Source organism: Kineosporiaceae bacterium SCSIO 59966 (genome assembly GCA_020881835.1).
Classification (GTDB): Bacteria; Actinomycetota; Actinomycetes; order Actinomycetales; family SCSIO-59966; genus SCSIO-59966.
The window spans coordinates 1,150,214-1,380,899 of the sequence record CP052876.1 but is presented as its reverse complement, the minus strand read 5'-3'; the positions used below and the strand labels follow the sequence as shown (position 1 = coordinate 1,380,899).

The following is a 230,686-nucleotide window of genomic DNA, read 5'->3' as shown; positions in this document are numbered from 1 at the left end:
GCCGTCACCGCTGGCCGCCGGGGCGTCCGTCTCGGCGGACGTCTCGGTCTCGGTGGTGTCGCCGGTCGGGGTGGCGGTCGTGTCGTCGGCCGGCTCGTCGCCGTTACCGCCGCAGGCGGCCAGCGTCAGACTGGCCACGCCCAGCACCGCAGCGGTGCGCCAGGCGCGCGAGGGTCGGATCATGGAGCGTCTCCTTAGAAGCACGGGGAACCCACGGGGGCCCCGGACCGATGTCGGTGGTCGGAACCTAGTCCAGCGGCCCCTCCGTGGGGACCCCTGCCACGTGTTCGAGGTCACGTCGTTGTCGACTCGTGACCTGGGCCGGCCCGAGTGTCCGATTTCGGGAGCCAGTGGCCCCCGTTCAGGTCGTCAGTCCGCCATCTGGGCCAGCACCGCGTCGGCGACCTCCCGCATGCTGAGCCGGCGGTCCATCGACGCCTTCTGGATCCACCGGAATGCCTCCGGCTCGCTCAGGCCGGTCCGGCGCATGAGCACGCCCTTGGCCCGCTCCACCTGCTTGCGGGTCTCGAACCGCTCGGCGAGGTCGGCCACCTCCCGCTCTAGGGCGCGGATCTCGGCGTGGCGACTCAGCGCGATCTCCACCGCCGGCAGCAGGTCGGCCGCCGAGAACGGCTTGACGACGTAGGCCATCGCCCCGGCGTCGCGGGCCCGTTCGACGAGCTCCTGCTGGGAGAAGGCGGTGAGCAGCACGACGGGAGCGACCCCGGCCCGGCCGATCCGCTCGGCCGCGGTGATCCCGTCCAGGCCGGGCATCTTGACGTCCAGGACGACGAGATCGGGGCGCAGCTCCTCGGCCAGCTGCACCGCAGCCTCCCCGTCACCGGCCTCACCGACGACGTCGAAGCCGGCCTCCCGCAGGATCTCCACGACGTCGAGCCGGATGATCGCCTCGTCCTCGGCGACGACGACCCGGCGGCGGACGGTCTCGGGCTGGGCCACGGCCGGTAGCCTAGTGAGTCGCCGGCCCGTCGCGGGCCGGTGGGCCGGGTTAGCCGAATTGGCATAGGCAGCGCACTCAAAATGCGCCGTCCGCGAGGACATGCGGGTTCGAGTCCCGCACCCGGCACGAGCCCGCCCACGGTACGAGCACCCACCGGTTGGTACGAGAACCCCCTGTTGGTACGAGAAAACCCTGCTCGTGATCATGCAATCCCGCCACCCTGGGCTGGGCACCCCGCGCCCTGTCACCCCTCGGTGATCATGCAATCCCGCCACCCTGGGCTGGGCACCCCGCGCCCTGTCACCCCCTCGGTGATCATGCAATCCCGCCACCCTGGGCTGGCCACCCCACGCCCTGTCACCCCCTCGGTGATCATGCAATCCCGCCACCCTGGGCTGGCCACCCCACGCCCTGTCACCCCCTCGGTGATCATGCAATCCCGCCACCCACCCGGTCGCCCAGTGTTGCCAACCGCTCCTCGCACCCAGGGTGGCGCACACCCGCAGAGTGCTGGGTTGGTGGCGCGACACGCCGACAAAGCTGTGCGGAACGCAGCATTGTGTGTGGGTGGAGGCCCATGACCCGACGCGAGCTGCCAGGGCGCCTACGGCGCATTGTCATGCTCCGGAGTGGCCCACCAAGGCCATGAGGCGTTCATGCAAGCCCGCCACCTGCTCGGGGTGGCGGGATTGCATGATCACCGACAAGGGGGTGTCAGAGGGTGGCGGGATTGCATGATCACCGACAAGAGGGTGTCACAGGGTGGCGGGATTGCATGATCACCGACAAGGGGGTGGGTGGCGGGATTGCATGATCACCGAGAGGGGCGGAGTGAGGACGACGACGGGGACGGTGGTGGCAGCCGCCGGTCACGGCTCCCGGTAGGCCGGTGCCACGCCGTCTACGGCCGCGCCCATCCGGTGGATCCGCATCGCGTTCGTCGACCCCGGCACGCCGGGCGGGGAGCCGGCGACGATGACGACGGACTCCCCGCGCTCGAGCCGGCCGATCGACAGCAGCGCCTGGTCGACCTGGCGGACCATCTCGTCGGTGTGCCGCACGGGCGGGACGAGGAACGTCTCGATCCCCCACGTCAGCGCGAGCTGGGAACGGACCGCCGGCTCCGGGGTGAACGCCAGCACCGGGATCCGTGAGCGCAACCGGGACATCCGGCGTGCGGAGTCCCCGGACTGCGTGAACGTCACCAGGTAGCGGACGTCGAGCAGCTCGCCGACCTCCCGGGCGGCCCAGGTCACGGCACCGCCGGTGGTGTGCGGCCGGGTGCCCAGCGGCACGATCCGCTCCAGGCCGTGCTCCTCGGTGTTCTCGATGATGCGGGCCATCGTGCGCACCGCCTCGACGGGGTAGCGGCCCACGCTGGTCTCCCCCGACAGCATGAGCGCGTCGGCGCCGTCGAGCACGGCGTTGGCGCAGTCCGACGCCTCCGCCCGGGTCGGCCGTGGGCTGCTGATCATGGACTCGAGCATCTGGGTGGCGACGATGACCGGCTTGGCGTTGCGCCGGGCGAGCTCGACGGCCCGCTTCTGCACGAGCGGCACCTGCTCGAGCGGCAGCTCGACGCCGAGGTCACCGCGGGCGACCATGATCCCGTCGAAGGCAGCGACGATCTCGGCGAGGTTGTCCACCGCCTGCGGCTTCTCGATCTTCGCCAGGACCGGGACGAACACCCCCTCCTCGGTCATGATCCGGCGCACGTCCTCGACGTCCTCGGCCCGCCGGACGAAGGACAGCGCGACCATGTCGACGCCGCGCCGCAGCGCCCAGCGCAGGTCCTGCGCGTCCTTGTCCGACAGCGCCGGCACGCTGACCGCGACGCCGGGCAGGTTGATGCCCTTGTTGTTCGACACCGGGCCGGGCACCTCCACCTCGGTGACGACGCGCGGCCCGTCGACGGCGGTGACCCGCAGGGCGACCCGGCCGTCGTCGACGAGGACGGCGTCCCCGGGAGCGACGTCCCCGGACAGGCCGCGGTAGGTGGTGGAGACGACCTCGGGGGTGCCGACGACGTCCTCGGTGGTGATCGTGAAGGTGTCCCCGGCGGCGAGCTCGTGCGGGCCGTCGGCGAACCGCCCGAGCCGGATCTTCGGGCCCTGGAGGTCGGCCAGGATGCCCACCGCCCGGCCCGTCTCGTCGCTGGCCCGGCGCACGTTGAGGTACGAGCGCTCGTGGTCGGCGTAGTCCCCGTGGCTGAGGTTGAGCCGGGCGAAGTCCATCCCGGCCTCGACCAGGGCACGGACCTGCTCGGGGCTGGAGGTGGCAGGGCCCAGCGTGCAGACGATCTTGGCGCGGCGCATGCCCCAACCCTAGGCCCGGTCGGTCACACGCTCAGCGGGCGGTCCGTCGGCCGGACCGGTGCCGGCAGCTGCGAGGGCCGGCCGGTGAGCCAGGTGTCCACGGCGGCGGCGCAGGCGCGCCCCTCGGCGATCGCCCAGACGATGAGCGACTGCCCGCGACCGGCGTCGCCGGCCACGAAGACCCCTGGCCGGGTGGACGCGAAGGACTCGTCGCGCCGGATCGCGCCGCGCTCGTCGAGCTCGACGCCGAGCTGGTCGAGCAGTCCGGAGCGCTCCGGGCCGGTGAAGCCCAGGGCGAGCAGGACCAGCTGGGCGGGGATCTCCCGCTCCGTGCCAGGTACGGGCTCGAACCCGCCGGCGCCCCGGCGGACCTCCACCAGTCGCAGCGCCCCGACCGCCCCGGTGCCGTCGTCGACGAGCTCGGTGGTGGACACGGCGTACTCCCGCCGGCCGCCCTCCTCGTGGGCGCTGGAGACCCGGAACGTCATCGGGTAGGTGGGCCACGGCTGGTCCGCTGGGCGCTCCTGCGGCGGACGCGGCATGATCTCCAGCTGGGTCACCGAGCGGGCACCCTGGCGCAGGGCGGTGCCGAGGCAGTCTGCGCCGGTGTCGCCGCCGCCGATGATGACGACGTCCTTGCCCGCCGCCGACACGAGGTCCGGGGGGTCCTCGCCGAGCGCGGCGCGGTTGGCCGGCGGCAGGTACTCCATCGCCTGCAGCACCCCGGCGAGGTCCCGGCCGGGGACCGGCAGGTCCCGGCGGGCGGTCGCCCCCACCGCCAGGACGACGGCGTCGTAGCGGTCGAGCAGCTGCCGTCCGCTGAGGTCACCGGGGGCGTCGCCGCCGACGACGACACCGGTGCGGAACCGGGTGCCCTCGGCCAGCATCTGGTCGATCCGGCGGTCGAGGTGCCGCTTCTCCATCTTGAACTCGGGGATGCCGTACCTCAGCAGCCCGCCGACGCGGTCGGCCCGCTCCAGGACGACGACGGTGTGCCCGGCGCGGGTGAGCTGCTGGGCGGCGGCCAGGCCCGCGGGACCCGACCCGACGACGGCGACCGTCCGCCCGGACAGCCGCTCGGGGGGCTGGGGCTGCACCCAGCCGCGTTCCCACGCGGTGTCGGCGATCGACACCTCGACCTGCTTGATGGTGACCGGCGGCTGGTTGATCCCCAGCACGCAGGCGGTCTCGCACGGCGCGGGGCACAGCCGTCCGGTGAACTCCGGGAAGTTGTTCGTGGCGTGCAGCCGCTCGACGGCCTCCCGGTCGTCGCCGCGCCAGGTCAGGTCGTTCCACTCCGGGATGAGGTTCCCCAGCGGGCAGCCGTGGTGGCAGAACGGGATGCCGCAGTCCATGCACCGGCCGGCCTGACGCCGCAGCTGCTCCTCGGGCTGCTCGCCCTGCACCTCGCGCCAGTCCCGGATGCGCACCGGGACCGGGCGGCGGGGCGGCAGCTCGCGCTCGCGCCAGGTCAGGAAGCCTCGGGGGTCAGCCACGGGTGTCCTCCAGGATCCGGGACCAGGCGACGTCGCCGTCGGGGTCGAGTCCTTCGGCGGCGGCGGCCGCGCGGACGGCGCGGACGCGGGCGTACTCGCGCGGGAGCACGCGGGTGAACCGGCCGCGGCAGCCGGGGAGGTCCGCGAGCAGCCGGGCGGCGACCGGGGAGCCGGTCTCCTCGTGGTGACGGCGCAGCAGGTCCTCGACGACGGCGAGGTCGTCGTCGTCGAGCGGGTCGAGCAGCAGCTCGCCCGCCGCGAGCGCCTGCGGGTTGACCCGGCCCGGGTCGAGGTCGAGCACGTAGGCGGTGCCGCCGGACATCCCGGCGCCGACGTTGCGGCCGGTGGGGCCGAGCACGAGCACGGTGCCGCCGGTCATGTACTCGCAGGCGTGGTCGCCGACCCCCTCGACGACCGCGGTGGCGCCGGAGTTCCGGACGCAGAACCGCTCGCCGACGACCCCGCGCAGGAAGAGCTCCCCGGAGGTGGCCCCGTACCCGATGACGTTGCCCGCCACCGTGTTGCGCTCGGCCGGGTACGGCGCTGCCGGGTCCGGTCGGACGACGACCCGGCCGCCGGACAGGCCCTTGCCGACGTAGTCGTTGGCGTCCCCCTCGAGCCGCAGGGTGATCCCCCGGGGCAGGAACGCCCCGAGCGACTGCCCGGCCGAGCCGCGCAGGCTGACCTGGATCGTGCCGTCCGCCAGGCCGTCGGGCCCGTACCGGCGGGTCACCTCGTGGCCGAGCATGGTGCCGACCGTCCGGTTGACGTTGCGCACCGGCAGGTCGATGCGCACCGGCTCGGCGCGTTCCAGGGCGTCGGCGGCCAGGGCGATGAGCTGGTTGTCCAGCGCCTTGGCCAGGCCGTGGTCCTGGGGCACGGTCTGGCGCAGCGGGGTGCCCTCGGGCAGGTCGGGCAGGTGCAGCACCGGGGCGAGGTCGAGGCCGGCCGCCTTCCAGTGCTCGACGGCGGCGCGGGTGTCGAGCAGGTCCACCCGGCCGATCGCCTCGTCGAGGCTGCGCAGCCCGAGCGCGGCGAGGTGCTCGCGGACCTCCTGGGCGAGGTACTCGAAGAACGTCTCGACGAACTCTGGCCGGCCGCTGAACCGGGCCCGCAGCTCGGGGTTCTGGGTCGCGATCCCGACCGGGCAGGTGTCGAGGTGGCAGACGCGCATCATGACGCAGCCGCTGACGACGAGGGGGGCGCTGGCGAAGCCGTACTCCTCGGCGCCGAGCAGGGCGGCGATGAGCACGTCCCGACCGGTCTTGAGCTGACCGTCGACCTGGACGACGATCCGGTCCCGCAGGCCGTTGAGCAGCAGCGTCTGCTGGGTCTCGGCCAGACCCAGCTCCCACGGCGCCCCGGCGTGCTTGAGGGACGTGAGCGGGCTCGCCCCGGTGCCGCCGTCGTGCCCGCTGATGAGGACGACGTCCGCGTGCGCCTTGCTGACCCCGGCCGCGACGGTGCCCACGCCGACCTCGGAGACGAGCTTGACGTGCACCCGGGCGGCGGGGTTGGCGTTCTTGAGGTCGTGGATGAGCTGGGCCAGGTCCTCGATGGAGTAGATGTCGTGGTGCGGCGGCGGCGAGATGAGCCCGACCCCCGCTGTGGAGTGCCGGGTGCGGGCGATCCACGGGTACACCTTCGGCCCGGGCAGCTGGCCGCCCTCCCCCGGCTTGGCGCCCTGCGCCATCTTGATCTGGAGGTCGTCGGCGTAGGTGAGGTAGGCGCTGGTCACGCCGAACCGGCCGGAGGCGACCTGCTTGACGGCCGACCGGCGGGCCGGGTCGAGCAGCCGCTCGACGTCCTCGCCGCCCTCGCCGGTGTTGGACCGGCCGCCGAGCCGGTTCATCGCGACGGCGAGGGTCTCGTGCGCCTCGGCGGACACGGACCCGTAGCTCATCGCGCCGGTGGAGAAGCGCCGGACGATCGAGGACACCGGCTCGACCTCCTCGACCGGCACGGGCTCGCGGCCGGTGACGGGCTGGAGCAGCCCGCGCAGGGTCATCAGCCGGCGGGACTGGTCGTCGACCCGGCGGGTGTAGGCGCGGAAGACGTCGTAGCGCCGGGCGCGGGTGGCGTGCTGGAGCCGGAACACCGTCTCCGGGTCGAACAGGTGCGGCTCGCCCTCGCGGCGCCACTGGTACTCCCCGCCGACCTCAAGGGTGCGGTGCGCGGTGCTCACGCCGCTGACCGGGTACGCGGTGGCGTGCCGCCGGCGGACCTCCTCGGCGAGGACGTCGAGGCCGACGCCGCCGAGCCGGCTGGTCGTCCCGGTGAAGTACCGGTCGACCACCTCGGGCCCCAGTCCGATGGCTTCGAACAGCTGGGCGCCGCGGTAGGAGGCCACCGTCGACACCCCCATCTTGCTCATCACCTTGAGCACACCCTTGCCGAGTGCTCGCAGGAGGTTGCGGACCGCCTGCTCGGGGGTGACGTCGCCGAGCCGGCCGCTGCGGGCCAGGTCCTCGACGGACTCCATCGCCAGGTACGGGTTGACCGCCCCGGCGCCGTACCCGACCAGGAGCGCCACGTGGTGCACCTCGCGGACGTCCCCGGCCTCGACGAGCAGGCCCACCTGGGTACGGGTGCGCTCCCGGATGAGGTGGTGGTGGACGGCGCCGGTGAGCAGCAGCGACGGGATCGGCGCCCACTGCGCGTCGGAGTCGCGGTCGGACAGGACGACGAACCGGACGCCGTCCGCGATCGCCGCGGAGACCTCGGCGCAGATCTCGTCCAGCCGGCGGGCGAGGCCGGCGGCGCCCTCGTGCACCGGGTACAGGCCCCGCACGGTCAGCGTCGCGTAGCCGGGCAGGTCGCCCTCGCGGTTCATGTGGACGATCTTGGCGAGGTCGTCGTTGTCGATGACCGGGAACGGCAGCACGAGCTGACGGCAGTGCGCCGGTCCCGCGGCCAGGAGGTTGTGCTGCGGGCCCAGCACGGTGCCCAGCGAGGTGACGAGCTCCTCGCGGATCGCGTCCAGCGGGGGGTTGGTGACCTGGGCGAACAGCTGGGTGAAGTAGTCGAACAGCAGCCGGGGCCGTTCGCTCAGCACGGCGACCGGGGTGTCGGTACCCATCGACCCGATCGGCTCGGCGCCGGTGGCGGCCATCGGCCGCAGCAGGACGCGCAGCTCCTCCTGGGTGTACCCGAAGGTCTGCTGGCGGCGGGTGACCGAGGAGTGCGTGTGCGCGACGTGCTCACGCTCGGGCAGGTCCTCGAGGCGGATCACCCCGGCGTGCAGCCACTCGTCGTACGGGTGCTGGGCGGCCAGCTCGGCCTTGACCTCGTCGTCGTCGACGATGCGCCCGTGCGCGGTGTCGACGAGGAACATCCGGCCCGGCTGCAGCCGGCCGCGGCGCACCACCCGGGCGGGGTCGAGGTCCAGGACGCCGGTCTCGGAGGCCAGCACGACCAGGCCGTCGTCGGTGACGACGTACCGGGCCGGGCGCAGGCCGTTGCGGTCCAGGACCGCGCCGATGACGGTGCCGTCGGTGAACGCCACGGCGGCCGGGCCGTCCCACGGCTCCATGACCATCGAGTGGAACTCGTAGAAGGCCCGGCGGGCCGGGTCCATCTGCTCGTGGTTCTCCCAGGCCTCGGGGATCATCATGAGGACGGCGTGCGGCAGCGACCGCCCGCCGAGGTGCAGCAGCTCGAGCACCTCGTCGAAGGTCGCCGAGTCGCTCGCCCCCGGGGTGCACACCGGGGCGAGGTCGGCGAGGTCGCCGGGGATCACGTCGCTGGCCAGGCTCGACTCCCGGGCCCGCATCCAGTTGCGGTTGCCGGTGACGGTGTTGATCTCACCGTTGTGGGCGATGAACCGGTACGGGTGCGCCAGCGGCCACGACGGGAACGTGTTCGTAGAGAACCGCGAGTGCACGAGCGCCAGCTCGGTGACGTAGCGCCGGTCGGACAGGTCGGGGAAGAACGGCTCGAGCTGGGTGGTCGTCAGCATGCCCTTGTAGACCAGGGTCCGGCAGGACAGCGAGGGCAGGTACACGCCGAGCTCGCGCTCGGCCCGCTTGCGCAGCCGGAACGCCATCCGGTCCAGCGCGATCCCCTGGACCGGCAGCCGGCGGGCGGCGACGAACACCTGGCGGAACCGGGGCATGCACGCGCGGGCGGCGGCGCCGACGAGGTCGGCGGCCACCGGGAGGTCGCGCCACCCGATCACCCGCAGGTCCTCCTGGTCGGCCAGCCGCTCGATCCCCGCCACCGCGGCGGCGGCCTCGGCGTCGTCGTCCGGCAGGAAGGCGGTGCCGACCGCGTAGGTGCCGCGCGCCGGCAGGTCCAGGCCGCTCACCTCGCGCAGGAACGCGTCGGGGACCTGGGTGAGGATGCCCGCGCCGTCACCGGTGTCCGCCTCGGCACCGACGGCACCCCGGTGGTCGAGGTTGCGCAGCGCGGTGAGGGCGTGCTCGACGACGTCGTGCCCGGCCTCGCCGCGCAGGGTGGCGACGAAGGCCACCCCGCAGGCGTCCCGCTCGGCGACCGGGTCGTACAGGCCCTGGGCCTGCGGGAGGGCGGAGAACCGCCGGACCGGGGAGCGGGTCGGGTCGTCGTGCACCAAGAGGTCCATCAGCACCATCCTGAAGGGGACGCCGGCGAGGGCTGGAAGAGCACCGTCGACGTCCGGGTTGGCGGGGAGCCGACCGGCTCCCGAAGAGGGGTGGGGACGTCGCTGGCCCCGTTGCTTGGCGGGAACTTTACACGACTGTCCCCGCCCCGCAGTACCACCACGCGGGCAACGGGTCTCAGGATGCGGACGTCTCGTCGGCGGGTGCCGCGACGGCGTCCCGGCGGACCGCCTCCGGTCCGTCCGGCCCGCGGGCGCCGTGGCGGCGCCGGCTCACGACGAAGCCGACGACGCCGACGAGGCCGACCAGCACCGACGTCCAGATGTTGAGCCGCAGGCCGAGCACCTGCTCGGCGGGGTCGATCCGCAGCGCCTCGATCCACACCCGCCCCAGGGTGTAGAGGACGACGTAGCCCCAGAACACCTGGCCGTGCCCGAGCCGGTACCGGCGGTCCAGCCAGATGAGCAGCAGGGCTGCGGCGACGTTCCACACCATCTCGTACAGGAACGTCGGGTGGAAGGTGGCGACCTGCTCGTAGCCGGCCGGCCGGTGCTCGGGGTCGATCTCCAGCCCCCAGGGCAGGTCGGTGGGCCGGCCGAACAGCTCCTGGTTGAACCAGTTGCCGAGCCGGCCGACGGCCTGGGCGAGCAGGATGCCGGGGGCGACCGCGTCCGCCAGCGGCGCCAGCCGGACGCCGGCCTGGCGGGCGCCGATCGCGGCCCCGACGGCCCCCAGGGCGACCGCCCCCCAGATGCCGAGGCCGCCCTCCCAGATCCGGATGATCCGGGCGGGGTCGCCGTCCGGACCGAAGTAGGCGTCCGGGCTGGACACCACGTGGTAGAGCCGGCCGCCGACGACCCCGAACGGGACCGCCCACACGGCGATGTCGGCGACCGTGCCGGGCTCGCCGCCGCGGGCCACCCAGCGGCGCTCACCGAGCCAGACGGCGACGACGATGCCGGCGATGATGGCCAGGGCGTACGCGCGGATCGGCACCGGGCCGAGGTACCAGACCGCCTCCGGCGGGCTGGGGATGCCGGTCAGCACGGGATCTCCTTTCCAGCCCGGCGGCGCACACCGGCGGACAGGTCGACGGCGAGGTCGGCGACGGCGTCCGGTCCGCCGTCGGCGAGCCGGGTGACGAGGGCGGAGCCGACGATGACGCCGTCGGCGAACGCGGCGACCTCGGCCGCCTGGTCGGCGGTGGACACCCCGAGCCCGACGCAGACCCGCTGCGCCCCGGCGGCGCGGGTGTCCGCGACGAGCCGGGCAGCGGCGGTCCCGACCGCGGCCCGGGCGCCGGTGACGCCCATCGTCGAGGCGGCGTAGACGAACCCGCGGCTGGCGGCCGCAGTGATGCGCAGTCGCTGCGGGCTCGAGGACGGCGCGACGAGGAACACCCGGTCCAGGTCGTGGGCGTCCGCGGCGGCGACCCAGTCCGCCGCCTCCTCCGGGACGAGGTCCGGGGTGATCAGCCCGGCGCCGCCGGCCGCGGCGAGGTCACGGGCGAACGCCTCGACGCCGTACCGCAGCACCGGGTTCCAGTAGCTCATCACGAGCACCGGCGCCCCGGTGCCGGCGACCTGCTCGACCGCGGAGAGCACGTCGCGGGTGCGGGTGCCGCCGCGCAGTGCGGCGTCGGCGGCCTGCTGGATGACCGGGCCGTCCATCACCGGGTCGGAGTACGGCAGGCCCAGCTCGACGACGTCCACGCCGGCAGCCACCATCGCCCGGGCGGCGGTCACGGAGGTGGCCAGGTCGGGGAAGCCGACCGGGAGGTAGCCGATGAGAGCGGCGCGGCCGGCGCCGGTGGCGGCGTCGATGGCGGGCCCGCTGCGGCGCCCGCCGCCGTCCGCGCTCACCAGCCGCTCCCCTCGCCGTGCTCGGCCGGGTCCCCGGCCCGGGCCACCTCGGACTGGACGAGGTCGGCGTCGCTGACCAGGCCGAACCAGCGGGCCGCGGTGTCGACGTCCTTGTCGCCGCGGCCGGAGAGGTTGACCAGGACGACGCCGTCCGGGCCGAGCTCGCGGCCGACGCGCAGCGCTCCGGCCAGGGCGTGCGCGCTCTCGATCGCCGGGATGATCCCCTCGGTGCGGCACAGCAGCTGGACGGCCTCCATCGCCTCGGCGTCGGTGACCGCCTCGTAGCTGGCGCGTCCGGTGTCCGCGAGCCAGGCGTGCTCGGGTCCGACGCCGGGGTAGTCGAGCCCGGCGGAGACGGAGTGGCTCTCGACGGTCTGCCCGTCCTCGTCCTGGAGCAGGTACGAGCGGGCGCCGTGCAGGACGCCGACCTGGTGGGCGGTGATGCTCGCGGCGTGCCGCCCGGTGTCGACGCCGTCGCCACCGGCCTCGTAGCCGATCAGCCGGACGCCGGGGTCGTCGAGGAAGGCGTGGAAGATGCCGATCGCGTTCGACCCGCCGCCGACGCAGGCGGCCACGACGTCCGGGAGCCGGCCGACGAGGTCGAGCACCTGGGCGCGGGCCTCGACGCCGATGATTCGGTGGAAGTCGCGGACCATCACCGGGAAGGGGTGCGGCCCGGCGACGGTGCCCAGCAGGTAGTGGGTGTCCTCGACGTTGGTCACCCAGTCCCGCAGGGCCTCGTTGATGGCGTCCTTGAGGGTCCGTGAACCGGTCGTCACCGGGACGACCTGCGCGCCGAGCAATCGCATCCGGGCCACGTTGAGCGCCTGGCGGCGGGTGTCCTCCTCGCCCATGTAGACGACGCACTCCAGGCCGAGCAGGGCGGCGGCGGTGGCCGAGGCGACCCCGTGCTGGCCGGCACCGGTCTCGGCGATGATCCGCGGCTTGCCCATCCGCCGGGTCAGCAGCGCCTGACCGAGCACGTTGTTGATCTTGTGTGAGCCGGTGTGGTTGAGGTCCTCCCGCTTGAGCAGGATCCGGGCGCCGCCGGCATGCTCGGCGAACCGGGGCACCTCGGTGAGGATGCTCGGGCGCCCGGTGTAGGTGCGGTGCAGCCGGTCGAGCTCGGCGGTGAACGCCGGGTCGGCGACGGCCTCGGCGTAGGCCTGCTCGAGGTCGGCCAGCGGGCCGATGAGCGCCTCGGGGACGAACCGGCCGCCGAACTGGCCGAAGTACGGTCCGCGCTCGCCGGACAGCCCGGCGCTCACCGCCGCGCCGTCCGCAGCGCGGGGTGGGCGCCCGCGGCGACGAGGTCGGCGACGGCCTCGCGCGGGTCACCGCCGGTGACGAGGCACTCCCCGACGAGGACGGCGTGGGCGCCGGCCCGGGCGTACTCCAGGACGTCGTGCGGGCCCCGGACGCCGGACTCGGCCACCTTGACGACGTCGTCCGGGACGAGGTCGGCGAGCCGGCCGAACGTCGACCGGTCGACCTCCAGGGTGCGCAGGTCGCGGGCGTTAACGCCGATGACCCGGGCGCCGGCGTCGAGGGCACGCCGCACCTCGTGCGCGTCGTGCACCTCGACCAGGGCGGTCATGCCGAGTGAGTGCACGCGCTCGACGAGGGACACCAGCGTGGGCTGGTCGAGGGCCGCGACGATGAGCAGGACGAGGTCCGCGCCGTGGGCCCGGGCCTCCCACACCTGGTAGGGGGTGACGACGAAGTCCTTGCGCAGCACCGGCACGTCGACCGCGGCCCGCACGTCGGTGAGGTCCTGCAGGGTGCCGCCGAACCGTCGCCGCTCGGTGAGCACGGAGATCACCGAGGCGCCGCCGGCCTCGTAGTCCCGGGCCAGCCCCGCCGGGTCGCCGATGGCGGCCAGCGCACCCTTGCTCGGACTGGACCGCTTGACCTCGGCGATGACCGCGACCCGCCCGGCGCCGTCGTCGTCCACCGGCCGCAGGGCTGCCACGGCGTCCCGGGCCTCCGGGGCGCGGCGGGCGAGCTCCTTGAGCCGGTCGAGGTCGACGGCCCGCTCGCGGTCGGCGAGGTCCTCCCGGACGCCGGCGATGATGTCGTCGAGGACGGTCACGGCACCGATGCTAGACGCCGTCACCGCGTCGTTCCCGGCCGCCCGGGGCCCTCGGCGGCTAGCGTGGGGGGATGAGCACCCCGAACGGTCCGCAGCCGGACGGCCAGCAGCCGGACAACCCGCAGCCGTACCGGCCGCCACCGGACCAGCCCGCGCCGGACCAGCCGCCGCAGTACCAGCCGGGCCAGTACGGGGGGCCGCAGTACGGCCAGCCGCAGTACGGGGCGCCCCCGCAGTACGGCCAGCCGGCACCCCCGCAGTACGGCCAGTCGCAGTACGGCCAGCAGTACCCGCTGGGCCCGGGCGGCTACACCGGGTCAGGGCCGGGACCGAGCAACGGCACCGGCGTGGCCGCGCTCGTGCTCGGGATCCTGGCCCTGCTCGGGTTCTGGATCCCGTTCGCGAACGTGGTGGCGATGGTGCTCGCGGTCGTCGGCATCGTCCTGGGCGTCGTCGGCCGCGGCAAGGCCCGCCGCGGCGAGGCGACCAACGGCGGGGTCGCCCTGACCGGCATCGTCCTGTCGGCGATCGCGCTGGTCCTGTCGATCGTGGTGACCGTCGTGGCGCTGACGTTCTTCCAGTCCGACACCTGGCAGGGCATCGCGGACTGCGCCGACCCGAGCCTCAGCAGCGAGGAGCAGCAGGCCTGCATCGAGGACCGGCTCGGCAACCCCTGACGGTCCCGCCCCTGACGCTCCGGCCTCTGGCAGTCCGGCCTGTGGCAGTGCGCTCGGAGGTCAGCGCACGCCGCCGCCCTCGTCGCGCCCGCCGGCGCCGAAGCCCATCGCCGAGAGGACCTTGCCGAGCACCGCGCCGATGACGGTGACGACCACACCGCCGACGAACCAGCCCACCGACGTCCCGACGACGGCGAAGGACATCACCGCGAACCCGACGAGCATGACGGCCACCGCGACCCACGCGGCCAGGCTGTGGCCGTGGCCGCCGTGCCCGCCGCCGGCGGGCTTGTCCTGGTGGCTGCTGAGCGTGGTCTGCCGGCGAAGGGGAGACTGTGGGTCCGTCGTCATGACTGGCATTGTGTCAGTCAGGTCGGGTCCTCGCCGCGGGTGAGGGCGTCCCAGTCGTCGACCGGCTCGCCGCTCCGCTCGTCCGGTGCCGTCCGCTCGGGCGACTCGCTGGACTGGGCCGGCTGGGCCGCCTGGGCCGGCTGGGCCCGCTGGGCCGGCTCGTAGCGGCGTCCCCCGCCCCACCCGCGGCCGGCGACGGCCGCCACCGCTCCGAGGACGGCGAGCAGGGCCCCGAGGACGGCCGCGACGGCGGGCCAGGCCGTCACGGTGACCTGCTCGGCGGCCAGTGGTACCCCGGCCGTCCGGGTGGCGACGGCCGCGGAGGCCAGGGCGACCGGGTCGTTCGCCGCGGCGAGGGCTGCGGCGGAAGCGGCCACCCCGCCGGCGCTGAGCGCCACCGCGGCCGCGACCCGGCCGACGCGCCCGGCGATGCTCAGGGCGGCGGCCGCGGCGAGCGCGACCAGCGCGACTGCGGGCACCGTCGGAGCGGCCTGCGTCCCGGGGACCGCGACCGAGGGCGTGCCGGCCAGCAGACCGGTGAGGTCGGCGTGCAGCCACGGGCGGCCGGCCGCCAGCAGCAGGGCCAGGCCCAGCAGCAGGGCGAGCAGGACGACGCGGCCCCGGGTCAGCGTCCGGACCGGCGCGTTCACCTGGAGTCCCCGGGGGCGCCGACCGCCCCGCCGAGCGCCCCGCCGGCCGGCACCGCCATCGGTTCGGGCAACGGCGCGGGCGGTGCCATCGTCGCCGCCCTGGCGACCGCGGCCAGCACGGCGGCGGCCTTGTGCCGGCACTCGGCCTCCTCGAGCTCGGGCACCGAGTCCGCGACCACGCCGGCCCCGGCCTGGACGTGGGCGACACCGTGGCGGATCACCGCCGTGCGGATCGCGATGGCCAGGTCGACGTCGCCGGCCAGGTCGAGGTAGCCGACGACCCCGCCGTAGACGCCACGTCGCACCGGCTCGAGCTGCTCGATGAGCTGCATCGCCCGCGGCTTCGGCGCCCCGGACAGGGTCCCGGCGGGGAACGCGGCCCGCAGCACGTCGACCGCCGAGCACCCGGGCTCCAGCCGTGCGGTCACCGTGGACACCAGGTGCATGACGTGGCTGTACCGCTCCACCGACATGAAGTCGACGACGTCGACACTGCCCGGCTGGCCGACCCGGGACAGGTCGTTGCGGGCGAGGTCGACGAGCATGAGGTGCTCGGCGCGCTCCTTGGCGTCGCCGAGCAGGTCCTCGGCCAGCCGGGCGTCCTCCTCCGGGTGCTCGCCGCGGGGCCGGGTACCGGCGATGGGGTGGGCCAGCAGCTGGCCGCCGGTGACCTTGACGAGTGCCTCGGGGCTGGAGCCGACGACGTCGAACGCCTCGCCGTCGGCGGTGCGTCCCCGGTAGAGGTACATGTACGGGCTGGGGTTGGACGCGCGCAGGCAGCGGTAGACGTCCAGGGCGTCGGCCGGGCAGTCGACGTCGAACCGCTGGGAGACCACGACCTGGAAGGCCTCGCCGTCCCGGATCGCCTGCTGGGCGGTGCGGACGGCGGCCAGGTAGTCCTCCCGGGAGGTCCGCCGCCGCGGCCGCGGCTCCGCGGCCTGGTCGTACCCGGTGACCGTCGAGGGCGCCGGTTCGGCGAGCCGGCGGGTCATCGCCTGCAGCCGGGCGACGGCGTCCTGCCAGGCCTCGTCGACGCGCTCGTCCGTGTCGTCGTGGTTGACCGCGTTGGCGACGAGCAGCACGGTCCCGTCGGCGTGGTCGAGCACCGCGACGTCGGTGGCCAGCGACATGCACAGGTCGGGCAGGTCGAGCTCGTCCGGGGCGTCGTCCCCGATCCGCTCCCAGTGCCGCACGGCGTCGTAGGCGACGGCGCCGACCATCCCCCCGGTCAGCGGCGGCAGGCCGGCCAGCCGTGGGGTCGCGAGGGCCTCGAGGGTGCCTGCGAGAGCGTCGAGCACGGGCCCGCCGACGGGAACGCCGACCGGCGGCTCACCGAGCCACACCGCCTGCCCGTCCCGGGCGGTGAGCACCGCCCCGGCCCGCACGCCGACGATCGAGTACCGCGACCACACCCCGCCGTGCTCGGCGGACTCCAGCAGGAACGTGCCCGGGCCGTCCGCGGCCAGCTTGCGGTACAGGCCGACCGGGGTCTCGGCGTCGGCGAGCAGCCGGCGCACGACCGGGATCACCCGCCGGTCGGTGGCCAGCTCCCGGAACGTGGGCAGGTCCGGCCACACCTGGCCCAGTGGGACGTCGCCCGGCCCGGTCACCGGTCGCCTCCGGCGGCGTCGTCCGGGCCGGGGGCGTCGAGACGCCGGCCGTCGAAGCAGCTCCGGGTGCCGGTGTGGCAGGCCGCGCCGACCTGCTCGACCCGCACGAGCACCGCGTCCCCGTCGCAGTCCAGGTGCACCGATCGCACGTGCTGGACGGCGCCGGAGGTGTCCCCCTTGCGCCAGTACTGCTGGCGGCTGCGGCTCCAGAACCAGGTCCGCCCGGTGGTCAGGGTGCGGTGCAGGGCCTCGTCGTCCATCCACGCGACCATGAGCACCTCGCCGGTGTCGTGCTGCTGGACGACGGCGCAGACCAGGCCGTCCGGGGTGCGCCGCAGACGTGCCGCGACCGCGGGGTCCAGGGCGGAGGAGGGTGCCGGGCTCACGGCGGTCATCCTCCCACCGAGGGCGCGGGGCGTCCGTTCCGGTCTCCACGATCCGGCCGGCGGGGTGGCGTTCCGCGCCAGCTCTCGGTGTTCGAGCTACTCCTGGAGGCTCTCCACCCCGGTTGGCTCAGGACCTGTGGTTGAGGGACCGGAGTCGGAGGAGAGGGAGAGGAGAGTCAGGCTGAGCAGCACCGCGAGCACCAAGGCGGTTGCGCTGAGGGCGACGGTAGCGATGGCAAGCGGCCGACTCTCGGTGCCGTGCTTGAGATGGACAAGTCCGATGACCAAGGTCGCCAGGGCGAGAGGGATGGCGACGTACGGCATCACGACCAGCAGGACGAGCGCCACGCCCGCGCTGAGCGCGGCAGCGACAGCCGGCCAGCGAGACGACCGCTGCGGCGAGCCTGAATCAGCCTCTGCTGCGATCGCCTCCACCGGACCGAGCTCGTCCAGGGCCCGGCGTACGTCCTCGGCCCCGTTGTCACCGGCGACCGCGTCCTCGAGCCGTTCCTGAACGGCAGCGAGCGTCTCCGCCCGCTGGCGCGGGTCAGCGTCGGCCAGTGCGCGCTCCAGGTCGGCCAGGTACGCCAGGGCGAGCCGCGCCCCGGGCCGCGAGCCGTTCAGCACCGTGCTCCTCATGCCAGCTCCTCCAGCACGCCATCGACGGCGTCGCGGAACGGACCCCAGACTCTCGCGAAGGTCTCCAGTGCCGCCAGACCGTCCTCGGTCAGCTCGTAGTAGCGGCGCGGAGGACCTGCACGAGACTCCTGCCACGTCGTCTCGACCAGTCCTTGCACCCGGAGTCTGGACAGCAACGGGTAAAGGGTCCCCTCGCTCTCGAGCAGCTGTCCCTGTGCCGCGAGTCGGGCTGCAAGTTCGCGCCCGTACATCGGGCCCGGCACCAGACACGCCAGGACGCAGTACTGCAGCACACCCTTGCGCAGGTGAACGAGCACATCGGTCGCGGCGGCCACCGGAGAAACCGTAGCAGGTACCTTGCACAACAAGGTAGCGATTCGTGACCACGTCCCTGACCGCGGCCACACCCGGAACCGCCCTGCACGGCGCCGAACCGCTCAGCCCGTCCGCTGCTGCGCCGCCCACGACTCGTGCAGCCGGGCGTAGACCCCGCCGGCGGCAACGAGGTCCTCGTGCCGTCCGGTCTCCACGATCCGGCCGGCGTCGACGACGACGACGAGGTCGGCGGCCTCGGCCGTGGACAACCGGTGCGCGATGGTCACCGACGTGCGTCCGGCGGTCACGCCGTCCAGGGCGCGCGCGATGCGGACCTCGGTCGCCGGGTCGACCGCCGAGGTGGCCTCGTCGAGGACGAGCAGGTCGGGGTCGGCGAGGTAGGCGCGGGCGAGGGCGACGAGCTGGCGCTCCCCGGCCGACAGGGACTCCCCGCGCTGGCCGACCGGGGTGCGCAGGCCGTGCGGAAGCCCCTCGACCCAGTCCCACAGGCCGAGCTCGGTGAGGGCCGTCTGGATGTCCGTGTCGGTCGCGGTCGGGCGGCCGTACCGGATGTTCGCCGCGAGACTGGCGTCGAACAGGAACCCCTCCTGGGGCACCATGACGACCCGCTCCCGCAGCGAGGAGAACCGCACCCGGCGCAGGTCGGTGCCGTCGAGGAGGACCCGCCCGGTCGTCGGGTCCATCAGCCGGGTGAGCAGCTTGGCGAACGTCGTCTTGCCCGACCCCGTCTCCCCGACCACGGCCACCTTCGTGCGCGGCGGGATGGTCAGGTCGACGTCACGCAGCGCGACCGCGCCGCCCGGGTACCGGTACCCGACGCCCTCGAAACGGACGGTGATCTCCCCGCGGGCCAGCACCTCGCCGTCCGGGCCGGGGTCGGCGACGTCCGCCGGGGTGTCCATGACCGCGAGCACCCGCCGCCAGCCGGCGATCGCGTTCTGCATCTCGTTGAGCACCTCGGTGGCCGACACCAGCGGCTGGGTGAACAGCTGGGCGAGGAACAGGAACGCCAGCAGCTCCCCGAGGGTGACCTGCCCGGCCATCCCCAGCAGGGTGCCGCCGACGACGACGACCGCGATCGCCAGACCGGAGACGAGCACGCCGCTGGAGAAGGTCAGGGCGGTGACGATCTGGGCGCGGACGGCGTCCTTGCGGTGCGCCTCGACCGCGGCGTCGACGCGGCGCTGGGTGCGCTCCTCCACGGCGTACGCGCGGATGGTGTCGGCGCCGACGACCGACTCCGAGATCGCGCCGAGCATGTCCCCGACCCGCTCCCGGACCCGGCCGTAGGCGCGGCTGACGACCTGCTGCATCGGCCGCACGGCGAGCAGGAACGGCACGAGCGTCAGCCAGACCAGCACGGTCAGCTGCCAGGAGTACACGAGCATGACGACGCTCGCGAGCACGATCTGCCCCACCGACAGCAGCAGGATGAGGCCGCCGAACTGCAGGAACATCGAGATCGTGTCGACGTCGCTGGTCACCCGGGACACCAGCGACCCGCGCCGCTCGGTGTTCTGGGTCAGCACGGCCAGGTCGTGGACGTGCCGGAAGGCGCGGGTGCGCAGCCCGGCCAGCCCCGCCTCGGTGGCGGTGAACAGCCGGACGTTCGTCAGGTACGAGGTGACCCCGGCGAGCACGACGACGAGTGCGGCGGCCCCGGTCAGCCAGGCGACCCGGGCGACGTCCGGGCCACCGTCGGCGAGCACCCCGGTGTCGATGGTCTGCTGGACGGCCAGCGGGACGACGACGCGACCGACCGTGCTCACCGCGGCCAAGGCGAGGGTCCAGCTCAGGCCGCGGGTCATCTCCGGGGACAGCTGCAGGCCGCGACGGACGGTGGCGATCATCCCGGGGACGGCGGCGGTGCCGATCCGGCTGCCGTCGGACGGCGACGTGACGGCGCTCATGCCGGCTCCTGCGTCGCGGCGGCCCGGGCGGCGTCGCGCTGGGCGGCCCGCTCCTGCGCGTCCCGCTGGTAGGCGGTGACGAGCCGGGCGTAACCGGGACTGGTGCGGGCCAGCTCCTCGTGCGGCCCGCGGGCGGCGACCCGGCCCTGCTCCACGTAGATCACCTCATCGGCCAGGGAGATCGTGGCCCGGCGGTAGGCCACGACGACGACCGTGGTGCCGAGCCCGGAGGTGCGCAGCCCGGCCAGGATGGCGGCCTCGACCCGCGGGTCGACCGCGGAGGTGGCGTCGTCCAGGACGAGCAGCCGCGGGCGGCGCACCAGGGCCCGGGCCAGCGCGATGCGCTGCCGCTGCCCGCCGGAGAGGGTCGCGCCACGCTCCCCCACCTGGGTGTCCAGCCCGCCGGGCAGGGCGGCGACGAACCCGTCGCCTTGGGCGAGCCGCAGCGCCGCCCACACGTCCTCGTCGGTGACGGTCCCCTGCTCCTCGAGGCCGAGAGTGATGTTGCCGCGGACCGTGTCCTCGAACAGGAACGTGCCCTGCGGCACGAGCGCGGCGGCACCGGCCACCTCGCCGCGGGCCAGGTCGGCGAGGTCCACGCCGTCGAGCAGCACCCGGCCGTCACGGGGGTCGACGAGGCGCACCAGCAGGCCCGCGAGGGTGGACTTGCCCGAGCCGGTCGACCCGACGACGGCGACCGTCGACCCGGCTGCGACGTCGACGGTGACGTCGTGCAGGACGGCCGCCTCCTCGCCGTCCGGACCGGTGTAGGCGTAGTCCACCTTCCGCAGCCGCACCTCGGCCGGGCCGTGCGCCGGCACCCGCCGCTGCCCGAACGGCAGGCTCCCCTGGGCCTGCAGCACCTCCGAGAGCCGTTCCCAGCCGACGACGGTGCGCGGCAGCTCGCCGAGCACCCAGCCGATCGCCCGCACCGGGAACGCCAGCAGGGTGAGCAGGAAGGCGACCTGGACGACGTCCCCCGGGCCGGCCGCACCCGAGCGGATCCGGATCGTGCCGACGAGCAGGACGGCGAGCGTGCCGAGGGTGGGCAGGGACTCGATGAGCGGGTCGAAGACGCCCCGCATCCGCCCGACCGCGACGTTGGCGTGCCGGAGCCGGTCGGCCTCGGTGCGGAACCGTTCGGTCTCCTCGGTCTCACGGCCGAGGGCCTTGACCACCAGGGCGCCGTCGAAGCTCTCGTGGGCGACGCCGGAGACCTCGGCCCGCAGCTGCTGGGCGAGCATGACCCGCGGCGACATGTACCGCTGGTAGACGAGGTTGGCCAGCAGGATGGCCGGCAGGACGAGCAGCCCGATGACCGCGAGCACCCAGTCGGCGGCGACCATGGCCGCCCCGGCGACGAGCAGCATGACGAGCACGCCGAGGGCGAACGGCAGCGGCGCGAACACCTGCCAGGTCGCCTCGACGTCAGCGTTGGCGTTGCTCAGCAGCCGGCCGGCCGGGTGCCGGTGGTGCCAGGACAGCGGGAGGCGCAGGTACTGGCGGGTGATCCGGCGCCGGTAGCGGGCCTGCAGCGCGTACATCGTCGTGCCCGCACCAGCCCGCCGGACGACGACGCCGACCGCGGTGACCACGGCGATGAGCGCGAGGACGCCGCCTGCCCGCCAGGCGTCCGCGGCGGTGACCGTGGCCTCGCCGGTGAGGGCGGGGGTGATGACCTCCTCGGTGACCCGGCCGAGCGCCCACCCGGTGGCGGCGGTCGCCGCGCCGTAGACGGCCGACCCGGCCACGGCGACCGAGAACAGCAGCGGCTCGTCCCGGATACCGCGCCACAGCACCCGGACCCCGCGACGCAGCACCCCGCGCCGCCGCGGGCGGCTGCCGGGGCGGGGCGGGTCGGCGGTGGTGGTCTCGGGCACGCGGCAGTCCTTCTCCGTCGGGCCGACGGGGGTGGGGAGAGTGGAAGAGGGTCCCCATCCTCGCACAGTCATGGGACGACTCGCCGGCCGGTGCCGGGGACGGCACGATGTCCCGGTGAGCCTTGCCAGCGACAGCCGTGCCGCCCTGGCCGACGCCCTGCTCGACGTCGGCCCCGACGCCCCCACCCTCTGCGAGGGGTGGAACGCGCGCGACCTGGCCGCGCACCTCGTCGTCCGGGAACGTCGCCCCGACAGCATGGTGGGCGTCGTCGTGCCACCGCTGGCCGGCTGGACCGAGCGGGTGCGGCGTGAGGCCGCGGCCCGCCCGTTCACCGAGCTCGTCGAGGAGGTGCGCACCGGTCCGCCGGCGTGGAGCCCGTTCGCCCTGCCCGGCCTGCGGGACGCGGCGAACACCGGCGAGTTCGTCGTCCACCTCGAGGACGTGCGCCGCGCGGCGCCGGACTGGCGGCCGCGGGAGCTGTCCGAGGCCGACCGGAGCGTGCTGTGGCGGATCGTGAGCCGGCAGGGGCCGATGCTGTACCGGCACTCCCCCGTCGGCGTCGTCCTCGTCGTCCCGGACGGCCCGCGCCGCCGGGTGCGCCGAGGTGACGTCTCCGTGGCGGTCACCGGCCAGCCGGAGGAGCTGCTGCTGCACGCGTTCGGGCGGACCGGGCACGCGCTCGTCGAGGTGACCGGCCCGGACGACGCGGTCGACCGGTTCCGCGGGACGCCGCTGGGGATCTGAGGTCTGCGCAGGATCCGGGGTCAGCGCACGGGGTGGCCGGCGGCCCGCAGCGCGTCCTTGACGTCCCCGACGCTCAGCTGCCGGAAGTGGAACACGCTGGCGGCCAGCACGGCGTCCGCGCCCGCCTGGACGGCCGGGGGGAAGTGCCCGGCGGCGCCGGCGCCACCGCTGGCGATCACCGGGACCCGGACCGCCGCCCGCACCGCCCGCACCAGCTCGAGGTCGAAGCCCTCCTGGGTGCCGTCGGCGTCCATCGAGTTGAGCAGGATCTCCCCGGCGCCGAGCTCGGCGACGCGAGCGGCCCACTCGACGGCGTCGATCCCGGTCCCGGTGCGCCCGCCGTGGGTCGTCACCTCGAACCCGGCGCCGCCGTCGGTGCGCCGCCGGACGTCGAGGGAGACGACGAGCACCTGGGAGCCGAACCGGTCGGCGATCCCGGCGACCAGGTCGGGCCGGGCGACAGCGGCGGTGTTCACCCCGACCTTGTCGGCGCCGGCCCGCAGCAGCCGGTCGACGTCCGCCACCGTGCGCACCCCGCCGCCGACGGTCAGCGGGATGAACACCTGCTCGGCGGTGCGCCGGACGACGTCGTAGGTGGTCTCCCGGTCCGCGGAGGAGGCGGTGACGTCGAGGAAGGTCAGCTCGTCGGCGCCCTCGGCGTCGTAGCGGCGGGCCAGCTCGACGGGGTCCCCGGCGTCGCGCAGACCGGTGAACCGCACGCCCTTGACCACCCGGCCGGCGTCGACGTCCAGGCAGGGGATGACGCGGACCGCCAGAGTCATGCGGTCAGCCTACGGTCGGCGCCGCGGGTGGCTGCCTACCCTGTGCCGGTGCCAGCCGCAGACGTCGCCGCGCTCGCGGCGCGGGTCCGCCGCAGCCCGCCGCGGGCCGGCCGGACCCGGGTGGTCGCGGTCGACGGGCCGAGCGGGTCGGGCAAGTCGACGCTGGCCGACGCGCTCGCCGGGGCGCTCGGCGGCGCCGCCGGTCCGGTGCCGGTGGTCCGGATGGACGACCTGTACCCGGGCTGGGACGGCCTGGCGGACGCCGTCCCGCTCCTGGTCGAGGGGGTGCTCGAGCCGCTCTCCCGGGGCGAGCCCGGTTGCTACCGGCGGTTCGACTGGGCAGCCGGGCGGTACGCCGAGGCGCACGACGTCCCGGCCGGTGACGTGCTCGTCGTCGAGGGTGTCGGCAGCGGCGCCCGGGCGTGCGCGCCGTACCTCTCCCTGCTCGTCTGGGTGGAGGCGCCGCGCGCCGTCCGGTTCGCCCGGGGGATGGCCCGCGACGGGGACGCCTTCCGTCCGCACTGGCAGCAGTGGGCCGAGCAGGAGACGGCACACTTCGCCGCTGAGGGCACCCGCGACCGCGCCGACGTCCACCTACCCACCTGACCCACCTTCGTGATCATGCAATCCCGCCACCCCGCACGACCCACCCCCAACCACCCGACCCCCCGTTCGTGACCCGCCCCCGACCACCCGAGAACCCCTGTTCGTGATCATGCAATCCCGCCACCCTCCCACGAGGGTGGCGGGATTGCATGATCACCGAGGAGGGGTCAGGCGGAGGGAGCGCTCGGCGCCCGGTACCCGGTCGGCTCGCCTGCGCCCAGGTCCACGATGGCCGCGACGGGGCCTCCACCGTCGGGGCCCTGGTGCGCCGCCGAGACCGAGACGAACACGGCGGGGTCGCCGGTCACCGCGGCGGTCACGCCGCCCACGGCCGCCTTGATCTGCCGGTGCCAGTGGACGTCGGAGTCGTCCAGCATGGCGTTGCGCCGGCCACGAACGGTCCCGTCCTGGCTGGCCTCGCACTTGAGAAACACGTTGACGAGCCGGCCACCGATGTCGCTGGGGTGCGGCCGCTCGGGCAGGTCCAGGCCGGCGTCCCGGATGGCCTCCCAGATCCCGTCGGCGTCCAGCGCGTCGCGCATCACCGAGTGCCCGATCCGGTACCGGCCACCGACGCCCCGGGCGTTGCCGACCACGACGACCTGGGCCCGGTCCAGCTCCACGCCGGAGGAGCACGACGCGACGGCGGAGTACAGGTCGCGGTTGTGCATGACGTCCTCGTCAGTCGGCATGTCGATCTCGCCGAGGGCGACGGCGATGCCGAGCGCGGTGGTGCCGTTCGACAGGTCCATCGACTCGTGGGTGTGCTCGGTCCACACCGTCTTGCCGCGGGACTTGGCGTCGCGGATCGTGTGGATGGTGAGCAGCGGGGTCTTGGTCTGCACGTAGTGGACGTCGGCCGGGTCGGTGATGCCCGCCCGCTCCATGGCGACCTTGACGGCGTCCGCGACCTTGGTGATCATCGGCGTCCGGCCGATGTCCTCGGGCAGCAGCGTCTCGCTCATCGCGAAGCCGACGGTGAGCCGCGGCTCGTCGGTCTGCTCGGCCTGGTCCTCCGGAAGGGTGGCGAAGACCGTCGCGTGCGGGGAGATGACGCCGTCGGTACCGCCCGACCACACGATGGGAATCTGCTTCACCTCGTCCATCGAGCGGGTGCCCTTCTCGGCGAGCACCTCACGGAACGCGCGGTCGGCGATGATCCGGGTGTAGTCGTTGACCCCGCCGTTGCCCTCGGTCTTGCCGATGACCGCGATGACCCGGTCGGCGTCCATGACGCCGGTGTCGATGAGCTCGGCGAGACCGGAGGCGTCGGCGACGCTCAGGATCGGAACCTTGCGGACCTCGATGGGCTGTGGCACGTGTCCTCCTCGGTTAGGGGTTGGGTGCGGTGGTCGGGTGCGGTGGTCGGGTGGTGGTCAGGTCAGGGTCCGGCTCAGTCCGGCCGGACGACGGTGCCGGCGTTGCCGTCGAGGGCGTCGGCGATCCGTTCCAGGGACGTGATGACCGAACGGTGGCCGGACGCCTCGACGAACCGGCAGGCGGCCTCCACCTTCGGCCCCATGGAGCCGGAGGCGAAGTGCCCCTGGCCGGCCAGCTCGCGCAGCTCGCCGACGCCGACCTCACCCAGCGGCCGGGCCTGCGCGGTGCCCCAGCCCACGACGGCGTTCTCGACGTCCGTGGCGATGACGAGGGTCTCGGCGCCGACCGCCTCGGCCAGCACGACCGCGCCGAGGTCCTTGTCGATGACGGCCTCGACGCCGCGCAGCGACCCGTCCGGCTCGCGGACGACGGGAATCCCGCCTCCGCCGTTGGCCACGACGATCATGCCGGCGTCGAGCAGGGCCCGCACCACGGGGGCGTCGAGGACCTCGAGCGGCTCGGGGCTGGCGACGACCCGCCGCCATCCCCGCTCACCGCGGTCCTCCCAGGTCTGGCCGTGGGCGATGAGGGTCTGCGCCTCGTCGGCGGGCAGGTAGCGTCCGACGGGCTTGGTCGGCCGGGTGAAGCCGGGGTCGTCGCGGTCGACGAGCGTGCGCGTGACGATCGCCGCGGGTCGCCGGTCGGAGCCGGCCGCGGTGAGGGCGCGGTCGAGGGCGTTGAGCAGGATGAAGCCGATCGTGCCCTGGGTCTGGGCGCCGCACCAGTCGAGCGGCACGGGCGGGACGACGCTGGCGGCGATCTCGTTCTTCACGAGCAGGTTGCCTACCTGCGGGCCGTTGCCGTGAGTGAGGACGACGTCGTGCCCGGCCGTGACGAGGGTTGCGATGTGCCGGGCGGCAGTGGTCACCGCGGCGATCTGCGCGGCAGGTGTGGCGGAGCCGTCCGCGGCCGTCATCGCGTTGCCCCCGAGGGCGACCAGGACTCGCATACCCGCGACGCTAGGCCATCCCGATCACCGGCCGTGACGGCAGCACCTGCCGGTCGGCGGCGGTTCTCGTTGGCAGGTTGGGTGGCGGAACTGCATGATCACGGGGGGGTCGTGCGGGGTGGCGGAACTGCATGACCACGGGGGGGTCGTGCGGGGTGGCGGAACTGCATGACCACGGGGGGGTCGTGCGGGGTGGCGGAACTGCATGACCACGGGGGGGTCGTGCGGGGTGGCGGAACTGCATGACCACGGGGGGGTCGTGCGGGGTGGCGGGACTGCATGATCACGGGGAGGGGGACGTCGGCGGGTCACCGGACGAGGTGGCGGGTGAGGACGGCGCGGACGTCGGCGGACGGGCGTCCCAGGAGGGCTCGTAGGACCAGCGACCCGGCGAGCAGGCCGTGCTCGTCGTAGGAGGCGAACATGGCGAGCAGCCGGCGCCGGGCCTCGGCAGGCAGTGCGGCGCCTGGCCCGGCCGCCCACTCCCGCGGGTCGGTGCGCCGTGCACGCACCGGGCGTCCCAGGACCTCGGAGGCGGCCGCGGCGACGTCCGCGACACTCACCGCACCCGGCCCGCCGAGCTCGTAGGTGGCACCGACGTGGCCGTCCTCACGCAGCACCGTCGCGGTCGCCTCGGCGACGTCGGCGAGGTCGACGAACGCGAACGGGGTCAGCGTCGAGTACGGCACCGCGAGCTCGGGCTCGGCGGCGGCGAGGCCCGGCAGCAGGTTCTGGGTGTAGGCGCACGGCTGCAGCACCGTCCAGTCGGTCCCGCTGCGGCGAACCAGGTCCTCGGCGACGGCCTTGTCGACGTGGTGCGGCATCGCCGGCGCGTACGGCTGGGCGACCGAGTGGTAGACCACCCGCCGGACGCCGTGCCGGCGCGCCGCGGCCAGCACCCGTGCCACCACGCCCGGCTCGTCCGGGTGCACGTTCGGCACGATGACGGCGACCGCGTCGCAGCCGGCCAGGGCGTCGAGTCCCCGACCGGTGTCGAGGTCGGTGCCCGGGCGGTGCAGTCCCCTGACGGCGACCCCGCGGGCGCGCAGCGCGGCGGTCAGGGCACGCCCGGTCTTGCCGGACGCACCGGTCACCGCCACCGTCGCCACGTCGTCCCTCCCTGTCGGCCCTCCTGTCGGCCCGTCGAGTGACACTGAGGTCACTGCGCGCCGGCCCCCGGGTCCGCCAGCACCTCGCGCCAGGAGTGCTGCGGGGTGAAGCCGAGCAGGTCGCGCGCCTTGTCGATGGCGTAGAAGGTCTCGTGCGGGCCGAGGTCTCGCCGCACCGGCACGCCGTCGTAGAAGCGCTGCCGGACCTCCTGGGTCGTGGCAGCCACGGACATGTCGGCGTTGGCGACGTTGAAGACCTGGTAGCCCAGTCCGTCGACCTGCAGGCAGCGTTGCACCATCTGACCGAGGTCCCGGACGTCGATGTAGGCGAACAGGTTGCGGCGCCGCAGGGACGGGTCGGCGAGGTAGGCGGGGAACGTCTCGGCGTACTCGTGCGGCTCGATGACGTTGTTGATCCGCAGCCCGTAGATGTCCGCTCCGGTACGGGCCTGGAACGACCGCGCGGTGACCTCGTTGGCCACCTTCGACATCGCGTAGGAGTCCTCCGGCACCGTCGGGTGGTCCTCGTCGACAGGGACGTAGAGCGGTCGCCGCTCCCCCTGGGCGAAGCAGATCCCGTAGGTCGTCTCCGAGGAGGCGAACACGATCTTGCGCACGCCCAGACGTGTCGCGGCCTCGAGCACGTTGTAGGTGCTGAGGACGTTCGTCGCGTACGTCACCGCGTCCGAGGCGAGCAGGATCGCCGGTACGGCCGCGAAGTGCACGACGGCGTCGTAGGTCGGCTTCGTCGGCAGGTCCAGCTCCTCGGACGTCGCCAGCCCGGCGAGCGCCGAGTAGGTCTGGCCCGCGTCGGTCAGGTCGACGCGAAGGTCGGCGACCCCAGGGTGCCGCAGCGGGACGAGGTCGGCGTTGGTGACCTGGTGGCCCTGCTCGGCCAGGTACGGCGCGACGTACTTGCCGGCCTTGCCGCTGCCGCCGGTGAAGAAGATTCGCATGCTCCTTCATACCGCGAGCGCACCGGCAGCTCGGACCCGGAGTGCCAGGTGTCCTCGTCGTCGTCCTGCGACTCCCGCGTAGTCCCGCGACTGCCCTGTTCTTCCCCGCCTGTGCCACCAGCGCAGATGGCTACGTGACCCGTGTCGGGGTGTAGCCCTCGGCAGCCAACCAGCGACGGGCCCGTCCACGCTGGCGCTCGTTCGAGAAGTCGTACCACCGCGTCAGGAGCTCCGGCCGCTCCGAGAGCACGCCCTTGAACCGGCGGAACGCGCCGCGACCACCGATCGCGTGAGTCAGCCGATCGGCGAGCACCGGGTCATCGAGCCTGTCGATGAACTCGACCATGTCGCGGTACCCGCCCCGAGACCCTTGGCACTCCACCCACAACCACCGCTCGTCCTCGTCGTCCTCGTCGTCCTCGTCCTCGTCCTCGTCGATCTCCCCGACCTCCGCGGCGTACTCGAGGGCCGGCCGGGCCCACACCTCCCCCGTGGACAGGTCGACCCCGCCACCCCCGTGGAGCGGGTCACCCTCGAGGATCATGGCGAGCTCCTCGAGGTCGACCGGCAGCGGTCGCAGCATCGGGGCAGGCCCAGACCCGAGTGCAGCCTCCAGCGCGTCGGCAAGCTCCTCGTCGCCGTCCCAGTGCCTCTCCCGCAGCGCGGCGACGCAGCGAGCAGCGACCTGGGCGGCGCCCTCGACGCCGTCCCGGACCGCAGCCAGCAGACCGTCCCCGATCAGCTGCAGCGCGTTCTCCGGCCACGGCTCGTGGCTCAGCGCGACCACCAGGTCCTGGCCGTCCCGGCGGGCGACGAGCGACCGCCACCGCGTCATAGCGTCCGCGTCGTCCATGCTCGTCACCTGCTGAGGGTCCGGTCACGGTCGTCCACGAGCTCACGGCGCCGGCGAGAGACCAGCAGGGAGGGGTCGCCGAGCCGCAGGGACCCGTAGGTCAGGGACAGGTCGATCCCCGCGGCGCGGAGGAGCGACCGCGCCCGGTCGGAGACCGACCCGGAGATGCCGAAGTGGGCGAGCAGGTCGGCGCCGGTGACCGCTGAGCGGTGGGAGCCGACGGTGCGGTTCGCAGTAGCGACCACCCAGGCGACGGCTGCCGCTCCACGGGCCGGCGACGCCTTGCGCCGGAACAGCTTCGGGTCGCCCCGCGCGGCGCGGGCCAGGAAGCGGCGCATCGCGGTGCGGTGCTCGACGTCCAGCCGTGCATCGGCGCAGGCGTCGCACGCGTCCAGGATGTCCTGAACCACCGGGTGGACCTCGTCGGGGATGCCGGTCCAGTCGAACTGCTCGTCGGGCAGCGGGTCGACGTCGAGTGCCATCAGCGCGTCGACGCCGCCGACCTCGTCCGCGATGTACTCGATGTGGATCTCCTCGTCACTGAGCTGCTCGAGCCGGTCCGCCGCCAGGAGCGCCTCCCCCAACCCGGCCATCACCTTCTGGTGGTCGCCGCGGATCAGCGCCTGGTACTGAGGCTCGTACCGGTCGACGGCGGCCAGCGTCTCGGCGGTCAGGTCCGCGCGGATGCCGTTGCGGTCGTGGCAGTAACGGATCCAGGCACGCAGCAGGGACGGCAGCTTCGCGAGATAGGACGGCTCGTCGATCACCTTGTGCGGGAACCAGTGGGTCAGGATCAGCTCGACCGTGACGGGGCTCCACCGCCACGGGTCACCGGTCGCGTAGCTGGTGCCGAACCACAGCACGCTGCCCAGCAGGTCGCGTTCGTCGTCCCGGTCCACAGGTGCCCCGAACGGCGAGGCGAAGAAGTCCTCGGCGATCGTCGCGATCTCCTGCTGCGACCACTCCTTGCGCCGGGGGGCGACGCCACCGGCCGGCAGCATCCGCACCATCCACTCGACGAGCGGACGGCACATCGGCCAGGTGTCCGAGGTGAGCGGCGGGTAGACGCGGGACCCGGCGTCGATGGCGGCCTCGATCACGGCACGGGCCGTGGCCGGGTCGGTTCGCGTGAGCGACTGGTCCGGGTCGTCGGCCAGCCTGCCCACCGCGAGCACCAGGTCCTCCAGCAGCTCAGGGACGATGAAGGCGTCCTTGACCACCGTGCCGAGGTTGTGGTCGACGTACACCAGAGCCGACAGTGCGTGCCCGGAGGGAAGCGTGACCCCCAGGAGGTAGTCGTCCCCGTCGCCGAGCGTGTGGGTCACGAGCCAGACGTCTGGCTCCAGGCGGGCGTGTCCGAGCGCGGCCAGCCAGTCGGGCATCGGATGGTGCCGCACCGCCAGCTCGCGGCCGATCCGCGCGGCCATCACGTCGTCGGGCACCAGGTTCCGGACGGCGGTCAGCGCGGCCGTGGTCTCGGCGTACGGCGTCCCGACCAACGACTCCACCAGCTCTACCAGGCTGGTCTGCTGCTCTCCCGGCGCGAACGGGTCCTTGCTCCGAGGGTCCGTGACCTCCACCAGGCTGCTGGCGATGGCCAGCATCTCCATCGGCCCGTCCGAGCGCAGAGCGGCCCGCAGACGCTGGAACAGCTCCTGGTCGTGCACGCCGCCGGTCCGCCGCACGGCGCGTGGGGACGGGTGGCGCCGTTGCGGCTGTCGTCGGTGGCCTCGACCAGGCTTTTTCCTCGCCACGGAACCGACCCTACGGGTGCTCTCAGACCCAGTCGAGCTCCGCGGCCGTCGCACCCCCGGCGAGCCGGGCGTACCCCGGGCCGCGGTCGAAGAACGGCCGCTCCGCGGGCCGCGCGCCGCGGAGCTGCTGGCGCAGCGCCTCGGTGGCGGCCGCGTCGAGGACCGGCTCCTCCGGCGTCCCGGTCAGCACGACGCCGTAGTCACGGCGTGCGCCGTCCAGCGACACCTTGCCCCACCGGACGTCGCGGACCACCTCCTCGTGCGGTCGCTCCAGCGGGTCGCCCCAACCACCACCGCCGGTGGTCCGGATCCGGATCACCTCGCCGGCGCGCACCGGCTCGTCGTCAGCGAGAGCGTCGACGGTGCGCTCGTTCGGCCCGCCCGGGTCGATCGTGACGTCGAAGGGCCGGCCGGCCTTGCCACCCTTGACCCCCCAGCAGGCCAGGATCGACCGGTCGGCGATGGACATGAAGCTCGCGTCCTTGAGCATCCGGATCCGCTTGTCGTAGCCGAGGCCACCGCGGTAGCGGCCCGGGCCGCCGGAGTCCACGGCCAGGCCGAGGCTCTCGACGACGAACGGGAAACGTGACTCGCTGAACTCGCTCGGAAGGTTGCGGGAGTCCGGGACGACGTGGATGGTGTCCTCGCCGTCCGCGTAGTACCGGCCCCCGGAGCCGCCGCCGAGCACCTCCCGCATGAGGTAGGGCTGGCCGTCGAGGTCCTCGCCGTAGACACCGGTGTACCGGATGGTCTCCTGGTCGGCGGGCATGTTGCCGTCGACCGCCTTGGCCACCGCGCCGGCCAGGACGCCGAGCAGCCGCAGGATGACGAACGTCCGGGCGTTCGTCGGGGCCGGGAACACCGGGGTGAGCAGCGTCCCCTTCTCCGGGAAGCGCATCTCCAGCAGCGGGACGACGCCCTCGTTGACGTCGAGCTCGGCCATCCGCTCCGGGGTGTCGGCCAGGTTGCGCAGGATCGGCGCCAACCACTTGGCGAGGAAGTTGCCGTCCGCGTAGTCGCCGCAGTGGTTGATCGGCCCCTTGGCCTGCGGGCCGGTGCCGGTGAAGTCGATGACGAGCTTGGGCCCTGCGGGGTCGGTCTCGGGGACCTTCGTCAGGGTGATCCGCTGCCGGTGCAGCTTGGGCTCCTCCACCCCGTCGTGCTCGGCGTAGTCCTCCCAGACGTACGTGCCGTCGGGGATCTTGGCGAGGATCTCCCGCCGGTACGTCTGCGTCGTCTTGTCCAGCAACGCGTCGAAGGCAGCCTCGACCTGCTCGCGGCCGTACCGGTCGAACAGCTCGCCGAGACGCCGGGCGCCCATGAGGCAGGCGGAGCACTCGGCGTCCAGGTCCGCGGCGAGCGACTCGGGCATCCGCGAGTTGCGCGTCATGATCCTCAGCGCGGCCTCGTTGGGGACGCCCTGGTCCCACAGCCGGATCGGCGGGACCATGAGGCCCTCCTCGAACACGCTCCGTGCGTGCGAGGGCATCGACCCGGGGACGGCGCCCCCGATGTCGTCGTGGTGCCCGAACGCCTGGACGAAGGCCACCACCTCCGGCCCGTCGCCGGCGTCGTGGAACACCGGGACGGTCACGCAGAGGTCGGGCAGGTGCCCGATCCCGCCCTCGGACAGGTAGACGTCGTTGTGGAAGAACACGTCTCCGGGACGCATCGACGCCAGCGGGAAGTCACGGGCGACCGGGTGGACGAGCGCCGAGTAGGAGCGGCCGGTGAGCTTGCGCAGGTGGCGGTCGTGGATGCCGGCGCGGAAGTCGTGGGCGTCGCGGATCATCGGCGAGCGCGACGTCCTGGCGATCGCCGTCTCCACCTCCATCTCGACGCTGGCGAGGTAGCCCTCGACGATCTCGACGAGCACCGGGTCGGCCTCGGTCCCCGGGTCGGTGAGGCGGTACGGCTTGTCGCTCATCGGGTCGTCTCCTCGGTGGCGCGGGTGATCAGCAGGTTGCCGAAGCGGTCGACCTCGGCGCGGAACCCGGGGTGCAGCGGGACCGTGGAGCCGAACTCCTCGATCACCGCCGGCCCGGTGACGACGTCGCCCGCTCCCAGCCGTTCGCGGTCGTAGATGGCAGCCTGCGTCCACTCCTCGCCGAAGTGCACCTGCCGGCTGCCGGTGCGGGCACTGGCGGCGCCGGTGCCGGCGGCGACCTCGACGAGCTCGGGACGCCGGATCGGGCCGACCCCGGTGACCCGCAGGTTCACCCACTCGACCTGCTGGCGGTCGTCGTCGGTGAAGTCGTACCCGTAGAGCCGCCGGTGCTCGGCGTGGAACCGCTCGGCGACCGCGTCGACCAGCTCCCGGGTGACGGGCCCGTCGCCGATCTCGACGCGGACCTCGAAGGCCTGGCCGAAGTAGCGCAGGTCCGCGGTGCGCACGTACCGGCGACGGGACGGCTCGAAGCCCTCCCGCTCGAGTGCGCCGTCCGCCTCTGCGGCCAGCTCGTCGAGCACCCGGCTCACCTCGGCGAGGTCGAGCCGGTCGTGGCGGGCCACCGCGGTGCGGACGTAGTCGTTGCGGACGTCGACGGTGAGCAGCCCGAACGCCGACAGGTTGCCCGGGTTGAGCGGGACGAGAACCCCCTTGAGACCCAGGACGTCGACGAGCCGGCAGGCCAGCAGGGACCCCGAGCCGCCGAACGTCACCATCATGAAGTCCCGGACGTCGAGGCCCCGCTTGACGGTGATCTGCCGCAGGGCGTTGGCCTGGTTCCAGGCGGACACCTCCAGGACGCCGGTCGCCGTCCGCTCCAGGCTCAGACCCAGGCGCTCGGCGAGCTGCTCCAGGCCGGCCCGGGCCGCGTCGACGTCCAGTGGGATCTCGCCCCCCAGCAGGTGCGGCGGGATGCGTCCCATCGTCACGTGGGCGTCGGTGACGGTGACCTCCACACCGCCCTGTCCGTAGCAGATCGGACCGGGGTCGGCGCCGGCCGACTGCGGCCCGACCTTGAGCGTGCCCTCGGGGCTGACCCAGGCGATGGAGCCTCCGCCGGCGCCGACGGTGACCACGTCGATCATCGGGATCTTGCTCGGGTACACGCCGACCGAGCCCTCGGTGGTGAGCGCGGGGTGACCCTCGACGACGACGGTGACGTCGGTGGACGTGCCGCCGCCGTCGCAAGTCAGCACACTGGGGAACCCGGCGGCGCCGGCGACCATGGCCGCGCCGAGGGCGCCGGCGGCCGGACCGGACAGGACCGTGGTGATCGGCTGGTGGACCACCTCCTCGGCGCTGAGCACGCCGCCGTTGGACTTCATGACGTAGAACGGCACCCGGCGCGAGGTGCCGTCCTCCAGGGCGACGAACTCGTCCAGCCGGCGGGAGATGTTCGCGATGTACCGGCGGATGCTCGGCTTGACCGCGGCGTCGACGAGCGTCGTCATGGAGCGCTCGTACTCCCGGTACTCGCGAAGCACCTCGCTGGAGATCGAGACGGTGGCCTCGGGGTGCTCGCGAAGCAGCACCTCACGCATCCGCTGCTCGTGGCCGGGGTTGACGTAGGAGTGCAGGAAGCAGACCGCAATGGTGGAGATCCCGTGGTCGCGGAAGAACCTGGCCGCGGCGACCGCCTCGTCGTCGTTGAAAGGCGTCAGCTCCCGGCCGTCGACGGCGATCCGCTCGGTGACGGTGCGGACCTTGTCGGCAGGCACGATCCGCGGCGGCTTCACCCAGAAGTAGGAGTTGCCGTAGCCGTCCGGCACCGACTGCCGGGCGATCTCCAGGATGTGCCGGTACCCGGCGGTGGTGATGAACCCGAGGTTCTCCACCTTGCCCTCGAGCAGCTTGTTCGTGGCGACGGTGGTGCCGTGGCTGACGGCGCTGATCGAGTCGCCGCCCAGACCGAGCTGACCCAGCACCTTGTCCACCCCGGCGAGGAAGCCCTCCGCTGGGTCGGCGGGGGTCGACGGCGTCTTGGTCGTGGCGACCTCGCCGGTCGCCTCGTCGACCGCGACGACGTCGGTGAAGGTGCCGCCGGTGTCGATGCCGATCCTGATCTGCCTGCTCACGCTGGTCACGTCAGGTATTGCACTCGCCCACACGGGCGCGGACGTCGTCAAGCGTTGCCAAGGCGTCCCCGTAACCCTTGGCTGAACCCCCTGTTCGTGATCATGCAATCCCGCCACCCCCGCTCACCCGCCCCGCCGGTGTGAGCCGACCACCCTGTTCGTGATCATGCAATCCCGCCACCCACCGGCCACCGTCCGACTCAGAGGATGCTGGGTTGGTGGCACGACACGCCGGCCAAGCTGTGCGAGAGGCAGCATTCTGTGCTGGAGGCCCCCTTGGGCGGCGCGGCGTCCGAGGGCCGCAGGGCGCTTCTCATGTTCCCGGGTGGGCCGCGGGGGTGCTTCCAAGGTGGGCCGCGAGGGCCATGCCGCGTTCATGCAGTCCTGCCACCCTGCTCAACCCACCGGCGTGGGTCACGAACCCCGTTCGTGATCATGCAATCCCGCCACCCCGCTGGCCTGTTACACATGCATCCAGACATGACCGTGCACCCCAAAGTGATGCTGGCGATCTGCCGTGACCTTTGGGGACGGCGGTCAGTCCTGGGGATCGGCGACCAGAAGGTTGCGGCCGGCGAGGGCCTCGACGTCCACCGGCGCAGAGGTGACCTGGGCCTCTCCGGCGATCGGCAGCCACGGCCCCCCGGCCACCGAGTACTCCCCGGTGTAGTACGTCGTCAACGTGATCGGGTAGCGGTCGGCCCGCTCGTAGGCGTGGGTGATGGTCAACGCCGGGTACGGGGATCCCGGCTCGCTGGTGGGGCCGTGACCGGTGCCGTCACCGAAGTCCCACGCGTAGCGGGACGGCGTGGCCCGCACCTGCACCGGGAAGCCGAGCAGCTCGGTGTCAAGGGTGACCGGCTCAGCGGTGGCGTACACGTTCGTCGGGATCCCCACCATCGTGTAGCCGTTGTCCGGCTCCACGTTCGGCGTACCCGCCGGCAACGACAGACGCTGGAAATCAGCCAGCGTGAAACCGGGAATGGCGGCGCCCGCCCTGGTCGCCTCCCCCGGCGAAAGGCAGCGAGCCCCCGCGAACTCCCAGTCCGTCATCCCACCCACTGGCCGACGGAATAGCCAGTACATCACTCGCTCATCCGGGCACGAGGCTTCTGCCTGTGCGCAACCCACATCGGCGCCCTCGACATTGGGAGTGTTACCCGGACATGCCGGCACATGAGTGAACTCGAAGGACGGCCTCCTTGCCGTACTCCCCCGGGCCGGAGAGGCCGAACCGACTTCAGACTCTACCGAGCGCCATGCATCGAGAAGCAGTGCGTCAGCGTCTGCGTCGGCCAGGACCTGACCGCTCCCTCCAGGGAGTTGCCCTGCTTCCTGTGCCGTCGTGGCGACCGTAGCCACAACTAGTACAGCGGCCAGCAACTGGCTCAGCATCAGATCTTCCCTATACCGAAGATCCGCCAGCCACCGTCACTCTCGGCAACGTACACGTTTATGGGTGCGGCCTCGATGCCCGGCACGTCCTCCACGACCTCACCGTCGGCCGTTACTACCTGCGAGGATACCTCTTGAACGGACATTGTGACGATAACCCCTCGGCTGTCCTTTGGCGCGGGCGCGCTTGTCAGCACCTCGATAGCCACGCCTTCGAAATGCAGACCTTCGCGAGTCTTGCTCTCGATCTCTGCGATGGAGGCGTTGCAGATCTCGCACTCTGGATCGGCCAGAGCTCTTAGCGGCTCGGCGTTTCCGGTGGCGTAGGCGTACTCGACGACGTCGAACCAATGACGGGCAAAAGCATCCGCACCCGCCTCGGTCATCTCCTTCGCCTCCGCCGGCATCTCCGGCGGCGCAGGCACCGTCTCACTCGCCGTCGCGGTCGGCTGCTCAGTTACCACCGACCGGGACGTCGTCGGCGACGGCTCCTCGGTCGCACCGGCCGAGCACCCACCGGCCGCAAGCACCAGCACGAACCCAATCACGCAGAACCGGCCCACGGTCCCGAACCATAACCACCACGAACCCTGACGAGGTACCCCTCAGCCGCCGGCCTGTGGACAAGCAGCCGAGGCGCGGCGAACGCTCATGACCCCCAGGAGGGAGCAACCCCAGAACATGACATAGCACCCTGGGACCCCCAGGTTCTAGAGGTCCGCATCGGGTCATGGGCCCTCTGCTACAGAATGCTGCGCGGCTACAGAATGCTGCGCCCGACGCAGCTCTCGCGGCGTGTCCCGCCACCAACCCAGCATTCTGGGCTCTCCTGACTGATCCGTGGGTCATCTGCGGCCGGGGAGGGTGGGGCGGTGGCCGCCGAGGTTGAGCATGGCGAGGGCGATGAGGGCCTGTGGTGAGGCGAAGCCGAACGCGATTCTCGTGATGAGCCGGATCTTGGTGTTGACCGATTCGATGCGGCCGTTGGACAGTCCGTGGGCGATCGCGGCGAGGATCGCGGCCTTGTGTTTGACGATGCGGCGCTGGAGCGCGACGAAGGCGTCGATGCGGCAGCGTCGCGCCCAGGCGATCCAGGCCTCGAGCGCCTCGACGGCTTCCTGGTAGGGGAGCTGGAAGACCAGCCGCAGGCCCTCCTTGAGCAGGTACGCGCGGTACAGCTTCGGGTCGTTCTTGGCGATCCAGTCCAGTTTGGCTGCCTGTCGTGGGGTCAGGTTCTCGGGGTTCTTCCACAGTGCCCAGCGGGCGCGTTTGAGGGTCTTGGCGTGGCCGGTGGCGATGCGTTGGGGTCGTCCGTGGGAGCGGCCGTTGCCGGTGGTCCCGCCCGGTGCTCGGCGGGCGGTGTTCCAGGCCTGCCGGCGCACGGCGTCCAGGGCGTCGGTGGCCCAGCGCACGACGTGGAAGGAGTCCGCGCAGCGCACCGCGTTCGGGCAGCGCTGGGTGACCACGTCCTCGATCCAGTCAGCGCCATCGGCGCTGACGTGAGTGATCAACGCGCAGCGGTCCTCGCCGAGGGCATCGAAGAACGCCGCGACGGTGCGCCGGTCCCGTCCCGGCGCGGCCCACACCAGGCGGCCGGTGTCGTGGTCGACGACCACGGTGAGGTACTTGTAACCGCGCTTGTAGGAGATCTCGTCGATCCCGATGCGCCGCAACCCGGCGAACCGGTCGTTCACCGCCTCGACGTCGGCCCAGACCCGGCTCACGATCGACCCGACAGTGCGCCACGCGATCCGCATCAACTCGGTGATCGCGGTCTTGGAGCACTGGGTGGCCAGCCAGGCGACCTGCTCGTCGAAGGCGAGGGTGTGTCCGGCGTCGTGCCGCGCCCACGGCACCGCCGCCACCGTCGGACCATGCACCGCGCAGTTCACCCGCGGGGCGTCGGCCTCCAAGAACACCTGGACCGTGCCCAGGTCCAGGGCACGCCACCGCCGTCGTCCCTGCCCGCGGTCGTAGGAAGGAGCTCTGCGCTGGCACCGCCCACACCGCGCACGGGCCCGGGCACGCGGCCGCACATGGGCGACCAACCGCTGGTCGTCCTCCTCGAACTCAACGTCCTCGACGACCGTCTTCTCGACCCCCAGCAGGGCCCGCCATAAGGTGCTGTTCTGCACGCCGTTCTCCGCTCACTGGTTCCTGGCCCTTGACAGCTCAGAAACCTACGCAGAGAACGGCGTGCGCCCATCCAGGCACGCCCACCCACCCACGGAAGCAGCAGGAGAGCCGCATTCTGCGAGCGGGCCGGTGGCCGGTGGGTGGCGGGATTGCATGATCACGAACAGGAAGGGCGCCAGGAGGAGAGTTCCGGACGCCGAGCCCCCCTTGACGGTGACCTGACCGCGGACGTCGACCCGGTCCCAAGCCGACACCTCCAGGACGCCGATCGCCGTCCGCCGTCCGCCGCGGGCTCAGGTCCAGGTTGACCCGGCCGCTAGCGTGACGGAGGTGATCTGGGCTGGCCGCCGGCTCGCTCCCGCTCTCCGAGTCGGCCCCCGCGCACGGCTGCGCCGGTGGCAGCGCGCCGGCTGGCAGATCCTTCAGTGCGCAGTCGGCGCAGGACTGGCGTGGTTCGTGGCGCTCCACCTGCTCGGCCACCCGGACCCCTTCTTTGCCCCGGTAGCCGCGGTCGTGGCTCTGGGCATCTCCTACGGCGCACGCTTCCGACGGACGATCGAGATCGTCGTCGGTGTCGCCGTGGGCGTCGGGGTGGCCGACGCGTTCGTCGCCCTCGTCGGGACGGGGGTGTGGCAGATCGTGGTGGTCGTTGCGACCGCTATGTCGATCGCGGTGCTGCTCGACGCCGGCAACGTGCTCGTCACCCAGGCGGGCGTACAGGCGGTCATCGTCACGACGTTGCTGCCGGTCCCGGAGGCGGGGCTCGGGCGGTGGCTGGACGCCGTGGTCGGCGGAGCGGTGGCACTGGCAGTCGCCGCGGTGGCCCCCGGGTCGCCGTTGCGGCGCCCCCGCGAGCTCGTCGCGTCAACCTTGGTCGAAGTCGCGGACCTGCTGCACGCGGCGACGACCGCGGTGCGCGGCGGCGACCCGGACGGCGCCGCACGCACCCTGGAACGCGCGCGTCAGACGGAGGTCCGACTCGTAGAGCTGCGCGACGCCGCCTCCGCCGGGCTGGACGTCGTCCGGGTGTCACCGTTCCGCCGACGCCACCGCGACCGCATCCGGTCCGTCTCCCGCCAGGCCGTGCCGCTGGACCGAGCGGTGCGAAATGTGCGCGTGCTCGTCCGCCGGCTAGCCACCGCGGCCCGGATGGCCGAACCGCTGCCCCGAGAGCTGCTCGTGCTCGTCGACGAGCTCGCGGACGCCGCCGGGACCCTGGCCGAACAGATTGCCGCGGAAGGGGACGTAAGCATCGCCGTGGCACGGCTGCGGCGGGTGGGCGCGGCGTCGGCCGAGGTGCCTCGTAGCACCTTGTCCGGGGACGTCGTCCTCGGGCAGGTGCGGTCCACCATCGTCGACCTGCTCAACGTGGCCGGCCTGCCAGACGAGGAGGCGCTAGCCGCCGTCCCGGCGGCCCGCAGCCACCCTCAGCCATCGTGACCAGCCATCACCCTGTTCGTGATCATGCAATCCCGCCACCCCGTTCACCTGGCCCGCCAGTACACGTGATCCCGCGAATCGGCCGTGGCCTCAACGCGGCGGTCAGTCCTGGGGGTCGGCGACCAGAAGGTTGCGGCCGGCGAGGGCCTCGACGTCCACCGGCGCGGAGGTGACCTGGGCCTCTCCAGCGATCGGTAGCCACGGCCCCCCGGCCACCGAGTACTCCCCGGTGTAGTACGTGGTCAGCGTGATCGAGTAGCGGTCGGCCCGCTCGTAGGTGTGGGTGATCGTCAACGCCGGGTACGGGGATCCCGGCTCGCTGGTGGGACCGTGACCGGTGCCGTCACCGAAGTCCCACGCGTACCGGGACGGCGTGGCCCGCACCCGCACCGGGAACCCCAGCAGCTCGGTGTCGAGGGTGACCGGCTCAGCGGTGGCGTACACGTTCGTCGGGATCCCCACCACCGTGTAGCCGTTGTCCGGTTCCACGTTCGGGGTCCCCGCCGGCAACGGCAGACGCTGAAAGTCGGCCAGCGTGAAACCGGGGATGACGGGGGTTGCTCCCCCAGCCTGCTCGGGCCCCAGGCATCGAGAGTCGATGAATCGCCACACCGGCGGAGTTACGCCCTGTTCTGCCCGGTAGAGCCAGTAGCGCACGGTATCGCCTGCACAGAGGGCGTCTGCCTGTGCACATCCCACATCCGCGTTCTCCCCGTCTGGCGCGTTCCCGCTGCATGCCGGTACGTGCTTGTAGAGGTAGGCGGGGCCGCTGTTCGACACGGCATCCGCTGACTGGCCTGACTGATCGGGCCGCACTGACTCCCACGCTCGAGCGAGCGCGTCACTGTCCCCGAAATCAACCTCTACCCGGCCGGAGGCAGGGTTGCCTAGATGTTCGGCGACAGCAGGTGCCTGCACCGCGGAGAGCGCGATCGTGACTACGGCAAGTATCTGCACGCGCATGTAGGTCACTCCACACCTGCAATGCCGAAGACCCTCCAACCAGTCGGCGTCAGAGCGGCGTAGAAGTCAATCGCCTTACCTTCGACCGCGTTGGTCTCGTCCTCGACCACCCCGTCTGGACCAATGGCTTGCGAAGCGCTCTCGCTGTACAGCATCGACACGACCGAACCCCGTTCATCCGGGGATGATGCAGCTGGTGATGAGATCGATATGTCTACGCCCTCGAATCGTCCACCAGACGCATACTGGTCAGCGATCTTCGCGATCGTGGCCTTGCAGAACTCGCAGTTCTCCGTCGCTAGCTCCGACAACTGATCTGTCTCTCCGGTGGCGTAGGCAAACTCAACAGCTTCGAACCAGTAGACAGCAAAAGCTGCTGCTCCTTCTGCGGTCATCTGCTTCGCCTCCGCCGGCATCTCCGGCGGCGCAGGCACCGTCTCACTCGCCGTCGCGGTCGGCTGCTCAGTTACCACCGACCGGGACGTCGTCGGCGACGGCTCCTCGGTCGCACCGGCCGAGCACCCACCGGCCGCAAGCGCCAGCACGACCCCAATCACGCAGAACCGGTCCACGGTCCCGAACCATAACCACCACGAACCCTGACGAGGTACCCCTCAGCCGCCGGCCTGTGGACAAGCAGCCGAGGCGCGGCGAACGCTCATGACCCCCAGGAGGGAGCAACCCCAGAACATGACATAGCACCCTGGGACCCCCAGGTTCTAGAGGTCCGCATCGGGTCATGGGCGCGCCCTACAGAATGTTGCCCCCAGTCCAGCCATGGCGGCGTGTCGCGCCACCAACCCAGCATCCTGCGAGCAGACGTGAGAACTGGAGGTGGCGGAATTGCATGATCACCAACGGGGGCGAGAGGGTGGCGGGATTGCATGATCACGAAAGGGCGCGAGAGGGTGGCGGGATTGCATGATCACGAAAGGGGTTAGCGTCGGCGGGCGATGCGCCAGCCGACGAGGACGCCGGCCAGCGCCCAGAAGGCGCCGGCACCCACCCCGGCCAGCACGATCCAGAACGGCACGCGCATGGCCTCCGTCGACGACGGCACGGCAGGCGCCGGGGCGCGGAAGACGGCACCCGCAGGTGCGCTGGGCCCGGCGGCCGTCGGTGCACCGACCGTGGGCGCAGCGGCACCCGGCGCAGCGGCACCCGGCGCAGCAGCCGCCGGCACACCGGCCGTCGGTGCAGCGGCCTCCGGCGCGGGAGCGCCCTGCACCCCCACCGGCTCGGGCGCCGGCACCGCGCCGGTCAGCAGGGCGTCGACGTTGCCGAAAAACTGCCCGGCCATCTTCTTCGCCACCCCGGTGATCATCCGCTGGCCGACGCCGCCGACCATGCCGCCGACGACGGCGTCGGCGTCGTAGCTGAGCAGCGTGCCCTCGCCCTGCTCGGCGAGCGTCACCCGCACTGAGGCGTCCACGGTGCCCGGAGCGCCAGCACCCTTGCCCTTGAGGGTGAACGCGTTCGGCGGGTTGCGGTCGGTCAGCGCGACCTCGCCGTCGTAGGTGCCCTTGATGGAGGCGACCCCGGCGGTGATGGACATCCGGTAGCGGTCCTCGCCGGTCTGCTCGAGGGACTCCACGCCCGGGATGGTGCGAACGAGCACGTTCGGGTCGTTGAGGGCCTCGTAGACCTTCGCCGGCGGGGCGCTGAGGGTGGCCGTGCCGCTGATCTTCATCGGGAGGTGGCTCCTTGGTTCGTGGGGAGGGTCGTCGCAGCGGCCGCGCGCAGCGCGAACAGCTCGCTCGGGGAGATCGGCATCCTGGTGATGGGAATGCCCTCGGCGTCCTCGATGGCCGCGGCGAACGCCGCGGCGCCGGGGATCACGCCGGCCTCCCCCGCGCCCTTGACGCCGAGCGGGTTGAGCGGGGACGGCGTCTCGAGGTGGTCCACCTCGATCCGGGCGGGCACCTCGGTGGCGTACGGCATGAGGAAGTCCATGAACGAGGCGTTGAGCAGCTGGCCGTGCTCGTCGTACTCCATCCGCTCGTACAGGGCACCACCGACGCCCTGGGCGACGCCGCCGTTGATCTGGCCCTCCACGATGCGCGGGTTGATCAGGTTGCCGCAGTCGTGGACGACGCAGTACCGCAGGATCCGGACCTCGGCAGTGTCCGGGTCGGTCTCCACGACGACCGCGTGCATGCCCGAGGCGAACGTCGAGTGCGGCGGGGAGTAGTAGCCGGTGGCCTCCAGACCGGGTTCCTCGCCCTCGGGCACGGGGGGTTTCGAGGTGTCCCCGACCGCGAACTGGGTGGCGGCCTTGGCCGCCTCGTCGAAGGCGTACCGCAGCGGGTTGGACAGCACGGCGATGGTGCCGAGCGGCAGCGCGGGCCCGCTGTCACCGGCGCCCTTGACCCGGGCGGCGCCGTCCACGAGCTCGAGGTCGGCCTCGTCCACCTCGAGGGCGTCCGCGGCGATCCGCAACGCCTTCTGGCGGACCTGGTCAGCCGCCACCGAGATGGCCGACCCGCTCATCACCGCGGCCCGGGAGGCGAACGTGCCGACGGCGTACCGGAACCGTCGGGTGTCGCCGGTGACGACCTCGACGTCCTCGAGCGGGACGCCGAGGCGGTCGGCGACGATCTGCGCGAACACCGTCTGGTGGCCCTGCCCCTGGGTGGTCAGGCCGGTGGCGACCTTCACCTTGCCGGACGTCTCGACGAGGACGTGGCCTCCCTCGTACGGGCCGACGCCGGTGCCCTCGACGTAGCAGGCCAGGCCGATGCCGACCCGTCGTCCCTCGGCGCGGGCCCGCTCCCGGTAGGCCTCGAAGTCGTCCCAGCCGACGAGCTCCTTGAGCTTGTCCAGCGAGCGCGGGTAGTCCCCGGAGTCGTAGATCAGCGGCCGCCCGTCCTGGAACGTCAGGTGGTGGTCGTAGGGCATCTCCTCGGGCTGGATGAAGTTGACCGCCCGGACGTCGGCCCGGTCCTTGCCGAGGTAGGCGGCGATCGCGTCCATCGTCCGCTCCATCGCGAAGACGCCCTGGGGACGGCCGGCGCCGCGGTAAGGGGTGACGATGACGGTGTTCGTGTACAGGGACCAGAACTCGGCCCGGAACGCCTCCGGCTTGTACGGCCCGAGCACCTGGGTCGAGGTGATGATCGGGACGATGATCCCGTACGGCGTGTAGGCGCCGTTGTCGTGCCAGAACCGGAAGTCGAACGCGAGCAGCCGGCCGTCGTCGTCGAAGCCGACGGTGACCTTCTGCAGCTGGCCACGCTCGTGGGCGCTGGAGACGAAGTGCTCCCGGCGGTCCTCCACCCACTTGACCTCGCGGGCGATCCCGGCCCGGCCGAGCTTGCGCGCCGCCCACGGCACGAGGATCTCCTCCGGCCACGGGTGGACGATCTTGACGCCGAAGCCGCCGCCGACGTCCGGGGCGACGCACTCGACCTTGACCAGCGGCATCCCGAGGCGCGCGGCGACGGCGGCCCGCACGGACGTCGACGCCTGGGTCGAGGTGTAGACGCGAAGTGACTGCTCGTCGCCGTCCCAGCGGGCGTAGACGCCCTTGCCCTCCATCGGCATCGACGCGCTGCGCTCGATCTCGAGGTCGATCTCGAGGGTGTGCGGCGCGGCGGCGAGCGCGGCCTGGACGTCCCCGACCTCCTGGACGAGGTGCGCGGCGACGTTGTCGGGGACGTCGGGGTGCACCGTGCGGTCGGCGTCCCGGGCCGCCTCGATGCCGACGACGGGGGGCAGCGGGTCGTAGCTGACGACGATCCGGCCGGCGGCGTCCTCGGCGACGTACCGGTCCCGGGCGACGACCATGACGACGGCCTCGCCGACATGGTTGACCTCGTCCTTGGCCAGGGCGTACCCGGTGCGCGGCGCGTACAGCGCCGGGTGCGGGATGAGCACCGGCAGCGGCTCGGACAGCGTCGTCGGGGCGCTCTCGCCGCCGGCCTCGTCATCGGCCGCGAGGTCCTCCCAGGTGTACACGGCGACGACCCCGTCCACGGCGAGTGCCTCGGTGGCGTCGACGTCGAGGACCCGTGCGTGGGCGTGCGGGCTGCGGACGAAGGCGACAGCGAGCGCGTCGTGCCCGAGGTCGTCGAGGTACCGGCCGTCGCCGCGCAGCAGCCGCGGGTCCTCGAGCCGGGCGACGGGCTCGCCGAACTGTCGGGTGCTCACCGGGCGGCCTCCTTGCGCAGCTCGGCGGCCCGCAGCACGGCGGCCCGGATCCCCTGGTACCCGGTGCAGCGGCACAGGTTGCCGGAGATCGCCTCAGTGGCCTCCTCCTCGGTCGGGTCCGGGTTCTGCTCGAGGTAGGCGGCCACGGTGGTGACGAAGCCGGGGGTGCAGAAGCCGCACTGCAGGCCGTGGGTCTCGACGAACGCCTGCTGCACGGGGTGCAGTGTGCCGTCCGCGGCGGCTAGCCCCTCGACGGTCGTCACCTCGTGGCCGTCGGCGGTGGCAGCCAGGGTGAGGCACGAGCGCACCGGCTCCCCGTCGAGCAGGACGGTGCACGCGCCGCACACCCCGTGCTCGCAGCCGACGTGGGTGCCGGTCAGCCGCAGGTCGTGGCGCAGGACGTCGGACAGCAGCCGCCGCGATGGCACGGTCACCTCGCGCAGCACACCGTTGACGCGGACCCGGACGTCGATCGTCTGCTCCGGCGCGCTCTCCGGCTGTGCGGTCATGCGGCATCCCTCCCGATGGCGTCGGCCGCCTCACGGGCGGCCTGCTGCAGGGCCCGGGCGGTGAGCACCCGGACGAGCTGGCGGCGGTACTCGACGGTGGCGTGGATGTCGGCGTCCACGTCGACCAGTCCGTCGGCGAGGTCGCCGGCGGCCGCCCAGTCCGGCGGCGGGGCATCGGGGTGCACGCCGCGGACGGCGTCGGTGAGGTCGACGACGGTGCCGAGCTCACCGGCGGTGACGAAGCTGGCCCGGGCCTGGGCGACGGCGCCGGCGTCGTCCAGCCGGACGGCGGCGACCACCCCGACGACGGCGTAGTCGCCGTGCCGGCGAGCGACCTCCAGGACGGCGGTCCCGGTGCCCGCCGCCGGCCGGGGGAAGGTGGCGGCGACGACGAGCTCGTCGGGCTCCAGCGAGGTCTCCAGCGCACCCAGGAACAGGTCCCGGACGCCGATCTCGCGCTCTCCGCGGACCGAGGCCGCGGTGACCGTCCCGTCGAGCAGCGTGAGCACGGCGGGCATCTCCCCGGACGGGTCGGCGTGGGCGATCGAGCCGACGGTGGTCCCCCGGTTACGGATGGTGGCGTGGGCGACGTGGCGCAGGCCCTGGCGCAGCAGCGGGATCGCGGCGGCCGCGGCGTCGTGCCGCTCCAGGGCGGCGTGCCGCACGAGGGCCCCGACCCGGACGGCGTCGTCGGTGACGGTGACGTCGGCCAGGTCGGGCACCTCGTTGACGTCGACGAGGTGGGCCGGGGAGGCGAGCCGCATCGACATCAGCGGGAGGAGGCTCTGGCCGCCGGCCAGGACCTTGCCGTCGGCGCCGACGTCGGCGAGGACCTGCAGCGCCTCGGGCACGCTCCGCGGCCGGTGGTAGGTGAAGGGCGCGGGCTTCATGAACCGATCCTCTCCCGCGGTTGTGAGCGTCGCCTCGTCGAATAGTGCCGAGTCCTGCCCGGCGCGAAAGTGAGCGGTCGCCGGTGCACTGGGCGCACCGGCGACCGCCGCACGGGTCCCGCCCTCAGTGCGCCCGGTGGCTCCCGCCGCCGGGGCGGTGCGGGTCGACGTCCGGGTGCGACTCGTCCGGCGCCTGCCGGCTGTAGGCCTCCGGGTCCCCACCGGTGTATCCCCCCGGCGCGTCGAAGATGATCGTCGTGCCGCGGCCACGGTGCTTGAGGTGCTCCGGGGCCAGGGCGAACGCCAGGTGGTAGCCGAGGATGGTGACGATGGTGCCCAGGGCGATGCCGGAGAGCACGAAGTCGTCGGTGACCTGCAGGCTGGTGTCGCCGATGGCGATGATGACGCCGGCGGCCACCGGGACGAGGTTGAGCGGGTTGCCGAAGTCGACGTTGTTCTCGCGCCAGATCTTGGCACCGAGCAGGCCGATCATGCCGTAGAGGACGACGGTGATCCCGCCGAGGACGCCGCCGGGTGTGGCCGAGACCAGGGCTCCGAACTTCGGGGAGAAGCCGAACAGGATCGCGAAGCCGGCGGCGGCGAAGTAGGCGGCGGTGGAGTACACCCGGGTCGCCGCCATCACGCCGATGTTCTCGGCGTACGTGGTGGTCGGCGAGCCGCCGACGGAGGTGGCGACCATGGTGCCGACGCCGTCCGCTGCGATCGCGCGGCCCATCAGCGGGTCGAGGTCCTTGCCGGTCATCTCCGCGACGGCCTTGACGTGCCCCGCGTTCTCGGCGATGAGGGCGATGACCGCCGGGATGACGAGCAGGATGAAGGTCGTGTTGAAGCTCGGCAGGTGCCAGCCGACGATCTCGGCGCCGTCCGGACCGGTCGAGGTCTGCGGCGGGAAGCCGAACCAGGCGGCCTCGCGGACGCCGTCCCAGTTGACCCGCCAGTGGGTGGTGACCTCACCGGCACCGGCGTCGTAGGAGGTGATCTGCCCGAAGACCCGGTCGAACACCCACGACAGCAGGTACCCGAAGACCAGGCCGAGGAAGATCGAGATGCGCCCGAGGAAACCGCGCAGCCCCACGCTCATCGCGATGACGGCGGTCATGACGATGAGGGCGATCCACTGGTCCTGCGGCCAGTAGACGTTGGCCACCACCGGCGCCAGGTTGAACCCGATGAGCATGACCACCGCACCCGTGACGACCGGCGGCAGCACCGCGTGCAGGGCGCGGGAGCCCGCGAAGTGGATGCCGATACCGGCCAGGGCGAGGATCAGGCCGGCGATGAGGATGGAGCCGGTGACCTCCTGCGTCGTGCCGCCCTGGGCTCGGATGGCGACGACGGCGCCGACGAAGGCGGCAGAGGTGCCGAGGTAGCTGGGCACCTGGCCCTTGACGATCAGCAGGAAGATGATCGTCGCGATGCCGCTCATCATGATGGCGAGCTGAGGGTTGAGCCCCATGATGATGGGGAAGACGAAGGTGGCGCCGAACATCGCGACGACGTGCTGGGCACCCAGACCGACGGTGCGACCCCAGGACAGGCGTTCGTCGGGGGCGACGACCTCCCCCGGAGCGGGCGACTTGCCGTCGCCGTGCAGCTTCCAGCCGATTGCCATGTGGAACTCCTCCCACCGGACGGACGTCCGGCAACTGTGCGATCCCTGCGGCCCCGGGTGGACGGCCGAGTGGTGATCAGGATGGGGGAACGCTAGGCAGACGTGTGGGAGGTCACACCGGCGACTTTCGCCCAGCGGCCCCCTCGATCCTTGTCACGCTGTGCGCTCGCGGCCGCGGACGGCGTCCGGCGCCTTCCGCGCGTGTCCCGGCATACCGGGACGGACCCGGACACGGGTCTCTCACCGGCAGGGTCACAGCCCCCGCATCGCGACGACGCGCAGGGCGAGGGCGACGTCGAGGCGCAGGTTGGCGTCGGTGGTGAACGGTCCGAGGATCCGCTCGAGCTTCGTGATCCGGTAGCGCAGGGTGTTGTAGTGGAAGTGCAGTCGCCGAGCCGTCTCGGCGACGTTGAGGTTGGTCTCCAGCAGCACCTCGAGCGTGCGACGCAGGTCCTCCTGCTCGGCGCCGGGGCCGGCGAGCTCCCGCAGCGTCTCGGTCGCGAACGACCGCAGCTCCGCTCCGTCCGGCACCAGGCTGAGCAGCCGGTAGACGCCGAGGGAGTCGAAGTGGCTGACGGTGCCGGCGCCGTCCACCTGGCGACCGACCCGGACGGCGGTGCGCGCCTGCTCGTACCCGGCCGGCACCTCGGCCAGCCCGGTGCACACCCGGCTCACCCCCAGGGAGAAGGACCGCCGGCCTCCCCCACCCTCCCCGCGGATGGCGGCGACGAGCTCACGGACGGCGCGGGGCACGTCACCGTCGGACGGCACCCCGATCAGGGCGACCGCCTCGGTGCTGAACGCGGCCGTCGCCGCGCCCGGGTCCCGGGCGCCGACGGCGATGCCGAGCGCGGTCGCCTGCCGCTCGACGAGCGGGCGCAGCGCGGTGGACGTGCCCGGGCCGCGGGTGTCCCGGGGGTCGTCGTCGGGTTCGAGCACGAGGACGACGAGCGGCCGGTCGAGGTCCCACCCGAGCCCGGCGGCGTGCCGGGCGGCGAGCGCCGGGTCGCCGGAGCGGCCGAGCAGCACGTCCCGCAGGAAGTCCGAGCGGTACTTGCCCTCCACTGCGGCGACCGCCAGCTCTCGGGTGACGACGAGCGCGGCCGCCGTCGCGGCTCGCTCCAGCGCCTGCAGGTCGTCCTCGCCGAGGCGGCGGTGCCGGGAGAACGCGGCGATCCGGCCGTGGTCCAGGCTGCCGGCGGCGACGGTGACGACGGCGTGCCCGCCGCCGTCGGGGTGCTCGTGCAGCCCCAGCGCGCAGCCGGGGTCCTCCACCCGCAGCCGCCCGGCCGCGTCGAGCAGGCGGGCGCAGGGCTCGGCGGCCAGCTCGCCGGGGTCGCCGGCGGAGGCGACCGGGCGGCCGTCGGGGGCGGTGACGAGCACGGTGACCCCGAGGGCGTCGGCGGTGCCGGCGGCGAGCTCGGGCAGGCCGCCGCCGCCCAGGACGATCCCGACCAGGTGCCGGTGCACCTCCTCGGCGCGGGCCAGCGTGCGTGCCTGCCGGTTGACGAGGTCGCTGAGCACCTCGGTGAGAACGTCGTCGAACGACACGTGCTCGGGCAGGGCCAGCACGGGCAGGCCGAGCCGGTCGGCGACCTCGACGACGGACTCGGGCAGGTGCTCCAGGTAGCGACCCAGCTTGATCCCCAGGGCGCTCACCCCGGCCGCGTCGAGCTCGACCACCAGACCGGCGAGCCGCTCGGGCTCCTCCCGCAGCGGGTAGCCGGTGGTGAGCAGCAGCTCCCCCGCGCGCACCCACCGGGCGATGTCGGGCACCTCCATGACGTTGAGCCGGGTCACCACCCGGTCCAGGCCGTCGGCGCCGGCCAGCACCTCGGTACCGGCCAGCACGTCGGTGTTCAGCACCCGCCGCACGGACAGGCCGAGCCCGGTCTCCCGGACGCTCGGCAGGGTCGGACGACCGGGGCTCGGCAGAGTCGGACGAGTCGAGGCCAGTTCGTTGGCAACTTCGGCCATCCCGGCAGGGTAGCCGCAGCCCGTAGCGTCGGACGCCGACCGGCTCGAGGGCCGAGGACCGAGGACGCCCGGCGACCGCAGGAGGAGGACGGCGTGCCCGCAGCGCTGCCGGTGGCCGCGGCCGCCCCGCTCGCCCCACTGCTCGACGGCCCTCCCCTGCCGGCCCGTGTCGCCGTCACCGGTCGCTGGGCCGCCTACCTCCTCGCCCCACCCGCCGCAGCCGGCCGACCGGACCGAGTGCTCGTGATCGCCACCCCGGACGCCGTCGTCCCGCCGTGCGCCGTCGTGCTGCGCGCCGGCCTGACCCCGGCCGACCTCGTCGCCGTCGGCGACGAGGTGACCGTCGGCGGCGGCGGCCTGCGCACCCCGGCGGGGGTGCTCGCCGTCCGCAGGTGGTGGACACCGCCGCGACTGCCGACCGGCACCCCCGACCGGGCCTCGGCCCGCGTCGCCGCCGCACTGCTCGGCGAGCTGCCGGTCCTCGGTGGGCCCGACGACGCCCGCTCCCGGGCCCTGCTGGCCGCAGCGCCCGCGGCCGAGGCCGTCCTGGCCGGGGACGTCACCGGCGCCGTCACCGCGCTGACCCGGGTGATCGGCCTGGGTCCCGGCTCGACCCCGTCGGGGGACGACGTCGCGGCCGCCGTCCTGCTCGCCGGCCGCGCGGTCGGTGCTCCCCGCCTGGACCGCACCGCCGACGCCGTCCTGCGCGCCGCCACCGGACGTACCACGCCGGTGTCGATGGGGCTGCTCGCCGAGGCGGCCGCCGGCCGTGCCGTCCCGCCGGTCGTCGGCGCGCTGCGGGCCCTGCTCGGTGCCGCCCCGGTGGAACCGGCCGTGCGCCGCCTGCTGGCGGTGGGGTCGACGTCCGGCACCGATCTGGCCACCGGCCTGGTCGCCACCGTCGCCGCGGCCGTCCGGCGCACCCGCCCCCGGCCGCCCCAGGACCTGTCCGCCTCGCTGAGGAGAAGCGCATGAAGCAGCACGTCGAGGTCCGCAAGGGCCAGTACCACGACTCGGTGACCCTGCTGTCGGTCAGCCGGACCGTGGCCGCCGTCGAGGGCATCGCCGCCGCCCAGGTGGCGATGGCCACCGAGCTCAACCTCGACGTGCTCACCGGGATGGGCTTCGAGGTCCCGCCGAGCGCCCCGGAGGACCTCGTCGTCGCCGTCCGGGTCGCCGACGACGCCGAGGACCCGGACGCCGCCGTGCAGGCCGCGCTCGCCGTCCTCGCCGACGCCCTGTCGACCAAGGAGGCCGGCCCCACCGGCGCTGCGGCCGAACCTGCCCGTACGACCGGGATCGCCCTGGCCCGGCAGCCGGCACCCGTCGCCGTGGTCTCCGTCCCCGGCCGGCACGCGACCGTCGAGGCGCTCGACGCCGTGCGCGCCGGCTCGTCGGTCATGGTGTTCAGCGACAACGTCCCGGTCGCCGACGAGGTGCTGCTCAAGCGGGAGGCCGCGCGGCGCGGCGTGCTCGTCATGGGCCCCGACTGCGGCACGGCCGTCGTCGGCGGGGTCGGCCTCGGGTTCGCCAACGTCGTACGCCCCGGCCCGGTGTCCCTCGTCGCCGCCAGCGGCACCGGTGCCCAGCACCTGATGGCGCTGCTGGACGCCGCCGGGATCGGCGTCCGGCACTGTCTGGGGCTGGGCGGGCGCGACCTCGGCGCCGAGGTCGGTGGGCTCGGCGCCGAGCAGGCCCTGCGGGTGCTCGCCGCCGACGAGGCCACCGAGATGGTCGTCCTGGTCTCCAAACCGGCCGACCCGCAGGTCGTCGGCCGCCTCGAGGACGTCGCCGCCGACCTCGGTCTGCGCGTCGAGTGGGCCACCCTGGGCGCCGACCAGCCCCATCTCACCGCGGCCGCCGAACGGGTCTGCGCGGCTCTTGGCCGTCAGGTGCCGACGTGGCCGACGTGGGGCGACGTCGACCGCGCCACGGCCGACCGCGCCGAGGGCCTGGTGCGTGGCCTGTTCGCCGGCGGGACGCTGTGCGACGAGGCGATGGCCGTCGCCGGCCGCCGGCTCGGACCGATCGCCTCGAACATCCCGCTGGCGGGGTGGCCGGCGCTCGCGGTGGACGGCCCCTCCGCGCTGGCGGCCGCCCTGCGCGGGGCCGGGCACGCCATGGTCGACCTCGGCGACGACGCCCTCACCCAGGGGCGGGCGCACCCGATGATCGACCCGTCGCTGCGGCTGGAGGCGCTGCGCGAGACGGCCGCGGACGAGCGGGTCCGGGTCGTGCTGCTCGACGTCGTCCTCGGGCACGGCGCCCACGCCGACCCGGCCGCCGAGCACGCCCCGGTGATCCGGGACGTGCTGTCCTCCGCCCGGGCCGCCGGCCATGCGCTGGACGTCGTGGTGTCCCTCACCGGCACCGCCGGTGACCCGCAGGGTCGCGACGCCCAGGCCGAGGCGCTCGCCGCCGCCGGCGCCGCCGTCCTGCTGTCCAACGCCGCCGCCACCGAGCTCGCGGTCGACCTCGCCTCTGGAGCCCAGCGATGACCACGCCGTCCCCCCTCGCCCCGTCCCCCCTCGCCCCCTCCGTCGAGGCACTGCTCGCCGGCCCGCAACGGGTCGTCACCACCGGCGTCGACCTGTTCGCCGACGCCCTGGAGGCGCAGGCCGTCACCGCCGACCGGGTCGACTGGCGGCCGCCGATCGCGGACGCCGACGCCCTGCGCGCCGTCCTGACCGACCCCCGGGTCGAGGAGGCGAACCGGACGGCGATCGAGCGCGTGCTGGCCTCCGGCGCGGTACTCACCGACGTGCTGCCCGCCGACCAGGCGCTGCCGCTGCCGCGCGGCACGTTCTTCCACGCCGGCCCCCCGCTGACGTGGGACACCGCCAGCGGTCCGATGCGCGGCGCCCTCATCGGCGCGATGCTCTTCGAGGGCCTCGCCGACAGCCCCGAGGACGCGCAGGCCCAGCTGTCCGCCGGCCGGCTCGCCGACGGCACCGACGTCGTCCTGGACCCCTGCCACCACCACGCCGCGGTCGGCCCGATGGCCGGCGTCATCAGTCCGGGCATGTGGGTGTTCGAGCTGACCGACCCCGCCAGCGGGCGCACCGCCTACTGCTCCCTCAACGAGGGCCTCGGCAAGGTGCTGCGCTACGGCGCCTACGGCGAGGAGGTCACCGAGCGGCTGCGGTGGATGTCCGGCGTGCTCGGGCCGTTGCTGCAGCAGGCCGTCCGGCGGCGGGCCGCCTCGGACGCCGGGCCGCTCGACGTCCGGGCGATCATCGCCCAGATGCTGCAGATGGGCGACGAGGGCCACAACCGCAACCGGGCCGGCACGATGATGCTGGTCCGCGAGCTGGTCCCCGAGCTCCTCGAGCTCGGCGCCGACCCCGGCGACGTCGCGGACGTCGTCCGGTTCTGCAACGGCAACGACCACTTCTTCCTCAACCTCGTCATGCCCGCCTGCAAGCTGGCCCTGGACGCCGGCCGGGATGTGCCCGGCTCGACGCTGGTCGTGGCGATGGCCCGCAACGGCACGGAGTTCGGCATCCAGGTCTCCGGCACCGGCGACCAGTGGTTCACCGGCCCGGCGGAGGTGCCCGACGGGCTGTTCCTCGGCGACTACACCGAGGAGGACGCCAACCCCGACATCGGCGACTCGGCGATCACCGAGACCGCGGGCATCGGCGGGTTCGCGATGGCCGCCGCCCCGGCGATCACCGCGTTCGTGGGCGGCGACGCGGACTTCGCCCTCGCCACCACCCGGCGGATGTACGACATCACCCTCGCCGAGCACCCCGCCTTCCAGGTGCCGATCCTCGGCTTCCGCGGCACCCCGGTCGGGATCGACGTGACCGCGGTGGCGCGGACCGGCATCCTGCCGCAGATCAACACCGGCATCGCCGGCAAGGTGCCCGGTACCGGGCAGGTCGGCGCGGGGCTGGTGAACCCGCCGGCACAGTGCTTCACGGCGGCGGTGGCCTGTGGCTTGCGCCGTTAAATGGCGGGGTTCTGTAGGTGATATGTGGCGGGCCCCGGTCAACTGACGCCGATGACGAGAGTGCTGGCGGCGGCTTCGATGACGTCGTTGGTGATGGTGTCGAGTTCGTTGATCTTCAGGACGCGCTCGATCTGGGGGGAGAGTCGTTCCAGAAGCCGGAAGTTACCTCGGGTGATCCGGGCGATGGCGGCGATGGCTTGGGCGTCGGTGAAGTCCTCTGGGTCGAGGATCTTACCGAGGGCGCGCCAATGCCGTTGCAGGACGAAGAGCAGTTCCTCCTTGCCCAGGGGCCGGTACTGGTGGGCGAAGCCGACGCGGCTGTAGAACTGGGGATAGTGGCTGAACTGCTTCTCCAGACCGGGCATGCCGATCAGGATGAGGGCAAGGTTTTCTCGGTCGTAGCGATCGCGCAGCAGTTCCATTGCGGTGGGGCGGAGGCGTTCGGACTCATCGACGATGACCAGCTCCACGTAGTTCCTGCTGTGGCGCCATCCGCGCGTCTCTGGCGTGACCTGCCCGGCCGGCGCGAGGTGCTGCTCGATGCAGATGTTGGTGCGGGTGATGACCTGGTCGAGTTCGTCCTTCAAGGCTCGTGGCGTGGTCAGCACGCTGGGGGTGTAGAGCACGGTGCGGCTCTTGGCCAGCGCAGCGTAGACCTGCGCGTCACTGTCGGAGCGCGGTCCCCAGTAGGTCAGCAGGTCGTGGACCTTGTCCCAGCGGGCGTAGCGGCGCGCGGAGAGCGTCTTGCCCACGCCGGCTGGGCCAAAGCACAGGCCGATGGTGTGCCCGCGCCGCACGGCGTCGGCGAACTCGGTGAAGCGGCGGTGTTCTTTGGTCACGATGAAGCGCTGACTCACCTTAGGTCCTCTCTGTAAACCTTCAACTTCCGCCGTGGCGCCGGTGGCGGCGCCTCGGTCGCTGGTGGCGTTTCGGTGGTGTGGGTGGCCACGACGGCGATCCGCTCGTTGATGCCCTCCCGCAACGCCCGGCGCCGGGCGTTGCGGGAGGCCTGGACCTCCTTGAGGCTGACCTTCTGGTCGTGGTGGTCCTGGTTGATGGCCTTACAGACGAACTCCTCGTGGTCGAACACGCGGATCTCGGTGATGTCCCTGGGGTCGTAACGGATCACGACCGCCCGGCCGACATAGCCAGCCAGGGTCGGGGAGATGTAGCGCAGGCCCTGGAAGTGGATGCCATCGCGGCGCACCACCCTGGTCTGGGCGACGGTGAGCAGCAGCCCGTCGAGGTCCTCCAGGCTCTCCGGCATGCGCGGTAGCCAGCCATCGGCGATCCAGGCAGCGCGCGGGGAGGTGCCGAGCTCGCTGTGAGTCCGGTCGTTGTAGGTGATCACGAACTCCTCCAGCGCAGCGTCGAGCTCAGCCAGGGACAGCTTTGGCGTTGGCCAGGGGTGGCCCTCGGCGATGTACCCAGGCAGACCAGCCAGCAGCTCGGTGTTCACGGTCCCGAAGATCCTCTCCACCTTGCCGCGACCCTGAGGACGAGCGACAGCAGAGTGGATGAGCCGGATATGCAGGTCCACGGCCGTGCCGGTGAGTTGGTTGCTGATGAAGTCGCTGCCGTGATCGACGTAGAGCACATCGGGCAGGCCGCACATCGGCCAGGAGAGGACGGCCTTGTGCCAGATCGCCTGGCGCAGCGCCAAGGCGGTGTTCTGGGCTGGTGGATCTTAAGCGGACGGTGACATTTGCTGTTTCATGCGGCGGCTGAGTGGTTTTGCTTGTACTCGTCGACGACCTCGGACGGAGTCTTGTAGCCCAGACCCGAGTGAAGACGTCGACGATTGTAGAACACTTCGATGTACTCGGCAATAGCTGCGCGGGCCCTTTTCCGGGTCGGGAACACAGTGCGGTACACCAGCTCGTTCTTCGCGGCGCCGAAGAAGCTTTCCGCCAGGGCATTGTCCCAGCACACCCCGGTCCTGCCCATCGACGGCGTCAGGCCGTGCCTATCCAAGTGCTTCGCGAACTGCTCGCTCGTATACTGGCTTCCCCGGTCGGAGTGAAAGACCGCGCCCTCGGAGAACGTCACGTTTGTGGCGGCCATATCCAGGGCGTCACAGATGAGGTCGGTGCGCATGTGCTCGGCCATCGACCACCCGACGACGGCCTTGGAGTAGCAGTCGATCACGGTCGCCAGGTATAGCCAGCCCTCCCAGGTGCGCACGAAGCTGATGTCGCCGACGAGCTTGCACCCCGGCGCCTTGGCGGTGAAGTCCCGCCGCAGGTGGTCGGCGACCCTGCCGTGGTCCTGGCCGTCGCGCACCGTGGTCCTCCGGTAGGCCCGCGGCTGGCAGGCCACCAGGTTCTCGGTGCGCATGATGTCCCTGACCAGGTCCAGCCCGGCGCTGGCGACCTCGGGGTCCTCGCTGCGGGACAGCACCGCGTGCACCCGCCGCGCTCCGTACGTGCCGCGGCCGGCAGCGAACGCGGCGTGCACGTGCTCGGTGACCTTGGCCCGGCGCAGCGCCCGCGCCGAGGGCAGGGCCTTGCACCAGTCGTAGTAGCCCGAGCGGGACACCTCCAACACGGTGCACATCCGGGTCAGCGGCAGCTGCTCCACCGGTGCGCCGGCACGAGCCTGGGAGGCGTAGTAGTCCTGCTCCGCGGCAATGAACGCGTAACGCTCGCTCACTGCTCCTCCCTCGCGAAGTAGGCCGCGGCTTTTTTTAGGAAGGCCACTTCCAGCCGCAACTCACGGGCCTCCCTCTCCAGCTCGCGTAGCCGCGCCCGCTCCGGCACCGACAACTCCTCACTCACAGGATGCTGTTCACGGTACTTCGCGACCCAGTTACCCAACGTCCCCGCATTGATACCAAGATCCCGGGCGACTTCCGCAATCGGCCTGCTCGACTCCACCACCTGCTTCACCGCCTCCTCGCGGTACTCAGGCGTGAACTTCCTGTACTTTGCCATAACGGCCCTCCCCTTCCAGGAGACATTCTCCCTATCGGGCCACTGTCCGTCGAGACCCCCACACCTCAGGCAGGTGATGGCTGCCGGCATCAGCGCGTCTTCGCGTACCGAGGCCCGTGTACCCCTCGGTGCGGTAGCGGGCGTGCCAGCGCTCCAGGGTGCGCAGCCCGACACCGGTGTCCCGGGCCAGGGCGGCGAGCGGGATCTGGTCCTCGACGTGAAGCCTGAGGATCTGCCAGCGCCCGGCCGCGTCCATGACCTACACGGCGCTTCTCGACTGTCGTGGTTCGACCACTGGGACACTTTGGCGGTTGAGCGCGCGGTAGATGGTGGCGCGGCTGACGCCCAGGACCGCACCGATCTTCGCCACCGTCATCTCATTCTGCTCATACATCCGACGGGCCGCCTTGACCTGGTCCGGCGACAGTGCGGGCGGTCGCCCGCCTTTGCGGCCACGGGCCCGGGCGGCGGCCAGTCCTGCGTTGGTGCGCTCACGGATCAGGTCACGTTCGAACTCGGCCAGCGCGGCGAAGACGTGGAACACCAGCCGCCCGCCCGAGGAGGTCGTGTCGATCGTCTCCTGCAAGGAGCGGAACCCCACGCCCTCCTCGGACAAGATCTGCAGCTGGTCGATAAGATGCCGGATCGAGCGACCCAACCGGTCCAGCCGCCACACCACCAGCGTGTCCCCCGGGCGCAACTGGTCCATCAGCTTCGTCAGCTCGGGACGGTGATCCAGGGAGCCAGAGATCGTGTCGACGAAGACCCGGTAACACCCCGCGGCAGTCAGCGCATCGACCTGCAGCGCAGCGTCCTGATCAGTCGTCGACACACGCGCATAACCCAGCAGATGCCCCACGGTACTGACTGTAGCGATACTCATCCAGCACTGGAAGTATCGAGCCATAGAATCCGGCACTGAGTTCCGCTACAAACGCCGTGGGTTGAGAGCCGCGAAGCGTCAAGCATCCTGGACAGGGCAACGCACCCTCGTCATCGCTGTAGCGGAATCGTTCGTTTACGGGACGACAGGCCGTCCCATATGACGCACCGTCACCGGACAACCCTTCTCGGGCGGTCTTGCGAACATTCGGGCGTGGGTTTCCGCCGATGACCTGCACCGCCTCCGCAACGGGTTCCTCCTACGGGACGGACAACTGGACCGACCGCAACCGCTGCGAGGGCGGACCACTGAGCCCTGATCCACCGACTGGGTTCGGCGGTGTGAGCGTGGCGTAGGGCGAGAATGCCCTCTTGAGCTGGGAGGATGTCGATTGCGACGTCTACGTCCAACCGCTCAAGAGGAGCACCTCGCAAGTGAAACCTTCTCACATGATCCGGCCGGTCTTCGATGACCCGAACCTGGTGTCGTCGGCGGGCCTGGTCCCTGCGTTGCGGCTGGCCGAGACCGCCGGCCTGTACGGCCTGCTGGAGGAGGTGACGGTGCCTTCGCCGAACGCGGCGGTGAAGGCGGCGTGTGTGGTCGGCGGGATGCTGGCCGGTGCGGACTGCATCGATGACATGGACCTGCTGCGGCACGGTGGGATGATGAAGGTGTTCGGTGGGGTCCGCGCACCGTCCACGCTGGGCACGTTCCTGCGGTCGTTCACCCACGGGCACGTCCAGCAGCTCGACAAGGTCAACGCCAACCTGGTGGCGGGCCTGGCGGTGCGGGTCCCGGGCCTGCTGGCCGGCGCGGACGCCGGCGGGATCGCCACGGTCGATGTCGATGACACGGTGCGGGAGGTCCACGGCTACGCCAAGCAGGGCGCCGCGTTCGGGTACACCAAGCAGCGTGGCCTGAACATCCAGCTCGCCACGGTCTCGACCCCGCTGGCCGCGCCGGTGATCGCCGGCGCGAGGCTCCGGTCGGGGAACACCGCCTCGGCCAAGGGCGCGGGGCGGCTGCTGGCCCAGGCCATCACCACCGCCCGCGCCGCTGGCGTGGCGGGCCGGATCCTGGCCCGGGCGGACTCGGCCTACTACGGGTGGGCGTTCGTCGGCACCGCGATCAGGCACCAGGCGTGGTTCTCGGTCACCGCCCGGATGACCAAGACCGTCACCGCAGCGATCGCCAGCATCCCCGCCGACGCGTGGCAGCCGATCTCCTACCCGGACGCGATCTACGACGAGGCCGAGCAGCGGTGGGTCTCCCACGCCGAGGTCGCCGAGATCCCGTTCACCGCGTTCACCTCCCGCCGCAGGGGCGAGCACGTCACCTGCCGGCTCATCGTCCGCCGCGTGAAACGCCTCCAGCCGTTCGCCTGCGATGGGACCGAGCAGGGTGAGCTGTTCGCCACCTACCGCCACCACGCCTTCATCACCAACAGCACGTTCTCGACCATCGAGGCCGACGAACGTCACCGCGACCACGCGATCGTCGAGCAGGTCATCGCCGAGCTCAAAGACAACGCGCTGGCCCACCTGCCCAGCGGGCGATACGCGGCGAACGCCGCCTGGGTCGCCCTGGCGGTGATCGCGTTCAACCTGGCCCGTGCGACCGCCGTCGCAGCAGACATGGCCAAGGCCAGATGGGCCAGCCTGCGCAAGAAGATCATCGACGTCCCCGCCCGGATCGCCTCGACCGCCCGCAGGCTCGACCTCCACATGCCCGCCGACTGGCCCTGGGCACCCGGATGGGAGTCGCTGTGGACGGCCGCGACCGGCCCACCCACCCTGGCAACGACCTGACCATCCAGCCCCAGCAGGGCGCGACTCGAGGAACCCGACGTGGAAGAGCCGGTGCAGGCCGGCGGACCAGCCACGCCCACGACACCGACCGACCTCATCAGGCCACCGAAGTCACCCCAGCCGAATCAACGCGGTGGATCAGGGCTGAGCGTTAGGGGGTCCCGTCCGGCTCCGATGCCCTCTCCAGGCTTCGGACCGCTGCCAGGCGGTGGAGCTCAGACCGTCGGATGAGGAGTGCGGCAACGGGCGCCCGCGATCGCGCTGGCGGCGTGATGATTGGTCGTCATTCGCGCCCTTTGGTTCCTTCGCGCACCATCCGACGATGTTCGCCGCGGCCGGCGGCGTGCCCGCGTTGCGGGCGGAGTCGTTCAGTCGCGAGCGATGTGAAGGGCGACCCAGAGCGCGCACCTTCGGCAGATGTAGGCCGGTTCGCTCCCGAGTGCGTGGAGCGACCTTCGTGGCCGCTGGCGGCCGCAGCACGAGCATCGTTGCTGGGTGTCATCGGCCATGTCGCGATGGTGCCACGGGCCGGTGACCTTCGCGGGTCACAGGTAGCGGCAGACGTCCTCGGGGGAGCATGTGGCCGGGTCGCCGGTGGTGGCGTGCTCGCGCAGGATGGCGATCGTGGTGCGTAGCTGCGCGAGCTCGGCGAGCTGCCGGTCGATGACCGCGAGGCGGGTGTCGAGCAGGTCGGTGACGTGCTGGCAGGGGGCCTGGCCCCGGTCTCGGATGGCCAGCACCTGGCCGATCTGGGCCAGGGTCAGCCCGGCGGCTTGGCCCCGGCGGATGAAGTGCAGCCGGTCGAGCACCTCGGGGCCGTAGTCCCGGTACCCCGCCGGGCTGCGGTCGGGGTCGGGGAGGAGTCCGACGTCCTCGTAGTACCGCAGGGTCTTAGCTGTCGTGCCCGACGCCTGAGCCACCTCACCGATCCGCATGCCACTCATTCTGCCTTGACCTTCCAGTGCACTGGAAGGTCGATCCTGGTCCTGAGGCGCGGCAACAAGGGAGGACTTATGACGGCAACGGACAAGGGCAGGTCGTATGACCTGGCAGTGATCGGGTCCGGTGGGGCGGCGTTCGCGGCCGCGATCCGCGCCACCACCCTGGGCAAGCGGGTGGTGATGATCGAGCGCGGCACCATCGGCGGTACCTGCGTGAACACCGGGTGTGTGCCCTCCAAAGCCCTGCTCGCGGCCGCCGAGGCCCGCCACGTCACACTCGACGCCGCCCGGTTCCCCGGTCTGCCACTCCCCGACGCCCCACCGGTCGACATGCCCGCCATGGTCGCCGGCAAGGACAAGCTCGTCGGATCGCTGCGCAGCGAGAAGTACGCGGCCCTGGCCGCCGAGTACGGGTGGGCCCTCCACCCCGGCGAGGCCACCTTCGTCGGCACACCGACTGAGCCGGCACTCCGCGTGACCGGCCCGGACGGCACGGCGGAAACCGTCCGGGCCGCGCACCACCTCATCGCTACCGGCTCCACGCCCTGGGCGCCGCCGGTCCCCGGCCTGCAGGAGGCCGGTTATCTGACCTCGACGACCGCGATGGAGCTGGACCACGTCCCGGAGTCGCTGCTGGTCATCGGCGGCGGCTACGTCGCCATGGAGCAGGCCCAGCTCTTCTCCCGCCTCGGTGCCCAGGTCACCATGCTCGTCCGCTCACGGCTGGCCTCCCACGAGGAACCCGAGGCCGCCACCGCCCTGGAAGAAATCCTCGCCGACGAAGGCATCGAGATCATCCGCGGCGCGGTGCCCACCGCGGTGCGCCGCGACCCGGCCACCGGCGAGGTCACGGTCACCGCCACCACCGCCGACGGCTCACACGAGCTCCGCGCGGCCGAGCTCCTCGTTGCCACCGGCCGCCGCCCGGTCACCGGCACGCTCGGCCTCGACACCATCGGCGTGCGCGCCGGCAAGCGCGGCGAGGTCATCATCGACAGCCACCTGCGCACCACGAACCCGCGGATCTGGGCCGCGGGTGACGTCACCGCCCACCCGCAGTTCGTGTACGTCGCCGCGGCCCACGGCGCCCTGGTCGCCGACAACGCCCTCACCGGAGCCGGCCGGGAGGTCGACTACCGCCACCTGCCCCGGGTCGTGTTCACCAGCCCCGCCCTGGCCTCCGTCGGAATGACCGATCAGCAGGCCCGCACTGCCGGGATCCGCTGCGACAGCCGCGTCCTGCCCCTGGCGCACGTCCCGCGCGCCATCGTCAACCGTGACACCCGCGGGCTCATCAAGATCGTCACCGACGCCGACACCGGCCGCATCATCGGCATCACCGCCCTCGCCCAGGACGCCGGTGACCTCGCCGCCGCCGGCGTCTACATCCTCGAGGCCGGCATGACCACCGACCAGGTCGCCAACCTCTGGAGCCCCTACCTGACCATGGCCGAAGGCCTCAAACTCACCGCCCAAACCTTCACCACCGACATCACCAAACTCTCCTGCTGCGCAGCATGAACCCGCACAGGGATCCCTATACCGGAGCGTCGAGCCTGGCGACCTCTCTCGTTCGCTTTGGCTCCGTCAGAGACCGAACGCTCCTCCGCTGACGAGGATGACGATGCCGAGGCCGATCAGGACGATGGGGAACAGGATGTGTTCCCAGCGCTCGAGGACTTCAGCGATCGGCGGCCGGGTGGCAACGAACTTGGCGACTACGACCAGGACCGCGACGAGCGCGAGGAAAACGAGGCAGTAGGCGACCACTGCGATGGGTTCCACGCTGAGGAAGACGGGGACATAGACGCCGATGTTGTCTCCGCCGTTGGCGAAGGTGACTCCTGCGACGGTCCACGCGCTGACCTTCGTGCCCGTGACCTTGGCGTCGTCGTCGTCATCGTCTCCGCGCCAGGCTTGCCATGCAGCCCAGAGACCGAGGGCCAGGGGGATGAGCCCGAAGTACGGGATAGCTGCTGAGGGCAGGAATGCTCCGGCTCCGATAGTCACCAGCACAGCGGCACCGAGGATGCAGGCGAACCCCACGTACTGGCCGACCAAGATGCGGGTGGTCGTCCCGCGTTGGCCCGCGCCGCGGGCGAAGAACAAGGAGAGCACGATGATGTCGTCGATGTTGGTCGCGATGAACAGGCCGATTGCCTGCAGGACCGCAGCCAGGATCACGCGCCCGCCTCTGCTGCGTCGCATCCGTGCACCGAGCAGGCAGGATCGATGCACGGGGCGTTCTCGTCAACCGCGAGGGTGACGTCAACCAGGGCGGTCAGCGCCTGCGTCAGGTGGGGATCGGCGATCTCGTAGCGCGTCTTGCGGCCCTCGGGTTCGGCAGCAACGATGCCGCAGTCGCGCAGGCACGCCAGATGATTGGACACGTTGGAGCGTGTGAGGTCCAGATCGCGGGCCAGCTCTGCCGGGTAGGCCGGCCGGTCGAGCAGCGTCAGGATGATCCGGGACCTGGTCGGGTCGGCCAGCGCGCGGCCCAACCGGTTCATCACGTCCAGGCGAGAAGCAATGGTCAGCATGCGCTGAACTATACAGCGAGGACTGAAGTGGTTTTACGCAGCCCGGAGTCGCTAAGCGTGCGAACGAGGCTGTGTCAGTTGGGGATCGACCCACGGGACGATTCGCCCGATCATCAGGGAACTCACGAAGCGGCGACAGAACCCCGCCACATAACGGCCAAGGCCACAGCCGCCCTGGCCGAGCGGGCCCGGCCGCAGGCCTGAGCACGCCGGTCACGGGTGCCGGAGGACCTCGTCCTCTGCCGGCGCAGCCCGCCGGCGTGGAGGGTGAGGGCAATCCTGATGGAGGAGCCCTCGATGGTCACCATGCCGACCGACACGCACCTGCCCGACACCCCGCCGGGCTACCGGTTGGTCTCGAGCCTCGATCTCCGGGCAGATCGTCGAACGGCGGCCCTGATCCAGGGCGGCTTCCTCGTCGTCGCCGGGGTGCTCGTCGTGTCGGCCCTGGCCCTGGGCGTGCCGCTGGACACCGGCTGGTCCACCGCCGTCGCGGCGGCCGTGACCGTCACGGCATGCCTGGGCTACATGCTGGTGCACGAGCTCACTCACGCACTGGCGCTGCGGCTGCTCACCGGGGTGAAACCGACGGTCCGGGTGCGGCTGCCGTACCTCGCCACCGGCAGCACGGCCCTGTTGACCCGCAGGCAGGCGATCACCGTCGCCCTGGCACCCGTCACGCTGTGGGGCGTGGTGCTGCCCGTCCTGGCGCTGTTCGTGCCGGCGGACTTCGTCCTCACCGTCTTCGTCGTCGTGGTGCTCAATCTCGCCGGTTCCTCCGGGGACGCGGTGCAGGCCCACGCGTTCACGAGGCTGCCGCCGTCAGCGCGGATCCGCGACGACGGCGCCACGACCTGCGTCTTCGACCGCGTCTGAGCAGGACCGCTCTCCAGGCGCGACGGGGCCGCTGGCCGTCGGTCCCTCGGGCCGGGTCAGTCGTCGCGGTCAGTGGCGGTGTGCCGGGCGACCAGGGTCGCCAGCCGCCGGGCCTCGGCGACGCTGCGCTCGCCGTCCGCGCGCTGGACCGCCATCACCGACAGCGTGTCGGTGTCGGCGAGGTCGAGCGTGGCCCACGGCGCGCCGCCACCGAAGTGCACCGACACGATCTCGGCCCAGCGCAGCTCCCGGGTGAGGAAGAGGTTGCGCACCCGCAGGCCGTCGTGGCTGGGGACGGCGGCCACGCTGGCCTGGCGGTGCAGGAACCACATCACCACGACGCCGACGAGGACGAAGCCGACCCGGTCCAGCCAGCCGAGCGGCGCCGGCGGGAACAGCGCCAGGACGAGCATGAGCGCCAGCCAGGCCACGCCCACCGGGTAGGCGACGCGTGGGGCCCGGTACGGGCGGAACGGGCGGTACAGGTCCTCGGCCATCAGATCCTGCATGCGTGGATCGTCGTGACGAGGATGGCGCGGGCGCCCATCTCGTACAGCTCGTCCATCACCTGGTTCGTCCGCGCCCTCGGCACCATCGCCCGCACCGCGACCCACTCACGGTCATGCAACGGGGACACGGTCGGGGACTCCAGACCGGGCGTGATCGCGCACGCCTGCTCCACGAGCTCGACGCGCACGTCGTAGTCGAGCATCACGTACTGGCGGGCGACGAGGACCCCTTGCAGCCGGCGGACGAGGACGTCCAGCTCGGGGGTCGAGGCGGCGTCCCGGCGCCGGACCAGGACCGCCTCGGACTCCAGGATCGGGTCGCCGAACACCTGCAGGCCGGCGGTGCGCAGCGTCGTCCCGGTCGACACGACGTCGGCGATGACGTCGGCGACGCCGAGCTGGACGGCGGTCTCGACGGCCCCGTCGAGGTGGACGACCTCGGCGTCGACCCCGAGCCGCTCCAGGTGGTCCTCGAGCAGGCCCGGGTAGCTCGTCGCCACCCGGTGACCGTCGATCTGCTCGACGGACTCCACGGTCCCCGGCCGGGCGGCGAACCGGAACGTCGAGGCCCCGAACGCCAGCGGCATGACCTCCTCGGCGTCCGCCCGGGAGTCCAGCAGCAGGTCCCGGCCGGTGATGCCGACGTCCAGGGTGCCCGACCCCACGTAGACGGCGATGTCCCGCGGACGCAGGAAGAAGAACTCGACGCCGTTGTCGGCGTCGAGCAGGACGAGCTCGCGGGTGTCGCGGCGGCCGGCGTAGCCGGCCTCCCGCAGGATGCCGGCCGCCTCCTCGGACAGGGATCCCTTGTTGGGCACGGCGATCCGGAGCACGGGCTGGGTCCTCACAGGTGGCGGTAGACGTCGGTGGTGCTGAGCCCGCGGGCCAGCATGAGCACCTGCAGGTGGTACAGCAGCTGGGAGATCTCCTCGGCGGTGCGCTCGGCGCTCTCGTGCTCAGCGGCCATCCACACCTCGGCAGCCTCCTCGACGACCTTCTTGCCGATGGCGTGCACGCCGGCGTCCAGCGCGGCGACGGTGCCCGACCCGGCCGGTCGCCGCTGCGCCTTGTCGGCCAGCTCGGCGAACAGGTCGTCGAAGGTCTTCACGACGGGCAAGGGTAAGCGGCCCACGGTCAGCAGGCAGCGGCGGCCAGCGCCCGCAGCTCCTCGACCGCGGCGGCGGCGTCCGGTGCCCCGTACACAGCACTGCCGGCGACGAACACGTCGGCGCCGGCCTCGGCGGCTCGCTCGATCGTGGCCGGGGAGATCCCGCCGTCCACCTGCACCCACACGTCGAGCCCGGCGGCGCGCACGGCCTCGCGCGCGCGGCGGACCTTCGGCAGGCACACGTCGAGGAAGGGCTGGCCGCCGAAACCCGGCTCGACGGTCATCACGAGCAGCATGTCGACCTCGGGCAGCAGGTCCACGAACGGCTCGACCGGAGTCGCGGGCTTGAGCGCCAGGCCGGCGCGGGCACCGGCCCGGCGCAGCTCGCGGGCCAGCCGGACCGGCGCGGCAGCCGACTCGGCGTGGAAGGTGACGTTCTGGGCGCCGGCCTCGGCGTACCCGGGCGCCCACCGGTCCGGCTCCTCGATCATGAGGTGGACGTCGACCGGGACCGGGCTCACCTGCACGAGGCGCTCGACGACCGGCAGGCCGAGGGTGAGGTTCGGCACGAAGTGCCCGTCCATGACGTCGACGTGGGCCCAGTCGGCTCCGGCGACGCGGGCCAGCTCGGACTCCAGGTTGGCGAAGTCGGCCGACAGGATGCTCGGGGAGATCTGGACGCCCACGGCGGCGAACCCTACCGGCGGCGCAGGACGGCGACGAACATCGCGTCGGTGCCGTGCAGGTGCGGCCACAGCTGGGCCGACGGCCCGTTCCCGAGGTCCGGGACGTCGCGTCCGGCGGCGAGCCGGACGAGGGCCGGGGTGTCCTCCGGGGTGACGTCGTCCCGGCCGCGCAGGACGTCGTCCAGGACCGTGACCGTCTCGGCCGGGTGCGGCGTGCAGGTGACGTAGGCGACCACCCCGCCCGGCCGGACGGCGTCCAGGGCGCTGGTCAGCAGGGCCCGCTGCAGCGGGCCGAGGGTGGCCAGGTCGGAGGGCTGACGGCGCCAGCGGGCCTCCGGCCGGCGCCGCAGCGCGCCCAGGCCGGTGCACGGGGCGTCGACGAGCACCCGGTCGTAGCGGCCGGGCTCGTCGGCGCCGACCTCGCGGCCGTCACCGGTGCGGACCTCGTAGCGGCCGGGGGTGCCGGCCAGAGCCTGCTCGACGAGCCGGGCCCGGTGCGGGGCGACCTCGACGGCGGTCAGGGTGGCGCCGCGCCGGGCGCCCTGCGCGGCGAGCAGCGCCGCCTTGCCGCCGGGACCGGCGCACAGGTCCGCCCACGCGGCGTCCCGTCCGTCGACGTCGGCGGCGAGCAGCGCGAGGGCGGCGAGCTGGCTGCCCTCGTCCTGGACCCGGGCCTCGCCGCGGCGGACGGGCGCCAGCGCGCCGGGGTCCCCGGCCGGGAGGACGGCGGCCAGCGGGGACCACCGGCCGGGCCGGGCACCGAGCGCGACGAGGTCCTCGACGCTGGCCAGACCGGGGCGGGCGGCGAGGGTGACGACGGGGCGGGCGTTGTCGGCGGCGAGCAGGTCGGGCAGCTCCGCGACGTCCCGGCCGTGGACGGCGAGGGACTCCCGCAGCGCCCGGACCACCCACGCGGGGTGGGAGTGCGCCACGGCGAGGTGGCCCACCCGGTCGGTGGCCGGGTCGGGTGCGACCTGCGCCACCCACGCGTCGAGGTCCTGCTCGGCGACCCGGCGCAGGACGGCGTTGACGAGGCCACCGGCCCCCGCGCCGACCGCGGAGCGGGCCAGGGCGACGGACTCGCTGACGGCGGCGTGCGTGGGGACCCGCATGCCGAGCAGCTGGTGGGCACCCAGGCGCAGCACGTCGAGCACCGGCGGGTCGAGGCGGTCCAGCGGCCGGTCGACGCAGCGGGCCAGCACGGCGTCGTAGAGGCCCTGGCCACGCAGCGCGCCGTAGGCCAGCTCGGTGGCGAACGCGGCGTCCCGGCCGCGGACCCGGCGCCGGCTGAGCGTGGCCGGCAGCACGAGGTTGGCGTAGGCGTCGTCCTCGGCCACGGCCCGCAGCACGTCGTAGGCGGCGCGGCGGGCCGGGTCGGTGCCCCTGGCGCGCTCGGCGGGTCGCTGCACCGAGCGGCGGGCCGGGCTGGCGCCGGGACGGTTGCCGGGGCGCTGACCGCGACGCTGGCCGGGGCCCTGGCCAGGGCCGGTCACGTCAGCCGCTCCCCCGGCTCGGGGCGCACCCCGCGGGCCCAGTCCGCCGCCGGCATCGGCCGTCTGCCGGCGGGCTGGACGTCGCCGAGGACGACCGGACCGGTCCCGGTCCCCACGAGGACGGCGTCCCGGTCGGCCCGCAGCTCGCCGGGGGCGAGGGCCCCCGGGTCCGAGGGTGGCGGAACTGCATGATCACGGGTGAGGGGTAGAGGGGTGGGGGGCAGGGGGGTGGGGGGCAGGGGGGTGGGGGGCAGGGGGGTGAGGGGGGCGAGCTTGAGGCGCTCGCCGCGGAACGTCGTCCAGGCCCCGGGGACGGGGGTGCACCCACGGACCCGGCGGTCGACGGCGGTGGCCGGCAGCGTCCAGTCCACCCGCGCGTCCTCGACGGTGATCTTCGGTGCCAGGCTGACGTCGTCCGCGGGTTGCGGCTCGGGCACGATGGTGCCGTCCTCGAGGGCGTCCAGCGTCGCGACGAGCAGCCCGGCGCCGGCCTGCGCGAGGCGGTCGAGCAGGTCCCCGGCGGTGTCCCGGGGCCGGACCGTCTCGGTGAGCCGGCCGAGCACCGGCCCGGTGTCGAGGCCCTCGTCGAGCAGGAACGTCGTGGCCCCGGTGACGTCGTCCCCCGCCATGATCGCGTGCTGGACGGGCGCGGCGCCCCGCCAGGCCGGCAGCAGGGAGAAGTGCAGGTTCACCCAGCCCAGGCGCGGGACGGCGAGCGCGGCCGGCGGGACGAGCAGCCCGTAGCCGACGACCGGGCAGGCGTCCGGGGACAGCTCGGCCAGCCGGGCGACGGCCTCGTCGTCGCGCAGGGTGCGCGGCTGCAGCACCGGGACGCCGTGCTCGAGCGCGACCTGCTTGACCGGGCTGGCGACCTGCCGGCGCCCCCGGCCGGCGCGTGCGTCCGGTCGGGTGAGGACCGCGACGACCTCGTGCCGGGAGGCGAGCAGGGCGAGCAGGGACGGGACGGCGGCCTGCGGGGTGCCGGCGACGACGAGACGCACCTACAGCGCCCGGCCGAACGTCGAGTGCGGACTGACCCGGACCTGCGGCACGGGCTCCCCCGCCCACTGGGCCTCGCGGATCGCCTTCATCGCGAGCTTGCGCTGGGCACGGTCCATCCGGTCGATGAACAGGATCCCGTCGAGGTGGTCGGTCTCGTGCTGGATGGCCCGGGCCTTGAGCTCGCTGCCCTCGATCGTCACCGGCTCGCCGTGCATGTTCCAGCCCTTGGCGACGACGCGCAGCGCGCGCGGGGTGTCGGCGTAGATGCCGGGGAAGGACAGACAGCCCTCCTCGCCGTCCTGCATCTCCTCGGACAGGTCGAGGTCGGGGTTGACCAGGTGGCCGAGCTCGCCGTCGACGTAGTACGTGAACACCCGCAGCAGCACCCCGATCTGCGGCGCGGCGAGACCGGCGCCCGGAGCGTCGAGCATCGTCTCCTCGAGATCCTTGACCAGGGTGCGCAGCTCCTTGTCGAAGTCCGTCACCGGTGCCGCGGGGGTACGCAGCACGGGGTCGCCGAACAAGCGGATGTCCTTGATAGCCACGTCACAAGGGTACGGGCGGCTTCAGGTTCGCCGCTGCTCGGTCGATAGGGCCGATGGAGGTGGCGTGTGGCGATCGAACCGGACCGGCCCGGGACGAGAGAGACGTCGGCGACGACGATCCGTCTCACCCTGCGCTACGTGCAGGACCGTCGCGGCCCGCAAGGGGTCGCCGAGGTGCTGCGTCGCGCCGGGCTCCCGGACGACCTCGCCGTGCGGGCGGACGACGCCGGCTGGTTCGGCTACGACGAACGGATCCGGCTGTTCGAGGCGGCGACCGCGGTCGTCGGGGACCCGCGGACCATGTTCCACGTCGGGGCCACCGCCCTCGAGCACGGCATCAGCCCCGGGCTCGTGCTGCTGCTGCGCTCGCTCGGCTCCCCGCAGGAGGTGTACCGGCAGCTGCCACGGGTGCTGCCGAAGCTCACCACGACGTCGGTGATGGAGACCCCGCGACCGGCGCAGGACCGCGTCACCGTGACCTCCGGGCTGCGGCCCGGGTACCGGCCCTCCCGGCTCAACTGCCTGTTCGCCGAGGGGCTCCTGGCCGCGGTCCCGGCGGTGTTCGGGCTGCCCCGGGCCCGGGTCGAGCACCATGACTGCCAGGCGGACGGAGCGGGTGCCTGCGTCTACGAGGTGCGCTGGCAGCCGTGGTCCCGGTTGCCGTGGCGCCGCCGCCGGTACGCCGAACGGGCCGCCGAGCAGGAGCTCGACGCACTGCGCAGGCAGCTGACCGCGCTCCAGTCCACCGCGGCCGACCTCGTCGGCGACGAGGACCTGCCGACGACCCTGCGCCGGATCACCGAGCGGGCGGCCTCCGCCGTGCTGGCCCCCGCTCACGTGCTGGCCCTGTACCCGCACGGCCACGAGCGGCCGACGGTGCAGTCGGCGGGGCTGAGTCCCGAGCAGGCGGAGGAGGTGGCGGCCCGGCTGCTCGCCGGGGACGACCTGGGACCAGGGGCCGTCGTCGTCGACGTCGCCTCGACCCGCCACCGGCACGGCCGGCTGGCCGCCCTGTACCCCGAGGGGCACCGCGGTCTGGAGGACGAGGGACAGGTGCTCGCCGCGTACGCCCGGCACGCCGCGGCGGCGCTCGACCTGGTCACCGCCCTGGACGCCAGCCGGCGAGAGGGCAGCCGGGCCGCCGCCCTGCTCGACCTCGCTCGCCGGCTCGCCGCTGCCCGTGAGCTCGAGGAGGTCGCCGACGTCGTCGTCCAGGCGATGCCCCGCATCACCGGCGCGCAGAAGGCCGCGGTACTGCTGTGGTCGGCCGAGGCTGGAGCGCTGCAGGGCATCGCGTCCTACGGACTGGACGCCGATGAGGAGCGGGCGCTGTTCGACACCGTGCTCCCCGCCGGTGACACCCCGGAGCTCGTCGACATGCTCACCAACCAGCAACCAGTGCTGCTGCGGGTGTCACAGACGACCCCGGTGCTGACCCGCCTGCTGCAGGAAACCGGCACCGGCACCGTCGTGGTCGCCCCGCTGGTCGTCCACGACGAGCTGCTCGGCGTGATCACGTCGGCCTGGGCCGAGGAGGGCGCCCTGGTCGATCCTGCCGAGACCACGGCCCGGCTCACCGCGGTCTCCGACCAGGCCGCCACTGCGCTGCAGAACGCCCAGCTGCTCGGCACGGTGCGCCACCAGGCCGCGCACGACACGCTGACCGGGCTGGCGAACCGCGAGCTGTTCACCCGCCGGATGGAGACCGCCCTGCTCACCGCGGACCCGGCCCGCAGGACCGCCGTACTGTTCTGCGACCTCGACGGGTTCAAGCGGATCAACGACCGGTTCGGTCACGCCGCCGGCGACGAGGTCCTGCGCCAGGTCGCCGCCCGGCTCGCTGGCTGCCTGCGGCCCTCGGACCTGCTCGGCCGGCTCAGCGGCGACGAGTTCGCCGTCCTGCTCACCGACCTGGTCGACGACGAGTCCGCCGTCGCGGTCGCTCACCGGCTCGTCGAGTCGTTCGGGCCCGGGTTCCGGGTCGATGGCAGCGACGTGGCGGTGACGTGCAGCGTCGGCGTGGCCGTCCACGAGGGCACCGGCGGACGGGGGGACCTGCTGCTGCACTCCGCCGACGCCGCGATGCAGGAGGCCAAGCGCCGGGGCCGCAACCAGGTCGGCCTGGCCAGCGCCACCCAGCTCGTGCACCCCGGCACCGGCGGGCTCGAGGCGGAAATCGCCCGCGCCGCCGCCGAGGGACAGCTGATCCTGCACGTGCAGCCCATCATCGGGCTCCACGAGGGGATGCCCCTGCTGGGCGTGGAGGCGCTGATGCGCTGGCGGCACCCCCGGCTCGGGGAGCTCCTCCCAGGAGCGTTCCTGCCGGTCGCCGAGGAGGTCGGCCTGGTCGCCGACCTCGACATGTGGGCCATCGACGAGGCGTGCCGGACACTCGCCGCCTGGGACCCCGGGGGCCCGACGCCCGCGTACGTCGCCGTCAACCTCAGCGCGGCGTCCCTGGTCGACGACCGGCTGCTCCCGACCGTCCGGGCGTCCCTGACCCGGCACGGACTGCGCCCCGAGCGGCTGCACGTCGAGGTGGTCGAGAGCCGGTCGCTGTTCGACCTGGCCCGCGTCCAGGGCCGGCTCGTCGAGCTCCGCCGTCTCGGCGTCCGCGTGGCCCTCGACGACTTCGGCACCGGCTACTCGACCCTGGCCTGGCTGCAGCGGCTGCCGGTGGACCAGCTGAAGATCGACCGCTCGTTCGTCCGCGCGCTCGGCGGAGACGGCGACGAGGCCCGGGACGCCGAGAAGCTCGTCCGCGGGGTCCTGGCACTGGCCGAGGAGATGCGGCTCGACGTCATCGCCGAGGGCGTGGAGACGTCCGAGCAGCTCGCCGCCCTTCAGGTCGCCGGGTGCCCGGGCGTGCAGGGCTACCTGCTCGGCCGGCCCGCCCCGGCACCGGACCGCCGCTCAGACCTCGACCCAGCCCCCGACCCCACCCCTCGGTAACCGCCGCACCCCTCGGTGATCATGCAATCCCGCCACCCCCACCCTTCTCCCTCCCCGTGATCATGCAATCCCGCCACCCTCCCCTCCAGTCCCCTCCCCTCCAGTCCCCTCACAGAATGCTGGGTTGTTGGCGCGACACGCCGGCCGCACCGCGCTGAGCACAGCATTCTGTGGTCGAGGGGTCTGGTCTTCGGCCAGGTCGTCAGAGCACTTCCAGCGGGTCGATCTGCACTCGCACCGCGCCCGGCTCCTTGCGCGCGCTGCGGACGGCTGCGGCCTCCCGCAACGCACGCGACAGCGTGGCCCGGTCGACGACCGGCACCCGGACGAGCGCACGGACCACCGGGGCCGGCGCGTCCTGCCCGGCTGCGGCGCGCGGGTCCTGCGCGACCGGGACCGGGCCCAGGACGTCTGCGGACGCCGGCAGCCGGGCGTGCCCGAGCAGCGCACCTACCGCGTCGGCCGGGCCGGTGAGGGTCGCCAGCGCCACCGCGGGGGGAAAGGCGAGCTCGATCCGCTCGGCGAGCTCGCGGGCGGCGTGCCAGGCCGGGTTCCAGCGCACCAGCGCCTCCACCGGCGGCAGGCCGGCGGGGGCAAGTAGCACGACCGTGCCGCCCTGCGCCGCGGGGCGGACCAGGGCGGCCGCGTTCGCCCACCGCCGCAGCGCCTCCTCCCCCGCCCGCAGGTCCGCCCGGTCGAGCAGCACCCACCCGTCGAGCAGGAGCGCGGCCGCGTACCCGCCGTCCGCGATCGGCTCAGCCCCCGGCGTGGCGACGACGAGCGCCGGCCGGTCCGGGACGCCGGCCAGCACCTCCCCGCCGCCGGAGGTGCGCACCGGGACCCCGGGGAAGGCCCGGCCGAGCTCCTCGGCGGTACGCCGCTGTCCGAGTACGGCCGAGCGCAGCGCCGTCCCCCCGCAGGTCGGGCAGGCCCAGGTGCCCGCGGGCCGGCCGCACCACCGACAGGCCGGCACGGCGTGACCGGAGGACTGGGCGAGCGGGCCGGCGCACGCCGAGCAGCGAGCCCGCGAGCGGCACCGGGCGCACTGCAGGGCCAGCCGGTACCCCCGGCGAGGGACCTGGACCAGGACCGGTCCGTGCTCGAGCGCCGTCCGGGCGGTACGCCAGGCCACCGAGGGGAGCCGGGCGCTGCGGGCGGCCGGGTCCCGCTCCGGCTCGGGGCCCTCGCCGGGTAGCAGCACCTGCGGCGCGGCAGCCCGGACGGCGGCGCGGTCCGCCTCGACCGGCCGGGCGAACCCGGCGTCCAGCCACGCCTGAACCTCCGCGGTGCGGGTGAACCCACCGACGATCAGGGCAGCGCCCTCCCGTTCGCTGCGCAGCGCAAGCAGCTCGCGAACGTGCGGGTACGGCGCGTGCGGCTCAGCGTGCAGGTCGTCACCGTCGTCCCAGACGACGACCAGGCCGAGGTCGTGCACCGGGGCGTAGGCGGCCGCTCTGGTCCCGACGACCGCGCGCACGGCGCCGCGCTGCAGCGCCAGCCACGCCCGGTACCGGGCCGCGGCGCCCTGGTCAGCGGTGAGCCGGACGTGCCGCCCGGTGCCCATGAGCGCCGTCAGGGCGGCGTCCACCCGGTCGACGTCCCGGTGGTCGGGGACGACGACGAGCGCGCCGCGGTCCGCGGACAGGGCTGTGGCCACCGCGGTCGCCAGGGCGGCGGGCCAGTCCTCCCCCGGCAGCGCCGTCCACGCCGCCCGCGGGGCCTGGCCGGCGTGGACGTGCTCGAGGAACGCCGGCCCCGCTCGGTACGCCGCCCACCGTCCGGCACCGGGCCGGGGCGGCGCAGCGGCCGACTCGGGCTGCTCACGCTTCTCGGTCCCCGCGTGCCGACGCGGGACGGCGAGCCGCAGCACGTCGGGCAGGACGCCGGCCCACCGGTCGGCGACCGCCCGGCACAGGTCCAGCAGGCCGGGGGTGAGCACCGGCTCCCGGGAGACCACCCGGCGCAGCGGGGCCAGTTGGCCGGGATGCTCGGCGGCGGGCTTGCGCGCCAGCAGGTAGCCCTCGACGTCCTGGCCGGCGAACCGGACCCGGACCCGGACACCGGGCCGGGCGTCGTCCGCCATCGACGCCGGCACCGCGTACTCGAAGGGCCGGTCCAGGTGCGGCAGGGAGACGTCGACGGCCACCTCGGCGACGGGGTCGCTGGCGGCAAGCTCGCCCGCCGGGACGGCGCGGCGCGCTGGACGGCGCGCCAGCCCGGCGAGCGGCAGCTGCCTGCCGTCCACCGCCTCGGCGCCGTCTGCCGTCGTCATGGCCGCATCCCACCAGACGCTACGGACAACGCCGTCCGGTCGGGTCGGTCACCGGGTGGTAGGACTCGCGTCCCTGGGGTAGAGCAACGACGTAGGACGACGACGGGGGCCGACGAACGGGACCGGGAGCAATGCGCCACCAAGGAGCCGTACCGCTGCTGCGCCGACTGCTGCTGCACGAACGCAGCCAGATGGCCGCCAAGGCCGCCGTCGCGGCGGCGCTGGCGTGGTTCGCCGCCGAGGTCCTCACCAGCGGGAGCGAGCTGGAGAGCTACCAGTACTACGCCCCACTCGGCGCACTCGTGGCGGTCCAGCCGACGGTGGCCGCCTCACTGCGCAGCTCGGTGGAGGCGGTGCTGTCCATCGCCACCGGTGGGGCGATCGGCCTGGCGGTGCACGGCGTCCTGGACCCCGGCCTCGGGGCCCTCGCGGTCGGCGTCTTCGCCGGCGTGCTGGCCGGCGGCCTGCCGTGGCTGGGAGCCTCCCGCAGCTGGGTGCCCGTCGTGGCCCTGTTCGTCCTGCTCATCGGCGGACAGGACCCGTGGACCTACACCCTGGCCTACGTGCTGCTGGCGCTGGTCGGCGCGGTCGTGGCGGTCGGCGTCAACCTCGCCCTCCCGGCGCTGCGGCTGTCCCAGGGCCGCACCGCGCTCATCCGCGCCCAGGACCTGCTCGCCGACCAGCTGACCGACCTGGCAGCGGGCCTGCGGCAGCACCCGGCCCCGTCGCGGCAGGAGTGGGCCAGGCGGCAGCGGGACATCGACCCGGCGGTCGACACGATGCGGTCGGCGGTGGCCGAGATGCTCCAGGCCCGCCGTGGCAACCCCCGGGCCCGCTGGCACGCCAGGGAGACCGAGCGCCAGCAACGCGCCGCCCACGGGCTGGAGCAGGTCGCCGTGCTCGTTCAGGACCTCGTCGCCGCGTTCGGCGAGTACCACCGCGGCGACCTGCCGACGTCCCCGCTGGACGACGACCTCGCCGCGACGACGGCCGAGACCCTCGAGGACCTGGCGGCCGTCGTCCGGGACTACCTCAGCCCGATGGACCCGGACGACGAGCGCGTGGTCGCCGTCGAGGAGCGGATCCAGGCGGTCACCGACGCGTTCGCCCGGCGGCGGGACCTCGACCCGGTCGACCTCGCCGTCATCGGCGGGGTGGTCGCCAACCTGCGCCGGGCGCTGGCGACCGTCCGCCCGGCCGGCGGCACAGCGGCGTCCGGCACAGCGGCGTCCGACGACGCGACGTCAGCCGACCGCTGAGCGCAGGTCCTCGACCCGGTCGGTCCGCTCCCAGGTGAACTCGGGCAGCTCGCGGCCGAAGTGGCCGTAGGTGGCGGTGCGCCGGTAGATCGGCCGCAGCAGGTCCAGGTCGCGGACGATAGCGGCCGGCCGCAGGTCGAAGACCTCCTTGATCGCCTCGACGATGCGGGGCAGCGGGACGGTCTCGGTACCGAAGCACTCGACGTACAGCCCAACCGGGTGGGCCCGGCCGATGGCGTAGGCGACCTGCACCTCGCAGCGGGTCGCGAGCCCGGCGGCCACGACGTTCTTGGCCACCCAGCGCATCGCGTACGCCGCGGACCGGTCGACCTTCGAGGGGTCCTTGCCGCTGAACGCGCCGCCGCCGTGGCGGGCCATCCCGCCGTAGGTGTCGACGATGATCTTGCGACCGGTCAGCCCGGCGTCACCCATCGGCCCGCCGATCTCGAACCGCCCGGTGGGGTTGACCAGCAGCCGGAACGACGAGGAGTCCAGGTCGACCCGGTCCAGCACCGGCTTGACGACGTGGTCGCGCACGTCCGGGGTCAGCATGGACTCCAGCGACACGTCCCGGGCGTGCTGGGTGGACACGACGACGGTCTCGATGCTGACCGCCTGGTCGCCGTCGTAGCCGATGGTGACCTGGGTCTTGCCGTCCGGGCGCAGGTAGGCGAGCGTGCCGTCCTTGCGGACCTCCGACAGCCGCTCGGCGAGGCGGTGCGCCAGCCAGATCGGCACCGGCATCAGCTCAGGGGTGTCGGTGCACGCGTAGCCGAACATCAGGCCCTGGTCGCCGGCACCCTGTCGGTCCAGCGGGTCCTCCCCGGCGCGCAGCCGGTCCTCCAGCGAGCTGTCGACGCCGGCGGCGATGTCCGTGCTCTGCCCGCCGATCGACACCTCTACCCCGCACGACCGGCCGTCGAACCCCTTGGTCGAGGAGTCGTACCCGACGTCGAGCACGGTCGAGCGCACGAGCGCAGGGATGTCGGCGTAGCCGCGGGTGTCCACCTCCCCGGCGACGTGCACGAGGCCGGTCGTCACGAGGGTCTCGACGGCGACCCGGCTGCTCGGGTCCTGCTCGAGCAGGCTGTCCAGGATCCGGTCGCTGATCTGGTCACAGATCTTGTCAGGGTGGCCCTCGGTCACCGACTCGGAGGTGAAGAGTCGCACGGGGCGGTCAGGACTGGTCACGTCACTCCAAAGGTTGCAGCGGCTGCTGACTGCCGCTGGGCACGAGCCGCAGCACATGTCGGCCGGGGTACCAGTGGCGCCGCCCAGCCTAGGGGGTGCCCCCGACAGGCCGTGGGCCGGCGAGCCGCAGGACGGCGTCCCAGACCGCGTCGGCGACGTCCTCCTTGGTGGCCGGGCCGACGGTCTGCTGCCCGCCGTCGCGGTCAAGCAGGACGACGGTGTTGTCGGCCGTGCCGAACGCCCGCCCGTCGCCGACCTCGTTGACGACGAGCAGGTCGCAGCCCTTGCGGGCGAGCTTGGCGCGCGCGTGCTCCAGCACGTCGCCCGTCTCGTCCCCGGTCTCGGCGGCGAACCCGACGACGAGCTGCCCGGGCCGTGGCGGGTCGGCGACCAGACCGGCGAGCACGTCCGGGTTGCGCACCAGCTCGACCACCGGGGCGCCATCGTCGTCCGCGGACTTCTTGATCTTCGTGGTGGCGGGCCGGGCGGGGCGGAAGTCGGCGACGGCCGCGGCCATGACGACGACGTCGGCGTCCGCCGCGGCCCGGCGGACGGCGTCGCCGAGCTGACGGGCGGTGCCCACCCGGACGACGTGCACGCCGGCCGGGTCGGGCAGATCGGTGTTGGCGGCGACGAGCGTGACCCGGGCGCCACGTGCGGCGGCGGTGGCGGCCAGCGCGTACCCCTGGCGGCCCGAGGACCGGTTGCCCAGGTAGCGGACCGGGTCGAGCGGTTCGCGGGTGCCGCCGGCGGAGACGACCACGTGCCGCCCGGCGAGGTCGGCTCCGGCGTCCGGGCGGGTCAGCAACCGGCGGGCAGCGGCGAGGATCGCCTCGGGCTCGGGCAGCCTGCCGGCTCCGGAGTCGGCCCCGGTGAGTCGCCCCGCGGCAGGCTCCAGGACGACGACGCCGCGCTCGCGCAGGGTGGCGACGTTGGCCTGGGTGGCCGGGTGCTCCCACATCTCGGTGTGCATGGCCGGTGCCATCAGCACCGGACAGCGGGCGGTGAGCAGCGTGGCGGTCAGCAGGTCGTCGGCACGTCCGTGCGCGGCACGGGCGAGCAGGTCCGCGGTGGCCGGGGCGACGACGACGAGGTCGGCCTCCTGGCCCAGGCGCACGTGCGGGACGGCGTGGACGTCGTCCCACACCTCGGTGGTCACCGGCTCACCGGACAGCGCGGCCCAGGTGGCTGCGCCGACGAACTCGAGCGCCCCGCGGGTCGGCACGACCCGGACCCGGTGACCGGTCTCGGTGAGGCCGCGCAGCAGCGAGCAGGCCTTGTACGCGGCGATGCCCCCGGACACGCCGAGGACGACGCGTGGCGACGGGGGCATGGCGGCGGGGCCGGTCAGCTGTCGGCGGGCTCGACGGTGAGCAGACCCTCGTTGATCTCACGGAGCGCGACCGACAGCGGCTTCTCCTGGGCGTGGGTCTCCACCAGGGGGCCGACGTACTCCAGCAGGCCCTCGCCGAGCTGGGAGTAGTAGGCGTTGATCTGGCGGGCGCGCTTGGCGGCGTACAGCACCAGCGCGTACTTGGAGTCGGACTTCTCGAGCAGGTCGTCGATGGGCGGGTTGGTGATGCCCTCGGGTGCTGCCACGGTTCCGGCCACGGGGTTCGTCTCGCTTCTCGGGTTCGGGGACGTGCGGACTCGCCGGGCAGTCTACGCCGCTCAGCCCGGCGCGACGGGCACCGGCTGCAGGCCCATGTGCGAGATGAGCTCGTCGGTGGCCCGGTGGACGTCGTCGTTCACCACGGTGACGTCGAACTCCGACTCGGCGGCCAGCTCGACCCGGGCGGTGGCCAGGCGCCGTTCACGCTCTTCGGGGTCCTCAGTACCGCGGCCGACGAGCCGGCGGACGAGCTCCTCCCAGCTCGGCGGCGCGAGGAACACGAACAGCGCGTCGGGCATGGTCTGGCGGACCTGCCGGGCCCCCTGCAGGTCGATCTCGAGCAGCGCGGGGCGGCCCTTGGCGAGCGCCTTGCGCACAGGGTCGCGGGGAGTGCCGTACCGGTAGCGGCCGTGGACGACGGCCCACTCGAGCAGCCCGCCGTCGGCGATCATCTGGTCGAAGGTGGCGTCGTCGACGAACCGGTAGTGGACGCCGTCCACCTCGCCCGGCCGGGGCGGGCGGGTCGTCGCCGACACCGACACCCACACCTGCGGGTAGCGGGCGCGGACGTCGGCGGACACGGTGCCCTTGCCGACCGCGGTGGGCCCGGCCAGGACGGTCAGCCGGCTGGGCCGCGGCCGCTCGCCGGGTTCAGGGTCGGGCACGGTCAGTGGTCGAAGCGCTCGACGAGGGCCTTGATCTGGTGGGATCCCAGCCCGCGGACCCGGCGGGACTCGGAGATGCCGATCTCGGCCATGATCCGGCGGGCCCGGACCTTGCCGACGCCCGGCAGCGACTCGAGCAGCGCGCTGACCTTCATCTTGCCGACGACGTCGTTCTGCTGGCCCTCGTCGATGACGTCCCGCAGCGAGCCCTGGGAGTACTTGAGCCGGTTCTTCACCTCGGCCCGCTCGCGCCGTGCCGCCGCCGCCTTCTCCAGGGCCGCAGCTCGCTGTTCGGGTGTCAGGGGCGGGAGCGGCACGGAGTCACCTCGGCGGTCGGCGGACGAGCAGGTTCTGGCCTGGCGAACCTAGCGACTCCCGCGGCGCGGCGGCAACGCGGGCCCACCCCGTCGCCGTGACGTCGGGCGGTCAGCCCCGGCCGAGGGCGGCGGCCGCCTCGCCCGCGGCGCGTCGGGCGGCCTCGCGCAGCCCCGTCACGGTCGGTCCGGCGGCCAGCACGGCCCGGCTCGTCGACGCGAGCACCTGCTCCCGTGCGGCGCCGAAGACGGCGCGCAGGTCGTCGGCGGTGGCGCCCTGGGCGCCGACCCCGGGAGCGAGCAGCGGGCCGCGTACCGCGGCCAGGTCGACTCCGAGGCGGCGGACGGCGTCCCCGGTGGTGGCGCCAACCACGAGCCCGACCGGTCCCATCGCCTCCCCCGCCGCCACGACGCCGGCGTTCGCCGCGGCCGCCTGTCGGGCGATCCGGACGGCGACCGGCACGCCGTCCGGGTCGGTGGCGTGCTGCACCGAGGCGCCCTCGGGGTTGGACGTGAGGCACAGCACGAACACCCCGCGCCCGGTCGTCGTGGCGAGGTCGAGGACCGGGCGCAGCGACCCGAACCCCAGGTAGGGCGAGACGGTGACGGCGTCCCCGGCCAACGGGGAGGAGTCCCCGACGTAGGCGTCGGCGTAGGCCTGCATCGTGGAGCCGATGTCGCCGCGCTTGGCGTCGACGACGCACAGCGTGCCGGCGGCCCTCAGGTCGGCGACCACCCGCTCGAGCACGGCGACGCCCGCGGACCCGTGCCGCTCGAAGAACGCGGCCTGCGGCTTGACAGCGGCCACGGAGCCGGCCAGCGCCTCGACCGCGGTGAGCGAGAACCGCTCGAGCCCGGTGGCGTCGTCCGTCAGGCCCCAGTCGTGCAGCAACCCGGGGTGCGGGTCGATGCCCACGCACAGCGGGCCGTGCGTGGCCATCGCGGTCGCCAGCCGGGCCCCGAACCCTGGCCGCTGGTCGGCCGCGCTCACGAGGAGACCTCGCTGCCCACGGCGTCCGCCAGGGACGCGAACCCGTTGTCCCGCAACCGTTGCGCGATCCCTCGGTGCACCCGTCGCGGCCACAGCGGCCCGCCGTAGACGAGTCCGGTGTAGCCCTGCAGCAGCGTCGCACCGGCCCGCAGCCGCTCCCAGGCGTCGTCGGCGTCCTCGATACCGCCGACGGAGACCAGGACGAGCCGGTCGCCGACGCGGTGGCGCAGCAGGCGCAGCACCTGCAGCGACCGCTCGCGCAGCACCGGACCGGACAGCCCGCCGGCCCCCGCGGCCTCGACGTCCGCGGCCGGCGACGCGAGCCCCTCGCGGGAGACGGTGGTGTTCGTCGCGACGATCCCGTCCAGACCGAGCTCGAGGGCGAGGTCGGCGACCGCCAGGACGTCGTCGTCCGCGAGGTCGGGGGCGATCTTCACCAGGAGCGGGACGTGCCGGCCGGCGGCGCCGTCGGCGGCCTCCCGGACGGCGGTCAGCAGCGGCCGCAGCGTCGCGACCGCTTGCAGGTCGCGCAGGCCCGGGGTGTTGGGCGAGGAGACGTTGACCACCAGGTAGTCCGCGACCTCGGCGACCTGGCGGGCGCTGAGCACGTAGTCGGAGACCGCCTCGGCGTCCGGGACGACCTTGGTCTTGCCGATGTTGACCCCGACGGCGACGGGGACCCGCCACCGGCGCGCCCGGCGGCGCAGCAGCCGGTCGCGGGCAGCGGCCGCACCAGCGTTGTTGAACCCCATCCGGTTGACGATCCCGCGGTCGGCGACCAGCCGGAACAGCCGGGGCCGCGGGTTGCCGGGCTGCCCCTGGCCGGTCACCGTGCCCACCTCGACGAAGGAGAAGCCGAGCGCGGCCAGGCCGTCGACGCCGCGGGCGTCCTTGTCGAACCCGGCGGCCAGCCCGAGCGGGCCGGGCAGGTCGAGGCCGAGGGCCTGCACCCGCAGCGCCGGGTCACGCGGCCCGAGCACCGCGGCGCCGAGACGGGCAACCCCCGGGACGGCGGCCACGGCACGCAGGGCGCCGAACGAGAGCCGGTGCGCGGTCTCGGCGTCGAGCCGCCGCAGCACGGCAGCGAAGAACGCCTCGTACGGCGTCACCCGTCGCCCCAGACGGCGTGGAGCGCCCGCGCGTGCTCCTGCAGCGACCGCACGGACAGGGCGCCGCCCCGGGCGTGCTCGATCCCCTGCACCGCAGCGGCCAGCTGCTGCACCGTCGTGATGATCGGGGCGTCGACGGCGGTGGTGGCGGCGCGGATCTCGTACCCGTCGGCGCGGGCGTCGCGTCCGGAGGGGGTGTTGACGACCATCGCCACCTCGCCGTCGCTGATCCGCTGCACGATCGTGGGCTCGCCGTCCGGCCCCGGCCCCTCGCTGTGCTTGCGGACCACGGTGCTGGCGATCCCGTTGCGCCGCAGCACCTCTGCCGTGCCCGAGGTGGCGAGGACCTCGAAACCGAGGTCGACCAGACGCTTGACCGGGAACAGCATGGCGCGCTTGTCCCGGTCGGCGACGGACACGAACACCGCGCCGGACGTCGGCAGCCCGCCGTAGGCGGCCGACTGGGACTTGGCGAAGGCGGAGGGGAAGTCGACGTCGATGCCCATCACCTCACCGGTGGAGCGCATCTCCGGGCCGAGCACGGTGTCGACGACCTGCCCCTCCGGCGTCCGGAACCGCTTGAACGGCAGCACCGCCTCCTTCACCGAGATCGGCGCCTCCGGCGGCAGGTCACCGCCGTCCCCGACCGCCGGCAGCATCCCCTCGGCGCGCAGGTCGGCGATCGTGGCGCCGAGCATCACCCGGGCGGCCGCCTTCGCCAGCGGCACCCCGGTCGCCTTGGACACGAAGGGGACGGTGCGGCTGGCGCGCGGGTTGGCCTCCAGCACGTAGAGGACGTCCGCGGCCAGGGCGAACTGCACGTTGAGCAGCCCGCGCACGCCGACCCCCCGGGCGATCGCCTCGGTCGACGCACGCACCCGGTCGAGCTGGCGCGTCCCGAGCGTGACCGGCGGCAGCACGCACGCCGAGTCGCCGGAGTGGATGCCGGCCTCCTCGATGTGCTCCATCACGGCGCCCAGGTACATCTCCTCGCCGTCGAACAGCGCGTCCACGTCGATCTCGACCGCGTCGTCGAGGAAGCGGTCGACGAGGACCGGGTGGTCCGGGGTAACCAGGGTGGCCCGGCCGATGTAGTCGGCGAGCATCTGCTCGTCGTAGACGATCTCCATGCCGCGCCCGCCGAGCACGTACGAGGGCCGCACCAGCACCGGGTACCCGATCTCGTCGGCCACCGCCTTGGCCTCGGCGAAGCTGGACGCCGTCCCGTGCCGGGGCGCGGGCAGGCCCGCCTCGGCGAGCACCCGGCCGAACGACCCTCGGTCCTCGGCGAGGTGGATCGCCTCGGGGCTCGTCCCGACGACCGGCACGCCGGCGTCGGCCAGGCGCTGCGCCAGCCCGAGCGGTGTCTGCCCGCCGAGCTGGACGACGACGCCGACCACCTCCCCGGACCGCTGCTCGGCGGCGACGACCTCGAGCACGTCCTCCAACGTCAGCGGCTCGAAGTACAGACGGTCGGAGGTGTCGTAGTCGGTCGACACGGTCTCGGGGTTGCAGTTGACCATCACGGTCTCGAAACCCGCGTCGCGCAACGCGAACGACGCGTGCACGCAGGAGTAGTCGAACTCGACACCCTGCCCGATCCGGTTGGGCCCCGAGCCCAGGATGACGACCTTGCGGCGGTCCGAGGGCTCGACCTCGTCCTCGAGGTCGTAGGCCGAGTAGTGGTACGGCGTGCGGGCGGCGAACTCGGCGGCGCAGGTGTCGACGGTCTTGTAGACCGGGCGGATGCCCAGGGCGTGACGCACCCCGCGGACGACGTCCTCGGGCATCGCGCGCAGCTCGCCGATCTGGACGTCGGAGAACCCGTGCCGCTTGGCGCGCAGCAGCAGGTCCGGGGTGAGCTGGTCGGCGTCGCGGACCTCGGCGGCCACCTCCTCGATGAGGAGGATCTGGTCGAGGAACCACGGGTCGATACCGGTGACCTCGTGCACCCGCTGGACGTCCGCGCCGGCGCGCAGCGCCTGCTGGACGGTGACGATCCGCCCGTCCGTCGGCGTCCGGGCCTGCTCCAGCAGCGCCTCGGGGTCGCCGGGGTCCCCGCGCCAGTGGAACGACGACCCTGGGGCCTCGACCGAGCGCAGCGCCTTCTGCAGCGCCTCGGTGAAGCTGCGGCCGAGCGCCATCGCCTCCCCGACCGACTTCATCGTCGTCGTCAGCGCCCGGTCGGCGGCCGGGAACTTCTCGAACGCGAACCGGGGCACCTTGACGACGACGTAGTCCAGCGTCGGTTCGAAGCTCGCGGGTGTCTCCCGGGTGATGTCGTTCGGGATCTCGTCGAGGGTGTAGCCGACGGCGAGCCGGGCGGCGATCTTCGCGATCGGGAACCCGGTCGCCTTGGACGCCAAGGCCGACGAGCGCGACACACGCGGGTTCATCTCGATGACGACGACGCGGCCGTCGTCCGGGTTGACGGCGAACTGGATGTTGCAGCCCCCGGTGTCGACGCCGACCTCGCGGATCACCGCGATCGCGATGTCGCGCAGCCGCTGGTACTCCCGGTCGGTGAGCGTCAGCGCCGGCGCCACGGTGATGGAGTCGCCGGTGTGCACACCCATCGGGTCGAGGTTCTCGATCGAGCAGACGACCACGACGTTGTCGTGGCGGTCCCGCATCAGCTCGAGCTCGTACTCCTTCCACCCGAGGATCGACTCCTCGAGCAGCACCTCGGTGGTGGGCGAGGCGTGCAGGCCGGCCGCTGCCATCCGGCGCAGCTCGGCCTCGTCGTGGGCGAAGCCGGAGCCGAGCCCGCCCATGGTGAAACTCGGTCGCAGCACGACGGGGTAGCCGAGCTCGTCAGCGGCGGCCACGCACTCCTCGACGGTGTGCGCGGTGATGCTGCGCGCCGAGGACGCCCCGCACCGGTCGACGACCCCCTTGAACGCCTCGCGGTCCTCCCCGAGCCGGATGGCGTCGACGTTGGCGCCGATGAGCTGGACGCCGTACTTGTCCAGCACCCCGTTCTCGTGCAGCGCGATCGCGGTGTTGAGGGCGGTCTGCCCGCCGAGGGTGGCCAGCAGCGCGTCCGGGCGCTCCGCGGCGATGATCGCCTCGACCACCTCGGGGGTGATCGGCTCGACGTAGGTGGCGTCGGCCATCTCGGGGTCGGTCATGATGGTGGCCGGGTTGGAGTTGACGAGGATGACGCGCAGCCCTTCCGCGCGCAGCACCCGGCAGGCCTGGGTGCCAGAGTAGTCGAACTCCGCGGCCTGGCCGATGACGATGGGCCCGGACCCGATGACGAGGACGCTGGAGAGGTCCTCCCGCCGCGGCATCAGCCCTCACCCCCCTCTCCCCCGTGATCATGCAATCCCGCCACCCCACTCCCCTCCCCCCCGTGATCATGCAATCCCGCCACCTTGCCGGGTGGCGGAACTGCATGATCACCGAGGAGGGTGAGGAAGCGGTCGAAGAGGTGGGCGGCGTCGTGCGGCCCGGCGGCGGCCTCCGGGTGGTACTGCACCGAGAACGCCGGCCGGTCCAGCAGCCGAAGCCCCTCGACGACGTCGTCGTTGAGGCAGACGTGGCTGACCTCGGCCCGCCCGAACGGGGTGTCGAACGCGCCCTCGAGCGGCGCGTCGACGGCGAACCCGTGGTTGTGCGCGGTGACCTCGACCCGCCCGGTGGCCCGGTCGAGCACCGGCTGGTTCACCCCGCGGTGGCCGTAGCGCAGCTTGTAGGTGCCCAGGCCGAGGGCCCGGCCGAGCAGCTGGTTGCCGTAGCAGATCCCGAAGAACGGCACCCCCCGGTCCAGGACGCCGCGCAGCAGCTCGATCTCGTCGGTGGCGGCGGCCGGGTCCCCGGGGCCGTTGGAGAAGAACACCCCGTCCGGTCGGGTGACCAGGACGTCGTCCAGGGTCGCGGTGGCGGGCAGCACGTGGACCTCGACGCCGCGCTCGGCGAGCATCCGCGGGGTCATCGCCTTGATGCCGAGGTCGACGGCGGCGACCGTGAACCGCTTGGGCCCCACCGCCGGGACGACGTACGCCGCGTCGGTCGTCACCTCGTCGGCGAGGTCGGCCCCGCTCATCGCGGGCGCCGAGCGAACCACCTCGAGCAGCTCGTCGTGCGGGCGCGCCGCCGCCTGGCCGGAGAACACCCCGACCCGCATCGCGCCACGCTCCCGCAGGTGCCGGGTGATCGCCCGGGTGTCGACGCCGCGGATCCCCACCACGCCCTGGTCGGCGAGCTCGTCGGCGAGCTCGCGGCGCGAGCGCCACGACGACGCCCGCCGGGCGGGGTCGCGGACGACGAACCCGGCCACCCAGATCCGGGCGGACTCGTCGTCCTCGTCGGTCCAGCCGGTGTTGCCGACGTGCGGGGCGGTCATGACGACGACCTGCCGGTGGTAGGAGGGGTCGGTGAGGGTCTCCTGGTAGCCGGTCATCGCGGTGCAGAACACCGCCTCGCCGACGGTCTCGCCGACGGCGCCGTACGGCTCGCCGGGGAACGTCCGGCCGTCCTCGAGGACGAGCACCGCGCCGCTCACGGCGTGTCCTGCCCGGTCAGCCCGGTGACGGCGGCGAGCACCGGACGCCGGTCGGCCTCGCGCCGCAGCCGCACCCCGGTGTCGAGAGTGACGTCCCCGAGCCGCCAGGTCAGCACGAGCAGCCCCTCGGCGTCGACGACCTTGCCGATGAGCCCGCGCTGCACCCGGGCGCCGAGCAGGTCGGCAGCCGGCACCCACACGTCGGTGGCGCCGCGGCGCTCGAGCAGGACGCCGGCCCGACCGACCCGGACGACGACCGCGCTGGGCACGCCGAGACCGTGCGGGACGACACGCTCGAGCTGCTCCCCGGCGAGGGTCGAGGTGACGTAGGTGCCCTCCGCGCCGGCGACCAGGTCGGCGGAGAACCCCTCCGGCACGGCCGGCGGCGCCGGCACGTCGGCCTGCCGCTCGTGCCGGCCCCGCCACCCGCGCCACATCAGCCACCACAGCAGCGGCACGGCCACGACCAGGACGACGAGGGCGATGGTGGTCTCCGCGCTCACCGGTCCACCTCCTCGTCTCCGACCGGCCGGGGTGAGGCCGGCGCGCCGTCCAGCACGGTGGCGTGCCCCCGGTGGAACGTCGCCACGACCCGCCCGGGCAGCTCGGTCCCGGCGTAGGGGCTGTTACGGCCCTGGGTGGCCATCGTCGCGGGGTCGATCCGGCGACGGGCGGCCGGGTCGACGAGGACGACGTTCGCGGGCTCCCCGACCTGCAGCGGCCGGCCCTGCCCGGCGACCCGGCCGATCCGCGCCGGAGCGCTCGACAGGACCCGCGCCACGCCGGCCCAGTCGAGCAGCCCGGTGTCGACCATGGCCTCCTGGACAACGGACAGCGCCGTCTCCAGCCCGGTCATCCCCATCGCGGCGGCGGCCCACTCGCAGTCCTTGTCCTCGACCGTGTGCGGAGCGTGGTCGGTGGCCACGACGTCGATCGTCCCGTCGGCGAGGGCCTCGCGCAGCGCGGCGACGTCGTCGGCCGTGCGCAGCGGCGGGTTCACCTTGAACACCGGGTCGTAGCCGCGGACCCGTTCGTCGGTGAGCAGCAGGTGGTGCGGGGTGACCTCGGCGGTGACGTCGACCCCCCGGGAGCGTGCCCAGCGCAGGATCTCCACGCTGCCGGCGGTGGAGACGTGGCACACGTGCAGCCGGGACCCGACGTGCCCGGCGAGCAGCACGTCGCGGGCGACGATCGCCTCCTCGGCGACCGCGGGCCACCCCTGCAGCCCCAGGACGCCGGACAGCTCGCCCTCGTGCATCTGCGCGCCGGCGGTCAGCCGCGGCTCCTGGGCGTGCTGGGCGACGACCCCGTCGAACGCCTTGACGTACTCCAGGGCCCGGCGCATGAGGACGGCGTCCCAGACGCAGTGCCCGTCGTCGGAGAACACCCGGACGCCGGCCGCGGAGTCGGCCATCGCCCCCAGCTCGGCGAGCCGCTCGCCGGCCAGTCCCACGGTGACCGCGCCGACCGGCCGGACGTCGACCCAGCCGGCACGGCGGCCGAGCCGCCACACCTGCTCCACGACGCCGGCGGTGTCGGCGACCGGGTCGGTGTTGGCCATCGCGTGCACGGCGGTGAATCCGCCGAGAGCCGCTGCGAGAGTGCCGGTCTCGACGGTCTCGGCGTCCTCGCGACCGGGTTCGCGCAAATGGGTGTGCAGGTCGACCAGGCCGGGCAGCGCGACCAGGCCGTCGCCGTCGACGACGCTCGCGCCGGCGGCGTCCAGACCGGTCCCGACTTCGGCGATCCGACCGTCGCGCAGCAGCAGGTCGGTGGGGTCGCCGCCCAGCGGCCGGACGGACTTCAGCAGGTAGGTGCTCATGCGCTGTCCTCCCCGGCCAGCAGGAGGTAGAGGGCGGCCATCCGGACGGCGACGCCGTTGGAGACCTGCTCGACGATGGTGGACCGGGCGCTGTCGGCGGCCTCGGCGGAGATCTCCAGGCCGCGGTTCATCGGCCCGGGGTGCATGACGATGGTGTGCTCGCCCAGCGCCCGCAGCCGCCGGGCGTCCAGGCCGTAGCGGCGGGAGTACTCGCGGGCGGAGGGGAAGAACGCCGCGGCCATCCGCTCCCGCTGCACCCGGAGCATCATCACCGCGTCGACCGGGCCGTCCTCCCCGCCGGCGAGCACGTCGTCCAGGTCGTAGGACGTCGCACACGGCCACGTCCCCACCCCCACCGGCAGCAGGGTCGGTGGGGCGACGAGGGTGACGTGCGCGCCGAGGGTGTGCAGCAGCAGCACGTTGGAGCGGGCCACCCGGCTGTGCAGCACGTCCCCGACGATGGCGACCCGGCGGCCGGTGAGGTCGGCGCCGACCGCGGCCGCGCCGTCCCCGCCGCCGACGAGGTGGCGACGCATGGTGAACGCGTCGAGCAGCGCCTGGGTGGGGTGCTCGTGGGTGCCGTCCCCGGCGTTGAGCACCGACCCGCGCACCCAGCCGGAGTGGGCGAGCCGGTGGGGCGCCCCGGACGCGCCGTGCCGGACGACGACGGCGTCGGCGCCCATCGCCTCCAGGGTGAGGGCGGTGTCCTTGAGGCTCTCGCCCTTGGAGACGCTGGATCCCTTGGCGGAGAAGTTGATGACGTCGGCGGACAGCCGCTTGGCGGCGGCCTCGAAGGAGATCCGGGTCCGGGTGGAGTCCTCGAAGAACAGGTTGACGACGGTGCGGCCGCGCAGCGTGGGCAGCTTCTTGATCTCCCGCTGCTGGGTGGCGGCCATCTGCTCGGCGACGTCGAGGACCTGCACCGCCTCGTCCCGGGACAGGTCCCCGGCGGAGATGAGGTGCCTCATGCGGGCAGGCCCTCCTCGCCGTCCCGCGACCCGGCGCCGTCGCCGCTCTCGATGAGGACGGCGTCCCGGCCGTCGATCTCCTCGAGCAGGACGCTGACCCGCTCGTCGGCGGCGGTGGGCAGGTTCTTGCCGACGTGGTCGGCCCGGATCGGCAGCTCGCGGTGGCCGCGGTCGACGAGCACCGCCAGCCGGACGGCGCGGGGCCGGCCGAGGTCGGACAGCGCGTCGAGCGCGGCCCGCACCGTGCGCCCGGAGAACAGCACGTCGTCGACGAGGACGACGACGCGGTCGTCGACGCCGCCGGCGGGCAGCTGGGTGGGGCCGACGCCACGGGTGGGGTTCCGTCGCAGGTCGTCGCGGTGCATCGTGACGTCGAGTGTGCCGGTGACCGCGTCGGCGTCCACGTCGGGCTCGACGGCGGCGATCCGCTGGGCCAGCCGGCGGGCGAGCGGGACGCCGCGGGAGGGAATCCCGAGGAGCACGAGGTCGCGCGGACCCTTGTTGCGCTCGAGGATCTCGTGGGCGATCCGGGTCAGGGCCCGGGAGATCTCCGGTGCCTCGAGCACCGGACGTGCGGACGCCATGGTGGGCGCCTCCTTCCCCGCCTCACGGGACGGTGGTTAAAGGAGCGGGCTGGCCGCACGGTACCCCACCTGTCGCGGCGGCCCGGACAAACCCCCCGATTCAGCGATTCGGCTTGACCGGCATGCTCACGCTCCGTGACGATCGAGGTCCAGCGGTCCCGTGACCGGGACGGATAGGGAGTGACGACATGACCTCGGCGTACGCCAAGGCACTCGGAGCGCGGCTGCGGTCGATCCGCACCCAGCAGGGCCTGTCACTCCAGGGGGTGGAGCAGAAGTCCAAGGGCCGCTGGAAGGCGGTCGTCGTCGGCTCCTACGAGCGCGGCGACCGCGCGGTGACCGTGCAGCGGCTGGCCGAGCTGGCCGACTTCTACGGCGTACCGGTGCAGGCGCTGCTACCGGACGCCGCGCCGTCCGGGCAGGCCGCTCCCCCGCCCCGCCTGGTCCTGGACCTGGAGGCCCTGCAGAAGGTGCCGCACGAGAAGGCGGGCCCGCTGCTGCGCTACGTGGCCACGATCCAGAGCCAGCGCGGGGACTACAACGGCAAGGTGCTGTCGATCCGCGCCGACGACCTGCGCACCCTCGCGGTGATCTACGACATGCCCCCCGGCCCGCTGGCCGAGGAGCTCATCAGCTGGGGCGTGCTGGACCCGGACGCGCGGCGGGCGGTGGGGCTGGAGCCCTGAGGCCGTCAGTCCACCAGGGAGGTCTTGAGGGACTTGATCCGCCCGAGCAGCCCGTTGACGAACGCCGGCGACTCGTCGGTCGACAACGACTTGGCCAGCTCGACCGCCTCGTCGATCGCGACGGCGTCCGGGACGTCGTCGTGCCACAGCAGCTCCAGGACGCCGATCCGCAACACCGCCCGGTCCACCGCCGGCATCCGCTCGACCGTCCACCCCTGGGAGTACGTGGCGAGGATCTCGTCGATCCGCTCGCGGTGGGCCTGAACGCCCTCGACGAGGGTGACCGCGTACTCGGGCACGGTCGCGCCCGGTGAACCGACCCGGTCGCGCAGCAGCGCGAGGGGGTCTGTTCCGCGCTGCTCGGCCTCGAACAGGACGTCGAGCGCGCGCTTGCGGGCCTTGCTGCGGGCGGCCACGGGTCAGTCGTTGACGCGACCGAGGTAGTCCCCGGACCGGGTGTCGACCTTGACCTTCGTACCCGTCTCGAGGAACAGCGGGACCTGGATCTCGTAGCCGGTCTCGAGGGTGGCCGGCTTCGTGCCGCCGGTGGACCGGTCGCCCTGCAGCCCCGGCTCGGTGTAAGTGATCTCCAGGACGACGGACGCCGGCAGCTCGACGTACAGCGGGGTGCCCTCGTGGATGCCGACGACCGCGGTCTGGTTCTCCAGCAGGAAGTTGGCGGCGTCCCCGACGGTGGCGGCCGGCACGTGCAGCTGGTCGTAGTCCTTCGTGTCCATGAACACGAAGTCCTCGCCGTCCTTGTAGAGGTACTGCATGTCGCGCTTGTCGACGGTGGCAGTGTCCACCTTCGTGCCGGCGTTGAAGGTCTTGTCGACGACCTTGCCGGACAGCACGTTCTTCAGCTTGGTACGCACGAAGGCACCGCCCTTGCCGGGCTTGACGTGCTGGAACTCCACGACCGACCAGAGCTGGCCGTCGAGGTTGAGCACCATGCCGTTCTTGAGGTCGTTCGTCGTGGCCACGTGAGTTGTCTCCGGTTCGCGTCGGTGCGGCTGCGGGCACGCGCGTACCGCGGTCAGCCTCGGGGATCGTCGTCCATGCTACCTGTGCTACCCGTGCTACCCGTGCTACCCGTGCTACCCGTGCTGGCCGCCCTGCCCGTGCTGACCGTGGTGGGATGAGACGCATGACAGCGACGAGGTGGACCCGATGAGCCCGAAGAGCCGGGGACGTCCCAAGGGCCGAGGACGCAAGGGAAAGGCCCGTGCCAGCCGCACGCGGCCTGAGCGCCCCGTCAACCCCGTCGACGAGATCGTCCAGCAGGCGGCGTCCCTCGTGCACGAGGAGGACGCGGTGCTGGCCGAGACGTGGGCGAGCGGCTGGCTCGGGCGGATGTGGCAGGCCGCGACCCGTCTGCCCGACGACCGCCTGCCCGAGTACTGGGCAGACCTGGACGACGAGGACCGGTTCGATCCCGCCGAGGCCGAGGTGGCCCTGGTCACCGCGCTCGTCCAGCGGGTGCTGCACCGGCCCAGCGCCGCCGGACTGGCCGCGCTGCACGCCTTCGGGCGGGTGGCGTCGGACGAGGCGACCGAGCCGCTCACCGAGGCCATCGCCGAGCTGTCGGCGACCCTGCCGGAACCGGCGTTCAGCGCCGCGCCCGCTGCGGTGCCGAGCCGGGCGTGGACCGCGGTCGACGTCTGGGGCGCCGAGCGGTTGATCTTCGTGGAGTTCGAGCAGCCGACCGTGCACACGCTCGTCGCCCAGGTCCTGGACGTCGGGGGACGGCTGGTCGAGTCCCTCGCACTGGCCCTGGGCCCGGGGGTCGCACAGGACTGGGCCGGGCACCGGGCCCCGGACGACGTCCCGATGGAGCCGGTGGAGACGCCGGTCGAGGTGGCCCTGACCGACCTCGCCGACGCGCTCGCCGCCAGCGAGCTGCTCGGCGCGACGGACGACGACTGGTTCGCCGAGCTGCGCGCCCTGGCCTGGGCCCGCTCGATCGACTACGCGACCGCGCCGCAGCAGCGGGCTGCTCTGGACGTCGAGGAGCGCGAACGGCTGCGCGCTGCGTTCGTCGCCGAGGCCGACGTGCCGGACACCCCGGCGACCGCGGCTCTGGTCGACCTGTTCCTCGACTTCGGCGAGACGTTTCTGCGGGAGCCGCTGGCGTGGAGCCCGCTCGCCGTCGCCGTCCTGCTCGAGGAGGCCCTGCCTGGGCAGGTGCACCTCGAGGACGACGCCCGCGACCTGCTGCCGGACGTGCTGCGGGCGTGGATCCGGTTCTCGCTCGCCCGGGTCGGGGTCGAGGAACGCTGGGTGCAGCCGGTGGTCGACGCGGTGGAGCCGGGGATGGCGGTTTACCACGAGGTGACCGCCCGGATGACGGAGCTCGAGGCGGACCTCGGTGGGGCGATCGGGGCGCCTGACGAGGAGGACCTGGCCTGGGACGACGACCCGGACGACGAGAGGTGGGACGACGAGGTGTGGGACGACGAGGGCTGGGGCCAGGACGGGAGGGGCGAGGGTCGGCAGGACTGAGCAGGTTCACCCGTTCGGGTGCATCGCGCGACCCGTTGTCGGACCCCCCGCCTAGCGTCCGGAGGCGTCAGACGTGAGTCGGTACTGCGGCGACGCGGACCGGCCCGCACAGCACTCCGAACCACGAACGGGGAACCATGTCTCACCCCAACGACCCGACTCCGGTCGGGACCCAGCCGGTCGTCCCGACCGGGCAGAAGCCGCTCAGCAGCGGGATGGCGGTCACCGCCTTCGTCATCGGCCTCATCGGCTTCCTCACCGCGTTCATCCCGGTGATCAATGCAGTGTCCATCGTCGGCGGCATCGTCGCCGTCGTCCTCGGCGTGCTGGCGGTCCGCAAGGCGAACGCCGGGCAGGCCGCGGGCAAGGGCCTGGCCGTGGCCGGCCTCGTCCTCGGCGCACTCGCCGTCATCGGCGGGATCGTCGCGAACCTGCTGTTCGGGGCCGCGGTCACCGCGATCGACGAAGCGGTCCAGGACACCGAGCAGCGGATCGCCGACCAGGAGGCCGACCGGGGTACCGCCGTGGACGACGGTGCCGCCGGTCCCGAGACCGAGGGCACGGCCTCGGACGACGCAGCTACGGACGACGCAGCCACGGATGACGAGGCGACGGACGGTGGCGCCGCCGGTACCGAGACGGTGCTGGCGCTCGGCGAGTCGGCCGAGGTCGGCGAGTACACCGTCACCGTGACCGCGGTGAACCTCGACGCCGGTGACGTCCTCGCCGAGGCGAACCAGTTCAACGAGCCGGCGACGAACCAGTACGTCCTGGCCGACGTGTCGGTGGTCTACACCGGCGCGGAGGAGGGGGACGCGTGGCTCGACCTCAGCCACGTGTTCATGGGCACGGACGCCCGGCAGTACGACGCGTCGGCCTGCGGCGCGGTGACACCGGCGCCGGTCGTGGAGGCCCCGACCCTCAACAACGGTGGCGCGGCGGACTATCAGGTCTGCTTCGACGTCCCCGCGGAGGCGATGGACGGCGGCCGGATCTTCGTCGAGGAGTCGTTCTCCTGGGACGAGTCCCGGGCGTACTGGGCAGTCCAGTGACCCGCCGGCGGTGATCCGGAGCGGGGCCGGGCCCTACGGCCCGGCCCCGCCCCGGCAGCCCCCTCCAGCAGCCCCGCTCCGGCAGCTGGCTACAGCAGCATCATCCCGGTACCGGTGACGGCAGCTGCCCACAGCAGACTGGCGAGGGTGCCGATGATGAAGCGCTCCGAGGCACCGGGGTGGCGCAGCTCCGGGTAGCGACCGAGCCCCTTGACGGCGAGCACCACCGGGACCCCGGCAGGCCAGCCCGCGAGCAGGGTCGAGGACATCGCGGCCCGCTCCAGCACCCCGATCCAGGCGCCGCCGCGCAGCACCTCGGAGGCCTCGTCCGGCTGCTCGATCGCCTGCTGCGGCGGCCGACCGGCACGTCGCAGCAGGGCCGCGGTCACCGGACCGCCGCCGGCGACAGCGGCCGCGACGGTGAGCACCCGCACGGCGCCGGCCGCCCAGCCCGTGGCCGTGACGTCGACGGCCGCGGCGACGACAGCGACCACCGCGAGCAGCAGGAGCAAGGCGACCGCGACCACGTCGCCGCGACCAGGGCGCGCCGCGTTCACCGGTCCGCCTCCCGCAGCAGCCGCGCGGCGAGCGGCCGGGCGTCCTGCTCGTGCTGCCACATGGCGACCCGGGCGCGCTGGCTCACCGCCTGCGGGCTGATCCCCAGGCGCGCGGCGGCCTCCTTCTGGGTCATCCCGGCGGCGAGCAGGTCCGCGACCTGCCAGCCCTGCGTCGTCCGGCGCTGGACGACGCTGGCGAGCAGGGCGAGCAGCACCTCGGCGTCCCGGGCCCGCTGTGGGTCGGGCCCGCTGACCGCGACGTGCGGGCCGGAGGTCTTGGCGCGCTGGACGGCGTCCCGGGCGTTCTCCAGTGCCGGTCCGGCGGCGGCGCGGACGCTACGGGGCACCGGTTCGCGCACCGGTCCGGTGCCGATCCCGGTGCTCCACGAGTCGGCGCGAGCCAGGCGCAGGGTGAGGTCGACGACGGCGTCGGCGTCGTCGAGGAGCCCCTGGACCTCGTCGCCGGCGGTGCGCTCGAACCGGCGGACGACGCCGGGTGCGTCGGCGAGGTCGGCGAGGAGGGCGTCGACGAGGTCCTGACCGCGTCGGCTGCCGCGCTGGTCGATGGTCATGGCGAACACGTCTCCCGCCTCTCCGGCGACTCTCCGGCGGCTCTGTCGTGACCCGGCACTCAGACAAGTCCAGCAACTTGTCGTCGCCGAGACAAGGCTAAAGGCTTGACTGTCCAGGATCAAGCCGGCCAGCGACCGCCTGCAGCGCCAGTCGGTAGGAGTCGCCGCCGAAACCGGCGACGGTGCCCGTCGCCACCCCTGCGATCACGCTCGTGTGCCGGAACTCCTCGCGGGCGGCGGGGTTCGACAGGTGCACCTCGACGAGCACGAGCCCGGCGCCGGTCACCTGCGCACAGGCGTCGCGGGTGGCGTAGGAGTAGTGGGTGAAGGCCGCTGGGTTGAGGACGACGTGGGCGCCGGTGTCGACGGCCTCGTGCAGCCAGCCGACGAGCTGCGCCTCGTCGTCGGTCTGACGCACCTCCACGTCCAGGCCGAGGCGCTCGCCGTCGCTGCGGCAACGCTCCGCCAGGTCGGCGTGCGTGGTGGTGCCGTAGACCTCCGGCTCACGGGAGCCGAGGCGGCCGAGGTTGGGACCGTTGAGGACCAGCACCCGCGTCATGCGCGGCAGGGTACTGATCGACACCGGGCCTTCGGGCTCAGAGCGTGCGGAGCTTGCGGAAGGGCGACGGGATCCGCACTCGCTGCTCGCGGAACTGCACGAGCACTGCCAGGTCCTTCTCCACGCCGACGACCGTGCCCAGGCCGTACTGGTCGTGGGTCACCCGGTCGTCGACCGAGAACTCCGGCACCGGGCGGTCCACCGGAGCGTTGAAGGGACTGTTCGGCAGGTGGCGCCGGGTGGCGGCGCGGGCAGGCTTCACTCCTCGACTGTACGCCCCACCGAGCGGGCGGCGCCGAACCGCGGTTCCATGGAGCCCATGGTGAAGACCCTCCGCGACGCCGCGAACTGGGCGTTCCGCAGCCGCCAGACCGGTCGGATCACGCTGGTCCACCCGCCCAACGCACTTGCGCTGACGACGTCCGGTGCCCTGGCGGCGTCCACGCTGCTCGCTCGCCGCTCCCCCGGTGCCGCCCGTGCGGCGGCCGTGCTCGGCCGAGTGACCGGCCTGGTGTGGGCGGCGGACGAGGTCGTCCGTGGCGTCAACCCGTTCCGCCGCGCCGTCGGCGCCGTCGCTCTGGTCCGGCTGCTGCGGTGGACATCGAGCTGACCGCCGCACTACCGACGCGTCAGTTGCGACGCGTCAGTCCTGACGCGTCAGTCCCGGGCGATCTCCCCGTACGCCGCGAGCAGCAGCGACGGGTCCGGGCCCTCGAGCCGCGCAGGGCGGGCCAGCCCGTCGAGGACGACGAACCGCAGCAGGTCCCCACGGGCCTTCTTGTCCCGTCGCATCGCCTCGAGCAGCTGCGGCCACCGGTCCCCGCGGTAGGTGACCGGCAGCCCGAGCGCGGTGAGGACCGAGCGGTGCCGCTCCACGACGTCCTCGGACAGCCGGCCGGCGAGGCGAGCGAGCTCGGCGACGAAGACCATCCCGACGCTCACCGCGGCGCCGTGCCGCCACTGATAGCGCTCGACGTGCTCGACGGCGTGGCCAAACGTGTGCCCGTAGTTGAGCACCTCGCGCAGCCCGGACTCGCGCAGGTCCTGCCCGACGACGTCCGCCTTGACTGCCGCGGAACGTTCCACGAGCTGGCGGACGACGGGGGCGTCCCACTGCCCGACGGCGTCCGGGTCGGCCTCGATGAGGTCGAGGATCTCCGGGTCCGCGACGAAGCCGCACTTGACCACCTCGGCCATGCCGGCGAGGAGGTCGTGGCGGGGCAGGGTGCGCAAGGTGCCGAGGTCGCACAGCACGCCGGCGGGCGGGTGGAAGGCGCCGACGAGGTTCTTGCCCTCGGCGGTGTTGATGCCGGTCTTCCCGCCGATCGCGGCGTCGACCATGCCGAGCAGGGTCGTCGGCACGTGGACGACCCGGACGCCGCGCAGCCAGGTGGCGGCGACGAACCCGGCGAGGTCGGTGACGGCTCCGCCGCCGACGGCGACGATCGCGTCGGACCGCGTGAAGTCGGACTGCCCGAGCACCTGCCACAGGAACGCGGCGACCTGGACGTGCTTGGCCTCCTCGGCGTCCGGCACCTCGGCGGCGACGGCCTGCAGCCCCTGGGCGGCGAGGTCGTCGCGGACCGACTCGCCGGTGGCGCGCAGGGCCCGAGGGTGGACGACGAGCACGCGGCGAACGCCGTCGCCGAGCATGCTGGGCAGCTCACCGAGCAGGTCGGTGCCGATCACGACGTCGTAGGGGCGCTCACCGGCGACGGTGATCCGGGTCGGGGCGGCAGTCGTCACCCCGGCGAGTCTAGGAACGCCCCCGCACCCCCTCCCCCCACCCCACCCCTCCGCGCCCCTCTCTCGGTGATCATGCAATCCCGCCACCCCCCGCGCACCCTCTTCCCCTCGCCGTGATCATGCAATCCCGCCACCCCCCGCGCCCGCCCCACACCTGCCCGCAGAATGCTGAGTTGGAGGCGCGACACGCCGGCAAACCTGTGCCGAATCCAGCATTCTGTGACCCGGGCCAGCGCCGCCCGGGCCCCCTGTCGCCCGGTCGTTCTTACAGACGCAGCCGCGCGATGACCTGGTCGACAAGGCCGTCAGGGGTCGCGTCGCCGGCGTCCAGGGTCACGGTGGCCACCTGTTCATAGAGCGGAACTCGTGCCGAGAACCGTTGTGGCAGAACGGGATCATCGAGCACCGGCCGCTGGCCGTCCCCGCCCACGCGGACCAGGGCCTGCTCCAGGGTCACAGCGAGGTACACGACGTCGTGCCCGGTGAGAGCCTCGCGCACCGCCGGCGTCTCGACCGCGCCGCCACCGAGCGCGACGACCGCCTCCGCACCGGTGAGGAGATCGAGGATCACCGACTGCTCCAGCGCCCGGAAGACCGGTTCCCCGTCCTGGCGAAACACGTCCGCGATGGCACGCCCAGAGCGGGCGACGATCTCGTCGTCGCTGTCCACGAACGGGACGTCGATCCGCTGGGCCAGCCGTCGGCCGACGGTGGACTTGCCCGCGCCCATGAACCCGACGATCACGATCACGGCCGCCACCGTACGGCGCGGCGCCGCGGAGGGTGGCGGGATTGCATGATCACCGAGAGGGGTTGCGGGTCGGGCGGGCGAGTGCAGGGTGGCGGGATTGCATGATCACCGAGGGGGTGAGGGGTCGGGCGGGAGGGTGCAGGGTGGCGGGATTGCATGATCACGGAGGGGGTTTGGAGGTGTGGGCGGGGGGTTGGGGGTCGGGCGGGGGGTCGGGCGGTAGAGAGGGTCGTCGCGGGTCAGAGGGCGGCGAGGATCTCCTTCACCACCTCGCTGGGCGCCTTGCCGTCGACCGTGACGACGACGTCCGCGACCCGCTGGTACACCGGCCGTCGCGTCTCCATCATCCGCAGCCACTGCGCGCGCGGGTTGATGACCGTCGTGGGGCCGGTGAACCCGAGCGTCCGCGCGGCCTGCGAGATCGACACGTCGAGGAACACGACCCGCTCGCCGGCGAGGTCCGCCTCGGTGAGCGGGTCCATGACGGCGCCACCGCCGAGGACGAGGACGCCGTCGTGCTCGTCGAGCGCGGTGACGACCGCCTGCCTCTCGAGCTCGCGGAACGTCGACTCGCCCTTCTCCACGAAGATCTCGGCAACGGTCGCAGCCGCACGCTCCTCGACGTCCCGGTCGGTCGACCGCACAGGCAGGTCGAGCATCCGGCCGAGCTCGTCGGCGATCGCGTCCACGTCAACACCCGGAGGGGCGACGAGGATGACTCGGGGACTCACTCGTCGAGCAGCTCGGACGGTACGACAGCCACCGGGAACGGTTCGGTGGCTGTCCACTCCTGCGAACCGATGGCCGAGCCTACCTCGCTGCGGCGGGCGACAAGGACGTCGGGCTGCAGCGAGTACCCGGGGCGCGGCACGTAGTCGTAGGGGGCCACGAACACCTTGAGGTCCGGCGGGCACGCCGCCTTGAGCAGCGCGGCGAGCGACAGGACGCACGACTGATGCCTGCTGTCCGGCACCGGAGACACGATGAGCTCCCCCTCCACGATCTCGTGTCCCGCGTAGCGGTCGTCGGGAATGCCCTGCAGGTCCTCCCACGACAGCGGACGGTCGCTCGGGAAGCCCCGCTCGAACACCGGCTGCACGGCCACGGCGACTACCCTACGCTGCCGGACCTCATCAGCTCGGGAATCGCGGCGAGGTAGCCCTCGAGGTTGCGCCGGACCTCGGCCACGGAGTCACCGCCGAGCTTCTCCAGTGCGGCGTCGGCCAGGACCAGCGCGACCATCGCCTCGGCGACGACGCCCGCAGCGGGCACCGCGCAGACGTCGGAGCGCTGGTTGATGGCGACGGCCGGCTCGCCGGTGGCGACGTCGACGGTGTCCAGCGCTCGCGGCACGGTCGAGATCGGCTTCATCGCCGCCCGCACGCGCAGCACTCCCCCGGTGGTCATGCCGCCCTCGAGGCCGCCGGCTCGCCCGGTGCGCCGGCGCAGCGTCCCGTCCGGCCCGTGCTCGATCTCGTCGTGGGCGGCCGACCCGCGCCGCCCCGCCGTCCGGAACCCGTCGCCGATCTCGACGCCCTTGATGGCCTGCACGCCCATGAGCGCCCCGGCGAGCCGCGAGTCGAGCCGCCGGTCCCAGTGGACGTGGCTGCCCAGGCCGGGCGGCACGCCGTAGGCCAGAACCTCGACGACGCCGCCGAGGGTGTCCCCGGCGCGCCGGCAGGCGTCGATCTCGGCGACCATCGCGGCGCTCGTCTCGCTGTCGTGGCACCGCACCGGGTCGGCGTCGAGGGCCGCGACGTCGTCCGGGGTGGGCAGCTCGGCGTCGTCCGGGACGCCGACCGGACCGATGGCGACGGTGTGGCTGACCAGGCCGGCCCCAAGCGCGTCCCGCAGGAAGGCGGCGGCGACGGCGCCGAGCGCGACGCGGGCGGCGGTCTCCCGGGCGCTGGCGCGCTCGAGCACGGGGCGGGCGTCGTCGAAGCCGTACTTCTGCATCCCGACGAGGTCGGCGTGCCCGGGGCGGGGGCGGGTCAGCGGGGCGTTGCGGGCCTGCCCGGCCAGGACGTCGTCGGGCACCGGGTCGGCGGACATCACCGTCTCCCACTTGGGCCACTCGGTGTTGGCGACCTCGATGGCGACCGGGCCGCCCAGGGTGCGCCCGTGCCGGACGCCGCCGAGGATCCGGACGGCGTCCTGCTCGAACGACATCCGGGCGCCGCGGCCGTAGCCGAGCCGGCGCCGGGCCAAGGCGGCCTGGACGTCGTCAGTGGTGATCCGGACGCCGGCGGGCAGCCCCTCGAGGACGCCGACCAGCGCCGGGCCGTGGGACTCCCCAGCGGTGAGCCAACGAAGCATGGGGCGATGCTCCCACGACTGCGGGGACGGTCACCGGAGTGGCCGTCCCCGTAGTCGGGTCGAGACGAGATCAGGCGGTGCGCCGCCGGCGGACCGCCAGGAACGTCCCGCCGGTCAGGATGAGCAGCAGGCCAGCTGCCAGCAGCGCCTGGACGCCGGACGCGCCCGTGAACGGCAGCGGTCCGTCCAGACCAGCCCACGCAGCAGTCGCCGGGAACTTCGTCCCGAGGACGGCGACGTCGTCGTTCTGATCAGAGGTCCCCGACTCGGTTTCAGTGGGGGGGACGGCACTACCTGGCGGGGTGCTTGGGCCCTCGATGACCACTGGCAGCACGTCGACGGACTCGTCGGGGTTGTCACCAGGCGGGTTCTCACCAGGCGGGTTCTCACCAGGCGGGTTCTCACCAGGCGGGTTCTCACCAGGCGGGTTCTCACCAGGCGGGTTCTCACCAGGCGGGTTCTCACCAGGCGGGTTCTCACCAGGCGGGTTCTCACCAGGCGGGTTCTCACCAGGCGGGTTCTCACCAGGCGGGTTCTCACCAGGCGGGTTCTCACCAGGCGGGTTCTCACCAGGCGGGTTCTCACCAGGCGGGTTCTCACCAGGCGGGTTCTCACCAGGCGGGTTCTCACCAGGCGGGTTCTCACCAGGCGGGTTCTCACCAGGCGGGTTGTCATCCGACGCCGTGCACCCGGAGTGCGCAGGGTTGCCCTTGGCGATGCCGTTGTTGCCGTCGCACTCGTAGCCGTTGTTGCCGTCGCTCGCAGCGTTCGGGCGCTGGCCCTTGGGGTTCTTGTTGTCGGCGCGGCCCTTCGACCCAGCCTCGATGCCGTTCTTGCCCTGGCCGTTGCCAGACAGTGTGCCGTCCCGCGTCGAGCAGTAGGCGCCGCAGTCACCGCCGTTGTTGGCGCCGCCCTTGTTCCTGTCGGCGTTCGACTTCGGCTGTGGCTTGCCGCTCTCGCCGGAGACGACCTTCGACTTGCCGCCCTGGCTCGCTGACTTGCCTGACGTCGAGGACTTGTCTGACTTCGGAGACTTGTTGGACTTCGCCGTCTTCTGCGACGTCACGGGCTTCGCGGACTTCCCCGCCGACTCCGACGTGCTGGCGGTGACCGACTTCCCCGAGTTCTCGGGGTTCCCGGCCGCAGCCGGCTTCTTGGCGGCAGCGGCCTTCTCCGCCGCAGCCGGCTTACCCACCCCACCGGACTTGCCACTACCTGGAGGCGCGCTCACCTCGGCGGCCTTCTTCTCCTGCCCCGGCGCGCCGTCCCTGCCGTTGCCGTTGCCGTTCGCGAGCGCGGGCATCGCGGCCCAGAGCACGAGCGCCAGCGCGGTCACGAGCAGCACGGCTGTGCGCAGCAGCGCCGCCTTGCTCACTATCCGTGTCGTCATGGTCTCCCCTACGTAAGGGGGCCGGTCTCACCACTGGCTCCACCGTCGGGGTCCCCGGAGGGAGGGTGACCGCTCGCCACCGACGGCTTCATCGCGTCCCAGCTAGATGACTGTCCGCGCACAGGACAGCACACGCCGGCGACAACCGCTACCCGCAGTGACTCGCCGAGCGCTGATTTGGCCCGAATGGACCACCAGTCGTCACCAGAACTGGACGACATGGCAACACAGAGTCACCGACCGACACAGAGCCGAGGCCCGGGGACGCTCGCAGCGCGTCCCCGGGCCCCTCCCCGGTCCGTCCCGCTCTACAGCGGGGCGTCCTGCGTCCTACTCCGGCTCCACCCCGAGTCCGAGCAGGAAGTTCTCGAGCACCGACTCCAGCGGTTGGTAGATGACCCGTGGCCGGTCCTGGGTGAGGGTGAACGGCTGGGCCCCGAGGCGCACCTTCGCCCGGGTCAGCTCGCCCTCGACGTCCGGCTGGACCTCCATGAGCTGCAGCCACGACAGCGGCGGCGCACTGTGGAAGGTGGAGCCGACCGGCACCTCGACCTCGTACTCGTCCGGCATCCCGATGTCGACGACGAAGTAGCCGTAGACCGTGCCCTCGGGGTCGACCGTCTCCTCGACCGGGTCCGTGGCCGGGTCCGTCGGTTCCGCGGACGTCGTCACGTCGGCGTCCTCGGAGTCCTCGGTGACCTCCTCGACCCAGGGGGTCTCGTCGAACCCGATCGGGTCCCAGCTGGACGGCAGGTCGGCCGGGTCGTCGGCGGTGCCGGCGCCCAGGTAGGTGATCGAGACGAACGGGATGATCGTCTCGCCAGCCGGGCCGGTGGGTCCCGCGGGTCCGGCAGGTCCCGCAGGGCCAGCCGGGCCCGGGACGCCGATCAGCTCGGGGTCGAGTCCGGGGTACAGCTCGGGCGGCAGCTCCGTCCACGGGTCCGTCTCGGACGGCGTGGGGTCGCCGGAGCCGGACGGCGCCGGGTCCGCCGGGCTCACCGGAGCCGGAGCCGGGTCACTCGACGCCGCAGGCGCGCCGCTCCCGCTGGAGCCCTCGATGATCCGCGCCTTGAACGGGTTGCGCCCGGCGAACTCCACGGACGTCGGCAGCGGGGCCGGAGCCTCGACGGCCTCGGTCGGCGACGCGGACGGCGTCGGCGCGGTGACGGCCAGGTCGGCCTCGTCGTCCGAGCCGCCGGTCAGCATCAGTGCGGCACCGCCGGCCAGGACGACGGCGGCCAGGCCACCACCGGCGAGGGCGAGGACCTTGGTGCGCTTGCCGCCCTCCTCCTCGACCGGCGCCGCTGCCGGCGCCGAGCGGGGCGACCCGAACGGGCTCGGCGTCCCGAAGGTGTTGCTGCTCATCAGTTCGCTCCGTTCCCCGGACTCAGGGGGTGGTCGTCGTGGCGGGGGCGGCGGGCGCGGCGTCGGCGGTCTTCAGCACGAACACGCTGCCGCTGATCGTCGTGGTGATGTCACCGTTCTGCGTGGCCGGTTTGCCGCCGCTGGCCTCGCCGCCCGGCTCGGTGGTGATCGACAGGTTCTGGACGAGGAACGCGCGGGTCATCTCGGCCTGCAGGTCCTTGAGGAACATCTCCGAGGCGAAGAAGTCCCCGACCGTGGTGAGGGTGACCGGCACGGAGACCAGGACCATCCCGGCGCCGACGGGCGTCGCGGTGGCGGCGGGGTCGGCCGGCGCGGCCGGGTCGGCGGCCGGGTCCTCGGCCGCGGGGTCCCCAGCGGCGTCCGCGTCCCCAGCCTCACCCTCGGCACCCTCGGCAGCACCGTCCTCGGCCGGCGCGGCCGGCGCGGTCGGCGTCGGCTGCTGGACGGTGGCCGGCTGCCCGGGCGCCAGGCTCATCAGCGTGACTTCGTGCCGGTCGGCCATGTCGTCCAGGGTGCGCACGAGCGTCGGCAGCGCCGGGTCCTGCGGCATCGCCTGCTGGATGGCGGCGAGCTCGGCCTGGTACTGCGGGAGCTCGGCGAACTGCTCCTTGAGCTGGGCGATCCGGGCCTCGAGCTGCTGGTTGCTCAACTCGGTGGCCTCGGTCTGCTGCTCGAGCTCGGCGGCCTCGGCACGCTTGGGCGAGATCAGCAGGAACCAGCCGGCCACGGAGATGAGCACCGCGAGCAGGACGGTCCCGGTGACCCAGACGCGGGTCCTCGTGGCGAACATCAGCGGGCCTCGCTCTCGTACCGGTCCCACAGCGCGTCGCCGGTGACGACCACCTGGGAGGAGAAAGTCACGACGTCGGTGCCGTCGATTTGCGACCGGGTCGAGTTACTGAAGTAGGCGTCGGCGAAGCCTTCGGTGCCGGCGAGCACGTCCAGCCAGCTGGCGACGTCCGAGTGCTCGAGGGCCTTGCCGGTGAAGGTGACGGTCCCGATGCCCGGGGTGGCCAGCGGGTTGGTGCCGGCGACCGGGACGGGCGCGGTTCCGTCGGTGGACGCCGCGACCGAGGCGGTCATCGTGTCCAGCCAGACGGTCTCGGGGTAGGTCAGGGCGAGGTCGTTGAGGTAGCGGTACCAGGCGACGTTCGTCGACAGCGCCTGGTCGCGGGCGGCCTCGGCGGCGTCGACCTGGGCGATGACCCGGGGCACCTCGGCGTACTTGGCCTCCTCGGCCTTGAGCCGGGTGGTCTCGGCCTGGACGACGGCGAGGCCGGCGGCGGCGGTGTCGGCGCGCTCGACGGCGAGGTAGTACAGGCCGCCGACGGCGGCGACCGTGCCGACGACGGCGAGGGCGAGCAGCCGCCGGGTGCGGGCGAAGCGCCGGTTCTCGAGGATCTCCGGCGGGAGCAGGTTGACCCGCGGGACGGTGTAACTCGTCTCGGTCAGCGGGGCGAGGACCTGGGTGGTCTCGTCGTTGCTGGGCGCGGTCATCGGTGGGCTCCCAGGGCGAGGCCCACCGGCACGGCGGCCAGGGGCTGGACGACGGCGAGCTGCTGCTCGTCGAGGCCGGTCTTGCCGATCCGCATCGTGCCGAGGGGGTTGCCGCCCTGGACCGGCAGCCGGGTGGCGGTGGAGATCCGGTCGACGAGGCCGCGCAGCAGGGACCCGCCGCCGGAGACAACGACCCGTTCGACGGGGTAGTCGGGGTTGGAGGCGCGGTAGTAGTCCAGGGAGCCGCGGATCTCGTCGACGAACGTCGAGGCGGTGCTCTCCACGGCGCGGGCGGCGTTGGTGAGCTCGGTGCCGGAGCCGTACAGGCCGAGTTCCTGCTTGAGGCCCTCGGCCTCGAGCTGGGGGACGCCGAGCCGCTCGGCGACGGCGTCGGTGATGTCCTGCCCGCCCATGAGGAGGATGCGCACGAACTGGGGGACGCCGCCGGAGTGGACGACGATGTTCGTCACCCGGGCGCCGACGTCGACGAGGGCCTCGGTCTGGACGTCGAGGTCGGTCCGCTTGCCGATGGCGCGCAGGACGGCGAACGAGGTGAGGTCGACCATCGACACCTTGAGACCGGCCTTCTCCGCGGCGTGCACGTTGGCGAGCACGGTCTCGCGGGAGGCGGCGACGAGCAGCCCGCGCTGGGTGCGCCCGCCGCTGGTGTCGGTGGTGGTCTCCAGCGGGTGGAAGTCGAGGACGGCCTGCTCGGCCGGCATCGGGAGGAAGTCCTGGACCTGGAACGGCAGGGCCTTGCGCAGGTCGGACGCGGGCATCCAGGGCAGGTCGATCTGGCGGACGATGACCCGCTGGTTGGCGACGCCGAGGACGACCTGCTTGTGGCTGAACCGGGTGGCCTGCCACAGCTGCTTGATGGCGTGGGTGACGGCGGGGCCGTCGATCACCTCGCCGTCGCGGACGGCGCCCTCGTGCACCGCGACCTGGCCGAACTTCTCGAGCGTGACGCCGTGCTTGCCGAACGACAGCTCGGCGGCGCGGACGCCCGAGGTCCCGATGTCGAGACCGATGGCGGTGCGTGCTGCCACGTCGATTCCCCTTCCCTGGCCTGGTCCGGCCGTCGGATGTGGTGTCGGGCGGCGGGCGGGCGGGCTTGAGCAGAACGCACCGAGTCGTTCGGCGGGGAGCGGCCGTACACCCGATCGGGCTACGGCTTCGGTCACAGACCGACGAGGTTCAGGTACCAGTCGGCGACCGGGCGACCGAGGACCATCCCGAGGTAGGCCTGACTCGTGCCGATTTAGTGTGTCGGCCACGTGACGCCTACAGCGTCGATGATCGTGCGGGCGGTGTCGGTGAGGGGGTCGCTGGCGGGATGTTCGTGTCCGGCGATGTTGACGGTGATCTGCTGCAGCGGGCGTAACGCCTGGATGATCTTATTGAGGCTCATCCCGGTCGTGTTCTGCAGGTGACGGGCGACGGCGAGGGCGGCCATGACGACAGTGAGGTGGGCCTCGATCGCGTCGCGGTCGTGGTGGAACACCGGACGGGCCCGTAGGTCGCTCTTGCTCATGCGGAACGAGGCCTCGACCTGCCACAACGAGTGGTAGGAGTCGATGACCTCACTGGCCGCCATGAGCGTGGCGGGCACGTTGGTGATGTAGCCCTTCAACCCCACGAGGCGGCGGGCGCGGTCCAGGGCCGCCTGGTCGAGACTGACTGCGCCGTTCGCCGTCGTGACGAACCGGGGTGTGCGGGCGGCCTTCTCCCCGGAGACGACTGCCCTGGCCCTGTTCTCCTGCGCGGTGAGGGTCCTGCCGTCGCGGGCGGCTCGCTTGCTGGAGTACGACCACACTGCCCGCCACGACCGCTCGTGCACGGCCGGGTCCCACACGGGTTCGGCGCGCTTGGTGGTGTCGTTGCTGCTGCGGGCGGTGCCGGTGGACAAGCGTGGGGTGATCGTGTCGATGACCTGCCCATCGGTGAACGCGTCCCCGTGCCAGCGGAAGTGGGAGGCCAGGTCGACCGGCGCCTTGGTGACGCGCGAGCCGACGATGAACCGCAGGTTCGCCTCGTCCAGTTCCCGCAGGTTCGCCGCCGACAGCATCCCCGCGTCGGCGACGACGACCATGTCCGCGACCTGGTGGCGGGCCTGGAACTGCTGGATGATCGGCAGGATCGTGGTCGTCTCGGCCTTGTTGCCCTGGAAGCAGCCGACCTCGAGCGGGAACCCGGCCCGGTCCACGAGAAGCCCAACGACGATCTGCGGGTCCACGCGGCGTTCCTTGGAGTTATGCCGACATCGGCATAACTCGAATTACGCCGCGGTCCCGGTTATGCCGAGGTGGTCGTGGGTGTGGTGGTGTTCGTGCTGCTCAGCGGCCTGGGACGGGAGGACCACGCGGCATAAGAGAGGCGGGCGCGATTGTCATAGTCGTTCGAGGAAGTCGAGGAGGTCGTCTGCGGGTCGGTAGCGGCCAGGGGTGGTGCTCGACGTGCGAACTCGGGCAAGGGCACGCTCTTTGATCGTCATGTCGGCGTGCAGGTAGATGTGAGTGGTCTGGGCGCTTTGGTGACCGAGCCATAGGGCGATGACGGAGGTGTCCACGCCTGCGGTCATCAGTGCCATCGCCGCGGTGTGGCGCAGGGTGTGCGGGGTGACGTGCTTGGAGCCGATGGAGGGGCACTGCACGGCTGCGGTTGCGGCGTGCTTGGCGACGAGGCGTTGAACGGCGTCGGCTGACATTCGGGTTCCGCGCCGGGTCGGGAAGAGGGGGCCGGTTGGCGCGGATCCGGCCTCTGGCAGCCAGGCTTTCAGGACGGCCGCGGTCTGCGAGGTCAGCGGCGTGGCGCGTTGCTTGCGGCCTTTGCCCATGGTGTGAACGGCGGCGCCTGGTGCCGTGGTGGTGAGGTCTTGGATGGTTAGACCGGTCAGCTCCGACAGGCGCAGTCCAGTCTGAGCCGCGGTGAGGAGCAGCGCGTGGTCGCGTCGTCCGTACCAGGTCGCGCGGTCGGGCGCGGCCAGCAGCGCGTCGGTCTCGGATCCGGTCAGGTAGGACACAACGGCCCGGTCGTGACGGCGTTGCGGGATGGCCAGAACTTGGCTCGCGGTGTGTGCCCGGTCAGGGATGAGCGGCAGTGCGTAGCGGTAGAAGGAGTGGATCGCGGACAGGCGCGCGTTTCGGGTCGCGGTGCTGTTGTGCCGCTGGTTGTCGAGGTGATCGAGGAACGCGCCGACGGTGACAGCATCGACATCCTCGATGGCGAGTCGGGACGGACGCTTGCTCGACCTGTGCGCGGCGAACAACAGCAGCAGCTTCATCGTGTCCCGATAGGCGGCGACGGTCTGCGCACTGGCCTGCAGCTGCCGAGCCAGTCGTTCGGTGAAGAACCCTTGTAGGAGGAACATCAGCGTCGGCTCGCTCATGATGGCGTCCCGTCGGTCTCGGTGTCGATGACAGCGGGGATGGCGGCGTGGGTCTCGAGCCGTTGGGCGGCGTGGGCGAGCAGCTCGGGTACGGCGTGCAGGTACCAGTAGGTCGAGGCAGGATCGACGTGTCCTAGCCAGGTCGACAGCAGCGGCAGGCGTGTTTGGACGTCGTGACCGTCGCGGTACCAGGCGAGCATCGTGGTGACCGCGAAGGTGTGCCGTAGGTCGTGGAGTCGTGGCGGCCGACGCCCGGGCAGGGCGGTGATACCGGCCGCGGTGAGGATCTTGTTGAAGGTGACGCCCAACGTGTCAGGACGCAGCGCCGTGCGCCGGCTGTTGACGAAGACGGCGGGGCAGTCACGTGCCTTGGTCCCGACCCAGTCGCGACGAATCTCCAAATACTCGCCCACGACGACGGCGGTGGTCGGGTGGATGAACACCAGCCGGGACTTGCCGAACTTCGTTTCCAGCACTTGGATCACGCCGTTAGCCAGGTCGAGGTCGTCCACCGTCAGACGGCATGCTTCACCGGGGCGCATCCCGGTGGCGGCCAGCAACCCGATCAGCGTGCGCCATGTCGCAGACCTGAATCGCGGGGTCAAGGTGTCTGTGGCGTTCAGGAGCGCCACGATCTCGACGTCGCTGAACACGTTCGGTTCCCTGGCCTGGTAACGCCGGTTGCAGAGCGTCTCGGGAGGGATCTGCGTGTCTGGGTCCAGTGCGTGCTGGAAACGGGCGAAGACGCGCACGGCGTCCATCCTGCGGGCGAACAACGCATCGCTGACCGCGACCTTGATCGGGGTGAGGGCCCACTCCAACGCGAGATCGGTCTGGACCCGGCTGGCTCCACGCGCTTCGCAGAACCCCACGAAGTTCGCCAGCAGCTTGGTCAGGCCCTCCACCTTGAAACCCATCGTTCTACGCGTCACCAGGTAGGCGGTGACGTCCTCGCGCAGCGTGCTCACGACAGGCCCCCTGGCCAAGAGCGGGCCAGGCCGCGTGCAGTGTCAGCGGTGTCTGCAGCCGCGAGTGAAGTGCCGGCCCAGGGACGGGCCAGCGGCCGCAACGCCACCTCGTCGACCTTGGCGTAGATCGCCGTCGACATCACACTGCGGTGCCGCAGCACCTCTCCGACCTCCGGCAGCGACGCCCCGGCCCGCAGCAAGGCCGTAGCCAACGTGTGACGCAGCCGGTGCGCACCGATCTGGGTGATCCCAGCGGTTCGGCATGCGCTTCGCACGACATGCCCGATCGCCCCAGAGCTCAGCGGCAGACCCGGTGGCTGCAACGTCGTGAACAGCGACCGTGTCTGGCATTGGGGCCGCCCGTCACGGAGCCAGGCGGCGACCGCTTCTCCTGGCTCGACCGGCAGGGGAAGTCGCTCGATCCGGTTACCCTTGCCCGAGACGGTGAGCTCGCCAACACGCCAGTCGACGTCATCCAGACGAAGGCCCGCGACCTCGCCGCGCCGCAACCCGAGCCGGGCCAGCAGCAACAAGATCGCATAGTCTCGCAGGCCCGTGGCCGCGTACCGCGAGAGGCCGGCGACTCGCAACAACTGCTCAATGTCGGCCGCTGGCACCGCCTTCGGCAACGACGTCAGATGCCAGGCCGAAGGGGCCGGAACCGCTCCCCACAACTCAGCCGACGTACGCCCTGTCGCATGAGCGAACCGCAAGAAGGAACGCAACGACCTCGCCATCGTCTTCGCAGAGTTCGTGTTGCGATCCCGGCAGTACTCCACCATGAACCCAGTCACCGTCCCCGCGTCCACCAAGCCCATCGAGACCTGCGCCGGACCAGGCAGTGCCGCGAGGAACTGCTCCACGTTCCAGCAGTAGTTGTTGACAGTGATCGGCGCCAGACCGCGCTGGCGGTCCAGCCAGGTGCCGTACTCGACAAGCACAGCGCTCACCGACGCCACGCCGTCCCCGGCCGAAGGTGTACTGATCGGATCCATGAGTGTCCTCCTCTGGATGGGCTCGAACTGAGCACCACCAGACAGGCACACCCCCGCACAACCTGCGAGTCTTATGCCGCGTGGTCCTCCCGTCCCAGGCCGCTGACCAGCACGAACACCACCACACCCACGACCACCTCGGCATAACCGGGACCGCGGCGTAATTGGAGTACCCGACCCGCCGCAGGTCGTCCTCCTTCTCAGCCTCGAAGTACAAGGTGGTGACGTCGTACAGCACCAGCGACAGATCACCGTGGACACTGGCGTGCTCGAAGCACGCCCTGGCGATCTGGTCCCGGTACCCACGCTCCTGGCAGCGGGCCAGCGACCGGAACATCGTGCGCAGCGAGGCGTGAGCGACCCCCAGCTCGTCCAGGACACGCACAGAGTCGGCCTTGCTGGTCGGCTCGACCAGCCGGGCCAGCACCAGCTGCTTGAACGCCTCGTCCCCGAGCGCGTCGAACCCCAACCGCGCGTACGTGCTGACCAGGACGTGCCACAGCAGGGCACTGGACCGGCTGGTGATGACCGCCTGACCAGCGGGCACCGACCCACCGCTGAGGTCCAGTTCGCCCTGACCCGGGCGGATCTTGCGGCGGGCGACCTCCAGCAGCGCCGTCAGCTCCTGCGCCGTGCGCGCCGACCCCACGTGCTCCAGCACCCGGTCACGCCCGCCCGCTAAGCGATCTGCACCGCCGTCGCCCCCGACCCCGTCCGCACCTTCCGAACGAACACCACCCGGCGACACTACCCACCGATTAGTGTGTCGCAGCCCCCCTACTCAACCCTCTGACCAGCAGCGATCCCCCGCACCCGCCAGATCCCGGAAAAGTGGCACGAGTCAGGTCGGATGTGGTGTCGGGCGGCGGGCGGGCGGGCTTGAGCAGAACGCACCGAGTCGTTCGGCGGGGAGCGGCCGTACACCCGATCGGGCTACGGCTTCGGTCACAGACCGACGAGGTTCAGGTACCAGTCGGCGACCGGGCGACCGAGGACCATCCCGAGGTAGGCGCCGAGCAGCATGAACGGCCCGAACGGGATACGAGTCTTGCGCCCGGCCCGGTTTACGGCCATCAGCGCACCTCCGACGACGCCGCCGAGGAGGAACGCGAGGAAGGCGCCGACGACGAGTTCGGCCCAGCCGAGCCAGGCGAGGTACATCCCCAGGACGCCGGCGAGCTTGACGTCGCCGAACCCCATCCCGCCGGGGTAGACGAGGGCGAGGACGAAGTACAGGGCGTAGAGGGCGGCCATGCCGATGGCGGCGCGCAGGATCTGGCCGGGGTCGCCGTCGAGCAGGCTGGCGCCGGCGAGCAGGACGCCGCCGACGAGGTAGGACGGCAGGACGATGGAGTCGGGCAGCCGCTGGACGTCGAGGTCGATGAGCGCCAGGGCGATGGAGACGGCGGCGAGGTAGAGGAACGCAGGCAGGTGCCACTGCCAGCCGATCCACGCGGCGGTGGCGCCGAACAGCGCCGCGGTGCCGGCCTCGACGAGGGGGTACCGGGCGCTGATCGGGCTGCCGCAGTCGCGGCACCGGCCGCGCAACAGCAGCCAGCTCAGCACTGGGACGTTGTCGCGGGGGCGGATCTGGCGGCCGCATGCCGGGCAGGCGCTCGGCGGGCTGACCACCGACTCGCCCCTCGGTACCCGGTGCACGACCACGTTGAGAAATGACCCGACGAGCAAGCCCAGGATGATGCTGACGCCAATCACGGCTTGCTGTACTGGTCCCAGGAAAACTTGTGCCGACGCCACACAGCACCGCTGATCACGGGGTCACCGTCTCCCGCTTGTAGAGGATGTCGACCTTAAAGTTGCCAGTGCTTACCTCGGGGCCACCACCTAGGTCCATGCCCGGAACTCCGACCGGCCGATAGTGCAACTTGAAGTTGCTGCTCCCATCTATACAACCGGCGTAGATTTGTCCGTACGCGCGTGTGTTGCTCGACGCCTTGAAGAGGTTTGGCGTGTAGAAGAAGACCTCTACCGGATCCTCGAACGTGGAGTTGCTGGCGAGAGTGATACCGCCGGATGTCGTCGTACAGGGACTGCTGTTGTCGACGTGCGGGACGATGAACCACAGTCGCTTGGGTTCACCATCTGCGGAACGCACCTTGAAGTTGCCTTTAGTTGAGAAGCTCTTAGCGATGACGACCAGGTCCTCGTTGAGGACGATCTCCTTGTTACTTGTCCACGTGAAGTCGCACGTACTCACCAGTACGACACGGCCGGTCTCGTTGATGTTCGGGTTCTTGCAACCTCCCGAGTAATTCTTCGGCGCGAACCCTGCGTTGACCCACGTTGAGGTGTCCGAAGTGATAACCGGCAAATCATACGGTTTTGGGTCGGGGATTCCTGCAACTTGCTCCCTAACGGTCCCGACGACCGTAGCGTTGGACTTCATCGTGACGTCTCCCGCAACGGTGACGTCGCCTGACACCTTTGCATTACTGTCCAGGTCAGCGCCTCCACGCGATGAAACGATGCTGCCGCCGAGCTGAGCGTTGCTCTTGAGCACAACAGAGTCACGGCTGTGGATGTTCCCCGCGACGACGCAGTTGCTCTGCATCTCGACTCCGGACCAAGGTGCAAGGACCATACCAGGGATGCCGGCGTTGGACTGGCACGTGACGAGACCGTTCGCGTAGACGGTCACGTTGTCCGAGCCGTCACCATACAGGGTCATATTGCTAGACCAAGTGATTTGGCTGTCGGAGAAGATGGCGGGCCCATCACCTCCAGCGAGGACAGCCTGCAGGTTCACGAGGGACTCCATGGTGCGTTCCTCGGCATCTTCCGCCGCCCCTCCCTGTGAAGCTTCGGTACGACCAGTCGAAAGGATGCGGGCATTTACTGGGGTACCGATCACGCCGATGGTGGGATCACATCCCAGCTCGTTGTTATCGGCATCGTAGTATGTTACGGTTACGTCGTAAGCAGCAGTGGAGGAACTGTCCACCGCCAGGTCACCCGCTATCGAGCAGACGCCGCCGGACTGCAAAGCCATATAGCCGACGTCGATGCCGGCCTCGGCGGCGTCCACCGCTTGTACACGCGCCTGAGCTAGAGATGAGTCCCGTAGATTGGCCACACCCAGGCCCGCTATGACGAGCGCAAGCCCGGTGATGATGGCGATGACGGTTACCGTGCTTATCATCGCCATGCCTTGGTCCTCCGACGTCCTGACTCTAAGCATGTCGTGCCTCTCACGTGGCCGGGACCGGCTCGCAGACGTTTGCTGTGTAGCCGAACTGGGTGTTGCGACCAGATATCGATGATGCAATGATGACATCGCGGGCACCTGGCAGCTGTGTGCCAACCGCGAGATTGATCTCCACGAGACGTCCCCCGTAGTGGATGTCCGGGTTCAGACTGAAGGGAGGGTCGGACGGCGTGTTGACGAGCCCGGAAGCGACAGTGCTCCACTCCGACACGTTGTGATCGCTCTGCCATGTTGGCGCCCAGCTGCGGGATTCGAGACGACCGTCAACGACCCGCCACTGCATGCACTTCTGCAGGCCATTTGACTGACTGTAGACCCGCAGTGAGAAACCCGGGGTTTCTTCGGCTGCCGGATCGTAAAGCACATTACCAGACCGCACATGGCGGTCAATGTGCTGAACCGCCAGTCTGACATGGTCGTTGATGCGTGCGCGCTCCTCCGCCTGCCGCGTCGAATTCTGCACGCTTAGCAGTACTACAGCGATAGCCGTCCCGAGAATCATCATGAGCACCACGGTGACTAGGAGCTCGACGAGTGTAACGCCGGTGTCATCTTTCCTTTGAGTCCAGCGTGCGCGGGAATGGTCAGCCCGCATGGGGCGCCTGCTGATAACTCGTGGCGGCCCGGGCAGTACCAAAATCAATCTCCAGGGACACCCTGACCACAACCTCGTCCTCCCGGAGGATCGTGTAGTGGACGGATCCAACCAAGGGCGACTCAGCCTCCGCGACGGTCTGGCAGCTTGGTTCGCAATCCGTGTCGTCGCGGGCTGTATCGAGTTCACCGATGCTCACCTGCGGCTCCATCCGGATGGTCAGCGGCCCTCCGGGGTGCAGCGGGTCTGTGACAGTGACCGGTGGGATCGGCACAGGGCCGACCTCGTCAAGGTTCCTGGAGACGTAGCTGCTGGTAGAGCTGTCGAAGTAGACGAGCTGAGGTGGAGCGGAAGCGCCAGAAGCGGCCGTGCGCACGGCAGTCGCGGCATCTGCTCCCGGGCCGCTCTGCGAACGGAGTTGGTCGCGCACGCCGTCGACCTTGAAAAGCCAATTGCCGGAAGCGCTGCCCCACCCGGGCAATCGGCTCACCAAGGAGTCTGGAAGAGCGCCCACGGTCAGAGTGCCGGTGTACCGCTCAACCTGCGCACCACTGCATCCTACGGCTGGAACGCTCGTGCTACAGGTGGCACCCGTGGTCATGGACCGGGAGGTAAAGACTCGGCTCTCTGCAGCCGGTGCGGCAATAGTCGCCAGGGCAATCTCTTGATCGGGGGATGACGGGGGGCCTAGTTGGAGTCCTCCCAGCCACTGCCCACTTCCCGCTCCCTGAACTGCGGTTCCGTCTCCACATGAGTTGCCGGAGTTCTCGAACGTGCCGTCGGCTCTGCGGCAGGGCGTGGTGATCTCGCCGATAGTGCTGGTGGTCGTGCCAGCATCCCCAGATCCAGTCACGACTCGGACGTAGGCGCGATCAGGAGAGCCAGCGAACAGGTCGCCTGGCGAGTGGGTGAGGGTCTGACTGTCGCTCGGGACGGGAGTCGTGGAGGGGTCGCTATCGACGAAGGTGCTGGCTCCACCGCCGCCGGCGGTCTGGCGCGCAGCATCATCAAGGTCAAGCGTGGCCGTTGAGCTCCGGACCTGGCCGCGCACAGCGGTGATTTGCTCCGACTGCAGTGAACTTGACGCGTCGGCCAAGCTCAGGGTCGCCCCAATGAGGTCGAGTCCAGGGATGGCGCGCTCGGGATCACCGATCTCATCGGCAGCCAACTCCCGGGGCAGAACGTGCAAGGCGCCGCCCCCAGTGCCCGCGTCGGCGTACAGGAACGGATCGCATGGCGCCGCGAAGGGGTGCGTCTGCTCCGAGACGCACCCGGTGGGTGAGGCGAGCAACGACTGAGTGACAAACCGCTTTGGGTCCCCAGAGGCGCGTGCGGCCCACATCACAATGACTGTTGCGCGGTACAGCGCGACGCCCGCTTCAGTGGCCTGGCTGACGTAGGTCCGGACGAGGAAGTCCGCTCCGTCAACCTCAACGGTGTCCGGGGCAGGCTGGAGGGGGGCGGGCAGGGGCGCTGTACTGCCAGCGGGAATAACCTCACCGGTCGGTGAGAACAGGTGATAAAGGCCATCACTGCCAAGAAAGACGTTGCGGGGATCCTGTCGGGGGTCGACCCGGTCGGCGGCCAAGTCACTCAACCGGGCACCGCCGGTCGCGGTGGCATAGGGAAGCGCGCGCAACTGCTCCATCGTCCGGTTGCCCAGTTCCGTCGCTGCCTGCCGCTCCCTGGAGACAGCGACCGCCTCCAGGGATGCGACAAACACAACGGCCAGACTGCTGAACGCCATGGCGAGGAGGGTCATCGCCACAGTCACCTCGACCAACGTGAACCCGTCGCGATTGCGACAGGCGGTGGCGAGACGCCGCATGAATTGTCCGCGCATGTGGCGTCTCCTTCCCGTCTGGGTCTCCGGTCGGTTTCCGATGGAGTGGATGCTGCTGGAGGGGGCGGGGAGCGCCCCCTCCAGCAAATGGCTTAAGAAGTGGCTGCTGTGCCGACTCCCGCAGTGCACGTTCCTTCGACGGGGACGGTGTTCGTGCCGTTGTCGATGATCCATGTCTCGGTGGTCAACTGAGTATGCGAGACCTGCACGCAGTACAGAGTAGCGGAATCGTTTGTGGTGATCTTGACCGGTTGAACACCTTCGCTGATCTTGGCGCCGTATTCGGCGAGCTTGGCGCCATTAGCGTTGGCGGTGAGTTCTGCCTGGGTGTCGACTGCAGGGACAGACAGGAACTTGCCGGTGACGTCGTTCGTGGACACAGAGGCTTCGGCCAGCTGGAAGGACTTGAGGTCCGACTTCATCGCGGTCCTGTAGCCGTCATCACGCTGACCGAGGAAGACCGGAATGGCAATGGCGGAGAGGATCCCGATGATGATCATCACGACGAGGAGCTCGATCAGGGTGAAGCCCTGGTCCCTCTCCTGCATGGACTTGCGGATGCGAGCGAGCATTGCAGTGCTCCCCTTCTGTCTGTGGTGAGCCGCCCGCGTCCCGCGTGACCGGCTCGATGACATCTGTGGTATCGGTCTGCCAGCACGGCACTTGAGCCTGCAGGACAAGAGGTTCGGCGTTCACACGAACGGAGCAAGCGTCAGGGGCGGCCCGCCCTGCGGACCGCCCCTGACCCAGGTGCACAGACCTACTCGATGAGGTCGAACACCGCGAAAATCGGCATGTACAACGCGATGATCATAGATCCGATGATCCCGCCCAGCACCGCGATCATCAGCGGCTCGATGAGGCTCGTCAGCGCCTCCGTCGTCGCCTCGACCTCGTCGTCGTAGAACTGGGCGATCTTCTCTAGCATCGTGTCCATCGCCCCGGTGTCCTCGCCGACGGCGAGCATCTGCGTCACCATCGGCGGGAACACGGCGTGCTGCGCCAGTGGTCCCGCCAGGGACTCGCCTCGCCGCACCGACTCCTTCACGTCGTTGGCGGCCCGTTCGAGCACGATGTTGCCGGCGGTCTCCCCGACGATCTCCAGGCTCTGCAGGATCGGCACCCCTGAGCGCAGCATCGTCCCCAGGTTCCGGGAGAACCGGCTGATCGCCACCTTCTGGAACAACTTGCCGAAGATCGGCGCCTTGAGCTTCAGCGGGTCGACGACCTCGCGCACCCGGCGCTGGTGCTTGACCCGCTGCCAGACGATCGCGAACACGACGACCAGAATCACCAGCACCGGCGCAAAGGTCTTCAGCAAATGGGAGAGGAACACGAGGACCTTCGTCGGTGCCGGCAGCTCCCCGCCCAGGTCGGAGAACATACCGGCAAACACTGGGACGATGAACAGCAGCATCCCGATCACGGCGAGGATCGAGATGACGAACACGACCACCGGGTACGTCATCGCCGACTTGATCTTGCTGCGCAACTTCACCTCGGACTCGAAGTTGTCCGCGATCGACAGCAGAGTCTGGTCGAGGAAGCCGCCGACCTCGCCCGCCCGGCACATGTTGATCATCAGCGGCGGGAAGATCTTGGGGTGCTTGGCCAGCGACGCCGACAGGGATTGACCGGTCTCGACGTCGTTGCGGACCTCGCCGAGCACCTTGGCGAGGGCCTTGTTCTCGGTCTGCTCGGCGAGGATCGACAACGCCCGCAGCATCGACAGACCCGAGTTGATCATCGTGGCGAACTGCCGCGACATCACCGCGAGGTCCTTGAGCTTCACTTTGGCCCCGAGGCCCGGGATGGAGACCTCCTTGTTCATCCCGGTGCCGGTCTCGCGGACCGACACCGGCGCGTAGCCCATGCCCTTGAGCCGGCTGACGAGCGCAGCCTGGTTGGCGGCCTCGAGCTTGCCGCTGACGAGCTTTCCGGCCCGGTCGCGGACCGAGTACTCGTACGTCTTCGTGGCGGTCGCCATGGTGCGCTCCTCAGCCCCGGCCGGTCAGGCGGTTGTAGTCCTCGACGTGGTGGCACTTCTCCAGGCCGTGCTCGTAGGTGATGCGGCCCTGACGGACGAGCTCGGCGAGGTGCTGGTCGAGGGTGTGCATCCCGTGCTGGGCGCCGGCCTGCATCGCCGAGTAGATCTGGTGGGTCTTGCCCTCGCGGATGAGGTTGCGGATCGCCGGCGTCGCGACGAGCACCTCGGTGGCGACCACCCGGCCGCGGCCGTCCGCGGTCTTGCACAGCGTCTGGCAGACGACCCCTTGGATCGACGACGCGAGCTCCAGCCGCACCTGCTGCTGCTGCTCGGAGGGGAACACGTCGATGACGCGGTCGATGGTCTGCGCGGCGTCCTGGGTGTGCAGGGTCGCGAACACGAGGTGACCGGTCTCGGCGGCGGTCAGCGCCACCGAGATCGTCTCCAGGTCGCGCATCTCGCCGACGAGGATGATGTCCGGGTCCTGGCGCAGCACGTGCTTGAGCGCGTTGGCGAAGGAGTGCGTGTCCTCCCCCACCTCGCGCTGGTTGACCACGCACCGCTTGTGCCGGTGGAGGAACTCGATCGGGTCCTCGACCGTCATGATGTGCTCGGACCGGTTGCGGTTGGCCAGGTCGATGAGCGAGGCGAGCGTCGTCGACTTGCCCGAGCCCGTCGGACCGGTGACGAGCACCATCCCGCGGGCCAGGCCGGCGAAGTTGTTGACCGCCGGCGGGATGCCGAGCTCCTCCAGCGGCTTGATCTCGTACGGGATGACGCGGAAGGCGGCGCCGAGCGACTCGCGCTGGCGGTAGACGTTCACCCGGAACCGGGAGCGGCCCGGCAGCGAGTAGGCGAAGTCGAGCTCGAGGTCCGCCTCGAACTTCTCCCGCTGCTTCTGGGTGAGGATCGCGTACAGCACCCGCTGCACGACCTGCGGGACGAGCTTGGGGAAGTGCTCGAGCGGGGCGAGCTCACCGCGCAGCCGGACCGTCGGGTGCGCCCCGGCGGTCAGGTGCAGGTCGGACGCGCCCATCTCGAGCATCTCGATGAGCACCGCGGACAGGTCCAGGTCGGCCGTGGTGGTCGTGGACTCGGTGCTCGCCCGCTCGTAGTTCGTGCCCTCGACCTGCGGCCGGAGCAGCCCGGACGCCGCAACCGTCGCCTGCGGGGTCGGCCGCACCTGGGGCGGGACGACCGGCGTCGACGCGGTCGCCTCGGCGCCGAAGGCGTACTGGGGCTCGTAGCCACCGGCCGCGCCGGTGCCGTACCCGTTCTGGCTCTCCACTGGCTGTCCTCTCCGCGAGCGACGTCCACGGCGGAGCGGACCGCCGTCTGCGGAGAGCATCGGACGCCGGACACCCGGCCTTGAGGGTCACGCCAGCCCCGATCGCGGCCGGCTCACACGACGACGCGGAGGATCTCCTCGACCGAGGTGACGCCCTGGACGACCTTGGCCCACCCGTCGTCCCGCAGGGCGACCATGCCCTGCCGGCGGGCGACGTCCGTGATCTCAGTCGCCGAGGACCGGGCGACGGCGAGGCGCTCGATCTCCTCGCTCACCGTCATCACCTCGTGCAGGGCGAGCCGGCCCTTGTACCCGGTCTTCGCGCACGACGGGCAGCCCACCGGCCGGTACAGGGTCGGCACCTCCTCCCCCGGCAGCCACGGGAACCGGGCGCCCAGCAGCTCCTCCTCGCTCGGCCGGTAGGGCTCCTTGCACTTGGTGCACAGCCGGCGGGCGAGGCGCTGGGCGAGAACGGCGTCCGTGGCGGACCCGACGAGGAACGGCTCGATGCCCATCTCGGTGAGCCGGGTGATCGCCGACGGCGCGTCGTTGGTGTGCAGGGTGGACAGCACGAGGTGGCCGGTGAGCGAGGCCTCGATGGCGATCTGCGCGGTCTCGTGGTCGCGGATCTCGCCGATCAGGACGACGTCCGGGTCCGAGCGCAGGATCGACCGGAGGGCGCCGGCGAAGGTGAGCCCGGCCTTGGTGTTGACCTGGACCTGGTTGATGCCGGCCAGCCGGTACTCCACCGGGTCCTCGACCGTGATGACGTTGATCTCCGGGCGGCTGACGATGTTGAGGGTCGCGTACAGGGTCGTCGACTTGCCCGACCCGGTCGGCCCGGTGACGAGGATCATCCCGTAGGGCTTGGTGAAGCTCTTCTCGTAGCGGGCGAAGTTCTCGGCGCTGAACCCCAGGTCGGCCAGGTCGAGCAGCGCGGTGGAGTTGTCGAGGATCCGCATGACGATCTTCTCGCCCCACACGGTCGGCAGCGTCGCCACCCGCAGGTCGATCTTGCGGCCGTGGGCGTTGACCGACAGCCGGCCGTCCTGGGGGACGCGTCGCTCGGCGATGTCGATGTCGGCCATGATCTTCAGCCGGGAGGTGACGCCGCTGGCGATCTGCTTCGGCGAGCGCATCACCTCGTGCAGCACGCCGTCGATGCGGTACCGGATGCGCAGGTCGTGCTCGGTCGGCTCGATGTGGATGTCGGACGCGCGGTCCTGGATCGCCTGGGTGATGAGCAGGTTGACGTACTTGACGATCGGGGCGTCCTCGACGATCTCCCGCATCCGGGAGAGCTCGTCCTCGGTGTCCTCGGGACGCTCGAGCTCGCTGGTCAGCTCGTCGAAGTCGGCGTCGGCCCGGTAGTAGCGGTCGATCGCCGCCAGCAGGTCCTCGCGGGTGGCGACGACCGGCCGCACCTCCAGGCCGGTGAGCTGGCGGATGTCGTCGAGGGCGAAGACGTTGCCCGGGTCGGCCATCGCGACGACGAGCCGGCCGGCGTCGTCGTAACCGACCGGCATCACCGTGTGCCGGCGGCACAGGGCGGCCGGGACCCGGGCCAGGGCTGACCCGTCGATCGGGGCGTCGGTGAGGTCGACGAAGTCCAGGCCGATCTGGCTGGCGAGCGCGGCGACGAGCTGCCCCTCGGTGAGCGCGCCCTGCTCGACGAGCACCCGGCCGAGCGAGCGGCCGAGCCGCTGGTGCTCGTCGTAGGCGGCGGCGAGCTGGCTCTCGTTGATCAGGCCGTCCTCGAGCAGGATGTCGCTGAGCTGCTTCACGACAGCACTCCGGACGCCGGCATGCCCGAGTTGTCGGCGTCCAGGCGGGTGAACTTGAGTTGTCCAAGCCCGCCAGGGCTTCCGCAGAATGCTGGGTTGCGGGCGGTCGGGTAGCCGGGGGCATCTCAGCCCCCGGCTCCCACAGAACCGTGCGTGACAGTCTCCCGTCACACGGCTCTTCTCATCTCGTCACCTGGTGCGCCCGGGTGATGCCCCAGTGGTAGAAGAGTCCAGGGTTTTCCCGTTGGACCCGTTTCCACCACCGAGTCAGCGCCCAGTACCCGCGCAGTCGCCGGTATTTCCCACGTGCCCAGCGCATCAAGTAGGTATTGATGCGCGCCAGGAACGCCCGCATCACCGACGGTGTGAACCGTCCGTAATACTGGTGCCAGCCCCTGACGATGGGGTTGATCCACTCGGCCAGATCACTGAGCCCTGATCCACCGCGCTGATTCGGCTTGGGTGGTTTCGGTGGCCTGATGAGGTCGGTCGGTGTCGTGGGCGTGGCTGGTCCGCCGGCCTGTGCCGGCTCTTCCACGTCGGGTTCCTCGAGTCGCGCCCTGCTGGGGCTGGATGGTCAGGTCGTTGCCAGGGTGGGTGGGCCGGTCGCGGCCGTCCACAGCGACTCCCATCCGGGTGCCCAGGGCCAGTCGCGGGGCAGGTGGAGGTCGAGCCTGCGGGCGGTGGTGGCGATCCTGGCGGGGACGGCGATGATCTTGGTGCGCAGGCTGGCCCATCTGGCCTTGGCCATGTCTGCTGCGACGGCGGTGGCGCGGGCCAGGTTGAACGCGATCACTGCCAGGGCGACCCAGGCGGCGTTCGCCGCGTATCGTCCGCTGGGCAGGTGGGCCAGGGCGTTGTCTTTGAGCTCGGCGATGACCTGCTCGACGATCGCGTGGTCGCGGTGACGTTCGTCGGCCTCGATGGTCGAGAACGTGCTGTTGGTGATGAAGGCGTGGTGGCGGTAGGTGGCGAACAGCTCGCCCTGCTCGGTCCCATCGCAGGCGAACGGCTGGAGGCGTTTCACGCGGCGGACGATGAGCCGGCAGGTGACGTGCTCGCCCCTGCGGCGGGAGGTGAACGCGGTGAACGGGATCTCGGCGACCTCGGCGTGGGAGACCCACCGCTGCTCGGCCTCGTCGTAGATCGCGTCCGGGTACTCGATCGGCTGCCACGCGTCGGCGGGGATGCTGGCGATCGCTGCGGTGACGGTCTTGGTCATCCGGGCGGTGACCGAGAACCACGCCTGGTGCCTGATCGCGGTGCCGACGAACGCCCACCCGTAGTAGGCCGAGTCCGCCCGGGCCAGGATCCGGCCCCTCACGCCAGCGGCGCGGGCGGTGGTGATCCCCTGGGCCAGCAGCCGGCCCGCGCCCGTGGCCGAGGCGGTGTTCCCCGACCGGAGCCTCGCGCCGGCGATCACCGGCGCGGCCAGCGGGGTCGAGACCGTGGCGAGCTGGATGTTCAGGCCACGCTGCTTGGTGTACCCGAACGCGGCGCCCTGCTTGGCGTAGCCGTGGACCTCCCGCACGGTGTCATCGACATCGACCGTGGCGATCCCGCCGGTGTCCGCGCCGGCCAGCAGGCCCGGGACCCGCACCGCCAGGCCCGCCACCAGCCTGGCGTTGACCTTGTCGAGCTGCTGGACGTGCCCGTGGGTGAACGACCGCAGGAACGTGCCCAGCGTGGAGGGCGCGCGGACCCCACCGAACACCTTCGTCATCCCGCCGTGCCGCAGCAGGTCCATGTCATCGATGCAGTCCGCGCCGGCCAGCATCCCGGCCACCACGCACGCCGCCTTCACCGCAGCGTTCGGCGAAGGCACCGTCACCTCCTCCAGGAGGTCGTACAGGCCGGCGGTCTCGGCCAGCCGCAACGCAGGGACCAGGCCCGCCGACGACACCAGGTTCGGGTCATCGAAGACCGGCCGGATCGTGTGAGAAGGTTTCACTTGCGAGGTGCTCCTCTTGAGCGGTTGGACGTAGACGTCGCAATCCACATCCTCCCAGCTCAAGAGGGCATTCTCGCCCTACGCCACGCTCACACCGCCGAACCCGGTCGGTGGATCAGGGCTGAGACCAGCAGTGATCCGGTGGTGCAGCTGCCACCTCCGGACCTCTGTGCCCATCCGTTTCAGCGCCGCCGGACTCGGCTGGGGAAGGAACACCAAGCGGTGCTGTCGGTCCTTACCCCGTACCGGCCGCCCGGAGAACAAGAACCCCAGGAACACGAAGGACGTCACCGCGAACGGCGCCGTTCTCCGTGCATCCCGGCAGTACACGATCTTGGTCTTGTCCGGATGCAGCCGGAGCCCGACCTCGACCATCCTGTCCATCACGCGCTGTTTGATCTGCTCGGCCTGCCGCTGGGTCTGCGCATGAATCACGATGTCATCGACGTACCGGGCAAACTTGATACCCGGGAACTCCCGTGACATCCACAGATCGAACGCATAGTGCAGAAACAGGTTGGCCAGCACCGGCGAGACCGCCGACCCTTGGGGGGTCCCACGGTCCCGCGCCACCATGGTGCCGTCATCATGGCGCAGCGGCGCCGACAGCCACCGTCGCACGTACAACAGCACCCAGCCCTGATCGGTGTTGGCCGCCACCGCCTTGATCATCAGGTCATGGTCGACGTTGTCGAAGAAGCCCTGGATGTCGCAGTCAACAACCCACGCCTTCTCCTGACACCGCCGCCGGGTCACCTCGAGCGCGTCATGCGCCGAACGGCGTGGCCGGTACCCGTAGGAGTCCGGGTGGAACGTCCGCTCCACTCGCCCCATCAGGTAGTTAGCAACCACCGTCTGCGCCACGCGGTCGGCCACGGTCGGCACCCCAAGGACCCGGGTGCCCGAACCGGACTTCGGTATCTCCACCAGCCGCACCGGGGGCGGGAAGTATGACCCCGCGGACATCCGATTCCAGATCTTGTACAGATTGTTCCTCAGATCCGACTCGAACGCCTCGATGGTCACTCCATCCACACCAGGAGCGCCCCTGTTAGCCCGCACCTGCTCCCAGGCCACCATGACCTCACGCTTCGGGATGTCAAACGACTTCCCCGATTCCGTTGACATTCACCATCAACTCCTCCCATCCAGACGAGCTGAACGGTTGATCAATCTTCCTGTCACCAATGAGTCAGCCCCTTCGCTCCAGCCGCATTACCGGCCTTCACCGCTACTACGAGCCGATCCGCCAGCACACCCCCACCGCCGCATCAACCAGTCCTCTGACCGGCCGCCGACAGCCCCACCAACCGGTGAGAAAGGAGCGCGCCTTCCCAAGTTCCACATAGCCGCCGCAGCCCGTGCTCACGCCGCCTCCATACCGGGCACCGCCGGGCCAATACTCAGGCACCCGCCCGACTCTTCCCAGGGCCGTGTCGCCACCCCGGTTCTGATGCCACCAAACGTTTTCGATACGTCCTCAGCGGTTCACTCACGTTCGTCTTCACGGACCCCACCTGACGCCGTCTACCAGCGCCTTCTCCTCCTCGCTCACCACGACGGTCTCATAACCAACGCAGCAGAAGGCGGTTTGAGACCATCGCCTGAACAACGATCCCGAGGGGCCAAACCCTCATCAGCCATGCAGCACGCAACAAGGACCCATCACGGACCTACTCCATGACCACTCCTCCCTGCACTTGGCACACCGACACGCCGGCGAATGGCTCCTGTAGGCAGCATTTTGTGGACGGTCAGGCGTGGCGGGGCAGCGTGTCGGTGGCGCTCGTTATCGTCGCACACATGTTCGATACCACGACGACACCCTGCCCGACACCGCCGTGGAGGCGTGGCGACACATCAGCTGGGCGCGCTCGGTGCTGCTCGCCGCGCTGGGAAGCAGCTGCAGAGACCAGTGGGTGGACAAGTTACCTTTGAACGATGAGCTCGAACCACTCGTCGCCTCATCCGCCTACAGGCACGGGTTGTCCTGGGAGTCCATCACACACGCCTACCGCCACCCGTTGCGAGCGTGGCTACTGGACGACGGGCTCATCATGCTCATCGGCGCCGATGCCGCTGGCGCACTCCTTGAGATCGGCGTCGTGCGTGGAGACAAGGGAGACGTCATCGTCCACGCCATGCCGGCCCGCGCCAAGTTCCTCTGGAGATGACCATGCCTCGAAGCATTGAACGGATCCTGGCCGACGCTGAGACCCTTGCAGCCCGGTTTGAACAGTATGAACCCGACAAGTCCCAAGAGATCGACCCGACGGTCCTGGCGGAGCTCCGCGCAGCGGCCGCGGAACGCTCGTCTGCCGAGCGGCGTCTGCTCGACGCCGTGCGACAGGCCCGTGAGGCGGGCATCTCGTGGGCGACCATTGGAACGTTCGTCGGTACCACGGGCGAGGCGGCCAGGCAGCGATACCGCAACCTCACGATGCGGTAGCCAGCGGCGACTCCACCAGGGGCGCTAAAGGACCCCCAGGACCTCCACAGAATGCTGGGTTGCAGGCGCAACACGCCGGCGAATGGCTCCCGAACGCAGCATTTTGTGGGAACTGAACTGCGGTGAGAACTGAACTGCGCTGGGAACTGAACTGCGCTGGGAACTGAACTGCGGTGAGAACTGGGCGGGCGGTCAGTCCTGGCGGGGCAGCGCCGCGCGCATGGCGTCGAGCGGCGGCTCGAGGCCGGTCATCAGCCGAACCTGGGCGGCCGCTTGGTGCAGCAGCATCTCCAGGCCGCTGACCACCGTGCCGCCGGCGCGCTCCCACGCGGCCGCGAGCGGCGTCGGCCATGGCGAGTACACGACGTCCAGGAGCACGCCGGGCGCCGACAGCACTGCCTCGACGAGCGCGTCCGCCACTCCCGCCGGGACGGTGGAGACCACGACGTCCGCCTGCAGGTCCACGGCGCCGACCCAGTCGGTGGGCCGCAGTTCCACGCCCAGCCGCTCGGCGGCGTCCACCACCGGCTGTGCCCGTGGCACCGACCGGACCAGCAGGGCCGTCGACGAGCACCCGAGCTCCCCGAGCGCCGCCACCGCCGACACCGCCGTCGCTCCCCCGCCGACCACGACCGCTGACGTCACCGGCAACACCCCGGCCGAGCGCAGCGCAACCACGATCCCCTCGACGTCCGTGTTGTCCCCCACCAGCGACCGGTCGGCCGCAAAGGTCACCGTGTTGACAACCCCGAGCGCCTCGGCCAGCGGCGACAGCTGCGAGCACAGCGGCACGACCGCCTGCTTGAGCGGCATCGTCAGCGACAGCCCCGCCCACGAGTCGTCCAGTCCCCGGACGAAACGGGGCAGGTCCGGCACGTCGACGTCGACCGCGTCGTAGGTCCAGTCCAGTCCGAGCGCCGCGTACGCCGCCCGGTGCAGCGCCGGCGACAGCGAGTGCGCCACCGGGTGCCCGAGCACCGCCGCCCGGCGCCGTCCCCGACCCGGCCCCCCAGTCTCAGGCGTCGTTCTCACGCAGCCACTGGCGGAACAGCTCGACGTTCTGCGCGTGCTCCTCGGCGGTCTCAGCGAACCGCGTCTCTCCGGTCTCGGGGTTCACCGCGACGAAGTACAGCCAGTCGCCCTCGGCCGGGTTGAGCGCCGCGGCCAGTGCCTTCTCCCCCGGCGAGCTGATCGGGCCCGGTGGCAGCCCGGGGTACCTGTACGTGTTGTACGGCGAGTCGGTCTCCCGGTCCTCCGGGGTGGTCGTGATGCCGCCCTTGCCGGTCACGTAGTTGACCGTCGAGTCAAGCTGCAGCGGCATCCCGATCTCGAGCCGGTTGGCGATCACCCGCGCCACCTTGGTGAAGTCCTCGTCGAGCTGGGCCTCCTTCTCGATGAGGCTGGCCCTGATGAGCACCTCCCGGCGCAGCTCCTCGGGCACGCCGACGGACTCCATCGCCTGCCGGTGCCGGTTCACCATCTGGGTGATGACCTCGGTGGCGGTGACGTCCGGCTCCAACTCGTACGTCGCCGGGAACAGGTACCCCTCGGGGTCACCCTCGGCCTCCGCCGGCAGCCCGACCTCACCGGACGTCGCGGCCGCCTCCAGGTCCGCCACCGGGATGCCGGTGGCCTCCTGCAGCCGCTCGAACACCTGCTCCTTGCGCAGCCCCTCGGGGACCGCCGCCCGGATCGACACCCGAGACGTCGGGTCCAGCAGCAACGAGAGCGCCGCCTGGGCCGACATCTGCGCGCGCAGCTCGTACGTCCCGGGCTGGATGGACGCCGCCCGCGGCTCGCTGCGGGTCGCCTCGACGAAGGCGTCGCCGGACTTCACGACGTCCGACTCCTGCAGGGTCTGCCCGATCGCCCGCCCGGAGTCGCCCGCCTCGATCTGCACCTGAACGGTGCCGCTGCCGGCCCCCTCGTAGTCGTTGGACTCGAAGAACCCGGCGACCACCGGCCTGGCGATGTTGTCCCACACCAGGTACGCGGCGGTCCCGAACAGGGCGACCACGACGACGAGCACGATCGCCGTCCGGCGCTGGCGCTGGCGCCGCCTGCGGCGCCGCAGCCGGGAGCGCTCCGCGACGTCCGCCTCGTCGTCGGCGACGTTCGGCAGCTCCGAGAGCGGCAACTTCCTCGCGGTCATCCGGGCGCGTTCCCCTTCGCAGTCCCGGCCGGGTCGTCCGGCTCGGTCCCCGGCTCCACCAGCGAACCGGGCGGCCGCCCCGACGCCCGTTCCGCGTCGAGGGCGGTCTGCAGGACCGTCACGGCCGCCACCTGGTCGACGACCGCCCGGTGCCTGCGCCCCCTGATCCCAGCGTCGTGCAGCGCCCGGTGGGCGCTGACCGTGCTGAGCCGCTCGTCGACCAGACGCACCGGCACGGGCGCCAACCGTCGAGCCAGCGCCACAGCGTAGTCACGAGCCGCCTGTGCCGCAGCCCCCTGTCGTCCGGACAGCGACGTCGGGTGGCCGACGACGACCTCGATGACGTCCCGCTCCCGGGCCTCGGTGACGATCCGTTCGACGTCCGAGCCGCCGCGCGGGTCCCGGCGGAGCGTCTCCACCGGGGAGGCGATGGTCCCGCCGGGGTCGCACGCGGCCAGCCCGACCCGCACCGACCCCACGTCGACGCCGAGCCGGACGCCGCGGCGGAACCCCTCCGCGGTCACGTGCGGGCGGTCACCGTCTCGCCGACCGCGTGCTCCAGCCGCGTCAGCGCCTCACCGATCTTGCCGGCGTCGGTGCCCCCGCCCTGGGCGACGTCGTCCTTGCCGCCGCCCCCACCGCCGAGCACCTGCGCCGCCACCCGGACCAGGTCCCCGGCCCGCACCCCCCACCGGCGGGCCTCGGCGTTCGTCGCGACGACCACCACCGGCCGGCCCTTCGCCGTCCCGGCCACCGCCACGACGCTCGGCCGGACGTCCCCGAGCCGGCTGCGCACGTCCAGGACCAGCGAGCGGACGTCGTCCGCGCCGGTCTGCCCGGCGTCGTGGGTGACGACGCTGACGCCGTACACGTCGCGGGCCCCCTCGGCGAGCCGCCCGGCCGCGGCGAGCACCTGCTGGCGGCGGACCTCGGCGAGCTGCTTGTCGGCGGCCCTGAGCTGCTCGAGCATCCCGCCGACCCGGTCGGTGAGCTCCTCGGGACGTGCCTTGAGCATCTGGGTGAGCTGGCCAACCAGGGCGTGCTCGCGGGCCAGGTAGGAGTAGGCGTCGACGCCGACGAGCGCCTCCACCCGCCGGACGCCGGCCCCGATCGAGGACTCCCCGAGCAGCTTGACCAGGCCGAGCTGGCCGGAGCGCTGGGCGTGGGTGCCGCCGCACAGCTCGCGGGCCCACTCCCCGACCGACACGACCCGGACCTCGTCGCCGTACTTCTCCCCGAACAGTGCCATCGCACCGGCCGCGATCGCCTGCTGCTGGCTCATCACCTCGGCGTGCACCTCGAGGTCCTCGGCGAGCAGCTCGTTGACCCGGTGCTCCACCTCGTCGAGCACGGACGGCGGGACGGCGGAGGTGGCGTTGAAGTCGAACCGGAACCGGCCCGGCGCGTTCTCCGAGCCGGCCTGGGTGGCGGTGTCACCGAGCGCCTCGCGGATCGCCTTGTGCACCATGTGCGTCGCGGTGTGCGCGCGGCTGATCGACCGGCGCCGCTGGACGTCGACGACGGCCTGGGCCGGGGACCCGACGGTCACCTCGCCGGACAGCACCCGGGCCCGGTGGACGATGAGCCCGGTGATCGGCGACTGGACGTCGTCCACCTCGACGACCGCCTCGCCGCCGGCGCTGTCCCCCAGGACGATCCGGCCCCCGTCGGCGAGCTGGCCGCCGCCCTCGGCGTAGAACGGGGTGCGGTCCAGGACGACCTCGACGGTGTCCCCGGCCCGCGCCGCCGCGGACGCCGCACCGTTGACGAGCAGCCCGGCGACCCGGGCCTCGGAGACCACCTCGTCGTAGCCGGTGAACTCCACCGACCGGCCCAGGGTGTCGGCCAGCGCCCGGTACACCGAGGTGTCCACGCGGCCGGTCTTCTTCGCCCGCGCGTCCTGCTTGGCCCGCTCGCGCTGCTCGGTCATCAGCCGGCGAAACCCCTCGGCGTCCACCTCGACGCCCTGCTCGGCGGCCATCTCCAAGGTGAGGTCGATGGGGAAGCCGTAGGTGTCGTGCAGCTGGAACGCCTTGTCGCCGCTGAGGACGGCGTGCCCGGCCGGGGCGGCATCCTTGGCCTGCTTGACCGCGACGTCCAGGATCGTCGTCCCGGCGCTCAGCGTGCGCAGGAACGCCTCCTCCTCTGCGTAGGCGACCGAGGAGATGCGGTTCCAGTCCCGCTCGAGCTCCGGGTAGGACGCCTTCATCGCGTCCCGGGAGACGGTGAGCAGCTCGGGCATCGTCGTGGTGTCGACGCCGAGCAGGCGCATCGAGCGGATCGCCCGGCGCATCAGCCGGCGCAGCACGTACCCGCGGGCCTCGTTCGAGGGGGTCACGCCGTCGCCGATCAGCATGAGCGCGCTGCGGACGTGGTCGGCGACGACCCGCAGCCGGACGTCGTCCTCGTGGTGACGGCCGTAGCGCTTGCCGGCGAGCTCGGCGGCCCGGTCGATCACCGGGTACACCTCGTCGATCTCGTACATGTTGTCGACGCCCTGGAGCAGGAACGCGACACGCTCCAGGCCCATCCCGGTGTCGATGTTCTTCGCCGGGAGCTCCTTGACGATGCGGAAGTCCTCCTTGGAGCGGACGTCGTCGAGCTCGTACTGCATGAACACGAGGTTCCAGATCTCGAGGTAGCGCTCCTCGTCGACGACCGGGCCGCCCTCCCGGCCGTACTCCGGGCCGCGGTCGACGTAGATCTCGCTGCACGGCCCGCCCGGGCCCGGCTGGCCGGTGTGCCAGTAGTTGTCCTTGCGGCCGCGGCGCTGGATGCGGGACTCCGGCAGGCCGGCGATCCGCTGCCACAGCTCGAAGGCCTCGTCGTCGTCCTCGTAGACGGTGACCCAGATCTTGTCCTCGTCGAAGCCGTAGCCGCCGTCGGCCTGGGACGTCGTGACGAGGTCCCAGGCGTAGGTGATCGCGCCTTCCTTGAAGTAGTCCCCGAACGAGAAGTTCCCGTTCATCTGGAAGAACGTGCCGTGACGGGTGGTCTTGCCGACCTCGTCGATGTCGAGGGTCCGCACGCACTTCTGCACGCTCGTGGCCCGCGGCCACGGCGGGGTCTGCTGCCCGGTCAGGTACGGGATGAACGGGACCATCCCGGCGACCGTGAACAGCAGGTTCGGGTCGTCGGTGACCAGCGAGGCGCTGGGGACGACGGCGTGGCCCTTGCTCTCGAAGTAGCGCAGCCAGCGGCGGCGGATCTCGGCGGTCTGCATGGGGGTCGGTGCTCCCGGGTCGGGGGTGGGCCGGGCAGTGGGTCGGGCAGTTGGTCGGGCAGTGGGGCGGGCGCGGTGTCAGGCGCTGTGCCGCGGGGTGGAGTCGTCGCCCGACGGGTCCTCCAGCAGCTGCCGGGCCTGCTCGGCGTCCAGGGTGCCGGTGTCGATGCCCAGGGCGACGCGCAGCTCCTGCTCGCGGCGGTCCATCCCCTCGCGGACGGCGGCGGCGAACTCCTTGAGGCCCTCACCGATGGAGGCCAGCCCGTGCGCCATCCCCTCGGGGGTGTAGGCCTGCGCGGTCTTGGTGACCCTGCGCACGACGACGACGCCGGCGGCGGCACCCAGAGCGGCCCAGAACAGTCGTGGCACGGATCAGCCCTTCCTGCGGAGACGGCCGGCGCCGGTGCCGCGCCCGCTGATCGCCTGCCGGACGCCGTAGGTGAAGGCGGCGACCTTGACGACCGGCGAGCCCAGCGTGGCGGCGAACAGGGCGGTGAGCGCGGAGACGTTGGTGGCGACCTGCGCGGCGTTCGTCGTGATGGTGTCCACCTTGACCATCTGGTCGTTGGTGTGGGTCACCGTCTGGGTGACCTCCTGCAGCAGCGGGACGGACTCCTCGGAGATGCCGCGGATCGTCGTCCGGGTCTCGTCGAGGACCTTCCCGAGCTTGAGCAGGGGCACCGCCAGCAGGCCCACGAGCAGCACGAACGCGAGCGCGGCGATGAGCCCCGCGACATCTCCAACGGACATGCGGGCGACCCTACCTTCCCGCCGCCGCCCGCCGCTGCCCGCGCTGCTCCTGCGCCCTGCCTCCTGCCCTGCGTCCTGCCCCCTGCCCCTGCGCCAACCCCCCACCCCCCACCTCGCAGAATGCTGGGTTGTTGGCGCAACACGCCGCCACAGCTGTGAAAACCACAGCATTCTGTGCGGGGTCCGTGGGCTGACCTGTCCTGCACAGGCCGCTGACCGAGCAGCCCTGTCCCCAGACGACGCACGGAGGCGAGCGCCAGGCAGCCCGTCCGCGCACCGTGGTGCCGTGCTGTCCCTGCCCGACGAGGCGTTCACCGGCCCGTGGCCGTCGTCGCGGGAGACCTTCGTCCGGGACCGGTCCCGCACCGGCCCGCTGTGGTCCCACCCGCACCGGGGGGTCACCCAGTCGGTCCTGGTCGACGCCGACGCGGGGCTCACCCGCGTCCTGGCCGCGGCCGCCGCTCTGCCGGGCGTCCCGCTGGGGACCTGGGCGGCCGCGCTGCTGCACGGCGTCCCCGACCTCGACGGCACGACCTGGGCCGGCGAGCTGCTCGACGTCGTCTTCTGCCCGGGTCGAAGCGGCGCCCGGGCACCACGGCCGGGGCTGCGTCCCCTGCGCAGCACGCTCACCGACGCGGACGTCGTCGCCGCACCGGACTATCCGGACATCCCGATCACCAGCGCGCTGCGGACCGCCTTCGACGTCGGACGGATGGCTCCCTCACTGCCCGCCGCCGTCGCCGACCTCGACGCCGTCCTGCGAGTGACCCAGGTGCCCGTGCCGGATCTGGCCCAGTACGCCGCCGAGCGGCCGGGCTGGAAGGGTGTGCCGCGGGTCCGGGCCGCGCTGCCCCTGCTCGACCCGCGGGCGGCGTCCCGACCAGAGAGCCTGATGCGGGTGGTGTGGCGCCTGGACGCCGACCTGCCGCCGCCGCAGGTCAACGTGCCGGTGTGCGCCAACGACGGGACGCTGCTCGGCAAGCCGGATCTGCTGGACGTCGAGAGCGGGCTCGTCGCCGAGTTCGACGGCGCGCATCACCGGCAGGCGGACCAGCACGCCGACGACAACGTGCGCGAGGAGCTGTTCGAGGCGCACGGGCTGACGGTCGTCCGCGCGATGTTCCGGGACGTGCGGAGCCCGTTCAACTCCGGGCTCGTCGCCCGGCTGCGGACGGGCTACCGGAGGGCGGTCCGGGCCACGGAGCGCCAGGACGGCCGGTCGTGGTTCGTGCCGCCGTCGCACCTCAAGGGGTAACCCCTAGCATGGGCCCCCTGCCCCCACAGAATGCTGGATTCTGAGGGGCTTCTGCGGCGTGTTGCGCCAACAACCCAGCATTCTGCGAGAAGGAGGAGGAGAAGGAGGAGGAGGAGGGTGACGCGCTGCCCTGGCCCTCACTCCCCGCGCAGCAGGGCGCGCAGGCGCTCCAGGCGGGTCCGCACGTTCGCCTCGAACCCGCGCTCGCTGGGCTCGTAGTAGACGCGCCCGACGAGGTCGTCCGGGGCGTACTGCTGCGAGGCGACGGCGTGCGGCGCGTCGTGGGCGTACACGTAGCCCTTGCCGTGCCCGAGCTGGCGCGCGCCCGGGTAGTGCGCGTCGCGCAGGTGCACCGGCACCGGTCCGCCGCGCCCCGCACGCACGTCCGCGGTGGCCGCGGCGACCGCCGAGGTGACCGCGTTGGACTTCGGCGCCGTCGCCACGTGCACGACGGCCTGGGCCAGCACGAGCCGGCCCTCCGGCATCCCGATGAGCTGCACCGCCTGCGCCGCCGCGACCGCGGTCTGCAGCGCCGACGGGTCCGCCATCGCCACCTCCTCGGAGGCCGCGATGATGATCCGCCGGGCGACGAACCGCGGGTCCTCGCCCGCCTCGAGCATCCGGGCCAGGTAGTGCAGCGCCGCGTCGACGTCCGAGCCGCGCATCGACTTGATGAACGCACTGGCCACGTCGTAGTGCTGGTCGCCCTCCCGGTCGTACCGGACCACCGCCGCGTCCAGGGCCCGCTCGGCGTGCTCGACGGTGACGACGTCGGTGCCCTCCGACAGCGCCACCCCGGCGGCCGCCTCCAGGGCGGTCAGCCCGCGACGCGCGTCCCCGCCGGCGAGCCGCACGATGTGCTCCAGCGCAGCCGGCTCGACCCGCACCTCACCGGCCAGGCCCCGCTCGTCGGTCACGGCCCGCTCCAGCAGCCCGGCGACGTCGTCCTGGGACAGCGGGCGCAGCGTCAGCACGAGTGAGCGCGACAGCAGCGGCGAGATGACCGAGAACGACGGGTTCTCCGTCGTCGCCGCCACGAGCACCACCCACCGGTTCTCCACCCCCGGCAGCAGCGCGTCCTGCTGGGCCTTGGTGAACCGGTGGATCTCGTCGAGGAACAGCACCGTGTGCCGGTCGTGCAGGTCCCGGGCGTCGCGGGCCTCCTCCATCACCCGGCGCACGTCCTTGACCCCGGCCGTGATCGCGGACAGCTCGACGAACCGCCGCCCGGTCGCCCGGGACACGACGTGAGCGAGCGTCGTCTTGCCCGTCCCCGGCGGCCCCCACAGCACCACCGACGCCGGACCGGCCCGGCCGTCGCCGCCCTCGACGAGCCGGCGCAGCGGCGAACCCGGTGCCAGCAGGTGCCCCTGCCCGACGACGTCGTCCAGGGTCCGCGGCCGCATCCGGACGGCGAGCGGCGCCCGGGTGGTGCCCCGCTCCCCGGCGGGCGCGTCGTCGTCGTCCCGGCTGAACAGATCGGCCACGGGCCGAGACTACGCAGCGCGCGCCGCCCACCCGGGCCGCCACCCACGGCACCGGCCGCAGATCACTGATCACCGACGCCCTACCCTGCGGTACGTGCTCGCCGCCCTGGCACGGTCCGTCGCCCGGCACCCGGTCATCACCCTCGTCGGCTGGGTGCTCGTCCTGGTCGGCGCAGGCGGCGCGGCCCTGGGCGCGTTCGGCAACGAGCCACTGTTCAGCCGCCTGACCACCGGCGCGCCGGAGGTCCCCGGGGAGTCCCAGACCGCCCAGGACCTGCTCGCCGATCAGGGCGAGACCGGCGAGTCGCTGACCCTCCTGCTCGAAGGCGTCGACCCGGCGTCCCCCGATCTGGCCGCCGCTCTCGGCGAGGCGGTCGCCGACCTGCAGGCCATGGACGGCGTCGCCGACGTCGTCGCCCCGCTCGTCCCGCCCCAGGCGCCGGCGGGCACCACACCCCTCGACGTCCCCGAGCTCGCCCCCCTGGTCAGCGAGGACCAGGACGCCGTCCTCGTCACCGTCACCGTGGACGCCGACCTGGACGGCGCCGCCGAGGACGCCGCGCTCGCCGAGGTCCGCGACCGGCTGGAGGCCGTCGACGACGACCTGGACGGCGCCAGCGGACGCGTCGCCGGCTTCACCACCCTCATCGACGAGATCACCGACCAGGTCCGGGTCGACCTGACCCGCGGGGAGAGCATCGCGCTGCCGATCAGCCTGCTGGTCATGGTGTTCGTGTTCGGCGGGTTCATCGCCGCCGGCCTGCCGATCATCGGGGCGCTGGCGTCGATCCTCGGCGGCCTGGCCGCCCTGCTCGGGTGGTCGTACCTGTTCGACATCGACGCCGCCGTGGTCAACGTCGTCACCATCCTCGGCCTCGGCCTGAGCATCGACTACGGCCTGCTCATCGTCTCCCGCTACCGGGAGGAGCTGCGCGAACGGCGCGGCGGGCACCGGGCCGGCTCGCGCGCCGCCCGGGACGCCGCCCTGGTCACCACGGTGCGCACGGCCGGGCGGACCGTCGTGTTCTCGGCCCTCACCGTCGCGATCAGCCTGACCGGCCTGCTGATGTTCCGCGCCGACATCTTCCGGGCGATCGGCCTCGGCGCGATCAGTGTCGTCGTCGTCGCGCTGCTGTCGGCGCTCATCCTCGTCCCGGCGGTGATCGTGCTGGCCGGCGAGCGGCTCGCCCGGCCCGGGGCGGCCACCCGGGTCCCGGGGCTGCGGGCCGTGGCCACCCGGTTCGGGGACGTCGCCCCCGCCGAGGGCCGGTTCTCCAGACTGGCCCGCTGGGTGCAGCGGCACGCCGTCGCGGTGTTCACCGGCGTCCTCGTCGTCCTCGTCGTGCTCGCCGTCCCGTCGGTGTCGATGACGCTGCGCGCCGACGGCCCGGAGCTGCTGCCGACGTCCTCCCCGCAGCGGCAGTTCTTCACCGACCTGCGCGAGGACTTCCCCCGCGCGGCCGGCTCCGACGTCACCGTCGTCGCCGACGCCCCGGTCGAGGACGTCGCAGCCTGGGCGCAGGAGGTCGCCGACCTCGACGGCGTCCAGTCCGTCGACCCTCCGCAGCGCCGCGGGGACCTCACCGTGCTGGAGGTCCACGCCGAGGGCACCGACCCGGTGAACGAGCAGGCCAGACAGGTCGTCGAGCAGCTGCGCGCCGACCGCCCGGGCTTCGACACCTGGGTCACCGGGCAGGCCGCCGGCCTCATCGACTTCACCGCGGACATGCGCGAACGGGCCCCGCTCGCCGTGCTGTCCGTCGTCCTGGCGACGTTCGTCCTGCTGTTCCTCATGACCGGGTCGGTGCTGGTCCCGGTCAAGGCGCTGCTGATGAACGTCGTCTCGCTCGGCGCCTCGCTCGGCGTCCTGGTCTGGATCTTCCAGGACAGCCACCTGGAGGGGCTGCTGCAGTTCACCTCGACCGGCGGCATCGAGAGCTTCGTGCCCGCGCTCGTCATCGCGTTCGGGTTCGGCCTGGCGATGGACTACGAGGTGTTCCTGCTCTCCCGGATCGTCGAGCAGCACCGCCTCGGCGCCGACAACGACACCGCGGTCGAGCGGGGGCTGCAGCGCTCCGGGCGGATCATCACCTCCGCCGCGCTCATCATCATCATCGTGTTCCTCGGGTTCGTCACCGGCGAGCTGCTCATCATCAAGCAGGTCGGGGTGGCCCTCGCGGTCGCCGTGCTCGTCGACGCGACCCTGGTGCGGATGCTGCTCGTGCCGGCGACGATGACGCTGCTCGGCGACTGGAACTGGTGGGCCCCGCGGCCGCTGCGCCGGCTGCACGACCGGATCGGCGTCACCGAGTGAGCGCGCCGGTCACGGACCCGTTCCTGCGCTGGCAGGTGCCACCGGAGCAGGTGCACCGCCGCTGGGACGTCGGGGACGCGGTGGGCGTCCTGCACGCCGGGTGGCACGGCCGCCTCTCGCTGACCGTCCTCGGCGACCCGGACGACGCGGCCCGGCTCGTCGTCCGGGCCCTCACCGAGGGGGCTCCGGTCCGCCGGGTGACGCTGCCCGTCGGCACCCTGGCCCGGCTGCCCGACCCGCTGCCCGGTGGCCTGCGGGTCGGCGACGGGGCGGACTGGGACTGGATGTGGACGCAGACCCCGCCGTCGGTGCAGCCCGGGGAGGAGCACGTCGTGCGGCTCCGCCCGGACGAGGAGCCGGACGTCGCCGCGCTGCTGGACGTCGCCAGTCCCCGGACCAGCGCCCGGCCCGGCGACGAGGGCGTCCGCGGGTGGTGGGGCATCCGCGAGCCCGCCGGCCGGCTCGTGGCCTGCGCCGGCCACACCGAGCGGGTCACCGGCGTGCCGCACCTGGCCGGGATCGCGGTGCTGCCGGAGCTGCGGGGCCGGGGCCTGGGCGGGGCGGTGACCGCCGGGATCACCCGCGCCGTGCTCGCCGACGGCGCGGAGGTGTGCACGCTCGGGATGTACGCCGACAACGACCCGGCGCGGCGGGTGTACGACCGGCTCGGCTACGTCACCGAGCACCGGTTCTCCTCGCGGGTGCTGACCCGCGCCCGCGTCAGTCCCGGTCGACCTCGCGCAGCAGGACGAGGCTGACGTCGCGCAGGGACACCATCCCGACGACGTCGTCGCCGTCCTCGGCGTTGACCACCGGCAGGTGCCGGACGCCGGCCTCGGCCATCAACCGGGCGGCGGTGAGCACCGTGTCGCCCGGGGTGGCAGTGACCGGCGCGGTGGTGACGACCTCCTCGGCCAGCAGGTGGTCCGGGTTCGCCCCGCCGGCGAGGTGGTTGGTGACGTCGCGCTCGGAGACCACACCGACGAAGTGGTCCCCGGTCATGACGACGGCGGCCCCCACCTCGTTGCTCGCCATCGCCTCGGCGACCTGGCGCAGGCTGGCGTCGAGGTCGACCGCGGCGACCGGCCAGCTCATGAGCTTGGACACCGCGTCGTGCAGCCCGGTCGTCGCTGTGAACGCCATCGTGACCAACCCCTCTCGTGCGGTCCGACAGCCTCAATCTGGCCCGTGCGGCTCCTGCACCAAAGGGCCTTTGGTCACCGCCCGCTCGGCACCCTCAGGCGGGTGCGGTCACGGCCGTGGTGACGGCGCGGCCCCAGTCACGGGCGCGGTCGACCTCGGCGAGCGAGATGGGGTCGGTCATACCGGTGACCCAGAACGTCTCGGGCTCCAGGACGGGGCGCAGACCGAGGTGCCGCAGTCGACGCAGCGCCGCGCTGGCCGCGGAACCGGGGACTCGCGGGCGGTTCACCCGGGTGTCGAACGTGGCCACGTCGACGGGGTGACCCGGGGCACGGAGCGCCTCGGTCCACTCGCGGATGCCCTCACCCCGCGACACCAGCCCGTGCGGGGCCTGCTCGGCGGCCGAGCGGCGGGTGCTGGTCCGGCTCATCCCGAACGCGTGCGTGGGGCCACCGACGACGAGCAGGCGGCAGTCGACGTCCAGCTGCCGGGGGGCCGCACCGACCTCGACGAGGTGGACGGGCATCACCGCCCCGATCGCGTCCGCCACCGCGGCGGCGACGTCACGGGTGCTGCCGAACATGGACTCGTAGACCACGAGCGCGGTCATCTCGGTCTCCTTCGCCGGGGCGGGACCCGGGACCGATGCTGCCGTGCAGCAGCAGCCCGGACCAGGGTCCACGGTCCCGGCCGCCGCGCCCTGGCCGGCCACGGCGCCACACCCCAGGCACCCCGACCGCTGCCAGACTGCCCCCGTGAGCCATGACGACCCACAGCCCGATGACCCGCGGCACGACGGCGCGCGGCCCGACGGCGCGGGGCACGACGGCCCGGACGAGGAGCGCCGGGTGCTGCTCGAGCGCTCCCGCCGCTACCTGCTCGTCGGCGGCCTCGTCACCGTGGGGTCGATCGCCTACCTGCTGACGGTGCGCGAGTCGTCCCTGATCGTCCTGGCGCTCGTCGTCGGGGTGATCGACGTCGCCGTCGGGCTGTCCCTTCGCCGGCGCGCCGGGCGGACCGGGACGACGTCCGGCCCGCAGTGACCCGGCCGCGGCCGGCGGTCTCAGCGGTCAGACCCGCACTCGCACCCGACCCGGTCAGGCGGGCTGGGCCGGCGCCTTCGGCACGGCGTCGACGCCTGCCTCCCGGCGCTGCTCGGGGGTGATCGGCGTCGGCGCGCCGGTGAGCGGGTCGTACCCGCCGCCGGACTTAGGGAAGGCGATGACCTCGCGGATCGACTCGGCCCCGGCCAGCAGGGCGACGATCCGGTCCCAGCCGAAGGCGATCCCGCCGTGCGGCGGGGCGCCGTAGGCGAACGCGTCGAGCAGGAACCCGAACTTCTCCTGCGCCTCCTGCGGTGACAGCCCCATCACCGCGAACACCCGCTCCTGGACGTCGCGGCGGTGGATACGGATCGACCCGCCGCCGATCTCGTTGCCGTTGCACACGACGTCGTAGGCGTAGGCGAGGGCGCTGCCGGGGTCGGTGTCGAAGGTGTCCATCGACTCCGGCTTGGGGGACGTGAACGCGTGGTGCACCGCGGTCCACGCCCCGGAGCCGACCGCGACGTCGTCGGTGTCGGCGACGGGCTCGAACAGGGGCGCGTCGACCACCCACAGGAAACTCCACGCGTCGGTGTCGATGAGCCCGGTGCGCCGTGCGATCTCCAGACGGGCCGCGCCGAGCAGCGCCCGGGCGGACTTCGCCGGGCCGGCCGCGAAGAAGATGGCGTCGCCGGGGGCGGCACCGGTGTGCGCGGCCAGGCCGGCCTTCTCGGCGTCCGAGATGTTCTTGGCGACCGGGCCACCGAGCTCGCCGTCCGCGCCGACGGTGACGTAGGCCAGGCCCTTCGCCCCCCGCTGCTTGGCCCAGTCCTGCCAGGCGTCGAACTGCCGGCGCGGCTGCGAGCCGCCGCCGGGCATCACCACGGCGCCGACGTACGGCGCCTGGAACACCCGGAACGGGGTGTCCGCGAAGAAGTCGGTGCACTCGACGAGCTCGAGGCCGAACCGCAGGTCCGGCTTGTCGGTGCCGTACCGGGCCATCGCCTCGGCGTAGGTCATCCGCGGGAACGGGGTCTGCAGCTCGACGCCGATGAGCCGCCACAGGGCGGCGAGGACCTCCTCGGACAGCGCGATGACGTCGTCCTGCTCGACGAAGCTCATCTCGATGTCGAGCTGCGTGAACTCCGGCTGCCGGTCGGCGCGGAAGTCCTCGTCCCGGTAGCAGCGGGCGATCTGGTAGTACCGCTCCATCCCGGCGACCATGAGCAGCTGCTTGAACAGCTGCGGGCTCTGCGGCAACGCGTACCAGGAGCCGGGCTGCAGCCGGGCCGGGACGAGGAAGTCGCGGGCACCCTCCGGGGTGGAGCGGGTCAGCGTCGGCGTCTCGACCTCGACGAACCGGTGCGCGTCGAGCACCTCGCGGGCGGCCCGGTTGACCCGGGAGCGCAGCCGCAGCGCGGCGGCCGGCCCCGGACGGCGCAGGTCGAGGTAGCGGTGCCGCAGCCGAGCCTCCTCGCCGACCTCCACGTGCTCGTCGATCTGGAACGGCAGGGGCGCCGACTCGCTGAGCACCTCGACGTCCTGGGCCGTCACCTCGATCTCGCCGGTGGGCAGGGCCGGGTTCTCGTTGCCCTCCGGCCGGCGGCCGACCGTCCCGCGCACCCGCAGGCAGTACTCGTTGCGCAGCGAGTGCGCGACGGACTCGTCGTGGACGACGACCTGGACGACGCCCGAGGCGTCGCGCAGGTCGAGGAAGGCGACCCCACCGTGATCGCGCCGCCGCGCCACCCAGCCGGTGAGGGTGACGGTCTGGCCGGCGGAGTCGGCACGCAGGGTGCCGGCCTCGTGGGTGCGGAGCACGGAGGTTCCTTCCTCGGGCTGATCGGGGGACCGCCCGATCCTACGGAACCGCGGTCGCGGCACCGAACCCGCTGCCGCACGTCGACGGCCTCCGAGCGGGTTCCGGCCGCTCGGGCGTACTCGCGGCCCCGGCCTTCCGCGTCGTCGAACTGGCCTGACCGGCAGCCGAGCACTGCCGGCCAGGCCACGGGCGTCTGTCAGCTCACCAACGTCCACGTACCACAGTCCGAGGACGCGAAGCCCCAGTCCGTCGGCGAGAGGGTCACCACGACAGGTCCACCATCGGTGAAGTCGTTCGCGATGATGTCCTCGAACTCCCCTGTAGCACCGCTGAGTCGTTCCCAGTAGCAGGACTCGACCGGCTCGGCGCGGTACGTTCCGGCCTTGACGTCAATTCCAATGCGCCACATGCCGTCACTCATCGTGGTGCCCGGTGTTCCCGAGGTCGAAGCCGGACGCCAGGTACCGCAGTCATCGGAGAAGAAGGCGACATCGGTTGCGAGGATCTGCACGTAGATCCGGGCGCCACTGGTGAAGTCGTTCGCGATGATGTCGTCGAAGTCCCCGCTCGTGCCGGAGAGGCGCTCCCAGTAGCAGTAGCCATCCACCGTCGTGGTGTACAGACCTGGCTGGATGTCACGCCCGACAAGGTGTGTCCCTGGCCCGAACGTGGACGCGCCGGGCGTGGGTGCCGGGGCCGTCGCCAGCCCGGACTCCACCGCTAGATCGAGCCAGCGTGCCAGAAACAGCGCCATGTGATCGCGCCGCACCGAGGCCCCGGGCCGGTAGGTGCCGTCCCCGTACCCGCCCGCCAGTCCTGCGCGAGCGACCTTGTCGATATCCGCCTCCCTGTTGTGCCCGTCGTCGTCGGGAAAGTAGTCGCTGCCTGCCGGCATCTCCGTGCCGGAGACAAGCTCGTAGGACCGAACGAGGAAGGCAGCCATCTGCCCACGGTTCACTCGGTCACCCGGCGCGTAGCGCGTTCCGCCAACGCCTTGGACGACGCCTGCGGTGGCCAGAGCGTTGATGTCGTCTTCTCGCGGGGAGCCGTCATCGTCGGTGAAGTGGTCCGCGCCGACGGGCAGAGGAAAGCCGGTCTCTCGGATGACGCGGGCCACGAACGATGCCATGTCGCCGCGTGTCACCGATGCGGACGGCGAGTATGTGGTCGTCGTCGTGCCACGAGTGACCTCCCAGTGCCACAGACAGCCGATGGCCTGCTCGTACTGGGTCACGTCCGTGAACGGCAGGTTCTGCTCGACGCCTGGCGGGCAGGCGTCGGTGATGTCGCGCGCCTCGGGGACCGCAGCGTGGGCAGGGGTCAGTACCGACAAGGACAGTGCAAGTGCCCCCACCACCGTTATGAGACGTCTCATGGTGTCCTCCTCGAGTCGAGTTGGTCTCGAGGAGACGCTAGGGACCGCCTCCGACAGTCCACACCCGCCGGTCACCCAAGTGGTGCAGTGAGGACGCCGACGCCGGTGCTACGCCACGTGGACGGCGCCGCAAGGCAGCGGATCGCTCGCCGCTGGGCCCCGGCGGGTGTCCCGCGTCCTGCGGCGGGGGCCGTCGTCGTCAGGAAGAGTGAGCTGCCTGGTCAACCCGACTGCTTACCGGAGACGCTCCTACACCCCTGTCCAGGTCAGCCCGGTTCCCCGCTGCGCTTGCGCCGGATCACGACGACGAGGTCCACCGCGGCGACCAGTGCCCCGAGCGCCAGCAGGACCACGAGCACGGTCGACACCTCGGCCTGCGCCGCCAGCACCGCGAGCACGATGCACAGCACGAGGCCGAACCCCGCCAGCCACAGCCGCAGGGTGAGCGCGCTGCGGGCCGGCGGGGCGCCGCCGATCCCGGACGTCGGGTCGTGGTAGTCGGGCCGCCCCCGCCGCGGGTCGCTCTGGTCGCTGGTGCCGTCCTGACCGGTCATGCCTCAGGCGTACCCACGGCCGGGCGCCGTCATGCCACCGGGCGACCCCGCGACCGGCGTCCGCGACCCGTCCGGCCGGGCACGCCGCTACGACACGTCGACGGCGGCGCCGGGCCGCGGCATCTCCACCCACGTCCGGCCCGGGGCGAGCCGCACCGGGCCGCCGTCGTCGGTGACGAGCTCGAACGGCTCCCCCGGCGCCCCCTTGCGCCACGTGCCGGTGACCGCGGACCCGCCGGACAGGACGAGCAGCTCCCCGGAGGCGTCGACGACCTGCAGCACGTCGACCGGCTGCCCGGAGCCCGCGGCGAGCTTCTCCCGCCGGGACTCCACGAACAGCACGACGACGTTCTGCGCGCCGAGCCGGTCGCCGGCCGCGGTGACGTGCGGGCCCCACGGCTCGGACCGCTCGTACCGGCCGTCCGCGTCGTCCCACGTCCAGGAGACCGTCCACTGCGCGCCGTAGGGGACGGTGAGCCGGCGGGCCGGCTGCCCGTCGGTGACCGCGGTGGCACCGGCGACGTCCTCGGCGTGCTCGAGGTACGGGGCCGGCGGGCGCGTGGACTCGGCGAGCTCGAGCAGCCGGGCCGGGTCGACCAGCACGTGGTCGGGGGCGGGCCGGTCGCCGTCCACCGGGTAGGCGCCGGTGGCGTGCACGGTCAGGCTGCCGAGGTTCTCCAGGTCCCCGGTGTCCTCGACGTAGCGCAGCACCCACTCGGCGCCCATCGTGTTGGCGAACACCGGCCGCAGCGGTGACAGCAGCGCGGCGTCCATCGGCCGCACCGAGCGCACCGGGCCGACCCGCTGCGGCAGCTCGGAGTGGAACACCGCCGCCAGCCGCGTGTACGACGCGCCGATCGGCTCGACGAGGACGAGGTCGGCGCGGTCGACCCCGACCTGCGGGTGCGCCTGGCGGACGTCGGACACCTTCACCGCGACCGCGGGCCGCTCCAGGACCGACGGGTCGGCGACCTCGACACCGGTCAACGGCGCCCGCACGCCACTGCCGCCCGGCTCGGCGGCCTGCGTCGGCGCGGCGGTGCTCGGCGTCGCGGTGGCCTGCGGCTGGGGCCCGGGCGAGGAGCAGGCGGCCACGGCGGCCACGGCGACGACGGACGCCGCGAGCACGGTCAGCAGCCGGGGACGGGTGCGCACCGGGTCAGCGAAGCACAGCGCGGCGCAACCGTCCGGCGATCAGCCCGGCGTGTCCGCCGCCGCCCGGACGACGGGGCGAAGGTCCTGCTCCGGCGGCGTCCAGGTCGCCGGGTCCGCCGGCACCTGCTCCCCGGAGCGGATGTCCTTGACCTCGTGGCCGCCGTCGTCCTGGGGGAACCAGACGAACGGGATGCCCCGCCGGTCGGCGTAGCGGATCTGCTTGCCGAACTTCGCGGCGGACGGCGACACCTCGGTCGGCACGCCGCGGGCCCGCAGCGCCGCGGCGACGGCGTCCGAGTCCGCCCGGCGGGCCTCGTCGACGACGGCGACGACGACCGCGGTCGGCACCGACCGGGACGCGGTGAGCGCCCCGCGGGCCAGCAGCGGCGCGAGGGTGCGGGTGACCCCGAAGGAGATGCCGACGCCGGGGTAGGTCGTCGACCCGTCCGAGGCCAGCGCGTCGTACCGGCCGCCCGAGCAGATCGAGCCCAGGTGCTCGTAGCCGAGCAGGCGGGTCTCGTAGACGGTGCCGGTGTAGTAGTCCAGGCCCCGGGCCACGGACAGGTCCGCGACGACGTCCACCCGCTCCGAGCGCAGGTCGGCGCACCCGGCCAGGACGGCGACGAGCTCGGCCAGGCCCTCCTCCAGCAGCGGGTGCTGCACACCCAGGGCCCGGACCCGCTGCGCGAACCCGGCCGCGTCGTCCGCGCCGGCACTCAGCTGCGGCAGCCGCAGGCACCCGGCGACCTGGGCGTCGTCGAGCCCGACGTCCTCGCGCAGCTGACGGGCCACCTCGTCGGCGCCCACCTTGTCCAGCTTGTCGACGACGCGCATGACGGCGGCGACGTCGTCCACACCCAGGCCCCGGTAGAAGCCCTCGATCAGCTTGCGGTTGTTGAGCTGCAGCCGGACGCCGGGCAGCGGCAGCCGGGACAGCGCGTCCACCATGACCCGGGCCATCTCCACGTCGTGGTGGGGGGCGAGCGTGTCGCGGTCGACGACGTCGATGTCGGCCTGGAGGAACTCGCGGTAACGCCCCTCCTGCGGCCGCTCCCCGCGCCACACCTTCTGGATCTGGTAGCGGCGGAACGGGAACTGCAGCCGGCCGGCGTTCTCCAGCACGTACCGGGCGAACGGCACGGTGAGGTCGAAGTGCAGGGCGAGCTGGTCACCGCCGGCGTCCTCGCCGGTGTCGTCGGCGTGCAGCCGGCGGACGACGTACACCTCCTTGTCGATCTCGCCCTTGCGCAGCAGCACGGACAGCGGCTCCACGGCGCGGGTCTCGATGCCGGCGAACCCGTACAGCTCGAAGGTGGCGCGCAGCGAGTCGAGCACCTGCTGCTCGACGACCCGGTCGGCGGGCAGGAGCTCGGGGAACCCGGACAGCGGCGTCGGGCGGGCCATCAGCGCGCCACCTCCAGCAGGAAGGGGTTGCTGGCCCGCTCCCGGCCGATCGTCGTCGCGGGCCCGTGCCCGGGCAGCACCAGCCGGTCGTCGGGCATCGGCAGGACGACGTCCCGCAGGGAGCGCAGCATCGCAGCGTGGTCCCCGCCGGGCAGGTCGGTGCGGCCGATGCTGCCGGCGAACAGGACGTCCCCGCTGAGCGTCGTCGCGGTCGGCGGCGCCGCGGCGTCCTCGACGCGCAGGCCGTCCGGCACGTCGTCCACGGTGAACATCACCGATCCCTCGGTGTGCCCGGGGGCGTGCTGCACGGTGAGGTCGATGCCGGCCAGGGCGAGCCGCTCGCCGTCGACGAGGGTGCGCACGTCGTCCGGCTCGGCCCAGGCCGCGGCGCTGCCGAACTGCTGCTCGAGCATGCCGACGAGGGAGGGGTCCAGGGTGCTGATCGGGTCGGCGAGCCGGTAGGCGTCCTCCCCGTGGATCAGCGCCGGGACGTCGTGGGCCCCGCACACCGGGGTGACCGAGTAGACGTGGTCGAGGTGGCCGTGGGTGAGCAGGACGGCGGCCGGGCGCAGCCGGTGCTCGCGCAGCACCTCGGCGAGCCGGTCCAGGACGCCGACGCCGGGGTCGACGACGAGGCACTCCTGACCGGCGCCGGGAGCCAGCACGTAGCAGTTGGTCCCGAAGGCGGCGGCGGGGAATCCGGTGACGAGCACCGGGCGAGCCTATCGACGGGCCCTGCTGAATAGACTGCGCGTCCCGAGCAGGGGAAGGAGCCCGAGTGTCGCCGAGCCAGCGCGAGCGCGAGTACGAGCGCCGCCGCTACGAGAAGTGGCGGGACCGCCAGGCCGCCCGGCAGGCCGCCGCCCGGCGGCGCCGCCGGGCCCTGCTCGTGGTGGCCGCCACCGTCGCGGTGCTGGCCGTCGTCGGCGGGGTGACGTGGCTCGCGCTCGGTGGCGACGACGAGCCGGAGGCGACCGCGACCCCCACCGACGCCGCGACCGCGCAGACCTCCCCCACCGACGCCGCCACCGGGACCGCCGACGCGGCGAGCCCGTGCCCCGCGCCGACCGTGACGCCCCCGGCCGAGCCCGTGCAGCTCGACACGGCACCGGACCCGTCGGTGGCCGAGGGCCGCACCTGGACGGCGACCATCGCGACGTCCTGCGGCGACGTCACCGTCGACCTGCTCGGTGAGCAGGCCCCGCAGGCGGTGGCCTCGTTCGTCACCCTGGCCCAGGAGGACTTCTTCGTCGGCACCCCCTGCCACCGGCTCACCACCGAGGGCATCCACGTGCTGCAGTGCGGCGACCCGACCGGGACCGGCACCGGGGGCCCCGGCTACACCTTCGGCCCGGTGGAGAACGCCCCCGCCGACGACGTCTACCCGGCCGGCACCCTGGCGATGGCCCGGGTCGGCGGGGACGCCGGCAGCCAGGGCTCGCAGTTCTTCCTCGTCTACGAGGACTCGACCATCCCGTCGGACTCCGCCGGCGGGTACACCGTCTTCGGCCGGGTCACCGACGGCCTGGACGTCGTCCGGCAGGTCGCCGAGGGCGGCGTCGAGGGCGGCGCCACGGACGGCTCCCCCGCCTGGCCGGTCAGCCTGGAGCAGGTGACGGTGCAGTGACCACGACCCCGCACAACCCCGTCCCCGAGGAGAACCCGGTGGTGGACAACGAGTCCGAGCACCGACCTGGCGCGCCGCGTCCGACGCCGCGTCCGACGCCGCGTCCCGTGCCCCGACCGGTCCCCCGCCCCGCCGAGCGGGCCCAGCAGCCGGCGGCCGAGGCCCCCGGACCGGCGGTCGTCGTCCCGGCCCGGCCGGCGAGCGACCCCGCCCGGTGGGGCCGGGTGGCCGAGGACGGCACGGTCTACGTCCGCACCGGGGACGGCGAGCGGCCGGTCGGCAGCTACCCCGGCGCCAGCCCGCAGGAGGCGCTGGCGTACTTCGGCCGCAAGTACGACGACCTGGTCGCCCAGGCCGACCTGCTCGAGCAGCGGCTCACGACCACCGACGTCGCCCCCAAGGACGCGAACCGGGCGCTGCGCACGCTGCGCGAGGCACTCGCCGACGCGAAGGCGGTGGGGGACCTCGACGCCCTGGCGGCGCGGGTCGAGGCGCTCGACGCCCTGGCCGCCGAGCAGCGCAAGGCCGCCGACCGCCGCCGGTCCGCCGAGCGGGAGGCCGCCCGCACCGCCCGCCTCGCCCTCGTCGAGGAGGCCGAGCGGCTCGCCGCCGAGGACCCCGAGCGGATCCAGTGGAAGCAGACCGGCGACCGGCTCCGGGAGCTGTTCGACGCGTGGAAGGAGGCGCAGCGCTCCGGGCCCCGGCTGGACAAGCCGGTCGAGGACGAGCTGTGGAAGCGGTTCAGCCACGCCCGCACGACGTTCGACCGCAAGCGCCGCACGCACTTCTCCACCCTGGAGAAGCAGCACGACGAGGTGCGGGCGGTCAAGGAGAAGATCGTCGCCGAGGCCGAGGAGCTCGCCGACTCCACCGACTGGGGCCCGACGTCGGGGGCGTTCCGGTCGCTGATGGACCGGTGGAAGGCGGCGGGCCGGGCGGCGCGCAAGGACGACGACGCGCTGTGGGCCCGGTTCCGCGCCGCCCAGGACCGGTTCTTCTCCGCCCGCAACGCCGCCCAGGCCGAGCAGGACCAGGAGTACACGGCGAACCTCGCGGTCAAGGAGCAGCTGCTCGCCGAGGCGGAGGCGCTGCTGCCGGTGACCGACGTCCGGGCCGCCCGTGCCCGGCTGCGGGACATCGCCGAGCGCTGGGAGCGGGCCGGCAAGGTGCCCCGGGGGGACGTGCAGCGGGTGGAACGGCGGATGCGGGCGGTCGAGCAGGCGGTCGCGGACGCTGAGCAGGAGCGGTGGCGGCGGTCCAACCCGGAGGCCCGGGCCCGGGCGACCGGGGCGCTGGAGCAGCTGGAGCAGTCCATCGCCGCCCTCGAGACCGACCTGGAGTCCGCGCGTGCCTCCGGTGACGACCGGCGGGTGCGGGACGCCGAGGAGGCCCTCGCCGCGCGGCGGTCGTGGCTGGAGCAGGTCCGGCGGGCGGCGGAGGACTTCTCCGGCTGACCGGGCCACAGCTCGCGCGCCGTCCACAACCGGACCGGCGGCCCGGGGCGGAGGCGGCGCATCCTGCCGGGGTGGAGGCCACCGAGGAGCACCCGTTGGACTGGCTGCGGCCGCGCCGCCCGCCGGGCGCCGTCCTGCGCGCCGACGTCGACCTGCCGGCCGCCGAGCTGGCCGCCCTGGCCCGGGCCGGGCAGGTGGTGCGGGTCACCGACCGGGTGCACCTGACCGTGCAGGCCGCGGCGTGGCGGTCCGGTCGGGCGGCGGCCCTGGCAGCCGTACTCGGCCCCGAGCACGTGGCCCGCGGGGTGGTCGGGCTGCGCGCCGCCGCCTGGGCGCACGGCGCTGACGTCGACCCCGCACCGGTCGACCTGCTCGTGCCCCGCGCCGTGGCGCCGTGGCGGCTGCCTCCCGGCGTCCGGGAGATGACCAGCGACGTGCCGGCCGCCCAGATCGAGACCGTCGCCGGCGTCCGGCTCACCTCACCGGCGCGGACGGCGGCGGACGTCGCCCGGCGTCTGCCCCCGGACGTCGCCGGGCCGCTGGTCGCGGCCCTGCTGGCGCGCGGGGCGCAGGTCGAGGACGTGCTGGCACTCGTCGACCAGGAGCACTGGCCGTGGGCGGTGCGGGCCCGGGAGCTGGTGCGGCGGTTCAGCCGGACGCGTGCTCCCGGCTCGGCGTCGTCCGGCGGCCGGTGAGGCGGTAGGCGTCGAACACGCCGTCGACGCGACGGACCGCGTTCATGACGTGCCCGAGGTGCTTGGGGTCGGCCATCTCGAAGGCGAACTTCGAGATCGCCACCCGGTCCCGGGACGTCGTCACGCTCGCGGACAGGATGTTGACGTGGTTGTCGGACAGCACCCGGGTGATGTCCGACAGCAGCCGGGAGCGGTCCAGCGCCTCGACCTGGATCTGGACGAGGAACACGCTCGCCGAGCCCGGCGACCAGTCCACCTCCACGACCCGGTCCGGCTGGGCGAGCAGGCCGGCGACGTTGCCGCAGTCCTTGCGGTGCACCGACACGCCGTGCCCGCGGGTGACGAAGCCCATGATCGGGTCGCCGGGCACCGGTGTGCAGCAGCGGGCCAGCTTGACCCACACGTCGTCGGCGCCCTTGACGACCACGCCCGGGTCGCCGGTGCGGGGGCGGCGCGGGCCCTTCGTCGGCAGCGTCGCCTCGGCGAGGTCCTCCTCCGCGCCGTCCGCGCCGCCGAGGGCGGCGACGAGCCGCTCCACCACGTGCCCGGCCGACACGTGGCCCTCGCCGACGGCCGCGTACAGCGCCGACACGTCCTGGTAGCGCATCTCGGTGGCCAGTGCGACGAGCGACTCGTGCGACATCAGCCGCTGCAGCGGCAGGTGCTGCTTGCGCATCGCCTTGGCGATGGCGTCCTTGCCGTGCTCGATCGCCTCCTCGCGGCGCTCCTTGGAGAACCACTGCCGGATCTTGTTGCGGGCCCGCGGGCTCTTGACGAACGTCAGCCAGTCCCGGCTCGGGCCGGCGCCCTCGACCTTGGACGTCAGCACCTCGACGACGTCGCCGTTGTCGAGCTGGGACTCCAGCGGCACCAGCCGGCCGTTGACCCGGGCACCCATCGTCCGGTGCCCTACCTCGGTGTGCACGGCGTAGGCGAAGTCGACCGGGGTGGAGCCGTGGGGCAGCGCGACGACGGCGCCCTTGGGGGTGAAGACGTACACCTCCCGGGCGTTCATCTCGAAGCGCAGCGAGTCGAGGAACTCCCCGGGGTCCTCGGTCTCGCGCTGCCAGTCCAGCAGCTGGCGCAGCCACGCCATGTCGTTGACCGAGCCGGTGCTGCCGGTCTCTGCCGGCTTACCGCCGGCGACGGCGCGGTCCTTGTACTTCCAGTGCGCGGCCACGCCGTACTCGGCGCGGCGGTGCATGTCGTGGGTGCGGATCTGGATCTCGACCGGTTTGCCGCCAGGCCCGATGACCGTCGTGTGCAACGACTGGTACATGTTGAACTTGGGCATCGCGATGTAGTCCTTGAACCGCCCCGGCACCGGGTTCCACCGGGCGTGCAGGGCGCCGAGCACCGCGTAACAGTCCCGGACCGTGTCGACGAGCACCCGGACGCCGACGAGGTCGTAGATGTCGGCGAAGTCGCGGCCGCGCACGATCATCTTCTGGTACACGGAGTAGTAGTGCTTCGGCCGCCCGGTGACCACCGCCTTGATCCGCGACTCCCGCAGGTCGGCGGCGATCTGCTCACGGACGCCGTTGAGGTACTCCTCGCGGGCGGGCGCGCGCTCGGCGACGAGGCGGACGATCTCGTCGTGCACGCCCGGGTAGAGCGTCGCGAACGACAGGTCCTCCAGCTCCCACTTGATGGTGTTCATGCCCAGCCGGTGCGCGAGCGGGGCGTAGATCTCCAGGGTCTCGCGGGCCTTGCGCTGCGCCGACTCCGGCGAGACGTACCGCCACGTGCGGGCGTTGTGCAGCCGGTCCGCGAGCTTGATCACCAGCACCCGGATGTCCCGGGCCATCGCGACGACCATCTTGCGGACGGTCTCGGCCTGAGCGGCGTCGCCGTAAGCGAGCTTGTCGAGCTTGGTCACCCCGTCGACGAGCATCGCGATCTCCTCGCCGAAGTCGGCGCGGAGCTTGTCCAGGGTGTAGTCGGTGTCCTCGACCGTGTCGTGCAGGAGGGCCGCCGCCAGGGTCGCCGGGGTCATCCCGAGCTCAGCGAGGATGGTCGCGACGGCGACCGGGTGGGTGATGTAGGGGTCCCCGCTCTTGCGGCGCTGCCCGCGGTGAGCCTGCTCGGCCACGGCGTAGGCGCGCTCGAGGACGGACACGTCCGCCTTCGGGTGGTTGGCCCGCACCGAGCGCAGCAACGGCTCGAGCACCGGGGAGACGGTCGTGGAGTGCCGCCCGAGTCGGGCCAGCCGCCGCTTGAGGCCGACCCCGCCGGTCTCGACGGGGCGGGCCGACTCGGACGGCGTCGCGGGGGTGGCCGGGGTCCGGGTGCCGGGCGACGTGGTGCCAGGTGCAGTGGTGCCAGGTGCAGTGGTGTCGGCTGTCGAGACGACCGGGGCGACGGCGTCGACGGGCTCCGACGGGCGCAGCAGGGCCTCGGGCGGGCTGACGGCCGCCGGGTTGCGCGTGACCACCTCGTCGGGCACCTGACCTCCTGGTCCCGCCGCAGCGGGACGTCGTGAGACCAGCAGTCTACGGCTACACCGTCAGGACGCTCACGACGTCCCGGCCGGCGAGCTTCTCCCGCCCCCGCAGCGCCTCGATCTCCATCAGGCAACGGGCGCCGACGACGTGCGCCCCCGCCCGCTCGAGCAGGCCCCAGGCCGCCACCGCGGTGCCGCCGGTGGCCAGCACGTCGTCGACGAGGACGACCCGCTGCCCGTTGGGGAAGGCGTCGGCGTGCACCTCGATCTCCGCCGACCCGTACTCCAGGTCGTAGACCTCCGCGACGACGTCCGAGGGCAGCTTGCCAGCCTTGCGCACGGGGACGAACCCGACGCCGAGGTGCAGCGCGAGCGGCGCGGCCAGGACGAAGCCGCGCGCCTCGATCCCGGCGACCGCCTGGGTGCCGGCGGGCACGAGGTCGGCGAGCGCCTCGATGCTCGCCCGGAACGTCCCCGGGTCGGCCAGCAACGGGGTGATGTCCTTGAACAGGACACCGGGCTTCGGGTAGTCGGGGACATCGCGGATCCGGGCCAGCAGCGCCTGCTCCCGGGCGGTGCTCACCGCCGGCCTCGGCGGTTGCGACGGGGCTGGGCCCGCTGGCCGCCGCCCGGCTGCCGAGGGCCGCCAGTGCCGGGACGCCCGGCCGCCGGTGCGCCGTCCGCGTCCTGGACGGGGACGGTGGTGGCGGCTTCGCCGTCGGCGCCCTCCCGGTCCGGCCGGTCGAGGACGGCGGTGGCGGTGCCACCGGGGGCGGTGGCGCTGCCGGCAGTGGCCGTGCTGCCGGCGGTGGCCGTGCTGCCGGCGGTGGCGGCCGCGCCCGTGCCCTGACGCGCCTCCGAGGAGCGACGGGCCCGGACCCGCAGGGCCTGCTCGCGGACCTCGGGGTCGCGGCTGCGCAGGTGCACCCACAGCGGGGTGGCGAGGAAGATCGAGGAGTACGTCCCGACGATGAGCCCGATGAACAGGGCGAGCGAGATGTCCTTGAGCGTGCCGGCCCCCAGCAGGAAGGCGCCGATGAACAGGATCGAGCCGACGGGGAGCAGCGCGACGACGGAGGTGTTGATGGAGCGCACCAGGGTCTGGTTGACGGCGAGGTTCGCCGCCTCGGCCAGGGTCCGGCGGCTGCCGGTCAGCACGTGCCGGGTGTTCTCCCGCACCTTGTCGAACACGACGACCGTGTCGTACAGGGAGTAGCCGAGGATGGTGAGGAACCCGATCACGGTCGCGGGGGTGACCTCGAAGCCGATGAGGGCGTACACACCGACGGTGACCACGACGTCGTGCAGCAGGGCGACGAGCGCGGCGACGGCCATCTCCCAGTTGCGGAAGAACAGCGCCAGACCGACTCCGACGAGGACGAGGAAGATGACGAGTGCCCGCAACGACTTGCTCGTCACGTCCTGCCCCCAGGTCGCGCCGACGAACGACGACGTCACCGCGGCCGGGTCGACGTCGTAGGCGTCGGCCAGCGCCGTACGCAGCTCGTCGGTCTGCTCGTCGTCCAGCCGCTCGGTCTGCACCCGCACGGTATCGTCGCCGATCACCGACACCCGCGGCACCTGGCCGGTGCCGAGGACGTCCTCGACGGCGTCCACCGCCGGGGCCTCGGCGGTCTGCTCGACGCCGCTGACCCGGTACTCCGACCCGCCCCGGAACTCGATGCCGGGGTTGAGTCCCCTGACCAGCAGGAGCAGCACAGACACCACGAAGATGGTGATCCCGATGCCGTACCAGAGGTTGCGTCGTCCGACGATGTTGTAGGACCGGCGGCCCGTGTACAGCTCGTTGCCCCACTGGGCGAAGCTCGGCATGGCTCAGGACTCCTTCGCCCGGCTGCTGCCGGCGTTCTCGGACTCAGACTGCTCCTGCGAGGCCGGCTGCTCCTGCGCGGCGCGCTCCTGCTCGGCGGCCTTGCGCTCGGCCGCCTTGCGCTCGGCGAGCGTCATCCGCGGCTGGTCGGGGGCGGCGGGTCCCCGCCGTGCCCGGCCGGGCTGGCGGACCCGGCCACGGCCGGCGTAGGCGACGGTGCGCCCGAGGTGCTCGGCGTCGAAGCCCGAGAGCCGGTGCCCACCGCCGAAGAACTTCGTGCGGGCCAGCAGCACGAGCACCGGGTGGGTGAACATGACGACGACGAGCAGGTCGATGAGGGTCGTCAGGCCCAGGGTGAAGGCGAACCCGCGGACGCCGCCGACGGCGAGCAGGTAGAGCACGACGGCGGCGAGGAAGTTCACCGAGTCCGAGGCGAGGATCGTGCGCCGAGCGCGCTTCCAGCCGTTCTCCACCGCGACGACGAGACTGCGGCCCTCCCGGACCTCGTCGCGGACCCGTTCGAAGTAGACGATGAACGAGTCGACCGTGATGCCGATGGCGACGATGAGCCCGGCGACGCCGGGCAGGCTGAGCCGGTACCCCTGGTACCAGGACAGCAGGGCGATGGCCAGGTAGGTGATGAGCCCGGCGAGCACGAGGCTGGCGACGGTGACGAGGCCGAGGGCCCGGTACTGCAGTACGGAGTAGACCACGACGAGCCCGAGGCCGATGACGCCGGCGAGCAGACCTCGCTGGAGCTGCTCGGAGCCGAGCAGGGCGGAGATCTGGTCCTCGGTCTCGACCTGGAACGAGATCGGCAGCGCACCGAACTTCAGCTGGTTGGCGAGCGTCTGCGCGCTCTCCTGGTCGAACGAGCCGCTGATCTCCGCCTGCCCGGTGGGGATCGGCTCGTTGACCCGCGGGGCGGACACGACGAGGCCGTCCAGGACGATGGCGAACTGGTTCTGCGGCGGGGGCAGGGTGACGAGCCGCTCGGTGGTCTCCCGGAACGCCTCGGCGCCCTCGCCGTCGAACTCCAGCTGAACGACCCACGTGTTCGTCTGCACGCCCTGGGCGGTGACGGCCAGACCGGCCTCGGCCGAGGCGATGTTCGTGCCCTCGACCTCGACCGGGCCGAGGATGTACTTGGCCAACCCGTCCTGGGAGCACGTGACGAGCGGCTGGGTGGGGTCGTCGGCGGCGCCGCCGGTGAGGTTGCTCTCGTCGGTGCAGTCGAGCTCGGCGAACTGCTGCTGGATCTCCGGGGTGATCCAGGCCAGGTCGCTCGGGCTGGTGGGCTCGGGTGCGGGAGCCTCCTCGCCGGGAGCGCCCTCGGTGGCGGTCCCGTCCGTCGGCTCGCCGGTCGGTGCCGGGGTCGCGGGCGCGGTGGGGGTGCCAGCGGCGCCCAGGTGCCGGGGGACGGCCCGCTGGTCGGTCGTCGCGGTCGGCGCCGGGGCGATCGTGGCGTCCGGCTCGGACGTCGCCCCCTGCGTCGGCGTCCCGGTGGGCTCGCCGGTCGGCGTCGCCGTGGGCTCGCCGGTGGGCGTCGCCGTGGGCTCCGGCTGCGGGGGCAGCGCGGCCGCCTCGACGAGCACGGGGCGGAACCGCATCTGCGCGGACTGCCGGACCAGCTCCCGGGCCTGCGCCTGCTCCTCCGGGGAGCCGGGCAGCTCGACGACGATGTTGCGGCCACCCTGGCTGGACACCTCCGCCTCGGACACACCGGAGGCGTTGACCCGCTGGCGGATGATCGCGATGGCGTCGTCGATGGTCTGGTCGGTGATCTCGCCCTGTCCGGGCTCGACGACCGGGGTGAGGACGATCTGGGTGCCGCCGGCGAGGTCGAGCGCGAGCTTGGGCGCCAGACTCGCGTCCGACCAGCGGATGCCCGCCAGCAAGGTGCCCGCCATCACCAGGACGAGCAGCCCCAGTGCGCCGAGGGTCCGCCCGGGGCGGGAACCGGGAGCGCGGTTGGCCACCTCAGCGCCCCGGGCTCGTGCCGGCGTCCGGCGAGCTGCCGGCGTCCGGGGAGTCTCCCGGCGAGGGCGGCGTGAGGATGCGGGCGATGGCCTGGCGCGCCCACTGGGTGGTGACGCCGGGGGCGACCTCGACGCTGACCCGGTCACCGTCGACCCCCCGCACGGTGCCGAACACGCCGGAGGTCGTCATGACCTCCTGGCCGACGGTCAGCCGCCGCTGCATCTCGGCCATCTCGCGCTGCTGGCGACGCGTCCGCATCGTGATCAGCAGCAGCGGCAGCAGCAGGAGCAGCGGGATGAGCAGCTCGATACCCATGGAGGTCAGTCACGTCCCTTCGGGGCGCGGGCGCGCCCCGTTCGTGTGCGTCGTCGGGTCGCCGTCCCAGTCATCGGACGGTCCCGCGGCACCCGGCGGCGCGGGTCCGCGACGGTCGGCGGCCCCGGGGAGTCTAGGCGAGGCCGGCGAGCGCGGACAACGACGCCCCTGCTCGGCGCGTCGACCGGGCCGCGGCGCCGGCTCAGTCGCTCTCCTGCCCGGCGGGGTCGATGTCGAGGTCGAGGTCGAGCTGGGCCGCGGCCGACCCCCGCGGCGGTCGCAGGCCCAGGTGCCGCCAGGCCGCCGGGGTGGCGATCCGCCCTCGCGGCGTCCGGCCGATGAGCCCTTCGCGGACGAGGTACGGCTCGGCGACCGTCTCCACCGTCTCCGGCTCCTCTCCCACGGTCACCGCGAGCGTCGACAGCCCGACCGGTCCGCCACCGAACCGGGTGCACAGCGCCTGCAGCACCCCCCGGTCGAGCCGGTCGAGCCCGAGTTCGTCCACCTCGTAGACCGCCAGCGCCGCGCGGGCCGCACCGACGTCGACCCGGCCGTCGCCGCGCACCTGGGCCCAGTCCCGCACCCGGCGCAGCAGCCGGTTGGCGACCCGTGGCGTCCCCCGCGAGCGGCGGGCGATCTCGACGGCGCCGGCCTCGGTCAGCGGGACGTCGAGCAGCTCGGCCGAGCGCTTGAGCACCTGGCGCAGCTCGTCCGGCTCGTAGAAGTCGAGGTGGCCGGTGAATCCGAACCGGTCTCGCAGCGGCGCGGGCAGCAGGCCGGAGCGGGTGGTGGCCCCGACGAGGGTGAACGGCGGCAGGTCGAGCGGGATCGCGGTGGCGCCGGGCCCCTTGCCGACGATGACGTCGACCCGGAAGTCCTCCATCGCGACGTAGAGCATCTCCTCGGCCGGGCGGGCCATCCGGTGGATCTCGTCGAGGAACAGCACCTCGTTCTCCTCCAGCGAGGAGAGCACCGCGGCCAGGTCGCCGGCGTGCTGGATGGCCGGGCCGCTCGTCATCCGCAGCGACGCGCCGAGCTCGCTCGCGATGATCATCGCGAGGGTGGTCTTGCCGAGTCCGGGCGGACCGGACAGCAGGACGTGGTCCGGTGCCCGGCGGCGCCGGGTGGCCGCCTCCAGGACGAGGGAGAGCTGCTCACGGACCACCCGCTGCCCGACGAAGTCCGCCAGCCGCTTGGGCCGCAGGGCGGCCTCGGCTGCCCGCTCGGCGTCGTCCGCGCCCGGGGTGACGACCCGGTCGGACGCCGGCAGCCGGGTGCCGAGGTCGTGGTCACCGTCGTCCACACCGTCGTCCACGGCGCCGTCGGCGGTGCCGACGCCGGCGTCCTCGGGCAGGTCGACCTCGACCGAGCCGTCGGAGAACCTTGCGCCCTCGGAGAACCTTGCGCCCTCGGAGAACCCTGCGCCCTCGGAGAACCCTGCGCCGCCGGTAGCGCCCGCCATCAGCTCCGCCCCAGGTGCCGCAGCGCGGCCCGCAGCAGGGCCGGGGTGTCCGAGCCTGCCGCGCCGTCCGGACCGCTCACCGCCGCGACGGCGTCCTGGGCCTGCTTGAGGTTCCAGCCGAGTCCGACCAGCGCGTCGACGACCTGCCCGTGCCCGGCGTCCGGGCTCGCTCCGGCGTCATCGACCGGTGCCGGCGAGGCGCCCTGGGACGGCGGACCCAGCCGGTCACCGAGCTCGAGCACGATCCGCTGGGCGCCCTTGCGGCCGATGCCGGGGACCCGTTGCAGGGCCGCGAGGTCCTCCTCCGCCACCGCCCGGCGCAGCCCCTGCGGGGTGTGCACGGCGAGCATCGCCAGCGCCAGGCGCGGACCGATGCCGGACACGGTCTGCACGGTCTCGAACACGTCCCGGTCGTCGGCGTCGGTGAACCCGAACAGGGTCAGCGACTCCTCCCGGACGACGAGCGAGGTGTGCAGCACCGCCTCTGCCCCGGTGCGCAGCTCGGCCAGCGTCGCCGGGGTGGCCTGGACGAGCAGGCCGACGCCGCCGACCTCGAGCACCGCCGAGTCGAGCCGGACCTGCAGCACCCGGCCCCGCACCGACGCGATCATCGATCCTCCCCTGCCGAACACCTGTACGACGTCGTCCACCGTAGCCAGCGGCGACGGCCGGCGTCACGCCCGACGCGCCGGGGACGCCTCACCGCCGCCGGGAGGCGGCCATGGCCTGCGCCCACGCCGACTGCGCCGCCGTCGGCGCGCCGCTGTGGCCGGCAACGGCGGTCGGCGCCGAGCCGCGCCACAGGTGGCAGACGGCGAGCGCGAGGGCGTCGGAGGCGTCCGCCGGACGAGGCGTGGCCGGCAGGTCGAGGATCCGGGTCACCATCGCGGCGACCTGCTCCTTGCCGGCCCGGCCGTCCCCGGTGACGGCTGCCTTGACCTCGCTCGGAGTGTGCAGGGCCACCGGCACCCCTCGGCGGGCGGCCGCGAGCAGGGCGACCCCGGAGACCTGCGCGGTGCCCATCACCGTGCGGACGTTCTGCTGGCTGAACACCCGCTCGACGGCCAGGACGTCGGGGGCGTGCCGGTCCAGCCAGGCCTCGATCACCTCGGCGACGGCGAGCAGCCGCAGCTCGAGACCGGCGTCGGCGGGAGTGCGCACGACGTCGACGGCGACCAGCTGGGCCCGCCGTCCGGCACGGCCGTCGACGACGCCCAGACCGCACCGGGTCAGGCCGGGGTCGACTCCCAGGACGCGCACCGGCCCACTCTCGCACCCGCCACCGACGACGACCCGCAGGCGCGCGGACCCACCCCCCCTCAACCCCCGCCGTGATCATGCAGTCCCGCCACCCCGCACGACCCCTTCGTGATCATGCAGTCCCGCCACCCCGCACGATCCGCCGGACCCCCAACCCCTTCGTAATCATGCAATCCCGCCACCCCGGACCAGGTCAGTCCGCGTCGACCTCGGCCATCACGTCGTCCGAGACGTCGAAGTTGGCGTAGACGTTCTGGACGTCGTCGCTGTCCTCGAGGGCGTCGATGAGCCGGAAGATCTTCCGTGCGCCCTCGGCGTCCAGCTCGACCTGGGTGGCAGGGACGAACTGCACCTCCGCGGAGTCGTAGTCGATCCCGGCGTCCTGCAGCGCAGTGCGCACGGCGACGACGTCGGTCGCCTCACTGACCACCTCGTAGGCGTCACCGAGGTCGTTGACCTCCTCGGCCCCGGCGTCCAGGACGGCGGCCAGCACGTCGTCCTCGCTCAGGCCGTCCTTGGGCACGAGGACGACGCCCTTGCGGGTGAACAGGTACGACACGCTGCCCGGGTCGGCCATCGTGCCGCCGTTGCGGGTGAAGGCGACCCGCACGTCGGACGCCGCCCGGTTGCGGTTGTCGGTGAGGCACTCGACGAGCACGGCGACACCGTTCGGGCCGTACCCCTCGTACATGATCGTCTGGTAGTCCGCTCCGCCGGTCTCCGCCCCCGACCCGCGCTTGACGGCTCGGTCGATGTTGTCGTTGGGGACCGAGGACTTCTTCGCCTTCTGGATGGCGTCGTAGAGCGTGGGGTTGCCCGCGGGATCACCGCCGCCGGTGCGGGCAGCCACCTCAATGTTCTTGATCAGCTTGGCGAACATCTTGCCGCGCTTGGCGTCGACGACCGCCTTCTTGTGCTTCGTGGTGGCCCACTTGGAGTGGCCGGACATGGGTCTCCCTCGGTCTCGTGCAGCGGGGGTCGATGCTATCCCCGGTGGTCGCGGCCGGTGCTCACTCGAGTCGCTCGCGGACCATGTCGACGAACAGCGCGTGCACCCGCAGGTCGCCGGTCACCTCGGGATGGAAGGACGTGGCGAGCAGCCCACCCTGCCGGACGGCGACCACCCGCCCGGCGGCCGGTCCGGTGCGGACGCTCGCCAGCACCTCGACGTCCGGACCGGCCTCCTCGACCCACGGGGCGCGGATGAACACGGCCCGGACCGGGCCGCCTGCCACGCCGACGACGTCGAGATCCTCCTCGAAGGACTCGACCTGGCGGCCGAAGGCGTTGCGCCGCACGAGCACGTCGAGGCCGCCGAAGGTCTGCTGGCCGTCGATGGCGTCGACGAGCCGGTCGGCGAGCAGGATCATCCCGGCGCACGAGCCGTAGACCGGCATGCCGTCGGCGATCCGGCGGCGCAGCGGCTCGGCGAGGTCGAAGGCACGGGCGAGCTTGTCGATCGTCGTGGACTCCCCGCCGGGCAGTACGAGCGCGTCGACGGCGTCGAGCTCGCCGGGCCGGCGCACCGGGACGGCGTCCGCGCCCAGTTCGGTCAGCGTCCGCACGTGCTCACGGACGTCGCCCTGCAGGGCCAGGACGCCGACGGTCGGGCGGGTTCGGCGGGAAGAGGTCACGTCGGAACAGCCTAGGCGGCGCGACGCTCAGGCCCCCGTCGGCTTCGGCCGCAGGTGCGGGTGGTGGGCCTCGACCACGTTGGGGTGGGCGCGCACGCGGCTCTTCAGCGCGTTGTAGCCGTAGACCCCGTAGATCTCCTGGTCGTCGGGGTCTGTCGTGACCCCTGGCGCCTGCGCCGCCAGCTGTGCGGGAAGTACGAGCTTGGGGAAGACGGCGTCCAGCGCTGGGTTGTGGAAGTACGGCACCGAGATCCGGTCGGTGCCCGGCTCCGGGGCGAGCACCCGGTGCTTGGTGGCCCTGAGGTAGCCGTCGGTGGCCCACTCGAGCATCTCACCGATGTTGACCACCAGGGCGCCGTCGACCGGCGGCACGTCGAGCGGAGCGCCGTCGTGCTCCACCTGCAGGCCGGCCTTGCCCGGCTCCACGAGCAGGAGGGTGAGCACCCCGAAGTCGTTGTGCCACCCCACGCCCTGGTCGGTGCCTCCGTGCTCGCGACCTGGGTAGCGCACCACCTTGCACAGCCACCCGGGCGCCTCGCCGAAGGCGGGGTCGAAGACGTCGCGGTCCTGGCCGAGGGACTCGGCCCACTCGCGCATGAGCTGGTCGGCGACGCGCCCCATGGCGTCGGTCCAGCTGGTGAGGACCTCGCGAAGCTGAGGCAGTCGTGCCGGCCACAGGTTCGGACCCTCGAGCACGTGGTAGGCGGGGTCCTCCGGCCCGGTCGGGAGCGGGTCCCGCTCGGGTCCGACGTCGATCTGCTCGCGCCAGTCGACCTTGCCCTGAGTGCGCTCGCCGCCGACGCGCGTGTAGCCGCGGAAGTGTGGGCTGTGGGTGTTCTCGATGGCGAGCTTCTCCTCCTCGGGGAGGGCGAAGAACTCCCGGGCGACGGTGATGACCCGGCGGATGAGGGCGGGTTCGGCGCCGTGGCCGACGAGGTAGAAGAAGCCGTAGTCGTGCGTGGCCTCGCGCAGTGCGTCACGGAAGGCCGGGGCGGTCGCGGGACTGTTCGCCAGCGAGAGGTCGAGAACAGGCAAAGAGGCAGCAGTCATGGTGTCTGTGATCCTCATGGGGTCGGCGCTGTGCGGGCTCACGACCCGCCGGGTGTCGGAGCGGGCTCAGCCGCGACACAGACTGCTGTTGGTGCGCAGGAGGTCCACGTGGACACGGCGCACCAGCACCGAGGACATGGCGGGGAGTCTAGAGGACCGTTTCCAGGTCGACGACCGTTCCCTGCTCGACGACCACTGACCCCTTGAAGAGGCTCGTCTAGGGTGCGGCCGGTGAGCACACCCCAGCACCTGGCCCGCCGCGCCGCCGAGCTGGACGCCGCCGGTCCGCTCGCCGGCGTCCGGGACCGCTTCGAGCTGCCCGACGGTGTCGTCTACCTCGACGGCAACTCCCTGGGCGCCCTGCCCCGCGCCGTCCCCGCGGCCGTCGAGGACGTCGTCCGCCGACAGTGGGGCCACGACCTCATCGCCTCCTGGAACACCGCGGACTGGTGGGGGGCCCCGACCCGGGTCGGGGACGCCGTCGGACGCCTCGTCGGCGCCGCCCCCGGTCAGGTCGTCGTCACCGACTCCACCTCGGTCAACCTCTTCAAGTGCTACGTCGCCGCAGCTCGGATGCGCCCCGGGCGACGGGTCGTCGTCACCGACCCGGGCTCCTTTCCCACCGACCTGTACGTGCTGCAGGGCGCAGCCCGGCTCGCCGACCTGGACGTCGTGCTCGCCTCCCCGCCGGACGTGCCGGCGGTGCTCGCCGACCGCGGGGAGCAGGTGGCACTCGTCGCGCTCTCCCACGTGGACTACCGGACCGGTCAGCTGTGGGACGTGCCGGCGCTGACGCGGGCCGCGCACGACGTCGGGGCCCTGGCGATGTGGGACCTGTGCCACTCCGCCGGCGCGCTGGAGGTGCACCTGGACGCCGACGGTGTCGACCTCGCCGTCGGTTGCGGCTACAAGTACCTCAACGGCGGTCCGGGCGCCCCGGCGTTCCTCTACGTCGCCACCCGCCACCAGGACGCCTTCGACCAGCCGCTGTCGGGCTGGAACGGGCACGCCCGGCCCTTCGCGATGGTCAGCGACTACGAGCCGGCCGAGGGTGTGGCGCGCGGGCGGGTGGGCACTCCCCCGCTGCTGTCACTGCTGGCACTGGAGGCGGCGCTCACCGCCTTCGACGGGCTGGCGACGGCGGACGTGCGGCAGCAGTCGGTGTCGCTGACGTCGTTCTTCCTCGAGTGCCTGGACGCGCTCGTCCCGGACGTCGAGGTGCTGACCCCCCGGGACGCCGGGCGCCGCGGCTCACAGGTGTCCCTGCGCCACCCGGACGCCTACGCGGTGGTCCAGGCGCTCATCGCCCGCGGGGTCGTCGGAGACTTCCGCGAGCCGGACGTCGTCCGGCTGGGGTTCGCGCCGCTGTACGTCACGCACGGCGACTGCCTGGCCGCGGCCACTGCTTTGCGGGACGTGCTGGCGGCCGGTGAGCACACCGACCCGCGGTTCGCCCACCGCGCCACCGTCACCTGACGCCCCTCGCCCCTCGCCCCCCCTCGCCCCTCGCCCCCCACCCCTCGCAGAATGCTGGGTTGTTGGCGCAACACGCCGCGTGTCGTGCCGACAACCCAGCATTCTGGAGAGCCCCGAATGCTGTGGCGAAGCGGGCGCTAGGGGCGTGCAGGGTGGCGGGATTGCATGATCACGGGGAGGGGGTCTACCACGGGGGGGTTACCACGGGCAGGGGGTTACCACGGGGAGCGGGTTACGCAGAGAAGGGGTCACCAGCCACGCTGGGCGAGGCGGTGCGGCTCCGGGACGGCGTCCACGTTGATCCCGACCATCGCCTCGCCGAGGCCGCGGGACACCTTGGCGACGACGTCCGGGTCGTCGTAGAACGTGGTGGCCTTGACGATCGCGGCGGCCCGCTCGGCGGGGTTGCCGGACTTGAAGATGCCGGAGCCGACGAAGACGCCCTCGGCGCCGAGCTGCATCATCATCGCCGCGTCGGCGGGGGTGGCGATGCCGCCGGCGGTGAACAGGACGACGGGCAGCCGGCCGGCCTCGGCGACCTCCTTGACCAGCTCGTAGGGCGCCTGCAGCTCCTTGGCCGCCACGAACAGCTCGTCGTGGCTCATCGACCGCAGCCGGTTGATCTCGGCGCGGATCGTGCGCATGTGCCCCGTGGCGTTGGAGACGTCACCGGTGCCGGCCTCGCCCTTGGAGCGGATCATCGCCGCACCCTCGGTGATCCGGCGCAGGGCCTCACCGAGGCTCGTCGCACCGCACACGAACGGGACGGTGAACTGCCACTTGTCGATGTGGTGCTCGTAGTCGGCCGGGGTGAGAACCTCGGACTCGTCCACGTAGTCGACGCCGAGGCTCTGCAGCACCTGCGCCTCGACGAAGTGACCGATCCGGACCTTGGCCATGACCGGGATCGACACCGCCTCGATGATCCCGTCGATGAGGTCCGGGTCGCTCATCCGGGCGACACCGCCCTGGGCCCGGATGTCCGCCGGCACCCGCTCGAGCGCCATCACGGCGACCGCACCGGCGTCCTCGGCGATCTTTGCCTGCTCGGGGGTGACGACGTCCATGATGACGCCACCCTTGAGCATCTCCGCCATCCCGCGCTTGACGCGGGCGGTGCCGACGGCGGCGCCGGACTCGGTGCTGGCGGGCTGCTGCTGCTCGGTGGACACTCTCGACCTCTTCGGACGCGCGGGAACGGGTTCGTCGTCCATGGTAGGCCCGTCGGACGCCGCGTCCCGTCAGACGCCGCTCAGGTCCGGCGGCTCGTCGTCGATCTCGACCGTCTGCGGCATCGGCGCCCGCCCCGCGAGCCGGGCCCAGCGGACTACCCGCTTGCTGCGCACCCGCTGGGCCTGCCACACGGCGTCGTTGTGGAACCGCCGGGCCAGCACGACCCGCAGGCACGCGGCGTCCAGGGCGTCGAGCAGGTCGGCGCCGACCGGGTCCGCGCGCACCGCCCGGACGACGGCCGGGTCGCCGAGGGTGGCCCGCAGCACCCGGGACAGGTCGGACTCGGCGGCCTCGCGCCGGGCCAGGTCCCGGTCCAGCGGCGCGTGCGGGTCCAGGCCCTCCTCCTCGGCGGCCTCGAGCACCTCCCCGGCGGCCGCGGCGAGCAGCACCGAGCTGGCCGGGTCGAGCACCCCGGACGACGCGAGGTCGGCGGCGGCCGCGGCCCGGCGCAGCAGCTGGTTGCCGAGGGCGCCGCGGGCTCCCTGCACCCGGTGGTGCAGCCGGTCCAGCCGGCCGGCCGACCAGGTGAGGTACCAGGCGAGACCGACGAGGACGACGACGACCGCCAGCACGACGGCGACCCAGCTGGGGGTCACGTCGACCGCCAGCGGGCCAGCAGTGCCCGGATCCCCGGGTCCTCACGCACCCCCACGTCACCGGCCATCGCCATCTCGTAGACGGTGAGCACCTCGGAGGTGACCCGCGACCAGTCGTACCGCCGGACGGCGACCTGGGCGGCGGCCTCGAGCGCCTGTCGGCGGCCGGGGTCGCCCAGGACGTCGGTGACCGCGTCGGCGAGCGCGGCGGCGTCCCCGACCGGGAAGTGCACACCGAACCGGCCGTCGTCAAGGACCCGGCGAAAGGCGCCGAGGTCGCTGGCCACGACGCAGGTGCCGGCGCTCATTGCCTCGACCAGGACGATCCCGAAGCTCTCCCCGCCGGTGTGCGGGGCGACGTAGGCGTCGACCGACCGCAGCAGAGCCGCCTTGTCGGGCTCGCTGACCGCGCCGAGGAAGGTCACGGCGTCCGCGTGCGGCCCGCAGCGGCGCCGTGCCGCGTCGACGTCGCCGCGCCCGGCGACGAGCACCCGGACCCCGGGCACCCGCTCGCGCAGGCGCGGCAGCGCGGCCGCCAGCACCTCGAACCCCTTGCGCGGCTCGTCGAGCCGGCCGAGGAAGGCCAGCGTCGGCGCCTGCGGCGTGCCCTGCCACTCCGGGCGAGGCACGGCGGTGGCGAACCGGTCGACGAACACGCCGTTGGGGATGACGACGGCGTCCCCGCCGACGTGCTGGACGAGCGTGCGCCGGGCGTCCTCGCTGACCGCGATGCGGGCGGACACCTTCTCCAGGCTGGGCCGCACGAGCGGGTAGGCGGCCTGGTAGGCGCGGGACCGGACGATGGCCATGTGCCAGGTGGCGACGATCGGTCCGGTCGCCGCCCACAGAGCGAGCAGGGACAGGCTCGGGCCGATCGGCTCGTGCAGGTGCAGGACGTCGAAGCGGCCCTCGCCGAGCCAGCGGCGCACCCTGGCGGCGGTGACCGGACCGAACGCGACCCGGGCCACGGAGCCGTTGTAGGGCACCGGGACGGCGCCGCCGGCGCTGGTGACGTACGCCGGGACGGGGGTGTCGTCGTCCGCGGGGGCGAGGACGGACACCTCGTGGCCCCGGGCGATGAGCGCCTCGGCGAGGTCCCGGACGTGGAACTGCACCCCGCCCGGCTGGTCCAGGGAGTAGGGGCAGACGATGCCGACCCTCACGGGGCTCCCCCCGCGGCGTGCGGGCCGGGGCGGCCGGCGGCGAGCCGGGCCGGGTCGAGGTCGGCGGTGAACACCCGCTGCATCATGTGCCAGTCCTCGGGGTGGGCCCGCACGCCCGCGGCCAGGGCGTCGACGCAGTCCTGGGTCATCGCCCGGACGCGCTGCGCCCGGTCGCCGTCGGCGGGCACCGCCACCTGGGGGTGGAACCGGACGACCTGCCGCCACCGCGCGCCGGCCGCCGCGGCCGGGCTGCCCGGCGGGGCCGGCTCGTAGTGCAGGGTCGCCGGGAACAGTGGGACGCCGGCAGCGAGCGCGAGCGCGGCCGGTCCGGGCGCCACCCGGGCCGGCTCGCCGAACATGTCGACCTCGACCCCGCTGCTCGTCAGGTCCCGGTCCATGAGCAGCGGGACGAACGCCCCGTGCCGTACCCGGCGCAGCAGCTCGGGGAACACCGGCGGGCCGCCGGTGAGCGGCAGGATCGTCATCCCCAGCGACTCGCGGAACCGCAGGAACGCGGTGAAGACCTCCTCCGGCTCGAGCCGCTCGGCGACGGTGGTGACGGGGGCGAGCGCGAGGGTGGACCAGGCGCCGGCGTGGTCCCAGTTGCCCTGGTGCCCCAGGCCGATGACGACCCCGCCACGGGCCAGCGCCGCACGCACCGGGCCGTCGTCCTCGGTCCGGACCGTGGCGAGCAGCCGCTCGCGCGACCACGTCGGCAGCCGGAACGCCTCGCACCAGTACCGCAGGTAGGAGCGCATCCCGGCGCGGCTCAGCGCCCGCAGGCCCGCGTCGTCCAGGTCGGGCCGGACCCGGCGCAGGTTCGCCTCCAGCCGGCGCACCCCGGCCCCACGCCGCCACCAGGCGACGTCGGCGACGACGTCGAACAGCCGCAGCGCCAGGCCCTCCGGCAGCACCCGGACGACGGCCCACCCGCCGCGGTAGACGAGTACGGCGACGCGCCGGCGCAGGACCGCGACCGGTCCGCTCACGGCCGGCTCGCGCCCAGGGCCTGGCGGCGCACGGCGAGCACCCGCTGCACGACCGTCCACGCGCTGGCGACGGCGAGCAGGGCCAGGACGACGGTGAGCAGCCCGGTCGGCAGGCCGAGACCGACCAGGCCGGTGGCGACGAGCACGGCGACGAGCCGGTCGGCCCGCTCGGCGAGGCCGCCGCTGGCGGTCATCCCGAGGCCCTCGGCCCGGGCCCGGGCGTACGGCACGAGGGAGCCGAGCACGAGACACAGCAGCGCGAGGTTCGCCGTGACGGCAGAGTCCCCGGCCCCGCTGAACCACAGCACGAGACCGCCGAACACGGCCGCGTCGGCGACCCGGTCGAGGGTCGAGTCGAGGAACGCGCCCCACGCCGAGGACCGGTTCTGCAGGCGCGCCATCGTCCCGTCGAGGAAGTCGCCGAGCACGAAGGCGGTGATGACCAAGGTCCCGGTGAACAGCTCACCGCGCGGGTAGAGGATGAGCGCGCCCACGGTGACCCCGAGGGTGCCGACGACGGTGACGGCGTCGGGGCTGATCCCCGCCCGCAGCAGTCCAGCCGCGACTGGGGTGACCAGCCGGGTGACGAAGGCGCGCGCGTAGCGGTTGAGCATCGGGCGCGAAGCCTACCGGCGGCCCCTTGCGCTCCGGCACGTCCCGCGCTCGGATGGACGACACCGGCCCGGCGGTCCCGGGCCGCCGAACGCTGGAGGTGGCGGTATGGCAGCAGCGCGCACGGACCTCGACGGGGGCGTGTCCAGCCCGGCGACGACCCGCAACGTGGTCCTCGTCGGGCACGCGGGCAGCGGCAAGACCTCCCTCGTCGAGGCGCTCCTGGCCGCGTCCGGGACCATCTCCCGGGCCGGCTCGGTGACCGAGGGCACGACCGTGACCGACCACGAGGAGGTGGAACGCCGCCTCGGGCACTCCGTCGTGATGTCGGTGGCGTCCTTCGTGCACGCGGGGGTGCGGATCAACGCGATCGACACCCCCGGACGGCCCGACTTCGTCGGAGAGCTACGGGCGGGCCTGAGGGCCGCGGACGCCGCGCTCTTCGTCGTCTCGGCGGTGGACGGCGTCGACGGACCGACCCAGATGCTGTGGGAGGAGTGCGCGACGGTCGGCATGCCGCGGGCGGTCGTCGTCACCCATCTCGACCAGCCCCGCGGCGACTTCGAGTCGATGGTCGCCCTCGCGCAACGAGTGTTCGGTGACGGCGTCCAGCCGTTGTACCTGCCCCTGCTCGGCGACGACGACGCCCCGGCCGGCCTGATCTCCCTGCTGTCCCAGAAGGTGCACGACTCCTCCGGTGGGGCCGTCGTGGTCCGCGACGCCGACCCTGAGCACCTGGAGGCGATCGAGGACGCGCGGGCGGGCCTCATCGAGGGGATCATCCAGGAGTCCGAGGACGACACGCTGCTCGAGCGGTGGCTGGGCGGCGAGCAGGTCTCCTACGACACCCTGGTCACCGACCTGGAGAAGGCGGTCGCCCGAGGCTCGTTCCACCCCGTGCTGCCAGCGGTGCCGACCACCGGCCTCGGCGTCCAGCAGGTGCTCGAGCTCATCCTGCGCGGGTTCCCCTCACCCCTGGAGCACCCGCTGCCCCCGGTCACCACCCCGGACGGCGAGCCGCGCGAGGCGCTCACCTGCGATCCCGACGCGCCGCTCGTGGCCGAGGTGGTGCGGACCACCACCGACCCCTACGTCGGGCGGGTCTCGCTCGTCCGGGTGTTCTCCGGCACCCTGCTGCCCGACGTCCCGGTCCACGTCTCCGGTCACTTCGGCCGGTTCAGCCACCGGGACGCCGACGGGGACTGGCACCCCGACCACGACGTCGACGAGCGCGCGGGGGCGGTCTCCCGCCCGCTCGGGGGGAAGCTGCTCCCGATCGAGAAAGCGGTCGCCGGCGACATCGTCGCCGTGGCCCGGCTCAGCCGCGCGGAGACGGGCGACACGCTGTCCTCACCCGAGGCGCCGGCGCTGATGGAGCCGTGGGTGATGCCTGAGCCGCTGCTGCCGGTCGCCGTCACCGCGCTGACCAGCTCCGACGAGGACCGGCTCAGCCAGGGGCTGGCCCGGTTGCAGGCCGAGGACCCGACGGTACGGGTGGAGATGAACCCCGAGACCCACCAGATGCTGCTGTGGACGATGGGCGAGGGGCACCTCGACGTCCTGCTCGACCGGCTGCGCCGCAGCGGGGTCGAGGTCAGCACCCAGCCCGTCCGGGTGGCGATGCGCGAGACGTTCGCCGGACCCGCGGAGGGGCACGGCCGGCACGTCAAGCAGTCCGGCGGGCACGGGCAGTTCGCCGTCGTGGACATCGAGGTCGAGCCACTGCCGGAGGGCAGCGGGTTCGAGTTCGTCGACAAGGTCGTCGGCGGCGTGGTACCGCGCAACTACATCCCGAGCGTGGAGAAGGGCGTGCGGGCCCAGATGGACAAGGGCCTGGCAGCCGGCTACCCGGTCGTCGACCTGCGGGTGACCCTGGTCGGCGGCAAGGCGCACAGCGTCGACTCCTCCGACGCCGCGTTCCAGACCGCCGGCGCGCTGGCGCTCAAGGACGCCGCGGCCAAGGCGGGGATCACCATGCTGGAGCCGGTCGACGAGGTCGACGTCGTCGTCGACGACGAGTACGTCGGGGCGGTGCTGTCCGACCTGGCGACCCGGCGTGGCCGGGTGACCGGCACCGACGCGATCGGCAACGGGCGCAGCCGGGTGACCGCCGAGGTGCCGGCCCTGGAGCTGACCCGCTACGCGATCGACCTGCGCTCCATCTCCCACGGCACCGGCAGCTTCACCCGCGAGTACCGCCGGCACGCCCCAGCCCCGCAGCACGTCGTCGCCCGCCTCACCGACCTCGACGCCCAACCCGCCACCGCCTGACCCCGCCCCGCCCCGCCCACGCGCCCCCCACGCACCCGATCTCTGGAGGCTTTCCGGGGTCTCGCCGGGCCCGGAGACCCCGACAAGCCTCCAGAGATCGAGGGGTCAGGTGGGCCAGGCGGCGGCGAGGCGGGCCCGGGTGTCGCCGAGGATCTCCGGGAGCGCCTTGGTGCGGGCCACGACGGGCAGGAAGTTCGCGTCGCCGCCCCACCGGGGGACGACGTGCTGGTGCAGGTGGGCGGCGATGCCGGCGCCGGCGACCGCGCCCTGGTTGAGGCCGAGGTTGAACCCGTGCGGGGCGGACACCTCGGTGAGCACCTGCATCGCGGTCTGGCTCAGCCGGGCGACCTCGACGGTCTCCTCCTCGGTGAGGTCCCGGTAGTCGGCGACGTGCCGGTAGGGCACGACCATGAGGTGCCCCGGGTTGTACGGGTAGAGGTTCAGGACGACAAAGCACGCCGTCCCGCGGGCCACGACCAGCCCCTGCTCGTCGTCCTGGCCGGGGATCCGGCAGAACGGGCAGCCGTCACCGGCGCCCTGGCCGCTCGGCTTGCCCTCGCCCTGGATGTAGACCATCCGGTGCGGCGTCCACAGCCGCTGGAAGCCGTCCGGCTCCCCCGCGTGGTCGCTCGCGGGCTCGACCACCGGAGCCCCGTCCTCGTCGCCGGCCGTCATCGGCTCACACCTGGGCGCGCGTCCGGATCGCCTCGACGATCCGCTCGACGGCCTGCTCGACCGGCACCCCGTTGTCCTGGCTGCCGTCCCGGAACCGGAAGCTCACCGCCTCCTTCTCGGCGTCCTCCGCGCCGGCGATGAGCAGGAACGGCACCTTGTCCTTCGTGTGGGTGCGGATCTTCTTCTGCATCCGGTCGTCGGAGTCGTCGACCACGACCCGGACGCCGTGGGCCCGCAGCCGGGCGGCGACGTCCTGGAGGTAGGGCACGAAGTCGGCCGCCACCGGGATCCCGACGACCTGCACCGGGGCGAGCCACGGGGGGAAGGCGCCGGCGTAGTGCTCCAGCAGGACGCCGAAGAACCGCTCGATCGACCCGAACAGCGCCCGGTGGATCATCACCGGCCGCTGCCGTGAGCCGTCGGACGCGGTGTACTCCAGCTCGAACAGCTCGGGTTCGAAGAAGTCGAGCTGGATGGTGGACAGCTGCCAGGTCCGGCCGATGGCGTCCTTGGCCTGCACCGAGATCTTCGGGCCGTAGAACGCGGCGCCCCCCGGGTCGGGCACGAGGTCCAACCCGGAGGCGAGTGCCACCTCCTCGAGGGTCCGAGTGGCCTCCGCCCAGGTGGCGTCGTCCCCGACCGACTTCTCGGGGTCGCGGGTGGACAGCTCGAGGTAGAAGTCCTCGAGCCCGTAGTCCTTGAGCAGGTCGAGGACGAAGGTGAGCAGGGAGCCGAGCTCGTCCTTCATCTGCTCGCGGGTGCAGTAGATGTGCGCGTCGTCCTGGGTGAAGCCGCGGGCCCGGGTCAGCCCGTGCACGACACCGGACTTCTCGTACCGGTACACCGCGCCGAACTCGAACAGCCGCAGCGGCAGCTCGCGGTAGGAGCGGCCGCGGGAGCGGTACACCAGGTTGTGCATCGGGCAGTTCATCGGCTTGAGGTAGTAGTCCTGCCCCTGCCGGGTGACGTTGCCGTCGCCGTCGCGCTCCTCGTCCACCCGCATCGGCGGGTACATGCCGTCGGCGTACCACTCCAGGTGCCGGGAGGTCTCGAACAGGTGCGCCTTGGTGATGTGCGGGGTGTTGACGAAGTCGTAGCCCGCCTCGACGTGCCGGCGGCGGGAGTAGTCCTCCATCTCCATCCGGACGATGCCGCCCTTGGGGTGGAACACCGGCAGGCCGGAGCCGATCTCGTCGGGGAAGGAGAACAGGTCGAGCTCGGCCCCCAGCCGACGGTGGTCGCGGCGCTCGGCCTCGGCGAGCCGCTCCTTGTAGGCGAGGAGCTCCTCCTTCGTCGGCCAGGCCGTGCCGTACACGCGCTGCAGCTGCGGGTTCTTCTCGCTGCCGCGCCAGTAGGCGGCCGCCGTGCGCATGAGCGACCAGCCGTTGCCGATGTACCGGGTGGACGGCAGGTGCGGACCCCGGCACAGGTCCTTCCAGGCGACCTCGCCGGTACGGCGCACGTTGTCGTACATGGTGAGCTCGCCGCCGCCGACCTCGACCGAGGCACCCTCGGCAGCGTCCTCCGCGGCGGCGCCGGAGCCCTTGAGCCCGATGAGCTCGAGCTTGTACGGCTCCTCGCTCAGCTCGGCGCGGGCCTGCTCGTCGGTGACGACCCGGCGGCGGAACGTCTGGCCCTCCTTGACGATCCGCTGCATGACCTTCTCGAGGCGCTTGAGGTCCTCCGGGGTGAAGGGCTCGGCGACGTCGAAGTCGTAGTAGAACCCGTCGCGGACCGGCGGGCCGATGCCGAGCCGCGCCTGCGGGAACACCTCCTGCACCGCCTGGGCGAGGACGTGGGCGGTGGAGTGCCGTAGCACCGCCAGCCCGTCCGGGGAGTCGACGGTGACGGCCTCGACGACGTCGCCGTCGGCCAGCTCGTGGGCCAGGTCGCGCAGCTCGCCACCGACCCGGACGACGACCACCTCGGGGCGCCCGGTGTACAGGTCCGCCGCCGTGGTGCCCGGATCCACCGCGCGTTCGTCGCCGTCGACGGTCACGGTCAGCTGGGCAGGCACGGTGGTTCTCCTCGGGGGACGGCGGGTGGTGGGGACGGCGGGCGGACGGGACGGCGGGTGGAGGGGACGGCGGGCAGTGGTGGACGCAACGATGCTAGTGCCGGCACGACAAGGGCCCCGCGCCGCTCGGTGGCCCCCCCGTCCAGGCCGGCCACGGCCACCACCCATCGCCCCCGCGCTGGTCACGAGTCGACCCCACTTCGTGATCATGCAATCCCGCCACCCCGCGCCATCCCCCGGGGTCAGTCGACCGTCCCCTCTTGGTGATCATGCAATCCCGCCACCCCAGCGCGCCGCCCGGCGCACAGATTGCTGAGTTGGTGGCGCGACACGTCGGCAGAACTGCGCTCGACCCAGCATTCTGTGAGCTGTGTGCAAAGGGTCGAGCTGTGCGTACAGGCCGCGAGGCAGGTCTCGCTACAGCTGCGAGATGCCACCCTGGTAGCGGTGGTCGGAGGGGTTGCTCTGCGGTGCGTGGTCACGTTGAGCCGCCCGGTGCGCGTCGTAGCCCGCTCCCAGGTTCTCGGTTCGCCTCCGTCGCCAGCGCCGCTCGACGAACCAGCCACCCAGGAACAGGGCCACCGCTGCCAGGAACAACCACTCCATGGACCGAGAGTGCCACTCCTGGCCGGGGTGTCAACCACGAGCGCACGGTCACCGAGCGCCGTGGGGGTGGCCTCTGCCGAGGCCAAGTAGAACGCCGGGGCGAGACGCTGGGGCCGTTCCGCTAGGTGGGCGATACTGGGTTCGAACCAGTGACCTCCTCGGTGTGAACGAGGCGCTCTACCACTGAGCCAATCGCCCTGGGGACGGCCAGAACCATACCCGATGGTGAGTGCCGCGCTGACGAGCCGGGTCAGTCGACACCCGGCAGCCTGACCAGCCAGGCGGTGACGTCGTCCGGGACCCAGGCCGGGACGCCGAAGCCGACGAGCAGGCCCAGGACGATCACCGAGGCGACCCCGACGAAGGTGGCCGCGGCGCCCAGGACGCGGGCCCACCGGGGCAGCGTGCGGGTCCACCCGGCGAACTCGTGGGCTCGCTCACGTGCCCACCCGAGCAGCCGGTGCGCCCAGAAGAACTCACTGGCGAGCACGGCAAGCCCGAGCAGGGTCAGCGGGATACCGCCGGGGCCTGGCAGCCAGCCGGTGGAGGCCCCGAGCAGGACGAGCAGGGTCCCGACGACGCCGACGACGATCCGGTAGATCCGGTAGGCACGAGGGTCCGTGCGCAACCGGCGCCGCCAACCCCACCGGTCGTGCCGGTGGCGCTCCTCCCAGCGGCGCAACCACTGCTGGCGGCGGGTCTCGCGGTCGGCGTCCGCCGGGCGCACGTCGTCCTCGACTCCCGGGTCCCGAGGTCGCAGGTCGGTGCGCTGCTCCACCTGGCCAGCCTACCCCGGCTTCCGCAGTTGGTGGGCACGTGATCATGTCGAAGAGGCGGTTTGACCTGCAGGAATGCGTCATCGCGGCCTGGGGGGCCGTGTGCCTACGCGTCTTGGAGTTGCTGCTGGTCCTGTTTCCGCAGGTCAGGCAGGGTGCAGGGTGGTGACGCGCGGCGGCGGCGCGACCTCGCAAGCCCGAAGAATGCCTGCTTGGACGTCGTTGAGCGGGATGGTCTGGACGACGGTGCCGGCGGTGCCGGACAGGGTGACGGCGTGCAGCCGGCCGAGCTCGATCTCGATGCGCCGCCAGGTCAGGCCGGTGCGGCGTTCGGCGACGCGGATGAGCAGCAGCGCCAGCCAGCACAGCAGCACGTGCGCCCGTATCCGGGGTTCGACGCGGTGGAACACGGGCCGCAGGTCCAGGGTGCTCTTGAGGTCACGGAAGCCGCGTTCGGCTTCGAGCAGGTTCTTGTAGCCCAGCGCGACGTCCTCGGCGCTCAGGTCCGGGTCGGAGGTGCTCAGCAGGTACTTGCCGTCCAGCCGCTCCTCCGCCGCGATCTTCTTGCGATCGAGGACGAGCCGCCCGGAGGGCAGCTGCCGCAGCCACCGGCCCAGGGTGGGGTGGTCGCGCAGGGCGCACTCGGCCTTGACGTGGACGGTGTCGGCGGGTGCCTTCTTGCCGGCCTTGCGCCGCTGCGCATCCCGAGCCCGGGCTTGCTGGATCCGCTCAAGCTCGGCGCTGAGCCGTGTCAGCGCTTCCTCTCGGCGGAACTTGTCGCGTTCGGCCTCGACGGGGTTGTGGCAGACGATCCAGCGGATCCCGGACTCTTCGTCGAGGGTGACTTCCTTGACCCGTAGGTTGTCTCGGACCTGCCGGTAGCGGCCCTGGCGGGACAGCGCGGCTTGGGCTTGGGCGTTGCCGTCGCGCATCCGCTCCCCGGCGATCCAGTGCCCGCCGGCGCGGCGCAGGTACTCCAGGTTCGACTTGGAGGAGAAGCCGCGGTCGACCACCGTGACGACCCGACCCAGCCGCCAGCCACGCAGGTCGTCCTTGACCTCCGGAAGCACCGCGACGTCGGCGGTGTTGCCAGGCCAGACCCAGCAGCGGACCGGGATCCCCTCGCGGGTGACGGCCAGCCCGATCACGATCTGCGGCAGATCGCTTCGGCTGTCCTTGGAGTGCCCGTAACGGCGCAAGCCGCCCTCGGGACTGTCCTGGCTCGGGGCTTCTTCGGTGTCGCGTTCGAAGTAGGTGCTGGTGGTGTCGAAGAACAGCAGGTCGACCTCGAGGTTGAGCAGGTCCGCCACGGCGAAGAACACCGCCTCCTGCACCTGTGCTTGCGCGTCGGCCTCGATCAGCAGGTCCATCGCCCGATACGCCTGGTCCTCATCCATCACGCTCAGCCCAGGGATCGCGGCGTCGTGCGTCGCCCACTCGGCCGCGGCGAGCTTCGAGCTCGGGTCGACCGCCCGGTTGGCGACCAGCGCGAACAGCACCCGCTCGACATCGGTGGTGAACTTCCGCCCGCCCAGCACCTGGCGCAGCGCGCCGTCGACACCGAGCTGGCGCCACAGCCCGTCCAGCAGCCACACTGCCCCGAGCGGCCGTGAGTCGGTGACGGTCAGCGCGTCCCCGACCACCGCCCGCACATCATCGGCGCCGGCGGCGGGCTCGCCCAGGTAGCGGTTGATCGAAGCGACCAGCCGGCGCAGCCCGTCCGGGTCGAGCTTGTCCTCCCGGCCCAGGTTCAGCAGCACCTGCGCCTGCGTCACCCCGTCCTTGCGGTGGTTGTGCGCGAGCTGGACGTACCGCACGACGCTGCCGTCGCTGTTGCGCCGAGAGGTCGTCCGCAGGTACATGCCCACAGCGAACCGGCCGCTGTGCTGCTACGTCAACAGCGACACGGCAAGTCGTGTGCCCACGCCATTTCGCGGTTCCAGAGACCCCGCAACACCCTGACCTGCACTTTCACCCCGCCAAGCGGCCTCATGTGCCCATCAACTGCGGAACCCGGGCCTACGTGCCGTCGGGAAACGTCGGGAGGCCGCGCCGTGACCGGCAGGTGACCCGCACTGACCGAGCGACCGCAACGTCCGGGTTGCCCCGTTCGGGTGACTCCCCCGGTCAAGACTCCGTCAAGACCGGGCCGACGGCGTTTGGGCACCGACGGCCGCGGGAAGCAACCGACCACCTGCTCCACCCGCGCACAGGAGGCAGTCCCGTGTCCCATCTGCGGCCCACCCAGGTCGACACCGAGCTCGAGCTGAGACTGGTCGTTCCCGACGCCGGCACGGTCCCGCTGCGGGCGACCCTCCGCTACGGCACCGACGACCCGTTCGCCGTGACTGCGGCCTTCGGCGGGGACGGCGTCACGGTGGAGTGGGTTTTCGCTCGCGACCTGCTGATCACCGGGCTGACGCGTCCGACCGGGGAGGGCGACGTCCACGTGTGGCCGTCCCGCGGCGCCGGCCAGGACCTCGTCCTGCTGTCCCTGACCTCGCCCGACGGACACGCCGTGCTCGAGGCGGACGCCGCGGACCTGCGCGCCTTTCTCACCACCACACTGAGGCTCGTGCCCAGCGGCACCGAGGCCGCCTACCTCGACCTGGACGCCGAGCTCGCCGAGCTGTTCGCCGGCTGACGGCTACGGGTCCGTCGAATCCAGGCTGCGTCGAGCGAAGAGGTCGACGGCTGCCGCGCCAAGCGGTCCGCGCCCCAGAGGGCGGTCGTCGACCACGTCGACGACCTGCACGTCGCGGGTGGAGGACAGCAGCAGCACCTCCTGCGCGGTCGCCAGGACCGTGAAGGGCAGGGCCCGCTCCTCGATCGGCAACCCCTCGTCGGCGGCCCACTCGAGCAGCAGCTCACGGGTGATCCCGGCAAGGCAGCCGGAGTCCAACGGCGGGGTGACCAGGACCCCGTCGACGGCCACGACGACGTTGCTGCCGGTGCCTTCGCACAACTCGCCGCGAGTGTTGCCGAACAGCGCCTCAGCGGCCCCCCGAGCGGCGGCGTACTGCAACGCCACGACGTTCTCGGCGTACGACGTGGTCTTCAGGCCCGTGGTCGCGGAGCGCTCGTTGCGGACCCACGGCACGGAGGTGACGGCGACGTGCGCCGGCCACGGCGGGGTCGGCACACTCGCCACGACGAGGGTGCCGTCGCGGCCGGCTGAACCGCGATCAGAGCCCAGCGGGCCCGGCCCGCCCGTCCAGGTGATCCGCAGCCGCCCGTGCTCCACGTGGCGGGCCGAGAGCACCTCTCGGACGGCGGAGCGCACCAGCTCGTCGTCCGGGGCCGGTAGACCCAGGCCTGCGGCAGAGCGGGCGAGCCGGCGCAGGTGCCGGGTCAGGGCGAACGCCTGGCCGCCGGTGACCTTGCACGACTCGAACACTCCGTCACCGACGGTGAACCCGTGGTCGAGCGCGGGGACCCGGGCGTGCGCCGGGTCGGTGAGCAGTCCGTCCACCCAGACGGTGACGTCGTCCGTGACCTGCATCCGGCCTCCTCCGGTCGTGCCCGCGGCCGTCGGCGAGCGCGGACATCGTGCCCTGCGCCACGAGCCGCCACCGGTTGGACTCCCCGACGGGCTCTCGGTTAGAGTTCCCGTCGCACACCGGGCGGCGGGGTCGTCGGCCGGAGCAGTGCGGACGTAGCGCAGTTGGTAGCGCATCACCTTGCCAAGGTGAGGGTCGCGGGTTCGAGTCCCGTCGTCCGCTCGGAGGCACCTCCGAGGAGGGACCGCCTCGCGGTGGAGTGGCCGAGAGGCGAGGCAACGGCCTGCAAAGCCGTCTACACGGGTTCGAATCCCGTCTCCACCTCGGTAGCAGGTACCACCGACTCGGGCGATTGGCGCAGCGGTAGCGCGCTTCCTTGACACGGAAGAGGTCACTGGTTCGAACCCAGTATCGCCCACCAGCACGTGCGTGCCCACCCGTGCCCGGACGCTCCCTCCCCCGTGCCGGCCTGACGCCGTAGCACGCCGACAAATCTGAACCGCTGACCCCCCGTCCTGCGCGCGACACCGTCCGGCAGGCCCCACAATGGCGGGGCTCCCCGACGGCGCCTCCCGGGCGCCGCCGTGGGCATACCCACTCCTGGACGACGAGAGACCCTGATGCAGATCTGGCCCGGCCACCCCTATCCCCTCGGCGCCACGTACGACGGCACCGGCACCAACTTCGCTCTCTTCTCGGAGGTTGCCGAGCGGGTGGAGCTCTGCCTGATCGACGACGACCTCACCGAGGAGCGCGTCGAGCTCACGGAGGTCGACGGCTTCGTCTGGCACTGCTACCTGCCCGGCGTGCAGCCGGGCCAGCGGTACGGCTACCGGGTGCACGGCCCGTACGCCCCCGAAAAGGGCCACCGGTGCAACCCGGCGAAGCTGCTCCTGGACCCGTACGCGAAGGCCATCGAGGGCCAGGTGGACGGCGACGAGTCGCTGTTCTCCTACCGCTTCGAGGACCCCGACGAGCTCAACGAGGACGACAGCCTCGGGCACACGATGCTCTCCGTCGTGGTCAACCCGTTCTTCGACTGGGGCACCGACCGCCCGCCGCGCTACGAGTACCACGAGAGCGTCATCTACGAGGCGCACGTCAAGGGCCTGACGATGACCCACCCCGGCATCCCGGAGGACATCCGAGGCACGTACGCGGGCATCGGGCACCCGGCGATGATCGACCACCTCACCGCGCTCGGGATCACCGCGATCGAGCTCATGCCGGTGCACCAGTTCGTGCAGGACACCCACCTTCGATCCAAGGGCCTGAGCAACTACTGGGGCTACAACACGATTGGCTTCTTCGCCCCGCACAACGCCTACTCCTCCACCGGCAACCGCGGACAGCAGGTGCAGGAGTTCAAGGCGATGGTCAAGGCCCTGCACGACGCCGGGATCGAGGTCATCCTCGACGTCGTCTACAACCACACCGCCGAGGGCAACCACCTCGGGCCGACGCTGTGCTTCCGCGGGATCGACAACGCCGCGTACTACCGGCTCGTCGACGGTGACGAGGCCCACTACTTCGACACCACGGGCACCGGCAACTCCCTGCTCATGCGCCATCCGCACGTGCTGCAGCTGATCATGGACTCACTGCGCTACTGGGTCAGCGAGATGCACGTCGACGGGTTCCGCTTCGACCTGGCGTCCTCCCTGGCCCGCCAGTTCCACGAGGTGGACCGGCTGAGCGCGTTCTTCGACCTCGTCCAGCAGGACCCGGTGGTCTCCCAGGTCAAGCTCATCGCCGAGCCGTGGGACGTCGGCGACGGCGGGTACCAGGTCGGCAACTTCCCGCCGCTGTGGACGGAGTGGAACGGGCGCTACCGCGACACGGTGCGGGACTTCTGGCGCGGCGAGCCGCACACCCTCGCCGAGTTCGCCTCCCGGCTCACCGGCTCCAGCGACCTCTACGAGCAGGACGGCCGACGGCCGATCGCGAGCATCAACTTCGTCACCGCCCACGACGGGTTCACCCTGCGGGACCTCGTCTCGTACAACGAGAAGCACAACGAGGCCAACGGCGAGGGCAACGCCGACGGCGAGTCGCACAACCGGTCCTGGAACTGCGGGGTGGAGGGCGAGACGGACGACAAGAAGGTCCTGGCCCTGCGGGCCCGCCAGCAGCGCAACTTCCTCACGACGCTGCTGCTCTCCCAGGGCGTGCCGATGATCTCCCACGGCGACGAGCTCGGGCGCACCCAGCGCGGCAACAACAACGCCTACTGCCAGGACAACGAGCTGGCCTGGGTGAACTGGGACCTCGACGACACCCAGCTCGAGCTGCTGGAGTTCACTCGCCGGCTGGTGCGGCTGCGCCGCGAGCACCCGGTCTTCCGGCGGCGCCGGTTCTTCGCCGGCGAGGCAGCGCACGGCGGGGAGAGCGAACTTGGGGAGATCGCGTGGCTCACTCCCACCGGTGAGCCGATGGCGGACGAGGACTGGACGACGTGGTACGCCCGCGCAGTGATGGTGTTCCTCAACGGCGAGGCCATCACCGAGCCGGACCCCCGTGGCCAGCGGATCGTCGACGACTCCTTCCTCATCCTGTTCAACGCAGCCCCGGAGGCCATCGAGTTCCGGGTTCCGCCCGAGGAGTTCGGCGCCGAGTGGACCGTGGTGCTGGACACCGACGACTCGCTGGCCGAGGGCGAGAAGCTCCCGGCCGGGACGACGGCCGACATCGAGTCGCGCAGCGTCGTCCTCCTCACCCGCCCGCAACCGGCTGGCCCGCAGGGGATCGGGGCGTGACCGGCGACCCCAGGCACCGCCCGGCGCCCGGACGGCCGGTGCCGACCGCCACCTACCGGCTGCAGATCCGCCCGGAGTTCGAGTTCGACGACGCCGCCGCCGTCGTCGACCACCTCGACGCGCTGGGTGTCTCGCACGCCTACCTGTCGCCGATCCTCCAGCCCACCCCCGGCTCCACCCACGGCTACGACGTCGTCGACCACTCCCGGCTCAACGAGGAGGCCGGCGGGCGGGCGGCGTTCGACCGACTGGTCGACGCCCTGCACCAGCGGTCCCTCGGGGCGGTCGCCGACGTCGTCCCCAACCACATGGCCGTCCCGACCCCGGCACGGCTCAACGCAGCGCTGTGGTCGGTGCTGCGCGACGGGCCGGAGTCGCCGTTCGCCGCCTGGTTCGACGTCGACTGGTCCGTGCCCGACAGCGCGCTGCTCATGCCGGTGCTCGGACGCCGGATCGGCCAGGTGCTCGGGGACGGCGAGCTGAGCCTGGACACGTCCGGGGACGAGCCGCTGCTGCGCTACTACGACCACGTGTTCCCGGTCCGACCGGGCACCGAGTCGCTGCCGATGGCCGAGCTCGTCGGCCGCCAGTGGTACCGGCTGGCGTACTGGCGCGTTGCCGACGAGGAGCTCAACTACCGGCGGTTCTTCGACGTCGACACCCTCGCCGCCGTCCGGGTCGAGGACCCCGAGGTGTTCGACGCCACTCACGAGGTGCTCCTCGAGCTCGTGGCCGACGGTCGGCTGGACGGGCTGCGCATCGACCACCCGGACGGGCTGTACGACCCGCGCGGCTACCTGCGCCGCCTGCACGAGCGCACCGACGGCTCCTGGGTGGTCGTGGAGAAGATCCTCGAGGGCGCCGAGGAGCTGCCCGCGGACTGGCCGTGCGCCGGGACCACCGGCTACGACGCGCTGCTGCGCGTCGGCGGCCTGTTCGTCGACCCGCAGGGCGCCTACCCGCTGACGTCCCTGCTGCACGAGGTGACCGGGGTCACCGAGGACTTCGAGGACGTCGTCGAGCAGGCCAAGCGGGAGGTGGTCGAGCACGGGCTGTACGCCGAGGTGGTCCGGCTCGCGGACCTGCTCACCCAGGTCTGCCACAGCGACGTGCGGCTGCGGGACCACACCTCCCGCGGCATCCGCGAGTGCGTCGTCGAGCTCCTCGTCGCCTTCGACCGGTACCGCGCCTACGTCGTCCCCGGTGAGCCGGCGCCGCCGGCCTCGGTCGCGGTGATGGACGCCGCCGTCGAACGTGCTCGTACCCACCTGCCCGAGGAGCGCTGGGACACCCTCGAGCTCGTGCGTGACCTGCTCCTGGGCCGGGAGGCCGGCAGCGCCGGTCGCACCGTGGAGGCCGCCCGGGCCGAGGCCGTCGTCCGCTTCCAGCAGACCTGCGGCCCAGTGATGGCCAAGGCCGTCGAGGACACGGCGTTCTACCGGTGGTTCCGGCTCACTGGCCTGAACGAGGTGGGCGGCGACCCGCTGCACTTCGGGGTCACCGCTGACGAGTTCCACGCGTTCTGCGTTCGGACGGTGCGGGACTGGCCGACGACGATGACGACGCTGTCGACGCACGACACCAAGCGCTCCGAAGACGTCCGGGCCCGGCTCGCAGTGCTCTCCGAGGTGCCGCACGAGTGGGCCGAGGCCGTGCGGGCGTGGCGGGACGCCGCGACCCGGCACCGCGGTCCGCTGCTCGACGCGGCCACCGAGTACCTGCTCTGGCAGACGCTCGTGGGCACCTGGGACAACGGCCCGATCGCCGCCGACCGGCTGGTGCCCTACCTGGAGAAGGCCGTCCGCGAGGCGAAGACGCACACGACGTGGACGTCGCCGGACGCCGACTACGAGGACGCGGTCCGCGGCTTCGCTCGCGGCGTCCTGGCCGACGAGGAGATCTGCGCCGCCGTCGGCGAGTTCTGCCGGACCGTCGTCGACCCTGCCGCCCGGGTCGGCGTCCTGGGCCAGAAGCTCGTCCAGCTCACGATGCCAGGCGTCCCGGACGTCTACCAGGGCACCGAGGTCGTGGACCTGTCCCTCGTCGACCCGGACAACCGCCGTCCGGTCGACTTCGGCCGGCGCCGGGACCGGCTGGCGGCCCTGGACGCCGGCGCCCGCCCGTCCGGTCTGGACGACGAGAAGCTGCTCGTCACCTCCCGGGCGCTGCGGCTGCGGCGCGAGCACCCGGACTGGTTCGTCGGACCGGCCACGACCTACGCGGCCGTGCCAGCCTCGACCGGGACCGCGGTGGCCTTCGGCCGCGGCACCGAGGACGGCGTCCACGTGGTGACCGTGGCGACCCGGTTGCCGGTCGCACTCGCCCGTCTCGGCGGCTGGGGGGACCATACCGTCGTCCTGCCCGAGGGAACGTGGACCGACGTGCTGACCGGTCGCGCACTCGTCACCGGCGGCGGCGGGGTCCGCCTCGCTGAGCTGTTGACCGACCTGCCGGTGGCGCTGCTCGTCCGCCGCTGAGCCCCCACCTCTTCATGATCACTCGCAAAGCCCCCTCTTGGTGATCATGCAATCCCGCCACCCTGCACCGCCATACCCCCTAACCGTGATCATGCGATTCCGCCACCTTGCGCGAGGTGGCGGGGTTGCCTGAGGGCCGACCGCAGAATGCTGCGTTCGGCACAGCTCGGGCGGCGTGTCGCGCCACCAGCCCAGCATTCTGTGGTCCGGACCGGTGGCCGATGGGTGGCGAGACTGCATGATCACGGGGGTCGTGCGGGGTGGCGGGATTGCATGATCACCACAAAGGGTGGGGGACGCCTGGCGGGGGCCGTAGGGCGACGAGTGACGAGTGGCGAGTGGCGAATGGCAAGTGGCGGGCGGCGGCGTGACCGGACAGGGTTGCGGCATGCACCGGTTCACCGTCTGGGCCCCTGACGCCGCCCGCGTCGACGTCGACCTGTCCGGTAGCCTGCACCCGATGACCCGTCAGGACGACGGGTGGTGGGCAGTCGAGGTGCCCGGCGCCGGCCACGGCACCGACTACGCCTTCCGGCTGGACGGCGGGGAGCCGACCCCGGACCCACGCAGCCCGTGGCAGCCGGACGGCGTGCACGCCCCGAGCCGGGTGTTCGACACCGGCCGCCACGCGTGGGCGGACGACGGCTGGGCCGGCCTCGACGTCCGGGGGCGGCTGTTCTACGAGCTGCACGTCGGCACCTTCACCCCCGAGGGCACCCTGGACGCCGCGGCGCAACGGCTCGACCACCTCGTCGACCTCGGCGTCGAGGTCGTCGAGCTGATGCCGGTCGCCGCGTTCCCGGGCCGGTGGGGCTGGGGCTACGACGGGGTGGCCCTGTACGCCGTCCACGAGCCGTACGGCGGACCGGCGGCGCTGCAGCGCTTCGTGGACGCCTGCCACCGGCGCGGTCTGGCGGTGTGCCTCGACGTCGTCTACAACCACCTCGGGCCGAGCGGGAACTACCTGTCCCGGTTCGGCCCCTACTTCACCGACCGCCACCACACGCCGTGGGGGCAGGCGGTCAACCTCGACGACGCGGGCAGCGAGCACGTCCGCCGGTGGATCGTGGACAACGCCCTGCGCTGGTTCGCCGAGTTCCACGTCGACGCCCTGCGGCTGGACGCGGTGCACGCGCTCGTCGACGACTCCGCCGAGCACGTGCTGGCCCAGCTGTCGCGGGAGACCGCGGACCTCGCTGACCGGCTGGGCCGGCCGCTGGGCCTGGTCGCCGAGTCCGACCTCAACGACCCGCGGATGGTCGAGCCGGTCGCCGAGGGCGGACTGGGCATGACCGCGCAGTGGGACGACGACGTCCACCACGCCATCCACGCGCTGCTGTCCGGAGAGCGTCAGGGCTACTACTGCGACTTCGGTTCCACCGACGCCCTGGCGAAGGTGCTGACCCGCGCCTTCCTGCACGACGGGACGTTCTCGACGTTCCGCGGCCAGCGGTGGGGGCGGCCAGTCGACCCGGCGCGTCACCGGGGCACGGCGTTCCTCGCCTATGCCGCCAACCACGACCAGGTCGGCAACCGCGCCACCGGTGACCGCCCCTCGGCGTACCTGTCCCCCGGGCGGCTGGCGTGCGCGGCGGCGCTCGTGCTGACGAGCCCGTTCACCCCGATGCTGTTCATGGGTGAGGAGTGGGGCGCCTCGAGCCCGTGGCAGTTCTTCACCGACCACGCCGAGCCCGAGCTCGCGGAGTCGATCCGCCAGGGCAGGCAGCGGGAGTTCGCCGAGCACGGCTGGGACGACGAGAGCATCCCGGACCCGCAGGATCACGCCACCCGTGACGCGTCGGTGCTGCGCTGGGACGAGCGCTCGGACGGCGAGCACGCCCCCCTGCTGGACTGGCACCGGTCCCTCGTGGCGCTACGCCGTGGCGAGCCGGACCTGCGGGACGACGACCTGGCCGCCGTCGGCGTCCGGCACTCCGACCTCGACCGGTGGATGGTGCTCGAACGGGGCTCTCTGCGGGTGGTGCTCAACCTCGCCGACCGCGACCAGGTCCTCCCCCTGGACGCCGCCGCTGTCGAGGTCGTGCTGGCCTGGGACGAGGCTGTCCGGCTGGAGGAGTCCGGAACCCGGGTGGCGGTGCCGGCCGAGTCCGTAGCGGTGCTGCGGCTGGCCTGACCTGCCGCGCCCTCAGCCCTCGCCGCGGGCCGTGTCGCCGTGCCCCTCGCGAGCCAGCGCGGTGAGCCGGGAGACCGCCCGGCGGTACTTCTTACGGTAGCCGCCGCGCAGCATCTCCTCGGGGAACAGCCGGTCGAGCGGTTCACCGGAGGCGACGAGCGGGAGGTCCCGGTCGTAGAGCCGGTCGGCGAGGACGACGAGCCGCAGTGCGACGCTCTGGTCGGCCACCGGACGCACGCCACGCCAGAACACCGCGGTGGTGCCGTCGAGCATCGCCCCGTACCGGCTCGGGTGCACCGTGGCCAGGTGCGCCAGCAGGTCCTCGAAGTCGTCGAGGACGGCTCCCGGCCCCGCCGCCCGGGCCGCGGCGACCACCGCGTCGTCCGTCGACGGCGGGGGCGGCTCGGGCAGGCCACGGTGCCGGTAGTCCTCGCCGTCGATGCGCACGACGTCGAAGTGCCCTGCGACGGACTGGATCTCGCGCAGGAAGTCCTCGGCCGCGAACCGCCCCTCCCCCAGGGCGTCGGGGAGCGTGTTGGACGTCGCCGCGAGCGCCGTCCCGGCGTCGGCGAGCTCGCGGAGCAGCCGGGCCATCAGCACGGTGTCACCCGGGTCGTCGAGCTCGAACTCGTCGATGCACACGAGCCTGCTCGTCGACAGCGCCGCGACGGCCGGGCGGAACCCGAGCGCGCCGACGAGGTTCGTGTACTCCACGAACGTGCCGAACCGCTTCTCCCCCGACGCGGCGTGCCACAGCGACGCCAGCAGGTGGGTCTTGCCGACGCCGAACCCGCCGTCGAGGTAGATCCCGGCCCGGCCGGGGTCCGCGGACCGCCGCCGGCCGCCGAGCCAGCCGGGCAGCAGCGAACGGGACGACGACCCCGCCGCGGACTCGAGCCGGCCGGCGAACTCGCGCAGCCGGTCGACGGCGTGGGCCTGGGACGGCTGGTCCGGCGCCGGCCGGTAGGTGTCGAAGGACACCCCGGCGAACCGCGGCGGCGGCACGAGCTCGGCGAGCAGGCGCTGCGGTCCGAGCGAGGGGTGCCGGTCGACGAGGCGCTGCGGACCGTCCGTGCTCACGACCGGGCAGCGTAACCACCGCCGCAGGTGAGAGGATGAAACCGCCCGCACCGGACCGACCCGACACCGGAGGTGAGCCGACATGGCTCTGGCGTACGACGACGACCCCAAGCTCGCCGACTACGCCCACCCCGAACGGCTGGTCACCACCGGCTGGCTCGCCGAGCACCTGGGCGATGACGACCTCGTCGTGGCCGAGAGCGACGAGGACGTGCTGCTCTACGAGACCGGCCACATCCCCGGCGCCGTCAAGATCGACTGGCACCTGGACCTCAACGACCCCGTCACCCGCGACTACGTCGACGGCGAGGGCTTCGCCCGGCTGATGTCCGCCAAGGGAGTCCGCCGCGACTCCACCGTCGTGCTCTACGGCGACAAGAGCAACTGGTGGGCGGCCTACGCACTGTGGGTGTTCTCGCTGTTCGGTCACCCGGACGTGCGGCTGCTCGACGGCGGGCGTGCCAAGTGGCAGGCCGAGGGCCGACCGATGACCACCGACGTGCCGTCCCCCGAACCCACCGACTACCCCGTCGTCGAACGACAGGACGCCCCGATCCGCGCCTACAAGGACGACGTCCTGGCGTCCCTCGGCGGCCAGCTCGTCGACGTCCGCTCCCCCGCCGAGTACACCGGGGAACGCACTCACATGCCGGACTACCCGGACGAAGGGGCGCTGCGCGGCGGGCACATCCCCGGCGCCCGCTCGGTGCCGTGGGCCCGTGCCGCCAACGACGACGGGACGTTCCGCGACCGCGCCGAGCTCGAGGCCATCTACCGGGACGAGCAGGGCCTGGACCCCGCGGAGCCGGTCATCGCCTACTGCCGCATCGGGGAGCGCTCCAGCCACACCTGGTTCGTCCTGCAGCACCTGCTCGGCTGGCCGGACGTGCGCAACTACGACGGGTCCTGGACCGAGTGGGGCAACTCCGTGCGCGTCCCCATCGTCCGCGGCGAGGAGCCCGGAGAGGTGCCCGGCCGATGACGGCGACGGACGACCTGCCCGAGACGCTGGCCGGGATCGTCGACGACTTCACCGCTCTCCCCGCCGCCGACCGCCTCCAGCTGCTGCTGGAGTTCAGCCGTGACCTGCCGGACCTGCCCGAGCGCTACGCCGACCACCCGGAGCTGCTCGAACCGGTGCCGGAGTGCCAGTCGCCGATCTTCCTCGTCACCGAGGTCGACGGGACCGGGGACGACGCGCGGGTCAGCCTGTTCTTCTCCGCGCCGCAGGAGGCGCCGACCACCCGCGGGTTCGCCGGCATCCTGCACGAGGGGCTCGACGGGCTCACCGCCGCCGAGGTGCTGGCGGTGCCGAACGACGTCCCCCAGCGACTCGCTCTCGCCGAGGCGGTCAGCCCGCTGCGACTGCGCGGGATGGTCGGGATGCTCGCGCGGATCAAGCGCCAGGTCACCGAGCGGGCCGGTCTGGCGGGCGGACGCCCGGTGTGAGCGTGCCGCTGCAGGCACTCTGGCCGGCCGACCAGGCGGGCCGGGAGATCCCGGTGGACCCGGCCGAGGACGAGCTCGCGGCCCTGTACGCCTACCCCGCCGAGCGCTGGGTGCGGGCGAACATGGTCGCCACCCTCGACGGCGCGGCCCACGGCCCGGACGGGGTGACCCGGTCCATCAACGACCCCGCCGACGTCCGGGTGTTCGTGCTGCTGCGCTCGCTCGCCGACGTCGTCCTCGTCGGCGCCGGCACGGTCCGCGCGGAGGGCTACTCGCTGCCGCGGCACCGTCCCGACCTGGCTGCCCGCCGGAGCGCGGCCGGCATGCCCCCGACCCCGCGGCTGGCGGTCGTCACCCGGAGCGGTGACGTGCCGGGGCACCTGCTCGAGGGGGACCGGCCTGCCCTGGTCATCACCTGCCGGGCCACCGGTGAGGAAAGGCTGGCTCAGCTGGCCGAGCGCGCCGGGGAGGCCGCAGTCCTGGTCGCCGGCGACGAGCGCGTCGACCTGCGACGGGCGCTGGACGCCCTGGCCGAGCGCGGTCTCGGCCGGGTGCTGTGCGAGGGCGGGCCGACGCTGCTCGGGCAGGTCGCCGCGGCCGGGGCCCTCGACGAGCTGTGCCTCACCCTCACGGCGCGGCTGCTGGCCGGGGACGCACCCCGGGTGCTCAACGGTGGGGCCGTCGACGTGCCGATGCAGCTGGCGCACCTGCTGGCCGCCGGTGACACGCTCCTGGGCCGGTGGGTCCGCCGCGAACCGGACGCGGCGCGGTGAGCACCGGACGACGCGTGCTGGTCGGCGTCGGCGTGCTGCTGCTGGCCGTCGTCGTCGCCGCCGGGGTGCTGTTCTGGTCGGTCAGCCGGCCCGCGGACGACGCGGCCTCCGACGCGGGCCCCGCGGACGACGCGGGCTCCCCGGCCGCCGCCCCGGCTCCCCCGCCCCCGCCGGGGGCGCCGGAGGACCTGGCCGCCGGCGACCTGTGGCTCGACGAGATGACCCTGCGCTCCTCGGACGTGCTGGCCGCGGACGGCAGGCTCCGCGACCTGTCGCTGGAGGCGGACGACGTCCTGCTCGGGTCCGGCGGGGTGCGCGCCGGGGTGGTGGTCGCGGACGCGGTCGTCCCGTTCGAGGTCGTGGCCGACCAGGTCGGACCGGGGACGGCGGTGTCCGCCGCAGCATCCGGCGAGGTGCGCGTCGAGCGGACGGTGACCCTGCTCGGGCGCCAGGTCGACGTCGTCGCCACCGGCACGGTGCGCGCCGAGGACGGTGAGGTGGTCGTCGTCCCGACGGCCGTGGACGTCGGTGGGCCGGACTGGCTCGCCGACCTGCTCGGGGAGCTGGCGGCAGCGGCGACGACCATCCGGCAACCGGTCCAGGGCCTGCCGGAGGAGCTCGTCCTGCAGACGGTGGAGGTCACCGACGGAGGGTTCGCCGTCCACCTGACCGGCGAGGACGTGCCGCTCGGCCGGTGACGGTCACAGGTGCCGCAGGAGAAAGCGGGCGACCTCACGCTCCCAGCGGTCCGGGTCGACGTTCCACTCCTTGGTGTGCCGGGCGCCGTGGAACGGCACGAACGTCACGAGATCGGGTCGCAGCTGGGCCAGCACCCGGGACGGGCCGACCGGCACGAACTCGTCGTCCTCGGAGTGGACGACGAGGACCGGCAGCCGCAGCTCCGAGGCGCGGGTCACCCAGTCCATCCGGCGCAGGTCGACCGGACCGTCGACGCCGACGACCCGGCGCGCCGAGGAGTGCCCGAGCATGGCCAGTCCGAGGCGGCCCACCGGGCGGGGCAACCGGTTGAGCCGGGCGTGGTGGTCCAGCACGGACCGCCAGTCGATCACCGGTGCGTCGAGCACCAGTGCACGGACCCGGTCCGCGGTCCAGGACCGGGAGACGTGCTGCAGGACGATCGCTCCGCCCATCGACCAGCCGAACAGGACCACCTCGCGGGCCCCGGAGTCCAGGGCGTGCAGTACCGCGGCCTCGACGTCGAGCCACTCGGTGTCACCCAGGTGCAGCCGGCCGCCGTGGGTGGACGGGCCGTCGGGGTCGTTGCGGTAGCTCGGGACGAGCGCCGGTACCCCGAGCCGGTGCAGCAGCGGCAGCGCGCGCAGGCACTCCTCGCGGGTCGCGCCCCGGCCGTGGACGAGGACCGCCCACACCTCGCGGGGCGCGACCTGCGGGGACGGCGGGACGTACCACGTCGGCAGCTCCCCGGCGTCGGAGCGGACCAGCACGTCCTCGTGCGCCAGCCGCAGTGCGGTCGTCGGGTTGCCGGCGAAGTAGTACTGGTTCCACCGGGCCGGGCCGACGGTGACCCGGCCGTAGTCGACCTGCTCGAGCACCCGGGTGACCGTGCCGGCCCGGTCGTCGCGTGCCAGGACCCGGCCGAGGCGGGCGTGCCCGTGGCCGTGGTCGAGCCAGATGCCGTACCGCCCGGGGCTGGTGGTGTCCGGGTCCGCGCGCAGGGTGATCGTCCCGGGACCGACGGACAGCACCCGGACGTCGTCCGGCTTGTGCCGCTCCGGGGTCACCACCCGCCGGGCGAAGTAGGCCGCCACCGTGGACGTCGCGGCGCCGGTGGCGACGGCCAGCCCGCCGCCGACGGCGGCCCCGCGGGCCACCGCGCGCAGGACGGCCCGGGCGGGACGGACGGTCGGGGACACGACGGTGACGGTACCCGGACCGGCCAGCACAATGGCCGGATGAGCCTGCCGGTCAGCCCGCCCGTGTCCCCCATGCTCGCCACGTCGGTGCCCGAGGTGCCCGCGCCCGACGCGCTGGCAGGCGGAGTGGTGTACGAGCCGAAGTGGGACGGGTTCCGCTGCGTCGTCTTCCGCGACGGGGACGACGTCGTGCTCGGCAGTCGCGGCGAGAAGCCGTTGACCCGCTACTTCCCCGAGGTCGTCGACGCCGTCCGGCGCGAGCTGCCCGAGCGGTGCGTCGTCGACGGCGAGCTCGTCGTGCGCACCGGGCCCGCGGGCGCCGAGCGGCTCGACTGGGAGGCGCTGGCCCAGCGCATCCACCCGGCGGCGTCCCGGGTGGACCGGCTGGCCCGCGAGTCCCCGGCCTCGTTCGTCGCCTTCGACCTGCTCGCCCTCGGCGACGACGACCTCACCGGCCGGCCGTTCCGGGAGCGCCGGGAGCGCCTCGAGACGGCGCTGGCGGGCGTGAGGGCACCCGTGCACCTGACCCGGGTGACCCGAGACCGGGACGAGGCGGTGCGCTGGTTCGCCGACTTCGAGGGGGCGGGCCTGGACGGCGTCGTCGCGAAGGGGACCGCGTCCACCTACTCCCCGGGCAAGCGGACGATGCTCAAGGTCAAGCACCAGCGCACCGCGGACGTCGTCGCCGTCGGGTACCGGGTGCACACCAGCGGCCGCGGCCTGGGGTCGCTGCTGCTCGGGCTGTACGACGCCGAGGGGAACCTGCGCCAGGTCGGTGGCGCGTCGGCGTTCACGGCCGCCCGCCGGGTCCAGCTGCTCGAGGAGCTCGAGCCGTTCGTGCTGCGCGACGCCCGCGGCGAGGTGGTGCGCGGGCAAGGCGAGCCGAACCGGTTCACCGCCCGCACCGACTCCTCGTTCGTCCGGCTGCGACCCGAGCTCGTCGCGGAGGTGCGCTACGACCAGCTCCAGGGGCACCGGCTGCGGCACGCGGCTCAGTTCGTGCGCTGGCGGCCGGACCGGGACCCGCGCTCGTGCGGCTACGACCAGCTCGACGTCCCCGTCGCCTACGACCTGGAGCGGGTGCTCACCGGTACCCTGCCGCGGTGACCGAGTCGACACCGCAGCCGGACGTGCAGGCCTCCCCCGACACCATCGTCATCCTCACCGAGGAGGCGCTCGACGACGGGGACGCCGCGCGGATCCGCGCCCTGCACGAGGGCGAGACGCTGACCTACCGGGTGCTGGTGCCGGCCGACACCGAGCGCAACCTGCTCGCCGACGTGGTCGACCACCTCAGCCTCGGTGAGCTGCGGGAGGCCCTCGACGCGGTCCGCGGCCGGGACCACGGGCACACCGACGAGCCGAAGGAGGCCGGGCAGGCACTCGCCGAGTCCGTCGAGGCGCTGCGGGGCCAGGGGGTGGAGGCGACCGGTGAGGTCACCGAGGACGACCCGCTGCCGGCGCTGACGTCGGCAGTGCAGCGGTTCGCTGCCCGGGAGGTCGTGGTCGTGACCCGTCCGCACGCGGTGGAGGACACCTTCCACCGGGACTGGGCCTCTCGAGCCCGGGAGGTGCTCGGCGTCCCGGTGCTGCACGTCTACGCCGGGACGACGTTCCTCGGCTGACGCGCCGGCGGCGCCCGCCCATGGCCGGCGTCCCTTCTTCATGACCAGTCACCCCTCCCCCGTTCATGATCAGTCGAAAATCCCCCCTTCGTGATCATGCAGTCCCGCCACCCCGCACGACCCACTCGTGATCATGCAGTCCCGCCACCCACCAGCCTCCACCGCCCGCTCACAGAATGCTGGGTTGGTGGCGCGACACGCCGGCCAACCTGTGTCGAACGCAGCATTCTGTGGTGGAGACCCATGACCCCGGTGACCAGCGTGCGGGCGGCCAGTACTCGCGCTCCACGGTCGTGCGCTCCTAACCCCTGTGCCAGGCTTCCTACACGTCGCCTTTCGTCCGACGGGGGCACGAAGGAGGTGATGCAGTGGGTGCCGGCGGCGTCGTGCTGCTCGTCCTCGGCGTGCTGTTGCTGGTGGCTGCCACCTACGACGCGCTGCGCACGACCGTGGCACCGGCCGCCGGAAGCGGGTTCCTGACCCGGCACGTCACCGCGGGGCTGTGGTGGCTCGCCCGACGACTGGCCCGCTCGCCGCAGTCGTGGCTCCTGATGGCCGCCGGCACGGTGGTGCTGCTCGCCACGATGGGCACCTGGGTGCTGCTGCTGTGGGTCGGCTGGACGCTCGTGTTCGCCGCCGAACCGGGCGCAGTGCTGCAGTCCAGCACGGGGGTTCCGGCCGACCTCGTGGGGACCATCTACTTCGCCGGCTTCACCCTGTTCACCCTCGGGGTGGGCGACTACGTGCCCGGGGAGGGCGTCTGGCAGGTCCTCACCCCCGTCGCCACCCTGCACGGGCTGTTCACGGTCACCCTGTCCATCACCTACCTGCTGCCAGTGATGACCGCGGCGACCGAGCGCCGTCAGCAGGCTCTGTCGGTGTGGGGGCTGGGCGGCAGCCCCTCCGGCATCGTCATCGGCAGCTGGGGCCGGGGGTCGTTCACCGCCCTGGAGCGCGACCTGCAGCAGCTGGTCCCCGGTCTGCTCACGACGGTCGAGCGGCACCCCACGTACCCCGTCCTGCACTACTTCCACTCCGGAGACCCGCGCCTCGAGTTCGCCGTGCGGGCCGCGGCGGTGGACGAGGCGGCCACCCTGCTGCTGTACGCCGTCCGACCGCACGCGGCCCCGGACCCCTCGGTCCTGGTGTCGGTGCACCGTGCCGTCGACGCGCTGGTGCGCACCCTGGACAGCGCCGACAGCACGGTGACGGCCGACGTGCCGCCGGTACCCGACCTGGCGCCGCTGCGGACGGCGGGGGTGCCGCTGCGGGACGACGCTGAGGTGTCCGCCGCGTACACCGCCCTGGCACAGCGGCGGCGGCGGCTGCACGCCCTCGTCGCCGAGTACGCGTGGACCTGGGACGCGGTGACCGAGGGCCCTGATGACGGCTATCCCCTCCGCCCGGCGCTGAGCTCCTGACCTGGCGGCGGCCGCGGCGGTCTGGGAGGTTCACCGCATGTGGTTCGACTCCTGGGGCGACATCGGCCGGGTGCTGGCGGTCGGCGCCGTCGCCTACGTCACGCTCGTACTCATCCTGCGGCTCAGTGGCAAGCGCACCCTCGCCAAGCTGAACGCCTTCGACCTCGTCGTCACCGTCGCGCTCGGCTCGACCCTGGCGACGATCCTGCTCAGCGCGGACGTGTCGTGGGCCGAGGGCGCCACCGCCCTGGCGCTGCTCACCCTGCTGCAGCTCGTGGTCGCGTGGACGACGACCCACCTGCCCGGCGCCCGCTCAGTGGTCACCGCCCGGCCAACCCTGCTGCTGCGGGACGGTGAGCTGCTGCGCCACCGGATGGCCGAGCAGCGGGTGACCGAGGCCGAGGTCCGCCAGGCGGTGCGGTCCTCCGGCAGTGGGGACCTGTCCACCGTCGCCGCGGTCGTGCTGGAGAGCGACGGCACGATCAGCGTGATCCCGGCCGCTGAGGCCGGTGACCTGTCGGCGCTGGCGGACGTGCCGAGGCTGCGCGACTGAACTGTGCGGCGGCAGGGCCTGCTCAGGGATCTTCGGGACGACGGGCTCGGCTCGGCTGCACCCGTGGCGGCTCGCCGGGCATCTTCGGGTAGTCGGGGGGAAACGGCTCCTCCCCGAGCCCGGCGTCCAGATCCCGCTCCCACCAGCCGATCAGCGTCCCGACGTCCCCGGCTGCGTCGTCCAGGCCGGCCCACGGGTCCCCGACCTCGGCGAACCGCTGCGGCACGGTCCGTACTGTCATCGCCGCCGGGTCGACGTCCGTCAGCTCCTCCCAGGTGACGGGGCACGACACCGGGGCGTGGGGCAGCGGACGGGGACTGTAGGCGGAGGCCATCGTGCGGTCGCGGGCCATCTGGTTGAAGTCGACGAAGACCTTGTCGCCGCGCTCCTCCTTCCACCACGCGGTCGTCACCAGGTCGGGCCGGCGGCGCTCGAGCTCGCGGGCCGCGGCGATCACCCCGTGGCGGACGTCGAGCACGTCGTGGGTGCGCCGGATCCGGGCGAACACGTGCAGGCCGCGGGACCCCGAGGTCTTGACCCACGGCGTGAGCCCGGTCTCTTGCAGGACGGCGCGCAGCTCCCGGGCCGCGGTCACGACGTCGGCGAACGCGCGTCCGGGCTGGGGATCCAGGTCGACGCGCAGCTCGTCGGGGCGGTCGTTGTCGTCGGAGCGCATCGGCCACGGGTGGAACGTCACCGTGCTCATCTGCACCGCCCACACCGCGGTGGCCACCTCGTCGACGACCAGCTGAAGGTGGCGACGTCCGCTCGGATAGGTGCAGGTCGTCGTGCGTGCCCACTCCGGCGCGCCTCGCGGGGGGTTCTTGGAGTAGAACGCCTGACCGTCGACGCCGTCCGGGAACCGCTGCAGGGTGACCGGCCGGTCCGCCAGCGCACGCACTAGTGCCGGGTGCACGGCCACCACGTACTCGGCCAAATCAGATTTGGTGATGCCCGCCTCCGGCCAGATGAGACGGTCCGGACTCGAGAGGCGAACCGTCCGCGAACCGTTCGGCCCCGGCACATCGATCTCGATCACGTCCTTCGCCACCCGGGTGACGGTATCGATCAATCAGCAACGTCGGACCACTGCGGAGGCCGCAGTCAAGCTCTATGACGAGATCCCGCGATCCGACGGCGGCCAGCAGTCACCTGGGCGTCGGTGCGCATGTGCTCGGCCATCGACCACCCCAGTCCACCAGCCGCACCGGCGGAGGTCCGGGCACGGGCTGAACCCGTTGCCCGGTTGCACGGTCAGGACCGGTGCGCCGGCGCGGTGCGGCATCGCCGCAGCGCGGCACCCTGCCAGAAGAGCAGTGCGGCGATGGTCAGGACGAGCCAAGTGGCCCCGCCGTATCTCGGTGAGACGACAAGGCCGAGGAAGACGCAGAGGGCGGCGGCCACGAAGGAGACGATCTCGGACGCGCCGGGACGGGTGTACTGGGTCATGACGTTCCCCTCCTCGGACTGGTCAGGTCTGGCTGTGGAATCGTCAGCGAGGCTGGTGAGCAGGTAGTCGGACGTCCGACAGCGAGCACCTTCGATAGGTACTTCGGCAGGCACACAGTACGGCGGTTCTGGGTGGCGAGCACGGTATGCAGCATCGTTCGCGTCTGGTCCTCGCCCGTGACGACGAGGATCCCCGCCACCAGCGTGAAGACGTAGGTGAGACCGTGCCAAGGCTGCACACCGCCGTGACCACGGCGATGTCGGACCGCGGGTCCTGCACCGCTGCCGCCGGCCACCGGTGCATCGGCCACCGCTGCCGCCGGCCACCGGCCACCGGCCACCGGCCACCGGCCACCGGTCCATCGTGGCAGCCCGCGCCCGCTCGCCCGCGCAACCTCGTCATGTCCCGCGGTGGACCTCGTGGTGTCATGGCTTCATGGAGTCCACCGGCAAGACCTACCCCCTGCAGGTTCCCGACGACGAGTGGCGGGCCCGGCTGAGCCCGGAGGAGTACCGGGTGCTGCGCCAGGCCGGCACCGAGCGCCCCGGGTCGAGCCCGTACGAGCACGAGACCACCGTCGGCGTCTACGCCTGTCGGGCGTGCGGGGCCGAGCTGTTCCGCAGCGAGACGAAGTTCGACGCGCACTGCGGGTGGCCGTCGTTCTACGCCCCGCTCGCCGAGGACCGGGTGGAGTACGTCGAGGACCTCTCGCTCGGCGTGCGCCGGGTCGAGGTGCGGTGCGCGACGTGCGGCTCGCACCTCGGGCACGTGTTCGAGGGTGAGGGGTTCGACGTCCCCACCGACCAGCGGTACTGCATCAACGGCGTCAGTCTGCGGCTGCAGCCGCAGGGGTGAACGACCGGTGAGGCGGGTCCGGCGGGCCGCCTGGTCCGAGTTGGACCCGTCGACGCTGCACGCGATCGTCCGGCTGCGGGTCGACGTGTTCGTCGTCGAGCAGCAGTGCCCCTACCCAGAGCTCGACGGCCGGGACGTGGAGGCCGGCACCGAGCACGTGTGGATCGCCGACGACGGGCTCGCGGTGGCGTCGTACCTGCGGGTGCTGGCCGAGCCGGACGACGTCCGCCGGGTCGGGCGGGTCGTCACCCACCCGGCCATGCGCGGGAGAGGCCTGGCGGAGGTGCTGGTGCGGGACGTGCTGGCGCGTCACGACGAGCGACCGGTCGTGCTCGATGCGCAGGCGCACCTGACGGGGTGGTACGCGCGGTTCGGGTTCACCGCCACAGGTCCGGAGTTCCTCGAGGACGGCATCCCGCACGTTCCCATGCGCCGCGACCCTTGACCCTTCCGCTCCCCCCTCCCCCTCCCCCTCCCCCACCCCTGACCCCGCCTCCCCGTACCTCTCCCCGTGATCAGTCGAAAATCCTCGTTCGTGATCATGCACTCCCGCCACCCCCGCACGACCCACCCGTGATCATGCACTCCCGCCACCCCCGCACGACCCACTCGTGATCATGCACTCCCGCCACCCCAGCAGCACCCACCGCCCGCTTACAGAATGCTGGGTTGGTGGCACGACACGCCGGCCGAACTGTGCCGCACGCAGCATTCTGTGGTCGAGACGCCTGACCCGACGTGGCCTGCCATGACCACTTTCCCCGCTTTCATCTCTCGGGGTGGCCGCCAGCGGCCATGACACGTTCATGCAATCCCGCCACCCGCGTAGGCCGGGAGTCCCTGGCGGCGGCCACAGAATGCTGGATCCGTCAGAGCTTTGCCGGCGTGTCGCGCCCCGAACTCAGCACTTTGCGGGCAGGCGGCGACGACTGGGGTGGCGGGATTGCATGATCACGAAGAGGGGATTTTCGACTGATCACGGGCGGGTCGCAGGGTGGCGGGACTGCATGATCACGGGGCGGGTCGCGGGGCTGTCCGGCCGGGGGCCGGGTGGACCTCAGGGCAGTCCGGTGACGAGCTCGGCCAGCGGCACCCGCGGACCGTTGAAGAACGGGATCTCCTCGCGGACGTGCCGCCGGGCCTCGGTCGCCCGCAGGTCACGCATGAGATCGACGATGCGGTGCAGCTCGTCAGCCTCGAACGCGAGGATCCACTCGTAGTCGCCCAGGGCGAACGAGGAGACCGTGTTCGCCCGGACGTCGGGGTAGCCGCGCGCAGCCATCCCGTGGTCCCGCAGCATCGTCCGCCGCTCCTCCTCCGGCAGCAGGTACCAGTCGTAGGACCGCACGAACGGGTAGACGCACACGTAGCCGCGCGGGTCCTCGCCGGCCATGAACGCCGGCACGTGGCCCTTGTTGAACTCGGCCGGCCGGTGCAGGGCGACGGCGGACCAGGCCGGCTCCAGCCCCTGCCCGAGCCGAGTACGCCGCAGCCGGCGGTAGGCGTCCTGGACGGTCTCGACGTCCGGGGCGTGCCACCACACCATGAGGTCGGCGTCGGCGCGCAGGCCCGCGACGTCGTACCAGCCGCGCACGACGAGGTCCTTGCCACCGAGGTCGGCGAGCAGCTCCTCGACCTCGGCGACGAGGTCCGCGCGGTCGGTAGGCAAGGCGCCGGGACGGGCCCGGAAGACCGACCACATCGTGTACCGGATCGTGTCGTTGATCTCCCGGGCGCTGGGGCCCGGTGGGGTCTTCTCGGCCATGCCAGCATTCTCCCCCGTCGCGTCCTACGGCCACGAGGTGGGCCCCACGTCAAGCGGGCTTGACGTGGTCGCGACCCCCTCCCGGCCCACGTCAAGCGGGCTTGACGTGGTCGCGACCCCCTCCCGGCCCACGTCAAGCGGGCTTGACGTGGTCGCGACCCCCTCCCGGCCCACGTCAAGCGGGCTTGACGTGGTCGCGACCCCCTCCCGGCCCACGTCAAGCGGGCTTGACGTGGTCGCGACCCCCTCCCGGCCCACGTCAAGCGGGCTTGACGTGGTCGCGACCCCCTCCCGGCCCACGTCATGCGGGCTTGACGTGGGTTGCGCCGCTCGACGCGGGGCGTCAGAGCCCACGACGCCCCTCAGCCGAGATCGGCCAGCACCTGCTGCACGGCCGCCTCCGCGGTCGCGACGCAGGCCGGGATCCCGACGCCACCGAACGTCGCCCCCGCCAGCGCGAGAGCGCGGTGCCGGGCGACCGCGTCCCGGACCCGGTCGACGAGGTCGATGTGGCCGACGCCGTACTGCGGCAGCGCCCCGCCCCACCGGGTGACGAGCGTGGCGACCGGGCGCAGGGGTCGGCCCAGAATGCCCGCGGCGTCGGCGAGAGCGGCGGCGAGCAGCTCGTCGTCCGGCCGCTGCAGGTCCGCCTGCTCACCCTCCCGCCCGACCGAGAGCCGGACGACGTCATGACCGTCCGCCGCCTGGCTCACCCATCCCCACTTGGCGCTGGAGAAGGTCATCGCCTTGACCAGCCGGCCCTCCACGGGCGGGACGAGCACCCCGGACAGCGGGCCGCCGTCGCCGAGTCCGTCGAGGGTCCCGGGCGGCAGGACGACAGTGAGCACAGCGGTGCTCGCCGTCCGGACGCCGGCCAGTGGGCCGGCCGCGGCCGCGGCCACCCCGTCGAGCAGGCGAGCGGCCCGCCCCGCGGGCACGGCGAGCACGACACCGTCGACGTCGAGCGCCTCCGGGTCCGGCCGCGGGCCCACCCACAGACGCCAACCACCGCCGGAGCGGGCCTCGAGGCGGTGGACGGCGGCCCTGGTGCGCACCTCGTGCCGCACGGCGAGCTGCCGGGTGAGCTCCTCGGCCAGCCGGGCCACCCCGCCGCGGACGCCGGCGAACACCGGTCCTCCGGCCGCGGTCCCCGCTCCCGCGCCGGAACGAGCCGCGACCGCCTCGACGACCGACGTCCCGGACGTCGCAACCGGCCACAGCTGGGGGACGGTCGCCCGCAGCGAGAGCCGGCCGGCGTGCCCGGCGTACACGCCACCCAGCAGTGGCTCGACGAGACGGTCGACGACGGCCGTGCCGACCCGGCCGGCGACCCACGACGCGACGTCGACGTCGCCGGTGACGGGGTCGTGCGCCAGCGACGGCTCGGCGGCCGCCCGGGCCACCTCCTCGTCGGTGAGCAGGCCACGCAGGGTCTGCGGGTCACCGGGGACGCCCATCTGGGTGCCAGGCGGCATCGGGTGCAGCCGGCCGCGGGTGAACACCGACGAGCGGGTCGTCACCGGGTGCTCGACGTCATCCCCGAGCCCGACCTCCTCGATCAGGCGCAACGCCTCGGGCCGCCGGGCCAGCACGGCCTCCGGTCCGACGTCGACGACGAGCCCGCCGGGGGCGCCGGGTACCGGGGCCCGCCGGAGCACCCCCCCGGTGCGCCCGGCCTGCTCGAGCAGGACGACGTCGCAGTCGCCGGCGCGGTCCAGGGCCCAGGCCGCGGTCAGCCCGCTGATCCCGCCACCGACGACGGCGACCCGGGGACGACGTCCGTCCACGGCGGTCACCGGCCGCCCGCAGGGCTGGCCTGGTCGGCGGCGCTGGCCTGGTCAGCGGCGCTGGCCTCGTGCACGAGGTCGACGACGCGGGCGAGCACGTCCGGGTCGGTGGTGGGGATGACCCCGTGCCCGAGGTTGAACACGTGCCCCTCGGCGGCCCGGCCGGCCTGCAGGGTGGCCAGGACTCGCGGGGCGACGGCCTCCCACGGGGCGAACACGGTGGCCGGGTCGAGGTTGCCCTGCAGCGCGTGGCCGGGGCCGACCCGGCGGGCAGCCTCGTCCAGCGGCACCCGGAAGTCGACGCCGACGACGTCCGCCCCCGCCGCGGCCATCGCCCCGAGCAGCTCACCGGTACCGACACCGAAGTGGATCCGCGGCACGCCGAGGTCGGCCACGCCGGCGAGCACCCGGGCCGACCACGGCTGGACCAGCGCGGTGTAGTCGACCAGCGACAGCGCACCGGCCCACGAGTCGAAGAGCTGGACGGCGCTGGCCCCCGCCTCGACCTGGGCGCGCAGGAACGTCGTCGTCACCTCGGTGAGCCACTCCATCAGGGCGGTCCAGGTGGCCGGGTCGCCGTACATGAGCGCCTTGGTCCGCTCGTGGTGACGGCTCGGACCGCCCTCGACGAGATAGCTGGCGAGGGTGAACGGCGCGCCGGCGAACCCGATCAGCGGAGTGGGCCCGAGCTCGGCGACGAGCATCCGGACGGCGTCGGCGACGAAGCCGACCTGGCCGGCGTCCAGCGGGGGCAGGGCCCGGACGGCGGCGGCGTCCCGGACCGGCTCGGCGACGACCGGCCCGGTGCCCGGGACGATGTCGAGGTCGACCCCTGCGGCGACGAGCGGGACGACGATGTCGGAGTAGAGGATCGCCGCGTCCACCCCGTAGCGGCGCACCGGCTGCAGGGTGATCTCGGTGACGAGCTCGGGACGCTGGCACGCCTCGAGCATCGTCGTGCCCTCTCGCACCCGGCGGTACTCCGGCAGCGAGCGACCGGCCTGGCGCATGAACCACACGGGTGTGTGCGGCACCGGCTCGCGGCGGCACGCACGCAGGAACGGGCTGTTCTGCAGGTCCTCGCGCACGTCCGGATCCTCTCAGTCGGCTCTTGGCACCCGGACGCCGGCACCGGCGCCGGCACCCGGACGCCGCGGCGCGCCGGTTCCGCTGCGGCCTCCACGGTCAGCCGACGTGGCGCACGTACCCTGCGGCCGTGGCGGTCGGTGACGTCCCCGGGCCCGCGCCGGAGGGCTTCCTGCGCGCGGTGGCCTCGTTGCGTGCCGCCCGGCTGCGCCCGGAGGTCGTGCTGACCGAGGTCCCCGGCCCCCAGCGGATCGCCCCCTACGCGGTCGCGGTCACCGCCGACGTCGTCATGGGGGGCGCCGAGCTGGCCACCGGCCGTTTCGTCCTGCTGCACGACCCGGCCGGGCAGGACGCCTGGGAAGGCACCTACCGGGCGGTGACGTTCGTGCGCGCCGAGCTGGAGCCGGAGACCGGGCTCGACCCGCTGCTCGGTCAGGTCGGCTGGGCCTGGTTGGAGGAGTCCCTCGCGCAGGCCGGCGCCGACGCCGTGGCCATCGGCGGCACGGTCACCCGGGTGCTGTCCGAGGGGTTCGCCGCGCTCGGCGACCGCCCGGCCAGCGTCGAGCTGGAGGTCCGTGCCTCGTGGACCCCGGTCGGGGACGACCTGGAGCCGCACCTGCGCGGCTGGGGGGACCTGCTGTGCACGGTCGCCGGCCTGCCGCCGCTGCCGGAGGGTGTGGCCGCCCTGCCTCGCCGGCTGCGCTGAGCGCCCGCCGGGACTGCTCGTCGCCGAACCGTCAAGGTCGGCCGCGCGCGCACCGATGAACCGGCCATGACCGCTGTCATGGAGGGTGCCGTCGCCCGCTCCGTCGTCCGGCAGGCCGGCCGGTCCACCGCACTGGTCGCGGTGCAGACCGCGGCGGCCCGGGAGACGGCCGTGCGGCTGCTGCGAGTGCTCGGTGCCAGCGACGTGGTCGCGGCCCGCACGGTCGGCGAGGCACGGCGGGCGGTGCTGCCCCGCAACCCCGACGTGGCGGTCGTCGAGGTGACTTTGCCCGACGGGTCCGGCATCGGCCTCGTCCGCGACCTGCGCAGCGCCGGCTGGCGCCGCACCGTCGTGCTGGCCAACGACATCGACCCCTACACCCTGCGGGCCGCGGTCCGTGGGGGGGTCCGCTGCCTGATGCTGACCGACGCCGTCCCGCGCCCGGAACCGGCGCAACCGGTCCCCGAGTCGGTCAGGGGTCTCTCCCAGCGGGAGATCGAGGTGCTGCAGCTCGTCGCGGACGGCCACTCCAACCGTGAGGTCGGCGAGGCCCTCGGCCTGTCCGGCCTGACGGTGAAGAGCCACTTGGCCAGGATCGCCCGCAAGCTCGGCACGGGGGACCGGGCCGAGATGACGGTCGTGGCACTGCGCGCCGGAGTGATCTCCTGACCGGGGCGCCGCCTACGGTGTTCCCATGGACCCTCGCGAGCCGCGACCGCTGACCAGCCCGCGCGGCGGCGTCCCGGAGGTGACCGACACCCCGGCCGCGCTGCAGGCGGTCGCGCAGCGGCTGGCCGCCGGCACCGGACCGGTCGCCGTCGACGCCGAGCGCGCCTCCGGCTACCGCTACGGCCAGCGGGCCTTCCTCGTCCAGCTGCACCGGGCCGGTACCGGCACCGTGCTGGTCGACCCGGTCCCGTTCGACGACCTCGCCGTGCTCGGCGAGGCTCTGGCGGACGCCGGGTGGGTGCTGCACGCGGCGTCCCAGGACCTGCCCTGCCTGGCCGAGGTTGGCCTACGACCCGGTGGCGAGCTGTTCGACACCGAGCTGGCCGCCCGGCTGGCCGGCTTCGAGAAGGTCGGGCTGGCGGCGGTGGTCGAGCGGATGCTCGGCTGGCAGCTCGCCAAGGAGCACTCCGCCGTGGACTGGTCCACCCGGCCGCTGCCGGCCGAGTGGCTCACCTACGCGGCCCTGGACGTCGACGTCCTGCTGGACCTGCGCGACGCCCTGGCCGCGGAGCTGGCCGCGCAGGGCAAGTCGGACTGGGCGGCCCAGGAGTTCGCCGCCGTCCGGGACGCCGCCCCGGCGGCCCCGCGGCTCGAGCCCTGGCGGCGCACGTCCGGCCTGCACACCGTCCGCGGACGCCGTCAGCTCGCCGTCGTCAGAGAGCTGTGGCAGGTGCGGGAGGAGATGGCCCGCCGGCGGGACCTGGCGCCGGGGCGGGTGCTGCCCGACCGGGCGATCGTGGCCGCTGCCGCGGCGATGCCGGCGTCGGTGCCCGAGCTCACCGCTCTGCCGGTGTTCTCCGGACCGGCCAACCGCAGGATCGCCACCCGCTGGTTCGCCGCCGTCGACCGGGCCCGCCGGCTCCCCGACGACCAGCTGCCCACCCCGTCGCTGGCCAGCGACGGCCCGCCTCCGGCCCGGCTGTGGAAGGACCGCAACCCGGACGCCGCAGCGCGTCTGGCCGCAGCCCGGCAGGCCGTCGCTGGGCTGTCCCGCGAGCACGCCGTCCCGGTGGAGAACCTGCTGCAGCCCGACCTGCTGCGCCGGTTGTGCTGGGACCCGCCGGACCCTGCCGAACCCCAGGACGTGGCCGACCGGCTGCGGACCGGTGGGGCGCGGCCGTGGCAGGTGTCGCTCCTGGCGGGTCCGCTCGCCGCCGCGTTGGCCGGCGAGGGCGCAGCGGTCACCTGACCGTGACCGGCGCCACCACGGCGGCCGCTACCAGCCAGCAGTTACCGGTGAGTAGCCTGAGGCGCGCACACCACCCACCGTCCCGACCGGGAGGCCCCGTGCCCCGCACCCTCCGGAACGTCGTCTTCGTCGACGGCGTCCGAACCCCCTTCGGCAAGGCCGGCGAGAAGGGCATGTACGCGCAGACCCGCGCCGACGACCTCGTCGTGGCCTGCGTGCGCGAGCTGCTGCGCCGCAACCCCGCTCTACCGCCCGAGCGTGTCGACGAGGTGGCGGTCGCGGCCACGACGCAGATCGGCGACCAGGGTCTGACGATCGGCCGGATGGTGGCCCTGCTGTCCGGCCTGCCGGCGTCCGTGCCGGGGTACGCGATCGACCGGATGTGCGCCGGTGCGATGACCGCGGTGACGACCACCGCGGCGGGGATCGCCTTCGGCTCCTACGACGTCGTGGTCGCCGGCGGGGTCGAGCACATGGGCCGGCACCCGATGGGCGAGGCGGTCGACCCGAACCCCCGGCTCGTCGCCGAGCGGCTCGTCGACCCCTCCGCGCTGTCCATGGGCGCGACGGCGGAGAACCTGCACGACCGGTTCCCGCACCTGACCAAGGAGCGCGCCGACGCCTTCGCCGTCCTCAGCCAGCAGCGGCTCGCCGCGGCCTACGCCGCAGGCAAGGTCCAGCCGGACCTCGTCCCCGTCGCCGTCCGCAGCGCCGAGCAGGGGTGGGGGCTGGCGGTGGCCGACGAGCCGCCGCGGCCGGGGACCACGGCGGACGGCCTGGCGACCCTGAAGACCCCGTTCCGCCCCCACGGCCGGGTGACCGCCGGCAACGCCGCCGGCCTCAACGACGGCGCCACGGCCTGCCTGCTCGCCAGCGCCGACGCGGCCGGTGAGCTCGGGCTCACCGCCCGGATGCGACTGGTCGACTACTCCTTCGCCGGCGTCGAGCCGGAGGTCATGGGGGTCGGACCGGTCCCGGCCACGGAGAAGCTGCTGGCCCGCACCGGCCTGGGCATCGAGGACATCGGGCTGTTCGAGATCAACGAGGCGTTCGCCGTCCAGGTACTCGCCTTCCTCGACCACTTCGGGATCGCGGACGACGACCCGCGGGTCAACCCGTGGGGCGGGGCGATCGCCGTCGGCCACCCGCTGGCCGCCTCGGGGATCCGGCTGATGAACCAGCTCGCCCGGCACTTCGAGGAGCACCCCGAGGTCCGCTACGGCCTGACGACGATGTGCATCGGCATGGGGATGGGCGGGTCCGTGCTCTGGGAGAACCCGCACCACCCGGACTACGGCACGGAGGACGACGCCCGATGAGCAGCACGACCGACGCCGCGCGCCTGCTGGCCCAGTCCGGCGACGAACGGGTCACCGAGTTCCACGTCCGGGACGTGCAGCTGCCCGGCGGCGCGACGATGGCCCTGATCACGATGGACAACGGCTTCGACCACACGAAGCCGACGACCTTCGGTCCACGGGGACTGCTCAACCTCAAGGAGGCCCTCGACGGCATCGAGGAGCGGGTCCGCGGCGGACAGGTCAGCGCGGTCGGGCTGACCGGCAAGCCGTTCGTCTTCGCCGTCGGTGCCGACCTCAAGGACGTCGGGCGGATCGCCGACCGCGACCAGGCCCTGGCCATCGCCCGGCTCGGCCACGAGCAGATGCGCCGGCTCGGCGAGCTCGGCGTCCCCTCCTTCGCCTACGTCAACGGCGTGGCGATGGGCGGCGGCCTGGAGATCGCCCTGCACTGCACCTACCGGACGATCTCCTCCGGGGTGACTGCGGTGGCGCTGCCGGAGTGCTTCCTCGGGCTGGTCCCCGGCTGGGGGGGAAGCTACCTGCTGCCCAACCTCGTCGGCCCGCAGGCCGCGCTGACCGTCATGGTCGCCAACCCGCTGAGCAACAACACGACGATGAGCGGGGTGGAGGCGGCCCGGCTCGGTATCGCCGACGCGGTCTTCGAGCCTGCGGACTTCCTCACCGAGTCGCTGCGCTGGACCGCGAGGGTGCTGGCCGGTGAGGAGCGGGTCGAGCGACCGGAGGTGGACCGGGACGAGCAGGCCTGGCAGGCCGCCGTGGACGCCGCACGCACCACCGTCGACGCCAAGGTCGCCGGGGCTGCGCCCGCGCCCTACCGGGCACTCGACCTGGTGCGCCTGGCCCGCACCGCCGACCGGGACGCCGGGTTCGCCGCGGAGGACGAGATCCTCGCCGACCTCATCCTCAGCGACGAGTTCCGCGCCAGCGTCTACGCCTTCGACCTCGTCCAGCGCCGAGCCAAGCGCCCGGCCGGGGCCCCGGACACCGGGCTCGCCCGGCCGGTGACGAAGGTGGGGATCGTCGGGGCCGGACTCATGGCCAGCCAGCTCGCGCTGCTGTTCGCCCGCCGGCTGCAGGTACCGGTCGTGATGACCGACCTCGACCAGGCCCGGGTGGACAAGGGTGTCGGTTACGTGCGCGCCGAGGTGGACAAGCTGCTGGCCCGAGGGCGGATCTCCCCGGACGCCGCGAACCGGCTACGCGCTCTGGTCACCGGCTCGACGTCCAAGGACGGGTTCGCCGACGCGGACTTCGTCATCGAGGCCGTGTTCGAGCAGATGTCCGTCAAGCAGCAGGTCCTCACGGAGGTGGAGGCGGTGGTCTCCGCCGAGTGCGTGCTGGCGACGAACACCTCCTCGCTGTCGATCACCGAGATGACCTCGCAGCTGCAGCACCCGGAGCGGGTCGTCGGCTTCCACTTCTTCAACCCGGTCGCCGTCATGCCGCTGGTGGAGATCGTCCGTGGTGAGCGCACCGACGACGCCACCCTGGCCACCGCGTTCGCGACCGCCAAGACCCTGCGCAAGACGACGATCCTCGTCACCGACTCCCCGTCGTTCGTCGTCAACCGGCTGCTCGGCCGGTTCATGGGCGAGATCGCCCGGATCGTCGACGAGGGGACGCCGATCCCGGTCGCCGACCGCTCGATGGCCGGCCTGGCCCCGATGCCCCCGTTCATGCTGCTCGGCCTCGTCGGCCCGGCGATCGCGCTGCACAACAACGAGACGCTGCACCGCGCCTTCCCGGACCGGTTCTACGTCTCGGACAACCTGCGCCGGGTCGTCGAGGCCGGTAAGCCGGGCTTCTACCGGACCGACGGGGGCCGGCCGGTGCTCGACGAGGAGGTGCTCGAGCTCGTCGAGCAGCCGGCCGAACCGGTTGTCCTCGAGCCGGCGCAGATCCGCACCCGGGTGCTGTCCGCGCTCGCCGACGAGGCCCGGCGGATGCTCGACGACGGGGTCGTCGCCGAGCCGCAGGACATCGACCTCGCCATGATCACCGGCGCCGGGTTCCAGTTCTGGAACGGCGGGCTGACCCCGCTGCTCGACCGCACCGGCGTCGCGGAGCAGGTCACCGGCCGGCGGTTCCTGCCGCGCGGGGTGGCGAGCACACCCGCCTGAGCCGGCGGTGGTGGTCCCGCGGGACCGCCGCGCCGCCTACCCTGGTGGGATGAACGGGATGGACGCGACCCACCGGCCGGCCGACCGGGACGACGTCCGGGACGACGCCCGGCCCTTGGACCTGCCCGGACTGCCCCAGACGAACCGCTACGCCGTCCCGCTGTCGGTCCTGCTGGGTGGGGCGTACGTCTCGGTGACCGACACCGTGGAGGTGCACCCGGAGCCGCCGGTCTGCATCGCCCAGCCGTTCACCGTCCCCCTCGGCCCCGACGGCGCCGGCGAGTAGCCCCCCCCCCCCCCCCCCGCCGCTCCCCCTCCCCAGGCGGCCCCGTCCCCTCTCCGCACTCTGCGGACATGACGTGGCCCCGGGGCCCCTCCGGAGCACCCTGTGCCCGCATGACGTGGGCGCTAGGGGGCCGGGGCTGTGAGGTCGGGGCTGCGAGGTCCGGGGCTGTGAGGTCGCACCACCGACCTGATGACGATTGGGTGGTCCGCGCACACGGGTGAGGTCCGTCACTCGGCCTACCGTCTGCGCTCATGACCGCACCCTCCCCGGACCCGGCCGCCGGTGTCGACCTGTCGGACCGGACCGCGCTGGTGACGGGCGCGGCCAGCGGGATCGGCGCCGCGTGCGTACGACGGCTCGCCGCGGCAGGCGCCCACGTGCTGGCCGTGGACGTCGACGCGGCCGGGCTCGAGCGGATGGCCGGTGACCTGGCGGACGTGACGCCGCTGCACTGCGACCTCAGCGACCTCGAGGCGGTCGACGGACTGCCCGCCGAGGTGGACGTGCTCGTCAACAACGCCGGCGTTCAGCACGTCGCGCCGCTCGAGGAGTTCCCGCCGGAGCGGTTCTCGTTCATCCTCCGGCTGATGCTGGAGTCCCCGTTCCGGCTGGTCCGCCGGACGCTGCCGCACATGTACGCCCGCGGCTGGGGCCGGGTGGTCAACGTCTCCAGCGCCCACGGCCTGCGGGCCAGCCCCTACAAGGCGGCCTACGTCTCGGCGAAGCACGGGCTCGAGGGGCTGAGCAAGGTGGTGGCCCTGGAGGGTGCCGTCCACGGGGTGACGAGCAACTGCGTCAACCCCGCCTACGTCCGCACCCCGCTCGTCGAGAAGCAGATCGACGACCAGGCGCGGGCACACGGCATCCCCGCCGACGAGGTCGTCGAGCGGGTCATGCTGGACCCGGTCGCGGTCAAGCGGCTGATCGAGCCGGCGGAGGTCGCGGAGCTCGTCGCGTTCCTGTGCGGGCCGGCGTCGGCGTCGGTGACCGGGGCGTCGTTCGCGATGGACGGCGGCTGGACGGCGCGGTGACCGACGGGCCTGCGCGGTCCGCGACGTCCCGGCCCCCGTCGGTCCGCGCGACCAGACACGACCGGGGAAGCACCCCGGCTGGCAGGATCTCCGCCGTGCCCACGACACTCGAGCTGCTGCGGCTGCTCGCTGATGACGCTCCCGCCGAGGCGCTCGAGGCGCAGGTCCGTGGACTCGCCGCCGACGACCCGCAGCTGGCGGCCTCCGCCCGCTCGCTGGCCCTGCGGGTACGAAGCGTGCTCGACGCCCGACGCCGCCGGGAGACCGAGCTCAGCGCCCTCGTCGACACCGCCCGGGACCTGGCGACAATGGCCGACCCGGGCGGCGTACTGGAGGCGATCGTCCGCCGGGCGCGCCTCCTGCTCAGCACCGACGTCACGTATCTCACGCTGTACGACGACGACCGCGGCGACACCTACATGCGGGCCACCGACGGCTCGGTCTCGGCGGCCTTCCAGAGCCTGCGGCTGCCGCTGGGCGCCGGCCTCGGCGGCCTCGTCGCGCAGACCCACCAGCCGTACTGGACCGCGGACTACTTCGACGACGAGCGGTTCTCGCACACCCTGGACATCGACAGCGCGGTCGGCGAGGAGGGTCTCGTCGCGATCTGCGGCGTCCCGCTGCTCGTCGAGGACGACTTCGTCGGGGTGCTGTTCGCCTCGAACCGGACCCGCCGACCGTTCACCCGCGACGAGGTGTCGTTGCTGCAGTCGCTCGCCGCGCTCGCCGCGGTGTCACTCGTGCAGACCCGGGCCGCGGCCGAGACCCGCGACGCGCTGGCCGCGCTCTCGGCAGCCCACGAGACGGTGCGGCGCCAGGCCGCGGCGACCGAGCGCGCGGCGGCCGCGCACGACCGGTTCGCCCAGGTCGTGCTCGGCGGCGGCGGCGTGCACGACATCGTGTCTGCCGTCGCCGAGCTGCTCGGCGGCTGGGTCGTCGCCCTGGACCCCGACGGGCGGCGGACCGCTCAGTCCGGCCCGGCGCCGTCCCTCGCCGAGGGCGCTGGAGTCGACCCGCTCGCCGACACCCTCGCCGTCCGGACGTCGGACACCTCCGGCCGGCTGGCGTCCGCCGGCGGCACCTGGGCGGCGGCAGTGACCGCCGCCGGCGAGCGGATGGGCACCCTGGTCCTGGGCGGGCGGGGCGACCTGGACGCCGGGGACCAGCGCACCCTGGAGCGGGCCGCAGTCGTCACTGCGCTCGTCCTGCTGTTTCGCCGCCAGGCCGCCGAGGCCGAGCAGCGGGTCCGCACCGACCTGCTCACCGACCTGCTCGCCGGCCACGAACGCCGGTCCGGGGAAGTGGACTCGCTGGTGGCTCGTGGCCGGCTGCTCGGTCTCGACCTGCGCAACCCGCACGTCGTCGCGGTCTGCCGCGGCCCCGCCGGCTACCCGCGCCGCAGCCTGCTGCTCGCCGCGACGGCCGCCGCCAGTGGCACCTCCGCCGTCCTCGTCGGCGAGCAGGGTCACGACGTCGTCGTCCTCGTGCCCGGCGAGGACGCCTCCGCCACCGCGCGCACGCTGGCGACCCGCCTCGCCCGCACCGCCGAGGTGACCGTCGGCGCCGCCGGCCCCGTCGTCCCCGTCGACGGGCTGGTCGCGGCGCACGCCGAGGCCGTGCGGACCGTCAACACGCTCGTCGCGCTCGGCACGCCGGGCCGCGGGGCGGCCGCGGCGGACCTCGGCTTCGCCGGTCTGGTGGTCGGCGGCGCCGCGGACGTGGGGCGCTACGTCGCCGGGGTGCTCGGTCCCCTGCTGGACTACGACGCCCGGCGCGGCAGCGACCTCGTCGGCACGCTGGAGGCGTACTTCGCCGCCGGGGCGAGCCCCAGCCGGGCGGCGGCCGGGCTGCACGTCCACGTCAACACGGTGGCCCAGCGGCTGGAGCGGGTCGCCCGCCTGCTCGGCGCGGACTGGGCGGAGCCGGCCCGGGCCCTGGAGCTGCAGCTGGCTCTGCGGCTGCACCGGCTCCGCTCGGCCGGCTGAGCAAGCCGCCGGGTCAGTCCGTCGCGGCCAGCGCGCGGGTCACCTCACCGGCGACCGCCGCCGCGCCGTGCGGGGAGAGCAGCAGGGTGTAGTGGTTGGTGTCCTCGACCTTGCGCACGCGCACCCGGTCCGGCAGGTCCGCGGCGGCGAGGCGCTGCTCGTCGTAGAGGCCCTGCGGCTCGTCGAGCAGGCCGCGCGGCGCCCACAGCAGGGTCGTGGGCACGTCGGTGGTCCGCACCGCCGCGAGCACCTCCTCGCCGGCGACGAGGTCCGCCCCGTCCGCGCGTACGGAGTCCAGCACGCAGGAGGAGCGCAGCGCCCCGCCGTCCTCGACGAGGTCGTGCTCGACGTACCCGACGAGGTCCGGCTCGGCGGGGGTGCCGAAGACCGGGCCGAGAGCGGGGTGCTCCCGCCAGAAGTCGAGGTGCTCCGCACGCGTGGACCAGCGCATCGCGAGCCGCCGCATGGCAGGACCGATGACGGCCTCGAGTACCGCGTCGACGTCGACGCCGGCCGGCGCCGGGAACCCCACGCCACCGTCGACGAGGACGGCCGCGTGGACCCGTTCCGGGTGCCGGGCCGCGAGCAGGGCGGTGACGAACGCGCCCATCGAGTGGCCGGCGAGGACGGCGGCGTCGAGGCCGACGTGGTCCAGCACGGCCACGACGTCCTGGGCGTGCGTGGCCAGCCCGGCGCTGGTCGGCAGGCCTCGGCTGCACGCCCGCCCCCGCAGGTCGACGGCGAGCAGCCGGGCGGTGCCGTCGAGCTCCCGGGCTACCGCCGTCCAGGACAGGGCGTTCGCGGTGATCCCGTGCAGCGCCAGCACGACCGGACGGTCGGGCCCGGACCCGGGGGTGAGGTCGTGGACGGCGAGCTCGCCGCCGGCGACGGGGACGTGCAGCATGCGGTCGGTGTCGGTCACGGGGGTTCCTCCGCTCGGATGGTGGCGCCGGCGTCCTCGGCGCCTCGGTCGGTCAGTGCTCGCCGTCGACCTCCGGCGCGGCCCGGCGCCGTCCGCGGGCCAGGCCGACGAGGCCCCCGGGGGCGAAGAACACCACGAGCACGAACAGGCTGCCCAGAATGAACAGCGGCTCGGACAACGGCACCCGCAACCAGTCCGGCAGGCCGCGGACGACGTCCGAGGACGCCAGCTGGAGCAGCCGGTTGTCCAGATAGGTGTACAGCATCCCGCCGATCACAGCGCCCCACTTGGAGCCCGCCCCACCGAGCACCACCATGACGAGCAGGCCCAGGGTGAACTCGGACGTCGTGATGTGCGGGGTGGAGCCGCCGACGACGAGCAGGTGCACCACCCCGCCCAGGGTGCCGAAGAACCCGCCGACCGCGACCGCGAGCAGCTTGGCCCGGTACGTGGAGACCCCGAGGACGGCGAGCCGGTCCTCGTTCTCCCGCACCGCAGCCCAGGCGTGCCCCGCCCGGCTGCGGCCCAGCCAGGTGACCGCGGCCCACGTCGCGGCGAGGAAGGCCAGTGCCAGCCAGTACCGGTAGGGGGCGTTGGCGACGCCGGTGAGCAGGTCCGGCACCCGGTCCCGGGTCAGCGGCAGCCCCTCCTCCCCGCCGGTCACCCCACCGGGGTTGCGCAGGACGAGGATCGACCCGGCCTGGGCGAACGCGAGGGTCACCATCGCGAACGCGATGCCGGTGACCCGCAGTGCGACGGCGCCGACGACGACCGGCAGCACGACCCCGACGAGCACGGCGAGCCCGACCGCGGTGAGCAGCCCGACGTCGAGGTGCCGCAGGGCCATGGCCGTCGTGTACGAGCCGGCAGTGACGAAGAGCGCGTGGCCGAAGCTCAGCAGACCCGCCCGGCCGAACAGCACGTCGTAGGACAGGGCGATGCCGCCGAACACCAGCATCAGTGCCAGCAGCTGCATCGACCCCGGGGAGTTGATCCGACCGGACAGCAGTCCGGGCAGCGGCAGCCACACGTACGGCAGGACGGCGAGCAGCACGAGCAGGGCCAGCGGCACCGCCGTCCCCGCCCATCGGTGAAGGACCCCGGCCCGACCGGCGTCCGCGGTCGGTCCGCTCGCCTGCCCGGGACGGGTCACTCGGTCGACGAGGGTCCTCACGCGGTCCTCCCGGAGAGTCCCTGCGGCCGGGCCAGCAGGACCAGCGCCAGCAGCAGGACGACGGACAGGTCGCCGACCCCGGAGGCGGCGTAGTAGTTCGCCAGCTGCTGGACGAGCCCGACCACGACCGCGGAGACCGCGGTGCCGGTGATGGAGCCGAGTCCGCCGATGACGACGACGATGAAGGCGAAGATCAGCAGCGAGGTGCCCTGGCCGGGGGACACGCTGCCGAGGTACACCGAGCCGAGCGCGCCGCCCAGCGCGGCGACGCCGCCGCCGACCGCGAAGACGAGGGTGAACGTGCGCCGCACGTCGATGCCGAGCGCCTCCACCATGCTGCGGTTCTCCACCCCGGCCCGGATGACCAGGCCGAGCCGGGTGAAGCGCAGCATGGCGAGCAGCCCGACGAGGACGGCGACGGCCGCCCCCATGAGCAGGAACCGGTCGTTCGGCACGCTCGCCCCGGCGACCTGCGTCGTCCCGGCGGTCCACCCGGGCCGCGGGTAGGTGATCGGGTCGGCGCCGAAGATGCCCTGCAGCAGCGCGACGGCGGCCAGCGACAGGCCGACCGTGACGAGCACCTGCTCGATGTGCCGTCGGTACAGCGGTCGGATGACGGTGAGCTCGACGAGTGCGGCGAGCACGGCCCCCACGGCGACGCCGAAGGCGACCGCGACGACGAAGCCAGCACCGTCGGGTCCGGCGCCGGGCAGGTTCTCGGTGGCCCACCAGGTCCCGTAGGCGCCGGCGGACAGGAACGCCCCGTGGGCGAAGTTCAGCACGCCCATCAGTCCGTAGATGAGGCTGAGGCCCGAGGCCACGAGGAAGTACAGGGCCCCCAGGCCCAGCCCGGTGGCGACCAGCAGGAGGAAGGTGCTCATCGCCCGGCCTCCTCGCGGTGGCTGCGCGGCGCGACGCCGAGCAGCTCCTTGGTCCGGTCGGCGTCCGACAGCAGCTGGTCCGCCGGGCCGCTGTGGACGACGCGTCCCCCGTCCACCACGACGACGTCGCGGACGAGGCGACGGACGACGGTGAGGTTCTGCTCGACGAGCAGCACGGTGGTGGCCTCGGCGACCCGGGCCAGCACCTGCGTCACCTCGGTGACGAGCCGCGGTGCCAGCCCCTTGGTGGGTTCGTCGACGAGCAGCAGCCGCGGCGTGGCCAGCAGCACGCGGGCGAGGGCGACCATCTGCTGCTGCCCACCGGAGAGCGTGCCGGCCTTCTGCCGGCGCCGGGTGCGCAGCTCGGGGAATAGCTCGTCGACGAGGCCGTGGTCCGGTTCACCGCCGTGGGCCCGGGCCATCGGCTCGGCGAGCCGCAGGTTCTCCTCGACGGTGAGACCGGCGAACACCTCCCGGTCCTCCGGGACGTAGCCCACGCCGCTGCGGACGACAGCCGGCGTCGACGTCGAGCTGATGTCCGCTCCGTCGAAGGTGATCCGGCCGGTCCGGGGCACGAGGCCGAGCACCGCCTTGAGCGTCGTCGTCTTGCCGACGCCGTTGCGACCGAGCAGGCCGGTGACGCCGCCTCGGGCGACGGACAGGTCGACTCCCTGCAGCACGTGGGAGCGGCCGAGGTACACGTGCACGTCCTGCAGGGTGAGCACGGGGTCGCTCACAGCTCCTCCCCCAGGTAGGCCTGCTGGACGGCGGGGTCGGCGGTGACCTGGGCGGGCGTGCCGACGGCGAGCAGCGCGCCGTGGTGGAGCACGGCGACCCGGTCGGCGAGCCCGAGGACGACGTCCATGTGGTGCTCGACCATGCACACGCTGACGCCGTCGTCGCGCAGGCCACCGACGAGGTCGACGAGGCCCGGCACGTCCTCGACGGAGACACCGGCCATCGGCTCGTCGAGCAGCAGCACGTGCGGGCGGCGGGCCAGCGCGACCGCGATCTCGAGCTTGCGCCGGTCGCCGTGGGACAGGACGCCGGCGCTGCGGTCGGCGCGGTGGGCCATCCCGACCCGGTCGAGCAGCTCGAGGGCCTCCGCCAGATCGGCGGCGGACACGGCTCGCCGGAACGGACTGAGTGCGCCGGGGTGCCGGCTCTGCACCGCGAGCCGGACGTTCTCCACCGCGGTCAGCCCGTCGAACAGGCTGGACGTCTGGAAGGTGCGACCGAGGCCGAGCCGGGCCCGTGCCGCCGGCGACAGCCGCGTCACGTCCTGCCCGGCGAGCTCGACCCGGCCGGTCGTGGGCCGGGTGACGCCGGAGAACAGGTGCAGCAGCGTCGACTTGCCGGCCCCGTTCGGGCCGATGACGGCGAGCAGCTCGCCGGTGTGCAGGGCAAGGGTGATGTCCTCGAGGATCTGCGCGCCGCCCACGGTCCAGCCCAGACCGTGGGCGGCGAGTGCGGTCCCGGTGGCGACTGCGGTCACTGGGTCACCGGGGGCGCGACGTCCTCGGGGGCCAGGGTGTCGACCAGCTCGGGGACGAACTCCTCACCGTCCACGACGAGGTTCGCGGTGAACATCGGCTGCAGCAGCGCGTGGTCCTCGGGGCGGATGGTCATCGCGCCCTTGGGGCCCTCGAACTCCCAGCCCTCGAGGGCCGCGACCATCGCGTCGACGTCGTCGCCGCCCTCGCTGAGCGCGTGCACGATCATCTGGGCGGCGGTGAAGCCGTCGGTGGTGAACAGGTCCACCTCCATGCCCTGCTCCTCGAGCCCCGTGGCCAGCGCCTGGTAGGCCTCGTTGTCGTTCGCGCCCTCGAAGAAGTGGGACAGGAACTGGATCCGCTCGGCGACCGGGCCGAACACCGGGTGGGTGGCCTTGATGTCCAGCCCGGTGACGACGGCACTGGCGTCGAAGGCGCCCTGCTGCTCCAGCGACTGCCACATCTGGGTGGCGTTGGTGCCCGCCCAGGCGACGAACAGCAGGTCGGGCGCGGCGTCGGCGGCCTGCCGGGCGAACGGGGTGAGGTCGGTGGCACCGGACGGCACGAGCAGCGGGGTAACCTCGGCGCCCTCGGCTCCCAGGACGGCCTCGACGGCGGCGGCGTTGGCCTGGCCGAAGGCGCTGTCCTGGGCGAACACCATGACGGACTGCCCCTCGGGGTCGCCGAGGAACGAGGCGGCGGTGAGGATGTCCTGGTAGGTCTGGCGTCCGGAACGGAACGTGTAGTCGTTGACGCCGGTGACGGCGTCCACAGCGGCCGGGCCGGAGATGAACAGCACCTGGTTCTCCTCGGCCAGCGGGGCGACCTGGAGCGCGACCCCGGAGGCTGTGGACCCGGCGAGCACCTGGTAGCCCTGGCCGATGAGGTCGGTGGCGGCGGCGACGGCCTTCGCCGGGTCGCCGGCGTCGTCGACCTCGGTGACCTCGACCGGGCGGCCGTCGATCTCGCCGGTGCCGTCGGTGGCGTAGTCGAGCCCGGCCTCGAAGCCGGCCATGTACTGCTCGCCGTAGCTGGCCAGCGGGCCGGTCTGGGAGTGCACGATGCCGACCTGGAACGGCTCGGACGACGCGGCGTCCTGCGTCTGCTCCCCTCCGCCCGTGGTCTCCTCCTCCGCCGGGGCGGCCCCGGGCTCACCCGGGGAGCCGCAGGCTCCCAGCACGAGGGCGAGGGACGCCGCGGTGGCGCCGCGGGCGAGGAGCGAGGGACGTCGGACGCGTCGCATGTGGGCCTCCATGACCTGGTGGTGCGGCTCACGACCCGTGCGGGTCGGTGTGACGCTGGACACTACGCAGGGTGCCGGAGGGTCCCTATGGCGCCGTCCCACACAGTCAGCCACCAGGTGGTGGCCTGGCTCCCCACCGCGACCAGGCGCTGCAGGGAAGGCTCGACGTCCGCCGGACTGGCGAGGCCGGCCCCGTCGGGCCGCCGTACCGTGGGCGCATGGACGCGCCGGCCCCGCGGCCCGGGGACCCGGACCCCGGGCTGCTGCGCCGAGCGGTCCTGGCGGTGTCCGTCCTGGACGACGTGGACCTCGAGCCGCGGGAGGGCGGGGTGCACCTGCCGGGACGCCTGCCGGTGCTGGTCCGCTGGACGGAGCTGGCAGACGTCGTCGCCGGTGCCGACCTGACCGGGGAGGCGGCGCGCCGGCGGATCAGCGTCCTGCTGCGACTGCGCCGGTTCGTCGGCGAGCTCGGCAGCCGGGCGCCGGCGGTGCTGGAGCAGTCGGCGCGGGCCCTGGCCCTGCCCGAGGGGCACCTCGACGACCTCGGCCCGGGCTGGGTCCGGGAGACGGTCCTCGGCGGGGACGTGCGCCTCGGCGTCGGCGTCGTCGGCCTGCTCGGCGACGACGAGGAGATCGTCCCGCTGCACCGCAGCGTCGCCGCTGCCGCGGGGACGGACGCCCGGCAGTGGTGGCGCCGGCTGCGCGGTCACGCCGAGGCGATGGGCGCGCTGGCCGCGCACCGGCTCGCCCGCGACGAGGGCGCCGGCCGGCACAGCGTGCTGCGGCCGGTCGGCGGCTGCGACGTCCCGACGCTGCTCTCATCGTCAGCGCTGCGCGGGTACCTGGCCGCTGGCGACGGGTCGGGGATGCGCGCGCTCGCGGTGCCGATGCGCAGCCGCGGCTGGTACGACCTGGCCCGCATCGATCCCGCGTTCGTCGCCGCCGCGTGGTCGGCGACACCGGAGGTCGGGCGCGGCTACCCGCGCCCGCTGCTCGTCACCGCCGACGAGGTGCGGATGGCCGTCCCCCGGGGTGACCCGGTGGCCCAGTCGCTGGCGGACCCCGTCACCGACGGCCCCGCCCTGCGCGACGTCCGCTACCACTCCTCCTGAACCTCGCCGATCAACCCCTTCGTGATCATGCAATCCCGCCACCCCGCAAGCGCCCCCACGCGCCCACACAGTGCTGGACTCGGCCCAGCTGGTCCCGCGTGGCGCGCCACGAACCCAGGCATTCTGCGGACCGGGGTGGCGGCATTGCATGAACGCCTCACGGCCGCTCGCGGCCGCCCCGAAAGACGAAAGCAGGCCTTGGTGGCCATGGCAGCCCACGTCGGGTCGGGCGCCTCCACCACAGAATGCTGCGTTTGGCGCAGCTTGGCCGGCGTGTCCCGCCACCAAGCCAGCATCCTGCGAGCCGACGGTGGCCGGTGGGTGGCGGGACTGCATGATCACGGACGGGGGCCGGACGGATCACGCGTAACGGGGGTGGCGGGACTGCATGATCACGGGTGGGTCGTGCGGGGTGGCGGAACTGCATGATCACGAAAAAGGGGGCGGTCGACGAATCACTGAGGCAAAGCGGTGGCCCGGGGCCGTCAATGCGTCAGTGGGACGACGAGAGGGTCAGTGGGACGACGGGAGGGTGGTATCGCTGCCGGCCGCGGTGTCGGCACTGACCCGGGCGGCGACGTCGAGGGCGACCTGCCGGGCGGTGAGGCCGACCTCGGCGAGCACCTCCGACCGGCTGGCATGGCCGATGAACCTGCACGGCACCCCGGCCTCGTGCACGGGCACGGCGCAGCCGGCGTCGGTGAGGGTCTGCACCAGCCGAGCCCCCACGGCCCCGACGCGCACGCCGTCCTCGAGGACGACGACGAGCCGGTGCCGTCGCGCGAGGGCGACAAGCTCCTCGGGGACCGGGAGCACCCAGCGGGGGTCGACGACGGTGGCCGTGATCCCCTGGTCCCGCAGCCGCTCGCGGACCTCCAGGCCGGTACCGGCCAGCACGCCGACAGCCACGACGAGCACGTCGGCGTCCAGGGTCTGGGGCCCTGCAGCCGGGGCGCCGTCGCTGTCCCCACCGCCGACCGCGAACTCGGGTCGGGCCAGGACGTCGACCGCCCCCATGCGTTCGACGGCGGGGATGTCGTCGGGCACCACGCCCTTGGAGAACCGGACGACGCTGGGGGCGTCGGCGATGTCGACGGCCTCCCGCAGCGCCTCCCGCAGGGAGGCAGCGTCCCGGGGGGCGGCCAGGTGCAGGCCCGGGACCAGCTGGAGCAGCGCGAGATCCCACATCCCGTGGTGGCTGGCACCGTCGTCACCGGTGATGCCGGCCCGGTCGAGGACGAAGGTGACGCCGGCACCGTGCAGCGCGACGTCCATGAGGACCTGGTCGAACGCCCGGTTGAGGAACGTCGAGTAGACCGCCACGACCGGGTGCAGGCCGGCGTAGGCCATGCCCGCTGCGCTGGTGACCGCGTGCTGCTCGGCGATGCCGACATCGAACACCCGGTCGGGGAACTCCGCGGCGAACCGGTCCAGGCCGGTCGGGATGAGCATGGCCGCAGTGATCGCGACGACGTCCGACCTGCGGCGGGCGATCTGGACGATCTCGTCGGCGAACACCGACGTCCAGGACCCGCCGGGCACGGTGAGGGGCTGCCCGGTCTCCGGGTCGATGATCCCGACGGCGTGGAACCGGTCGGCCTCGTCGGCCTCGGCCGCGGAGAAGCCTTGGCCCTTGCGGGTGATGGCGTGCACGATGACCGGGCCGCCGAACGCCTTGGCGCGGCGCAGGGCGTGCTCGACCGCCTCGACGTCGTGGCCGTCGACCGGCCCCACGTACTTGAGGCCGAGGTCCTCGAACAGGCCCTGCGGGGCGACGATGTCCTTGAGGCCCTTCTTCACCCCGTGCAGGGTCTCGTAAGCGAGCCGGCCCGGGGCGCCACCGCGCTGCAGCGCCCCCTTGCCCCACTCGAGGAACCGCTCGTACCCCTTCGTGGTCCGCAGCGTGGCGAGATGGTGCGCGAGCCCGCCGATGGTCGGGGCGTAGGAGCGCTCGTTGTCGTTGACGACGATGACAAGTCGACGGTCCTGGCCGGTGGCGATGTTGTTGAGCGCCTCCCACGCCATCCCGCCGGTCAACGCCCCGTCGCCGATGACGGCGACGACGAACCGCTCGGACTCCCCCCGCAGCTGGCGGGCCTTGGCGATGCCGTCGGCCCACGACAGCGACGTGGAGGCGTGGGAGTTCTCCACGACGTCGTGCTCGCTCTCCGCGCGGCTGGGGTAGCCGGACAGGCCGCCCTTCTGGCGCAGCCGGGCGAAGTCCTGACGTCCGGTGAGCAGCTTGTGCACGTAGGCCTGGTGCCCGGTGTCGAAGACGAAGGTGTCGCGCGGTGAGTCGAACACCCGGTGCAGCGCGATGGTCAGCTCGACGACTCCAAGGTTCGGCCCGAGGTGGCCGCCGGTGCGGGACACGGCCTGGATGAGGAAGGAGCGGATCTCCCGTGCGAGCCGCTCGAGCTGCACTGGAGTCATCCCGCGCAGGTCCCGGGGGGAACGCACGGTCTCGAGCAAGGTGGGCACGGGTGGGGCTCCTCGGCAGGCGGCGGTGTCCGCCGACGAGTCTAGGTCCGGACGTCGCGGCCCGCCGGTCCAGGTCGGACGCTCTGGCCCGCCGGTCGAGGTCCGGACGTCGCGGCCCGCCGGACGAGCGCCGCGCCACCGTCCAGCAGGGCCGGTCACAGCCGGGGGACGAAGCGCTGCCCGCGCAGGGCCGTCTCGACGAGCTCGACGCCGCGGCGGGCGGCCAGCAGGCGCGCCTGCTCGACGTCCAGCACCTCGAGCACCTCGGCCATCGCCCCGGGCGGCAGGACGTCACCGAGTCGCTCGCGGGCCGTGGCGCGCGCCCGGCGCTGGGCCTCCAGCCCGGCCTCGACGTGGTGGGCGGCCAGGCGGGCCAGCGCGACGGGGTGCCGAGCCAGCACCGGGTGGCCCCGGTAGTCCGCCGGGCACAGGTCGAGCAGCCAGCCGACGGCGCGGGACCGCCACTCGTCGGCGTCCGGCGGGGGGACGCCCCGGGGCCAGCCGGGAGGGGTGTTCAGGCGCACCCCTACATAGTGGGGTCCGGTGCCGACAGCACGGTGCCATCTCGGTCGACCGTCACCTCCACCGGTCGTCCCCCGACCTGCAGGCCGCTGACCCGGGCCGCGCCGACCGGAGACGGCGCCAGCGGACGGACGTCGAGCGAACCCGCGGGCACGTCGGGGCGCAGGCCGGTGACGGCAGCGAGCGTGACGACGGCGGCGGCGGCCGACCACGCCTGCGGGCGGCAGGCTGCCGGATACGGGACCGGCGCGGGGACGTCCTCCCGCGCGTCCCCGCCGTACAGCTCCGGCAGACGGCCGTCGAACGCGTCGGCAGCAGCAAGCAGTCCCTGGACGAGCGAGCCGGCCGCAGCGTGGAAGCCGCCACGGGCAAGTCCGGAGAGCGCGATGGCCGTGTCGTGCGGCCACACCGAGCCGCCGTGGTAGCTCAGGGGGGCGTAGCCCGTAGCGGTGGACGACATGGTCCGCAGCCCGAAGCCGGAGTCCATGTCCCGTCCAGCCAGCCGCGCGGCGACCTGGGCCTCCTCGTCCCGGGACAGCAGGCCGGTGCCGAGCAGGTGCCCGATGTTGCTGGTGAGAGAGTCGACGGGTCGCTTCGAGCTGTCCAGGGCAATAGCGGGATAGGCCCCTTCGGCGTCCTCCACCCAGAACCGCCTGCGGAACCGCTCCGCCAGTTCGGCTGCCCACTCCCGCCACCGGTCTGCCCCCGGCCGCCCGAACGCCTCCAGCACAGCGGCCCCGCCGAGCGCCGCCTCGTGCGCATACCCCTGCACCTCGCACAGCGCGATCGGCGCCTCGGCCAGACCTCCCGTGTGCCACTGCACGGAGTCACCGGAGTCCTTCCACCCCTGGTTGCTCAGGCCCCGACCACTGCTGTCCACGTACTCCAGGAAACCGTCGCCGTCGGAGTCGCCGTGCAGCGTAGTCCAGTCCAGGGCCGCCTCCAGATGGGGCAGGAGCATCTCGACCTCTTCCGCCGGCAGGCCCCACCGCCACGCGTCGTGCAAGAGGCACACCCACAGAGACGTCGCGTCGACGGTGCCGTAGTACACCGGCGGCAGGTGCAGCCCGCCGGCCAGCCCCCCTGACAGGTCGAGAGCATCTCGGCGCAGCTCGTGCAGGATCTTGCCGGGCTCCTCGGCAGACCCGGTGTCGACGCCGCGGCCCTGCCGGGCCGCCAGGACCCGCAACGTCGACCCGGCTAGCGACGTGCCCAGAGGCAGCAGCATGCGAGCCGCCCACAACGAGTCCCGCCCGAACAGTGTGAGGAACCACGGCGCACCCGCTGCGACGAAAACGTCATCGGGCAACTCCGGCGTGACCAACCGCAGGGCCGACAGGTCGCCGAGCGCGCGGCGCACCCACCGCTCCAGACGGCGGTCATCGGCCGTGACCTCGATCCGCCAGGCGTCGGTGCCCGCGTCGGCCGGTGCGACCACCACCTGGCGAGAGTCGTGCGAGCGTGCCTGCCACTCCAGCTCCACCGAGCCACGCGGAGCGAGGCTGACCAGCCACCGGAGACTCAGCCCCACGTCTGTCCGGTCGACCTCGGCGTCGGGCGCCTCCACCTGCACGGTCGTCGACCCGTCGGACCAGCCGGGTGCCCCCTGAGCCGTGGGCGTGATCGGCCGACTCGGCAGCCCCGTCTTGACGCGTTCCATCGGCGCCAGGTCGCACGCCAGCTCGACGACCACCTCGGTCGTCACCGGCCGGGACGCGGTGGAGGTCACCACGATGGTCTCCACGCCCACTCCGGGGCGTACCCGCCGCCGCGTCTCCACGCGCACCGTCGGGTCGGCAGTGGCGTCCCCCAGCTCGCGGGCGTAGGCGATGACCCGCACCTCGTCGGAGTCGGCCGGGGCCACCAGCGCCGGAGAGGGCTCACGTCCACCGACGGTAAGCCGGGCCGTGGAGAGCACCCTCGTGTCCCCGTGCCAGAGGCCCTGCGCACCAACCGCGCGGGTCTGGCCGTCATGGCCCGACCACCACTGGGTCGGGGCAGCCAGACACGTCACCAGATCGTTGAGCCACGGCTGCAATGGCACCACGTCGGCGGACGAGACCGAAGCGGTGACCGGGGTGGCCTCGGCGCTGTCAGGCACATCTCCTCCAGGAGTCGATGACAAGTGGGCACGTCACTCGACGAAGGGGTCTTGACAGGTCACGCACCCGCGGCCACAGTGTGGGCCTTCCAGTTTGATCGTTCAAGCCCTTGGTCGACGCCGACATTGAACGATCCAGCAGAGGCGAGGAGACATGGCACGACCCACGCTGGAGATGGTCGCACGCGCCGCCGGCGTGTCACGCCAGACGGTGAGCAACGTTCTCAACTCGCCGGACCGAGTGCGGCCTGCCACCCGAGCCCGGGTGCATGCCGTTATCTCCGACCTGGGCTACCGTCCGTCCCGAGCGGCGCAGCAGCTGCGCACGCAGCGCTCGCGGACCCTCGCGATGCGGATGGAGCCGCACCGAGACGGCGTTAACGGCGTCGTCCTCGATCGCTTTCTGCACGCCTTCGTCGAAGGCGCGCAGCGCGCGGGATACCGCGTGCTGCTCTATACCGCGGACGACGACCACCAGGAGATCCAGACCTTCGGGGACCTCGTGTCCACGAGCGACATCGACGGCATCGTGCTCACCAGTACCCACCACGGCGACCCACGGACGGCGTGGCTAAGCGAACATGGAATCCCCTTCTCCACCTTTGGACGGCCGTGGGGCGCCCCGCCTGCCCCGCACTCCTGGGTGGATATCGACGGAGCCGCTGGAACCCGCCACGCGGTCACGCAGCTAACGGCACGCGGCCACCGGCGAATCGCCTTTCTCGGCTGGCCCACGGGATCCGGCGTCGGAGATGACCGGCGCGACGGCTGGCGCCTAGGGCTCGCGGACGCCAGTCTCCCAGCGGCCGCGGAGCTGGACGTCATGGTTGACGACGGCATCCTGCAGGGGGCAGAAGCCACTGAGCGGCTTCTGAACCTGCCCGACGCGCCGAGCGCAGTGGTGTGCGCGAGCGACTCCCTCGCTCTCGGGGCGCTGCTGGCGCTCGACCGTTCCGGCAGTGAGCGCCGTCTCGCCGTCGTCGGCTTCGACGACACCCCGGCAGCGGCCGCCGTGGACCTCACCAGCATCGCTCAGCCCCTCACCCAGGCCGCCCAGGCCTGCTTGGACCAGGTCCTCACCAGCATCCATGAACCAAACGCACCGTCCGTTCACGTCCTGCTCGAGCCGTCACTCGTCGAGCGCGGCAGCACCACCGTCTGAGTTCACCCGTACGGAGCAAGCACCACCGCACAAGGAGGAAGCATGACCCGCCGCCCTACTGTCGCCCTCGTCGCGTGCCTGACTGCCGTGAGCCTCGCCGCCTGCGGTGGGAGCGGCTTCGAGGAGGAGCCCACCGTTGACAGCACCGGCGGCGGCGACGCCGCCGACGCCGACACGGCTTCCCTGCGGATGCTCATTGGCTCGTCCGGTCCAGCCGAGACCGAGGCCGTCACGGCCGCCGCAGCGGCCTTCGCCGAGGACTCCGGTCACCAGGTCGAGGTTGTCGCGGCCACTGACCTGGCTCAGGAGCTGAGCCAGGGCTTCGCCGCAGGGGACCCTCCGGACGTCTTCTATGTGGGGTCGGACCAACTGGCCGGCTACGCCGACAATGGCTCGCTCCTGCCGTACGCCGCCGATCTCGAGAACGCCTCCGACTTCTACCCCAACCTGGTCGATGCTTTTACTTACGAAGGCCAGTTCTACTGCGCCCCTAAGGACTTCTCGACGCTTGGCCTCATCATCAACACGGAGGCGTGGGAAGCCGCCGGGCTCACCGAGGACGACGTGCCGACCACGTGGGAAGAGCTGCGGACCGTCGCGGCCACACTGACGACCGGCGACCAGGTCGGGCTCGTCACCAGCTCGGAGTACCAACGGCTAGGGGCGTTCATGGAGCAGGCCGGCGGAGGCTTAGTCACCGAAGGCGAGGCCACGGCCGACTCCCCCGAGAACCTCGAGGCCCTCACCTTCGTGAAGGACATGCTCGCCGAAGGTTCGATGGCGTTCACTGGCGAGGTCGGAGCCGGTTGGGGAGGTGAGGCCTTCGGCACGGGCAGAGCAGCCATGACGATCGAAGGGAACTGGATCGCCGGGGCCATGAACAACGATTACCCGGACGTGGATTACCTCGTGGCTCCGCTCCCCGAGGGCCCGGCAGGTGCTGGCACCCTGTCGTTCACGAACTGCTGGGGCATCGCTGCGGACAGCGAGAGCCCTGAGGCCGCCGCAGACCTCGTTGCCTTCCTCACGCAACCCGAGCAGCAGATGGAGTTCGCGCGGGCATTCGGTGTAATGCCGTCGGTGCAGTCAGCAGAGGAAGCCTTCCGCGACGAGTTTCCGCAGTTCGAAGCCTTCATTGAGCAGGCAGACGTCGCCACGACGCCGCCGAACGCCGCCGGCGTGAGCGACGTCATCGCCGACCTCAACGCACAGCTGGAGTCGCTGGAGAGCGCCGACCCGGCGGCCATCCTGTCCAGCACCCAAGCCAACCTCGAGGCTGTGCTGGGGGCACAGTGATGCCAGTGGCATCCCAACGGTCTCGCGGCTCCTCCATGAGGAGCCGCGAGACCGCGGCGGGATGGTTGTTCACAGCACCCGCCCTGATAATCCTTGGCCTCTTCCTCGTCATTCCGGTGCTGATGGCCCTCTGGGTCAGCGTCTCCGACTGGGACGGCCGGGGCAGTCCCCTGGCTGGCGACGTCTCTTTCGTCGGAGCCGACAACTACGAGGCGCTCCTAACGGGGGGCGGGCTCACCACCCGAGACTTCGGTACCTCACTGCGTAACAACCTCTGGTACGTGGTACTCGTCGTACCACTTCAGACGGTGGTGTCGTTGACCCTGGCCATGCTGGTGGGTCGTCGGGCGATCCGTGGCCGCGGGCTTTTCCGCACCGCCTTCTACTTTCCGTCGGTAACCAGCTCAGTAGCGATCACCGTCGTTTTCCTCTTCCTGTTCAGTTCTACGGGCGCGGTCAACAAACTGCTCTCGTTCCTAAGTATTGAGGGGCCGAACTGGTTCAACGATCCCCGTGGTGTGCTGCACATCGCGCTCGCAGGTATGGGCGTCGACTCAGCGCCGGCGGCCCTCACGACCGGCGGCCTGCTCGGCGTCACATGGTGGGAGTGGTTGGCCGGGCCCAGTGTCGCCATGGTCACCCTCATTACCATGGCGATTTTCACGACGTCCGGAACGTTCATGCTGTTGTTCATCGCCGCCCTGCAGAACATCCCGGCCGAGTTGGAGGAAGCGGCCATGGTCGACGGCGCAACGAGTCGCCAGCGGTTCTTCCGGGTGACACTGCCTCAGCTAAGACCAACGCTCTTCACCGTCATCACGCTTGGGCTCATCGGCACCTGGCAGGTCTTCGACCAGATCTACGTCGGCACGGACGGTGGTCCGGCGAAGACGACCGTAACTCCCGCCTACCTGTCGTACACGGCGTCGTTCGGCAGTCAGCGCTGGGGGGAGGGAGCGGCGATTGCATTCATTCTGTTCGCCATCATCGTCACCTTCACGATCCTGCAGCGCGTCGTTCTGCGGGAGCGCACCACTGTTCCACGCCGCAAACGCTTTCTACAGCCAGTTGACGAGAGAAGGCCCTCGTGAGCGCGAGCCTGGCCACAACCGGCACCCCGGCCACGGAGACCGTCTCCACACGGCAGCCGAATCGCCGGCCGATGACCTGGGGAACTGCCTTCCGGTACGCCCTACTCGTGTCTATCGCTGTCGTCTACGTCTTCCCTTTCCTCATACAGATCGCGTCGTCGTTCAAGACCGATGCCGAGGCGGCGCAAAATCCCTTGTCACTCGTGCCGAACCCAGTGACGGGGGCAGCCTACGAGTTTCTCTTCACCAGTCCTCAGTCCGACTTCCCGACGTGGACTATGAACTCGGTCGTCGTCACACTGGCCGTCACCGCGGGGCGTGTGTTCTTCAACTCCCTCGCCGGCTACGCCCTGGCCCGCCTGGAGTTTCGTGGCCGAGGTGCGGTGTTCGCCGGTTTGGTCGCTGTGATGGCGGTACCCGGCGTCGTGCTGCTCATCCCGAAATTTCTCGTGGTGAACCAGCTCGGGATCTACAACTCGTACGCGGGCATGGTACTGCCGCTGCTCGCGGACGCCGCCGGCATCTTCATCATGAAGAACTTCTTCGAGTCGATCCCGCGCAGCGTCGAGGAGGCAGCAAAGATCGACGGGGCAGGCTTGTTCCGCACCTACTGGTCCATCGTGCTGCCGATGGCGCGCCCGGCGCTCATCACGCTCGTCATCTTGTCCTTCCAAGGGTCCTGGAACGAACTCGCACACTTCATTGTCGTCACCTCCGACCCAGACCTGGCCGTGCTCACGAAGGGCGTTGCCAGCCTGGCGTCCGGCGCCATCAGCCAGGGGACGCAGTACCCGCTGAAGCTGGCAGCCGCATTCCTCATGACGATCCCTGTCGCCGTGCTGTTCTTCGTCTTTCAGCGGCAGATTATGAGCACCACCGAGGGTGCGGTGAAGGAGTAGGCTTCACGCGACCGTGCGCGCGAGCAGCACGACGGCGCTGACCACAGCCACCCAGCACGGCGAGGCCCACTCGGCCGGCGTCCAGGTGGGGGCGTAGACCCGCGCGATCGCGGCTCCGACCAGCGCCGCGGGCAGCAGCAGCGCACCTGTCCCGAGAGCGCGGACGTCGACTGCGGACGCGGCCGCCAGGGCCCCCACTGAGACCAGGTGGCCGATCACGAAGAACGCTGCCAGCGTCGCCCTGATGGGCGGGCCGGAGGCTCCGGAGTGCAGCATGGCCAGAGGTGGGCCGCCGATTCCGGCTGTGGTGCCACCGACCCCACCGACGCCTGCGCCGACCAGCAAGGTGTCCCGGTTGACCGGCAGGGCACGCCGGCGCCACGGGATGCCCGGGCAGGCTCCACCGAAGGCCACGCCAGTCGAAGTGCCGCCACTCCTGCGCGAGCGTCTTCCAGGGCAGCGCTCCGGCGACGACCAGCGCCGCCGCCGGAACGAGCCGCTCGTCGACGAGCAGCAGCACCGGGGAGACGACCAGCGCAAGGCCGAAGCCCCACTTCTCCCTGGACGACCGCGCCGAGCACGACGACGCCCGCGCACCCGAGCAGGGCAGTCGGGCCGAGACCGAACACGTGGGTGTCGCCGGCCGGTCAGCCGGCGATGAGCGACCGCAGCACGTACTGCAGGATGCCGCCGTTGCGGTAGTACTCCGCCTCGCCGGGGGTGTCGATCCGCACCCGTGCCTCGAACTCCACCGTCTCGCCGGACTCCTTGGTCGCCGTCACCGTGACGGTCCGCGGGGTGCGGCCCTCGTTCAGGGCGGTGATCCCGCGGACGTCGAAGGTCTCGGTACCGTCCAGCCCCAGCGACGCGGCTGACTCGCCGTCGGGGAACTGCAGCGGCAGCACGCCCATGCCGATGAGGTTGGAGCGGTGGATCCGCTCGTAGCTCTCGGCGATGACGACACGGACGCCGAGCAGCCGGGTGCCCTTGGCCGCCCAGTCCCGGCTGGAGCCGGACCCGTACTCCTTGCCGGCCAGGACGACGAGCGGCACACCGGCTTCGGCGTAGTGCTGGGCGGCGTCGTAGATGGTCTCCTGTTGCCCACCGGCGGTGAAGTCCCGGGTGAAGCCGCCCTCGACGCCGTCGAGAAGCAGGTTGCGCAGCCGGATGTTGGCGAAGGTGCCGCGGATCATCACCTCGTGGTTGCCGCGCCGCGAGCCGTAGGAGTTGAAGTCCTTGCGCTCGACCCCGTGCTCGGCGAGGTACCGGCCCGCCGGGCTGTCCGGCTTGATCGCCCCTGCCGGGCTGATGTGGTCGGTGGTGACCGAGTCGCCGAGCAGGGCGAGCACCCGCGCCCCGGTGACGTCCTCGATCGGCTCGGGCTGCACGCCCATCCCCTCGAAGTACGGCGGCTTGCGGACGTAGGTGGACTCGGGGTCCCAGGCGAAGGTCTCGCCCTCGGGGGTGGGCAGCGAGCGCCACCGCTCGTCACCGGCGAACACGTCGGCGTAGTCCTTGGTGAACATGTCCTGGCTGATCGCCTCGTCGATGACCGCCTGGACATCCGCCGGCGACGGCCAGATGTCGCGCAGGAAGACCTCGGCGCCCTCGGAGTCGACGCCGATCGGCTCGTTCTCGACGTCCCAGTCCATCGTCCCGGACAGGGCGTACGCGATGCACAGCGGCGGCGAGGCCAGGTAGTTCATCTTGACGTCGGGGTTGATCCGGCCCTCGAAGTTCCGGTTGCCGGACAGCACCGAGACCACCGCCAGGTCGTTCTCCTGCACCGCCTTTGACACGGCGTCCGGCAGTGGCCCGGAGTTGCCGATGCACGTCGTGCAGCCGTACCCGACGAGGTGGAAGCCGAGCTTCTCGAGGTACGGCACGAGGCCGGCCTTCTCGTAGTAGTCCATGACGACCTTGGAGCCGGGGGCCAACGAGGTCTTCACCCACGGGCGGGACGACAGGCCGCGTTCGACCGCCTTCTTCGCCAGCAGCCCGGCGGCGACCATCACCGACGGGTTCGACGTGTTCGTGCACGAGGTGATCGACGCGATCACGACGTGGCCGTGGTCGATCTCCGTCTGCGTGCCGTCGGGCATCGTCACCGGCACCCGCTTGCTGACCCGCTCGAGCTGCGGGGAGTCCACCGGGGCCGGCCGGGTGAAGGTCTCACCGGACTGCGCGGCCTCGTGCACCGCCGGCGGGTCGCTCGCGGGGAAGGACTCCACCGAGCCCTCGTCCGCGGCGCCGTAGACGTTCTCGTCGTGGTCGACGTAGCTTCGCAGGGCCCGGCGGAAGGACGTCTTGGCCTCGCTGAGCGCGACGCGGTCCTGCGGGCGCTTCGGTCCGGCAATGCTCGGCACGACCGTGGACAGGTCGAGCTCGAGGTACTCGGAGTAGCGCGGTTCCACCGACGGGTCGTGCCAGAGGCCCTGCTCCTTGGCGTAGGCCTCCACCAGGGCGACCTGCTCGTCGTCGCGGCCGGTGAGCCGCAGGTACTCCAGGGTGACGTCGTCGATGGGGAAGATGGCGCACGTCGAGCCGAACTCGGGGCTCATGTTGCCGATGGTCGCGCGGTTGGCCAGCGGCACCGCCGCCACGCCCTCGCCGTAGAACTCGACGAACTTGCCCACGACCCCGTGCCGGCGCAGCATCTCGGTGATGGTCAGCACGACGTCGGTCGCCGTGGCGCCGGTCGGGATCTCGCCGGTGAGACGGAAGCCGACGACCCGCGGGATGAGCATGCTGACCGGCTGCCCGAGCATCGCGGCCTCGGCCTCGATGCCGCCGACCCCCCAGCCCAGGACGCCGAGACCGTTGACCATCGTCGTGTGCGAGTCGGTGCCGACGCAGGTGTCCGGGTAGGCCACCGTGGTGCCCTCGCGGTCGCGCCGCATGACGACGCGCGCGAGGTGCTCGAGGTTGACCTGGTGGACGATGCCGGTGCCGGGCGGGACGACCTTGAAGTCGTCGAACGCGGTCTGCCCCCAGCGCAGGAACTGGTAGCGCTCGCCGTTGCGCTGGTACTCGTACTCGACGTTGCGCTCGAAGGCGTCCGGACTGCCGAACACGTCGACGATCACCGAGTGGTCGATGACGAGCTCGGCCGGGGCGAGCGGGTTGACCCGCCGGGGGTCTCCGCCGAGCTCGGCCACGGCCTCGCGCATCGTGGCGAGGTCCACCACGCACGGCACACCGGTGAAGTCCTGCATGATGACCCGGCCAGGAGTGAACTGGATCTCCGTGTCCGGCTCGGCGTCGGGGTCCCAGCCGGCGAGGGCGCGCACGTGCTCCGCAGTGGTGTTCGCGCCGTCCTCCGTGCGCAGCAGGTTCTCCAGCAGCACCTTGAGGCTGAACGGGAGCCGGTCAGCGCCCTCGACAGCGTCCAGCCGGTAGATCTCGTAACTGGAGCCGCCGACCTCAAGGGTCCCCCTGGCTCCGAAGCTGTCCTTGCTCGCAGCGGTGCTCACGCTGGCTCCTTCCGTCGGCCGCGGTCCTCGTACCGGTCCTCGTACCCATCCTGGACCACCGGGACCGGAGTCTCGATCCGGCAGTTATCTTGACGTCAAGATAATTGAATCACGTCCCCCGCCGACTGTCACGCCCCTCCCCCGGCGTCCGCGGCGTCCTCTGGAGGCTTTTCGGGGTCTCAACGCGCCTCGAGACCCCGGAAAGCCTCCAGAGATCGGGCGGTCAGGCGGCCGGGACGAGGTGGGCGACGCACTCGACGTGGTGGGTGTGGGGAAACAGGTCCAGCGCCCGCAGTCCGGCCAACCGGTAGCCGGCGTCGCCGAAGTACGCCAGGTCCCGCGCCAGGGCGGCCGGGTCGCAGGCGACGTACGCCACGGCACGCGGCCGCAGGGCGGCGACGGCCTCGACGACCTGCCGACGGGCACCGGTGCGGGGCGGGTCGAGGACGACGACGTCGGCCTGACCGGCCCCGCCGAGCCGGGCGTCGACCCGACCCTGCCGGACGACGACCTGGGGCAGGTCGTGCAGGTTCCGCCGGGCGTCGGCGACCGCCCGGGCGTCGCCCTCGACGGCCAGCACCGCGCCGTCCGGGCCGACGGCGCCGGCGAGGGCGGCAGCGAACAGCCCCGCGCCGGCGTACAGGTCGAGCGCGTGCTCACCCGGACGGGGCCGCAGGGCCTCGTGCACGGCGTCGACGAGGACGGCCGCGGCGCCGGGGTGGACCTGCCAGAAGCCGGATCCGGTGACCCGGAAGGAGCGTGGACCGGTCGGCAGCGGGACCTGCTCGGTGACCCAGGTGCGCCCGCGCACCCGCTCGGTGGTCCCCGGGGCGGCGGCCACGGCGACCGAGGTGCCCTCGGGCAGGTCGGGCAGCCGCGGCCGACGGCCAGGACGCGAGGGGGTGAGCACGACGAGTCTGTCGTCGCCGGTGGCGGGGACGACCCCCTCCACCGCGACCGCCCCCGGCCAGCGCCGGTGCGTCAACCCCAGTGCGCGCACGCCGTCGGTGGCGATGAGGCAGTCGTCGACGACCTGGACGTCGTGCGAGCGGTGCCGGCGGAAGCCCGCCCGGCCGCCGGCATCAACAGCCAGCTGCACCCGGGTCCGCCAGCCGAGCCCCGTGCCGGCGTCCACACCAGGGCCGGGCACCGCCTCGACCTCGACGTCCACCTCGATCCCGGCCAGCCGGCGCAGCTGCTCGGCGACGACGTCAGCCTTGAGCCGCCGCTGCGCCGCCGGGGCCGCGTGCTGCCAGTCGCAGCCGCCGCACCGACCGGGTCCGGCGAACGGGCACGGTGGGACGACGCGGTCCGGGGACGGCGTGAGCACCGCGACGGCGTCCGCACGCCAGAACCTGTCCCGCGGGCCGCCCTCGGTCACCTCGGCGAGCACCCGCTCCCCCGGCAGGGCGTGCCGGACGAAGACCACCCTGCCCTCGTGGCGGGCGACGCAGTGCCCGCCGTGGGCGACCGGGCCGACGACGAGCTCAAGCAGCCCCTCGGTGGTCGTCACGCCCCGTTGCCCGCCGGCGTCCCACCGGGCACGTCCTGCCACTGGTCCACCCCCTGGGACGACCGCAGCTGCCACGGCACGCTGGCCACCACGACGCCGGGCACGAAGTGCAGCCGCGACTTCAGCCGCAGCGCGCTCTGGTTGTGCAGCAGCTGCTCCCACCAGTGCCCGACGACGTACTCGGGCACGTAGACGACGACGAGGTCGCGGGGGCTGTCCCGCCGCAGCGCCCGCACGTACTCGAGCACGGGCCTGGTCACGTCCCGGTACGGGGAGTCGAGGACCTTGAGCGGTACCGGCAGCTCCAGGCGCTCCCACTCTGCCATGAGGGCCCGGGTCTCGGCAGGCTCGACGTTCACCGTCACGGCCTCGAGCGCGGAGGGCCGGGACGCCCGGGCGTAGGCGAGCGCCCTCAGCGCCGGCTTGTGGATCTTGGAGACGAGCACCAGCGCGTGGACCCGCGACGGCAGCGCCCGCGCGCTGGGCCCCTCCGCCACGGC

The 230,686-nt window shown here is 72.7% G+C and carries 205 protein-coding genes, 5 tRNA genes, 3 pseudogenes and 1 riboswitch (2 of these 214 cut by a window edge); of the genes and pseudogenes, 58 read left to right on the top strand and 155 right to left on the bottom strand.

From position 1 onward, the window contains the following. Nucleotides 1–183, bottom strand: partial view of an ABC transporter substrate-binding protein gene (locus tag HJG43_06520; protein ID UER54253.1) — the start only. Its footprint begins 1,125 nt before the window's first position; the window shows 183 of its 1,308 coding nt (coding positions 1–183); it begins with the start codon at nucleotides 181–183; the stop codon falls past the left edge of the window. Nucleotides 184–369: 186 nt separating this feature from the next. Then, the gene (locus HJG43_06515; GenBank protein UER54252.1) at nucleotides 370–960 is read right to left on the bottom strand and encodes a response regulator; all 591 of its coding nucleotides are present in this window, start codon (nucleotides 958–960) and stop codon (nucleotides 370–372) included. A 43-nt stretch (nucleotides 961–1,003) separates the two neighbouring features. On the opposite strand from HJG43_06515, the gene HJG43_06510 reads away from it, so the two are divergent. Then, nucleotides 1,004–1,087: transfer RNA gene (locus HJG43_06510), tRNA-Leu, on the top strand. A gap of 743 nt (nucleotides 1,088–1,830) precedes the next feature. On the opposite strand, the gene pyk is transcribed toward HJG43_06510, so the two are convergent. The 7 genes from pyk to trpC form a co-directional block, all read right to left on the bottom strand. Beyond that, nucleotides 1,831–3,276, bottom strand: a complete 1,446-nt coding sequence (gene pyk / locus HJG43_06505; protein ID UER54251.1) for a pyruvate kinase — start codon at nucleotides 3,274–3,276, stop codon at nucleotides 1,831–1,833. Nucleotides 3,277–3,299: 23 nt separating this feature from the next. Beyond that, complete coding sequence (locus HJG43_06500; GenBank protein ID UER54250.1) at nucleotides 3,300–4,772, bottom strand: glutamate synthase subunit beta; 1,473 nt, start codon at nucleotides 4,770–4,772, stop codon at nucleotides 3,300–3,302. After that, nucleotides 4,765–9,354, bottom strand: coding sequence for a glutamate synthase large subunit (gene gltB / locus HJG43_06495; GenBank protein ID UER54249.1), 4,590 nt, complete (start codon nucleotides 9,352–9,354; stop codon nucleotides 4,765–4,767). Before gltB ends, HJG43_06500 begins: the two co-directional genes overlap by 8 nt. A 175-nt stretch (nucleotides 9,355–9,529) precedes the next feature. Next, entirely contained in the window at nucleotides 9,530–10,399 is an 870-nt protein-coding gene (locus HJG43_06490) for a prolipoprotein diacylglyceryl transferase (protein ID UER54248.1), read from the bottom strand. Continuing rightward, entirely contained in the window at nucleotides 10,393–11,214 is an 822-nt protein-coding gene (locus tag HJG43_06485; GenBank protein ID UER54247.1) for a tryptophan synthase subunit alpha, read from the bottom strand. Before HJG43_06485 ends, HJG43_06490 begins: the two co-directional genes overlap by 7 nt. Then, on the bottom strand, nucleotides 11,211–12,470 hold the full coding sequence (trpB, locus tag HJG43_06480; GenBank protein UER55773.1) for a tryptophan synthase subunit beta: 1,260 nt from the start codon (nucleotides 12,468–12,470) through the stop codon (nucleotides 11,211–11,213). The genes HJG43_06485 and trpB overlap by 4 nt, the downstream gene beginning before the upstream one ends. Before the next feature lie 8 nt (nucleotides 12,471–12,478). Next, on the bottom strand, nucleotides 12,479–13,306 hold the full coding sequence (gene trpC / locus HJG43_06475) for an indole-3-glycerol phosphate synthase TrpC (protein ID UER54246.1): 828 nt from the start codon (nucleotides 13,304–13,306) through the stop codon (nucleotides 12,479–12,481). 71 nt (nucleotides 13,307–13,377) lie between these two features. Between trpC and HJG43_06470 the strand changes: the two genes are divergently transcribed. After that, entirely contained in the window at nucleotides 13,378–13,983 is a 606-nt protein-coding gene (locus tag HJG43_06470; protein ID UER54245.1) for a DUF4190 domain-containing protein, read from the top strand. Between the two features lie 60 nt (nucleotides 13,984–14,043). Here the strand turns inward: HJG43_06470 and HJG43_06465 are convergent, their stop codons facing one another. The 8 genes from HJG43_06465 to HJG43_06430 form a co-directional block, all read right to left on the bottom strand. After that, entirely contained in the window at nucleotides 14,044–14,334 is a 291-nt protein-coding gene (locus HJG43_06465) for a hypothetical protein (protein UER53198.1), read from the bottom strand. A gap of 17 nt (nucleotides 14,335–14,351) precedes the next feature. Further along, nucleotides 14,352–14,984: a hypothetical protein gene (locus tag HJG43_06460; protein ID UER54244.1), complete on the bottom strand. Its 633-nt coding sequence runs from the start codon at nucleotides 14,982–14,984 to the stop codon at nucleotides 14,352–14,354. Continuing rightward, nucleotides 14,981–16,594, bottom strand: a complete 1,614-nt coding sequence (locus HJG43_06455; GenBank protein UER54243.1) for an anthranilate synthase component I — start codon at nucleotides 16,592–16,594, stop codon at nucleotides 14,981–14,983. The genes HJG43_06460 and HJG43_06455 overlap by 4 nt, the downstream gene beginning before the upstream one ends. Further along, nucleotides 16,591–16,989 (bottom strand): phosphoribosyl-AMP cyclohydrolase, encoded by a 399-nt coding sequence (hisI, locus tag HJG43_06450; protein ID UER54242.1) that lies wholly within the window; start codon nucleotides 16,987–16,989, stop codon nucleotides 16,591–16,593. Before hisI ends, HJG43_06455 begins: the two co-directional genes overlap by 4 nt. 87 nt (nucleotides 16,990–17,076) lie before the next feature. Next, a complete protein-coding gene (locus tag HJG43_06445; GenBank protein ID UER54241.1) occupies nucleotides 17,077–17,619 on the bottom strand; it encodes a hypothetical protein in 543 nt (180 codons plus the stop codon). Further along, nucleotides 17,616–17,870 carry a helix-turn-helix transcriptional regulator gene (locus tag HJG43_06440; protein ID UER55772.1) on the bottom strand — a complete coding sequence of 85 codons (255 nt, stop codon included), beginning with the start codon at nucleotides 17,868–17,870 and terminating at the stop codon, nucleotides 17,616–17,618. The genes HJG43_06445 and HJG43_06440 overlap by 4 nt, the downstream gene beginning before the upstream one ends. 186 nt (nucleotides 17,871–18,056) lie before the next feature. Next, nucleotides 18,057–19,865: an ABC transporter ATP-binding protein gene (locus tag HJG43_06435; protein UER54240.1), complete on the bottom strand. Its 1,809-nt coding sequence runs from the start codon at nucleotides 19,863–19,865 to the stop codon at nucleotides 18,057–18,059. After that, entirely contained in the window at nucleotides 19,862–21,817 is a 1,956-nt protein-coding gene (locus tag HJG43_06430; GenBank protein ID UER54239.1) for an ABC transporter ATP-binding protein, read from the bottom strand. The genes HJG43_06435 and HJG43_06430 overlap by 4 nt, the downstream gene beginning before the upstream one ends. Here HJG43_06430 and HJG43_06425 point away from each other — a divergent pair. Then, entirely contained in the window at nucleotides 21,816–22,490 is a 675-nt protein-coding gene (locus HJG43_06425; protein ID UER54238.1) for a TIGR03085 family protein, read from the top strand. The genes HJG43_06430 and HJG43_06425 overlap by 2 nt on opposite strands. 20 nt (nucleotides 22,491–22,510) lie before the next feature. On the opposite strand, the gene hisF is transcribed toward HJG43_06425, so the two are convergent. After that, nucleotides 22,511–23,272, bottom strand: coding sequence for an imidazole glycerol phosphate synthase subunit HisF (gene hisF / locus HJG43_06420; GenBank protein UER54237.1), 762 nt, complete (start codon nucleotides 23,270–23,272; stop codon nucleotides 22,511–22,513). Between the two features lie 42 nt (nucleotides 23,273–23,314). On the opposite strand from hisF, the gene HJG43_06415 reads away from it, so the two are divergent. Continuing rightward, a complete protein-coding gene (locus HJG43_06415) occupies nucleotides 23,315–23,878 on the top strand; it encodes a hypothetical protein (GenBank protein ID UER55771.1) in 564 nt (187 codons plus the stop codon). Between the two features lie 167 nt (nucleotides 23,879–24,045). Here the strand turns inward: HJG43_06415 and HJG43_06410 are convergent, their stop codons facing one another. The 11 genes from HJG43_06410 to HJG43_06360 all read right to left on the bottom strand — a co-directional run bounded on the left by HJG43_06410 (nucleotide 24,046) and on the right by HJG43_06360 (nucleotide 38,432). Then, complete coding sequence (locus HJG43_06410) at nucleotides 24,046–25,197, bottom strand: ring-opening amidohydrolase (GenBank protein ID UER54236.1); 1,152 nt, start codon at nucleotides 25,195–25,197, stop codon at nucleotides 24,046–24,048. A gap of 74 nt (nucleotides 25,198–25,271) precedes the next feature. After that, nucleotides 25,272–26,207, bottom strand: a complete 936-nt coding sequence (locus HJG43_06405) for a carbamate kinase (GenBank protein UER54235.1) — start codon at nucleotides 26,205–26,207, stop codon at nucleotides 25,272–25,274. Nucleotides 26,208–26,515: 308 nt separating this feature from the next. Further along, nucleotides 26,516–27,316 (bottom strand): NAD(P)H-binding protein, encoded by an 801-nt coding sequence (locus HJG43_06400; GenBank protein UER54234.1) that lies wholly within the window; start codon nucleotides 27,314–27,316, stop codon nucleotides 26,516–26,518. A 50-nt stretch (nucleotides 27,317–27,366) separates the two neighbouring features. After that, nucleotides 27,367–28,272, bottom strand: coding sequence for an NAD(P)-dependent oxidoreductase (locus HJG43_06395; GenBank protein ID UER54233.1), 906 nt, complete (start codon nucleotides 28,270–28,272; stop codon nucleotides 27,367–27,369). Nucleotides 28,273–28,402: 130 nt separating this feature from the next. After that, nucleotides 28,403–29,134 carry a hypothetical protein gene (locus HJG43_06390; protein ID UER54232.1) on the bottom strand — a complete coding sequence of 244 codons (732 nt, stop codon included), beginning with the start codon at nucleotides 29,132–29,134 and terminating at the stop codon, nucleotides 28,403–28,405. Continuing rightward, a complete protein-coding gene (locus tag HJG43_06385; protein ID UER54231.1) occupies nucleotides 29,131–30,792 on the bottom strand; it encodes a hypothetical protein in 1,662 nt (553 codons plus the stop codon). Before HJG43_06385 ends, HJG43_06390 begins: the two co-directional genes overlap by 4 nt. Nucleotides 30,793–30,901: 109 nt before the next feature. Further along, nucleotides 30,902–32,806 (bottom strand): hydantoinase B/oxoprolinase family protein, encoded by a 1,905-nt coding sequence (locus HJG43_06380; GenBank protein UER54230.1) that lies wholly within the window; start codon nucleotides 32,804–32,806, stop codon nucleotides 30,902–30,904. After that, nucleotides 32,803–34,902, bottom strand: a complete 2,100-nt coding sequence (locus tag HJG43_06375) for a hydantoinase/oxoprolinase family protein (protein UER54229.1) — start codon at nucleotides 34,900–34,902, stop codon at nucleotides 32,803–32,805. Before HJG43_06375 ends, HJG43_06380 begins: the two co-directional genes overlap by 4 nt. A 537-nt stretch (nucleotides 34,903–35,439) precedes the next feature. Then, entirely contained in the window at nucleotides 35,440–35,847 is a 408-nt protein-coding gene (locus HJG43_06370) for a PKD domain-containing protein (GenBank protein ID UER54228.1), read from the bottom strand. Between the two features lie 449 nt (nucleotides 35,848–36,296). After that, nucleotides 36,297–36,860, bottom strand: a complete 564-nt coding sequence (locus HJG43_06365) for a hypothetical protein (GenBank protein UER54227.1) — start codon at nucleotides 36,858–36,860, stop codon at nucleotides 36,297–36,299. A gap of 282 nt (nucleotides 36,861–37,142) precedes the next feature. Further along, entirely contained in the window at nucleotides 37,143–38,432 is a 1,290-nt protein-coding gene (locus HJG43_06360) for an ISL3 family transposase (protein ID UER54226.1), read from the bottom strand. Between the two features lie 331 nt (nucleotides 38,433–38,763). On the opposite strand from HJG43_06360, the gene HJG43_06355 reads away from it, so the two are divergent. Next, nucleotides 38,764–39,873 carry an aromatic acid exporter family protein gene (locus HJG43_06355; protein UER54225.1) on the top strand — a complete coding sequence of 370 codons (1,110 nt, stop codon included), beginning with the start codon at nucleotides 38,764–38,766 and terminating at the stop codon, nucleotides 39,871–39,873. 102 nt (nucleotides 39,874–39,975) lie between these two features. Here the strand turns inward: HJG43_06355 and HJG43_06350 are convergent, their stop codons facing one another. The 8 genes from HJG43_06350 to HJG43_06315 form a co-directional block, all read right to left on the bottom strand. Beyond that, entirely contained in the window at nucleotides 39,976–40,362 is a 387-nt protein-coding gene (locus tag HJG43_06350; protein ID UER54224.1) for a PKD domain-containing protein, read from the bottom strand. Between the two features lie 479 nt (nucleotides 40,363–40,841). Continuing rightward, nucleotides 40,842–41,408, bottom strand: coding sequence for a hypothetical protein (locus HJG43_06345; protein UER54223.1), 567 nt, complete (start codon nucleotides 41,406–41,408; stop codon nucleotides 40,842–40,844). A gap of 365 nt (nucleotides 41,409–41,773) precedes the next feature. Beyond that, nucleotides 41,774–42,526 carry a carbon monoxide dehydrogenase subunit G gene (locus HJG43_06340; protein UER54222.1) on the bottom strand — a complete coding sequence of 251 codons (753 nt, stop codon included), beginning with the start codon at nucleotides 42,524–42,526 and terminating at the stop codon, nucleotides 41,774–41,776. Next, nucleotides 42,523–44,985 (bottom strand): xanthine dehydrogenase family protein, encoded by a 2,463-nt coding sequence (locus tag HJG43_06335; protein UER54221.1) that lies wholly within the window; start codon nucleotides 44,983–44,985, stop codon nucleotides 42,523–42,525. Before HJG43_06335 ends, HJG43_06340 begins: the two co-directional genes overlap by 4 nt. Beyond that, nucleotides 44,982–45,494, bottom strand: a complete 513-nt coding sequence (locus HJG43_06330) for a (2Fe-2S)-binding protein (protein UER54220.1) — start codon at nucleotides 45,492–45,494, stop codon at nucleotides 44,982–44,984. Before HJG43_06330 ends, HJG43_06335 begins: the two co-directional genes overlap by 4 nt. After that, entirely contained in the window at nucleotides 45,491–46,384 is an 894-nt protein-coding gene (locus HJG43_06325; GenBank protein UER54219.1) for a xanthine dehydrogenase family protein subunit M, read from the bottom strand. The genes HJG43_06330 and HJG43_06325 overlap by 4 nt, the downstream gene beginning before the upstream one ends. A gap of 124 nt (nucleotides 46,385–46,508) precedes the next feature. Next, nucleotides 46,509–48,017 (bottom strand): nitrate reductase, encoded by a 1,509-nt coding sequence (locus HJG43_06320; GenBank protein UER54218.1) that lies wholly within the window; start codon nucleotides 48,015–48,017, stop codon nucleotides 46,509–46,511. A 252-nt stretch (nucleotides 48,018–48,269) separates the two neighbouring features. Beyond that, entirely contained in the window at nucleotides 48,270–49,994 is a 1,725-nt protein-coding gene (locus HJG43_06315; protein UER54217.1) for a PucR family transcriptional regulator, read from the bottom strand. Nucleotides 49,995–50,087: 93 nt separating this feature from the next. Here HJG43_06315 and HJG43_06310 point away from each other — a divergent pair, with 93 nt between their 5' ends. The 3 genes from HJG43_06310 to HJG43_06300 are packed head-to-tail and all read left to right on the top strand — an operon-like array spanning nucleotide 50,088 to nucleotide 53,949. Continuing rightward, entirely contained in the window at nucleotides 50,088–50,969 is an 882-nt protein-coding gene (locus tag HJG43_06310; GenBank protein ID UER54216.1) for a DUF2877 domain-containing protein, read from the top strand. Beyond that, the gene (locus HJG43_06305) at nucleotides 50,966–52,492 is read left to right on the top strand and encodes an FdrA family protein (protein UER54215.1); all 1,527 of its coding nucleotides are present in this window, start codon (nucleotides 50,966–50,968) and stop codon (nucleotides 52,490–52,492) included. The genes HJG43_06310 and HJG43_06305 overlap by 4 nt, the downstream gene beginning before the upstream one ends. Further along, nucleotides 52,489–53,949, top strand: coding sequence for a DUF1116 domain-containing protein (locus HJG43_06300; GenBank protein UER54214.1), 1,461 nt, complete (start codon nucleotides 52,489–52,491; stop codon nucleotides 53,947–53,949). Before HJG43_06305 ends, HJG43_06300 begins: the two co-directional genes overlap by 4 nt. Nucleotides 53,950–53,987: 38 nt before the next feature. Here the strand turns inward: HJG43_06300 and HJG43_06295 are convergent, their stop codons facing one another. The 5 genes and pseudogenes from HJG43_06295 to HJG43_06275 all read right to left on the bottom strand — a co-directional run bounded on the left by HJG43_06295 (nucleotide 53,988) and on the right by HJG43_06275 (nucleotide 57,765). Then, complete coding sequence (locus HJG43_06295) at nucleotides 53,988–54,806, bottom strand: AAA family ATPase (GenBank protein ID UER54213.1); 819 nt, start codon at nucleotides 54,804–54,806, stop codon at nucleotides 53,988–53,990. Further along, nucleotides 54,803–55,621: pseudogene (locus tag HJG43_06290) on the bottom strand (DDE-type integrase/transposase/recombinase). Before HJG43_06290 ends, HJG43_06295 begins: the two are co-directional and overlap by 4 nt. A gap of 41 nt (nucleotides 55,622–55,662) precedes the next feature. Then, nucleotides 55,663–56,882 (bottom strand): IS3 family transposase gene (locus HJG43_06285; protein UER54212.1). Its coding sequence is split into 2 segments (ribosomal slippage): nucleotides 55,663–56,639 and nucleotides 56,639–56,882, totalling 1,221 coding nucleotides; the frame shifts between segments, so codons are not numbered across the junction. 67 nt (nucleotides 56,883–56,949) lie between these two features. Next, nucleotides 56,950–57,138: pseudogene (locus HJG43_06280) on the bottom strand (helix-turn-helix domain-containing protein). Nucleotides 57,139–57,141: 3 nt separating this feature from the next. After that, nucleotides 57,142–57,765, bottom strand: coding sequence for a recombinase family protein (locus HJG43_06275; protein ID UER54211.1), 624 nt, complete (start codon nucleotides 57,763–57,765; stop codon nucleotides 57,142–57,144). 449 nt (nucleotides 57,766–58,214) lie between these two features. On the opposite strand from HJG43_06275, the gene HJG43_06270 reads away from it, so the two are divergent. Continuing rightward, nucleotides 58,215–59,573: an IS1380 family transposase gene (locus HJG43_06270; GenBank protein ID UER55770.1), complete on the top strand. Its 1,359-nt coding sequence runs from the start codon at nucleotides 58,215–58,217 to the stop codon at nucleotides 59,571–59,573. Between the two features lie 545 nt (nucleotides 59,574–60,118). Here HJG43_06270 and HJG43_06265 read toward each other — a convergent pair. Continuing rightward, on the bottom strand, nucleotides 60,119–60,508 hold the full coding sequence (locus HJG43_06265; protein UER54210.1) for a heavy metal-responsive transcriptional regulator: 390 nt from the start codon (nucleotides 60,506–60,508) through the stop codon (nucleotides 60,119–60,121). A gap of 78 nt (nucleotides 60,509–60,586) precedes the next feature. Between HJG43_06265 and merA the strand changes: the two genes are divergently transcribed. Further along, nucleotides 60,587–62,035 (top strand): mercury(II) reductase, encoded by a 1,449-nt coding sequence (gene merA, locus HJG43_06260; GenBank protein UER54209.1) that lies wholly within the window; start codon nucleotides 60,587–60,589, stop codon nucleotides 62,033–62,035. A gap of 66 nt (nucleotides 62,036–62,101) precedes the next feature. On the opposite strand, the gene HJG43_06255 is transcribed toward merA, so the two are convergent. Then, nucleotides 62,102–62,698: a cadmium transporter gene (locus HJG43_06255; protein ID UER54208.1), complete on the bottom strand. Its 597-nt coding sequence runs from the start codon at nucleotides 62,696–62,698 to the stop codon at nucleotides 62,102–62,104. Continuing rightward, nucleotides 62,695–63,054 carry a winged helix-turn-helix transcriptional regulator gene (locus HJG43_06250; protein ID UER54207.1) on the bottom strand — a complete coding sequence of 120 codons (360 nt, stop codon included), beginning with the start codon at nucleotides 63,052–63,054 and terminating at the stop codon, nucleotides 62,695–62,697. The genes HJG43_06255 and HJG43_06250 overlap by 4 nt, the downstream gene beginning before the upstream one ends. Before the next feature lie 297 nt (nucleotides 63,055–63,351). Between HJG43_06250 and HJG43_06245 the strand changes: the two genes are divergently transcribed. Continuing rightward, on the top strand, nucleotides 63,352–63,930 hold the full coding sequence (locus HJG43_06245; GenBank protein UER54206.1) for a DUF3267 domain-containing protein: 579 nt from the start codon (nucleotides 63,352–63,354) through the stop codon (nucleotides 63,928–63,930). Between the two features lie 56 nt (nucleotides 63,931–63,986). Here HJG43_06245 and HJG43_06240 read toward each other — a convergent pair whose 3' ends face one another. From HJG43_06240 to def, 7 genes are read right to left on the bottom strand one after another with little or no spacing between them, the layout of a single operon-like run. Further along, nucleotides 63,987–64,427, bottom strand: a complete 441-nt coding sequence (locus tag HJG43_06240) for a PH domain-containing protein (GenBank protein UER55769.1) — start codon at nucleotides 64,425–64,427, stop codon at nucleotides 63,987–63,989. After that, entirely contained in the window at nucleotides 64,427–65,272 is an 846-nt protein-coding gene (locus tag HJG43_06235) for an ATP phosphoribosyltransferase (protein UER54205.1), read from the bottom strand. Before HJG43_06235 ends, HJG43_06240 begins: the two co-directional genes overlap by 1 nt. A gap of 11 nt (nucleotides 65,273–65,283) precedes the next feature. Next, entirely contained in the window at nucleotides 65,284–65,547 is a 264-nt protein-coding gene (locus HJG43_06230) for a phosphoribosyl-ATP diphosphatase (protein ID UER54204.1), read from the bottom strand. 26 nt (nucleotides 65,548–65,573) lie between these two features. Further along, nucleotides 65,574–66,233 carry a ribulose-phosphate 3-epimerase gene (gene rpe, locus HJG43_06225; protein ID UER54203.1) on the bottom strand — a complete coding sequence of 220 codons (660 nt, stop codon included), beginning with the start codon at nucleotides 66,231–66,233 and terminating at the stop codon, nucleotides 65,574–65,576. An 11-nt stretch (nucleotides 66,234–66,244) separates the two neighbouring features. Next, on the bottom strand, nucleotides 66,245–67,768 hold the full coding sequence (locus tag HJG43_06220) for an rRNA small subunit methyltransferase B (GenBank protein UER55768.1): 1,524 nt from the start codon (nucleotides 67,766–67,768) through the stop codon (nucleotides 66,245–66,247). Next, a complete protein-coding gene (locus tag HJG43_06215) occupies nucleotides 67,723–68,727 on the bottom strand; it encodes a methionyl-tRNA formyltransferase (GenBank protein UER54202.1) in 1,005 nt (334 codons plus the stop codon). The genes HJG43_06220 and HJG43_06215 overlap by 46 nt, the downstream gene beginning before the upstream one ends. Beyond that, nucleotides 68,728–69,273, bottom strand: a complete 546-nt coding sequence (gene def / locus HJG43_06210) for a peptide deformylase (GenBank protein ID UER54201.1) — start codon at nucleotides 69,271–69,273, stop codon at nucleotides 68,728–68,730. 66 nt (nucleotides 69,274–69,339) lie between these two features. Here def and HJG43_06205 point away from each other — a divergent pair, with 66 nt between their 5' ends. Further along, complete coding sequence (locus HJG43_06205; protein ID UER54200.1) at nucleotides 69,340–72,225, top strand: EAL domain-containing protein; 2,886 nt, start codon at nucleotides 69,340–69,342, stop codon at nucleotides 72,223–72,225. Between the two features lie 202 nt (nucleotides 72,226–72,427). On the opposite strand, the gene HJG43_06200 is transcribed toward HJG43_06205, so the two are convergent. After that, nucleotides 72,428–74,497 carry a primosomal protein N' gene (locus tag HJG43_06200; protein UER54199.1) on the bottom strand — a complete coding sequence of 690 codons (2,070 nt, stop codon included), beginning with the start codon at nucleotides 74,495–74,497 and terminating at the stop codon, nucleotides 72,428–72,430. A gap of 131 nt (nucleotides 74,498–74,628) precedes the next feature. Between HJG43_06200 and HJG43_06195 the strand changes: the two genes are divergently transcribed. Beyond that, entirely contained in the window at nucleotides 74,629–75,756 is a 1,128-nt protein-coding gene (locus HJG43_06195) for a hypothetical protein (protein UER54198.1), read from the top strand. Here HJG43_06195 and HJG43_06190 read toward each other — a convergent pair. The 13 genes from HJG43_06190 to pyrR form a co-directional block, all read right to left on the bottom strand. Further along, nucleotides 75,742–77,004: a methionine adenosyltransferase gene (locus HJG43_06190; GenBank protein UER54197.1), complete on the bottom strand. Its 1,263-nt coding sequence runs from the start codon at nucleotides 77,002–77,004 to the stop codon at nucleotides 75,742–75,744. The two genes, HJG43_06195 and HJG43_06190, sit on opposite strands and share 15 nt — an antisense overlap. A 31-nt stretch (nucleotides 77,005–77,035) precedes the next feature. Further along, entirely contained in the window at nucleotides 77,036–78,280 is a 1,245-nt protein-coding gene (coaBC, locus tag HJG43_06185) for a bifunctional phosphopantothenoylcysteine decarboxylase/phosphopantothenate--cysteine ligase CoaBC (GenBank protein ID UER54196.1), read from the bottom strand. Between the two features lie 14 nt (nucleotides 78,281–78,294). Further along, nucleotides 78,295–78,558 (bottom strand): DNA-directed RNA polymerase subunit omega, encoded by a 264-nt coding sequence (locus HJG43_06180; protein UER54195.1) that lies wholly within the window; start codon nucleotides 78,556–78,558, stop codon nucleotides 78,295–78,297. 60 nt (nucleotides 78,559–78,618) lie between these two features. Continuing rightward, nucleotides 78,619–79,224, bottom strand: coding sequence for a guanylate kinase (gmk, locus tag HJG43_06175; GenBank protein UER54194.1), 606 nt, complete (start codon nucleotides 79,222–79,224; stop codon nucleotides 78,619–78,621). 2 nt (nucleotides 79,225–79,226) lie between these two features. Continuing rightward, entirely contained in the window at nucleotides 79,227–79,541 is a 315-nt protein-coding gene (locus HJG43_06170; protein UER54193.1) for a 30S ribosomal protein S13, read from the bottom strand. 109 nt (nucleotides 79,542–79,650) lie between these two features. Then, complete coding sequence (gene pyrF, locus HJG43_06165; protein ID UER55767.1) at nucleotides 79,651–80,478, bottom strand: orotidine-5'-phosphate decarboxylase; 828 nt, start codon at nucleotides 80,476–80,478, stop codon at nucleotides 79,651–79,653. A gap of 47 nt (nucleotides 80,479–80,525) precedes the next feature. After that, entirely contained in the window at nucleotides 80,526–81,638 is a 1,113-nt protein-coding gene (locus HJG43_06160) for a quinone-dependent dihydroorotate dehydrogenase (GenBank protein UER54192.1), read from the bottom strand. Next, the gene (gene carB, locus HJG43_06155) at nucleotides 81,635–84,931 is read right to left on the bottom strand and encodes a carbamoyl-phosphate synthase large subunit (protein UER54191.1); all 3,297 of its coding nucleotides are present in this window, start codon (nucleotides 84,929–84,931) and stop codon (nucleotides 81,635–81,637) included. The genes HJG43_06160 and carB overlap by 4 nt, the downstream gene beginning before the upstream one ends. Beyond that, nucleotides 84,931–86,145: a glutamine-hydrolyzing carbamoyl-phosphate synthase small subunit gene (carA, locus tag HJG43_06150; GenBank protein UER54190.1), complete on the bottom strand. Its 1,215-nt coding sequence runs from the start codon at nucleotides 86,143–86,145 to the stop codon at nucleotides 84,931–84,933. The genes carB and carA overlap by 1 nt, the downstream gene beginning before the upstream one ends. Further along, nucleotides 86,142–86,648, bottom strand: a complete 507-nt coding sequence (locus HJG43_06145; GenBank protein ID UER54189.1) for a hypothetical protein — start codon at nucleotides 86,646–86,648, stop codon at nucleotides 86,142–86,144. The genes carA and HJG43_06145 overlap by 4 nt, the downstream gene beginning before the upstream one ends. Further along, nucleotides 86,645–87,967, bottom strand: a complete 1,323-nt coding sequence (locus HJG43_06140; GenBank protein ID UER54188.1) for a dihydroorotase — start codon at nucleotides 87,965–87,967, stop codon at nucleotides 86,645–86,647. The genes HJG43_06145 and HJG43_06140 overlap by 4 nt, the downstream gene beginning before the upstream one ends. After that, the gene (locus HJG43_06135) at nucleotides 87,964–88,935 is read right to left on the bottom strand and encodes an aspartate carbamoyltransferase catalytic subunit (GenBank protein UER54187.1); all 972 of its coding nucleotides are present in this window, start codon (nucleotides 88,933–88,935) and stop codon (nucleotides 87,964–87,966) included. The genes HJG43_06140 and HJG43_06135 overlap by 4 nt, the downstream gene beginning before the upstream one ends. After that, on the bottom strand, nucleotides 88,932–89,519 hold the full coding sequence (gene pyrR, locus HJG43_06130) for a bifunctional pyr operon transcriptional regulator/uracil phosphoribosyltransferase PyrR (protein ID UER54186.1): 588 nt from the start codon (nucleotides 89,517–89,519) through the stop codon (nucleotides 88,932–88,934). Before pyrR ends, HJG43_06135 begins: the two co-directional genes overlap by 4 nt. Before the next feature lie 188 nt (nucleotides 89,520–89,707). Here pyrR and HJG43_06125 point away from each other — a divergent pair, with 188 nt between their 5' ends. Further along, a complete protein-coding gene (locus HJG43_06125; GenBank protein ID UER54185.1) occupies nucleotides 89,708–90,205 on the top strand; it encodes a transcriptional regulator in 498 nt (165 codons plus the stop codon). Nucleotides 90,206–90,210: 5 nt separating this feature from the next. On the opposite strand, the gene nusB is transcribed toward HJG43_06125, so the two are convergent. Beyond that, nucleotides 90,211–90,621 (bottom strand): transcription antitermination factor NusB, encoded by a 411-nt coding sequence (nusB, locus tag HJG43_06120; GenBank protein UER54184.1) that lies wholly within the window; start codon nucleotides 90,619–90,621, stop codon nucleotides 90,211–90,213. Between the two features lie 3 nt (nucleotides 90,622–90,624). Beyond that, nucleotides 90,625–91,188 (bottom strand): elongation factor P, encoded by a 564-nt coding sequence (gene efp / locus HJG43_06115; protein ID UER54183.1) that lies wholly within the window; start codon nucleotides 91,186–91,188, stop codon nucleotides 90,625–90,627. Nucleotides 91,189–91,375: 187 nt separating this feature from the next. Between efp and HJG43_06110 the strand changes: the two genes are divergently transcribed. Next, complete coding sequence (locus HJG43_06110; GenBank protein ID UER54182.1) at nucleotides 91,376–92,707, top strand: hypothetical protein; 1,332 nt, start codon at nucleotides 91,376–91,378, stop codon at nucleotides 92,705–92,707. 137 nt (nucleotides 92,708–92,844) lie between these two features. Then, nucleotides 92,845–93,759 carry a DUF4190 domain-containing protein gene (locus HJG43_06105; GenBank protein UER54181.1) on the top strand — a complete coding sequence of 305 codons (915 nt, stop codon included), beginning with the start codon at nucleotides 92,845–92,847 and terminating at the stop codon, nucleotides 93,757–93,759. Between the two features lie 89 nt (nucleotides 93,760–93,848). Here the strand turns inward: HJG43_06105 and HJG43_06100 are convergent, their stop codons facing one another. The 4 genes from HJG43_06100 to HJG43_06085 all read right to left on the bottom strand — a co-directional run bounded on the left by HJG43_06100 (nucleotide 93,849) and on the right by HJG43_06085 (nucleotide 95,709). Continuing rightward, nucleotides 93,849–94,316 carry a hypothetical protein gene (locus HJG43_06100; GenBank protein ID UER54180.1) on the bottom strand — a complete coding sequence of 156 codons (468 nt, stop codon included), beginning with the start codon at nucleotides 94,314–94,316 and terminating at the stop codon, nucleotides 93,849–93,851. Beyond that, a complete protein-coding gene (locus HJG43_06095; protein ID UER54179.1) occupies nucleotides 94,313–94,897 on the bottom strand; it encodes a helix-turn-helix domain-containing protein in 585 nt (194 codons plus the stop codon). The genes HJG43_06100 and HJG43_06095 overlap by 4 nt, the downstream gene beginning before the upstream one ends. Nucleotides 94,898–94,985: 88 nt before the next feature. Next, nucleotides 94,986–95,447 (bottom strand): 3-dehydroquinate dehydratase, encoded by a 462-nt coding sequence (locus HJG43_06090; protein ID UER54178.1) that lies wholly within the window; start codon nucleotides 95,445–95,447, stop codon nucleotides 94,986–94,988. Between the two features lie 37 nt (nucleotides 95,448–95,484). Next, nucleotides 95,485–95,709 carry a hypothetical protein gene (locus HJG43_06085; protein ID UER54177.1) on the bottom strand — a complete coding sequence of 75 codons (225 nt, stop codon included), beginning with the start codon at nucleotides 95,707–95,709 and terminating at the stop codon, nucleotides 95,485–95,487. Nucleotides 95,710–95,766: 57 nt separating this feature from the next. On the opposite strand from HJG43_06085, the gene HJG43_06080 reads away from it, so the two are divergent. Beyond that, entirely contained in the window at nucleotides 95,767–96,057 is a 291-nt protein-coding gene (locus tag HJG43_06080) for a hypothetical protein (GenBank protein UER54176.1), read from the top strand. 47 nt (nucleotides 96,058–96,104) lie between these two features. On the opposite strand, the gene HJG43_06075 is transcribed toward HJG43_06080, so the two are convergent. From HJG43_06075 to ltrA, 25 genes and pseudogenes are all read right to left on the bottom strand, one after another. Beyond that, complete coding sequence (locus HJG43_06075) at nucleotides 96,105–97,169, bottom strand: 3-dehydroquinate synthase (GenBank protein UER55766.1); 1,065 nt, start codon at nucleotides 97,167–97,169, stop codon at nucleotides 96,105–96,107. A 289-nt stretch (nucleotides 97,170–97,458) separates the two neighbouring features. Beyond that, nucleotides 97,459–97,923 carry a shikimate kinase gene (locus HJG43_06070; GenBank protein UER55765.1) on the bottom strand — a complete coding sequence of 155 codons (465 nt, stop codon included), beginning with the start codon at nucleotides 97,921–97,923 and terminating at the stop codon, nucleotides 97,459–97,461. Between the two features lie 260 nt (nucleotides 97,924–98,183). Then, nucleotides 98,184–98,603 (bottom strand): shikimate kinase, encoded by a 420-nt coding sequence (locus HJG43_06065; protein ID UER55764.1) that lies wholly within the window; start codon nucleotides 98,601–98,603, stop codon nucleotides 98,184–98,186. A 68-nt stretch (nucleotides 98,604–98,671) separates the two neighbouring features. Then, the gene (locus HJG43_06060) at nucleotides 98,672–99,049 is read right to left on the bottom strand and encodes a hypothetical protein (protein ID UER54175.1); all 378 of its coding nucleotides are present in this window, start codon (nucleotides 99,047–99,049) and stop codon (nucleotides 98,672–98,674) included. A gap of 5 nt (nucleotides 99,050–99,054) precedes the next feature. Continuing rightward, nucleotides 99,055–100,260 (bottom strand): chorismate synthase, encoded by a 1,206-nt coding sequence (aroC, locus tag HJG43_06055; protein ID UER54174.1) that lies wholly within the window; start codon nucleotides 100,258–100,260, stop codon nucleotides 99,055–99,057. A 70-nt stretch (nucleotides 100,261–100,330) separates the two neighbouring features. Then, entirely contained in the window at nucleotides 100,331–101,650 is a 1,320-nt protein-coding gene (locus HJG43_06050; protein ID UER54173.1) for an LPXTG cell wall anchor domain-containing protein, read from the bottom strand. A gap of 10 nt (nucleotides 101,651–101,660) precedes the next feature. Next, nucleotides 101,661–101,758: riboswitch (cyclic di-GMP riboswitch) on the bottom strand. A 222-nt stretch (nucleotides 101,759–101,980) separates the two neighbouring features. Continuing rightward, complete coding sequence (locus HJG43_06045; protein ID UER54172.1) at nucleotides 101,981–103,015, bottom strand: hypothetical protein; 1,035 nt, start codon at nucleotides 103,013–103,015, stop codon at nucleotides 101,981–101,983. A 22-nt stretch (nucleotides 103,016–103,037) separates the two neighbouring features. Next, nucleotides 103,038–103,826 carry a hypothetical protein gene (locus HJG43_06040; GenBank protein UER54171.1) on the bottom strand — a complete coding sequence of 263 codons (789 nt, stop codon included), beginning with the start codon at nucleotides 103,824–103,826 and terminating at the stop codon, nucleotides 103,038–103,040. Continuing rightward, nucleotides 103,826–104,533, bottom strand: a complete 708-nt coding sequence (locus HJG43_06035) for a PilN domain-containing protein (GenBank protein ID UER54170.1) — start codon at nucleotides 104,531–104,533, stop codon at nucleotides 103,826–103,828. Before HJG43_06035 ends, HJG43_06040 begins: the two co-directional genes overlap by 1 nt. Then, a complete protein-coding gene (pilM, locus tag HJG43_06030) occupies nucleotides 104,530–105,582 on the bottom strand; it encodes a type IV pilus assembly protein PilM (protein UER54169.1) in 1,053 nt (350 codons plus the stop codon). The genes HJG43_06035 and pilM overlap by 4 nt, the downstream gene beginning before the upstream one ends. 212 nt (nucleotides 105,583–105,794) lie before the next feature. After that, a pseudogene (locus HJG43_06025) lies at nucleotides 105,795–106,784 on the bottom strand (IS1634 family transposase). Between the two features lie 138 nt (nucleotides 106,785–106,922). After that, nucleotides 106,923–107,921: a tyrosine-type recombinase/integrase gene (locus tag HJG43_06020; protein ID UER54168.1), complete on the bottom strand. Its 999-nt coding sequence runs from the start codon at nucleotides 107,919–107,921 to the stop codon at nucleotides 106,923–106,925. Then, nucleotides 107,918–108,838, bottom strand: coding sequence for a tyrosine-type recombinase/integrase (locus HJG43_06015; protein ID UER55763.1), 921 nt, complete (start codon nucleotides 108,836–108,838; stop codon nucleotides 107,918–107,920). Before HJG43_06015 ends, HJG43_06020 begins: the two co-directional genes overlap by 4 nt. A 47-nt stretch (nucleotides 108,839–108,885) precedes the next feature. Beyond that, nucleotides 108,886–109,884, bottom strand: a complete 999-nt coding sequence (locus HJG43_06010; protein UER54167.1) for a tyrosine-type recombinase/integrase — start codon at nucleotides 109,882–109,884, stop codon at nucleotides 108,886–108,888. A 945-nt stretch (nucleotides 109,885–110,829) separates the two neighbouring features. Next, nucleotides 110,830–111,600: a prepilin peptidase gene (locus HJG43_06005; protein ID UER54166.1), complete on the bottom strand. Its 771-nt coding sequence runs from the start codon at nucleotides 111,598–111,600 to the stop codon at nucleotides 110,830–110,832. Between the two features lie 55 nt (nucleotides 111,601–111,655). Next, entirely contained in the window at nucleotides 111,656–113,050 is a 1,395-nt protein-coding gene (locus HJG43_06000; protein ID UER54165.1) for a polymer-forming cytoskeletal protein, read from the bottom strand. A gap of 43 nt (nucleotides 113,051–113,093) precedes the next feature. After that, nucleotides 113,094–113,615: a type II secretion system protein gene (locus HJG43_05995; GenBank protein UER54164.1), complete on the bottom strand. Its 522-nt coding sequence runs from the start codon at nucleotides 113,613–113,615 to the stop codon at nucleotides 113,094–113,096. 79 nt (nucleotides 113,616–113,694) lie between these two features. After that, nucleotides 113,695–115,533 (bottom strand): prepilin-type N-terminal cleavage/methylation domain-containing protein, encoded by a 1,839-nt coding sequence (locus tag HJG43_05990; protein UER54163.1) that lies wholly within the window; start codon nucleotides 115,531–115,533, stop codon nucleotides 113,695–113,697. A gap of 107 nt (nucleotides 115,534–115,640) precedes the next feature. Next, nucleotides 115,641–116,120: a prepilin-type N-terminal cleavage/methylation domain-containing protein gene (locus HJG43_05985; protein UER54162.1), complete on the bottom strand. Its 480-nt coding sequence runs from the start codon at nucleotides 116,118–116,120 to the stop codon at nucleotides 115,641–115,643. A gap of 188 nt (nucleotides 116,121–116,308) precedes the next feature. After that, entirely contained in the window at nucleotides 116,309–117,535 is a 1,227-nt protein-coding gene (locus tag HJG43_05980) for a type II secretion system F family protein (GenBank protein UER54161.1), read from the bottom strand. A 10-nt stretch (nucleotides 117,536–117,545) separates the two neighbouring features. After that, a complete protein-coding gene (locus tag HJG43_05975) occupies nucleotides 117,546–118,883 on the bottom strand; it encodes a type IV pilus twitching motility protein PilT (protein UER54160.1) in 1,338 nt (445 codons plus the stop codon). Between the two features lie 53 nt (nucleotides 118,884–118,936). Then, on the bottom strand, nucleotides 118,937–120,607 hold the full coding sequence (tadA, locus tag HJG43_05970; GenBank protein UER54159.1) for a Flp pilus assembly complex ATPase component TadA: 1,671 nt from the start codon (nucleotides 120,605–120,607) through the stop codon (nucleotides 118,937–118,939). Between the two features lie 181 nt (nucleotides 120,608–120,788). Continuing rightward, complete coding sequence (locus HJG43_05965; protein ID UER54158.1) at nucleotides 120,789–121,145, bottom strand: maturase; 357 nt, start codon at nucleotides 121,143–121,145, stop codon at nucleotides 120,789–120,791. Between the two features lie 39 nt (nucleotides 121,146–121,184). Continuing rightward, complete coding sequence (locus HJG43_05960; GenBank protein UER55762.1) at nucleotides 121,185–122,558, bottom strand: IS1380 family transposase; 1,374 nt, start codon at nucleotides 122,556–122,558, stop codon at nucleotides 121,185–121,187. A gap of 78 nt (nucleotides 122,559–122,636) precedes the next feature. After that, on the bottom strand, nucleotides 122,637–123,686 hold the full coding sequence (gene ltrA / locus HJG43_05955) for a group II intron reverse transcriptase/maturase (GenBank protein UER54157.1): 1,050 nt from the start codon (nucleotides 123,684–123,686) through the stop codon (nucleotides 122,637–122,639). 806 nt (nucleotides 123,687–124,492) lie between these two features. Here ltrA and HJG43_05950 point away from each other — a divergent pair. Continuing rightward, nucleotides 124,493–124,732, top strand: a complete 240-nt coding sequence (locus HJG43_05950) for a hypothetical protein (protein UER55761.1) — start codon at nucleotides 124,493–124,495, stop codon at nucleotides 124,730–124,732. Next, nucleotides 124,729–125,007, top strand: coding sequence for a hypothetical protein (locus tag HJG43_05945; protein UER54156.1), 279 nt, complete (start codon nucleotides 124,729–124,731; stop codon nucleotides 125,005–125,007). Before HJG43_05950 ends, HJG43_05945 begins: the two co-directional genes overlap by 4 nt. Nucleotides 125,008–125,199: 192 nt before the next feature. Here the strand turns inward: HJG43_05945 and HJG43_05940 are convergent, their stop codons facing one another. The 6 genes from HJG43_05940 to HJG43_05915 form a co-directional block, all read right to left on the bottom strand. Beyond that, nucleotides 125,200–126,039: a shikimate dehydrogenase gene (locus tag HJG43_05940; GenBank protein UER54155.1), complete on the bottom strand. Its 840-nt coding sequence runs from the start codon at nucleotides 126,037–126,039 to the stop codon at nucleotides 125,200–125,202. Next, nucleotides 126,023–127,159, bottom strand: a complete 1,137-nt coding sequence (gene mltG, locus HJG43_05935; GenBank protein UER54154.1) for an endolytic transglycosylase MltG — start codon at nucleotides 127,157–127,159, stop codon at nucleotides 126,023–126,025. The genes HJG43_05940 and mltG overlap by 17 nt, the downstream gene beginning before the upstream one ends. After that, nucleotides 127,156–127,683 carry a Holliday junction resolvase RuvX gene (gene ruvX / locus HJG43_05930; GenBank protein UER54153.1) on the bottom strand — a complete coding sequence of 176 codons (528 nt, stop codon included), beginning with the start codon at nucleotides 127,681–127,683 and terminating at the stop codon, nucleotides 127,156–127,158. Before ruvX ends, mltG begins: the two co-directional genes overlap by 4 nt. Then, nucleotides 127,680–130,382, bottom strand: a complete 2,703-nt coding sequence (gene alaS / locus HJG43_05925; protein UER54152.1) for an alanine--tRNA ligase — start codon at nucleotides 130,380–130,382, stop codon at nucleotides 127,680–127,682. Before alaS ends, ruvX begins: the two co-directional genes overlap by 4 nt. Before the next feature lie 78 nt (nucleotides 130,383–130,460). Continuing rightward, complete coding sequence (locus tag HJG43_05920; protein ID UER54151.1) at nucleotides 130,461–130,751, bottom strand: hypothetical protein; 291 nt, start codon at nucleotides 130,749–130,751, stop codon at nucleotides 130,461–130,463. Nucleotides 130,752–130,754: 3 nt separating this feature from the next. Next, on the bottom strand, nucleotides 130,755–131,132 hold the full coding sequence (locus HJG43_05915; GenBank protein ID UER54150.1) for a DUF948 domain-containing protein: 378 nt from the start codon (nucleotides 131,130–131,132) through the stop codon (nucleotides 130,755–130,757). Between the two features lie 286 nt (nucleotides 131,133–131,418). Here HJG43_05915 and HJG43_05910 point away from each other — a divergent pair, with 286 nt between their 5' ends. Then, nucleotides 131,419–132,387 carry a hypothetical protein gene (locus tag HJG43_05910; protein ID UER54149.1) on the top strand — a complete coding sequence of 323 codons (969 nt, stop codon included), beginning with the start codon at nucleotides 131,419–131,421 and terminating at the stop codon, nucleotides 132,385–132,387. A gap of 137 nt (nucleotides 132,388–132,524) precedes the next feature. Here HJG43_05910 and HJG43_05905 read toward each other — a convergent pair whose 3' ends face one another. Then, entirely contained in the window at nucleotides 132,525–133,793 is a 1,269-nt protein-coding gene (locus HJG43_05905; protein UER55760.1) for a replication-associated recombination protein A, read from the bottom strand. Between the two features lie 166 nt (nucleotides 133,794–133,959). Between HJG43_05905 and HJG43_05900 the strand changes: the two genes are divergently transcribed. Continuing rightward, nucleotides 133,960–136,188, top strand: coding sequence for an MMPL family transporter (locus HJG43_05900; GenBank protein UER55759.1), 2,229 nt, complete (start codon nucleotides 133,960–133,962; stop codon nucleotides 136,186–136,188). Continuing rightward, nucleotides 136,185–136,946, top strand: coding sequence for a GNAT family N-acetyltransferase (locus tag HJG43_05895; protein ID UER54148.1), 762 nt, complete (start codon nucleotides 136,185–136,187; stop codon nucleotides 136,944–136,946). Before HJG43_05900 ends, HJG43_05895 begins: the two co-directional genes overlap by 4 nt. On the opposite strand, the gene HJG43_05890 is transcribed toward HJG43_05895, so the two are convergent. After that, entirely contained in the window at nucleotides 136,909–137,331 is a 423-nt protein-coding gene (locus HJG43_05890) for a CBS domain-containing protein (GenBank protein UER54147.1), read from the bottom strand. The two genes, HJG43_05895 and HJG43_05890, sit on opposite strands and share 38 nt — an antisense overlap. A gap of 94 nt (nucleotides 137,332–137,425) precedes the next feature. Then, nucleotides 137,426–137,941, bottom strand: coding sequence for a flavodoxin (locus tag HJG43_05885; GenBank protein ID UER54146.1), 516 nt, complete (start codon nucleotides 137,939–137,941; stop codon nucleotides 137,426–137,428). Nucleotides 137,942–138,086: 145 nt separating this feature from the next. Between HJG43_05885 and HJG43_05880 the strand changes: the two genes are divergently transcribed. Next, nucleotides 138,087–138,374, top strand: coding sequence for a hypothetical protein (locus tag HJG43_05880; GenBank protein UER54145.1), 288 nt, complete (start codon nucleotides 138,087–138,089; stop codon nucleotides 138,372–138,374). Nucleotides 138,375–138,428: 54 nt separating this feature from the next. Here the strand turns inward: HJG43_05880 and aspS are convergent, their stop codons facing one another. The 6 genes from aspS to HJG43_05850 all read right to left on the bottom strand — a co-directional run bounded on the left by aspS (nucleotide 138,429) and on the right by HJG43_05850 (nucleotide 145,397). Beyond that, nucleotides 138,429–140,195, bottom strand: coding sequence for an aspartate--tRNA ligase (aspS, locus tag HJG43_05875; protein UER54144.1), 1,767 nt, complete (start codon nucleotides 140,193–140,195; stop codon nucleotides 138,429–138,431). 197 nt (nucleotides 140,196–140,392) lie between these two features. Further along, nucleotides 140,393–141,571: an S-layer homology domain-containing protein gene (locus tag HJG43_05870; protein UER54143.1), complete on the bottom strand. Its 1,179-nt coding sequence runs from the start codon at nucleotides 141,569–141,571 to the stop codon at nucleotides 140,393–140,395. Between the two features lie 266 nt (nucleotides 141,572–141,837). Beyond that, complete coding sequence (locus HJG43_05865) at nucleotides 141,838–142,125, bottom strand: hypothetical protein (GenBank protein UER54142.1); 288 nt, start codon at nucleotides 142,123–142,125, stop codon at nucleotides 141,838–141,840. Nucleotides 142,126–142,212: 87 nt separating this feature from the next. Next, the gene (locus HJG43_05860; protein UER54141.1) at nucleotides 142,213–143,280 is read right to left on the bottom strand and encodes a DUF3048 domain-containing protein; all 1,068 of its coding nucleotides are present in this window, start codon (nucleotides 143,278–143,280) and stop codon (nucleotides 142,213–142,215) included. A gap of 39 nt (nucleotides 143,281–143,319) precedes the next feature. Next, complete coding sequence (locus HJG43_05855; GenBank protein UER54140.1) at nucleotides 143,320–144,684, bottom strand: histidine--tRNA ligase; 1,365 nt, start codon at nucleotides 144,682–144,684, stop codon at nucleotides 143,320–143,322. Further along, nucleotides 144,684–145,397 carry an MBL fold metallo-hydrolase gene (locus HJG43_05850; GenBank protein ID UER54139.1) on the bottom strand — a complete coding sequence of 238 codons (714 nt, stop codon included), beginning with the start codon at nucleotides 145,395–145,397 and terminating at the stop codon, nucleotides 144,684–144,686. Before HJG43_05850 ends, HJG43_05855 begins: the two co-directional genes overlap by 1 nt. Before the next feature lie 65 nt (nucleotides 145,398–145,462). Between HJG43_05850 and HJG43_05845 the strand changes: the two genes are divergently transcribed. The 3 genes from HJG43_05845 to HJG43_05835 all read left to right on the top strand — a co-directional run bounded on the left by HJG43_05845 (nucleotide 145,463) and on the right by HJG43_05835 (nucleotide 148,460). Further along, the gene (locus tag HJG43_05845) at nucleotides 145,463–146,311 is read left to right on the top strand and encodes a peptidylprolyl isomerase (GenBank protein ID UER54138.1); all 849 of its coding nucleotides are present in this window, start codon (nucleotides 145,463–145,465) and stop codon (nucleotides 146,309–146,311) included. Next, nucleotides 146,275–147,765: a DUF349 domain-containing protein gene (locus HJG43_05840; protein ID UER55758.1), complete on the top strand. Its 1,491-nt coding sequence runs from the start codon at nucleotides 146,275–146,277 to the stop codon at nucleotides 147,763–147,765. Before HJG43_05845 ends, HJG43_05840 begins: the two co-directional genes overlap by 37 nt. 71 nt (nucleotides 147,766–147,836) lie before the next feature. Then, entirely contained in the window at nucleotides 147,837–148,460 is a 624-nt protein-coding gene (locus HJG43_05835) for a hypothetical protein (protein UER54137.1), read from the top strand. Here HJG43_05835 and HJG43_05830 read toward each other — a convergent pair. The 11 genes from HJG43_05830 to HJG43_05780 form a co-directional block, all read right to left on the bottom strand. Next, the gene (locus tag HJG43_05830; protein UER55757.1) at nucleotides 148,414–150,669 is read right to left on the bottom strand and encodes a bifunctional (p)ppGpp synthetase/guanosine-3',5'-bis(diphosphate) 3'-pyrophosphohydrolase; all 2,256 of its coding nucleotides are present in this window, start codon (nucleotides 150,667–150,669) and stop codon (nucleotides 148,414–148,416) included. The two genes, HJG43_05835 and HJG43_05830, sit on opposite strands and share 47 nt — an antisense overlap. A 289-nt stretch (nucleotides 150,670–150,958) precedes the next feature. Next, the gene (locus HJG43_05825; protein UER54136.1) at nucleotides 150,959–151,486 is read right to left on the bottom strand and encodes an adenine phosphoribosyltransferase; all 528 of its coding nucleotides are present in this window, start codon (nucleotides 151,484–151,486) and stop codon (nucleotides 150,959–150,961) included. Next, entirely contained in the window at nucleotides 151,483–152,736 is a 1,254-nt protein-coding gene (secF, locus tag HJG43_05820; protein UER54135.1) for a protein translocase subunit SecF, read from the bottom strand. Before secF ends, HJG43_05825 begins: the two co-directional genes overlap by 4 nt. 3 nt (nucleotides 152,737–152,739) lie before the next feature. Further along, a complete protein-coding gene (gene secD / locus HJG43_05815; GenBank protein ID UER55756.1) occupies nucleotides 152,740–154,644 on the bottom strand; it encodes a protein translocase subunit SecD in 1,905 nt (634 codons plus the stop codon). 70 nt (nucleotides 154,645–154,714) lie between these two features. Further along, nucleotides 154,715–155,029, bottom strand: a complete 315-nt coding sequence (yajC, locus tag HJG43_05810) for a preprotein translocase subunit YajC (protein UER54134.1) — start codon at nucleotides 155,027–155,029, stop codon at nucleotides 154,715–154,717. Nucleotides 155,030–155,231: 202 nt separating this feature from the next. Beyond that, nucleotides 155,232–156,344, bottom strand: coding sequence for a Holliday junction branch migration DNA helicase RuvB (gene ruvB, locus HJG43_05805; GenBank protein ID UER55755.1), 1,113 nt, complete (start codon nucleotides 156,342–156,344; stop codon nucleotides 155,232–155,234). Nucleotides 156,345–156,490: 146 nt separating this feature from the next. Beyond that, nucleotides 156,491–157,102 carry a Holliday junction branch migration protein RuvA gene (gene ruvA, locus HJG43_05800; GenBank protein ID UER54133.1) on the bottom strand — a complete coding sequence of 204 codons (612 nt, stop codon included), beginning with the start codon at nucleotides 157,100–157,102 and terminating at the stop codon, nucleotides 156,491–156,493. 88 nt (nucleotides 157,103–157,190) lie between these two features. After that, complete coding sequence (ruvC, locus tag HJG43_05795; GenBank protein ID UER54132.1) at nucleotides 157,191–157,751, bottom strand: crossover junction endodeoxyribonuclease RuvC; 561 nt, start codon at nucleotides 157,749–157,751, stop codon at nucleotides 157,191–157,193. Nucleotides 157,752–157,944: 193 nt separating this feature from the next. Further along, on the bottom strand, nucleotides 157,945–158,700 hold the full coding sequence (locus HJG43_05790; protein ID UER54131.1) for a YebC/PmpR family DNA-binding transcriptional regulator: 756 nt from the start codon (nucleotides 158,698–158,700) through the stop codon (nucleotides 157,945–157,947). Between the two features lie 61 nt (nucleotides 158,701–158,761). Next, nucleotides 158,762–159,385, bottom strand: coding sequence for a pyridoxal 5'-phosphate synthase glutaminase subunit PdxT (gene pdxT / locus HJG43_05785; GenBank protein ID UER54130.1), 624 nt, complete (start codon nucleotides 159,383–159,385; stop codon nucleotides 158,762–158,764). A gap of 27 nt (nucleotides 159,386–159,412) precedes the next feature. After that, nucleotides 159,413–160,435 carry an isopenicillin N synthase family oxygenase gene (locus tag HJG43_05780; protein UER54129.1) on the bottom strand — a complete coding sequence of 341 codons (1,023 nt, stop codon included), beginning with the start codon at nucleotides 160,433–160,435 and terminating at the stop codon, nucleotides 159,413–159,415. Between the two features lie 249 nt (nucleotides 160,436–160,684). Between HJG43_05780 and kynU the strand changes: the two genes are divergently transcribed. Continuing rightward, nucleotides 160,685–161,911 carry a kynureninase gene (gene kynU / locus HJG43_05775; GenBank protein ID UER55754.1) on the top strand — a complete coding sequence of 409 codons (1,227 nt, stop codon included), beginning with the start codon at nucleotides 160,685–160,687 and terminating at the stop codon, nucleotides 161,909–161,911. A gap of 248 nt (nucleotides 161,912–162,159) precedes the next feature. Here the strand turns inward: kynU and pdxS are convergent, their stop codons facing one another. From pdxS to HJG43_05750, 5 genes are all read right to left on the bottom strand, one after another. Further along, a complete protein-coding gene (gene pdxS, locus HJG43_05770; GenBank protein UER54128.1) occupies nucleotides 162,160–163,083 on the bottom strand; it encodes a pyridoxal 5'-phosphate synthase lyase subunit PdxS in 924 nt (307 codons plus the stop codon). A 69-nt stretch (nucleotides 163,084–163,152) separates the two neighbouring features. After that, a complete protein-coding gene (locus tag HJG43_05765; protein ID UER54127.1) occupies nucleotides 163,153–163,740 on the bottom strand; it encodes a hypothetical protein in 588 nt (195 codons plus the stop codon). Next, nucleotides 163,737–164,903, bottom strand: a complete 1,167-nt coding sequence (locus tag HJG43_05760) for a glycosyltransferase family 4 protein (GenBank protein UER54126.1) — start codon at nucleotides 164,901–164,903, stop codon at nucleotides 163,737–163,739. The genes HJG43_05765 and HJG43_05760 overlap by 4 nt, the downstream gene beginning before the upstream one ends. Continuing rightward, on the bottom strand, nucleotides 164,900–165,871 hold the full coding sequence (locus tag HJG43_05755; protein ID UER55753.1) for a phosphatidylinositol mannoside acyltransferase: 972 nt from the start codon (nucleotides 165,869–165,871) through the stop codon (nucleotides 164,900–164,902). The genes HJG43_05760 and HJG43_05755 overlap by 4 nt, the downstream gene beginning before the upstream one ends. A gap of 17 nt (nucleotides 165,872–165,888) precedes the next feature. Further along, entirely contained in the window at nucleotides 165,889–166,506 is a 618-nt protein-coding gene (locus HJG43_05750) for a CDP-alcohol phosphatidyltransferase family protein (GenBank protein ID UER54125.1), read from the bottom strand. A gap of 106 nt (nucleotides 166,507–166,612) precedes the next feature. On the opposite strand from HJG43_05750, the gene HJG43_05745 reads away from it, so the two are divergent. After that, nucleotides 166,613–168,775: an elongation factor G-like protein EF-G2 gene (locus tag HJG43_05745; protein ID UER54124.1), complete on the top strand. Its 2,163-nt coding sequence runs from the start codon at nucleotides 166,613–166,615 to the stop codon at nucleotides 168,773–168,775. Nucleotides 168,776–168,880: 105 nt separating this feature from the next. On the opposite strand, the gene HJG43_05740 is transcribed toward HJG43_05745, so the two are convergent. The 6 genes from HJG43_05740 to HJG43_05715 all read right to left on the bottom strand — a co-directional run bounded on the left by HJG43_05740 (nucleotide 168,881) and on the right by HJG43_05715 (nucleotide 174,711). Next, nucleotides 168,881–169,450 (bottom strand): HIT domain-containing protein, encoded by a 570-nt coding sequence (locus HJG43_05740; GenBank protein UER54123.1) that lies wholly within the window; start codon nucleotides 169,448–169,450, stop codon nucleotides 168,881–168,883. A 4-nt stretch (nucleotides 169,451–169,454) separates the two neighbouring features. Further along, nucleotides 169,455–171,635, bottom strand: a complete 2,181-nt coding sequence (locus HJG43_05735) for a threonine--tRNA ligase (GenBank protein ID UER55752.1) — start codon at nucleotides 171,633–171,635, stop codon at nucleotides 169,455–169,457. A gap of 249 nt (nucleotides 171,636–171,884) precedes the next feature. After that, nucleotides 171,885–172,073, bottom strand: a complete 189-nt coding sequence (locus tag HJG43_05730) for a hypothetical protein (GenBank protein UER54122.1) — start codon at nucleotides 172,071–172,073, stop codon at nucleotides 171,885–171,887. 126 nt (nucleotides 172,074–172,199) lie between these two features. Beyond that, nucleotides 172,200–172,271: transfer RNA gene (locus HJG43_05725), tRNA-Val, on the bottom strand. A 52-nt stretch (nucleotides 172,272–172,323) separates the two neighbouring features. Then, nucleotides 172,324–172,755: a hypothetical protein gene (locus HJG43_05720; protein UER55751.1), complete on the bottom strand. Its 432-nt coding sequence runs from the start codon at nucleotides 172,753–172,755 to the stop codon at nucleotides 172,324–172,326. Nucleotides 172,756–172,995: 240 nt separating this feature from the next. Beyond that, nucleotides 172,996–174,711: an IS1634 family transposase gene (locus HJG43_05715; GenBank protein UER54121.1), complete on the bottom strand. Its 1,716-nt coding sequence runs from the start codon at nucleotides 174,709–174,711 to the stop codon at nucleotides 172,996–172,998. Nucleotides 174,712–175,082: 371 nt separating this feature from the next. Between HJG43_05715 and HJG43_05710 the strand changes: the two genes are divergently transcribed. Next, nucleotides 175,083–175,493, top strand: coding sequence for an SsgA family sporulation/cell division regulator (locus HJG43_05710; GenBank protein ID UER55750.1), 411 nt, complete (start codon nucleotides 175,083–175,085; stop codon nucleotides 175,491–175,493). A gap of 3 nt (nucleotides 175,494–175,496) precedes the next feature. Here HJG43_05710 and HJG43_05705 read toward each other — a convergent pair whose 3' ends face one another. Continuing rightward, the gene (locus HJG43_05705) at nucleotides 175,497–176,351 is read right to left on the bottom strand and encodes a hypothetical protein (protein UER54120.1); all 855 of its coding nucleotides are present in this window, start codon (nucleotides 176,349–176,351) and stop codon (nucleotides 175,497–175,499) included. 147 nt (nucleotides 176,352–176,498) lie between these two features. Between HJG43_05705 and HJG43_05700 the strand changes: the two genes are divergently transcribed. The 6 genes from HJG43_05700 to treZ all read left to right on the top strand — a co-directional run bounded on the left by HJG43_05700 (nucleotide 176,499) and on the right by treZ (nucleotide 183,716). After that, nucleotides 176,499–176,571 (top strand) — tRNA-Gly (locus HJG43_05700). Between the two features lie 31 nt (nucleotides 176,572–176,602). Further along, nucleotides 176,603–176,673 (top strand) — tRNA-Cys (locus HJG43_05695). Between the two features lie 22 nt (nucleotides 176,674–176,695). Then, nucleotides 176,696–176,770, top strand: a tRNA-Val gene (locus HJG43_05690). A gap of 199 nt (nucleotides 176,771–176,969) precedes the next feature. Next, nucleotides 176,970–179,105, top strand: coding sequence for a glycogen debranching protein GlgX (glgX, locus tag HJG43_05685; GenBank protein ID UER54119.1), 2,136 nt, complete (start codon nucleotides 176,970–176,972; stop codon nucleotides 179,103–179,105). Beyond that, nucleotides 179,102–181,582 carry a malto-oligosyltrehalose synthase gene (treY, locus tag HJG43_05680; protein UER54118.1) on the top strand — a complete coding sequence of 827 codons (2,481 nt, stop codon included), beginning with the start codon at nucleotides 179,102–179,104 and terminating at the stop codon, nucleotides 181,580–181,582. The genes glgX and treY overlap by 4 nt, the downstream gene beginning before the upstream one ends. A gap of 388 nt (nucleotides 181,583–181,970) precedes the next feature. Beyond that, nucleotides 181,971–183,716 (top strand): malto-oligosyltrehalose trehalohydrolase, encoded by a 1,746-nt coding sequence (treZ, locus tag HJG43_05675; protein ID UER54117.1) that lies wholly within the window; start codon nucleotides 181,971–181,973, stop codon nucleotides 183,714–183,716. A gap of 12 nt (nucleotides 183,717–183,728) precedes the next feature. On the opposite strand, the gene zapE is transcribed toward treZ, so the two are convergent. Next, on the bottom strand, nucleotides 183,729–184,880 hold the full coding sequence (gene zapE / locus HJG43_05670; protein ID UER54116.1) for a cell division protein ZapE: 1,152 nt from the start codon (nucleotides 184,878–184,880) through the stop codon (nucleotides 183,729–183,731). On the opposite strand from zapE, the gene HJG43_05665 reads away from it, so the two are divergent. The 4 genes from HJG43_05665 to HJG43_05650 all read left to right on the top strand — a co-directional run bounded on the left by HJG43_05665 (nucleotide 184,879) and on the right by HJG43_05650 (nucleotide 187,716). Next, a complete protein-coding gene (locus HJG43_05665; GenBank protein ID UER54115.1) occupies nucleotides 184,879–185,778 on the top strand; it encodes a sulfurtransferase in 900 nt (299 codons plus the stop codon). The genes zapE and HJG43_05665 overlap by 2 nt on opposite strands. After that, nucleotides 185,775–186,245 (top strand): SufE family protein, encoded by a 471-nt coding sequence (locus tag HJG43_05660; GenBank protein UER54114.1) that lies wholly within the window; start codon nucleotides 185,775–185,777, stop codon nucleotides 186,243–186,245. Before HJG43_05665 ends, HJG43_05660 begins: the two co-directional genes overlap by 4 nt. A gap of 122 nt (nucleotides 186,246–186,367) precedes the next feature. Further along, nucleotides 186,368–187,018, top strand: a complete 651-nt coding sequence (locus HJG43_05655) for a pyrimidine reductase family protein (GenBank protein ID UER55749.1) — start codon at nucleotides 186,368–186,370, stop codon at nucleotides 187,016–187,018. After that, complete coding sequence (locus HJG43_05650; GenBank protein ID UER54113.1) at nucleotides 187,015–187,716, top strand: LmeA family phospholipid-binding protein; 702 nt, start codon at nucleotides 187,015–187,017, stop codon at nucleotides 187,714–187,716. The genes HJG43_05655 and HJG43_05650 overlap by 4 nt, the downstream gene beginning before the upstream one ends. Nucleotides 187,717–187,719: 3 nt before the next feature. Here HJG43_05650 and HJG43_05645 read toward each other — a convergent pair whose 3' ends face one another. Beyond that, nucleotides 187,720–188,880: an alpha/beta fold hydrolase gene (locus tag HJG43_05645; protein ID UER55748.1), complete on the bottom strand. Its 1,161-nt coding sequence runs from the start codon at nucleotides 188,878–188,880 to the stop codon at nucleotides 187,720–187,722. Nucleotides 188,881–188,952: 72 nt separating this feature from the next. Between HJG43_05645 and HJG43_05640 the strand changes: the two genes are divergently transcribed. From HJG43_05640 to HJG43_05625, 4 genes are all read left to right on the top strand, one after another. Continuing rightward, complete coding sequence (locus tag HJG43_05640; GenBank protein ID UER54112.1) at nucleotides 188,953–190,020, top strand: ATP-dependent DNA ligase; 1,068 nt, start codon at nucleotides 188,953–188,955, stop codon at nucleotides 190,018–190,020. A gap of 23 nt (nucleotides 190,021–190,043) precedes the next feature. Next, nucleotides 190,044–190,538 (top strand): hypothetical protein, encoded by a 495-nt coding sequence (locus HJG43_05635; GenBank protein UER55747.1) that lies wholly within the window; start codon nucleotides 190,044–190,046, stop codon nucleotides 190,536–190,538. Nucleotides 190,539–190,906: 368 nt separating this feature from the next. Further along, nucleotides 190,907–191,959, top strand: coding sequence for a two pore domain potassium channel family protein (locus tag HJG43_05630; GenBank protein ID UER54111.1), 1,053 nt, complete (start codon nucleotides 190,907–190,909; stop codon nucleotides 191,957–191,959). A 37-nt stretch (nucleotides 191,960–191,996) separates the two neighbouring features. After that, nucleotides 191,997–192,512: a DUF421 domain-containing protein gene (locus HJG43_05625; protein UER54110.1), complete on the top strand. Its 516-nt coding sequence runs from the start codon at nucleotides 191,997–191,999 to the stop codon at nucleotides 192,510–192,512. Between the two features lie 22 nt (nucleotides 192,513–192,534). Here HJG43_05625 and HJG43_05620 read toward each other — a convergent pair whose 3' ends face one another. Together HJG43_05620 and HJG43_05615 are read right to left on the bottom strand one after the other, a co-directional pair. After that, on the bottom strand, nucleotides 192,535–193,536 hold the full coding sequence (locus tag HJG43_05620) for an ATP-dependent DNA ligase (GenBank protein ID UER55746.1): 1,002 nt from the start codon (nucleotides 193,534–193,536) through the stop codon (nucleotides 192,535–192,537). A gap of 230 nt (nucleotides 193,537–193,766) precedes the next feature. Continuing rightward, nucleotides 193,767–193,961, bottom strand: coding sequence for a hypothetical protein (locus HJG43_05615; protein UER54109.1), 195 nt, complete (start codon nucleotides 193,959–193,961; stop codon nucleotides 193,767–193,769). A gap of 436 nt (nucleotides 193,962–194,397) precedes the next feature. Between HJG43_05615 and msrB the strand changes: the two genes are divergently transcribed. Beyond that, on the top strand, nucleotides 194,398–194,817 hold the full coding sequence (gene msrB / locus HJG43_05610; GenBank protein ID UER54108.1) for a peptide-methionine (R)-S-oxide reductase MsrB: 420 nt from the start codon (nucleotides 194,398–194,400) through the stop codon (nucleotides 194,815–194,817). Between the two features lie 7 nt (nucleotides 194,818–194,824). Beyond that, on the top strand, nucleotides 194,825–195,262 hold the full coding sequence (locus tag HJG43_05605) for a GNAT family N-acetyltransferase (protein ID UER54107.1): 438 nt from the start codon (nucleotides 194,825–194,827) through the stop codon (nucleotides 195,260–195,262). Nucleotides 195,263–195,874: 612 nt separating this feature from the next. Here HJG43_05605 and HJG43_05600 read toward each other — a convergent pair. The 3 genes from HJG43_05600 to hemE all read right to left on the bottom strand — a co-directional run bounded on the left by HJG43_05600 (nucleotide 195,875) and on the right by hemE (nucleotide 199,457). After that, complete coding sequence (locus HJG43_05600) at nucleotides 195,875–196,582, bottom strand: chlorite dismutase family protein (protein ID UER54106.1); 708 nt, start codon at nucleotides 196,580–196,582, stop codon at nucleotides 195,875–195,877. Nucleotides 196,583–196,944: 362 nt separating this feature from the next. Beyond that, entirely contained in the window at nucleotides 196,945–198,378 is a 1,434-nt protein-coding gene (gene hemG, locus HJG43_05595; protein ID UER54105.1) for a protoporphyrinogen oxidase, read from the bottom strand. Beyond that, nucleotides 198,375–199,457: a uroporphyrinogen decarboxylase gene (gene hemE, locus HJG43_05590; protein ID UER54104.1), complete on the bottom strand. Its 1,083-nt coding sequence runs from the start codon at nucleotides 199,455–199,457 to the stop codon at nucleotides 198,375–198,377. The genes hemG and hemE overlap by 4 nt, the downstream gene beginning before the upstream one ends. A gap of 128 nt (nucleotides 199,458–199,585) precedes the next feature. Here hemE and HJG43_05585 point away from each other — a divergent pair, with 128 nt between their 5' ends. From HJG43_05585 to HJG43_05550, 8 genes are all read left to right on the top strand, one after another. Further along, nucleotides 199,586–200,161 (top strand): DUF3000 domain-containing protein, encoded by a 576-nt coding sequence (locus HJG43_05585; protein ID UER54103.1) that lies wholly within the window; start codon nucleotides 199,586–199,588, stop codon nucleotides 200,159–200,161. Between the two features lie 66 nt (nucleotides 200,162–200,227). Next, nucleotides 200,228–200,830, top strand: coding sequence for a response regulator transcription factor (locus HJG43_05580; protein ID UER54102.1), 603 nt, complete (start codon nucleotides 200,228–200,230; stop codon nucleotides 200,828–200,830). Between the two features lie 25 nt (nucleotides 200,831–200,855). Continuing rightward, nucleotides 200,856–202,079 (top strand): ribonuclease D, encoded by a 1,224-nt coding sequence (locus tag HJG43_05575; GenBank protein ID UER54101.1) that lies wholly within the window; start codon nucleotides 200,856–200,858, stop codon nucleotides 202,077–202,079. A gap of 98 nt (nucleotides 202,080–202,177) precedes the next feature. Beyond that, a complete protein-coding gene (locus HJG43_05570; protein UER54100.1) occupies nucleotides 202,178–203,398 on the top strand; it encodes a thiolase family protein in 1,221 nt (406 codons plus the stop codon). After that, on the top strand, nucleotides 203,395–205,521 hold the full coding sequence (locus tag HJG43_05565; GenBank protein ID UER54099.1) for a 3-hydroxyacyl-CoA dehydrogenase: 2,127 nt from the start codon (nucleotides 203,395–203,397) through the stop codon (nucleotides 205,519–205,521). The genes HJG43_05570 and HJG43_05565 overlap by 4 nt, the downstream gene beginning before the upstream one ends. A 49-nt stretch (nucleotides 205,522–205,570) precedes the next feature. After that, on the top strand, nucleotides 205,571–205,807 hold the full coding sequence (locus tag HJG43_05560) for a hypothetical protein (protein ID UER54098.1): 237 nt from the start codon (nucleotides 205,571–205,573) through the stop codon (nucleotides 205,805–205,807). A 251-nt stretch (nucleotides 205,808–206,058) separates the two neighbouring features. Beyond that, complete coding sequence (locus HJG43_05555; GenBank protein UER54097.1) at nucleotides 206,059–206,838, top strand: 3-hydroxybutyrate dehydrogenase; 780 nt, start codon at nucleotides 206,059–206,061, stop codon at nucleotides 206,836–206,838. 86 nt (nucleotides 206,839–206,924) lie between these two features. Then, on the top strand, nucleotides 206,925–208,823 hold the full coding sequence (locus HJG43_05550; GenBank protein UER55745.1) for a GAF domain-containing protein: 1,899 nt from the start codon (nucleotides 206,925–206,927) through the stop codon (nucleotides 208,821–208,823). Nucleotides 208,824–208,836: 13 nt separating this feature from the next. Here HJG43_05550 and HJG43_05545 read toward each other — a convergent pair whose 3' ends face one another. From HJG43_05545 to HJG43_05520, 6 genes are all read right to left on the bottom strand, one after another. Continuing rightward, nucleotides 208,837–209,727 carry an alpha/beta fold hydrolase gene (locus HJG43_05545; GenBank protein ID UER55744.1) on the bottom strand — a complete coding sequence of 297 codons (891 nt, stop codon included), beginning with the start codon at nucleotides 209,725–209,727 and terminating at the stop codon, nucleotides 208,837–208,839. Nucleotides 209,728–209,797: 70 nt separating this feature from the next. Continuing rightward, nucleotides 209,798–210,898 carry a branched-chain amino acid ABC transporter permease gene (locus HJG43_05540; GenBank protein UER55743.1) on the bottom strand — a complete coding sequence of 367 codons (1,101 nt, stop codon included), beginning with the start codon at nucleotides 210,896–210,898 and terminating at the stop codon, nucleotides 209,798–209,800. 17 nt (nucleotides 210,899–210,915) lie between these two features. Next, nucleotides 210,916–211,800: a branched-chain amino acid ABC transporter permease gene (locus HJG43_05535; protein ID UER54096.1), complete on the bottom strand. Its 885-nt coding sequence runs from the start codon at nucleotides 211,798–211,800 to the stop codon at nucleotides 210,916–210,918. Then, entirely contained in the window at nucleotides 211,797–212,537 is a 741-nt protein-coding gene (locus HJG43_05530) for an ABC transporter ATP-binding protein (GenBank protein ID UER54095.1), read from the bottom strand. Before HJG43_05530 ends, HJG43_05535 begins: the two co-directional genes overlap by 4 nt. Further along, nucleotides 212,534–213,295 (bottom strand): ABC transporter ATP-binding protein, encoded by a 762-nt coding sequence (locus tag HJG43_05525; protein UER54094.1) that lies wholly within the window; start codon nucleotides 213,293–213,295, stop codon nucleotides 212,534–212,536. Before HJG43_05525 ends, HJG43_05530 begins: the two co-directional genes overlap by 4 nt. Continuing rightward, entirely contained in the window at nucleotides 213,292–214,536 is a 1,245-nt protein-coding gene (locus HJG43_05520) for a substrate-binding domain-containing protein (GenBank protein ID UER54093.1), read from the bottom strand. Before HJG43_05520 ends, HJG43_05525 begins: the two co-directional genes overlap by 4 nt. 218 nt (nucleotides 214,537–214,754) lie before the next feature. On the opposite strand from HJG43_05520, the gene HJG43_05515 reads away from it, so the two are divergent. After that, entirely contained in the window at nucleotides 214,755–215,648 is an 894-nt protein-coding gene (locus HJG43_05515) for a hypothetical protein (protein ID UER54092.1), read from the top strand. A gap of 513 nt (nucleotides 215,649–216,161) precedes the next feature. Here HJG43_05515 and HJG43_05510 read toward each other — a convergent pair. From HJG43_05510 to HJG43_05500, 3 genes are all read right to left on the bottom strand, one after another. Next, complete coding sequence (locus HJG43_05510; GenBank protein ID UER55742.1) at nucleotides 216,162–218,081, bottom strand: 1-deoxy-D-xylulose-5-phosphate synthase; 1,920 nt, start codon at nucleotides 218,079–218,081, stop codon at nucleotides 216,162–216,164. Between the two features lie 203 nt (nucleotides 218,082–218,284). Beyond that, a complete protein-coding gene (locus HJG43_05505) occupies nucleotides 218,285–218,653 on the bottom strand; it encodes a hypothetical protein (GenBank protein ID UER54091.1) in 369 nt (122 codons plus the stop codon). Nucleotides 218,654–218,655: 2 nt separating this feature from the next. Further along, complete coding sequence (locus HJG43_05500) at nucleotides 218,656–220,698, bottom strand: amylo-alpha-1,6-glucosidase (protein ID UER55741.1); 2,043 nt, start codon at nucleotides 220,696–220,698, stop codon at nucleotides 218,656–218,658. Nucleotides 220,699–220,906: 208 nt separating this feature from the next. On the opposite strand from HJG43_05500, the gene HJG43_05495 reads away from it, so the two are divergent. From HJG43_05495 to HJG43_05480, 4 genes are all read left to right on the top strand, one after another. Further along, entirely contained in the window at nucleotides 220,907–221,914 is a 1,008-nt protein-coding gene (locus HJG43_05495; protein ID UER54090.1) for a LacI family DNA-binding transcriptional regulator, read from the top strand. A gap of 42 nt (nucleotides 221,915–221,956) precedes the next feature. Continuing rightward, complete coding sequence (locus tag HJG43_05490) at nucleotides 221,957–223,210, top strand: ABC transporter substrate-binding protein (GenBank protein UER54089.1); 1,254 nt, start codon at nucleotides 221,957–221,959, stop codon at nucleotides 223,208–223,210. Beyond that, nucleotides 223,210–224,301, top strand: coding sequence for a sugar ABC transporter permease (locus HJG43_05485; GenBank protein UER55740.1), 1,092 nt, complete (start codon nucleotides 223,210–223,212; stop codon nucleotides 224,299–224,301). Before HJG43_05490 ends, HJG43_05485 begins: the two co-directional genes overlap by 1 nt. Nucleotides 224,302–224,372: 71 nt before the next feature. Further along, nucleotides 224,373–225,200 carry a carbohydrate ABC transporter permease gene (locus tag HJG43_05480; protein UER55739.1) on the top strand — a complete coding sequence of 276 codons (828 nt, stop codon included), beginning with the start codon at nucleotides 224,373–224,375 and terminating at the stop codon, nucleotides 225,198–225,200. Between the two features lie 3 nt (nucleotides 225,201–225,203). Here the strand turns inward: HJG43_05480 and HJG43_05475 are convergent, their stop codons facing one another. From HJG43_05475 to HJG43_05460, 4 genes are all read right to left on the bottom strand, one after another. After that, on the bottom strand, nucleotides 225,204–225,614 hold the full coding sequence (locus HJG43_05475) for a hypothetical protein (GenBank protein UER54088.1): 411 nt from the start codon (nucleotides 225,612–225,614) through the stop codon (nucleotides 225,204–225,206). A gap of 233 nt (nucleotides 225,615–225,847) precedes the next feature. Next, a complete protein-coding gene (locus tag HJG43_05470; GenBank protein ID UER54087.1) occupies nucleotides 225,848–228,673 on the bottom strand; it encodes an aconitate hydratase in 2,826 nt (941 codons plus the stop codon). Nucleotides 228,674–228,896: 223 nt separating this feature from the next. Then, complete coding sequence (locus HJG43_05465; GenBank protein UER54086.1) at nucleotides 228,897–230,228, bottom strand: class I SAM-dependent RNA methyltransferase; 1,332 nt, start codon at nucleotides 230,226–230,228, stop codon at nucleotides 228,897–228,899. After that, on the bottom strand, nucleotides 230,183–230,686 hold the final stretch of the coding sequence (locus tag HJG43_05460; GenBank protein ID UER54085.1) for an APC family permease. 1,500 nt of this gene lie beyond the right edge of the window; only the last 504 of its 2,004 coding nucleotides appear in the window; its start codon lies beyond the right edge, outside the window — the gene reads right to left on this strand; it ends in the stop codon at nucleotides 230,183–230,185. The genes HJG43_05465 and HJG43_05460 overlap by 46 nt, the downstream gene beginning before the upstream one ends.

Coding starts and splice junctions, on each gene's coding strand:
- pyk (UER54251.1), bottom strand. CDS start 3,276: ATGCGCCGCGCCAAGATCGTCTGCACGCTGGGCCCTGCCACCTCCAGC.
- gltB (UER54249.1), bottom strand. CDS start 9,354: ATGGACCTCTTGGTGCACGACGACCCGACCCGCTCCCCGGTCCGGCGG.
- HJG43_06470 (UER54245.1), top strand. CDS start 13,378: ATGAGCACCCCGAACGGTCCGCAGCCGGACGGCCAGCAGCCGGACAAC.
- HJG43_06465 (UER53198.1), bottom strand. CDS start 14,334: ATGACGACGGACCCACAGTCTCCCCTTCGCCGGCAGACCACGCTCAGC.
- hisI (UER54242.1), bottom strand. CDS start 16,989: ATGACCGCCGTGAGCCCGGCACCCTCCTCCGCCCTGGACCCCGCGGTC.
- HJG43_06445 (UER54241.1), bottom strand. CDS start 17,619: ATGAGGAGCACGGTGCTGAACGGCTCGCGGCCCGGGGCGCGGCTCGCC.
- HJG43_06440 (UER55772.1), bottom strand. CDS start 17,870: ATGTACGGGCGCGAACTTGCAGCCCGACTCGCGGCACAGGGACAGCTG.
- HJG43_06435 (UER54240.1), bottom strand. CDS start 19,865: ATGAGCGCCGTCACGTCGCCGTCCGACGGCAGCCGGATCGGCACCGCC.
- HJG43_06425 (UER54238.1), top strand. CDS start 21,816: ATGGGACGACTCGCCGGCCGGTGCCGGGGACGGCACGATGTCCCGGTG.
- HJG43_06430 (UER54239.1), bottom strand. CDS start 21,817: ATGACTGTGCGAGGATGGGGACCCTCTTCCACTCTCCCCACCCCCGTC.
- hisF (UER54237.1), bottom strand. CDS start 23,272: ATGACTCTGGCGGTCCGCGTCATCCCCTGCCTGGACGTCGACGCCGGC.
- HJG43_06405 (UER54235.1), bottom strand. CDS start 26,207: ATGCGAGTCCTGGTCGCCCTCGGGGGCAACGCGATGACGGCCGCGGAC.
- HJG43_06395 (UER54233.1), bottom strand. CDS start 28,272: ATGCGAATCTTCTTCACCGGCGGCAGCGGCAAGGCCGGCAAGTACGTC.
- HJG43_06380 (UER54230.1), bottom strand. CDS start 32,806: ATGAGCGACAAGCCGTACCGCCTCACCGACCCGGGGACCGAGGCCGAC.
- HJG43_06340 (UER54222.1), bottom strand. CDS start 42,526: ATGAAGATCAGCGGCACGGCCACCCTCAGCGCCCCGCCGGCGAAGGTC.
- HJG43_06330 (UER54220.1), bottom strand. CDS start 45,494: ATGACCGCACAGCCGGAGAGCGCGCCGGAGCAGACGATCGACGTCCGG.
- HJG43_06325 (UER54219.1), bottom strand. CDS start 46,384: ATGAAGCCCGCGCCCTTCACCTACCACCGGCCGCGGAGCGTGCCCGAG.
- HJG43_06320 (UER54218.1), bottom strand. CDS start 48,017: ATGGCAATCGGCTGGAAGCTGCACGGCGACGGCAAGTCGCCCGCTCCG.
- HJG43_06315 (UER54217.1), bottom strand. CDS start 49,994: ATGGCCGAAGTTGCCAACGAACTGGCCTCGACTCGTCCGACTCTGCCG.
- HJG43_06305 (UER54215.1), top strand. CDS start 50,966: ATGAAGCAGCACGTCGAGGTCCGCAAGGGCCAGTACCACGACTCGGTG.
- HJG43_06300 (UER54214.1), top strand. CDS start 52,489: ATGACCACGCCGTCCCCCCTCGCCCCGTCCCCCCTCGCCCCCTCCGTC.
- HJG43_06275 (UER54211.1), bottom strand. CDS start 57,765: ATGAGTATCGCTACAGTCAGTACCGTGGGGCATCTGCTGGGTTATGCG.
- HJG43_06270 (UER55770.1), top strand. CDS start 58,215: ATGATCCGGCCGGTCTTCGATGACCCGAACCTGGTGTCGTCGGCGGGC.
- HJG43_06265 (UER54210.1), bottom strand. CDS start 60,508: ATGCGGATCGGTGAGGTGGCTCAGGCGTCGGGCACGACAGCTAAGACC.
- merA (UER54209.1), top strand. CDS start 60,587: ATGACGGCAACGGACAAGGGCAGGTCGTATGACCTGGCAGTGATCGGG.
- HJG43_06250 (UER54207.1), bottom strand. CDS start 63,054: ATGCTGACCATTGCTTCTCGCCTGGACGTGATGAACCGGTTGGGCCGC.
- HJG43_06245 (UER54206.1), top strand. CDS start 63,352: ATGGTCACCATGCCGACCGACACGCACCTGCCCGACACCCCGCCGGGC.
- HJG43_06240 (UER55769.1), bottom strand. CDS start 64,427: ATGGCCGAGGACCTGTACCGCCCGTTCCGCCCGTACCGGGCCCCACGC.
- HJG43_06200 (UER54199.1), bottom strand. CDS start 74,497: ATGACGACGGCAGACGGCGCCGAGGCGGTGGACGGCAGGCAGCTGCCG.
- HJG43_06195 (UER54198.1), top strand. CDS start 74,629: ATGCGCCACCAAGGAGCCGTACCGCTGCTGCGCCGACTGCTGCTGCAC.
- HJG43_06190 (UER54197.1), bottom strand. CDS start 77,004: ATGTGCTGCGGCTCGTGCCCAGCGGCAGTCAGCAGCCGCTGCAACCTT.
- coaBC (UER54196.1), bottom strand. CDS start 78,280: ATGCCCCCGTCGCCACGCGTCGTCCTCGGCGTGTCCGGGGGCATCGCC.
- pyrF (UER55767.1), bottom strand. CDS start 80,478: ATGGCCACGCACGGCCCGCTGTGCGTGGGCATCGACCCGCACCCCGGG.
- carB (UER54191.1), bottom strand. CDS start 84,931: ATGCCGCGGCGGGAGGACCTCTCCAGCGTCCTCGTCATCGGGTCCGGG.
- HJG43_06140 (UER54188.1), bottom strand. CDS start 87,967: ATGAGCACCTACCTGCTGAAGTCCGTCCGGCCGCTGGGCGGCGACCCC.
- HJG43_06135 (UER54187.1), bottom strand. CDS start 88,935: ATGAGGCACCTCATCTCCGCCGGGGACCTGTCCCGGGACGAGGCGGTG.
- pyrR (UER54186.1), bottom strand. CDS start 89,519: ATGGCGTCCGCACGTCCGGTGCTCGAGGCACCGGAGATCTCCCGGGCC.
- HJG43_06125 (UER54185.1), top strand. CDS start 89,708: ATGACCTCGGCGTACGCCAAGGCACTCGGAGCGCGGCTGCGGTCGATC.
- HJG43_06110 (UER54182.1), top strand. CDS start 91,376: ATGAGCCCGAAGAGCCGGGGACGTCCCAAGGGCCGAGGACGCAAGGGA.
- HJG43_06105 (UER54181.1), top strand. CDS start 92,845: ATGTCTCACCCCAACGACCCGACTCCGGTCGGGACCCAGCCGGTCGTC.
- HJG43_06090 (UER54178.1), bottom strand. CDS start 95,447: ATGACGCGGGTGCTGGTCCTCAACGGTCCCAACCTCGGCCGCCTCGGC.
- HJG43_06080 (UER54176.1), top strand. CDS start 95,767: ATGGTGAAGACCCTCCGCGACGCCGCGAACTGGGCGTTCCGCAGCCGC.
- HJG43_06070 (UER55765.1), bottom strand. CDS start 97,923: ATGGGCGCGGGCAAGTCCACCGTCGGCCGACGGCTGGCCCAGCGGATC.
- HJG43_06065 (UER55764.1), bottom strand. CDS start 98,603: ATGCTCGACCTGCCTGTGCGGTCGACCGACCGGGACGTCGAGGAGCGT.
- aroC (UER54174.1), bottom strand. CDS start 100,260: ATGCTTCGTTGGCTCACCGCTGGGGAGTCCCACGGCCCGGCGCTGGTC.
- HJG43_06050 (UER54173.1), bottom strand. CDS start 101,650: ATGACGACACGGATAGTGAGCAAGGCGGCGCTGCTGCGCACAGCCGTG.
- HJG43_06045 (UER54172.1), bottom strand. CDS start 103,015: ATGAGCAGCAACACCTTCGGGACGCCGAGCCCGTTCGGGTCGCCCCGC.
- HJG43_06040 (UER54171.1), bottom strand. CDS start 103,826: ATGTTCGCCACGAGGACCCGCGTCTGGGTCACCGGGACCGTCCTGCTC.
- HJG43_06035 (UER54170.1), bottom strand. CDS start 104,533: ATGACCGCGCCCAGCAACGACGAGACCACCCAGGTCCTCGCCCCGCTG.
- HJG43_06020 (UER54168.1), bottom strand. CDS start 107,921: ATGAGCGAGCCGACGCTGATGTTCCTCCTACAAGGGTTCTTCACCGAA.
- HJG43_06015 (UER55763.1), bottom strand. CDS start 108,838: ATGGGTTTCAAGGTGGAGGGCCTGACCAAGCTGCTGGCGAACTTCGTG.
- HJG43_06010 (UER54167.1), bottom strand. CDS start 109,884: ATGGATCCGATCAGTACACCTTCGGCCGGGGACGGCGTGGCGTCGGTG.
- HJG43_06000 (UER54165.1), bottom strand. CDS start 113,050: ATGGCGATGATAAGCACGGTAACCGTCATCGCCATCATCACCGGGCTT.
- HJG43_05995 (UER54164.1), bottom strand. CDS start 113,615: ATGATGATTCTCGGGACGGCTATCGCTGTAGTACTGCTAAGCGTGCAG.
- HJG43_05990 (UER54163.1), bottom strand. CDS start 115,533: ATGCGGCGTCTCGCCACCGCCTGTCGCAATCGCGACGGGTTCACGTTG.
- HJG43_05985 (UER54162.1), bottom strand. CDS start 116,120: ATGCTCGCTCGCATCCGCAAGTCCATGCAGGAGAGGGACCAGGGCTTC.
- HJG43_05980 (UER54161.1), bottom strand. CDS start 117,535: ATGGCGACCGCCACGAAGACGTACGAGTACTCGGTCCGCGACCGGGCC.
- HJG43_05975 (UER54160.1), bottom strand. CDS start 118,883: ATGCTCTCCGCAGACGGCGGTCCGCTCCGCCGTGGACGTCGCTCGCGG.
- ltrA (UER54157.1), bottom strand. CDS start 123,686: ATGTCAACGGAATCGGGGAAGTCGTTTGACATCCCGAAGCGTGAGGTC.
- HJG43_05945 (UER54156.1), top strand. CDS start 124,729: ATGACCATGCCTCGAAGCATTGAACGGATCCTGGCCGACGCTGAGACC.
- mltG (UER54154.1), bottom strand. CDS start 127,159: ATGACCGCGAGGAAGTTGCCGCTCTCGGAGCTGCCGAACGTCGCCGAC.
- alaS (UER54152.1), bottom strand. CDS start 130,382: ATGCAGACCGCCGAGATCCGCCGCCGCTGGCTGCGCTACTTCGAGAGC.
- HJG43_05915 (UER54150.1), bottom strand. CDS start 131,132: ATGTCCGTTGGAGATGTCGCGGGGCTCATCGCCGCGCTCGCGTTCGTG.
- HJG43_05905 (UER55760.1), bottom strand. CDS start 133,793: ATGCGGCCGCGGACCCTGGACGACGTCGTCGGGCAGGGGCACCTGCTG.
- HJG43_05890 (UER54147.1), bottom strand. CDS start 137,331: ATGGCGTTCACAGCGACGACCGGGCTGCACGACGCGGTGTCCAAGCTC.
- HJG43_05885 (UER54146.1), bottom strand. CDS start 137,941: ATGACCGCGCTCGTGGTCTACGAGTCCATGTTCGGCAGCACCCGTGAC.
- HJG43_05870 (UER54143.1), bottom strand. CDS start 141,571: ATGAGACGTCTCATAACGGTGGTGGGGGCACTTGCACTGTCCTTGTCG.
- HJG43_05865 (UER54142.1), bottom strand. CDS start 142,125: ATGACCGGTCAGGACGGCACCAGCGACCAGAGCGACCCGCGGCGGGGG.
- HJG43_05855 (UER54140.1), bottom strand. CDS start 144,684: ATGGCCCGCCCGACGCCGCTGTCCGGGTTCCCCGAGCTCCTGCCCGCC.
- secF (UER54135.1), bottom strand. CDS start 152,736: ATGCCGAGCTTCGCCCAGTGGGGCAACGAGCTGTACACGGGCCGCCGG.
- secD (UER55756.1), bottom strand. CDS start 154,644: ATGGCGGGCACCTTGCTGGCGGGCATCCGCTGGTCGGACGCGAGTCTG.
- yajC (UER54134.1), bottom strand. CDS start 155,029: ATGGGTATCGAGCTGCTCATCCCGCTGCTCCTGCTGCTGCCGCTGCTG.
- ruvA (UER54133.1), bottom strand. CDS start 157,102: ATGATCGCGTCGGTGCGGGGCCGGGTGCTGCAGGTCCGGCTCGACTCG.
- HJG43_05790 (UER54131.1), bottom strand. CDS start 158,700: ATGTCCGGCCACTCCAAGTGGGCCACCACGAAGCACAAGAAGGCGGTC.
- HJG43_05780 (UER54129.1), bottom strand. CDS start 160,435: ATGACTGCTGCCTCTTTGCCTGTTCTCGACCTCTCGCTGGCGAACAGT.
- HJG43_05750 (UER54125.1), bottom strand. CDS start 166,506: ATGCTCAACCGCTACGCGCGCGCCTTCGTCACCCGGCTGGTCACCCCA.
- HJG43_05745 (UER54124.1), top strand. CDS start 166,613: ATGGCAGCAGCGCGCACGGACCTCGACGGGGGCGTGTCCAGCCCGGCG.
- HJG43_05740 (UER54123.1), bottom strand. CDS start 169,450: ATGACGGCCGGCGACGAGGACGGGGCTCCGGTGGTCGAGCCCGCGAGC.
- HJG43_05735 (UER55752.1), bottom strand. CDS start 171,635: ATGGGTGGTGGCCGTGGCCGGCCTGGACGGGGGGGCCACCGAGCGGCG.
- HJG43_05730 (UER54122.1), bottom strand. CDS start 172,073: ATGGAGTGGTTGTTCCTGGCAGCGGTGGCCCTGTTCCTGGGTGGCTGG.
- HJG43_05715 (UER54121.1), bottom strand. CDS start 174,711: ATGTACCTGCGGACGACCTCTCGGCGCAACAGCGACGGCAGCGTCGTG.
- HJG43_05705 (UER54120.1), bottom strand. CDS start 176,351: ATGCAGGTCACGGACGACGTCACCGTCTGGGTGGACGGACTGCTCACC.
- glgX (UER54119.1), top strand. CDS start 176,970: ATGCAGATCTGGCCCGGCCACCCCTATCCCCTCGGCGCCACGTACGAC.
- treZ (UER54117.1), top strand. CDS start 181,971: ATGCACCGGTTCACCGTCTGGGCCCCTGACGCCGCCCGCGTCGACGTC.
- HJG43_05665 (UER54115.1), top strand. CDS start 184,879: ATGGCTCTGGCGTACGACGACGACCCCAAGCTCGCCGACTACGCCCAC.
- zapE (UER54116.1), bottom strand. CDS start 184,880: ATGTCGGCTCACCTCCGGTGTCGGGTCGGTCCGGTGCGGGCGGTTTCA.
- HJG43_05660 (UER54114.1), top strand. CDS start 185,775: ATGACGGCGACGGACGACCTGCCCGAGACGCTGGCCGGGATCGTCGAC.
- HJG43_05655 (UER55749.1), top strand. CDS start 186,368: ATGGTCGCCACCCTCGACGGCGCGGCCCACGGCCCGGACGGGGTGACC.
- HJG43_05640 (UER54112.1), top strand. CDS start 188,953: ATGAGCCTGCCGGTCAGCCCGCCCGTGTCCCCCATGCTCGCCACGTCG.
- HJG43_05625 (UER54110.1), top strand. CDS start 191,997: ATGTGGTTCGACTCCTGGGGCGACATCGGCCGGGTGCTGGCGGTCGGC.
- HJG43_05615 (UER54109.1), bottom strand. CDS start 193,961: ATGACCCAGTACACCCGTCCCGGCGCGTCCGAGATCGTCTCCTTCGTG.
- msrB (UER54108.1), top strand. CDS start 194,398: ATGGAGTCCACCGGCAAGACCTACCCCCTGCAGGTTCCCGACGACGAG.
- HJG43_05600 (UER54106.1), bottom strand. CDS start 196,582: ATGGCCGAGAAGACCCCACCGGGCCCCAGCGCCCGGGAGATCAACGAC.
- HJG43_05580 (UER54102.1), top strand. CDS start 200,228: ATGACCGCTGTCATGGAGGGTGCCGTCGCCCGCTCCGTCGTCCGGCAG.
- HJG43_05575 (UER54101.1), top strand. CDS start 200,856: ATGGACCCTCGCGAGCCGCGACCGCTGACCAGCCCGCGCGGCGGCGTC.
- HJG43_05565 (UER54099.1), top strand. CDS start 203,395: ATGAGCAGCACGACCGACGCCGCGCGCCTGCTGGCCCAGTCCGGCGAC.
- HJG43_05560 (UER54098.1), top strand. CDS start 205,571: ATGAACGGGATGGACGCGACCCACCGGCCGGCCGACCGGGACGACGTC.
- HJG43_05555 (UER54097.1), top strand. CDS start 206,059: ATGACCGCACCCTCCCCGGACCCGGCCGCCGGTGTCGACCTGTCGGAC.
- HJG43_05545 (UER55744.1), bottom strand. CDS start 209,727: ATGCTGCACGTCCCCGTCGCCGGCGGCGAGCTCGCCGTCCACGACCTC.
- HJG43_05535 (UER54096.1), bottom strand. CDS start 211,800: ATGAGCACCTTCCTCCTGCTGGTCGCCACCGGGCTGGGCCTGGGGGCC.
- HJG43_05520 (UER54093.1), bottom strand. CDS start 214,536: ATGCGACGCGTCCGACGTCCCTCGCTCCTCGCCCGCGGCGCCACCGCG.
- HJG43_05515 (UER54092.1), top strand. CDS start 214,755: ATGGACGCGCCGGCCCCGCGGCCCGGGGACCCGGACCCCGGGCTGCTG.
- HJG43_05510 (UER55742.1), bottom strand. CDS start 218,081: ATGACTCCAGTGCAGCTCGAGCGGCTCGCACGGGAGATCCGCTCCTTC.
- HJG43_05495 (UER54090.1), top strand. CDS start 220,907: ATGGCACGACCCACGCTGGAGATGGTCGCACGCGCCGCCGGCGTGTCA.
- HJG43_05490 (UER54089.1), top strand. CDS start 221,957: ATGACCCGCCGCCCTACTGTCGCCCTCGTCGCGTGCCTGACTGCCGTG.
- HJG43_05485 (UER55740.1), top strand. CDS start 223,210: ATGCCAGTGGCATCCCAACGGTCTCGCGGCTCCTCCATGAGGAGCCGC.
- HJG43_05480 (UER55739.1), top strand. CDS start 224,373: ATGACCTGGGGAACTGCCTTCCGGTACGCCCTACTCGTGTCTATCGCT.